At 67.5% G+C, this 224,136-nt stretch carries 212 protein-coding genes, 3 tRNA genes and 1 riboswitch (2 of these 216 cut by a window edge); of the genes, 135 read left to right on the forward strand and 80 right to left on the reverse strand.

Annotated features, from left to right (window positions below; translation table 11 throughout):
- The 6 genes from ACK8OU_RS00825 to ccoS form a co-directional block, all read left to right on the forward strand.
- Positions 1-149, forward strand: the 3' portion of a protein-coding gene (locus tag ACK8OU_RS00825; RefSeq protein WP_410301445.1) for a cbb3-type cytochrome oxidase subunit 3. The gene continues 61 nt to the left of window position 1, outside the view; 149 of the gene's 210 nt are visible here — the last part of the coding sequence; its start codon lies beyond the left edge, outside the window; it ends in the stop codon at positions 147-149.
- A 12-nt stretch (positions 150-161) separates the two neighbouring features.
- Positions 162-1,028: a cytochrome-c oxidase, cbb3-type subunit III gene (ccoP, locus tag ACK8OU_RS00830; protein WP_410301447.1), complete on the forward strand. Its 867-nt coding sequence runs from the start codon at positions 162-164 to the stop codon at positions 1,026-1,028.
- A 307-nt stretch (positions 1,029-1,335) separates the two neighbouring features.
- On the forward strand, positions 1,336-2,775 hold the full coding sequence (ccoG, locus tag ACK8OU_RS00835; protein ID WP_410301985.1) for a cytochrome c oxidase accessory protein CcoG: 1,440 nt from the start codon (positions 1,336-1,338) through the stop codon (positions 2,773-2,775).
- A 3-nt stretch (positions 2,776-2,778) separates the two neighbouring features.
- Positions 2,779-3,240, forward strand: coding sequence for a FixH family protein (locus tag ACK8OU_RS00840; protein ID WP_410301448.1), 462 nt, complete (start codon positions 2,779-2,781; stop codon positions 3,238-3,240).
- Between the two features lie 3 nt (positions 3,241-3,243).
- The gene (locus ACK8OU_RS00845) at positions 3,244-5,445 is read left to right on the forward strand and encodes a heavy metal translocating P-type ATPase (RefSeq protein WP_410301449.1); all 2,202 of its coding nucleotides are present in this window, start codon (positions 3,244-3,246) and stop codon (positions 5,443-5,445) included.
- A gap of 7 nt (positions 5,446-5,452) precedes the next feature.
- Complete coding sequence (gene ccoS, locus ACK8OU_RS00850) at positions 5,453-5,611, forward strand: cbb3-type cytochrome oxidase assembly protein CcoS (protein ID WP_250039652.1); 159 nt, start codon at positions 5,453-5,455, stop codon at positions 5,609-5,611.
- Positions 5,612-5,707: 96 nt separating this feature from the next.
- Here the strand turns inward: ccoS and ACK8OU_RS00855 are convergent, their stop codons facing one another.
- Entirely contained in the window at positions 5,708-7,615 is a 1,908-nt protein-coding gene (locus ACK8OU_RS00855) for a serine hydrolase (protein ID WP_458524345.1), read from the reverse strand.
- Positions 7,616-8,035: 420 nt separating this feature from the next.
- On the opposite strand from ACK8OU_RS00855, the gene clpS reads away from it, so the two are divergent.
- Genes clpS through ACK8OU_RS00870 form a run of 3 tightly spaced genes read left to right on the forward strand, consistent with a single transcriptional unit; the run spans position 8,036 to position 10,266 of the window.
- Positions 8,036-8,356: an ATP-dependent Clp protease adapter ClpS gene (gene clpS / locus ACK8OU_RS00860; RefSeq protein ID WP_410301986.1), complete on the forward strand. Its 321-nt coding sequence runs from the start codon at positions 8,036-8,038 to the stop codon at positions 8,354-8,356.
- Positions 8,357-8,372: 16 nt separating this feature from the next.
- Positions 8,373-9,419, forward strand: a complete 1,047-nt coding sequence (locus ACK8OU_RS00865) for a methyltransferase (protein ID WP_410301451.1) — start codon at positions 8,373-8,375, stop codon at positions 9,417-9,419.
- A gap of 37 nt (positions 9,420-9,456) precedes the next feature.
- The gene (locus ACK8OU_RS00870; RefSeq protein ID WP_410301452.1) at positions 9,457-10,266 is read left to right on the forward strand and encodes an SDR family NAD(P)-dependent oxidoreductase; all 810 of its coding nucleotides are present in this window, start codon (positions 9,457-9,459) and stop codon (positions 10,264-10,266) included.
- An 18-nt stretch (positions 10,267-10,284) separates the two neighbouring features.
- On the opposite strand, the gene ACK8OU_RS00875 is transcribed toward ACK8OU_RS00870, so the two are convergent.
- Positions 10,285-10,731: a hypothetical protein gene (locus tag ACK8OU_RS00875; protein ID WP_410301453.1), complete on the reverse strand. Its 447-nt coding sequence runs from the start codon at positions 10,729-10,731 to the stop codon at positions 10,285-10,287.
- 110 nt (positions 10,732-10,841) lie between these two features.
- Here ACK8OU_RS00875 and hemF point away from each other — a divergent pair, with 110 nt between their 5' ends.
- On the forward strand, positions 10,842-11,732 hold the full coding sequence (gene hemF, locus ACK8OU_RS00880) for an oxygen-dependent coproporphyrinogen oxidase (RefSeq protein ID WP_410301455.1): 891 nt from the start codon (positions 10,842-10,844) through the stop codon (positions 11,730-11,732).
- Between the two features lie 203 nt (positions 11,733-11,935).
- Entirely contained in the window at positions 11,936-13,855 is a 1,920-nt protein-coding gene (locus tag ACK8OU_RS00885) for a DEAD/DEAH box helicase (RefSeq protein ID WP_410301456.1), read from the forward strand.
- Between the two features lie 38 nt (positions 13,856-13,893).
- Here ACK8OU_RS00885 and hemE read toward each other — a convergent pair whose 3' ends face one another.
- On the reverse strand, positions 13,894-14,925 hold the full coding sequence (gene hemE / locus ACK8OU_RS00890) for a uroporphyrinogen decarboxylase (protein ID WP_410301457.1): 1,032 nt from the start codon (positions 14,923-14,925) through the stop codon (positions 13,894-13,896).
- Positions 14,926-15,040: 115 nt separating this feature from the next.
- Here hemE and hemC point away from each other — a divergent pair, with 115 nt between their 5' ends.
- Together hemC and ACK8OU_RS00900 are read left to right on the forward strand one after the other, a co-directional pair.
- Positions 15,041-15,985 carry a hydroxymethylbilane synthase gene (gene hemC, locus ACK8OU_RS00895; RefSeq protein ID WP_410301987.1) on the forward strand — a complete coding sequence of 315 codons (945 nt, stop codon included), beginning with the start codon at positions 15,041-15,043 and terminating at the stop codon, positions 15,983-15,985.
- 63 nt (positions 15,986-16,048) lie between these two features.
- The gene (locus ACK8OU_RS00900; RefSeq protein WP_410301458.1) at positions 16,049-17,326 is read left to right on the forward strand and encodes an MFS transporter; all 1,278 of its coding nucleotides are present in this window, start codon (positions 16,049-16,051) and stop codon (positions 17,324-17,326) included.
- Here ACK8OU_RS00900 and ACK8OU_RS00905 read toward each other — a convergent pair.
- Complete coding sequence (locus tag ACK8OU_RS00905) at positions 17,323-18,033, reverse strand: arylesterase (RefSeq protein ID WP_410301459.1); 711 nt, start codon at positions 18,031-18,033, stop codon at positions 17,323-17,325. The two genes, ACK8OU_RS00900 and ACK8OU_RS00905, sit on opposite strands and share 4 nt — an antisense overlap.
- On the opposite strand from ACK8OU_RS00905, the gene ACK8OU_RS00910 reads away from it, so the two are divergent.
- Together ACK8OU_RS00910 and ACK8OU_RS00915 are read left to right on the forward strand one after the other, a co-directional pair.
- Complete coding sequence (locus tag ACK8OU_RS00910) at positions 18,032-18,745, forward strand: ABC transporter ATP-binding protein (RefSeq protein WP_410301460.1); 714 nt, start codon at positions 18,032-18,034, stop codon at positions 18,743-18,745. The two genes, ACK8OU_RS00905 and ACK8OU_RS00910, sit on opposite strands and share 2 nt — an antisense overlap.
- Entirely contained in the window at positions 18,742-21,267 is a 2,526-nt protein-coding gene (locus ACK8OU_RS00915) for an ABC transporter permease (protein ID WP_410301461.1), read from the forward strand. Before ACK8OU_RS00910 ends, ACK8OU_RS00915 begins: the two co-directional genes overlap by 4 nt.
- 88 nt (positions 21,268-21,355) lie before the next feature.
- Here ACK8OU_RS00915 and ACK8OU_RS00920 read toward each other — a convergent pair whose 3' ends face one another.
- Positions 21,356-21,835 carry a transglycosylase SLT domain-containing protein gene (locus tag ACK8OU_RS00920; RefSeq protein WP_410301462.1) on the reverse strand — a complete coding sequence of 160 codons (480 nt, stop codon included), beginning with the start codon at positions 21,833-21,835 and terminating at the stop codon, positions 21,356-21,358.
- A 97-nt stretch (positions 21,836-21,932) separates the two neighbouring features.
- On the reverse strand, positions 21,933-22,697 hold the full coding sequence (locus ACK8OU_RS00925) for a DeoR/GlpR family DNA-binding transcription regulator (protein ID WP_410301463.1): 765 nt from the start codon (positions 22,695-22,697) through the stop codon (positions 21,933-21,935).
- A 195-nt stretch (positions 22,698-22,892) separates the two neighbouring features.
- On the opposite strand from ACK8OU_RS00925, the gene glpD reads away from it, so the two are divergent.
- From glpD to ACK8OU_RS00940, 3 genes are all read left to right on the forward strand, one after another.
- Positions 22,893-24,494, forward strand: coding sequence for a glycerol-3-phosphate dehydrogenase (glpD, locus tag ACK8OU_RS00930; RefSeq protein ID WP_410301464.1), 1,602 nt, complete (start codon positions 22,893-22,895; stop codon positions 24,492-24,494).
- A 116-nt stretch (positions 24,495-24,610) separates the two neighbouring features.
- Complete coding sequence (glpK, locus tag ACK8OU_RS00935; RefSeq protein WP_410301465.1) at positions 24,611-26,095, forward strand: glycerol kinase GlpK; 1,485 nt, start codon at positions 24,611-24,613, stop codon at positions 26,093-26,095.
- Positions 26,092-27,234, forward strand: a complete 1,143-nt coding sequence (locus tag ACK8OU_RS00940) for an iron-containing alcohol dehydrogenase (RefSeq protein ID WP_410301466.1) — start codon at positions 26,092-26,094, stop codon at positions 27,232-27,234. Before glpK ends, ACK8OU_RS00940 begins: the two co-directional genes overlap by 4 nt.
- On the opposite strand, the gene ACK8OU_RS00945 is transcribed toward ACK8OU_RS00940, so the two are convergent.
- Positions 27,231-29,681 carry a heavy metal translocating P-type ATPase gene (locus tag ACK8OU_RS00945; protein WP_410301467.1) on the reverse strand — a complete coding sequence of 817 codons (2,451 nt, stop codon included), beginning with the start codon at positions 29,679-29,681 and terminating at the stop codon, positions 27,231-27,233. The two genes, ACK8OU_RS00940 and ACK8OU_RS00945, sit on opposite strands and share 4 nt — an antisense overlap.
- 137 nt (positions 29,682-29,818) lie before the next feature.
- Between ACK8OU_RS00945 and ACK8OU_RS00950 the strand changes: the two genes are divergently transcribed.
- The 3 genes from ACK8OU_RS00950 (at position 29,819) to mnmH (ending at position 31,807) form a co-directional block, all read left to right on the forward strand.
- On the forward strand, positions 29,819-30,022 hold the full coding sequence (locus tag ACK8OU_RS00950) for a YgaP family membrane protein (RefSeq protein ID WP_410301468.1): 204 nt from the start codon (positions 29,819-29,821) through the stop codon (positions 30,020-30,022).
- Positions 30,023-30,124: 102 nt separating this feature from the next.
- Positions 30,125-30,748 (forward strand): L,D-transpeptidase, encoded by a 624-nt coding sequence (locus ACK8OU_RS00955; RefSeq protein ID WP_410301469.1) that lies wholly within the window; start codon positions 30,125-30,127, stop codon positions 30,746-30,748.
- Positions 30,749-31,807 carry a tRNA 2-selenouridine(34) synthase MnmH gene (mnmH, locus tag ACK8OU_RS00960; RefSeq protein WP_410301470.1) on the forward strand — a complete coding sequence of 353 codons (1,059 nt, stop codon included), beginning with the start codon at positions 30,749-30,751 and terminating at the stop codon, positions 31,805-31,807. It begins immediately after the preceding gene.
- On the opposite strand, the gene selD is transcribed toward mnmH, so the two are convergent.
- Positions 31,797-33,968 (reverse strand): selenide, water dikinase SelD, encoded by a 2,172-nt coding sequence (gene selD, locus ACK8OU_RS00965; protein WP_410301471.1) that lies wholly within the window; start codon positions 33,966-33,968, stop codon positions 31,797-31,799. The two genes, mnmH and selD, sit on opposite strands and share 11 nt — an antisense overlap.
- Before the next feature lie 142 nt (positions 33,969-34,110).
- On the opposite strand from selD, the gene ACK8OU_RS00970 reads away from it, so the two are divergent.
- The 5 genes from ACK8OU_RS00970 (at position 34,111) to ACK8OU_RS00990 (ending at position 37,148) form a co-directional block, all read left to right on the forward strand.
- Positions 34,111-34,187 (forward strand) — tRNA-Met (locus ACK8OU_RS00970).
- Between the two features lie 118 nt (positions 34,188-34,305).
- Positions 34,306-35,349: an aldo/keto reductase gene (locus tag ACK8OU_RS00975; protein ID WP_410301472.1), complete on the forward strand. Its 1,044-nt coding sequence runs from the start codon at positions 34,306-34,308 to the stop codon at positions 35,347-35,349.
- Positions 35,350-35,362: 13 nt separating this feature from the next.
- Positions 35,363-35,713 (forward strand): hypothetical protein, encoded by a 351-nt coding sequence (locus ACK8OU_RS00980; protein WP_410301473.1) that lies wholly within the window; start codon positions 35,363-35,365, stop codon positions 35,711-35,713.
- The gene (locus tag ACK8OU_RS00985) at positions 35,701-36,225 is read left to right on the forward strand and encodes a lipocalin (protein WP_410301474.1); all 525 of its coding nucleotides are present in this window, start codon (positions 35,701-35,703) and stop codon (positions 36,223-36,225) included. The genes ACK8OU_RS00980 and ACK8OU_RS00985 overlap by 13 nt, the downstream gene beginning before the upstream one ends.
- Positions 36,222-37,148 carry an AEC family transporter gene (locus tag ACK8OU_RS00990; protein WP_410301475.1) on the forward strand — a complete coding sequence of 309 codons (927 nt, stop codon included), beginning with the start codon at positions 36,222-36,224 and terminating at the stop codon, positions 37,146-37,148. Before ACK8OU_RS00985 ends, ACK8OU_RS00990 begins: the two co-directional genes overlap by 4 nt.
- On the opposite strand, the gene ACK8OU_RS00995 is transcribed toward ACK8OU_RS00990, so the two are convergent.
- On the reverse strand, positions 37,142-37,888 hold the full coding sequence (locus tag ACK8OU_RS00995) for an NUDIX hydrolase (RefSeq protein ID WP_410301476.1): 747 nt from the start codon (positions 37,886-37,888) through the stop codon (positions 37,142-37,144). The two genes, ACK8OU_RS00990 and ACK8OU_RS00995, sit on opposite strands and share 7 nt — an antisense overlap.
- Complete coding sequence (locus ACK8OU_RS01000; protein WP_410301477.1) at positions 37,881-38,291, reverse strand: DUF983 domain-containing protein; 411 nt, start codon at positions 38,289-38,291, stop codon at positions 37,881-37,883. The genes ACK8OU_RS00995 and ACK8OU_RS01000 overlap by 8 nt, the downstream gene beginning before the upstream one ends.
- Positions 38,292-38,456: 165 nt before the next feature.
- Between ACK8OU_RS01000 and ACK8OU_RS01005 the strand changes: the two genes are divergently transcribed.
- The 4 genes from ACK8OU_RS01005 to ACK8OU_RS01020 all read left to right on the forward strand — a co-directional run bounded on the left by ACK8OU_RS01005 (position 38,457) and on the right by ACK8OU_RS01020 (position 40,757).
- A complete protein-coding gene (locus ACK8OU_RS01005; RefSeq protein ID WP_410301478.1) occupies positions 38,457-39,140 on the forward strand; it encodes an EF-hand domain-containing protein in 684 nt (227 codons plus the stop codon).
- A gap of 85 nt (positions 39,141-39,225) precedes the next feature.
- Positions 39,226-39,810, forward strand: a complete 585-nt coding sequence (locus tag ACK8OU_RS01010) for an RNA polymerase sigma factor (RefSeq protein WP_410301479.1) — start codon at positions 39,226-39,228, stop codon at positions 39,808-39,810.
- Complete coding sequence (locus tag ACK8OU_RS01015; protein ID WP_410301480.1) at positions 39,803-40,231, forward strand: dihydroorotate dehydrogenase; 429 nt, start codon at positions 39,803-39,805, stop codon at positions 40,229-40,231. The genes ACK8OU_RS01010 and ACK8OU_RS01015 overlap by 8 nt, the downstream gene beginning before the upstream one ends.
- 1 nt (position 40,232) lies before the next feature.
- Positions 40,233-40,757 (forward strand): periplasmic heavy metal sensor, encoded by a 525-nt coding sequence (locus ACK8OU_RS01020; protein WP_410301481.1) that lies wholly within the window; start codon positions 40,233-40,235, stop codon positions 40,755-40,757.
- Positions 40,758-40,811: 54 nt separating this feature from the next.
- On the opposite strand, the gene ACK8OU_RS01025 is transcribed toward ACK8OU_RS01020, so the two are convergent.
- Positions 40,812-42,251 carry a diguanylate cyclase domain-containing protein gene (locus ACK8OU_RS01025; RefSeq protein ID WP_410301482.1) on the reverse strand — a complete coding sequence of 480 codons (1,440 nt, stop codon included), beginning with the start codon at positions 42,249-42,251 and terminating at the stop codon, positions 40,812-40,814.
- A gap of 56 nt (positions 42,252-42,307) precedes the next feature.
- Here ACK8OU_RS01025 and ACK8OU_RS01030 point away from each other — a divergent pair, with 56 nt between their 5' ends.
- The 7 genes from ACK8OU_RS01030 to dacB all read left to right on the forward strand — a co-directional run bounded on the left by ACK8OU_RS01030 (position 42,308) and on the right by dacB (position 49,210).
- Complete coding sequence (locus tag ACK8OU_RS01030; RefSeq protein WP_410301483.1) at positions 42,308-42,595, forward strand: DUF3572 domain-containing protein; 288 nt, start codon at positions 42,308-42,310, stop codon at positions 42,593-42,595.
- Positions 42,596-42,603: 8 nt separating this feature from the next.
- Positions 42,604-43,350 carry an HAD family hydrolase gene (locus ACK8OU_RS01035; RefSeq protein WP_410301484.1) on the forward strand — a complete coding sequence of 249 codons (747 nt, stop codon included), beginning with the start codon at positions 42,604-42,606 and terminating at the stop codon, positions 43,348-43,350.
- A gap of 104 nt (positions 43,351-43,454) precedes the next feature.
- Positions 43,455-45,215 carry a DUF4153 domain-containing protein gene (locus tag ACK8OU_RS01040; RefSeq protein WP_410301485.1) on the forward strand — a complete coding sequence of 587 codons (1,761 nt, stop codon included), beginning with the start codon at positions 43,455-43,457 and terminating at the stop codon, positions 45,213-45,215.
- A 90-nt stretch (positions 45,216-45,305) separates the two neighbouring features.
- The gene (locus ACK8OU_RS01045) at positions 45,306-45,890 is read left to right on the forward strand and encodes a heme NO-binding domain-containing protein (protein ID WP_410301486.1); all 585 of its coding nucleotides are present in this window, start codon (positions 45,306-45,308) and stop codon (positions 45,888-45,890) included.
- Positions 45,887-46,984, forward strand: coding sequence for a GGDEF domain-containing protein (locus tag ACK8OU_RS01050; RefSeq protein ID WP_410301487.1), 1,098 nt, complete (start codon positions 45,887-45,889; stop codon positions 46,982-46,984). Before ACK8OU_RS01045 ends, ACK8OU_RS01050 begins: the two co-directional genes overlap by 4 nt.
- Positions 46,985-47,103: 119 nt before the next feature.
- Positions 47,104-47,712, forward strand: coding sequence for a nicotinate-nucleotide adenylyltransferase (locus tag ACK8OU_RS01055; RefSeq protein WP_410301488.1), 609 nt, complete (start codon positions 47,104-47,106; stop codon positions 47,710-47,712).
- Between the two features lie 58 nt (positions 47,713-47,770).
- Positions 47,771-49,210, forward strand: a complete 1,440-nt coding sequence (gene dacB, locus ACK8OU_RS01060) for a D-alanyl-D-alanine carboxypeptidase/D-alanyl-D-alanine endopeptidase (protein ID WP_410301489.1) — start codon at positions 47,771-47,773, stop codon at positions 49,208-49,210.
- Positions 49,211-49,228: 18 nt separating this feature from the next.
- Here the strand turns inward: dacB and ACK8OU_RS01065 are convergent, their stop codons facing one another.
- Positions 49,229-49,651: a tellurite resistance TerB family protein gene (locus tag ACK8OU_RS01065; RefSeq protein WP_410301490.1), complete on the reverse strand. Its 423-nt coding sequence runs from the start codon at positions 49,649-49,651 to the stop codon at positions 49,229-49,231.
- A gap of 120 nt (positions 49,652-49,771) precedes the next feature.
- Here ACK8OU_RS01065 and ACK8OU_RS01070 point away from each other — a divergent pair, with 120 nt between their 5' ends.
- Entirely contained in the window at positions 49,772-51,376 is a 1,605-nt protein-coding gene (locus ACK8OU_RS01070; RefSeq protein WP_410301491.1) for a lysine--tRNA ligase, read from the forward strand.
- Here ACK8OU_RS01070 and ACK8OU_RS01075 read toward each other — a convergent pair.
- Positions 51,367-52,203, reverse strand: coding sequence for a CHAD domain-containing protein (locus ACK8OU_RS01075; protein ID WP_410301492.1), 837 nt, complete (start codon positions 52,201-52,203; stop codon positions 51,367-51,369). The genes ACK8OU_RS01070 and ACK8OU_RS01075 overlap by 10 nt on opposite strands.
- Before the next feature lie 231 nt (positions 52,204-52,434).
- Between ACK8OU_RS01075 and ACK8OU_RS01080 the strand changes: the two genes are divergently transcribed.
- Entirely contained in the window at positions 52,435-54,726 is a 2,292-nt protein-coding gene (locus ACK8OU_RS01080; RefSeq protein WP_410301493.1) for a glycosyl hydrolase family 28-related protein, read from the forward strand.
- A gap of 40 nt (positions 54,727-54,766) precedes the next feature.
- Here the strand turns inward: ACK8OU_RS01080 and ACK8OU_RS01085 are convergent, their stop codons facing one another.
- Positions 54,767-55,255 carry a HugZ family pyridoxamine 5'-phosphate oxidase gene (locus tag ACK8OU_RS01085; protein WP_410301494.1) on the reverse strand — a complete coding sequence of 163 codons (489 nt, stop codon included), beginning with the start codon at positions 55,253-55,255 and terminating at the stop codon, positions 54,767-54,769.
- A gap of 71 nt (positions 55,256-55,326) precedes the next feature.
- Between ACK8OU_RS01085 and ACK8OU_RS01090 the strand changes: the two genes are divergently transcribed.
- The 9 genes from ACK8OU_RS01090 to ACK8OU_RS01130 all read left to right on the forward strand — a co-directional run bounded on the left by ACK8OU_RS01090 (position 55,327) and on the right by ACK8OU_RS01130 (position 67,133).
- Entirely contained in the window at positions 55,327-57,009 is a 1,683-nt protein-coding gene (locus ACK8OU_RS01090; protein WP_410301495.1) for a SulP family inorganic anion transporter, read from the forward strand.
- Positions 57,010-57,368: 359 nt separating this feature from the next.
- A complete protein-coding gene (gene acs, locus ACK8OU_RS01095) occupies positions 57,369-59,339 on the forward strand; it encodes an acetate--CoA ligase (RefSeq protein ID WP_410301496.1) in 1,971 nt (656 codons plus the stop codon).
- 11 nt (positions 59,340-59,350) lie between these two features.
- A complete protein-coding gene (locus tag ACK8OU_RS01100; protein WP_410301988.1) occupies positions 59,351-60,037 on the forward strand; it encodes an adenylate kinase in 687 nt (228 codons plus the stop codon).
- Between the two features lie 59 nt (positions 60,038-60,096).
- The gene (locus ACK8OU_RS01105) at positions 60,097-60,354 is read left to right on the forward strand and encodes a DUF4212 domain-containing protein (protein WP_410301497.1); all 258 of its coding nucleotides are present in this window, start codon (positions 60,097-60,099) and stop codon (positions 60,352-60,354) included.
- A 12-nt stretch (positions 60,355-60,366) separates the two neighbouring features.
- On the forward strand, positions 60,367-62,184 hold the full coding sequence (locus ACK8OU_RS01110; RefSeq protein ID WP_410301498.1) for a sodium:solute symporter family protein: 1,818 nt from the start codon (positions 60,367-60,369) through the stop codon (positions 62,182-62,184).
- 87 nt (positions 62,185-62,271) lie between these two features.
- Positions 62,272-64,098, forward strand: coding sequence for a DUF294 nucleotidyltransferase-like domain-containing protein (locus ACK8OU_RS01115; protein WP_410301499.1), 1,827 nt, complete (start codon positions 62,272-62,274; stop codon positions 64,096-64,098).
- 12 nt (positions 64,099-64,110) lie between these two features.
- Positions 64,111-64,644, forward strand: coding sequence for a hypothetical protein (locus tag ACK8OU_RS01120; protein ID WP_410301500.1), 534 nt, complete (start codon positions 64,111-64,113; stop codon positions 64,642-64,644).
- A gap of 3 nt (positions 64,645-64,647) precedes the next feature.
- Positions 64,648-65,043 (forward strand): response regulator transcription factor, encoded by a 396-nt coding sequence (locus ACK8OU_RS01125; protein WP_410301501.1) that lies wholly within the window; start codon positions 64,648-64,650, stop codon positions 65,041-65,043.
- Positions 65,043-67,133, forward strand: coding sequence for a 3'-5' exonuclease (locus ACK8OU_RS01130; RefSeq protein ID WP_410301502.1), 2,091 nt, complete (start codon positions 65,043-65,045; stop codon positions 67,131-67,133). Before ACK8OU_RS01125 ends, ACK8OU_RS01130 begins: the two co-directional genes overlap by 1 nt.
- 100 nt (positions 67,134-67,233) lie before the next feature.
- Here ACK8OU_RS01130 and arsC read toward each other — a convergent pair whose 3' ends face one another.
- The 3 genes from arsC to ACK8OU_RS01145 are packed head-to-tail and all read right to left on the reverse strand — an operon-like array spanning position 67,234 to position 68,947.
- Entirely contained in the window at positions 67,234-67,563 is a 330-nt protein-coding gene (arsC, locus tag ACK8OU_RS01135) for an arsenate reductase (glutaredoxin) (protein WP_410301503.1), read from the reverse strand.
- A complete protein-coding gene (locus tag ACK8OU_RS01140) occupies positions 67,554-68,579 on the reverse strand; it encodes a quinone-dependent dihydroorotate dehydrogenase (RefSeq protein ID WP_410301989.1) in 1,026 nt (341 codons plus the stop codon). Before ACK8OU_RS01140 ends, arsC begins: the two co-directional genes overlap by 10 nt.
- 29 nt (positions 68,580-68,608) lie before the next feature.
- On the reverse strand, positions 68,609-68,947 hold the full coding sequence (locus ACK8OU_RS01145) for a DUF952 domain-containing protein (protein ID WP_410301504.1): 339 nt from the start codon (positions 68,945-68,947) through the stop codon (positions 68,609-68,611).
- A 159-nt stretch (positions 68,948-69,106) separates the two neighbouring features.
- On the opposite strand from ACK8OU_RS01145, the gene ACK8OU_RS01150 reads away from it, so the two are divergent.
- The 10 genes from ACK8OU_RS01150 (at position 69,107) to paaZ (ending at position 79,859) form a co-directional block, all read left to right on the forward strand.
- Positions 69,107-70,708 carry a bifunctional metallophosphatase/5'-nucleotidase gene (locus ACK8OU_RS01150; protein ID WP_410301505.1) on the forward strand — a complete coding sequence of 534 codons (1,602 nt, stop codon included), beginning with the start codon at positions 69,107-69,109 and terminating at the stop codon, positions 70,706-70,708.
- Between the two features lie 150 nt (positions 70,709-70,858).
- Positions 70,859-71,755: a PaaX family transcriptional regulator C-terminal domain-containing protein gene (locus ACK8OU_RS01155; protein WP_410301506.1), complete on the forward strand. Its 897-nt coding sequence runs from the start codon at positions 70,859-70,861 to the stop codon at positions 71,753-71,755.
- A 172-nt stretch (positions 71,756-71,927) separates the two neighbouring features.
- Positions 71,928-73,133 (forward strand): 3-oxoadipyl-CoA thiolase, encoded by a 1,206-nt coding sequence (gene pcaF / locus ACK8OU_RS01160; protein ID WP_410301507.1) that lies wholly within the window; start codon positions 71,928-71,930, stop codon positions 73,131-73,133.
- 16 nt (positions 73,134-73,149) lie between these two features.
- Entirely contained in the window at positions 73,150-74,154 is a 1,005-nt protein-coding gene (paaA, locus tag ACK8OU_RS01165; protein ID WP_410301508.1) for a 1,2-phenylacetyl-CoA epoxidase subunit PaaA, read from the forward strand.
- A 75-nt stretch (positions 74,155-74,229) separates the two neighbouring features.
- Positions 74,230-74,514 carry a 1,2-phenylacetyl-CoA epoxidase subunit PaaB gene (paaB, locus tag ACK8OU_RS01170; RefSeq protein WP_250039487.1) on the forward strand — a complete coding sequence of 95 codons (285 nt, stop codon included), beginning with the start codon at positions 74,230-74,232 and terminating at the stop codon, positions 74,512-74,514.
- On the forward strand, positions 74,514-75,365 hold the full coding sequence (paaC, locus tag ACK8OU_RS01175) for a 1,2-phenylacetyl-CoA epoxidase subunit PaaC (protein WP_410301510.1): 852 nt from the start codon (positions 74,514-74,516) through the stop codon (positions 75,363-75,365). The genes paaB and paaC overlap by 1 nt, the downstream gene beginning before the upstream one ends.
- 12 nt (positions 75,366-75,377) lie before the next feature.
- On the forward strand, positions 75,378-75,902 hold the full coding sequence (gene paaD, locus ACK8OU_RS01180; protein ID WP_410301511.1) for a 1,2-phenylacetyl-CoA epoxidase subunit PaaD: 525 nt from the start codon (positions 75,378-75,380) through the stop codon (positions 75,900-75,902).
- Between the two features lie 20 nt (positions 75,903-75,922).
- Positions 75,923-76,999 (forward strand): 1,2-phenylacetyl-CoA epoxidase subunit PaaE, encoded by a 1,077-nt coding sequence (gene paaE / locus ACK8OU_RS01185; protein WP_410301512.1) that lies wholly within the window; start codon positions 75,923-75,925, stop codon positions 76,997-76,999.
- Positions 77,000-77,019: 20 nt separating this feature from the next.
- On the forward strand, positions 77,020-77,790 hold the full coding sequence (locus tag ACK8OU_RS01190) for a Phenylacetic acid catabolic protein (protein ID WP_410301513.1): 771 nt from the start codon (positions 77,020-77,022) through the stop codon (positions 77,788-77,790).
- Positions 77,791-77,804: 14 nt separating this feature from the next.
- Positions 77,805-79,859: a phenylacetic acid degradation bifunctional protein PaaZ gene (paaZ, locus tag ACK8OU_RS01195; protein WP_410301514.1), complete on the forward strand. Its 2,055-nt coding sequence runs from the start codon at positions 77,805-77,807 to the stop codon at positions 79,857-79,859.
- Between the two features lie 117 nt (positions 79,860-79,976).
- Here the strand turns inward: paaZ and ACK8OU_RS01200 are convergent, their stop codons facing one another.
- The 4 genes from ACK8OU_RS01200 to paaG all read right to left on the reverse strand — a co-directional run bounded on the left by ACK8OU_RS01200 (position 79,977) and on the right by paaG (position 83,242).
- On the reverse strand, positions 79,977-80,576 hold the full coding sequence (locus ACK8OU_RS01200; protein ID WP_410301515.1) for a TetR family transcriptional regulator: 600 nt from the start codon (positions 80,574-80,576) through the stop codon (positions 79,977-79,979).
- Positions 80,577-80,668: 92 nt separating this feature from the next.
- Positions 80,669-81,979, reverse strand: a complete 1,311-nt coding sequence (gene paaK / locus ACK8OU_RS01205) for a phenylacetate--CoA ligase PaaK (RefSeq protein WP_410301516.1) — start codon at positions 81,977-81,979, stop codon at positions 80,669-80,671.
- A 28-nt stretch (positions 81,980-82,007) separates the two neighbouring features.
- On the reverse strand, positions 82,008-82,433 hold the full coding sequence (paaI, locus tag ACK8OU_RS01210) for a hydroxyphenylacetyl-CoA thioesterase PaaI (protein WP_410301990.1): 426 nt from the start codon (positions 82,431-82,433) through the stop codon (positions 82,008-82,010).
- A gap of 14 nt (positions 82,434-82,447) precedes the next feature.
- Positions 82,448-83,242 (reverse strand): 2-(1,2-epoxy-1,2-dihydrophenyl)acetyl-CoA isomerase PaaG, encoded by a 795-nt coding sequence (gene paaG, locus ACK8OU_RS01215; protein WP_410301517.1) that lies wholly within the window; start codon positions 83,240-83,242, stop codon positions 82,448-82,450.
- A 109-nt stretch (positions 83,243-83,351) separates the two neighbouring features.
- Here paaG and paaN point away from each other — a divergent pair, with 109 nt between their 5' ends.
- The 12 genes from paaN to ACK8OU_RS01275 all read left to right on the forward strand — a co-directional run bounded on the left by paaN (position 83,352) and on the right by ACK8OU_RS01275 (position 97,456).
- Positions 83,352-85,016, forward strand: coding sequence for a phenylacetic acid degradation protein PaaN (gene paaN, locus ACK8OU_RS01220; protein ID WP_410301518.1), 1,665 nt, complete (start codon positions 83,352-83,354; stop codon positions 85,014-85,016).
- A 44-nt stretch (positions 85,017-85,060) separates the two neighbouring features.
- On the forward strand, positions 85,061-86,215 hold the full coding sequence (locus ACK8OU_RS01225) for an ABC transporter substrate-binding protein (protein ID WP_410301519.1): 1,155 nt from the start codon (positions 85,061-85,063) through the stop codon (positions 86,213-86,215).
- 88 nt (positions 86,216-86,303) lie between these two features.
- Positions 86,304-87,176 carry a branched-chain amino acid ABC transporter permease gene (locus ACK8OU_RS01230; RefSeq protein ID WP_250039440.1) on the forward strand — a complete coding sequence of 291 codons (873 nt, stop codon included), beginning with the start codon at positions 86,304-86,306 and terminating at the stop codon, positions 87,174-87,176.
- A gap of 2 nt (positions 87,177-87,178) precedes the next feature.
- Positions 87,179-88,135 (forward strand): branched-chain amino acid ABC transporter permease, encoded by a 957-nt coding sequence (locus ACK8OU_RS01235; RefSeq protein ID WP_410301520.1) that lies wholly within the window; start codon positions 87,179-87,181, stop codon positions 88,133-88,135.
- Positions 88,132-88,911: an ABC transporter ATP-binding protein gene (locus ACK8OU_RS01240; RefSeq protein ID WP_410301521.1), complete on the forward strand. Its 780-nt coding sequence runs from the start codon at positions 88,132-88,134 to the stop codon at positions 88,909-88,911. Before ACK8OU_RS01235 ends, ACK8OU_RS01240 begins: the two co-directional genes overlap by 4 nt.
- Positions 88,898-89,599 carry an ABC transporter ATP-binding protein gene (locus tag ACK8OU_RS01245; protein WP_410301523.1) on the forward strand — a complete coding sequence of 234 codons (702 nt, stop codon included), beginning with the start codon at positions 88,898-88,900 and terminating at the stop codon, positions 89,597-89,599. Before ACK8OU_RS01240 ends, ACK8OU_RS01245 begins: the two co-directional genes overlap by 14 nt.
- 1 nt (position 89,600) lies before the next feature.
- On the forward strand, positions 89,601-91,607 hold the full coding sequence (locus ACK8OU_RS01250; RefSeq protein WP_410301524.1) for a 3-hydroxyacyl-CoA dehydrogenase NAD-binding domain-containing protein: 2,007 nt from the start codon (positions 89,601-89,603) through the stop codon (positions 91,605-91,607).
- Positions 91,608-91,734: 127 nt separating this feature from the next.
- Positions 91,735-92,853 (forward strand): glycosyltransferase 61 family protein, encoded by a 1,119-nt coding sequence (locus ACK8OU_RS01255; RefSeq protein ID WP_410301525.1) that lies wholly within the window; start codon positions 91,735-91,737, stop codon positions 92,851-92,853.
- Between the two features lie 102 nt (positions 92,854-92,955).
- On the forward strand, positions 92,956-93,774 hold the full coding sequence (locus ACK8OU_RS01260) for a hypothetical protein (protein WP_410301526.1): 819 nt from the start codon (positions 92,956-92,958) through the stop codon (positions 93,772-93,774).
- A gap of 5 nt (positions 93,775-93,779) precedes the next feature.
- Positions 93,780-95,606: a glycosyltransferase family 2 protein gene (locus ACK8OU_RS01265; RefSeq protein WP_410301527.1), complete on the forward strand. Its 1,827-nt coding sequence runs from the start codon at positions 93,780-93,782 to the stop codon at positions 95,604-95,606.
- A gap of 28 nt (positions 95,607-95,634) precedes the next feature.
- Complete coding sequence (locus ACK8OU_RS01270; RefSeq protein ID WP_410301528.1) at positions 95,635-96,483, forward strand: glycosyltransferase family 2 protein; 849 nt, start codon at positions 95,635-95,637, stop codon at positions 96,481-96,483.
- Positions 96,484-96,514: 31 nt separating this feature from the next.
- The gene (locus tag ACK8OU_RS01275) at positions 96,515-97,456 is read left to right on the forward strand and encodes a hypothetical protein (protein ID WP_410301529.1); all 942 of its coding nucleotides are present in this window, start codon (positions 96,515-96,517) and stop codon (positions 97,454-97,456) included.
- A gap of 6 nt (positions 97,457-97,462) precedes the next feature.
- Here ACK8OU_RS01275 and ACK8OU_RS01280 read toward each other — a convergent pair whose 3' ends face one another.
- Together ACK8OU_RS01280 and ACK8OU_RS01285 are read right to left on the reverse strand one after the other, a co-directional pair.
- Positions 97,463-99,769: a sulfatase-like hydrolase/transferase gene (locus ACK8OU_RS01280; protein ID WP_410301530.1), complete on the reverse strand. Its 2,307-nt coding sequence runs from the start codon at positions 99,767-99,769 to the stop codon at positions 97,463-97,465.
- 46 nt (positions 99,770-99,815) lie between these two features.
- The gene (locus tag ACK8OU_RS01285) at positions 99,816-101,231 is read right to left on the reverse strand and encodes a hypothetical protein (protein WP_410301531.1); all 1,416 of its coding nucleotides are present in this window, start codon (positions 101,229-101,231) and stop codon (positions 99,816-99,818) included.
- Between the two features lie 340 nt (positions 101,232-101,571).
- Here ACK8OU_RS01285 and ACK8OU_RS01290 point away from each other — a divergent pair.
- Positions 101,572-101,645: transfer RNA gene (locus ACK8OU_RS01290), tRNA-Gly, on the forward strand.
- 46 nt (positions 101,646-101,691) lie between these two features.
- Here the strand turns inward: ACK8OU_RS01290 and hemP are convergent.
- Both hemP and ACK8OU_RS01300 read right to left on the reverse strand, forming a co-directional pair.
- Positions 101,692-101,889: a hemin uptake protein HemP gene (hemP, locus tag ACK8OU_RS01295; RefSeq protein ID WP_410301532.1), complete on the reverse strand. Its 198-nt coding sequence runs from the start codon at positions 101,887-101,889 to the stop codon at positions 101,692-101,694.
- Positions 101,886-102,053 (reverse strand): hypothetical protein, encoded by a 168-nt coding sequence (locus ACK8OU_RS01300; protein ID WP_410301533.1) that lies wholly within the window; start codon positions 102,051-102,053, stop codon positions 101,886-101,888. Before ACK8OU_RS01300 ends, hemP begins: the two co-directional genes overlap by 4 nt.
- A 175-nt stretch (positions 102,054-102,228) precedes the next feature.
- On the opposite strand from ACK8OU_RS01300, the gene ACK8OU_RS01305 reads away from it, so the two are divergent.
- The gene (locus tag ACK8OU_RS01305) at positions 102,229-105,828 is read left to right on the forward strand and encodes a hydantoinase B/oxoprolinase family protein (protein WP_410301535.1); all 3,600 of its coding nucleotides are present in this window, start codon (positions 102,229-102,231) and stop codon (positions 105,826-105,828) included.
- Positions 105,829-105,874: 46 nt separating this feature from the next.
- Here the strand turns inward: ACK8OU_RS01305 and ACK8OU_RS01310 are convergent, their stop codons facing one another.
- From ACK8OU_RS01310 to ACK8OU_RS01360, 11 genes are all read right to left on the reverse strand, one after another.
- Positions 105,875-106,285 (reverse strand): c-type cytochrome, encoded by a 411-nt coding sequence (locus tag ACK8OU_RS01310; protein ID WP_410301991.1) that lies wholly within the window; start codon positions 106,283-106,285, stop codon positions 105,875-105,877.
- 47 nt (positions 106,286-106,332) lie between these two features.
- Complete coding sequence (locus ACK8OU_RS01315) at positions 106,333-106,575, reverse strand: hypothetical protein (RefSeq protein ID WP_410301536.1); 243 nt, start codon at positions 106,573-106,575, stop codon at positions 106,333-106,335.
- Positions 106,559-108,169 carry a cytochrome D1 domain-containing protein gene (locus ACK8OU_RS01320; RefSeq protein ID WP_458524346.1) on the reverse strand — a complete coding sequence of 537 codons (1,611 nt, stop codon included), beginning with the start codon at positions 108,167-108,169 and terminating at the stop codon, positions 106,559-106,561. Before ACK8OU_RS01320 ends, ACK8OU_RS01315 begins: the two co-directional genes overlap by 17 nt.
- 25 nt (positions 108,170-108,194) lie before the next feature.
- On the reverse strand, positions 108,195-109,424 hold the full coding sequence (nirJ, locus tag ACK8OU_RS01325) for a heme d1 biosynthesis radical SAM protein NirJ (protein WP_410301537.1): 1,230 nt from the start codon (positions 109,422-109,424) through the stop codon (positions 108,195-108,197).
- Positions 109,425-109,427: 3 nt separating this feature from the next.
- The gene (gene ahbB, locus ACK8OU_RS01330) at positions 109,428-109,916 is read right to left on the reverse strand and encodes a siroheme decarboxylase subunit beta (RefSeq protein WP_410301538.1); all 489 of its coding nucleotides are present in this window, start codon (positions 109,914-109,916) and stop codon (positions 109,428-109,430) included.
- Positions 109,913-110,386: an Lrp/AsnC family transcriptional regulator gene (locus ACK8OU_RS01335; RefSeq protein WP_410301539.1), complete on the reverse strand. Its 474-nt coding sequence runs from the start codon at positions 110,384-110,386 to the stop codon at positions 109,913-109,915. Before ACK8OU_RS01335 ends, ahbB (ACK8OU_RS01330) begins: the two co-directional genes overlap by 4 nt.
- Positions 110,383-111,381 (reverse strand): siroheme decarboxylase subunit beta, encoded by a 999-nt coding sequence (gene ahbB / locus ACK8OU_RS01340; RefSeq protein WP_410301540.1) that lies wholly within the window; start codon positions 111,379-111,381, stop codon positions 110,383-110,385. The genes ACK8OU_RS01335 and ahbB (ACK8OU_RS01340) overlap by 4 nt, the downstream gene beginning before the upstream one ends.
- Before the next feature lie 3 nt (positions 111,382-111,384).
- Positions 111,385-112,482 (reverse strand): cytochrome D1 domain-containing protein, encoded by a 1,098-nt coding sequence (locus ACK8OU_RS01345; RefSeq protein ID WP_410301993.1) that lies wholly within the window; start codon positions 112,480-112,482, stop codon positions 111,385-111,387.
- A 162-nt stretch (positions 112,483-112,644) separates the two neighbouring features.
- A complete protein-coding gene (locus tag ACK8OU_RS01350; protein ID WP_410301541.1) occupies positions 112,645-112,971 on the reverse strand; it encodes a c-type cytochrome in 327 nt (108 codons plus the stop codon).
- Complete coding sequence (gene cobA, locus ACK8OU_RS01355) at positions 112,964-113,767, reverse strand: uroporphyrinogen-III C-methyltransferase (protein ID WP_410301542.1); 804 nt, start codon at positions 113,765-113,767, stop codon at positions 112,964-112,966. Before cobA ends, ACK8OU_RS01350 begins: the two co-directional genes overlap by 8 nt.
- Before the next feature lie 73 nt (positions 113,768-113,840).
- The gene (locus ACK8OU_RS01360; RefSeq protein ID WP_410301994.1) at positions 113,841-115,568 is read right to left on the reverse strand and encodes a cytochrome D1 domain-containing protein; all 1,728 of its coding nucleotides are present in this window, start codon (positions 115,566-115,568) and stop codon (positions 113,841-113,843) included.
- A 226-nt stretch (positions 115,569-115,794) separates the two neighbouring features.
- Between ACK8OU_RS01360 and ACK8OU_RS01365 the strand changes: the two genes are divergently transcribed.
- The 9 genes from ACK8OU_RS01365 to ACK8OU_RS01405 all read left to right on the forward strand — a co-directional run bounded on the left by ACK8OU_RS01365 (position 115,795) and on the right by ACK8OU_RS01405 (position 125,020).
- The gene (locus tag ACK8OU_RS01365; RefSeq protein WP_410301543.1) at positions 115,795-117,876 is read left to right on the forward strand and encodes a 4Fe-4S binding protein; all 2,082 of its coding nucleotides are present in this window, start codon (positions 115,795-115,797) and stop codon (positions 117,874-117,876) included.
- On the forward strand, positions 117,873-118,769 hold the full coding sequence (locus tag ACK8OU_RS01370) for an FAD:protein FMN transferase (protein ID WP_410301544.1): 897 nt from the start codon (positions 117,873-117,875) through the stop codon (positions 118,767-118,769). Before ACK8OU_RS01365 ends, ACK8OU_RS01370 begins: the two co-directional genes overlap by 4 nt.
- Before the next feature lie 113 nt (positions 118,770-118,882).
- Entirely contained in the window at positions 118,883-119,335 is a 453-nt protein-coding gene (locus tag ACK8OU_RS01375) for a c-type cytochrome (protein WP_410301545.1), read from the forward strand.
- A 12-nt stretch (positions 119,336-119,347) separates the two neighbouring features.
- A complete protein-coding gene (locus ACK8OU_RS01380) occupies positions 119,348-120,739 on the forward strand; it encodes a cbb3-type cytochrome c oxidase subunit I (protein ID WP_410301546.1) in 1,392 nt (463 codons plus the stop codon).
- 5 nt (positions 120,740-120,744) lie between these two features.
- The gene (locus tag ACK8OU_RS01385) at positions 120,745-121,551 is read left to right on the forward strand and encodes a CbbQ/NirQ/NorQ/GpvN family protein (RefSeq protein ID WP_410301547.1); all 807 of its coding nucleotides are present in this window, start codon (positions 120,745-120,747) and stop codon (positions 121,549-121,551) included.
- 8 nt (positions 121,552-121,559) lie between these two features.
- Positions 121,560-123,527: a nitric oxide reductase activation protein NorD gene (locus tag ACK8OU_RS01390; protein ID WP_410301548.1), complete on the forward strand. Its 1,968-nt coding sequence runs from the start codon at positions 121,560-121,562 to the stop codon at positions 123,525-123,527.
- On the forward strand, positions 123,527-124,084 hold the full coding sequence (locus tag ACK8OU_RS01395) for a cytochrome c oxidase subunit 3 (RefSeq protein ID WP_410301549.1): 558 nt from the start codon (positions 123,527-123,529) through the stop codon (positions 124,082-124,084). Before ACK8OU_RS01390 ends, ACK8OU_RS01395 begins: the two co-directional genes overlap by 1 nt.
- Positions 124,085-124,091: 7 nt before the next feature.
- On the forward strand, positions 124,092-124,334 hold the full coding sequence (locus ACK8OU_RS01400; RefSeq protein ID WP_410301550.1) for a cytochrome C oxidase subunit IV family protein: 243 nt from the start codon (positions 124,092-124,094) through the stop codon (positions 124,332-124,334).
- A 2-nt stretch (positions 124,335-124,336) separates the two neighbouring features.
- Positions 124,337-125,020, forward strand: coding sequence for an NnrU family protein (locus tag ACK8OU_RS01405; RefSeq protein WP_410301551.1), 684 nt, complete (start codon positions 124,337-124,339; stop codon positions 125,018-125,020).
- A 4-nt stretch (positions 125,021-125,024) separates the two neighbouring features.
- Here ACK8OU_RS01405 and ACK8OU_RS01410 read toward each other — a convergent pair whose 3' ends face one another.
- The 3 genes from ACK8OU_RS01410 to ACK8OU_RS01420 form a co-directional block, all read right to left on the reverse strand.
- Positions 125,025-125,600 carry a DUF4202 domain-containing protein gene (locus tag ACK8OU_RS01410; RefSeq protein WP_410301995.1) on the reverse strand — a complete coding sequence of 192 codons (576 nt, stop codon included), beginning with the start codon at positions 125,598-125,600 and terminating at the stop codon, positions 125,025-125,027.
- 71 nt (positions 125,601-125,671) lie between these two features.
- Complete coding sequence (locus tag ACK8OU_RS01415) at positions 125,672-126,373, reverse strand: Crp/Fnr family transcriptional regulator (protein WP_410301552.1); 702 nt, start codon at positions 126,371-126,373, stop codon at positions 125,672-125,674.
- A gap of 135 nt (positions 126,374-126,508) precedes the next feature.
- The gene (locus ACK8OU_RS01420; RefSeq protein WP_410301553.1) at positions 126,509-127,378 is read right to left on the reverse strand and encodes a glycosyltransferase family protein; all 870 of its coding nucleotides are present in this window, start codon (positions 127,376-127,378) and stop codon (positions 126,509-126,511) included.
- A 141-nt stretch (positions 127,379-127,519) separates the two neighbouring features.
- Between ACK8OU_RS01420 and miaB the strand changes: the two genes are divergently transcribed.
- From miaB to trpB, 15 genes are all read left to right on the forward strand, one after another.
- Positions 127,520-128,842, forward strand: a complete 1,323-nt coding sequence (gene miaB / locus ACK8OU_RS01425) for a tRNA (N6-isopentenyl adenosine(37)-C2)-methylthiotransferase MiaB (protein WP_410301996.1) — start codon at positions 127,520-127,522, stop codon at positions 128,840-128,842.
- A gap of 120 nt (positions 128,843-128,962) precedes the next feature.
- Entirely contained in the window at positions 128,963-129,985 is a 1,023-nt protein-coding gene (locus tag ACK8OU_RS01430; protein WP_410301554.1) for a PhoH family protein, read from the forward strand.
- Positions 129,969-130,475 (forward strand): rRNA maturation RNase YbeY, encoded by a 507-nt coding sequence (gene ybeY, locus ACK8OU_RS01435; RefSeq protein WP_410301997.1) that lies wholly within the window; start codon positions 129,969-129,971, stop codon positions 130,473-130,475. The genes ACK8OU_RS01430 and ybeY overlap by 17 nt, the downstream gene beginning before the upstream one ends.
- Positions 130,476-130,510: 35 nt before the next feature.
- Positions 130,511-131,413, forward strand: coding sequence for a hemolysin family protein (locus tag ACK8OU_RS01440; RefSeq protein WP_410301555.1), 903 nt, complete (start codon positions 130,511-130,513; stop codon positions 131,411-131,413).
- Positions 131,410-133,023, forward strand: a complete 1,614-nt coding sequence (gene lnt, locus ACK8OU_RS01445; protein ID WP_410301556.1) for an apolipoprotein N-acyltransferase — start codon at positions 131,410-131,412, stop codon at positions 133,021-133,023. The genes ACK8OU_RS01440 and lnt overlap by 4 nt, the downstream gene beginning before the upstream one ends.
- Positions 133,024-133,034: 11 nt before the next feature.
- Positions 133,035-133,084: riboswitch (SAM-SAH riboswitch) on the forward strand.
- Positions 133,085-133,091: 7 nt separating this feature from the next.
- Positions 133,092-134,258, forward strand: a complete 1,167-nt coding sequence (gene metK, locus ACK8OU_RS01450) for a methionine adenosyltransferase (protein ID WP_410301557.1) — start codon at positions 133,092-133,094, stop codon at positions 134,256-134,258.
- A 214-nt stretch (positions 134,259-134,472) separates the two neighbouring features.
- On the forward strand, positions 134,473-135,207 hold the full coding sequence (gene trmB, locus ACK8OU_RS01455) for a tRNA (guanine(46)-N(7))-methyltransferase TrmB (RefSeq protein WP_410301559.1): 735 nt from the start codon (positions 134,473-134,475) through the stop codon (positions 135,205-135,207).
- 54 nt (positions 135,208-135,261) lie between these two features.
- Complete coding sequence (aroA, locus tag ACK8OU_RS01460; RefSeq protein ID WP_410301560.1) at positions 135,262-136,608, forward strand: 3-phosphoshikimate 1-carboxyvinyltransferase; 1,347 nt, start codon at positions 135,262-135,264, stop codon at positions 136,606-136,608.
- A 110-nt stretch (positions 136,609-136,718) separates the two neighbouring features.
- Entirely contained in the window at positions 136,719-137,321 is a 603-nt protein-coding gene (locus ACK8OU_RS01465) for a (d)CMP kinase (RefSeq protein WP_410301561.1), read from the forward strand.
- A 166-nt stretch (positions 137,322-137,487) separates the two neighbouring features.
- Complete coding sequence (gene rpsA / locus ACK8OU_RS01470) at positions 137,488-139,173, forward strand: 30S ribosomal protein S1 (RefSeq protein ID WP_410301562.1); 1,686 nt, start codon at positions 137,488-137,490, stop codon at positions 139,171-139,173.
- Between the two features lie 271 nt (positions 139,174-139,444).
- Positions 139,445-139,732: an integration host factor subunit beta gene (gene ihfB, locus ACK8OU_RS01475; RefSeq protein ID WP_410301563.1), complete on the forward strand. Its 288-nt coding sequence runs from the start codon at positions 139,445-139,447 to the stop codon at positions 139,730-139,732.
- Positions 139,732-140,094, forward strand: a complete 363-nt coding sequence (locus tag ACK8OU_RS01480) for a lipopolysaccharide assembly protein LapA domain-containing protein (RefSeq protein WP_284040767.1) — start codon at positions 139,732-139,734, stop codon at positions 140,092-140,094. Before ihfB ends, ACK8OU_RS01480 begins: the two co-directional genes overlap by 1 nt.
- 9 nt (positions 140,095-140,103) lie before the next feature.
- Positions 140,104-140,742 carry a phosphoribosylanthranilate isomerase gene (locus ACK8OU_RS01485; protein ID WP_410301564.1) on the forward strand — a complete coding sequence of 213 codons (639 nt, stop codon included), beginning with the start codon at positions 140,104-140,106 and terminating at the stop codon, positions 140,740-140,742.
- Positions 140,739-141,188 (forward strand): GNAT family N-acetyltransferase, encoded by a 450-nt coding sequence (locus tag ACK8OU_RS01490; protein WP_410301565.1) that lies wholly within the window; start codon positions 140,739-140,741, stop codon positions 141,186-141,188. The genes ACK8OU_RS01485 and ACK8OU_RS01490 overlap by 4 nt, the downstream gene beginning before the upstream one ends.
- A gap of 12 nt (positions 141,189-141,200) precedes the next feature.
- A complete protein-coding gene (gene trpB / locus ACK8OU_RS01495) occupies positions 141,201-142,427 on the forward strand; it encodes a tryptophan synthase subunit beta (protein WP_410301566.1) in 1,227 nt (408 codons plus the stop codon).
- A 55-nt stretch (positions 142,428-142,482) separates the two neighbouring features.
- On the opposite strand, the gene ACK8OU_RS01500 is transcribed toward trpB, so the two are convergent.
- Together ACK8OU_RS01500 and ACK8OU_RS01505 are read right to left on the reverse strand one after the other, a co-directional pair.
- Positions 142,483-143,277 (reverse strand): 2-dehydro-3-deoxygalactonokinase, encoded by a 795-nt coding sequence (locus ACK8OU_RS01500; RefSeq protein ID WP_410301568.1) that lies wholly within the window; start codon positions 143,275-143,277, stop codon positions 142,483-142,485.
- Between the two features lie 75 nt (positions 143,278-143,352).
- Entirely contained in the window at positions 143,353-144,321 is a 969-nt protein-coding gene (locus tag ACK8OU_RS01505) for a zinc ABC transporter substrate-binding protein (RefSeq protein WP_410301569.1), read from the reverse strand.
- Between the two features lie 86 nt (positions 144,322-144,407).
- On the opposite strand from ACK8OU_RS01505, the gene ACK8OU_RS01510 reads away from it, so the two are divergent.
- The 3 genes from ACK8OU_RS01510 to ACK8OU_RS01520 are packed head-to-tail and all read left to right on the forward strand — an operon-like array spanning position 144,408 to position 146,516.
- The gene (locus ACK8OU_RS01510) at positions 144,408-144,929 is read left to right on the forward strand and encodes a Fur family transcriptional regulator (RefSeq protein WP_410301570.1); all 522 of its coding nucleotides are present in this window, start codon (positions 144,408-144,410) and stop codon (positions 144,927-144,929) included.
- On the forward strand, positions 144,926-145,732 hold the full coding sequence (locus ACK8OU_RS01515) for a metal ABC transporter ATP-binding protein (RefSeq protein WP_410301571.1): 807 nt from the start codon (positions 144,926-144,928) through the stop codon (positions 145,730-145,732). Before ACK8OU_RS01510 ends, ACK8OU_RS01515 begins: the two co-directional genes overlap by 4 nt.
- Entirely contained in the window at positions 145,725-146,516 is a 792-nt protein-coding gene (locus tag ACK8OU_RS01520) for an iron chelate uptake ABC transporter family permease subunit (protein ID WP_410301998.1), read from the forward strand. The genes ACK8OU_RS01515 and ACK8OU_RS01520 overlap by 8 nt, the downstream gene beginning before the upstream one ends.
- A 9-nt stretch (positions 146,517-146,525) precedes the next feature.
- Here ACK8OU_RS01520 and ACK8OU_RS01525 read toward each other — a convergent pair whose 3' ends face one another.
- Positions 146,526-147,830 (reverse strand): UDP-glucose dehydrogenase family protein, encoded by a 1,305-nt coding sequence (locus tag ACK8OU_RS01525; RefSeq protein ID WP_410301572.1) that lies wholly within the window; start codon positions 147,828-147,830, stop codon positions 146,526-146,528.
- 226 nt (positions 147,831-148,056) lie between these two features.
- Here ACK8OU_RS01525 and ACK8OU_RS01530 point away from each other — a divergent pair, with 226 nt between their 5' ends.
- Positions 148,057-148,248, forward strand: a complete 192-nt coding sequence (locus ACK8OU_RS01530) for a hypothetical protein (protein WP_410301573.1) — start codon at positions 148,057-148,059, stop codon at positions 148,246-148,248.
- Between the two features lie 168 nt (positions 148,249-148,416).
- Here the strand turns inward: ACK8OU_RS01530 and ACK8OU_RS01535 are convergent, their stop codons facing one another.
- The 9 genes from ACK8OU_RS01535 to ACK8OU_RS01575 form a co-directional block, all read right to left on the reverse strand.
- On the reverse strand, positions 148,417-149,100 hold the full coding sequence (locus tag ACK8OU_RS01535; RefSeq protein WP_410301574.1) for a YjbF family lipoprotein: 684 nt from the start codon (positions 149,098-149,100) through the stop codon (positions 148,417-148,419).
- The gene (locus ACK8OU_RS01540) at positions 149,097-151,259 is read right to left on the reverse strand and encodes a YjbH domain-containing protein (RefSeq protein WP_410301575.1); all 2,163 of its coding nucleotides are present in this window, start codon (positions 151,257-151,259) and stop codon (positions 149,097-149,099) included. Before ACK8OU_RS01540 ends, ACK8OU_RS01535 begins: the two co-directional genes overlap by 4 nt.
- Positions 151,260-151,434: 175 nt before the next feature.
- Positions 151,435-152,586, reverse strand: a complete 1,152-nt coding sequence (locus ACK8OU_RS01545; protein ID WP_410301576.1) for an iron-containing alcohol dehydrogenase — start codon at positions 152,584-152,586, stop codon at positions 151,435-151,437.
- The gene (locus ACK8OU_RS01550) at positions 152,583-153,971 is read right to left on the reverse strand and encodes an aldehyde dehydrogenase family protein (RefSeq protein ID WP_410301577.1); all 1,389 of its coding nucleotides are present in this window, start codon (positions 153,969-153,971) and stop codon (positions 152,583-152,585) included. Before ACK8OU_RS01550 ends, ACK8OU_RS01545 begins: the two co-directional genes overlap by 4 nt.
- A gap of 42 nt (positions 153,972-154,013) precedes the next feature.
- Positions 154,014-155,378: a glutamine synthetase family protein gene (locus ACK8OU_RS01555; protein WP_410301578.1), complete on the reverse strand. Its 1,365-nt coding sequence runs from the start codon at positions 155,376-155,378 to the stop codon at positions 154,014-154,016.
- 107 nt (positions 155,379-155,485) lie between these two features.
- Positions 155,486-156,526 carry a TRAP transporter substrate-binding protein gene (locus ACK8OU_RS01560; protein WP_410301579.1) on the reverse strand — a complete coding sequence of 347 codons (1,041 nt, stop codon included), beginning with the start codon at positions 156,524-156,526 and terminating at the stop codon, positions 155,486-155,488.
- Positions 156,527-156,569: 43 nt separating this feature from the next.
- Positions 156,570-157,892 (reverse strand): TRAP transporter large permease, encoded by a 1,323-nt coding sequence (locus ACK8OU_RS01565; RefSeq protein WP_410301580.1) that lies wholly within the window; start codon positions 157,890-157,892, stop codon positions 156,570-156,572.
- On the reverse strand, positions 157,892-158,398 hold the full coding sequence (locus ACK8OU_RS01570; RefSeq protein ID WP_410301582.1) for a TRAP transporter small permease subunit: 507 nt from the start codon (positions 158,396-158,398) through the stop codon (positions 157,892-157,894). The genes ACK8OU_RS01565 and ACK8OU_RS01570 overlap by 1 nt, the downstream gene beginning before the upstream one ends.
- Positions 158,398-159,201 carry an N-formylglutamate amidohydrolase gene (locus ACK8OU_RS01575; RefSeq protein ID WP_410301583.1) on the reverse strand — a complete coding sequence of 268 codons (804 nt, stop codon included), beginning with the start codon at positions 159,199-159,201 and terminating at the stop codon, positions 158,398-158,400. Before ACK8OU_RS01575 ends, ACK8OU_RS01570 begins: the two co-directional genes overlap by 1 nt.
- Positions 159,202-159,340: 139 nt before the next feature.
- Here ACK8OU_RS01575 and ACK8OU_RS01580 point away from each other — a divergent pair, with 139 nt between their 5' ends.
- Positions 159,341-160,204: a MurR/RpiR family transcriptional regulator gene (locus ACK8OU_RS01580; protein WP_410301584.1), complete on the forward strand. Its 864-nt coding sequence runs from the start codon at positions 159,341-159,343 to the stop codon at positions 160,202-160,204.
- 33 nt (positions 160,205-160,237) lie between these two features.
- Here the strand turns inward: ACK8OU_RS01580 and ACK8OU_RS01585 are convergent, their stop codons facing one another.
- Together ACK8OU_RS01585 and ACK8OU_RS01590 are read right to left on the reverse strand one after the other, a co-directional pair.
- Positions 160,238-161,197: an alpha/beta fold hydrolase gene (locus ACK8OU_RS01585; protein ID WP_410301585.1), complete on the reverse strand. Its 960-nt coding sequence runs from the start codon at positions 161,195-161,197 to the stop codon at positions 160,238-160,240.
- Complete coding sequence (locus ACK8OU_RS01590) at positions 161,197-161,484, reverse strand: SCP2 sterol-binding domain-containing protein (RefSeq protein ID WP_410301586.1); 288 nt, start codon at positions 161,482-161,484, stop codon at positions 161,197-161,199. The genes ACK8OU_RS01585 and ACK8OU_RS01590 overlap by 1 nt, the downstream gene beginning before the upstream one ends.
- Positions 161,485-161,604: 120 nt before the next feature.
- On the opposite strand from ACK8OU_RS01590, the gene ACK8OU_RS01595 reads away from it, so the two are divergent.
- The 5 genes from ACK8OU_RS01595 (at position 161,605) to ACK8OU_RS01615 (ending at position 166,544) form a co-directional block, all read left to right on the forward strand.
- Positions 161,605-162,108: a tetratricopeptide repeat protein gene (locus ACK8OU_RS01595; RefSeq protein ID WP_410301587.1), complete on the forward strand. Its 504-nt coding sequence runs from the start codon at positions 161,605-161,607 to the stop codon at positions 162,106-162,108.
- Between the two features lie 13 nt (positions 162,109-162,121).
- Positions 162,122-164,944: a helicase-related protein gene (locus ACK8OU_RS01600; protein WP_410301999.1), complete on the forward strand. Its 2,823-nt coding sequence runs from the start codon at positions 162,122-162,124 to the stop codon at positions 164,942-164,944.
- A gap of 3 nt (positions 164,945-164,947) precedes the next feature.
- Complete coding sequence (locus tag ACK8OU_RS01605) at positions 164,948-165,280, forward strand: RNA-binding S4 domain-containing protein (RefSeq protein WP_410301588.1); 333 nt, start codon at positions 164,948-164,950, stop codon at positions 165,278-165,280.
- Between the two features lie 106 nt (positions 165,281-165,386).
- Positions 165,387-165,725, forward strand: a complete 339-nt coding sequence (gene fdxA / locus ACK8OU_RS01610; protein WP_410301589.1) for a ferredoxin FdxA — start codon at positions 165,387-165,389, stop codon at positions 165,723-165,725.
- A gap of 309 nt (positions 165,726-166,034) precedes the next feature.
- A complete protein-coding gene (locus tag ACK8OU_RS01615) occupies positions 166,035-166,544 on the forward strand; it encodes a CarD family transcriptional regulator (protein ID WP_250043208.1) in 510 nt (169 codons plus the stop codon).
- Between the two features lie 61 nt (positions 166,545-166,605).
- Here ACK8OU_RS01615 and ACK8OU_RS01620 read toward each other — a convergent pair whose 3' ends face one another.
- From ACK8OU_RS01620 to ACK8OU_RS01640, 5 genes are all read right to left on the reverse strand, one after another.
- Positions 166,606-168,477: a monovalent cation:proton antiporter-2 (CPA2) family protein gene (locus ACK8OU_RS01620; RefSeq protein ID WP_410301590.1), complete on the reverse strand. Its 1,872-nt coding sequence runs from the start codon at positions 168,475-168,477 to the stop codon at positions 166,606-166,608.
- A gap of 62 nt (positions 168,478-168,539) precedes the next feature.
- A complete protein-coding gene (locus ACK8OU_RS01625) occupies positions 168,540-171,233 on the reverse strand; it encodes a hypothetical protein (protein WP_410301591.1) in 2,694 nt (897 codons plus the stop codon).
- A 188-nt stretch (positions 171,234-171,421) separates the two neighbouring features.
- Positions 171,422-172,705: an O-acetylhomoserine aminocarboxypropyltransferase/cysteine synthase family protein gene (locus ACK8OU_RS01630; RefSeq protein ID WP_410301592.1), complete on the reverse strand. Its 1,284-nt coding sequence runs from the start codon at positions 172,703-172,705 to the stop codon at positions 171,422-171,424.
- 95 nt (positions 172,706-172,800) lie between these two features.
- On the reverse strand, positions 172,801-173,787 hold the full coding sequence (locus ACK8OU_RS01635; RefSeq protein ID WP_410301593.1) for a hypothetical protein: 987 nt from the start codon (positions 173,785-173,787) through the stop codon (positions 172,801-172,803).
- 173 nt (positions 173,788-173,960) lie between these two features.
- Positions 173,961-174,044, reverse strand: a tRNA-Tyr gene (locus ACK8OU_RS01640).
- Between the two features lie 121 nt (positions 174,045-174,165).
- Here ACK8OU_RS01640 and rlmB point away from each other — a divergent pair.
- From rlmB to ACK8OU_RS01655, 3 genes are all read left to right on the forward strand, one after another.
- Complete coding sequence (gene rlmB, locus ACK8OU_RS01645; RefSeq protein WP_410301594.1) at positions 174,166-174,975, forward strand: 23S rRNA (guanosine(2251)-2'-O)-methyltransferase RlmB; 810 nt, start codon at positions 174,166-174,168, stop codon at positions 174,973-174,975.
- 123 nt (positions 174,976-175,098) lie between these two features.
- A complete protein-coding gene (locus ACK8OU_RS01650; RefSeq protein WP_410301595.1) occupies positions 175,099-175,539 on the forward strand; it encodes a YHS domain-containing (seleno)protein in 441 nt (146 codons plus the stop codon).
- A 220-nt stretch (positions 175,540-175,759) separates the two neighbouring features.
- On the forward strand, positions 175,760-176,197 hold the full coding sequence (locus ACK8OU_RS01655) for a CoA-binding protein (protein WP_410301596.1): 438 nt from the start codon (positions 175,760-175,762) through the stop codon (positions 176,195-176,197).
- 63 nt (positions 176,198-176,260) lie between these two features.
- On the opposite strand, the gene ACK8OU_RS01660 is transcribed toward ACK8OU_RS01655, so the two are convergent.
- From ACK8OU_RS01660 to ACK8OU_RS01710, 11 genes are all read right to left on the reverse strand, one after another.
- Positions 176,261-177,466 carry a DegT/DnrJ/EryC1/StrS family aminotransferase gene (locus ACK8OU_RS01660; RefSeq protein ID WP_410301597.1) on the reverse strand — a complete coding sequence of 402 codons (1,206 nt, stop codon included), beginning with the start codon at positions 177,464-177,466 and terminating at the stop codon, positions 176,261-176,263.
- Between the two features lie 95 nt (positions 177,467-177,561).
- Entirely contained in the window at positions 177,562-178,878 is a 1,317-nt protein-coding gene (locus tag ACK8OU_RS01665) for an NAD(P)/FAD-dependent oxidoreductase (RefSeq protein WP_410301598.1), read from the reverse strand.
- Positions 178,875-180,230, reverse strand: a complete 1,356-nt coding sequence (locus ACK8OU_RS01670) for a glutamine synthetase family protein (protein WP_410301599.1) — start codon at positions 180,228-180,230, stop codon at positions 178,875-178,877. The genes ACK8OU_RS01665 and ACK8OU_RS01670 overlap by 4 nt, the downstream gene beginning before the upstream one ends.
- 23 nt (positions 180,231-180,253) lie before the next feature.
- Positions 180,254-180,958: a type 1 glutamine amidotransferase gene (locus tag ACK8OU_RS01675; RefSeq protein ID WP_410301600.1), complete on the reverse strand. Its 705-nt coding sequence runs from the start codon at positions 180,956-180,958 to the stop codon at positions 180,254-180,256.
- Positions 180,959-181,126: 168 nt separating this feature from the next.
- Positions 181,127-182,458 carry a glutamine synthetase family protein gene (locus ACK8OU_RS01680; protein WP_410301601.1) on the reverse strand — a complete coding sequence of 444 codons (1,332 nt, stop codon included), beginning with the start codon at positions 182,456-182,458 and terminating at the stop codon, positions 181,127-181,129.
- A 4-nt stretch (positions 182,459-182,462) separates the two neighbouring features.
- On the reverse strand, positions 182,463-183,290 hold the full coding sequence (locus ACK8OU_RS01685) for an ABC transporter permease (protein ID WP_410301602.1): 828 nt from the start codon (positions 183,288-183,290) through the stop codon (positions 182,463-182,465).
- A complete protein-coding gene (locus ACK8OU_RS01690; protein WP_410301603.1) occupies positions 183,287-184,168 on the reverse strand; it encodes an ABC transporter permease in 882 nt (293 codons plus the stop codon). Before ACK8OU_RS01690 ends, ACK8OU_RS01685 begins: the two co-directional genes overlap by 4 nt.
- 39 nt (positions 184,169-184,207) lie before the next feature.
- A complete protein-coding gene (locus ACK8OU_RS01695; RefSeq protein ID WP_410301604.1) occupies positions 184,208-184,930 on the reverse strand; it encodes a transporter substrate-binding domain-containing protein in 723 nt (240 codons plus the stop codon).
- 42 nt (positions 184,931-184,972) lie between these two features.
- Positions 184,973-185,749, reverse strand: coding sequence for an ABC transporter ATP-binding protein (locus ACK8OU_RS01700; RefSeq protein WP_410301605.1), 777 nt, complete (start codon positions 185,747-185,749; stop codon positions 184,973-184,975).
- Positions 185,750-185,879: 130 nt separating this feature from the next.
- On the reverse strand, positions 185,880-186,323 hold the full coding sequence (locus tag ACK8OU_RS01705; RefSeq protein ID WP_410301606.1) for a tellurite resistance TerB family protein: 444 nt from the start codon (positions 186,321-186,323) through the stop codon (positions 185,880-185,882).
- A gap of 70 nt (positions 186,324-186,393) precedes the next feature.
- Complete coding sequence (locus ACK8OU_RS01710) at positions 186,394-186,696, reverse strand: DUF1330 domain-containing protein (protein WP_410301607.1); 303 nt, start codon at positions 186,694-186,696, stop codon at positions 186,394-186,396.
- 114 nt (positions 186,697-186,810) lie between these two features.
- On the opposite strand from ACK8OU_RS01710, the gene ACK8OU_RS01715 reads away from it, so the two are divergent.
- Positions 186,811-187,128 carry an antibiotic biosynthesis monooxygenase family protein gene (locus ACK8OU_RS01715; protein ID WP_410301608.1) on the forward strand — a complete coding sequence of 106 codons (318 nt, stop codon included), beginning with the start codon at positions 186,811-186,813 and terminating at the stop codon, positions 187,126-187,128.
- 139 nt (positions 187,129-187,267) lie between these two features.
- Here the strand turns inward: ACK8OU_RS01715 and ACK8OU_RS01720 are convergent, their stop codons facing one another.
- Complete coding sequence (locus tag ACK8OU_RS01720; protein WP_410301609.1) at positions 187,268-187,987, reverse strand: Bax inhibitor-1/YccA family protein; 720 nt, start codon at positions 187,985-187,987, stop codon at positions 187,268-187,270.
- A gap of 83 nt (positions 187,988-188,070) precedes the next feature.
- The gene (locus ACK8OU_RS01725) at positions 188,071-189,087 is read right to left on the reverse strand and encodes an NADPH:quinone oxidoreductase family protein (protein WP_410301610.1); all 1,017 of its coding nucleotides are present in this window, start codon (positions 189,085-189,087) and stop codon (positions 188,071-188,073) included.
- Positions 189,088-189,466: 379 nt separating this feature from the next.
- Between ACK8OU_RS01725 and ACK8OU_RS01730 the strand changes: the two genes are divergently transcribed.
- Together ACK8OU_RS01730 and hisN are read left to right on the forward strand one after the other, a co-directional pair.
- Positions 189,467-189,829, forward strand: a complete 363-nt coding sequence (locus ACK8OU_RS01730) for a helix-turn-helix domain-containing protein (protein WP_250043266.1) — start codon at positions 189,467-189,469, stop codon at positions 189,827-189,829.
- A gap of 91 nt (positions 189,830-189,920) precedes the next feature.
- The gene (gene hisN / locus ACK8OU_RS01735; protein WP_410301611.1) at positions 189,921-190,730 is read left to right on the forward strand and encodes a histidinol-phosphatase; all 810 of its coding nucleotides are present in this window, start codon (positions 189,921-189,923) and stop codon (positions 190,728-190,730) included.
- A 134-nt stretch (positions 190,731-190,864) separates the two neighbouring features.
- On the opposite strand, the gene guaD is transcribed toward hisN, so the two are convergent.
- Positions 190,865-192,151 (reverse strand): guanine deaminase, encoded by a 1,287-nt coding sequence (gene guaD, locus ACK8OU_RS01740; protein ID WP_410301612.1) that lies wholly within the window; start codon positions 192,149-192,151, stop codon positions 190,865-190,867.
- Between the two features lie 143 nt (positions 192,152-192,294).
- Between guaD and mgtE the strand changes: the two genes are divergently transcribed.
- The 6 genes from mgtE (at position 192,295) to ACK8OU_RS01770 (ending at position 198,287) form a co-directional block, all read left to right on the forward strand.
- Positions 192,295-193,680, forward strand: a complete 1,386-nt coding sequence (gene mgtE / locus ACK8OU_RS01745; protein WP_410301613.1) for a magnesium transporter — start codon at positions 192,295-192,297, stop codon at positions 193,678-193,680.
- Positions 193,677-194,225 (forward strand): 5-formyltetrahydrofolate cyclo-ligase, encoded by a 549-nt coding sequence (locus ACK8OU_RS01750; protein ID WP_410301614.1) that lies wholly within the window; start codon positions 193,677-193,679, stop codon positions 194,223-194,225. The genes mgtE and ACK8OU_RS01750 overlap by 4 nt, the downstream gene beginning before the upstream one ends.
- Positions 194,226-194,356: 131 nt before the next feature.
- Positions 194,357-195,172 (forward strand): TIGR00282 family metallophosphoesterase, encoded by an 816-nt coding sequence (locus tag ACK8OU_RS01755; protein WP_410301615.1) that lies wholly within the window; start codon positions 194,357-194,359, stop codon positions 195,170-195,172.
- A gap of 108 nt (positions 195,173-195,280) precedes the next feature.
- On the forward strand, positions 195,281-197,059 hold the full coding sequence (locus ACK8OU_RS01760) for an SLC13 family permease (protein WP_410301616.1): 1,779 nt from the start codon (positions 195,281-195,283) through the stop codon (positions 197,057-197,059).
- A gap of 40 nt (positions 197,060-197,099) precedes the next feature.
- Entirely contained in the window at positions 197,100-197,456 is a 357-nt protein-coding gene (locus tag ACK8OU_RS01765) for a hypothetical protein (RefSeq protein ID WP_410301617.1), read from the forward strand.
- A 90-nt stretch (positions 197,457-197,546) separates the two neighbouring features.
- Positions 197,547-198,287, forward strand: a complete 741-nt coding sequence (locus ACK8OU_RS01770) for a YebC/PmpR family DNA-binding transcriptional regulator (protein ID WP_410301618.1) — start codon at positions 197,547-197,549, stop codon at positions 198,285-198,287.
- An 83-nt stretch (positions 198,288-198,370) separates the two neighbouring features.
- Here the strand turns inward: ACK8OU_RS01770 and ACK8OU_RS01775 are convergent, their stop codons facing one another.
- On the reverse strand, positions 198,371-199,252 hold the full coding sequence (locus ACK8OU_RS01775; protein WP_410301619.1) for a LysR family transcriptional regulator ArgP: 882 nt from the start codon (positions 199,250-199,252) through the stop codon (positions 198,371-198,373).
- An 83-nt stretch (positions 199,253-199,335) separates the two neighbouring features.
- Here ACK8OU_RS01775 and ACK8OU_RS01780 point away from each other — a divergent pair, with 83 nt between their 5' ends.
- Positions 199,336-199,956: a LysE/ArgO family amino acid transporter gene (locus tag ACK8OU_RS01780; RefSeq protein ID WP_410302000.1), complete on the forward strand. Its 621-nt coding sequence runs from the start codon at positions 199,336-199,338 to the stop codon at positions 199,954-199,956.
- Positions 199,957-200,042: 86 nt separating this feature from the next.
- Positions 200,043-200,987 (forward strand): DMT family transporter, encoded by a 945-nt coding sequence (locus ACK8OU_RS01785; protein WP_410301620.1) that lies wholly within the window; start codon positions 200,043-200,045, stop codon positions 200,985-200,987.
- Positions 200,988-201,014: 27 nt separating this feature from the next.
- Here ACK8OU_RS01785 and choV read toward each other — a convergent pair whose 3' ends face one another.
- Genes choV through choX form a run of 3 tightly spaced genes read right to left on the reverse strand, consistent with a single transcriptional unit; the run spans position 201,015 to position 203,867 of the window.
- Entirely contained in the window at positions 201,015-202,052 is a 1,038-nt protein-coding gene (gene choV / locus ACK8OU_RS01790) for a choline ABC transporter ATP-binding protein (protein WP_410301621.1), read from the reverse strand.
- Positions 202,049-202,885 carry a choline ABC transporter permease subunit gene (choW, locus tag ACK8OU_RS01795; RefSeq protein WP_410301622.1) on the reverse strand — a complete coding sequence of 279 codons (837 nt, stop codon included), beginning with the start codon at positions 202,883-202,885 and terminating at the stop codon, positions 202,049-202,051. Before choW ends, choV begins: the two co-directional genes overlap by 4 nt.
- A 58-nt stretch (positions 202,886-202,943) precedes the next feature.
- Positions 202,944-203,867, reverse strand: a complete 924-nt coding sequence (gene choX, locus ACK8OU_RS01800; protein WP_410301623.1) for a choline ABC transporter substrate-binding protein — start codon at positions 203,865-203,867, stop codon at positions 202,944-202,946.
- Between the two features lie 114 nt (positions 203,868-203,981).
- Between choX and betI the strand changes: the two genes are divergently transcribed.
- The 5 genes from betI to ACK8OU_RS01825 all read left to right on the forward strand — a co-directional run bounded on the left by betI (position 203,982) and on the right by ACK8OU_RS01825 (position 208,872).
- Positions 203,982-204,602, forward strand: a complete 621-nt coding sequence (gene betI, locus ACK8OU_RS01805; RefSeq protein ID WP_410301624.1) for a choline-binding transcriptional repressor BetI — start codon at positions 203,982-203,984, stop codon at positions 204,600-204,602.
- Positions 204,603-204,648: 46 nt separating this feature from the next.
- Complete coding sequence (gene betB, locus ACK8OU_RS01810) at positions 204,649-206,112, forward strand: betaine-aldehyde dehydrogenase (protein WP_410302001.1); 1,464 nt, start codon at positions 204,649-204,651, stop codon at positions 206,110-206,112.
- Positions 206,113-206,182: 70 nt separating this feature from the next.
- The gene (betA, locus tag ACK8OU_RS01815; protein WP_410301625.1) at positions 206,183-207,847 is read left to right on the forward strand and encodes a choline dehydrogenase; all 1,665 of its coding nucleotides are present in this window, start codon (positions 206,183-206,185) and stop codon (positions 207,845-207,847) included.
- A 54-nt stretch (positions 207,848-207,901) separates the two neighbouring features.
- Complete coding sequence (locus ACK8OU_RS01820) at positions 207,902-208,552, forward strand: thermonuclease family protein (RefSeq protein WP_410301626.1); 651 nt, start codon at positions 207,902-207,904, stop codon at positions 208,550-208,552.
- An 83-nt stretch (positions 208,553-208,635) separates the two neighbouring features.
- A complete protein-coding gene (locus ACK8OU_RS01825; protein ID WP_410301627.1) occupies positions 208,636-208,872 on the forward strand; it encodes a YdcH family protein in 237 nt (78 codons plus the stop codon).
- A 70-nt stretch (positions 208,873-208,942) separates the two neighbouring features.
- Here the strand turns inward: ACK8OU_RS01825 and ACK8OU_RS01830 are convergent, their stop codons facing one another.
- The 3 genes from ACK8OU_RS01830 to ACK8OU_RS01840 form a co-directional block, all read right to left on the reverse strand.
- Positions 208,943-210,337 carry a helix-turn-helix domain-containing protein gene (locus ACK8OU_RS01830; protein ID WP_410301628.1) on the reverse strand — a complete coding sequence of 465 codons (1,395 nt, stop codon included), beginning with the start codon at positions 210,335-210,337 and terminating at the stop codon, positions 208,943-208,945.
- A 48-nt stretch (positions 210,338-210,385) separates the two neighbouring features.
- Entirely contained in the window at positions 210,386-211,588 is a 1,203-nt protein-coding gene (locus tag ACK8OU_RS01835; protein ID WP_410301629.1) for a multidrug effflux MFS transporter, read from the reverse strand.
- A 146-nt stretch (positions 211,589-211,734) separates the two neighbouring features.
- Entirely contained in the window at positions 211,735-212,085 is a 351-nt protein-coding gene (locus tag ACK8OU_RS01840; RefSeq protein WP_410301630.1) for a DMT family protein, read from the reverse strand.
- Between the two features lie 187 nt (positions 212,086-212,272).
- Between ACK8OU_RS01840 and ACK8OU_RS01845 the strand changes: the two genes are divergently transcribed.
- From ACK8OU_RS01845 to ACK8OU_RS01865, 5 genes are all read left to right on the forward strand, one after another.
- Positions 212,273-213,805, forward strand: coding sequence for an acyl-CoA carboxylase subunit beta (locus tag ACK8OU_RS01845; protein ID WP_410301631.1), 1,533 nt, complete (start codon positions 212,273-212,275; stop codon positions 213,803-213,805).
- A gap of 12 nt (positions 213,806-213,817) precedes the next feature.
- Positions 213,818-214,222: a DUF6497 family protein gene (locus tag ACK8OU_RS01850; protein WP_410301632.1), complete on the forward strand. Its 405-nt coding sequence runs from the start codon at positions 213,818-213,820 to the stop codon at positions 214,220-214,222.
- Positions 214,223-214,751: 529 nt separating this feature from the next.
- Positions 214,752-215,150, forward strand: coding sequence for a hypothetical protein (locus ACK8OU_RS01855; RefSeq protein ID WP_410301633.1), 399 nt, complete (start codon positions 214,752-214,754; stop codon positions 215,148-215,150).
- Positions 215,151-215,487: 337 nt separating this feature from the next.
- Entirely contained in the window at positions 215,488-215,712 is a 225-nt protein-coding gene (locus tag ACK8OU_RS01860; protein ID WP_410301635.1) for a hypothetical protein, read from the forward strand.
- A gap of 158 nt (positions 215,713-215,870) precedes the next feature.
- Positions 215,871-217,874 carry an acetyl-CoA carboxylase biotin carboxylase subunit gene (locus ACK8OU_RS01865; protein ID WP_410301636.1) on the forward strand — a complete coding sequence of 668 codons (2,004 nt, stop codon included), beginning with the start codon at positions 215,871-215,873 and terminating at the stop codon, positions 217,872-217,874.
- A gap of 136 nt (positions 217,875-218,010) precedes the next feature.
- Here ACK8OU_RS01865 and ACK8OU_RS01870 read toward each other — a convergent pair whose 3' ends face one another.
- Complete coding sequence (locus ACK8OU_RS01870; RefSeq protein WP_410301637.1) at positions 218,011-218,565, reverse strand: DUF4174 domain-containing protein; 555 nt, start codon at positions 218,563-218,565, stop codon at positions 218,011-218,013.
- A gap of 178 nt (positions 218,566-218,743) precedes the next feature.
- Here ACK8OU_RS01870 and ACK8OU_RS01875 point away from each other — a divergent pair, with 178 nt between their 5' ends.
- The 5 genes from ACK8OU_RS01875 to ACK8OU_RS01895 all read left to right on the forward strand — a co-directional run.
- Positions 218,744-219,664, forward strand: a complete 921-nt coding sequence (locus ACK8OU_RS01875) for a hypothetical protein (protein WP_410301638.1) — start codon at positions 218,744-218,746, stop codon at positions 219,662-219,664.
- Complete coding sequence (gene scpA, locus ACK8OU_RS01880) at positions 219,636-221,768, forward strand: methylmalonyl-CoA mutase (protein WP_410301639.1); 2,133 nt, start codon at positions 219,636-219,638, stop codon at positions 221,766-221,768. The genes ACK8OU_RS01875 and scpA overlap by 29 nt, the downstream gene beginning before the upstream one ends.
- Before the next feature lie 158 nt (positions 221,769-221,926).
- A complete protein-coding gene (locus ACK8OU_RS01885) occupies positions 221,927-222,415 on the forward strand; it encodes a GNAT family N-acetyltransferase (protein WP_410302002.1) in 489 nt (162 codons plus the stop codon).
- Between the two features lie 18 nt (positions 222,416-222,433).
- Complete coding sequence (locus ACK8OU_RS01890) at positions 222,434-223,141, forward strand: TerB family tellurite resistance protein (RefSeq protein WP_410301641.1); 708 nt, start codon at positions 222,434-222,436, stop codon at positions 223,139-223,141.
- Between the two features lie 12 nt (positions 223,142-223,153).
- On the forward strand, positions 223,154-224,136 hold the 5' portion of the coding sequence (locus ACK8OU_RS01895) for an endonuclease/exonuclease/phosphatase family protein (RefSeq protein ID WP_410301643.1). It continues 31 nt past the right edge of the window; the window shows 983 of its 1,014 coding nt (coding positions 1-983); its start codon is at positions 223,154-223,156; its stop codon lies off the right edge, out of view.

The raw sequence follows: 224,136 nt of genomic DNA on the forward strand, positions 1-224,136 counted from the left end.
CGTTCATCTTCGTCGTCTTCTGGGCCTGGCGGCCCGGAAGCCGCAAGACGCATGACGACACCGCGAACATCCCCTTCCGGCACGAAGACAAACCCGCCAGCGAGCCGGTGCGCGACAGCGCATCCGCCCGCGACGGCGCCACGTTGTAAGGAGGCGTGGAGATGAGCAAAAAACCGACCATCCAGAAAGAGGTCCAGACGACCGGCCACGAGTGGGACGGCATCGAGGAGTTCAACAACCCCCTGCCGCGCTGGTGGCTGTGGACCTTCTATGCGACCGTGGTCTGGGGCGTGGGCTATTCCATCGCCTATCCGGCCTGGCCGCTGATCAACGAGGCGACGCCGGGCATCCTGGGCCATTCGACCCGGGCCGATGTCGCCGCCGAAATCGACCGCTATGCCGCGGCAAACGCGCCGGTCGAGGAAAAGCTGGTTGCCGCCGATCTGAACCAGATCGCCGCCGACCCGGAACTGGCCAGCTTTACCATGAATGCGGGCCGGGCCGTCTTTGGTACCTGGTGCGCACAGTGCCACGGGGCGGGGGCGGGCGGCAACGTCGGCTATCCGAACCTGCTGGACAACGACTGGCTGTGGGGCGGCACGATGGAGGACATCCATCTGACCATCACCCACGGTATCCGCAATACGGATGACGCGGATGCGCGCTATTCGGAAATGCCGCGCTTCGGGGCCGATGAACTGCTGGAAAAAGAGCAGATCGATCAGGTGGTGCAATTCGTGCGACAGCTGTCTGGCCAGGATCATGACGCCGCCGCCGCGACCGAAGGCGCCGTCGTCTATGCCGACAACTGCGCTTCGTGCCACATGGAAGACGGCACCGGCGACCGGGCCCAGGGCGCGCCGAACCTGACCGACGCGATCTGGCTTTACGGCGGCGACGTGGCCTCGCTGACGGAATCGGTGACCAATGCGCGCTTCGGCGTGATGCCGAACTGGAACACGCGCCTGTCCGAGGCCGAGATCCGCGCCGTGACGGCCTATGTCCACAGCCTTGGTGGTGGCGAGTAAGACATTCGGGGGGGCCTTGGCCCCCCCGGGTAGCACCGGCGCCCCGTCCTGTTCGCGCGTTTCCTGGGGGCGCCGGTGACTTTTCAGCGGCGACTTTGCAGCGCGCGGTCTTTGCCGCCCTTGCGCCTGCCGTTTGGTGCGGACCGGGGCCCGGGCCGGGAAAATGCGCCGAAAAAATGCCCCGCCGCAAGCGGCCTGATATAAGCTGTATCACAAACCTGTCTTTTTGACGCATGTCAAAGTAATTTCCGACACGCCATATTCAGAACCATTCCAGACCCCCAGCCAACGGAGTCCCCCCGTGAGCGTGACCGACCCCAATGAACCCGCCCCCCTTTACGCGGCCCGCGAACCGATCTTTCCGCGCCGCGTGAAAGGCAATTTCCGCACGCTGAAATGGGTGCTGATGGCGGTGATGCTGGGCATTTACTATCTGACGCCCTGGATCCGCTGGGACCGCGGCCCGGCGCTTCCCGATCAGGCGGTGCTGATCGATCTGGCCAACCGGCGCTTTTTCTTTTTCATGATCGAGATCTGGCCGCATGAATTCTATTTCGTCGCGGGCCTTCTGATCATGGCGGGGCTGGGGCTGTTCCTGTTTACCTCGGCGCTGGGCCGGGTCTGGTGTGGCTATGCCTGCCCGCAGACGGTCTGGACCGACCTGTTCATCCTGGTCGAACGCTGGGTCGAAGGCGACCGCAACGCCCGCATCCGCCTGCTGCGGCAGAAATGGGACGGCGAAAAGATCCGCAAGCGGATCACCAAATGGACGCTGTGGTTGCTGATTGGCCTGGCCACCGGCGGGGCCTGGGTGTTCTATTTCACCGATGCGCCGACGCTTATGGTCGATCTGGTCACCGGCCAGGCCCATCCGGTCGCCTATACCACGATGGCGATCCTGACGCTGACCACCTTCGCCTTTGGCGGGTTCGCGCGCGAACAGATCTGTATCTATGCCTGCCCCTGGCCGCGGATTCAGGCCGCGATGATGGATGAGGATACGATCACCATCGCCTATCGCGACTGGCGGGGCGAGCCGCGCGGCAAGCTGAAGAAGGGCGAGATGGATCCCGCGCAGGGCGATTGCATCGACTGCATGGCCTGCGTCAACGTCTGCCCGATGGGGATCGACATCCGCAACGGCCAGCAACTGGAATGCATCACCTGCGGCCTGTGTATCGATGCCTGCAACGAGATGATGGACAAGGTCGGCAAGCCGCGTGGCCTGATCGACTATCTCGCCCTGAAGGATGAGGCGATGGAACGCGCGGGCGGTCATCCGACGAAGATCTGGAAGCATATCTTCCGCGTCCGCACGATGATCTATTTCGGGCTGTGGTCGGCGATCGGCGTGGGGCTGGTGGTGGCGCTGTTCCTGCGCTCGCCCATCGATTTCAACGTGACGCCGGCGCGCGACCCGCTGTATGTCCAGCTGTCCGACGGGGCGATCCGTAACATCTATACGCTGCGGCTGCGCAACAAGCAGGGCGAGCCGGCCGAATTCCGCATCACCGTCACTTCGGCCGCGCCCGGGGCCGAGGGGTTGCGCCTGTCGCTGGAAGGGCAAAGTGCCGACACCGTCACCGTGCCCGCCGACGAAACCCTGACCCAGCGGCTTTACATCGAGGCGCCGGCCGGCAGCGGGCCGGCCACCGCGGACCGGATCGACATCCGGCTTTGGGTGGCGGTTACCGGATCGGCCGATCGGGTCAGCGCCGATACGGTCTTCAACGGAAAGGCAAACTGAACCATGACGAAAGAATTCCGCCTGACCGGGCGCCATGTTCTGGCCATTGCGGTTTCGGCCTTTGGCGTGATCATCGCGGTCAATGTGGTGCTGGCCTGGCAGGCCGTGTCCACCTTTCCGGGGCTGGAGGTCAGGAATTCCTATGTCGCCTCGCAGACCTTCGATGCCGAGCGTGACGCCCAGGAGGCCCTGGGCTGGCAGGTTACGCCCGAATATGGCGAAGGGCAGCTGTCGCTGATCATCCGCGATGCGTCGGGCCTGCCCGCGCCGGTGGCGGAACTGTCCGCCGTGGTCGGGCGCACGACCCATGTGCGCGATGACCGGACCCCGGATTTTGCCTATCGCGGCGGCATCTATACCGCGCCGATGACGCTGGACCCCGGGGCCTGGCTGATCCATCTGCAGGCGAAGGCGGCCGATGGCACGCCGTTCCGCCAGCGCCTTGATCTGTATATCCGGGGGTAGCCCATGACCGCCTCGCCGCTTTTGTCCGAACGTGCCGCGCCATCGGCTTGCCCGGCCTGTATCGCGGCGCCTTCGGCCGAACGGCTGGCCGCGGGGGCCGCGCCGCGCGATGCGCGGCTGATCCTGTCGCTGCCCACGGCGCATTGCGCGGTCTGCATCACCGATGTGGAACGCGCGCTGCACCGACATCCGGGGGTGCGATCGGCCCGGGTGAACCTGACGATGAAGCGCGTCAGCGTCGATGCCGAACCCCAGGTGACCGCCGCCGATCTGATCGGCACGCTGGACCGCATCGGCTATGAGGCGCATGAACTGGACCCCGGCCTTCTGTCGGCGACCGAGACCGACAAGCGCGGGCGCGATCTGCTGATGCGGATCGGCGTGTCGGGCTTTGCCATGATGAACATCATGCTTTTGTCGATCTCGGTCTGGTCGGGGGCCGAGGCCGCCACGCGCGATCTGTTCCACTGGATTTCCGCGGCCATCGCGCTGCCCACGGTGCTGTTCGCGGGCCAGCCCTTCTTTGCCTCGGCCTGGACGGCGCTGAAGGCGGGGCGGCTGGGGATGGATTTCCCGATTTCGCTGGCGATCGTTCTGGCTTCGTCGATTTCGGTGTTCGAAACGATGCATTCGGGCCAGCACGCCTATTTCGATGCGGCGGTGATGCTGACCTTCTTCCTGCTGGTCGGGCGTTATCTGGATTACCGCACCCGCGCGGTGGCGCGATCGGCCGCCGAGGAACTGGCCGCGCTGGAGGTGCCGCGCGCCACGGTCCTGCGTGACGGGGCCGAGGCGGTGGTGCCGGTCGGCGATCTGGTGCCCGGCGATCTGGTGCGCATCCGCCCCGGCGCGCGCATCCCCGCCGATGGCGAGGTGGTCGAGGGCACGTCGGAAACCGACCGATCCCTGCTGACGGGGGAAAGCCTGCCGGTCTGGGCGGGCCCGGGCGTGGTGCTGTCTGCGGGGGAGGTCAACCTGACCGGGCCCCTGACGCTGCGGGTGACGGCGGCGGGGCGCGACAGTTCGCTGCATCGCATGGCCGATCTGGTCGCGGCGGCGGAAAGTGCCAGGAACAAATATACCTCGCTGGCCGAACGGGCCGCGCGCGCCTATTCGCCGCTGGTGCATCTGCTGTCGTTTTCCGCCTTTGGGTTCTGGATGTGGCAGACCGGGGGCGATCTGCGCTTTGCGGTGAACATTTCGGCGGCGGTGCTGATCATCACCTGTCCTTGCGCGCTGGGGCTGGCGGTGCCGGCGGTGGTCACGGCGGCTTCGGGCAAGTTGTTTCGTGGCGGTCTGCTGATCAAGGACGGCACCGCGCTGGAACGGCTGGCCGAGGTGGATACAGTCGTGTTCGACAAGACCGGCACCCTGACCATGGGCGCGCCCGAGCCGGAAAACCTGACCGATCTGCCGCCCGGGGCGCTGGCCGTTGCCGCCGCCCTGGCCGAGGCGTCGGGCCATCCGCTGGCGCGCGCGCTGGCGGAAACGGCCCGCGCGCTGGGGGTGATGCCCGCATCGGTGCAGGATCTGCGCGAAGTCCCCGGCTATGGCATCGAGGGGCGCTGGGGCGATGTCCGTGTCCGTCTGGGCCGGGCCGACTGGATCGGGGCGGAACCGGGCACGGTCACCGCCACCCATCTGTCGATCGAAGGGCGGGCGCCCGTGTCGATCCGCTTTGCCGACCGCCTGCGCCCCGGCGCCGAACAGGCCGTGCGCGCCTTTGCCGCGCAGGGCAAGCAGGTCTGGCTGGTGTCGGGCGATGTGCGGGGCGCGGTGGAGGATCTGGCCGGGCGGCTGGGCATTGCCGATTGGCGCGCCGGCGTTCTGCCGCAGGAAAAGGCCGCGCTTGTGCGCGACCTGACCGCGGCGGGCCGTCATGTGCTGATGGTGGGGGATGGGCTGAACGACACCGCGGCGCTGGCCGGGGCGCATGTCTCGGTCTCGCCCGCCTCGGCGCTGGATGCGGCGCGCACGGCGTCGGATATCGTTCTGCTGGGCCAGGATCTGGCCCCCGTGGCCGAGGCGGTGCGGATTTCGGTCAAGGCGCGCAAGCGGATCAAGGAAAACTTCGGGATTTCCTTCCTGTATAACGTGATCGCGGTGCCGATCGCGCTGGTCGGGCTGGCCACGCCGCTGGCGGCGGCCTTGGCGATGTCGCTCAGTTCGATTACGGTGTCGCTGAACGCGCTGCGGCTGAAGTGAGGCGACGATGGAAGCCCTGACCTATTCGATCCCGATTTCGTTGCTGCTGGGGGGCATCGGCCTTCTGGCGTTCTTCTGGGCGCTGCGCCGCGGGCAGTTCGATGATCCCAAGGGCGACAGCGAACGCATCCTGTCCACGGAATTTGACGACAAGCCGAAATCGTGATCCGTCAGTGACCAAAACAAAACCGCGCCAACACAAAACCGCGCCCGGGGGCGCGCGGTTTTCGCATTCGGTGGTGTGGGGGCAGGGGCCGCCCGATCAGGGCCCGAACACCGTGCAGCTGGTGCCGCGCGCGGACAGGCGGGCGCAGGCCAATTCCGCGCCGTCCTTGCTCATGCCGACGAAATTCGCCTCGAACCCGCCCTTGCGGTTGGCCACCTTGCGCAACGCATCGCCCAGCGAGGCGGTTTCCATCAGCGCCGTGGTCAGCAGCGCGCGTTCGGCGTGAAAATGCGAATTGTACCTGCCCAGGCTGACGCCCCAATGCCGCCCCCCCGAGGATGAGACGCGCGCCACCACCACCGGCTCCTCGCGCGGGGCAGGGGCGGGCGGGGTCAGCGCGGCCAGGATCATCGTTTCGGTGCGCACCGCCGGCGCGCTGGCCAGCGCCAGCGTTTCGGGCTGCGGCATGGTGCTTTGGGCAAAGACCGGCCCGCTGGGCTGGGCATCGCCTTCGGCCAGGCTTTCGTCGAAATCTTCGGTCATCACCGCTTCGGCCAGCGCCAGGGTTTCAGGCTGGGGCGCGGTGTCCTGCACAAAGCCGCCTGCATCGGCCACAACCGGCGCGGTCGCCGGTTCGATTGTGGACCCGGTCGGGGTGGGGGCGGCGCGGCGCGGCGCGGCCATCGGGCGCGGGGTGTCCGCGGTGGCGATGTGGATCTGGGAGGGCGCAGGTTCCGCCGTCTTGGCGGCGGGGGCTTCGACCGGCGTGATATCTGCTGCGATGGCCTCGGCGACCGGTGCATCGGGCGCATCCGCCGGGGCTGTGGCCAGGATCGCCTCGGGCCGGGGGGGCGGGGCGGGCACGGCGGCGGGGGCGGCGGCGGGGGCGTCGGCCAAGGCGACCTCGGCCAGGGGCGCGGCATCGGGTTCGGCTGCCGCGATCTCGGCCTGCGCGGCGACCACTGCGGCTTCGGCCGTGGCGGCGACCACCGCGGCTTCGGCCGAGGCCAGCGCCAGCGCGATCGCATCCGCCTCTTGCACGGGATCGGGGCGGGCGCCGGGGCGGGTCCTGGGCCGCGGGCTGCTGGCGGGTGCGGCGACCAGCCGGATCGTCTTGGCCGACGCCCCCGCGCCGTCCTGGGGCGCGGCATCGGCCAGATATTGCGGCGCGGCGGGTTTCTTTTCATCCACGCGCGAAGGCGCGCGGCTGAAGCCGATATCCATCAGTTCCGCCATCTTCGCATTGCGCTGCGCGGTCGAGGTGCCGCCAAAGACTGTGGCGATGATACGCTTGCCGCCGCGCTGCGCCGAGGCGGTCAGGTTGAAGCCCGCAGCATTGGTGAAGCCCGTCTTGATCCCGTCGGCACCTTCATAGGCATCCAGAAAGCGGCGGTTGGTATTGGCGACCTTGGCCATGCCCGCATCCGCCGTGCGGCGCGAGAAGATGTTGTAATACTGCGGAAAATCGTAAAACAGCCGACGGCCAAGGATATTCATGTCATGCGCGGAGGACAGATGCCCTTCCCGCGTCAGGCCGTTGGCGTTGCGAAAGGTCGAACTTTTCATTCCCAACGCCTTGGCGGTGCGGTTCATCCGCGCGGCAAAGGCCGCCTCGTCGCCCGAAATCGCATCGCCGATGGCACTGGCCGCATCATTGGCCGATTTGATCGCCGCCGCGCGGATCAGATGGCGCAGGGCAATCTTTTGCCCCGCCTTCAGCCCCAGCCGGGACGGCGGCTGGGCGGCGGCGTTGCGGGATATGGTGACCATCGAATCCAGGCTGATCTCACCACGCTCAATCGCCTCGAAGGCGATGTAAAGCGTCAGCATCTTGGTCAATGAGGCCGGGTGCAGCCGGGTATCGGCATTCTTGGAATACAGGATTTCGCCGGTTCGTGCATCCTGGACGATGGCCGCATAGGGCGCCGCCAGTGCCGCCAGCGGTGCCAGACCGAGGAGGATTGCCCAAAGCCCATAGCGAACCCAGCGCGCAAGCGTGGTCACGGTTCCTGCCCTCATACTGCCTCTGCGCCCCGTGTTTTTGGTGGGGCTTTTCTGCTCGGGACCAAGCCTAGCACGCCTTGCCCGGTCTGAAAACAGCAGAATTTCAAGGTGTTTCGGGGTAAAGTTCACATCTTTCGGATAGGGTAAATGTCGTGGCCGCCGCCTGGGGGTCCACAACCCGTGGTAGGGGGGCGCGCCGGTGCCGGGCCGGGCCCGTGCGCGCGGCGCCGCGGGGGGGCGGGGCTGGTTCAGGCGCAGGCCCTGTGTGCCGATGTGTGCCGATCCCTGCGGGGGCAGCGCGGGGCGGGGCAATTCCCGCCGCCGCGGGCTTTTCATATCGTGCTTTCCGCCTATATTGCCTGTCACCGATTTCCCGATTCCCTGCAGGAGCGTGCCGCAGTGACGATCCCCCTTCAGATGATGGCCGACCGCAAGGACGATGCCGATGGGGAATCCGGCGTCGCCACCAGGACCCGTACCCGCACGCACCGCCCGCCGATGTACAAGGTGCTGTTGCTGAACGACGATTACACGCCGATGGAATTCGTGGTGCATATTCTGGAGAGGTTCTTTGGCCTGTCCCATGCCCAGGCGTTCGAAATCATGCTGACCGTGCACAAGAAGGGGCTGGCGGTGGTCGGCGTCTTTTCGTTCGAGGTGGCGGAAACCAAGGTGGCGCAGGTGATGGATTTCGCCCGCCGCCATCAACATCCGCTGCAATGCACGATGGAAAAGGAATAGGGCACCGCCCGCTGTCATGACCCACCCGCGTCTTTCCCTTGCGCTGCAAGCGCCCGATGCCCTGCCGCCGCAAGGGCGCATTGCCGTGTTTCGGCCGCCGGGCGGCACCGATCTGTCGGATCTGCCGCAGGACCGGCTGCATCTGATCCAGGGGTTTCGCCCCGATTTCGACGCGCTTTCCGCCCGTGGGTTCGATGTCGGGGCCGAGGTCCAGGGGACCTATGCCGCGGCGGTGGTCTTTTTGCCCCGCGCCAAGGCCGAGGCCCGCGCGATCCTGGCCGAGGCCTGCCAGCGCGTCAGCCCCGGCGGCCCGGTCTGGGTGGACGGGGCCAAGCATGACGGGGTCGACAGCGTCCTGAAGGATCTGCGCCAGCGCCTGCCCGTCAGCGCGCCCATTGCCAAGGCACATGGCAAGATCTTCTGTTTTGCCGCCGATCCCGCCGCGCTGGCCGACTGGCAGGGCCGCGAATTTGCGCCCGCGCCGGGGTTCGTCACGGTGGCGGGGGTGTTTTCCGCCGATGCGGTCGATCGCGGTTCGGCGCTGCTGGCGGCGGTGCTGCCCGATCATCTGCCCGCGCGGGTGGCCGATCTGGGCGCGGGCTGGGGCTGGCTTGCCGCGCAGGTCCTGGCGCGCAAGGGCGTGGAAGAGCTGCACCTGATCGAGGCCGATCACGCCGCGCTGGCCTGCGCGCGCCGCAACGTGACCGACCCGCGCGCCCGGTTCCACTGGGCCGATGCCACGCGGTTCGAACCCGAAGCGCGGCTTGGCGCGGTGGTGATGAACCCGCCGTTCCACACCACGCGCGCGGCCGATCCGGGGCTGGGCGCGGCGTTCATCCGGGCGGCGGGGGCGATGCTGTCGCTGTCGGGCACGCTTTACATGGTGGCCAACCGCCATCTGCCCTATGAAGAGGCGTTGCGCGCCGCCTTTCATGAGATCGAGGAAATCGGCGGCGACGGCGCTTTCAAGGTGATCCGCGCCGCCAAGCCCATCGTCGGCGCCGCCCGGGCGCCCGCGCCTGCAGCCGCATCGCGGCGGCGGGTGGCGCGCGCCCGGCGCTGAAACCGATCCATCCAGCCCAACGTCCGCAGGGGGGCCCATGTCTCTTTCCATTTCCGGCAAGACCGCCATCGTCACCGGCGCGGCCCATGGCATCGGCAATGCCATCGCGCGCCATTTTCTGGATCGCGGCGCGAATGTGATGTTCGCCGATATCGACGAGGCCAAGCTTGAGGCCGATCTGGGCGAGGCGGCCAAGTCCGAAGGCCCGGCGCGTTATTTCGCCGGCGATCTGTGCCAGAAGCTGACGGTGAACAACCTGTGTTCGGCCACGATCGACGCCTTTGACCGGATCGACATCCTGGTCAATGCCGCGCGCAGCTTTGCGCCCTGCGATCCGCTGGACCCGGCCGAGGATGTGCTGGATACGATGCTGCGCCAGAATATGAAAGGCTCGCTTCGGCTGACGCAGCTGATCGCGCGGCGCATGATCGCGCAGGCCGAAAAGGAAGGCCGGACCGAGGGCGAGATCGGCTCGGTCATCAACATCTCGACGCTGGCGGCCTGTCGCACCCAGCCCGAGCTGCTGGCCTATTCCATCGCCTGCGCGGCGCAGGATCAGGCCACAAGGGGCATGGCGGTGGCGCTGGCGCCGCACCGGATCCGGGTCAACGGGGTGTCGTTCGCCTCGGTGATGAGCGCGTCGCTGCAGGCGGCGCTGCGTGATCACGGCGACTGGCGCGAGGCGATCGCCGAGGGCACGCCGCTGGGCCGCATCGCCGCCCCCGGCGAACTGGCCGAGGCGGTGCAGTTCCTGGCGTCCGACGGCGCGGGCTTTGTCACCGGGCAGATCCTGACGGTGGACGGCGGACGCGGCCTGCTGGATGCGGTGCGCGTGCCCGCCTTCTGACCCGGCCCGGCAGGGCGGTCATTGCGGATAGGTGGCCTTGCAGGCGGCGATATTGGCCTCGGCCTGGGGCAGAAGCGCGCGGCGCCTGGCGATCAGCGCATCGCGCTTGCGCTTTTCGGTCTCGGGGTCGATGGCGACGCGGCTGCGGATCGTGTCGGTATAGGGCTGCATGCACATGTCGGGCCGGGTGATGATCGTGCCATCGGCGTTCTGGATCTGGCGATAGCCGCAAATTTCCCAGCGGACGCGGGTGACGGGCTTTTCGTCCCAGGCATAACCGCGCGCCAGATTGCCCTCGACCCCGGCCAGAAGCTGTTCCACCGCGCGCAGTTCGCGCGTGGCACGGTCGATGCAGCGGTCCTGCGGCGTGCCGCAGGCGGCAAGCAGGACCAGCAGGGCCATGGGCAGCAGGGCGGGGGGCAGCAGGGCGGGGGGCAGCAGGGCGGGGGGCGGAAGACGCGGCATCGGGGCACCTTTGGGTTGGAACCATCTTACGCGAAGGGGCGGAAAAGTCCATTCCCGCCGCGCGCCCGGCCTGCTAGAGAGCGCAAGGCAGGATGGAACGGAGGACCGCGATGACCGAGGATTTCACCGAACGCAAGGCGCGCGCAAGCCAGTGGTTTTCCGATCTGCGCGACCGCATCGTGGCGGCCTTCGAGGCGCTGGAAGATGCCCGGACCACCGGCCCCTTCGCCGATCTGGCCCCGGGGCGGTTCGAGGTGACGCCCACAAAACGCGCCGCCCCCGATGGCAGCGACGCAGGCGGCGGCAAGATGAGCGTGCTGCGCGGCGGGCGGGTGTTTGAAAAGGTGGGCGTGAACATCTCGACCGTCTGGGGCACGCTGGGGGATCGGGCGCAAAAGGCCATGGCCGCGCGTGGCGTGCCGGGGATGGACCGCGATCCGCGGTTCTGGGCCAGCGGCATCAGCCTGGTGGCGCATATGCAAAACCCCCACACGCCCGCGGTTCACATGAACACCCGGATGTTCTGGACCCCGCGGGCCTGGTGGTTCGGCGGCGGGGCCGACCTGAACCCCTGCATCGAATATGCCGAGGATACGGCGCATTTTCATGCCCGAATGCAGCGCGCCTGCGATGCCCATGCGCCCGACTATTACGCGCGCTTCAAGGCCTGGGCGGATGAATATTTCTTTGTGCCCCACCGGGGCCGGGCGCGCGGCGTGGGCGGGATTTTCTATGATGATCTGAACACCGGCGACTGGGAGGCCGATTTCGCCTTTACCCGTTCGGTTGGCGAGGCCTTTCTGCCCGCCTTCCTGCCGGTGACCGAGCGGCGGCGCGACACGGCCTGGAATGACGCGGACAAGGATGCGCAGCTGATCCACCGCGGGCTTTATGCCGAATACAACCTGGTCTATGACCGGGGTACGAAATTCGGGCTGGAAACCGGGCATGATGCCAATGCGGTGCTGATGAGCCTGCCGCCGGTGGCGAAATGGCCCTAAGCCGCGCGGGGGGGCGGGCCGGGCAGGGGGGCGCTGCCCCCCTCGGGCTTTGCCCTCACCCCCCGGGATATTTTCGCAAAGCCGAAGGGGCAGGTGTTCCGGGTTTGGACGGGCCGAGATTCGGGCTATACAGGCAGGGGCGAACGCGCTAGAAGGCGCGCTTCGGCCTGTTGGCCCCTTCTGTTTTCCGAAAGACGTCCCCCATGACCCAGTTTCCCACCGTTCACCCCGCCCTTGCCCAGGGGCTGGCGGCCAAGGGCTATGTCGCCCTGACCCCCGTTCAGGAGGCGGTGACCGATCCGGGCCTTGCGGGGGCGGATCTGCTGGTCTCGGCGCAGACCGGGTCGGGCAAGACGGTGGCCTTTGGCCTGGCGATGGCGGGGCAGCTGCTGGCCGATGGCGGTATCGGCCTGCTTGAGGCGCCGCGCGCGCTGATCATCGCGCCGACGCGCGAACTGGCGTTGCAGGTCCGGCGCGAGCTGGAATGGCTTTATGCGCCGACCGGCGCGGTGATCGCAGGCGCCGTGGGCGGTATGGATGCCCGGTCGGAACGGCGCGCGCTGGAACGCGGGGCGCATATCGTTGTCGGCACGCCGGGGCGGATCTGCGACCATATCCGGCGCGGGGCGCTGGATCTGTCGGCGCTGCGGGTCGCGGTGCTGGACGAGGCCGACGAGATGCTGGATCTGGGCTTCCGCGAGGATCTGGAATTCATCCTGGAGGCCGCGCCCGCCGATCGGCGCACATTGATGTTTTCGGCCACCGTCAGCAAGGAAATCGCGCGCCTGGCCGCGACCTTCCAGCGCGATGCGCAGCGCATTTCCACCATCGCCTCGCGCGAGCAGCATGCCGATATCGAATACCGCGCGCTGCTGGTCGATCAGGCGGATCGGGAAAATGCCATCGTCAACGTGCTGCGGTTCTATGAGGCGAAGAATGCGATCGTCTTCTGTTCGACGCGCGCGATGGTCACGCATCTGACGACGCGGTTTCTGAACCGGGGTTTCCAGGTGGTGGCGCTGTCGGGCGAGCTGACGCAAGAGGAACGTTCGCGCGCGCTGCAATCCATGCGTGACGGACGGGCGCGGGTTTGCATCGCCACCGATGTGGCCGCGCGCGGGATCGACCTGCCGGGCCTGGAATTGGTGATCCATGCCGATCTGCCGCAGAACAAGGAGGCGCTGTTGCACAGGTCAGGCCGGACGGGCCGGGCCGGGTCCAAGGGCGTGTCCGCGCTGATCGTGCCGCATTCGGCGCGGCGCAAGGCCGAACGGCTGTTGGGCTTTGCCAATATCACCGCGGCCTGGGCGCCCGCGCCTTCGGCCGAAGAGGTTTCGGCCCGCGATGTGCACCGGCTGTTGTCCGACCCGATCCTGACCGCGCCGGTCAGCGAGGATGAGGCGGCGCTGGCCGCGCGTTTGCTGGAAGGTTTCCCGCCACGCGCGCTGGCGGCGGCGGTGGTGCGCCAGTATATGGCCGCGCGATCCGCGCCCGAAGATCTGGTGCCGGTGACGCCCGATGGGGCGCGCCCGCGCGCCGCGGCGGCGGATTTCGGGCCAAGCCTTTGGGTGCGGCTGACCATTGGTCACGATCAGCGCGCCGATCCGCGCTGGCTGTTGCCGATGCTGTGCCGGGCGGGCGATCTGTCGCGCCGCGACATCGGCGCGATCCGGATTTTCGACGATCATACCGTGGTGCAGATCCATGCCGATGCCGGGCAGCGGTTCCTGGCCGCGATTGGCCCCGAACGCGCGCTGGAACAGGAAATTGGCGTCGATGTTCTGGATAGCGCGCCGCAGGGGCTGGATTCGGCCCCGCCGCGCCCGGGCAAATGGGATCGCCCGCGTGACGGCGCGCTGCGTGGCCAAGGCGCGAAAAAGCCCTTTGCGCGTGGTCCGCGCGATGACGGCGCGCCTGCGAAAAAGCCCCATCGCAAGGGGCCGTCCCGATCGGAATTCGAGGCCGCCGGCCTGCGTGATCCGGGGGAACGCCCCGCGCCGCGGGCGAAATTCGCCAAGCCCGCCGGGAAGTCCGCGGGCAAGCCGGGGGCTAAGCCGTTTGGCAGGCCCGCTGGTGGCAAGGCTGGCAAGCCCGCGGGCGGCAAGCCGAAAAGCCGGGGCTGAGCGCCCCGGTTTCGCCCCGTCCGGTCACCCCCGTCCGGTCACCCCTTGCGGATCGTCTCGATCATCAGGGCGACGTTGTCGGGGTTGGCATCGGGCGTGATCCCGTGGCCAAGGTTGAAGATGTGCGGGCCGTTGGAAAAGGCCTTTACGATCCGCCGGGTTTCATCCACCAGATCCTGACCGCCGGTGACCATGTGGCGCGGGTCAAGGTTGCCCTGCACACAGCCATCAACCTGCACATGTTCGGCCGCCCATTCGGCGGCCACCGAATTGTCGATGGCCACGCAATCCGCCCCGGTCTTTTTCGCGAAACCGATGTAGCCCTGGCCCGCCTCACGCGGGAAGGCGATGATCGGCAGGCCGGGGTGGCGCGCCTTCAGCGCGGCGATGATGCGCGCGGCGGGGGCGACGGCGAAATCCTGGAAATCCTGGCCCTTCAGGCTGCCGGCCCATGAATCGAAGATCTTGATGACTTCGGCCCCGGCCTCGACCTGTTTCGACAGGTATTCGATCGTGGACTCGGTCAGCAGGTCGATCAGCGCGGCAAAGGTCGCGCGGTCGGCGGCCTTCAGTGCGTGGGCCGGGCCCTGATCGCGTGTGCCGCGGCCCGCGATCATGTAGGTGGCCACCGTCCAGGGCGCGCCGGCAAAGCCGATCAGCGTGGTTTCGCGCGGCAGTTCGCGCGCCAGGATGCGGACGGTTTCATAGATCGGGGCCAGGTGGTCGTGGATGTCGTCCTTGCCCTTGAGCGCGCGCAATCCGGCCGCATCGGTGATCGTGGACAGGCGGGGGCCTTCGCCGGTTTCAAACCACAGATCCGCGCCAAGCGCCTGCGGCAGCAGCAGGATATCGGCAAACAGGATCGCCGCGTCAAAGCCATAGCGGCGAATCGGCTGCAGCGTGACCTCGGCCGCCAGATCGGAATTGTAGCACAGCGACAGGAAATCCCCGGCCTGCGCGCGGGTGGCGCGGTATTCGGGCAGGTAGCGTCCCGCCTGGCGCATCATCCAGACCGGCGGCGTGGGCAGAACCTCGCCGCGAAGGGCGCGCAGGATCGTCTTGTCACTCATCTCGGATCTCCTTCTTGCCCCTTCATCGCCCCCTGCGGCGCGATGTCAAGCCAAAGCCAGCCCTTGTGCGCTTGCGCGGGCCTTTTGACGCGGCTATGCCGGGGGTATGGAACAGATGCCCAACGCCCAGACCCCCCTGAAGATCGGCACCCGCGGTTCGCCGCTGGCGCTGGCGCAGGCCCATGAAACCCGCGCGCGCCTGATCGCGGCCCATGGCCTGCCCGAGGATGCCTTTGAGATCGTGGTGATCCGTACGACGGGCGACAATGCCGCGCTGATCGCGGCGGACAAGCCGTTGAAGGAACTGGGCGGCAAGGGCCTGTTCACCAAGGAAATCGAAGAGGCGATGCTGGAAGGCCGCATCGACATTGCCGTGCATTCGATGAAGGACATGCCCACGGCCCAGCCCGCGGGCCTGGTGCTGGATTGCTATCTGCCGCGCGAAGATGTGCGCGATGCCTTTGTCTCGCCCGGGGTGGAACGGCTGGCCGATCTGCCGCAGGGCGCCACGGTCGGGTCGTCCAGCCTGCGCCGGCGCGCGCAGCTGGCCAATCGCCGCCCCGACCTGAAGCTGGTCGAGTTTCGCGGCAATGTTCAGACCCGGCTGAAGAAACTGGATGATGGCGTCGCGGTGGCGACCTTCCTGGCGATGGCGGGGCTGAACCGGCTGGGCATGACCCATGTCGCGCGCTCGGCGATCGGGGTGGATGAGATGCTGCCCGCCGTGGCGCAGGGCGCCATCGGGATCGAGCGGCGGGCCGATGATGCCCGCGCCGCCGCGTTGCTGGCGGCGATCCATGATGGGCCGACGGGCCAGCGTCTGGCGGCGGAACGCGCCTTTCTGGCCACGCTGGACGGGTCGTGCGAAACCCCGATCGCGGGGCTTGCGGTGCTGGAGGGCGACCAGATCTGGCTGCGCGGCGAGATCCTGCGCCCCGACGGGTCCGAAGCCCTGCGCGATGAGGGCCGCGCGCCGGTGTCGCAGGCGGCCGAGCTGGGCGCCGACCTGGCCCGCCGGCTGTTGGCCCGCGCGCCCGGGGGCTTTTTCGACTGGCGCTGAAGGCGCCTGCCCGTGGCGCGGGGGATGGGCGTTGATTGAGTATTTGGGCCAAGAAGAAGTGGCATGCCGCTTTGGCCCTTGCCGTGCCCGCGCGGGCGGCACAAGACAGGCCGCATGATCCCGGAGCCTGCCGTGCGCCAAGCCCTTGCCCCCTTTCGCCCGATCGTGACCGATCCCGCGCTGGCGCTGGCCGCGGGGTTGCTGATCCTGTTCGGGGCCCATGCGGCGACGCTGATGCCCTATGTCTCGGCGCTGGCGGTGACGGTGTTCGGGCTGTCGGACGGGGCCTATTCGACGGTGCTGGTGGTGGCCTCGGTGTTGTCGGTTTCGGCCTCGGTGGGGTTGGGCATTCTGGCCGATCAGCGTGCCAACCGCCGCGCGATCGCGCTGGCCTCGGCGGGGTTGCTGACGGCGGGGACCGGGCTGGTCTGGGCGGGGGACAGCGCGCTGGCCTTTGTCATTGCGCATGCGCTGATCCTGCCGTTGTCGGGGTCGCTGTTCGGCCAGCTGTTCGCGTTGGCGCGGCTGGCCGCCTCGATCCACCCCGAGTCGCAGCGCGGCGCGATCCTGTCGGCGCTGCGGGCGGCCTTTGCGCTGCCCTGGGTCGTGGTGCTGCCGGTCTGGGCGGTGGCCTTTGGCGCGGGCGCGCCGCTGATCGCGGTCTATCCGGTCTGTCTGGTGCTGGCGGCGGCGATCCTGTGGCTGACGTTGCGGCATTGGCCGCGCGACGGGGCGACGCGCTGGCCGGACCCGAAATCGGGGCTGAGCTTTGCCGCCGCCCTGCGCGAGATGGCCGAGATCCGCGTTCTGGCCCGGGTTCTGGCGCTGGGCACGATCAGCGGGGCGGTGATGCTGTATCTGGTGGTGATCGGCCTTGTGTTTTCACAGACCCCGGGGCGCGGGGCTTCGGATGTGGCGCTTTATGCGGGGTTTGTCGCCGGGCTGGAGGTACCCTTCATGCTGGCGCTGCCCGCGATCATCACCCGGATAGATCGGACGGTGCTGATCTGGCTGGGGGCGGTGCTTTATGCCTGCCATCTGGCGTTCCTGCCGGTGTTGTCCGGTACCGGCTGGGTCTGGCTGCTGATCCTGCCCGCGGCGGCGGGGGGCGCGGTGGTGCTGACCCAGCCGATGGCCTATCTGCAGGATCTGCTGGGGATGCGGCCGGGGGCGGGGGCCAGCCTGATGGCGCTGCAGAAGCTGGCGGGCGATGCGATCTGTGCCAGCGTTTTCGCGCTGGGGGCGGCGGTGGCGGGCTATGGCCTGGCCGCGGCGCTGGGTGCGGGGCTGTGCGTTCTGGGCGCGGGCGCGCTGTGGGCGATGGACCGGCGGCGGGATTAGCCGCCCGGGCCGGCCCCCGTCTGCGCGATCAGGTCCAGCACCTTCGGCCCCAGCGCCTCGACCACCAGGGCGACGCCTGCGGGGGCGGGGTGGATGTTGTCATCCTGCATCAGATCGGTTTTCGCGCGCAGTTCGGGCGGGGTTTCCATGATCGGCGCCAGCAGGTTCGGCACCAGCACCGCGCCGTGCTTTTGCGCAAGGTCCGGCCAGATCGCGTCGAAAGCGGCCTTGTAATCGGGGCCGTAATTGCCCGGCGCAGGCAGGCCCGCCAGCAGCACCGGCAGGCCGCGGGCGCGCGCCCTGGTCAGGATCGCGTCCAGATTGGCGCGCGATTCTTCGGGGGGCAGGCCGCGCAGCAGGTCATTGCCGCCCAGTGCCACCAGCAGCGCATCGGTCTGCGGGCCAAGCGACCAGTCCAGCCGCGACAGCCCCCCCGCCGTGGTATCGCCCGACACCCCGGCATTCACCACCCGCACATCGGCGCCCCGCGCGGCAAGCCAGGCCTGCAGTTGCGGCACCAGCCCCTGATCGGCGGGCAGGCCATAGCCCTGCGTCAGACTGTCACCCAGCGCCACCAGTTCCAGCGGCTCGGCCCGCGCGGGCGGGGCCAGGATCGGCAGAGCCAGGAAAAATGTCGTCAAAACAAGGTTGCGCAGGCGCCGGATTGGCCCATATCCCCTTGGGAGGACAGAAAAGAAGGCAGGCATGAAAGATACCGTTCTGAGTTTGCGTGACGCCCGGCTGACGCTGCAGGGCAATGCCGGCCCGGTCGAGATCCTGCGCGGGATCACGCTGGATGTCGCACGGGGGGAAAGTGTGGGTCTGACGGGGCCTTCGGGGTCGGGCAAGTCATCGCTCCTGATGCTCATGGGCGGGTTGGAACGGGCCACGGGGGGCACCGTCACGGCGCTGGGCCAGGATCTTTCCACGATGGGGGAAGATGCGCTGGCCCGGTTCCGCAGGGGGAATATGGGGATCGTTTTCCAGTCCTTCCACCTGATTCCGACCATGACCGCGCTGGAAAACGTGGCCCTGCCGCTGGAACTGGCCGGTGTGCCCGATGCCTTTGACCGCGCCGCCGAGGAACTGCATGCCGTGGGCCTTGGCCATCGCGGCAGCCATTACCCGGCCGAATTGTCGGGGGGCGAACAGCAGCGCGTGGCGTTGGCGCGTGCTGCGGCGCCCCGGCCCGCGCTGTTTCTGGCGGATGAACCGACGGGCAATCTGGATGCGGCCAATGGCGCGGCGATCATGGATCTGCTGTTTGGGCTGCGTGACCGCCATGGCGCGACGCTGGTGCTGGTCACCCATGCGCCCGAACTGGCCGAACGCTGTGACCGGATCGTGCGGCTGGCCGATGGCATGGTGGTTGAAGAGCCTGCGGTGCAGGGGATGCGCGCGGAAAGGGCGGGCGCATGAGCCTGGCCTTTCGGATCGCGCGGCGCGAATTGCGCGGGGGCATCGCGGGGTTCCGCGTGTTCCTGTTGTGCCTGATGCTGGGCGTGGCGGCGATTGCGGGCGTTGGCACCGTGCGCGTGGCCATCGAATCGGGGCTGCGCGATCAGGGCGCGGTTTTGCTGGGGGGCGATGCCCAGCTGGAATTCACCTATCGCACCGCGACGGACGCGGAACGCGCCTGGATGGCGGCCCGCGCCACCGCCCTGTCCGAGGTGATCGAGTTCCGCTCGATGATCGTGGTGGGGGCGGGTGAAGGCGTAGACCGCGCGCTGACCCAGGTCAAGGCGGTCGATGATGCCTATCCGCTGACCGGCGCGGTGCAGGTTGAACCTGCGGTGCCGCTGGATCAGGCGCTGGGAATGCAGCCTGGCGGGCTTTACGGCGCGCTTCTGGACCCGGTTCTGGCGGATCGGCTGGGCCTGGCCATTGGCGACCGCTTTCGCCTGGGGCGGGCGGAATTCATCCTGACGGGGCGTATCCTGCGCGAACCCGACAGCACCGGCACCGGCTTTGCGCTGGGCCCGCGCAGCCTTGTGCCGGGTGTGGCCCTGGAAGGTTCGGGCCTGCTGGAACCGGGATCGCTGTTTGAAACCGAATACCGTCTGACCCTGCCACCCGGCACCGACCTTGACGGCCTGCAGGCCGCGGCCGAAGCGGATTTCGAAGGTGCCGGGATGCGCTGGCAGGACAGCCGCCGCGCCGCCCCGGGGGCGGAACGGTTTGTCGACCGGATCGGATCCTTCCTGGTGCTGGTGGGCCTTGCCGGGTTGGCCGTGGGCGGGGTGGGCATTTCCGCGGCAGTGCGCGCCTGGATGGAACGCAAGGCCGGAACCATCGCCACGCTGAAGGCAATCGGTGCAACCAATGCCCTGATCCGCAATGTATTTCTGATCCAGCTGGGGGCGCTGACCGTGGCGGGTATCGCGCTGGGGCTGGCGCTGGGCGCGGGTCTGCCCTGGCTTGCCCGGGGGGCCATCGCCGCGCGCATGCCGATTGCGGTGGACATCACCATTGCCCCTGCCGCGCTGGTCGAGGCCGCGCTGTATGGCGCGCTGGTCGCGGCGATCTTCACGCTCTGGCCGCTTGCCCGCATGGCCGAGGTGCGGGCGGCGGCGCTTTACCGCGATCTGGGGCCGGGGCGGCGGGGCTTGCCCGGGGCGGGTGCCCTGGCGCTGATCGCGGGGCTTTTGGCGGCGCTGGTGGCGGCGGCGGTCTGGTTTTCCGGGCTCTGGGCGCTGGCGCTGGGTACCTTGGGTGGCATTGCGGCGGCGTTGGCCATCCTGACGCTTGCGGCGGCGGGCCTGCGCCGGCTGGCGCGCGCCATGGCGCATCGCGCCCGTGGCCGGCCCGTCCTGCGCGCGGCCCTGGCCGCCATCGGCGGCCCGCGCAGCGAGGCGGCGCCGGTGATCCTGTCGCTGGGCCTTGGCCTGTCGGTGCTGGCCGCCGTCGGCCAGATCGACGCCGGCCTGCGCAGCGCCATCGACCGCGACCTGCCGCAGCGCGCGCCCGCCTATTTCGTCGTCGATATCCAGCCCGACCAGATTTCCCCCTTCCTGACCCGCCTCGCCGCGATGGAGGCGGTGGAAAAGGTCGAAACCGCCCCGATGCTGCGCGGCGTTCTTACCCGCATCAACGGGCAGGATGCGCGCACGGTGGCGGGTGAACACTGGGTCGTGCGGGGCGACCGCGGCATCACCTATGCCGCCACCCCGCCCGAAGGCACCAAGGTTGTCGCCGGCCGCTGGTGGCCCGCCGATTACACCGGCCCCGCGCAGGCCAGCATGTCCGCCAAAGAGGCGGGGGAACTGGGCCTAGGCCTGGGCGACCGGATCACCGTCAATGTCCTTGGCCGCGACATCGAGGCGGAAATCACCTCGCTGCGCGAAGTGGATTTCGCCACCGGCGGCATCGGCTTCGTGCTGACCCTGAACCCCGCCGCGCTTGCGGGCGCGCCTCACACCCATATCGCCACGATCTACGCCCCCCCCGGGGCCGAGGCCGCGATCCTGCGCGATCTGGCGCGCGATTTCCCCAACATCACCGCGATCCGCGTCCGCGACGCCATCGACCGCGTGACGCAGGCGCTGGGCGCCATTGCACGGGCCACCGCGCTGGCTGCGGGTGTCACGCTGCTGACGGGCTTTGTCGTGCTGATCGGTGCGGCCGCCGCAGGCGAACGCGCCCGCGCATGGGAGGCTGCCTTGCTCAAGGTGCTGGGCGCGTCCCGGGGCCGGATCCTGGCCTCTTTCGCATTGCGCGCGGCGCTGATGGGGGCGGCGGCGGGGATCGTCGCGATCCTGTTTGGCGCGCTTGCGGGCTGGGCGGTGCTGGTGCTGGTGATGGAGGCAGACTTCCACTTTGCCCCGCTCCCCGCCATCGCGATCGTTGCGGGCGGGGTGCTGGCCACGCTGCTGGCCGGGCTGGTCTTTGCCCGCCGCCCGCTGGCCGCGCGCCCCGCACAAATCCTGCGCGCGCGCGACTGATCGCGCGGCGCCAACCCGGCCCCTGGCTTCTTCTTGGCAAAAATACTCAAACCCCGCCCCGGCCCGCGACCGGCCGGGCGGGTGCGGATCAGCCGCGCAGGCCGGTTTCGCGCAGCAGGCCGCGGCGCTTGGCCTCATAATAATAACCGCGCGCATACCACATCACGGCCCGTTCCTCGGATCCGCCCGAAACAAGCCAGGCCCCGCGCAGGTATTTCACGCCGTATTTCAGGTTCGTCGCCGGATCCAGAAGATCCGCGGGCTTGCCGCGAAAGCCCATCGTCCCCGCGGTCTGCGGCAGGATCTGCATCAGCCCGTAATACGGGCCATTGCGCGCGCCCGGATTGTAGCGGCTTTCGCGCTGCACCACCCGGTGCACAAGGCTGCGCGGCACACCATATTCATCGGCATAGCGGTTGATCAGGGCGCGCAACTGCGGCGTTTCCCCGGCATGCAGGCCGGCCACATCGCCGCCCGGCGCCTTGGTCGAGGCGCGCGGATCGCCCCCACATCCGGCCAGGGCAGCCAGGCCCGACAATAGCATTACGCGGCGGGACATCGGGGTCATCGGGCACTCCTGCGATCACGCCTTGTGATAGCGGCCCTGTCCGAAGGGGAAAAGGATTTTTCGCCGGGGCGGTGGGCGATGCGCGGCGCCTTGCCGATCAGGGCGGGCAGATCCGCACCTCGGTGCCCCAGTCCGCGCAGGCCCGGGTCAGGCCTTCGGGCAGCGCGCGATCGGTGAACAGCACATCCAGATCCGCCAATGATCCCAGCCGCACCGGCGCCGAACGGTCCAGCTTGCTGGCATCCGCGACCAGAAACACCTTGCGCGACTGGCGCAGGATGGTGCGGCTGACCCGTACCTCGGCCAGGTCGAAATCCAGCAGATCTCCATCGTGATCCAGCGCCGAAACGCCGATGACCGCGTAATCGGCCTTGAACCGCCCGATCGCATCGCTGGCCAGATCGCCCACCAGCCCGCCATCCGACCGCCGCAGCGCGCCGCCCGTCACCATGGTGTCACAACTGTCATTGGCCATCAGGATATTGGCCACGTTGATGTTGTTGGTAACCACGGTGATGTTGCGGTGGCCCAGCAATTCGCGCGCCACCGCCTCGGTCGTGGTCCCGAGATTGAGGATAACCGAACAGTTGTCGGGAATGGCCTGCGCACAGGCCCGCCCGATCGCGGCCTTGGCCGCCGCATTCATGCGCTGCCGCGCGCCATAGCCGATGTTGCTGACCCCGGTGCGCAGCACCGCGCCGCCATGCACGCGGTCCAGCAGGCCCGCATCGGCCAGTTCGGCCAGATCGCGCCGGATCGTCTGCAGCGTCACACCAAAGCGTTCGGCCAGGGCCTCGACGATGACGCGGCCCTCGGATCGGGCGATCTCCAGAATCTCTGTCTGCCGAAAGCTGGTCGCCATGGGCCCTCCTGCCGCCAGTGTCGCATGCGGTGTCGCATGGTCGCGCGGGCCTGTCACACGGGCAGACGCCACGACCTGCGCGAAAATGCGTAAAAACACATTGATACGATCATAAACGAATAAAAACGAAAAACAATATTTGACAAAAGTTCGCATTTCGCGCCTTCTGGCCCTGTTCCACAGCAGGAGGTGGCCATGACCGGGCCCCGCGCCGCCGATGGGGTGGCCGATCTGTTCATCATCGGGGGTGGCATCAACGGCTGCGGCATCGCGCGCGATGCGGCGGGGCGGGGGCTGTCGGTCGTTCTGGCCGAAATGGGCGATCTGGCGCAGGCGACCTCATCGGCGTCGACCAAGCTGTTCCACGGCGGGCTGCGCTATCTGGAATATTTCGAATTCCGTCTGGTGCGCGAGGCGTTGAAGGAACGCGAAACCCTGCTGGTGGCGATGCCGCACATCAGCTGGCCGATGCGCTTCGTGCTGCCGATGCATCCCGACATGCGCTTTGCCGCCGATACGCCGACCGCACGGCTGCTGGCGCTGATTGTGCCCTGGATGAAGGGGCGCCGGCCCTTCTGGCTGATCCGGCTGGGGCTGTTCCTTTACGACCATCTGGGCGGGCGGCGCATCCTGCCGGGCACATGCGCGCTGGATCTGCGGGCCGATCCGGCAGGGCGGGCGCTGCAGCCGCGGTTCCGGCGGGCCTATGAATATTCCGATTGCTGGATCGACGATGCGCGCCTGGTGGTGCTGAACGCGCGCGATGCGGCGGCGCGCGGCGCGCGGATCATGGTGCGCACCCGCGTGATCAGCGCCGAGCGGCGCGGCGATCTGTGGCATGTCGTGACCGAGGGCCCCGAGGGCCGGGCCGACCATCGCGCCCGCGCGCTGGTCAATGCCGCCGGCCCCTGGGTCGAGGATGTGATCCGCACCACCTTGCGCCTCAACACCGCCCGGGGCGTGCGCCTGGTCCGCGGCAGCCATATCGTCACCCGCCGCCTGTTCGACCATGAAAAATGTTATTTTTTCCAGGGCACGGATGGCCGGATCATCTTTGCCATCCCCTACGAACGGGATTTCACCCTGATCGGCACCACCGACATGGACCATCAGGGCCGTCCCGATCAGGCCGAATGCACCGGGGGCGAACAGGATTATCTGTGTGACTTCGCCTCGCGATACCTGGCACGGCCGGTGACGCGGGATCAGATTGTCTGGACCTATTCCGGGGTGCGACCGCTTTACAATGACGGGGCCAGCTCGGCCACGGCGGCCACGCGCGACTATGTGCTGGGCCTGGATACGGGCGGCGAGGCCGCGGGGCGCGCGGATGGGGCGCCGCCGCTGCTGAATGTCTTTGGCGGCAAGATCACCACCTATCGGCGGCTGGCCGAAAGCGCGCTGGCGAAACTGGCGCCGTTCCTTCCCGGCGCAGGCGGCGACTGGACCGCGCGCGTGCCCCTGCCAGGGGGTGATTTTCCCCATGACGGGGTGGCCGCGCTGATCGCGGGGCTGCGCGCCGACTATCCGTTCCTGACCGACGACTGGGCCGCCCGGCTGGTGCGCGCCTATGGCACCGAGGCTCGCGCGATCCTGGGCCCCGCGCGCAGCCGCGCCGATCTGGGCCGCGATTTCGGCGCGACCCTGACCGAGGCGGAGCTGCGCTGGCTGATGACCCGGGAATGGGCGCGCGCGGCCGAGGATGTGATCTGGCGGCGCAGCAAACTGGGCCTGCGCATGACCCCCGATCAGATCGCCGCACTGGCCGCCTTCATGGCCGATCACCGGCCCGGCTGACGCAAGGCGGGGCCTGAAAAGCCCCATGCGGCTTCTTCTTGGCCCAAATACTCAAAAAATTCTTGCCTCCGGCGGGAGTATTTTTTCCAAGAAGAAGACCATGAAAGGAAACCGGCATGTCCCATATCCTGGCCATCGATCAGGGCACCACATCGTCGCGCGCCATCCTGTTCGATGCGGATCTGGGCGTCGTGGCCGTGGCGCAAGAGGAATTTCGCCAGATCTATCCGCAGCCAGGCTGGGTGGAACATGACCCGGCGGATCTGTGGTCCAGCGTGGCGGGCACGGCGCGGGCGGTGATTGAGCGGGCGGATGTGCAGGTGCGTGACATTGCCGCGATCGGCATCACCAACCAGCGCGAAACCACGATCCTGTGGGACCGTGCCACCGGCCAGCCCCTGCATAATGCCATCGTCTGGCAGGACCGGCGCACCGCCGCCATCTGCGCGGCGCTGCGCGATGCGGGACACGAGGCCATGATCACCGCGCGCACCGGGCTTTTGTGCGACCCCTATTTTTCGGGGACCAAGCTGAAATGGCTGCTGGACCACATTCCCGGCGCGCGGGCGCGGGCGGCGGCGGGGGCGCTGGCCTTTGGCACGGTGGACAGTTTCCTGATCTGGAAGCTGACCGGCGGGCGGGTACATGCGACCGATGCCACCAATGCCGCGCGCACGATGTTGTATGACATCGGGGCCGGGTGCTGGGATGCCGGGATCTGCGGGCTTCTGGACATTCCGATGGCGATCCTGCCCGAGGTACGCGATTGCGCCGCCGATTTCGGGGTCACGCGGGCCGATCTGTTCGGACGCGAAATCCCGATCCGGGGTGTGGCGGGCGATCAGCAGGCGGCCACGCTGGGGCAGGCCTGTCTTGTGCCGGGGATGATGAAATCGACCTATGGCACGGGCTGTTTCGCGCTGCTGAACACGGGGGCGCAAAGGGTCGCCTCGCGCAATCGCCTGCTGACAACCATCGCCTATCAGCTGGACGGCACACCCACCTATGCGCTGGAAGGGTCGATCTTCATCGCGGGGGCGGTGGTGCAATGGCTGCGCGACGGGCTGCGGATCATCCGCACGGCGGGCGAAACCCAGGCCCTGGCCGAGGCCGCCGATCCCGCGCAGGCGGTGGTTCTGGTGCCCGCCTTCACCGGGCTTGGCGCGCCCTACTGGCGGCCCGATTGCCGCGGCGCGATCTATGGGCTGACGCGCAATTCCGGCCCGGCCGAGCTGGCGCGGGCGGCGCTGGAAAGCGTGGGCTTCCAGACCCGCGACCTGCTGGAGGCGATGCGCGCCGATTGGGGCGGGGCGGGGCGGGGGGTGCTGCGCGTCGATGGCGGCATGGCGCGGTCGGACTGGGCGATGCAGTTCCTGTCCGACATCATCGGCGCGCCGGTGGACCGGCCGCGCGTGACGGAAACCACCGCGCTTGGCGCGGCCTGGCTTGCGGGGATGCACGCCGGGGTTTATCCGGGGGTCGGGGACTTCGGCCGCAGCTGGGTGCTGGAGCGGCGCTTTGAACCGGGGATGGATGAACAAACGCGGGCGGCACGTTATGCCCGCTGGGGGCGGGCCGTGCAGGCCACGATGATGGTATGACGCCATTTTCCATCGCGGCGCCGGGCCGCATCCTGTTTGGCCGGGGCGAGGCGGCCCGGGCGGCGGACCTGATCGCGGGCTTTGGGGTGCGCGGGTTTGTGGTGCATGGGGCCCAGGCGCGCCGGGCGGGCTGGTTGCTGGCGGGGCTGCGCGCGCAGGGCATTGCGGTTGACACCTTCGCCTGCCGGTCCGAGCCCGATCTGGTCACGCTGGAGGCCGCGGTAACCGCCGCGCGGGTCTGTGGCGCGGGCTTTGTGGTGGGCTTTGGCGGCGGGGCGGCTATGGACTTGGCCAAGGCGGTGGCGGCGCTGGTGCCCGCGCCCGGGGGCGCGATGGATCATCTGGAAATCGTGGGCCGCGGCCTGCCGTTGCGGGCCGATCCCTTGCCCTTCATCGCCATCCCGACCACCGCCGGCACCGGGGCCGAGGTGACGAAAAATGCGGTCATCGGCCTGCCCGCGCATGACCGCAAGGTCAGCCTGCGCGATGACCGGATGCTGGCGCGGCTGGCGATTGTCGATCCCGCGCTGACCGATCATTGCCCGCGTGCGGTGACGCTGGCCTCGGGGCTGGATGCGCTGGCGCAGGTGATCGAGCCGTTCCTGTCCACCCGGGTCACGCCCTTTACCGATGCGCTGACCCGGCCCGCGATCAGCCTGGGCCTTGGCGCGCTGATCCGCCTGATGGAGGATGAGGAGGATGCCGAGGCCCGGGATCAGATCGCCTGGGTCAGCCTGTGTGGCGGGCTGGCGCTGGCCAATGGCGGGCTTGGTGCGGTGCATGGGCTGGCCGGGCCGATCGGTGGCATGACCGGGGCGGCGCATGGGGCGATCTGCGGGGTGCTGCTGGCGCCGGTACTGCAGGCCAATGCCGCAAAGGCCACCGGCCTTGCCGCCGACCGCATCGCCGAGGTGCGGGCGATGGTGGCGCGCGCCTTGCGGGCCGCACCCGGCACGGCCTTTTACGCGCTGGCGCGCTGGATCTCGGATGCGGGGCTGCCACCGCTGAGCGCACAGGGCCTGGCCCCCGAGGCGCGCCCCCTGGCGGCGGAAGCCGCGCTGCGGTCCAGCTCGATGGCGGGCAATCCGGTGGCACTGGGCGTGGCCGATCTGGTCGCGGCGATGGCGGCGGCGGGTTAGGCCGCGCGCCGCAGCCGCAGCGCGTTGGTGACGACGAAGACCGACGAAAACGCCATCGCCCCCGCCGCCAGCATCGGCGACAGGCCCGGCCCGCCAAAGGGTACCAGCGCGCCCATCGCCACCGGGATCAGCGCGGTGTTGTAGGCGAAGGCCCAGAACAGGTTTTGCCGGATGTTGCGCATCGTGGCGCGCGACAGCGCCAGCGCACGGGCCACGCCCTGCGGATCGCCCTGCATCAGCACGACCTCGGCCGCCTCGATGGCGACATCGGTGCCGGTGCCGATGGCCAGCCCGACATCGGCGGCGGCCAGCGCGGGCGCGTCGTTGATGCCATCGCCCACGAAGGCCACGGTGCCGCGGGTCTTGAGGCTTTCCAGCGCGGCGACCTTGCCTTCGGGCAGGACCTCGGCCACGATCTCGGTGATGCCAAGGCGGCGGCCCACCGCATCCGCTGTGGCGCGTGTGTCGCCTGAAATCATCACCACGCTGACCCCTTCGGCCTGCAGGGCGGCAACGGCCTGTGGCGCGCCGGGTTTGACCGGATCGGCCAGCGCCATCAGCGCGGCAAGTTGGCCATCCAGCGCCAGCCAGACCGGGGTTTTGCCGTCGGACGCCAGTTCGTCGGCACGCGATTGCAGGGACGTGGTATCCACCCCTGCCTCGCGCATCGCGCGGGCATTGCCCAGCAAAAGCGTCCGGCCCTCGGCCTCGGCCGACAGGCCGCGCCCGGCCAGGGCGGTGATCTTGCGCGCGCGCGCCGGCGTCAGGCCGCGCCCGGCGGCGGCGGCCAGGATCGCCTGCGCCAGCGGGTGTTCCGACCGCGCCTCGGCCCCGGCGGCCAGGCGCAGCGCCTCATCCGCGGCAAAGCCCTTGGCCGGGATCAGATCGGTCAGGGCGGGGCGGCCGGCGGTCAGGGTGCCGGTCTTGTCGAAGGCGACGATGCGGGCCTGCGACAGCCGTTGCAGCGCATCGCCGCGCCGGAACAACAGGCCCAGTTCGGCCCCCCGCCCGGTGCCGACCAGGATTGACACCGGCGTGGCCAGCCCCATCGCACAGGGGCAGGCGATGATCATGACCGAGATGGCCGCGACCAGCGCATGGGTAAAGGCGGGCGCGGGGGCGAAGGCCATCCACAGCGCGAATGTCAGCGCCGACAGCGCGATCACCACCGGCACGAAAACGCGGGTGACCCTGTCCACCAGCGCCTGCACCGGCAGCTTGCCGCCCTGCGCCTCTTCGACCAGGGCGATGATGCGCGACAGGACCGTATCGGCCCCCGTCGCGGTGACGCGGAACGACAGCGCGGCGGCGCCGTTCACCGTGCCGCCGGTCACGGGCTGGCCCGGGGATTTCTCGACCGGGGCGGGCTCGCCCGTCAGCATGGATTCGTCGATCCAGCCGTGGCCCTCGGTGACGATGCCATCCACCGCGATGCGTTCGCCGGGCAGGATCTGGACGATGTCGCCCGGTGCCAGTTCCTCGACCGGCAATTCCACCACGCCGCTTTCGCGTTCCACCCGTGCGGTGGCGGGCCGCAGCCCCACAAGGCGCGAAATCGCCTGCCCCGCCTGGCCGCGTGCCCGCGCCTCAAGCCAGCGGCCCAGCAGGATCAGGGTCACGATGACGGCGGCGGCCTCAAAGTAAACCTCGCGGGCGGTTGCGGGCAGCAGCCCCGGCGCCAGCGTCACCACCGCCGAATACAGGAACGCCGCCGAGGCCCCCAGCGCGACCAGCGAATTCATTTCCGGCGCGCCGCGCAGCAGGGCGGGGAAGCCAAGCCGCAGGAACACCCGCCCCGGCCCGGCCATCACGGCGGCGGTCAGCACCATCTGGATCAGGTGGTTCAGCCGGTCCCCCAGGGTGGCGGCGATCCAGTGATGAAAGGCGGGGATCATGTGCCCGCCCATCGCCAGCACGAAAACCGGCAGGGTCAGCGCGCCCGCGACCAGCGCCGCGCGCGCAAGACGCGCGGCCTCGGCGGTCTGGCGGTCGGTGATCGGGGCGGGGGCGTCCCCGGCGGTCAGGACGCGGGCGGGATAGCCCGCCGCCGTGACCGCACCGGCCAGTTCGCTGGGGGCGACGGCACCCTGGGCATAGTCCACCCCGGCCGTTTCGGTGGCCAGGTTGACGCTGGCCGCGATCACGCCCGGCACGGCCGTCAGCGCGCGTTCGACCCGGCCCGCGCAGCTGGCGCAGGTCATTCCCGCGACGCCCAGACGGGTTTGCGCGCGCGCCGGCGGGTAGCCCGCCCGGTCCAGCGCGGCGGCCAGGCTGGCGGGCGTTGCGGGGGCGTCGAATTCCACCCGCGCGGATCGTGCCATCAGGTTGGCCGCCGCGCTTTTCACGCCCGGTTCAGCCGCCAGCGCGCGTTCCACCCGGCCCGTGCAGGCGCCGCAATGCATCCCTTCGATGATGAAATTCGTCGTGGCGGTTGTTGTGGCGATCATGGGCGCCCCCTTTCGTGGGGAAAGTGGACCCGGGGCCGGGCGGGGTCAACCTGGGCGAATAAACATTCGATAACTTGAATTTGTTTCGCCGCGATGCTAGATATGCCCCAACTGAAACCCCTGGCCGGAGATCCGCCATGACGCTTGACCGAGTGATGTTTGCCTTTGCCGGGACGATGGTCCTGATCAGCGTCCTGCTGACCTATTTCGTGCACCCCAATTTCGTGTGGCTGACCGTGTTCGTCGGCGCCAACATGCTGCAGTCGGCCTTCACCGGCTTCTGCCCCGCCGCCCGGATCCTGTCGAAATTCGGCATCAAGTCGGGCTGCGCGTTCCGGTAATTTCGGAACCATGCCGCGCGCGGGCGGTTGAGGGCGCTTGAGGGCGGTTGAGAAGGCAGGCCTGCTTTGTTAGCCTGCCTTTATAACCGTCTGGAGTGGATGATGAATCGCCGTGCCCTGATCGCCGCGCTTGGCAGCTTGCCGATCCTGTCCGCCCCCGCCATCGTGCGGGCGCAGACGGTCAGCACGGCCGTGCGCCCGCCCGTGCCGCCCGCGGGCGCATCCCCCGCCGCGGCCGCCGCGCCGCAATGGCCGATCGCGCCGCAATATTACCCGGTGCTGGTCAGCGTGAAGTCGGACTTTGAACCCGGCTCGATCATCGTCGTGTCGCGGATGTTCTTTCTGTATCACATCGTGGAACGGCGCAAGGCGATGCGCTATGGCGTGGCCGTGGGCACCGCCGAACTGGTTTTTCGCGGCGAGGCCGAGGTGGGCCGCAAGGTCGAATGGCCCCGCTGGAAGCCCACGCCGCAGATGATCGCGCGCAATCCCGCGCGCTATGCGAAATATGCCGATGGCATGCCGGGCGGGCCGAAAAATCCGCTGGGGGCACGGGCGCTTTATCTTTATCAGAACGGGCGTGACACCGCGATCCGCATCCACGGCACGACGGAACCGGAATCGATCGGGCATGCGGTGTCGAACGGCTGTATCCGCATGGTCAACGACCATGTGATCGCGCTTTACGATCAGGTCGATCTGGGCGCCAGGGTAACGGTTTACTGAATGGGTCTTGTTCTTGGGGCGGTGCTGGACGCGGGCGCGCCGGGTTTTGATCAGATCATCGACGTGCGCTCGCCCGCCGAATATGCCGAGGATCACATTCCCGGCGCGATCAACCTGCCGGTTCTGGACAATGAGGAACGCGCCCGCGTGGGCACGATCTATAAACAGGTGTCGCCGTTCGACGCGCGCAAGATCGGCGCGGCGCTGGTGGCGCAGAATGCCGCGCGCCATCTGCTGGGGCCGCTGGCCGACCGGACCGGGGGCTGGCGCCCGTTGGTCTATTGCTGGCGCGGCGGGCAGCGGTCGGGGTCGTTTGCCACGATCCTGCGGCAGGTGGGCTGGCGGGCCGAACTGGTCGAGGGCGGCTATAAAAGCTGGCGGCGGCTGGTGGTGGATGCGGTGGCAGCCCCGGTCAGCGCGCCGGTGGTGGTGCTGGATGGCAATACCGGATCGGCCAAGACGGAACTGCTGCAGCTGTGCGCCGCGGCGGGGCATCAGGTGATCGATCTGGAAGGCTTGGCCAACCATCGCGGCAGCCTGTTCGGCGCGATGCCGGGCGGCCAGCCCGGCCAGAAGGCCTTTGAGGGGCGGCTGGCGCTGGCGCTGGCGCGGCTGGACCCCACGCGCCCGGTTCTGGTCGAGGCGGAAAGTTCCCGCATCGGCGCGGTCAGCGTCCCGCGCGGGTTGTGGCAGGCGATCTGCGCGGCCCCGCGCGTGCGTCTGGCGGTGCCGGCGGCGGCGCGCGCGGCCTATCTGGCGCGGGCCTATGCCGATGTGGCGGGGGATGGCGCGCGGTTGCGTGACACGCTGGCCCGGCTGCGCCCGCTGCACCCCGCCGAGGTGATCGCCGACTGGCTTGCGCTGGCCGATCGGCGCGCGCTGGAACCGCTGGCGCTGGACCTGATGCGCCGCCATTACGACCCGCGCTATGAAAAGCACCGCGCGCGTCATGGCGACGGGCGCGAAGCTGTGGTCGCGGCTGATGATCTGTCGCCCGCGGCGTTGCCCGCTCTGGCCCGCCGCGTGGCCGAAGCGGCCGGGCAGCTGGTCAGCCGCTGATGCCGATCCACGGCGCACCCGCGCGCAGCTGCCCGATCACCGCCGCCGGGTCGCCGCCCGCGCGCAAGGCCGCCACCAGCGCATCCGCCTGATCGGCAGGCACCGCGGCCAAAAGCCCGCCCGCCGTCTGCGGATCGTGCAACAACCGGCCCGCCGGGGTGTCGGGGCTGTCGCACAGGCCCGCAAGCGCGGCGATATTGGCGGGCAGCAGGGTCGATCCGTGGCCCTGTGCCGACAGCGCCTCGGCCCCCGCCAGCAGGGGGATGGCGGCCAGGTCCAGCTGCGCCGCACACCCCGAGGCTTCGAGGATCCCCATCAGATGCCCGGCCAGGCCAAAGCCCGTGACATCGGTCATCGCCCGGGCGTGCGGCGCCAGCAGCGCCGCCGCCGCGCCGGACGGGCGGGCCATGCTGGCCAGCGCGCCCGCCACCGCCGCGCCGGGGGCGGCGCGCATCATTTCGGCCGCCAGGATCACGCCGGTGCCGACCGGCTTGGTCAGGATCAGCGCATCGCCCGGCCGCGCCCCCGCCTGGCCGATGATGTCGTCCGGGGCAAGGCCGGTCAGGGTAAAGCCCAGCGTCAGTTCCGCGCCGATGCTGGTGTGGCCGCCCACCAGATCGGCGCCGGCATCCCGAAACACCGCGCCCGCGCCATCCAGAATCTCGCGCAAGCTGCGTTCCTGCAGGGCCTGCGACATGCGTGGCAGCGTCACCTGCGCCAGCGCCACCTGCGGCCGGGCGCCCATTGCCCAGATATCGCCCATCGCATGGATCGCCACGATGCGCGCCAGAAGCCAGGGATCCTCGATGAAGGCGCGGACATGGTCGGTCGTGATCACCTGCCGCCCCGCGCCATGGCGCAGCACGGCGGCATCATCGCCCGGCCCGGCCAGCACATCGGCGCGCTGCGGCCCGGGCAGCGCGGCCAGCGCCGCGGCCAGCCCCGCGCGCCCCATCTTGGCCCCGCACCCGCCGCACAGCGGCTTGTTGCCCGCCAGTTCCCCGCGCAGGCCCAGCGCCACGCGCGCGGGCAGGGGCGGCGGCGCCATCGCGGGCAGGTCGTGCACCATCGCCATGAAGCGCCGGTCGATCCGGTCCTTCCAGCGCCACAGCCAGTCCCCATCCAGCGGCAGGCCCCATTTGTCGGCCACCGCCCGCCTGTCGCCGGTGGACACCAGCTTGAGGTAATCGCGCTGTGGCCGGTAGGCGCGCAGGGTTCCGCCCGACAAGGCGGCGGTCAGGTTGTGCCACAGGACCGGCGCCTGGCGCACGGCGAACACCCCGGCCTTGGGGCGCGGGGCATGGGCCATATGGGCGATGTCGCCCGCGGCAAAGATTGCCGGATCGCTGCTGCGCAGCGTTTCATCGACCGTGACGAACCCATCGGTCAGATCCAGCCCCGTCGCGCCCAGCCAGCCCGCGGGCCGGGTGCTGCCGGTGCCGATGATGAAATCGGCCGCCAGTTCGGCGCCTTCGCGCAGCACCACCACGCCCGGGCGCAGCGCCACCACCGGCGCATCGGGGCGCACCCGCACCCCCAGCCGCGCGCAATGGGCCAGCATCCGCCGTCGCGCGCCCGCCCCCAGCGCCGACAGCGCGACAGGCCCGGCCTCCAGCACGGTCACCTCGGCCCCCGGGCCCAGCCGGTGGGCGGCGGCCAGCGCCAGTTCCACCCCCGCCACGCCGCCGCCGATCACCGCGACGCGCGGGCCGGGGCCGGGCGCTTCGGCAAAGGCCGCCCAGCGGTCGGCAAAGGCATCCAGGGGCTTTGCGGGCACGGCATTGCCGGCAAAGCCGGGCAGGGCGGGCATGTCGGCGGTGATGCCGATGTCGATTGACGCAACGTCATAGCCGATCGGCGCGCGCCCTGGCACATGGATCAGCCGGGCGGTGCGGTCGATGCCCCCGGCCCGGCCCAGGATCAGCCGCGCGCCGGCATGGCGGGCCAGCTTCACCAGGTCGATCTGCAGCGCCGCGCGCGGGTAATGGCCCGCGACATGGCCCGGCAGCATCCCCGAATAGGCCGCCGTGGGCAGCGGGTTGATCAGCGTCAGCCGCACGCCGGGCAGGGGTCGCATCCCCCACATCCGCAGGACCAGCGCATGCGCATGGCCGCCGCCGATCAGCACAAGGTCACGGGTCAGGGGAAGGGGGGGCTGCATCATCGGCTCCGGGTTGCGGTGCCTTCCTAACGCGCGACGCGCGCCCGCGCCACGGGGATCGGGCGAAAGGTCATGCCAGGGGCGGAAATCGGATTTCGCCCCTTGACGCCCCCGGGCCGGTCGCTTAGAGACCCGCGTCAGTGGCTAGGTAGCTCAGCTGGTTAGAGCGTGCGACTCATAATCGCAAGGTCGAGGGTTCGAGTCCCTCCCTCGCCACCATAAATTCCCCTCATCCCCACGCGGCAGGACCGGACCCGATCCGGGGTTCTTTCGCGCCCTTCCCCTTGTCGGCACGCTGTGGCAGGGTCGCGCGGCAGGTAGACTTCCGGAGTTTTGCATGAAGATGTTGCCGCTGGGCCGCACCGGCCTTTCCGTTTCGGCGCTGTGCCTTGGGTCGATGACCTGGGGCAGCCAGAATACCGAGGCCGAGGGGCATGCCCAGATCGACCGCGCGATCGGGCGGGGCGTGAATTTCATCGACACGGCCGAGATGTATCCTGTCAATCCGGTCAAGGCCGAAACCGTTGGTCGCACCGAAGAAATCATCGGATCCTGGCTGGCGAAACCAGGGCGGCGGGACGATCTGGTGATCGCCACCAAGATCACCGGCAAGGGATCGGCGGCGGTGCGCGACGGCGCGCCGATCACGCCCGGGGCGATCCGCGCCGCGGTCGAGGCATCGCTGCGCCGCCTGCGCACCGACCATATTGACCTGTATCAGCTGCACTGGCCGAACCGGGGCAGCTATCATTTCCGCCAGATCTGGGGCTTTGACGCCTCGGGGCAGGATCGGGCGCAGACCCTGGCCGGCATGACGGCCTGTCTGGAAACGCTGGCCGCGCTGCAGGCCGAGGGCAAGATCGGCCATTTCGGCCTGTCGAACGAATCCGCCTGGGGCATGGCGCAATGGCTGGCGCTGGCCGAGGCCGGGCATGGCCCGCGCGCCGCCGCGATCCAGAATGAATATTCCCTGCTGTGCCGTCTGTATGACGGCGATCTGGCCGAACTGGGCGTGAATGAGGATGTGACGCTGCTGGCCTATTCGCCGCTGGCGGCGGGGCTGCTCAGCGGCAAGTATCGCGGCGGCGCCCGGCCCGAAGGGTCGCGCGGGGCGATCAATCGCGATCTGGGCGGGCGGATCACCCCCCCGGCCGAGGCCGCGGTCGAGAGCTATCTGAAGATCGCCGCGGATGCGGGGCTGGACCCGGTGACGATGGCGGTGGCCTTCGTGATGGCCCGGCCCTTCCCGGTGATCCCGATCATCGGCGCCACTTCGGTCGCGCAGCTGGACCGTTCGCTTGATGCCGCCGATCTGGTGCTTTCCGGGGACGTGCTGCGTGCCATCGGGCGGGCGCATCGTGCCCATGGCATGCCGTTCTAGGCGGGGGGATCGGATGCGACTGGCAGCCTGCCTTGGCCTGATCGGAATGCTGATGCTGGCCGCCTGCAAACCTGCCGGTGACCCCGGCGCCCCGGCGCCCTTGCCCCCGGTGGGCGAGGCGCGGATTGCGCTGGACCGGATGGCCTGCGAAGCCGGCGGCGGGGCCTTTCGGCAGCGGGAAGGGGCAGGTGTGTGGGTCTGTCTGCGCACGCCGCGCGATGCCGGGCAGGCCTGCCGCACCGGGACGGAGTGCGAGGGCGCCTGTCTGGCGCGATCGATGACCTGCGCGCCCTTCGTGCCGCTTCTGGGCTGCCACGAAGTCATGACCGGTTCTGGCTTGCGGGTAACCGAATGCGTGCAGTGACGCTTGCCCTGTGTGCCGTGGCGCTGGTCGCCGCGGCCTGTGCGCCCGGTGATGACATCCCGGCGCGGCGGGATGACGCTGTGCGCATCGCATCGGTCGCGCTGTTCGCGCCCGACCGCTTTGCGGGGCGCTGGCATGTGGCGCAATCGCATGTGCCGGGCTGTGCGGGCGCGGTGCAGGATTGGGCGATGGCGGGGCCGGGGCGCTATCGGCTGGCGGGCACCGATTGCACGGGCCGCGTCCCCGCGCCGCTGACGGGGGGCGCGGTGGTGACCGGCCCGGGCGGGCGGATCATGGCCGATGCCGCCTTTGGCCGCGAGCCGGTCTTTGTGCTGTGGGTCGATGAGGGCTATCGGGTGGCGGTGCTGGGCACGCCCTCGGGGCGCTGGGCGCAGGTTCTGTCGCGCGATCCGGTGCCGCGTCCCGATCTGGCGACAGCGGCGCGTGAGGTTCTGGCCTTCAACGGCTATGATCTGGCGCAGATCGGCGCGATGCCGGGACCTGTGCCATGATCGGGGTCTGGCTGGCGATCGCGCCCACCTTCGTGCTGATCGTGCTTGGCTATGGCCTGCGCCGGGGAGGTATTCCGTCGTTCGAATTCTGGAACCTGAATGACCGGCTGGTCTATTGGGTGCTGATGCCGGCGCTGTTCTTTGCCAAGATCTCGGCGGCGGATCTGGGCGCGGCGCCTGTGGGCGGGTTCGCGGGTATCCTTTGCGCGGGTTTTTTCGCCGCCGTGGCCTTTGGCTGGCTGGCGCAGCGGCTGGCGCGGCTGGCGCCGGAACAGGGCACGGGTGTGATTCAGGGCGCGGGGCGGTTCAACACCTTCGTGGGCCTGGCGATCGCCGAGGCGCTGTATGGCCCGGGCGGGTTGCAGGCGGCGGTGCTGGGGTCGGCGCTGCTGGTGCCGGTGGTCAATGTGGTGATGGTCACGGCGCTGGCGGGGATGCTGGGGCTGGGCGGGGGATCGCGGCTGGGGGGCACGCTGCGTGAACTGGTGCGCAACCCGCTGATCCTGTCGATCCTGCTGGGGCTGGGGTTCAACGCGCTGGGGCTGCACCATGTGCCGGTGCTGCATGATACCGCGCTGGTGCTGGGGCAGGGCGCGCTGCCGGTGATGTTGCTGTGCGTCGGGGCAAACCTGCGCCTGCAGGGGATACGCCCGGTGATCGGGCCGGTGATACTGGCTGCGACCGGCAAGCTGGTGGTGTTTCCGGCGGTGACGCTGGCGGCGATCTGGCTGATCGGCCCGCCGATCCTGGTGGCGCAGGTGGCCATGATCTATGCCGCCCTGCCGGTCGCGGTGGCGGCCTATTCGCTGGCGCGCCAGATGGGGGCGGACGCGGGGCTGATGGCGGCGATGATCACTGCGCAGACGATTGCGGCCTTCATCACCATTCCGCTGACGCTGGCGCTGGTGCCGCTGCTTTACTGAAGCCTGCGAAAGATCGATTTCGGCCCGGAATTGTCAAAGAAGGGCACGCTGGCGGGGGGCGGGATCGGGCCCTGGCCCGCGGCCTCGACAAGGGCGGCGACCTCGGCCAGGGCGACCTCGGTGATGAAGGGCAGGTTCAGGCGCCGCGCTTCATGCAGGGGGACCCAGTGCAGGTGCGACAGCTCATCGCAGGCGCGCGAGAAATCGTCGGGGTCGCCGATCACCCGTGCGGCATCGGCCACGAAAAAGCGCGCGTCAAAGCGGCGCGGCCGGCCGGGGGGCGTGATTGCCCGAAAGACAAAGCGCAGCGCCCCGGCCGCCGGCAAAAGCCCCTCGGCGGCGAAGCCCGCCCAGTCATCGGGGATGGCGCCGGGCCAGGTGCCGCGCGCCCCCAGCGCAAGGCCGGTTTCTTCCCATAGTTCACGCACCGCCGCCGCCGCCAGCATCGCCGCGCCACCCGCCGGGGCGAACTGATCCAGCCGCGCGGTGCAGGCCGCATCCAGCGGTGCCGCCAGCGGCACCAGCCGGTCATCGGCATCCACCGCGCCGCCCGGAAAGACGTATTTCGAGGGCATGAAGGCCGCCCCCGCCCCGCGCATCCCCATCAGCACCGAAGGCCCCCCGGGCATGTCGCGGCGCAGCAGAAGGATGGTCGCGGCATCGCGGATGCGGGTCTTGTCCTGTGCGGCGGGTGCCGTGGCGGGGGCCGGCTGCGTGCCGGGGGCGGTGGTGTCAGACATCGGCGAGCCCGGCCGGTTCGGCGCCAAAGCCATGCATCCGCCGCGACCACTGGATCGCCACGATCATGCCCTTGAACAGGGGCAGCAGCGTCAGCGACAGCACCACGCAGCCGGTGGTGAAGATGGCGATCATCGTCATCGGGTCGGGGCGAAAGGTCACGAAGGCCCACATCAGCAGCGGCGCCATCAGGTGTCCCACGATCAGGATGGTCAGATAGGCCGGTCCGTCATCGGCGCGGTGATGGGAAAACACCTCATGGCAGGCGGGGCATTCGTCGCGCACGCGCAGATAGCCCTGCAGCAGCCGCCCCTTGCCACAGGCCGGGCAGCGGCACATCAGCCCGCGCAGCACCGCGGGGCCCATCGGGCGGTCGTCTTCCAGATCGGTATCGGTGGCAGCCATCGTGATCTCCTTCGCTTGGGCCTTTATCCACGGAATGGCGGCGCAGGGAAAGCACACAATGTCACGCTTTGGTGAACGGCGCCGTTCGGGCGACGGAAGGGCGCGGCCTGCGCGTTTGGTTGGCATGACGGCGCGGATGCCGTGGTGAACACAGGAGACGACAGAATGAAACGCAGCTTCAGGAATTCGGTCGCGGTGGTGCTTCTGGCGGGGGTTGGTGCCGGCCTTTCGCTGCCGGTGCTGGCGCAGGATGCAGCCCAGCCCGCCGCCCCCGGTGCAGGGGCCAGCGCCCCGGCGCCCGCGACTGGCCCGATGCGCGGCATGGGCTTTGACTTCCAGCGGTTCGATGCGGATGGCGATGGCAAGGTGACGGCCGAGGAAATCCGCGCCGCCCGTGTGGCCGAGGCGGCGGCGCTGGATGCCGATGGCGATGGCAAGATCACGCTTGAGGAACTGGTCGCGCAGGAAATGCGCGCGGCGCAGGCCCGCATCGAGGCCCGGGCCAAGGCGCGCTTCGAGGCGCGCGACGGCGATGGCGATGGCGCGCTTTCGGCCGCCGAGCTGATGACCAACCCGATGCCCACGCGGATGTTCCAGCGTCTGGATGCCGATGGCGATGGCGCGATCAGCGCAGCCGAACTGGCCAATGCGCAAAAGCGGATGCAGGGCCGCGATGGCAAGGGCCGCAATGACAAGGGCCGTGGCGAGGGTCGGGGTCACGGCTGGGGCAAGCGCGGCGGCGAGGGCTGCGATGCGGGCCGTGGCTGGGGCCGGGGTGATGGCTGGCGTGATGGCCGCGGTGAAGGACGCGGCGATGGCTGGGGTCCGCGCGGGCCTATGGGGAACTAAGCCCCCGGAACGTTTCCCGGGCGGGGCCTGACCCGCCCGGGGCCGAATTGCCTTTCACGGGGTTTCGCGCTAGGCCGCAGGATGCATGGATATGGCATTTGACGCGTTGACCGATGCCTCGGATGAGGCGCTGCTGGTCCTTTATGGCAATGGGGACCCCGCGGCGGCGCGCAGCCTGACGCTGCGGCTGGCGCCGCTGGCCTATCGCGCCGCCTATCGGATGCTGGGCGATGCCGCCGAGGCCGAGGATCTGAGCCAGGAGGCGATGGTACGGCTGTGGCGGATCGCGCCGGACTGGCGGCAGGGCGAGGCGAAGGTGTCCACCTGGCTTTACCGGGTGGTGACCAATCTGGCCACCGACCGGCTGCGCCGGCGGCGCGGGCTGGGCCTGGACGAGGCGCCCGAACCGGAAGATGGCCGGCCCGCCGTGCTGGATGTGATGATCGCGGCGGACCGGGCCGCGGCGCTGCAGGCCGCGCTGGACCGGCTTCCGGCGCGGCAACGTCAGGCGGTGGTGCTGCGCCATCTGGAAGGGCTGAGCAATCCCGAGATTGCCGAAGCGATGGATATTGGCGTCGAGGCCGTCGAAAGCCTGACGGCGCGCGGCAAACGGGCCCTGGCGGCGATGCTGGCCGGGCAACGTGGGGAATTGGGGTATGGGCATGGATGACAAGATCGCAGGGGCCGGCCCCCGGATGCACGCGCAGACGGATCCGCAGACGGATCTGCCGGAGGCCGCATTTGCCGCGGCCCGCCAAAGCCCGCCTGAACCTTCGGCGGCCTTCATGGCGCGGGTTCTGGCCGAGGGGCTGGCGCAGCAGCCGCCCGCGCGGGTCGTCGCGCCGGTGCAGGCGCGCGGCCCCGGCAGTGGCAGTGGCGTTCGCGCGCAGCTTCTGGCCATGCTGGGCGGCTGGCGCGGGATTGGCGGCATGGCAACGGCGGCCTTGACTGGCGTCTGGATCGGTTTTGCCGGTATGGGGCAACTGGGCGACATCGCGGCGGGCTATCTGGGCGGCGCCGATGCGCTGGGCACGGTCGAGCTGTTGCCCGATGCGGATGTGCTGGCGATGATGCTGGATCAGGAGGGCTGAGATGGGCACGCAACATCAGCAACAGGCGCCTTTGGCCGCCCCCGTCCGGGCCCCGATGCGGGGCTGGGTGCGGGCGGTCTTTATCCTGTCGGTGACGCTGAACCTGCTGGTGGCGGGGGTGGTGGCCGGGGGGCTGATCGCGCGTGACCGCCACCCCATGCGCCCGCCCGTGGTCAGCGATGTCAGCGTCGGCGCGTTCACCCAGGCGCTTGATCCCGCCGACCGCGAGGCGCTGCGCCGCGCGGCCCAGGCCGAGGGGCAAAGCCTGCGCGCGATGCGCCAGTCCGCGCGCGAGGATCATCGCCGTCTGGTCGAAGCCCTGCGCGCCGACCCCTGGGATGAGGCCGCCGTGCGCGCGGTTTTTGACGCGCATCGCGACCGGCTTGTGGAACGATCGGCCTTTGGCGGGCGGTTGCTGATGGCGCGCATCACCGCGATGACCCCGGCGCAGCGGCAGGCCTTTGCCGACCGGCTGGAACAGGGCGCCGAGCGTCTGCGCGGGCGGCTGAAAGATCGCCGCGACTGAGCAGGGCGGAACTGAGCAGGGCGGAACTGAGCAGGGCGGATTGGGGGCCCTGTGTCAGGCGGCATCCGGCTGGCACGAGATGGCGATGCGGTTGCGCCCCTGCGCCTTTGCCCCCAGCAGCGCCAGATCGGCGCGTGCGACCAGATCCTCGACCGGCTCGCCCCCGGGGCCGCCCATCGCCAGACCGATCGACACCGTCACGGGAATGGTCCCGCAGCCCGCGCCAAGGCTTGCGGGACGATCCTGCACCAGCCGCCGGACCCGGTCCGCCGCGACCTGCGCGGCCCCGGGCGTGGTGTCGGGCAGGGCGATCAGGAATTCCTCACCGCCGATGCGGGCCAGCAGGTCCACGTCGCGCAGATTGGCGCCAAGGCGGTGGGCGATTTCAACCAGAACGCAATCGCCCGCGGCATGGCCATAGGTGTCATTGATCGTTTTGAACCTGTCCAGATCCAGCGCCATCACCGCAAAGCCGCGCCCGGTCAGCCGCGCGCGCTCGGCCATGCGGGCCAGATGCGGCATCGCGTAGCGGCGGTTGTAAAGCCCGGTCAGCGGATCGGTGACCGCCAGGCGCAGCCCATCGGCCACGCTTTCGCGCTTGCGATCGGCCACGCGCTTGCGCGCCAGTTGCGCGCGCAGCCGCATTGCCGCCTCTTCGGCGCGTTCGGGTGTGCCCAGATCCAGCGGCAACAGGTCGCTTGCGCCCAGATCCAGGGCGACCGCGGCGGTGTCGCGCGCGCTGTCGGGCAGGGCGATGCAGATCACGGAATGGCGCGACCCGCTGCGCGAGCGCAGTTCCGACATCAGCCGCAGCCCTTCGCCCGGTGCGGTCAGGTCGGCGGCCAGCACATAGGCATCGGGCATGTCACGGTCCTGCGGCAGGGCCAGCGCCTCTTCGCGGGTCAGTAACACCAGCCGGTCGCGCGCCATCCGGCGCGCCAGCGCCGCGCGCCAGGCCATGCCGGTGTCGCGGCCGGGCGCGACCAGTGCGATCCGGGCAGGCCGGTCGAAGGCGGGATTGGCCTCGGCAAAACCAAGCGCGCGGCAGGTGCTTTCGTGCAGCTGCAGTTCCGCATCGGTTTCGCGGCCGCGCAGCAGGCTGCGCATGCGCGCCAGCAGCACCAGTTCATCCAGCGGCTTGACAAACAGGTCATCCGCGCCTGCGCGCAACGCCGCCAGCCGCATCGCGGGCAGCGCATCGCTGGACACCAGAATCACCGGAATCGCCGCGCTGGCGGGTGCGCGTTTCAGCCGGCGGCAGGTTTCCAGCCCGTCCATTCCCGCCAGCTGCACATTCAGCAGGATCAGATCGGGTCGTTCCTGGCTGGCGATGCGCAGCGCCTCGGCGCCGGTATCGGCCTGCAGGATGTCATATCGCGCGCTGGAAAGTTTCACTTTCAGCACGATGCGATTTGTGGCCACATCGTCCACGATCAGGATTTTTCCTGCCACGGTGCCACGCGCTCCCTTTACGTTCCGTATCCGCGTCGTCATCTTTCGGGACAAATGGTTAACAAACCCTTTCCGCAAATCCTTACCGGAGGCATGGCATGGCAGAAATGCGGCAGGAATCCGCCCAGGTTCTGGCGATCAGGGCGCTGGGCTGGATCGCGGCGCGCGATGAGGTGTTCCAGGCCTTTCTGGGCGCGACCGGGGCGGGGGTTGCGGAATTGCGCGCCCGCGCGCAAGATCCCGAATTCCTGTGCGCGGTGCTTGATTTCCTGTTGATGCAGGACGAATGGGTGATCGGCTTTGCGCAAGAGGCGGGGGTTTCCCCCGAGGCCCCCCTGCAGGCGCGTGCGGCGCTGGGCGGCGGCGACATGGCGCATTGGACGTGACCGGATCCATGGGGGAGGCTGTGGGGCATCAGATTTCCGCGATCCTGTTCGACAAGGATGGCACCCTGTTCGATTTTCATGCCAGCTGGGGCGTCTGGGCGCGCGATGAGCTGTTGGCGTTAAGCGCGGGCGATGCCGGGCTGGCCGAAACCCTGGCCGGTGCGATCGGTTACAGTTTTGCCCCGCCCGGGCCCGATGGCCGCCGCGCGGCGGGCCGGTTCGCGCCCCATTCGCCGGTGATCGCGGGCACGGTCGAAGAGGTGGCCGACCTGTTGCTGCCGTATCTGCGCGGGCAGGACCGCCCCGCGCTGATCGCGCAGATGAACGCCCGCGCCGCCCGCGCCCCGCTGGCCCCGGCGGTGCCGCTGCGCCCGTTGCTGGGCGATCTGCGCGGCCGCGGCCTGCGCATCGGCCTTGCCACCAATGATGCCGAGGCCCCGGCGCGCGCGCATCTGACCCATGCCGGGGTGCTGGATCTGTTCGATTTCGTCGCAGGCTATGACAGCGGCCATGGCGCCAAGCCCGCGCCGGGGCAGTTGCTGGCCTTTGCCGCAGCGGTGGGCGTTGCGCCGGCCAGCGTCGTGATGGTGGGCGACAGCCGCCACGATCTGCGCGCGGGGCGTGCGGCGGGCATGCGCGCGCTGGCGGTGCTGAGCGGGCCCGCCAGCGCCGAGGATCTGGCGCCCGAGGCCGATGCGGTCCTGCCCGACATCGGCGCGATCCCGGCCTGGCTGGACGCGCTGCGTCGCGCCTAGCGGGCGCTGCCGCATCCGGCCCCCCGCACTGGCATTTCCGGGCCACTGGCAATTCCGGGCGCGCGGGTCTAGCGTTCGGGTGAACGCTTTTCGACGGAGGTCGCATGGACGGCAGCATGGGCATCGGGCGGTTGCAGCACATCGCCCTGGGCGCGCTGGCGGGGCTGGTGTTCTGGGTCCTGACCGGCCTGTCGGACGATCTGGCCCAGGGCCGGGTGCATCTGGGGCTGACGGTGCTGGCGGCGGCATTCTTTGGCACGGCGCTGGCGATGGTGGGCCAGATGCGCCCGCGGCTGGCCTTGGCGGCGGCGGCGGCGGTGGCCGTGCCGGTGGCGCTTTTGATGGTTCTGGAATCCCTCGGCTTTGCCGATGCGGGCGCGTTTCTGGGTGCGGGGCATCCGGTGGTGGCCGGCGTGATCGTGACCGCGCTGCCGGTGCCCTTTCTGATGGCGATGGGCCAGCACGGCGTGCAGGGCTGGCGCGATTATGCGGCGCTGTTCGTCAATTCCTGGAACATCGTGGTGCGCTATGCGGCGGCGGCGCTGTTTCTGGGCTTTGTCTGGGTGGTGCTGTGGCTGCTTGCGGCGCTGCTGAACCTGGTGGGTATCACCCTGCTGGAACGTTTGCTGGGCGAGGCGCCTGTGGCCTGGGTCCTGAGCGGGGCGGTGCTGGGGCTGGGCCTGTCGGTCGTGACCGAGATGTCCGATCTGATCTCGGCGCAGCTGCTGTTGCGGCTGTTGCGGCTGTTGCTGCCGGTGGTGCTTGGGGTGGTGGCGGTGTTCGTGCTGGTGCTGCCGATGCGGGGGCTGACGGCGCTGTTCGGGCCGATTTCGCCCGCGGGGATCTTGCTGGCGGTGGCGGCGGCGGCGATTTCGCTGATCGCCATCGCGGTCGATCAGGATGATGTCGAGGCAGCCCATGCGCCGGTGCTGACGCTGTCGGCGCGGGCGCTGGCGCTGTTGCTGCCGGTGCTGGGCGGGCTGTCGGGCTGGGCGCTTGCGCTGCAGGTGGCGCAACAGGGCTGGACCCCGGGCCGCGTTGCGGCGGCGGCGGCGGTGGTGGCGGTGCTGGGCTATGCCGTGCTTTACGCGCTGGCGGTGCTGGCCGGGCGGGGCTGGATGGGCTGGGTGCGGCGCGGCAATCTGGCGATGGCGCTGGTGCTGCTGGCGGGGGCCGCGCTGTGGCTGACACCGCTGGTCACGCCCGAGGCGATCGCCACGCGATCCCAGCTGGCGCGCCTTGAGGCGGGGCGCAGCACGCCCGACGATCTGCCGCTGTGGCAGTTTGCCCATGACTGGGGCAAGCCGGGGCTGGCCGCGCTGGCGCGGCTGCAGGCGCAGGCCCGCGCGCCCGGGCAAGAGGCGTTGGCGCGGCGGCTGCAGGCGCTGGATCAGGCCGCGGGTCCCTGGGACCCGGCGCTGGAGCCGCTGCACCCTGTCCCCGCAGCCGTCATGGAGGCGTTGATCGATGCGCTTGCGGTGGTTCCGCGCGACCGCGCCCTGCCCGCAGGCCTGCTGGAGGCCGTGGCCGCCCCCGAACTGGAGGGCTGGGTCAGCGCCTGCAGCCGCCGCACGCCGCAAGGCAACCCCGGTTGCCTGCTGATCCTGGCGGATCTTTTGCCGCATCAACCGGGGGAAGAGGCCGTGGTGCTGCTGGATCGCTGGGGCCAGGGCCTGCGCAGCGCGCCGGTTCTGATCCAGGCCGAAGGGGTCTGGCGGCGGGGCGGTTCCGTCGTGGCGCTGGCGGGCGGCGACCTGGGCGAAGCCGCGCTGATCGATCTGGTCCTGGCTGAAGGCATCGCGCTGGTGCCTGCGGGGATTCAGGCGGTGCAGGCCGGGGGGCAGGTCTTTACCGTGGCGCCGTGACGGGGGGCCGTGGGCGTGCCGGGCAAGGCGGCAATTGGCGCTTTCTTAACCCGGCGCGGTTAGCTTGGGCGGACCTTGAAAGAGATGCCCATGCACGGCCTGATCAACCGCTCGATCCAATGTTTCCTGCGCGACACCTATGGTGAGGCGTTGTGGCGCGATGTCTCGGGGCGCGCGCGTCTGCCGCCCGAGGGGTTCGAGGCGATGCTGCACTATCCCGACCCGCTGACCGATGCGATGATCGATGCGGCGGCGGCGCGGCTGGGCAAGCCCCGCGCGGCGCTGCTGGAAGATCTGGGCGCCTATCTGGTGACGCGCGAACCGCTGCGCCGGCTGATGCGGTTTGGCGGGACGGATTACGGTGAATTCCTGCTGTCGCTGGAAGAATTGCAGGGCCGCGGGTTGATGGCGCTGCCTGAACTGGACCTGCCCGAAATCCGCCTGACCGCCGCCGCCGCCGGTCGCTTTGGGCTAAAGGTGCGGGCCACGATCGGGGGTTGGGGGCCGGTGCTGGCGGGGCTGCTGCGGGCGATGGCGGATGATTACGGCGCGCTTGCGATCATCGAGGTGCAGCAGGACGCGGGCGGACATGCGCAGCTGCAGGTCAGCCTGCATGAAACGCAGTTTTATCGAGGCCGGCGGTTTGACCTGGCCAGCCCCACGGTGGTGCAGTGATCGCGGCGGGGCCGGATGGCGCCGGGCGCGGCGCGCCGGGGGGGGACGATGGCGACCAGGGCGCTGCGGTGCCGCTTGGGCCCGAGGTTCTGGGCCGTCTGATGCCGATGTTCCTGTGGCTGTGCCGGGACGGGCGCATCCGGGGGGCGGGCCCGACGCTGCGCAAGATCGTGGGTGCCGGGCCGCTGACAGGCGACCCGTTTGACGCGCATTTCCGGGTGGGCCGGGCGCCCGCGGCGCCGGGGCTGGCGACCGAAGGCCTGGTGCGGCGCGGACGGCTGCACCTGAGCTTGCGGGCCGATCCGGCGGCGGTGCTGCGCGGGCAGGCGGTGGCGCTGGGCCCCGCGGGCGGGCATGGGGTTTTGCTGAACCTGACCTTCGGCATTGGTCTGGCCGAGGCGGTGCGCGACTTTGGCCTGACCGAGGCCGATTTCGCGCCCAGCGATCTGGCGATGGAACTGCTTTATCTGCGTGAGGCGAAGGATGCCGTACTGGCCGAGCTGAAGGCGCTGAACCAGCGGCTGGAAGCGGCGCGCCGCCTGGCCGAGGCCGAGGCGCTGACCGATCCGTTGACGGGGCTGGCCAATCGCCGCGCGCTGGAAGCGGCGCTGGCGCAAGAGGTGGCGGCGCTGGCGCGTGGCGGGGGGGCCTTTGCGGTGGCGCATCTGGACCTGGATCATTTCAAGGCGGTCAACGACACATTTGGCCATGCGGCGGGCGATCATGTGCTGACACGGGTGGCCGCCGTGCTGCGGGCCGAGACGCGCCGGGGCGATGTGGTGGCGCGTGTCGGCGGGGATGAATTCGTGCTGCTGCTGCGTGCCAACCCTGACCCGGCGCGGCTGACGGCACTGGGCACGCGCATCATCGCCCGGCTGGAGGAACCCTGCCTGTTCCAGGGGGCCAGTTGCCGGATTTCAGGCTCGATCGGGATCGTGCTGTCGGCCAGTTACCGGGCGCCCGACCCGGACCGGATGCTGGCCGATGCCGATGCCGCGCTATACGGGTCCAAACGCGGCGGGCGCGGGCGCTGCACGGTGGTGATGCCGCCGGGGCAGGACGGCGTGGCAGTCCCTGATGATGCAGGCGCGTGATGCGTCCGCGGTGCTGTGTGGCCCGGGGGCGTGGTCTGCGGGGCTTTGGTCGGGGCGCTTCGTGCCGATGTCACATTACCCCTCCCCATTTGCGGGGCGATGGGCTAGGGCTGGCGCGGATGAGACAGGGTTTTCCCATAGCCTTCCGTGGCATGGCCATCGGCCTTCTGGGTGGATCGTTCGATCCCGCCCATGCGGGTCATGCCCATGTCACGCGCGAAGCGTTGCGGCGCTTTGGCCTGGACCGGATCTGGTGGCTGGTCAGCCCCGGAAATCCGCTGAAGGCGCATGGCCCCGCGCCGCTGGCCGTGCGCATGGCGCAGGCGCGCGCGGTGATGCCAGATCCGCGCGTAGAGATCACCGATATCGAGGCGCATCTGGGCACACGCTATACCGCCCAGACCCTGCGCCGGTTGCAGGCGATCTATCCCGGTGTGCGGTTCGTCTGGCTGATGGGGGCGGACAATCTGGCGCAGTTCCATCGCTGGGACGACTGGCAATCGATCCTGCGGATGGTGCCGGTCGGGGTGCTGGCGCGGCCGGGGACGCGGCTGCGGGCGCGGCTGTCGCCCGCGGCCCAGATCTATCGCGCGGCGCGCCTGCCCGCGCAGGCGGCGCCAGGGCTGGCCGGCGCGCCCACGCCTGCATGGTGCCTGCTGAACATCCCGCTGAGCGATCTTTCCTCGTCACGCATCCGCGCCGATGGCGGGTGGCGCCCCAAGGCTTGAGCCGGGGCGCGGACGCGCGGTATCCTGTGCCCGAGTCACCAGGGAAGGGGCAACCGGCATGACACTATCGCGGCGGATGGTTCTGGCGGGGCTTGTGGCGGGCGCGGCGCGTCCGGTGCTGGGGCAGACGGCGCCGGCGGGGCTGCGGGCGCTTCCGGCCGAGGATCTGGTGCGGGCGGCGGATCTGGGCGGCGAGGTGGCCTATCTGGTCGCGGATGCGGGCAGCGGTCTGGTGCTTGAATCGCGGGGCGCGAACCGGCCTATGCCGCCGGCCTCGACCGTCAAGGCGATCACCGCGCTTTACGCGCTGGAGGCGCTGGGCCCCGGCCACCGCTTTGCCACCCGGCTGATCGCGACGGGGCCGGTGGCGGGCGGGGTGGTGCAGGGGGATCTGGTGCTGGCGGGGGGCGGCGATCCGACGCTGAACACCGATGATCTGGCGCAGATGGCGGCGCAGCTGCGCGCGCGCGGGGTTGCCGGGGTGGCGGGGCGGTTTCTGGTCTGGGCCGGGGCCTTGCCCTATGCGCGGGAAATCGCGGACGATCAGCCGGTGCATGTGGGCTACAACCCGTCGGTTTCGGGGCTGATCCTGAACCACAACCGGGTGCATTTCGAATGGCGCCGCGCCCAGGGTGGCTATGCGCTGACGATGGATGCGCGCGGCGAACGGCACCGCCCCAGGGCCTATACCGCGGCGATGGATCTGGCCAACCGCAAGGGGCCCTTGTTCACCTATGCCGAACAGGGCGGCAAGGAACGCTGGAGCGTGGCGCAGGGCGCGCTGGGCAAACAGGGCAGTCGCTGGCTGCCCGTGCGGCGCCCCGAACTTTATGCCGGCGATGTGTTTCAGACGCTGGCGCGCGCGCAAGGGCTGCCGCTGCCCGCGCCGCAGCCGGTGGCGGCGATGCCCGGGGGCACGGTGCTGGTTGAACATGCCAGCGCCGAGCTGCGCCCGATCCTGCGCGACATGCTGCGCTATTCCACCAATATCACCGCCGAAGCCGTCGGCATGAGCGCGAGCCTGCGTCTGGGGGCGGCTGCGGGTCATGGCGACTCGGGGCGCGCGATGGCGGCCTGGTTGCGGACGCGGGCCGGGGTCGAGGGGGCCAGATTCGCGGATCATTCGGGCCTGGGGGCCGCATCGCGCATTTCCGCGGCCGAAATGGTGTCGGTGCTGGCGCGGCTTGCGCCGCAGCATGGCCTGCGCCCGATCCTTCGGAATTTCACGATGCGCGATGACAATGGGCGTGAGGTCAGGGACCATCCGATCCGGGTCGGGGCGAAAACCGGCACGCTGAACTTTGTGTCCAGTCTTGCGGGGTTCATCACGGCGCCGGACGGGACCGAGCTGGTCTTTGCGATCCTGACCGGGGATCTGGCGCGCCGGGCGCGCGCGGCACAGACCGAACAGCCCGAGGGCAATGCGGCCTGGCTGCGCCGGTCGCGCCGGCTGCAGCAGCAACTGATCGAACGCTGGGGCGCGCTTTACGGAACCTGAGCCGCCGGGGCGGCGGCGTTACAGGTTCAGATGGCGCACGCGCGCGCCCCATTCGATGGCGGCGGCATGCAGGCGATCGACATTCAGTTCGTGGCGGACCTCTTCGAGCATGCGCAGTTCCACCTCATGCAGGCGGCCATCGGCGGCGGCCACGTCGCAGGCCAGCGCATAGGCGGTTTCATGCAGCTTTTCGGGCAGCGCGTCGCGGACCAGACCGAAGAGCGCGTCCAGCCCCTCTTCTTCTTCAAACAGCACATAGACGGTTTGCGCCACCGCGCGGATGCGGTCGATGTCATAGGTGGCGAAGATCGGCATGTGGTTGACCATCCGTTCGATTGCCACCAGTTCGGCGGTGCGGATCGTTTCATCCGAGACCGAGACGGCGACCATGACGGCAACCAGCGCGTCTTGCGGGGAAAGCGAGGGAAGGGTGTCGGACACGTCTGTCATCCTGATCTGGGGGCGCCGGGGATCGGCCTTGGTGCAAATTATTGACGATTGCCCCCCCGTTCAATAGGTGGGGCGCGGTGGGTGCAAGGGGCGCCCGGAATGAGGTAGACCATGACAACCCTGCGCGATGCCGCGATGAACTCTAAAGCCTGGCCTTTCGAGGAAGCGCGCCGGGTGCTGAAACGCTATGAGAAGGCGCCGCCCGAAAAGGGATATGTGCTGTTTGAAACGGGCTATGGCCCCAGCGGCCTGCCCCATATCGGCACCTTCGGCGAGGTGGCGCGCACGACGATGGTGCGCCGCGCTTTTGAGGTGATCAGCGACATTCCGACGAAGCTTTTGTGTTTTTCCGACGACATGGACGGGATGCGCAAGGTGCCCGAAAACGTGCCCCAGCAGGACATGCTGCGCGAGCATATGCAAAAGCCGCTGACCGCGGTGCCCGACCCGTTTGGGGAATACGAAAGCTTTGGCCATCACAACAACGCGATGCTGCGCCGGTTCCTGGATACGTTCGGGTTCGACTATGAATTCGCCAGCGCGACCGAGTATTACAAATCCGGCAAGTTCGACGCGATCCTGCTGCGCGCGGCGGAACGCTATGACGAGATCATGGCGATCATGCTGAAATCGCTGCGCGAGGAACGCCAGCAGACCTATTCGTGCTTCCTGCCGATCCATCCCGAAACGGGCCGGGTGCTTTATGTGCCGATGAAGCATGTCGATGCCAAGGCCGGCACCATCACCTTTGACGACGAAGAGGGCCGCGAATGGACGCTGCCCGTCACCGGCGGCAATGTGAAGTTGCAGTGGAAGCCCGATTTCGGCGCGCGCTGGGCCGCGCTGGATGTCGACTTTGAGATGTATGGCAAGGACCATTCGACCAACACGCCGATCTATGACGGGATCTGCCGGGTGCTGGGGGGCCGTGCGCCCGAACATTTCACCTATGAGCTGTTCCTGGATGACAAGGGCGAGAAGATTTCCAAGTCGAAGGGCAACGGGCTGTCGATCGACGAATGGCTGACCTATGCCTCGACGGAAAGCCTGAGCTATTTCATGTATCTCAAGCCCAAGACCGCCAAGCGGATGTATTTCGACGTGATCCCCAAGGCGGTGGACGAATATCACCAGCAGCTGAAGGCCTATCCCGACCAGACGCCCGACAAGCAGGTGGACAATCCGGTCTGGCATATCCACGGCGGCAACCCGCCGGAATCGAAGATGGTGGTGCCGTTCGCGATGCTGCTGAACCTGGCCAGCGTGGCGGGGGCCAGCGGCAAGGCGGGGCTGTGGGGCTTTATCAAGCGTTATGCGCCCGAGGCCGACCCTGCAACGCATCCCGATCTGGACCAGGCGGCGGAATTCGCGGTGCGCTATTTCCGTGATTTCGTGGCGCCGACCCGCGTGTTCCGCCTGCCCGGCGACAAGGAGCGTGCGGCGATGCAGGATCTGGTGGCGCAACTGAAGGCGCTGCCGAAACAGGATCTGCACCTGACCTTCGAGGACCCGACCGAGGGGCTGCAAACCATCGTCTTTGCGATCGGGCGCGAACATGGGTTCGATCCGCTGCGTGACTGGTTCACCGCGCTGTATGAGGTGTTGCTGGGCGCAAGCCAGGGGCCGCGCTTTGGTGGGTTCATCGCACTTTATGGTGTGGATGAAACCGTGGCGCTGATGGAACGCGCGTTGGCGGGCGGTCTGGTTCAGGGCTGACGCGACAGGCGCCACCACGCGCCCCAGCGCGTGACCAGCGGTTCGGCGGGTTCGGCAAACAGGCGTTCGCCCAGCGCGAGCGCCTGTTTTTCAATGGACTTTTGCCGCTTGGCGATGTCCTTGATCACCGGCGCGGCGGGTTTGCCCTGGCCTTCCAGCTGCGCGCGCAGGATGGTCAGGTCGTGGTGATCGCCCAGCATTTCGCCCAAGGCATCGGCGGCGGCGATATGGGGGGCCATCATCTCGGGCCAGATCGGTTCCAGCAGGCGGGCGTGATACCAGTGGTGTTTCACCCGGATGCGCCAGGCGTGCAGGTCATCGTCGCGCCCGCTGCGGCGCCATTTGCGCAGGCCCTTGCGTGCGCGGGTCCAGCCATCGGTCAGGCCGGCCTGTAGCGCGGCAAAGTCCTTGCCCGCAACTGACCAATGCCCGGCGCGGTCGCGGATCGGCTGCAACGCGGCGCGGAAGGCGGCAAGCGCCTGTTCGCTTTCGGGTTGGGGCGGGGGCAGGGTGCTGGCCAGCTGGGCGGTGGCGCGGTGCGCGGGCAGGCGGGCCAGCGTGGCGTGCAGCACCTCGGCGTCGCGGGCATGGGCGATCAGGTGGGCGGCATCGCGCAGCGCGGCGTTTTCGGTGGCGAAGGCGTCAAACCGCGGCTGCACCAGGCGCAGCAGGCCGCGCGTCTTCTTGACCGATTTGCGCAAGGCATGGATCTGGCCGGGATGCGGGGGCTGCGCGGCAAGCGCGATCGCCGCGTCAAGTTCGGCGCAGGCGATGCGACGCAGCGCCTGGGTAACGTTCCGGTCCTTGGGCAGGAAGGCATAGGTCATGGCAGACTCCTGCAGAAAGGATAACACGGCTTGGCCCTTGATGCAGAAGGTCCGTGACAGGGCGGTGACGGCGTGTTGCGCGCGCGGGCGGGGCAGCGCGCGGTGGGCTGAACGGTTCTTCAGGCTTTGGCGCTACCCCTTGGCGTGCCGGGATCACGGCGCGCGGTCGAACGGCAGGGCAATCCGGGGCCGGGTGGCCCGGCCGGGCGCGAACAGCAAGGGGAAATGCGGATGAACAAGGCGATTACCGACGGGCTGGTGCTGATGCCGCCGGCTTTCGAACCGGGGCTGGATGTCTGGTCCAGCGGCGATGGCACCCCGGGGTCGTCCACCTATGCCGGCGCGATCAATGCCGCGCTGGTGACGGGCGATCAGGATTTCGCCAGCTGTCTGGAGATGGTCAAGATCGCGCCCACGCAAAAGCTGCGGTCGATGGGGCAGACCCCGATCCTGCCGGGCTGCTATCTGCGCATCACGGCGCGGGTGAAGGCGGTCAGTGGCAACCTGCCCGCGGTGCGCATCGCAGGCTATGCCGCGCGCAGCAATGGCAGCCATGTCGATGGGCTGGTCGAGACCGGCCCCACGGTGCAGCTGAGCGCCTATGGCCGGGTCGAGACGATCAGCGCGATCGTGGGCACCGGCACCCGCGGCGGGGTGGACATGCCCTGGGGCACCACGCCGATCTATGGCCATTTCGGGCTGGATCTGACCGGGCCCAATGGCGGGATCGTGCGCATCGACGACATCGAGATCGAGGATATCACCGCCGCCTTCCTGCGTGACATGATGGACTGGGTCGATGTGCGCGATTACGGTGCCAGGGGCGACGGGGTCAGCAATGACGCGGCGGCGTTTCTGGCGGCGGATGCGGCAGCGGGGGGGCGGTCGATCCTGGTGCCGGCGGGGGATTACCGGATCGACGGTTCCATTTCCATCGCGGCGCCGATCCGGTTCGAGGGACGGCTGGTGATGCCCACGGCGGCGCGGCTGTCGCTGCTGTCGAGCTTTGATTTCCCGACCTATGCCGAGGCGTTCGGTGATGAGCTGCTGGGTTTCAAGAAGGCGTTGCAGGCGCTGTTTGCCTATACCGACCACAACACGCTGGACCTGAAGGGGCGCCGCGTCGAGGTGAGCGAGCCGATCGACGTGAAGGCGCTGGCCCCCGATCTGACCAGCTTTTCCAACCGCCGCGTGCTGCGCAACGGACAGTTGAACGTGGTGGGCGGCCCGGCCTGGGCGGATACGGTGGTCAGTTCCACCGCGACCTATGCGGTGGCCCAGCCCACGACGTTAAGCAATGTGGCCAATGTCGCCAACATCCCCGTGGGCGCGCATGTCACCGGCGCGGGCGTGGGGCGTGAGGTCTATGTGCGTGCGGTCAATGTGGGGGCGGGCACGGTCACGCTGTCGCAGCCGCTTTATGGCGGGTCGGGCACGCGCACGCTGAGCTTCCGGCGCTATAAATATGTGCTGGATTTCGCGGGGCTGGACAAGCTGGACCGTTTCAACATCGACGATGTGGAATTCCTGTGCAACGGGATGGCCAGCTGCATCCTGCTGTCGCCGGGGGGCGAGGCGTTCCACCTGCGCGACAGCTATGTGGTGCGTCCCAAGGACCGGGCCATCACGTCGGTCGGGCGGGGCTGCCAGGACATCCTGATCGACCGCTGCCAGTTCCTGTCCGATGAGATGCTGACGCCCGCACAGAACCGCAAGTCGGTGGCGCTGAACGTCAATGCCAATGATGCCAAGATCCGCGATTCGCGCTTTGTGCGCTTTGGCACGACGATGATCCTGAACGGATCGGGGCATCTGATCGTGGGCAACCACTGGTTCCAGGGCGATGAGGAAACCGCCGGCGTGCGCACTGCGGGGCTGGTGTTCGCCCAGACCAACGTGCAATCGGCGGTGACGGGCAATTACATCGACAATTCGGTGATCGAATGGACCAATGAATATGCGCCAAGCCCGGATTTCGGCACCGAATATTCCTTTGGCGGGCTGACGGTCAGCGGCAATACCTTTGTCTGCATCAACGTGGCGCCGTGGTTCACCTGGCTTTCGGTCAAGCCCTATGGGGCGGGGCATTTCATCCACGGGCTGACGGTGGGCGACAATGTGTTCAAGGCGCTGAACGGCTCGGTGGACCGGATCGACAAGGTCGACACGACCTTTGCCGCGCTGAACAATGAGCGGATGCGCAACATCCGCTTTGAGGGCAACATCTTCAACGGGGTCACGCAATTCGTGACGAACCCGGTGATGCTGCAGGTTGATCAGGCCAGCGCGCAGACGGTCTGGACGGTGAACCCCGCCGCCTACCTGCCCTTTGGCGGCTGGGCGCGCAATGTCGAAAGCCTGGTGGCCGAGGGGCCGATCACCAATGCCGCGGGCACCCGGCTGACCGAGATGCCCTATGTCAATGTCGAACAGGGGACCGGGCGCAATCAGGTCACGGTGCACTGGGCACAGGCAGCCAGGGGGCGGCTACAGATGAAGATCCGGATGGACAACCCGAACTGACGGCGAGGGGCGGTGGGCGGGCGTCCTGGCGCCCGCCCGTTCAGGCCAGATCCCCGGGCGCCAGGCGCCAGGCGCGGGCAAAGCCGCCATTCAGCGCGCCCGACAGGATCTGAAAGCGGATGAAGAAGAAATCCGGCAGGTCGATGTAGACAGCCGCCTTCGGATGATCGGCCAGCCATCGCCGGCGCAGGGCGGGGTGACCCGGGTCATCACCCGCCATCGGATGGGCCAGCACCGACAGGCTGATCCGGGGATGCGTCAACGGGTCGCCCCTGGCCCCCGGTTCGCCAAGCAGCAGGCCCGCGCGCGGATCATGGCGCAGGGCGCGGGCATGTTGCGCCAGCCCCGATACCAGCGTCCACAACCCGCCATCCGGCCCCGGTCCCAGCGCGATGCGGGTGACCACCGGCGCGCCGGTTTCGGGGGCCAGCGTGCCGATCGCGCCAAACCGCGCCGCGGCGATCAGGCTGCGGGCCAGGGCGCGGGCGGCGTCGTCGGTTTCACGGATCGGCGAGGGGGGAAGGGACATCGGACATCTGCCTGCTTGACAATCGGGTGGGCGGCGCGCTCTGTTGGCGCATCCAATCGGAAAATCCTGCCATGATCCCTGCAAGCCGCCAAGGGCGCGCTGAGTATCGCGAGCCGTTGCGTCCCAAACTTCTGACCGCCCTGTCCGAGGGCTATTCGATGTCCGCCCTGCGCGCCGATGCGGTGGCGGGGCTGACGGTGGCCATTGTCGCGCTGCCCTTGTCGATGGCGATCGCGATCGCTTCGGGGGTGGGGCCGGAACGCGGGCTTTACACGGCGATCGTCGGGGGCTTTCTGGTCTCGGCGCTGGGCGGATCGCGGTTTCAGATCGGCGGGCCGGCAGGGGCGTTCATCGTGCTGGTGGGGGCCTGCGTGCTGGCCACCGGGGTCGAGGGGCTGATCCTGGCCACGTTCCTGTCGGGGATCATGCTGGTGGTGCTGGGGCTGTTGCGGTTGGGCAGTTACATCCGCTTCATGCCCTATCCGGTGACGGTGGGCTTTACCTCGGGTATCGGGGTGATCATTTTTGCGGGTCAGATCAAGGACCTGTTCGGCCTGACCCTGACGGGCCCCGAGCCGGGCGAGATCTTGCACAAGTTCGAGGCGCTTTGGGCCGCGCGCGCCAGTTTCAGCGCGCAGGCGCTGGCCGTGGCGGTGGGAACCATCGTGCTGATCGAGGCGGTCAAGCGGCTGCGGCCGCGCTGGCCATCGTTGCTGATCGGGGTGGCGGCGGCCTCGGCCGCGGTGGCGGTGATGGGGCTGCAGGTGGATACGATCGGCACGCGCTTTGGCGAATTGCCGCGGGTTCTGCCGGTGCCCGCGCTGCCCGATCTGGGCCCCGGGGCGGTGCGCGCGGCCCTGCCATGGGCGATCAGCTTCACGTTGCTGGGCGCGATTGAATCGCTTTTGTCGGCAATGGTGGCCGATGGCATGTCGGGCACGCAGCATCGGTCCAACACTGAACTGATCGCGCAGGGGGTGGCCAATGCGGGGGCGGCGATCTTTGGCGGATTTTGCGTCACGGGCACCATCGCGCGCACCGCGACCAATGTGCGCGCGGGCGCGCGCGGCCCGGTCGCGGGGATGCTGCATGCGCTGTTCATCCTGGGTTTCATGGCCATCGCCGCCCCGCTTGCCAGCTATATACCGCTGGCGGCGCTGGCGGGGCTTTTGGCCATTGTCGCCTGGAACATGATCGAAAAGCACGAATTCGCGGCGCTTGTGCGCGCCTCGCGCGGGGATGCGATCGTGTTGCTGGCGACCTTCCTGCTGGTGGTGTTCCGTGACGTGACCCAGGGCATCGTGGTGGGCTTTGCGCTGGGCGGGCTGGTCTTTATCCGTCACATGTCGGAAATGGCCCAGATCGACCGCGCCAGCCCCCCCGCCCTGGCCGAAACCGGCGCATCCGAAACCGCCGCCACGCAGGATGAGGACGTGGTCGTCTATCATCTGCGCGGGGCGGTGTTCTTCGGGTCGGTCGCGCGGCTGGGCACGATCCTGGACCGCATCGCACAGCGCCCGCGCGCCGTGGTGATCGACCTGTCCGAGGTCAGTTTCGTCGATTCCACCGGCGCGCGGATGCTGGTGACGCTGGCCGAAAAGCTGCGCCGCCGCCAGGGCAGGCTGGTGCTGGCGGGTGCCGGGCCCGCGCTGCACCGGGCCTTGCTGGCACAGGGGCTGCGTGCGCCGTTGTGCGACCATGCCGCCACCGTCGAGGGCGCCGTTCAGGCCGCGCATGGCGCCGCCAACCGCTGATCCGGCGGACGAATCACCCGATTCCCTTCAGGCCATGCCGTGTTGCATCGCCGCCGCGCCGCCCGGGCGCGGCGATCGCACATGTCATCCCCTGACAGGGTGCATCACGCGGTTGTGGCCGATCTTCACCGATGCGTGAACAGCCAAGGGTTTGAAACAAAATGTCAAAATTTGCGAAAAGCGTGAAACATTAACAAAGTTATCGCAACCATTGTGAAAAAATTTACAAAAAAATCAAATGCACAAATGGGGTTACATGAAATGGTGTAATTGGTTTACAATTCCTGCGGGGTAGAGCGCCCCCGGTTTTCGCCGGGGGTCGATGCGGCCAGGTGCCGCGTTTTGTAGGAGGATTTCTGATGGCCGCTCAGGATCAGGGGGCATTGGCCCCGCAGTTGCGTGACGTTCCCGCAGGATATGACAAGGCGCATGCCGATACCGCGACGTATCGCGCGATGTATGCCGAATCGATTCAGGACCCGGACAAGTTCTGGGGCCGGGAAGGCAAGCGGCTGGATTGGGTCACCCCCTATACCAAGGTCAAGAACACCGATTTCACCTATGGTCAGGTCTCGATCAAATGGTTCGAGGATGGGGTTCTGAACGCCTCGGTCAATTGCATCGACCGGCATCTGGCCAGCCGCGGCGATCAGACCGCGATCATCTTTGAGCCCGATGATCCGAACACCCCGGCCGAGCACATCACCTATCGCCAGCTGTCCGAGCGGGTGAACCGCTTTGCCAACGTGCTGCTGAGCCAGGGCGTGATGCGTGGCGACCGCGTGGTGATCTATCTGCCGATGATCCCCGAGGCGGCCTATGCGATGCTGGCCTGCGCCCGGATCGGCGCGATCCATTCGATCGTCTTCGCGGGCTTTTCGCCCGATGCGCTGGCCAACCGGATCAACGATTGCGGCGCCAAGGTGGTGATCACCGCCGACACCGCCCCGCGTGGCGGCAAGCGCACGCCGCTGAAGTCGAACGCTGATGCGGCACTTTTGCATTGTTCCGACAAGGTACGCTGCCTTGTGGTCAAGCATACCGGCGACCAGACCACCTGGGTCGAGGGGCGCGATGTCGACGTCAAGGCGCTGATGGCCCATGCCAGCCCCGATTGCCCGCCGCGTCCGATGGGGGCCGAAGATCCGCTGTTCATCCTGTATACCTCGGGGTCTACGGGCAAGCCCAAGGGCGTGGTGCATACGACCGGCGGCTATCTGGTCTATGCGTCGATGACGCATCAATACACCTTCGACTATCAGGATGGCGATGTCTTCTGGTGCACGGCGGATGTGGGCTGGGTCACCGGGCACAGCTATATCATCTATGGCCCGCTGGCCAATGGCGCGACCACGGTGATGTTCGAAGGCGTGCCGACCTTCCCCGATGCGGGCCGTTTCTGGCAGGTCTGCGAAAAGCACAAGGTGACGCAGTTCTATACCGCCCCCACCGCGATCCGGTCGCTGATGGGGCTGGGCGCGGAATGGGTCGAGAAATACGATCTGTCGTCGCTGCGCATCCTGGGTTCGGTCGGCGAGCCGATCAACCCCGAGGCCTGGGTCTGGTATGACAAGCATGTCGGCAAGGGCAAATGCCCGATCGTCGATACTTTCTGGCAGACCGAAACCGGCGGGCACATGATCACGCCCTTGCCCTATGCCACGCCCACCAAGCCGGGCGCGGCCACGCTGCCCTTCTTCGGCGTCAAGCCGGTGGTGCTGGATGCCAGCACCGCCGTGCGCCAGGGCGAGACCGAGGCCGAGGGCGTGCTGTGCGTTTCCGACAGCTGGCCGGGGCAGATGCGCACCCTCTGGGGCGATCACGAACGCTTCCAGGAGGCCTATTTCAGCCAATACAAGGGCTATTACTTTACCGGCGACGGCTGCCGGCGCGATGCGGATGGCTATTACTGGATCACCGGGCGCGTCGATGACGTGATCAACGTTTCGGGTCACCGGATGGGCACCGCCGAGGTGGAAAGCGCGCTGGTGGCGCATTCCGCCGTGGCCGAGGCCGCCGTGGTGGGCTATCCGCACGAACTGAAGGGGCAGGGCATCTATGCCTATGTCACCCTGATGAACGATGTCGAACCCACCGACGCCCTGCGCAAGGAACTGGAGGTATGGGTCCGCACCGAGATCGGCCCGATCGCCAAGCCCGACCTGATCCAGTGGGCGCCGGGCCTGCCCAAGACCCGGTCCGGCAAGATCATGCGCCGCATCCTGCGCAAGATCGCGGAAAACGATTTTGGCGCGCTGGGCGATATCTCGACGCTGGCCGATCCCTCGGTGGTGGATGAGCTGATCAACAACCGCATGAACCGGGGCTGATCGGGATGGCGATGACAAGCACGGTATCGACCACCCCCGCCGTCCTGATCCTGCTGGGCCCGCCCGGCGCGGGCAAGGGCACGCAGGCGCGGATGCTGGAAGAGGCGTTCGGCCTGGTGCAGCTGTCCACCGGCGATCTGCTGCGTGCGGCGGTGGCCGCGGGCACGCCCGCGGGCCTGGCCGCCAGGGCGGTGATGGAGGCGGGCGGGCTGGTGTCCGACGACATCGTCCTGGCGATCCTGAAGGAACGCCTGGCCCAGCCGGATGTGGCGCGCGGGGTGATCCTGGATGGCTTTCCGCGCACCGACGGGCAGGCGGCGGCGCTGGACGGGCTTCTGGCCGAGGCGGGCCAGAAAGTCACCGCCGCGATCAGCCTGGAGGTCGATGACGAGGCGATGATCGCGCGCGTGGCCGGGCGCTATACCTGCGCGGCCTGTGGCGAAGGCTATCACGACGAATTCAAGCAGCCCGCGGTTGCGGGTGCTTGTGACAAATGCGGCGGCACGGCGTTCAAGCGCCGGGCCGACGATACTGCCGAAACGGCGCGTGCGCGGCTGCAGGCCTACCACGCCCAGACGGCGCCGCTGATCGCGCATTACGATCAGCTGGGTGTGCTCGAACGGATCGACGCGATGGGTTCCATCGAGGCGATCGCGTCCGGGCTGGGTACGATCGTGTCGCGGGTTTCTGCGGCGTGACGGGGAGGGGCGGGGCCCATGCCGGGCCCCCCTTGGAGGTAAAAAAGGGAGTAACGCTTATGGCGGACAAATCATCGTCCAATGCCTACTGGACAGCGAACATCCGGATCATCACCATTTCACTGGTGATCTGGTTTGTCGCGTCCTTCGGGCTTGGCATCATCTTGCGGCCAATGCTCAAGGGCATTTCGGTCGGCGGTGCCGATCTTGGCTTCTGGATGGCCCAGAACGGGTCGATCTATGTGTTCCTGATCCTGATCTTCGCCTATGCCGCGCGGATGAACAAACTGGATCGTGAACACGGCGTCGAAGAATAAGGGGCAGAGCAGATGGATCAGTTTACCCTGAACCTGATCGTGGTTGGCATCACCTTCGCCATCTACATCGGGATCGCCGTCTGGGCCCGTGCCGGGTCCACGTCGGAATTCTATGCCGCGGGCCAGGGCGTTCACCCGGTTCTGAATGGCATGGCCACCGGCGCTGACTGGATGTCGGCCGCCTCTTTCATCTCGATGGCGGGGATCATCGCGATGGCGGGGGCGGGCGGCTATGAACAGTCCGCCTTCCTGATGGGCTGGACCGGCGGCTATGTGCTGCTGGCACTGCTGCTGGCGCCCTACCTGCGCAAGTTCGGCAAGTTCACCGTGCCCGAATTCATCGGCGACCGTTTCTATTCGGGCGGTGCGCGCCTGCTGGCGGTGATCTGCCTGATCGTGATCTCGGTCACCTATGTGATCGGCCAGATGCGCGGCGTGGGCGTGACCTTCGGGCGCTTCCTGGAAGTGTCGACCGACACCGGCCTTTATATCGGCGCGGCGATCGTGTTCGCCTATGCGGTGTTCGGCGGCATGAAGGGCATCACCTATACCCAGGTGGCGCAATATGTCGTGCTGATCATCGCCTATACCATTCCGGCGATCTTCATCTCGCTGCAGCTGACGGGCAACTTCTTCCCGCAGCTGGGCCTGATCGGGTCCTATGCGCCGGGCGGGGGTGACGTGGCCTTCCTGACCAAGCTGGACCAGGTGGTGACGGAACTGGGCTTCCGGGCCTATACCTCGGACAGCATGAACATGTTCAACATGTTCCTGTTCACCATGTCGCTGATGATCGGCACCGCGGGTCTGCCGCATGTCATCATCCGCTTCTTCACCGTGCCGAAGGTGGCCGATGCCCGGTCTTCGGCGGGTTGGGCGCTGGTCTTCATCGCGCTGCTGTATACCGTGGCCCCGGCCGTGGGCTCGATGGCGCGTCTGAACCTGACCACGACGATGTGGCCCAATGCGGTGGCCGGCAATGCGCTGGATGGTGATGCCATCAGCCGCGCGGAAATCGACAGCAATCCCGATCTGAACTGGGTTCGCACCTGGGAAAAGACCGGGCTTCTGGCGATGGAAGACAAGAACGGCGACGGCCTGATCCAGTATTACAACGACAAGTCGGAAGCGATGAACGCCATCGCCGCCGAACGTGGCTGGGCCGGTAACGAACTGACCAAGGTCGACAACGACATGATGGTGCTGGCCAACCCCGAAATCGCGCAGCTTCCGGGCTGGGTGATCGCGCTGGTGGCCGCGGGCGCCCTTGCGGCGGCGCTGTCGACCGCGGCGGGCCTGTTGCTGGCGATCTCGTCCGCGATCAGCCATGACCTGATCAAGGGCTCGATCAACCCCAACATCTCGGAAAAGGGCGAGATGCTGGCGGCGCGGATCTCGATGGCCTTCGCCATCGTGGTGGCGACCTATCTGGGCCTGAACCCGCCCGGGTTTGCGGCGCAGACGGTGGCGCTGGCCTTTGGTCTGGCGGCGGCGACGATCTTCCCGGTGCTGATGATGGGGATCTTCTCCAAGCGCATCAACAAGGAAGGCGCCATTGCCGGCATGCTGGTGGGTCTGGTGTTCACCGCCGTCTACATCTTCATCTACAAGGGCTGGTTCTTCATCCCGGGCACCAACAACCTGGCGGATATTCCGGCGAACTACATGTTCGGGATTTCGCCGCTGTCGATCGGAACGGTGGGTGCGGTGCTGAACTTTGCGGTCGCCTACATCGTGTCGGGCACGACCAAAGAGCCGCCGGTCGAGGTGCAGGACCTGGTGGAATCGATCCGCATCCCGAAAGGCGCGGGGGCGGCTACCCATCACTGATCCGGTCGGGGGCGGCGTTGCGGCGCCGCCCCCGCCACACCCCGGGACGCCCGAACCGGGGCGCCCGATGTCACAGGGAAAACGCGCATGGACCCCGATCTTCAGGCAATCCTTTCCTTTCTGGAAGCCGTGCATCCCTATGACAGCCTGCCGCGGGACGAACTGGTGCGTGTTGCCGGTTGCTTCAGCCGCAGGAAAGCGACCGCCGGGACACAGGTCTATGGGATCGGTGATCCGCTGGAGGGGCTTTACCTGATCAAGCGCGGCGGTATCGAGGTGCTGGACCGCAATGGCGCGCTGGTGTCGCTTTTGTCGGCGCGCAATTCGTTCGGGGAACGTGGGCTGATGCGCGACGGGGTGGCGGTGACCACCGCGCGCGCCAAGGAAGACAGTCTTCTGCTGATGCTGCCGGCGGCGGAATTCCACCGGCTTGTGGTCGAATCCCCGCCTTTCGCGCGTTTTTTCAATCGCGGTCGCCCGCAAGAGGTGCGCGGCCCCGACATCGCCACGCTGAAGGTGTCCGAACTGATCGCGCGCAAGCCGCTGTCCTGCCCGCCCGACATGGCCGTGGCCGAGGTGGCGCGGATGATGCGCGACCTGCATGTCTCCTCGCTGGGGGTGACCGAGGGTGACCGGCTGGCCGGCATCGTCACGGTGCGGGACCTGTCCAACAAGGTCCTGGCCGAGGGGCGCGACCCCGCCACCCCGGTGCGCGCGGTGATGACGGCGGACCCGCTGTCGTTGCCCTCTGACGCGCTGGGGTCGGATCTGCTGAACATGATGCTGGAACGGGGCATCGGGCATCTGCCCATCGTCGATGACGGGCGCTTTGTCGGCATGATCACCCAGACTGACCTGACCCGGTTTCAGGCGGTCAGCTCGGCGGTGCTGGTGCGCGATGTGGCCACCGCCGAAACCGTGGCCGAAATGGCCGCCGTTACCGCGCGCATCCCGCGGCTTCTGGCGCAACTGGTGGGCGGGCATCACAGTCATGAGGTCGTGACCCGGCTGATCACCGATATCGCCGATGCCGTCACCCGCCGTCTGCTGGCCCTGGCCGAGGCGGACCTTGGCGCGCCGCCCGTGCCCTATCTGTGGCTGGCCTGCGGCAGCCAGGGCCGGCAGGAACAGACCGGCGTGTCCGATCAGGACAACTGCCTGATCCTGGACGACAGCGTCACCGCCGACGACATGCCCTATTTCCGCGCGCTGGCGAAATTCGTGTCCGACGGCTTGAACGCGGTGGGCTATTTCTATTGCCCGGGCGACATGATGGCGACGGCGGACCGCTGGTGCCAGCCCGCCCGCGTCTGGCGCGATTATTTCCGCGGCTGGATCGCCAAGCCCTCGCCCGAGGCGCAGATGCTGGCATCGGTCATGTTCGACCTGCGCCCCATCGGGGGCAATGCGGTGGCGCTGTTCCATGACCTGCAGGCCGAAACCCTGGAAAACGCGGCGCGCAATTCCATCTTCGTGGCGCATATGATCGCCAACAGCCTGAAGCACACCCCGCCGCTGGGCCTGATCCGGGGCTTTGCCACGATCCGGTCGGGCGAGCATCGCAACCACATCGACATGAAGCTGAACGGCGTCGTGCCGGTGGCCGATCTGGCGCGGGTCTATGCGCTGCAGGGGCGGCTGCGGCCCGCCAACACCCGCGCGCGGCTGCTGGCGGCGGAAGATGCGGGCGTAATTTCGGCGTCGGGCGCGCGCGACCTGATCGAGGCCTATGACCTGATCGCGACGATGCGGCTGGAAAATCAGGCGCAACTGGTGAAATCGGGGCGCAGGCCCGACAACTATCTGGCCCCGTCCGATCTGTCGGATTTCGAACGCTCGCACCTGCGTGACGCGTTCGTGGTGGTGCGCACGATGCAGACGGCGCTGGGGCATGGCAAGGGCGCATTGGGCTGAAGGGGCGGCGGCATGGCGATCGACATTCTGGCAATGGTGGCGGTGGGCGTCTTCGCGGCGCTGATGCTGTTCGCGCTGAACCACCTGTTGCGGCGCCTGCGCGGGCGGGCGCTGCCGCGCTGGGTGATGCCCGCGGTGGTGGGTGCGGCGATGGTGGGCTATTCGGTCTGGAACGAATACAGCTGGTTCGACCGTGTCGCGGCGCGGCTGCCGGATCGGGTGGTGGTGCTGAACCCGGTCGCTTCGGGCGCGCCCTGGCGGCCCTGGTCCTACGTCGTGCCGGTCACCACGCGCTTCATGGCGGTGGATCGCGGTTCGGTGATGCGGTCGGGCGCCAATCCCGACCTGGCCCTGACCGAGATCCTGCTGGTCGAACGCTGGAAACCCACGGCGCGGGTGCCGGTGGTCTTTGATTGCCGCGCCGGGCGGCGGGCCGATCTGTTCCAGGGCGGCACGCTGGCCGGGGATGGCACCTTGTCGGGCGCGGTCTGGGTGGATCTGCCCCCCGGCGACGCCCTGCTGCAAGCCGCCTGCAACGGAGGATGAGCCATGGCCGATGCGGATCGCAAACGCCGCGTTCTGATTGTCGAGGATGAAGACAACATCGCCATCGCGCTGGATTATCTGATGACGCGCGAAGGCTATGACCACGACCGCATCGCCAATGGCGCCGAGGCCGTAGACCGGATCCGGCGCACGCATCCGGACCTGGTGTTGCTGGATGTGATGCTGCCCGAGGTGTCGGGCTATGAAATCTGCCAGCAGGTGCGTGCCGATGCGGGGCTGGGGGATGTGAAGATCCTGATGATGACCGCGCGCGGATCGGCGCTGGAACGGCGCAAGGGGCTGGCGCTGGGGGCGGATGGTTTCATCGCCAAACCCTTCGAGCTGAAAGAGTTGCGCGCCGAGGTGCATCGCCTTCTGGATGAGGGGGGGCGCGCCTGATGCAGCGGCTCAGCCTGCGGCTGCGGGTGTTTCTGTTCTTTGCGGCGCTGGCGGCGGGCAATCTGGCGGCGCTGGGGGCGGGGTTGTGGCTGGGCTATCGGCGGCTGGGCGATCCGGCGGTGCTGAATGCCTTTGTGATCGGGGGCACGGTGGCGGGCTTTGCGATCCTGGGGCTGATCACCTGGGTCTGGTTCCTGTTCGATGAAAACGTCGCCAAGCCGATCGAGCGGCTGGCCGGCGGCATGCGCGCGCGCACCCATGCCGAGGTGGAAGCCGATTTCGACGCGGCGCCTGCCCGCTATCTGGGCGATCTGGCACCCGCGGCGGCGGCGGTGACGCAGACCCTGTCGGAAACCCGCAATGCCCTGGCCGAGGCGGTGGCGCGCGAAACCACCCGCCTGGCCACCGAAAAGGAACGTCTTGAGGCGCTGTTGTCGGATGTGCCGGTTGGGGTTCTGCTGTGTTCGCCCGATCATCAGCTGGTGTTCTACAACGGGCAGGCGGTGGATCTGCTGGGCGGGATCGATGCGGCGCATGTGCCGGGGCTGGACCGGCGGCTGTTCGACTATCTGCATGAGGCGCCGATCCGCCATGCCTATGCCCGGCTTCTGGAAACCGATGATCCCGATGCCGCCTCGGATCTGCTGTGCGCCACGGTGGGGCGGGCCAAGGTGCTGGCGGCGCGGATGCGGCTTCTGGGCGAGGGGGTGGACCATCACGCGGGGGGGCGGCCGGGCTATGTGCTGACGCTGCGCGATGTGACGGGCAATCTGGCGGCCCATGCCGCGCGCGAGGCGCTGCTGGAAGAGCTGTTCGACCGGGTGCGCCGTCCCGCGGCCAATCTGCAGACGGTGCTGGGGGTGCTGGCCGAACAGGGGGGACGCGCGCCCGAGGCGCTGGACCGCGCGGTGGTGGCCGAGGTCCAGACGCTGGCGCGGGCGGTCACGGAACTGGCCGCGCGCCACGATGCGGACCGGGCAGAATGGTGGCCGCTGTCGCTGATCCGCGCCACCGACCTTGCCGAGGCGCTGGTGGCGCGTGCGGGGGCCGAAGGCGTGGCGCTGCGCACCGAGGCCGCGGCGCTGATCCTGCGCTGCGACGGGTTTGAACTGGTGGCGCTGTTTTCGGCGCTGCTGGCGCGGCTGGGCACGGGGCGCGACGATTTCGCGATCACGATCACGCCCGAGGGCGCGGGCGCGCTGATCACGCTGGACTGGCGGGGGCCGCCGGTGTCGGTGGCGGATCTGGACCGCTGGCTGGATGCGCCGCTGGAGGTCGGGTTGGCCGATGTCACGGGGCGGCGCGTGCTGTCGATGCATGCGACGGAAATCTGGCCCGAGACCGGGCCTGCGGGCCGTACGGGCCTGTGCCTGCCGCTGCGCGAGGCGCGCGGCGCGGCCAGGCGCCCGCCGCCGGTGCCGCGTGCGGTGGTCTATGATTTCGAGCTGCTGTCCAAGGCACGCAGCGCGGGCATTGCCGATGCGCGGCTGGCGGACCTGACCTATGTGGTCTTCGATACCGAGACGACGGGCCTGCTGCCGTCAGAGGGCGATGAGATCGTGCAGATCGCGGCGGTGCGTATCGTCAATGGCCGGCGCGTCGACAAGGAGGTGTTTGACACGTTGGTGAACCCCGGGCGCCGCATCCCGCCGGGGTCGACCCAGGTGCATGGGATTTCCGATGCGATGGTGATCGACGCGCCCGCAATCGCCGAGGTGGGGCGGCGCTTTCACGCCTTTGCCGAAGGCGCGGTGCTGGTCGCGCATAACGCGCCCTTCGATCTGGAATTCCTGCGCCGCAAGGAAGGCGTGATCGGGCGCAGTTTCGACCATCCGGTGCTGGATACGGTGCTGCTGTCGGCGGTGGTCTTTGGCCAGAGCGAGGTGCATAGCCTGGATGCGCTGACCCATCGGCTGGGGATCACCATCCCCGAAGAGGCCCGCCATACCGCGATCGGCGATACGGTCGCCACGGCCGACGCCTTTCTGAAGCTGCTGCCGGCCTTGCAGGCGCGGGGGCTTGTGAGCTTTGGCGATCTGGTGGCCGAGGTGCGCAAGCACGGGCGCTTGCTGAAGGATCTGAACGGTTAGCGCGGCCTGGGCCGTCGGGGGCGCAGGGGGAAGGGGGCGCTGCCCCCCTCTTGGCCCTTGGCCAATTCACCCCCCGAGGTATTTTCGGCAAGATGAAAGATTACAGGATCGCCAGCACGGCTTCGGGCGGGCGGCCCAGGGCCGCGGCGGTATCGGTCAGCACCAGGGGGCGTTCGATCAGGCGCGGATCGGCGGCGAGGGCGGCCAGGATTTCATCCCCGGTCGCGCTGTGCGGCAGGGGGCTGTCTTTTCGGCGCATCAGGGTTGTGGCAGGCTGGCGCAGCCTGGCAAGGGCCACGCGCAGTTCGGCCAGTGTCGGCGGGTCCTGCAGGTAAAGCCGCACGGTTGGCGTCAGCCCGCGATCCGTCAGCAGGGCCAGCGTCGCGCGCGATTTGCTGCAGCGCGGATTGTGCCAGATCGTCAGAGCCATGCGTCGCGCCCCGTGCCCACGGCGGCCGCCACCGTATCAAAGCCGTCGCGCGCCAGCAGCGCATCGAGGCCGCGTGGAATGTCGGCGGCCAGCGACAGGCCGTGATAGACCATGGCAGTATAGAATTGCACCGCCGAGGCGCCGGCGCGGATCTTTTCATAGGCCTGTTCAGGGCTGGAGATGCCGCCCACGCCGATCAGCGGGATGCGCCCCGCCGTCAGGCGCGACAGCTGCGCCAGGATGCGGGTGGATCTTTCGAACAGCGGCGCGCCCGACAGCCCGCCCGCCTGATCGCGATGGGTGCCGTGCAGACCTTCGCGCGACAGCGTGGTGTTGGTGGCGATCACCGCGTCGATGCCCGAGGTCAGCGCCACCTCGGCCAGGTCTTCCAGTTCCGCGGGCGACAGGTCGGGCGCGATCTTGAGAAACACCGGGATCGGCCGGGCCAGCCCCGCGCGGGTGTCGATCACGCCGCGCAGCAGGGCGGCCAGCGCGTCCTTGCCCTGCAGGTCGCGCAGTTTTTCGGTATTGGGGGACGAGACGTTGACGGTGGCGAAATCGACATGCGGGCCGGCCACGGCCAGAACGCGTGCGAAATCGGCGGCGCGGTCGGCGCTGTCCTTGTTGGCGCCCAGGTTCAGGCCGACGGGGATGCCCGCCGGGCGCCGGGCCAGCCGCGCGGCGATCGGGTCGACGCCTTCGTTGTTGAAGCCGAAGCGGTTGATGACGGCGCGGTCCTCGGTCAGGCGGAACAGGCGTGGTTTGGGGTTGCCGGGCTGGGGCCGGGGGGTGGCGGCGCCCACTTCGATGAAGCCGAAGCCTGCGCGCATCAGCGCGGCGACGGCGGTGGCGTTCTTGTCAAAGCCCGCCGCCAGACCCACCGGATTGGGCAGGTCCAGCCCCGCAAGCCGGGTGCGCAGCCGCGTCGAGCCGACCGGGCCGGGCAGGGGCGCCAGGCCCGTGCGCAAGGCCCGGATCGACAGGCCATGCGCGGCTTCGGGGTCCATGCGGTGCATCGCCGCCAGCGCGGCGCGTTCCAGAAAGGTCACAGGGTTGCCTCGGGGAAGATATGGCCGGTGGCGCCCAGCGGCAGGGACTTGTCCCAGACCACCTCGGACAGGCGCAGCGGGCGGTAAAGGTGGGGAAACAGCGCGCCCCCGCGTGAGGGTTCCCATTTCAGCGCCGGACCCAGGGTGTCGGCCTCGATTGCGACCAGGACCAGATCGCTTTCGGTGGCGAAATGTTTCGCCGCCGTCCCGGTCACCTGTGCGCCGGTGGAAAAATGGATGTAGCCATCGGCCAGATCGACCGGCGCGCCGGCGGTTTCGCCTGCGGCGCGGAAGGCATCCCATTCGGGGCGGCGGAAAATCTTGTAGATCAGCATCGCTTCCACATGCCCTTTGGGCGGGCATTGGTCAATCCCGCGCGTGGGATTGTGGCCCTGCGCGTGGGATCGCGGCGCGCGATCGGGGGGCAAATCGAGCTTTGACTTGTTGGTCAAGCTGCCGCAACCTGAGGGCGTCGTTTCCTTTCGGAGGTTCCCATGAAAGCCCGTTTCCTTGCCTCGGCTGCCGCTTTGGCGCTTTCGGCCGGCGTGGCGCATGCCGATTACAAGCTGCATGTGCTGCACATCAACGATCTGCACAGCCGTATCGAATCGATCGGCAGGACCGATTCCACCTGCAACGCGGAAGCCGAGGCCAAGGGCGAATGCTTTGGCGGCATCGCCCGCGTCGCCACCAAGATCAACGAATTGCGCGCGGGGCTGACGGCGGCGGGTGAGAATGTGATCGTGCTGGATGCGGGCGATCAGTTCCAGGGCAGCCTGTTCTATACCACCTACAAGGGCGCCGAGGTGGCCGAGTTCATGAACCGCATCGGTTTTGACGCGATGGCGGTGGGCAATCACGAATTCGACGACGGCCCCGAGGGGTTGGCCGGGCTGGTCGAGAAGGCGGAATTCCCGATCATTTCGGGCAATCTTGACCTGAGCCAGTCGAACCTGCTGAAGGACAAGGTGAAAAACCATGTCGTGCTGGAGGTTGGCGGCGAAAGGATCGGCATCATCTCGGCGCTGGCGACCGATACGGTCGATACCGCGGCCCCCGGGCCGTCGGTGATCTTCCAGGATGAAATCGAGAGCCTGCGCGCCGATGTCGCCGCCCTGGAGGCCGAGGGCGTCAGCAAGATCATCGCCCTGACCCATGTCGGCTATCACAAGGATCAGGAAATTGCCGCCGCCGTGCCGGGGCTGGATGCGGTGGTGGGCGGGCACAGCCACACCTATCTGTCGGCCTCGGACCCGGATCGCCACGGCGCCTATCCGACCTGGGTCGATGCGGGGGCCGGGGTCATGGTGCCGGTGGTGCAGGCCTATGCCTATTCGAAATACCTGGGCCATCTGGTGCTGACCTTCGATGACGCGGGCAAGCTGACCTTTGCCGAGGGCGACACGATCGTGCTGGATGCCAGCGTCACCCCCGACCCCGAAATCGCCGCCCGCGTGGTCGAGATGGGCGCGCCGATCGAAGAGCTGAAGACAAGGGTGGTGGCCGAAAGCACCGCCGAGATCGACGGGTCGCGCGATACCTGCCGTCAGGTCGAATGCGCGATGGGCAATCTGGTGGCCGATGCGATGCTGGACCGGGTGCGCGATCAGGGCGTGACCATCGCCATCCAGAACGGCGGGGGGCTGCGGTCCTCGATCGATGCGGGCCCGGTGACGATGGGCGAGGTGCTGAGCGTGCTGCCCTTCCAGAACACGCTGTCCACCTTTGAGGCGAGGGGCTCGACGATCCTGGCCGCGCTGGAAAACGGCGCAAGCCAGGTCGAAGAGGGCGCGGGCCGCTTTGCGCAGGTGGCGGGGCTGAAATACAGCTTTGACCCGGCGCAACCTGCGGGCAGCCGCGTGTCCGATGTAATGGTGCAGGAGGGTGACGCCTGGGCGCCGATCGACCCGGAAAAGGTCTATGGCGTTGTCACCAACAATTATGTCCGCCAGGGCGGCGATGGGTATCGCATGTTCGGGGCCGAGGGCATGAACGCCTATGATTATGGCCCGGATCTGGCGGATGTGACGGCGGAATACATGGCCAGGGTCGGGCCCTATACGCCCGCGCTGGACGGGCGCATCACCCGCAAGTAAGTCGTTTTGACAGGGCAATCGGGGCGCGTGCCGGCCGGTACGCGCCTTTTTCCTGCGCGGGGCGGTGATTTGGCGCTGACATCGGGCGGGCGCGGCGGGTAGAAGGTGGCGGCCGCGCCATGCCCGGCCGGCCAACGCAGGAGAGCGAGGATGGTTCATCGCAGGCCAAGACCCGCCGCCCCCCTGGGGGGGGGGATCGCCGGTGTGCTGGGCCCCGAACCGCCCCGCGCGGCCAGTTTCATCGTGACGGTCTATGGCGATGTGGCCGAACCGCGCGGCGGTGTGCTGTGGATGGGCAATCTGATCGAGATCTGCGCCTGCGTCGGCCTGAGCGAGACACTGGTACGCACCGCCGTATCGCGGCTTGTGGCGGCGGGGCAGTTGCAGGGCGAAAAGGACGGTCGACGCAGCTATTACCGCCTGACATCCGCGGCGCGGGTGGAATTTGCCCGCGCGGCACAGCTTTTGTTCGGCCCGCCCGCGCCGGCGCAGGGCTGGGTGCTGATCGCCCGGCCGGACCCGGCGGCGCAGGCGCGGCTGGCGCGCGACGGGTTCGTGCCGCTGGGGGATGATCTGCAGATCGGTCCCGACCGGGGCCGGGCCGCGGATCTGGGGGGGGTCGTGTTTCGTGCGGAACTGGTCGCGGGCGTGCACGATCTGCCCGCCTTCGCCGCCGCGCATTGGGATCTGGGCGCGCGGGGACAGGCCTATCGCGATTTCGTGGCGCGCTTTGCGCCGCTATCGGCATCGCTGGCGCAGGGGGGGCGATTGGCGGCGCAGGATTGTCTGGTGGCGCGTCTGGCGCTGGTGCATGACTATCGCCTGGCGCTGTTGCATGACCCGCGCCTGCCGGTTGCGGCGCTGCCCGCAGACTGGCCCGGTGTCGTGGCGCAGCGGCTGTTTGCCGATCTGTATCTGGCGTTGTCGGCGGGGGCCGATTCGTATCTGGGCGCCCGCCTGACTACTGCCGAGGGACCGCTGCCCCCCGCGACCGAGGCGACGCGAGCCCGCCTGACGGCCCTGCAGGCCCTGGCCTTCGCAGGGTAAGAGGCCGTTTTTCCGGTGCTTTCCGATCATGCGGTTGCTCTTGTCAAAAAGCATCACGAAGCTATGTAGAATTTTGTTTTGTGCGTGACGCTTTTGCGCTATACAGTGACCGAACGGTCGGTCAATGTGGATGCGGGGCCGCCGCGACCAAGGGAACCTGGGGGAGTATCGAATGACCGAAGCCTATATCTGCGATGCGGTGCGGACACCGATCGGCCGCTATGCCGGGGCGTTGGCCCAGGTGCGGGCCGATGACCTGGCCGCGCTGCCGCTGAAGGCGCTGATGGAGCGCAACCCGCAGGTGGACTGGTCGCAGGTTGACGATCTGATTTATGGCTGCGCCAACCAGGCGGGCGAAGATAACCGCAACGTGGGCCGGATGGCGGTGCTGTTGTCGGGCATGCCGATCGCGGTGCCGGGAACCACGGTGAACCGGCTGTGCGGGTCCGGGATGGATGCGGTCGGCATGGCGGCCCGCGCGATCAAGGCGGGCGATTGCGACATGGTCATTGCCGGCGGTGTCGAAAGCATGAGCCGCGCGCCCTTTGTGATGCCCAAGGCGGATACCGCTTTTTCGCGCGCCAATGCGGTCTATGACACCACGATCGGCTGGCGCTTTCCCAATCCGGCGCTGAAAAAGGCCTTTGGCACCCATTCAATGCCGGAAACCGCCGACAATGTTGCCGCCGATTTCAACGTCAGCCGCGAAGATCAGGACGCCTTCGCGCTGCGCAGTCAGGCGCGCTGGGCCGCAGCGCAGGCGGCGGGGATCTTTGCGGACGAGATCGTCCCCGTCACCATCGCGCAGAAAAAGGGCGATCCGCTGGTGATCGACACGGATGAACATCCGCGTCCGTCGACCACGGCCGAACAGCTGGCAAGGCTGCGCGGCGTCAATGGTCCCGATCTGACCGTCACCGCCGGCAATGCCTCGGGCGTCAATGACGGGGCGGCGGCGCTGGTCATCGCCTCGGCCGAGGCGGCCAGGGCCCAGGGCCTGACGCCCCGTGCGCGCATCGTGGCGATGGCTGCCGCGGGGGTTGAGCCGCGGGTCATGGGCGTGGGTCCCGCGCCCGCGGTGCGCAAGGTGCTGGCCCGCGCCGGCATGACGCTTGACCAGATGGACGTGATCGAACTTAATGAGGCATTCGCAGCCCAGGCGCTGGCCGTGCTGCGCGATCTGGGCCTGCCCGATGACGCGGCCCATGTGAACCCGAACGGCGGCGCCATCGCCCTTGGCCATCCCCTGGGGATGAGCGGCGCAAGGCTTGTGACGACAGCGATGTATCAGCTTCACCGCACCGGCGGGCGCTATGCGCTGTGCACCATGTGCATCGGGGTGGGCCAGGGCATTGCCCTTATCATTGAACGCGTGTGAACAGGAGGTAGCCGCGATGTATGCACAGATGGTCAGGACCGACGCCGACCGCGTCAAGACGCCGGAAGAAATGTCGCCCGAGGAACGCGCGTTCCAGGAACGCATCGACCGCGGCGAAAAGATCGAGCCGAAGGAATGGATGCCCGAGGCCTATCGCAAGACACTGATCCGCCAGATCGGCCAGCACGCGCATTCCGAAATCGTGGGCCAGCTGCCCGAGGGCAACTGGATCACCCGCGCCCCCACGCTGGAGCGCAAGGCGATCCTGCTGGCCAAGGTGCAGGATGAGGCGGGCCACGGCCTGTATCTGTATTGCGCCGCCGAAACGCTGGGTGTCAGCCGCGATGAGCTGCTGGACAAGCTGCACAGCGGCAAGATGAAATATTCCTCGATCTTCAACTATCCCACGCTGAACTGGGCCGATATCGGCGCGGTGGGCTGGCTGGTTGACGGCGCCGCGATCATGAACCAGGTGCCGCTGCAGCGGACCAGCTTCGGCCCCTACAGCCGCGCCATGATCCGGATCTGCAAGGAGGAATCGTTCCACCAGCGCCAGGGCTATGACATCATGATGAAGATGGCCCAGGGCACGCCCGAACAGAAGGCGATGGCGCAGGATGCGCTGAACCGCTTCTGGTATCCGGCGCTGATGATGTTCGGCCCCTCGGATGCGGAATCGGTGCATTCTGCCCAGTCCATGGCCTGGAAGATCAAGATCAACACCAATGACGAGCTGCGCCAGAAATTCGTGGATCAGACTGTGCCGCAGGCCGAATACCTGGGCCTGACGATCCCCGACCCGGATCTGAAGTGGAACGGGGAAAAGGGCGGTTATGACTTCAGCCAGCCCGACTGGTCCGAATTCTTTGACGTGATTGCCGGCAATGGCCCGTGCAACAAGGAACGCCTGGGCGCCCGCGTCAAGGCCTGGGAAGACGGCGAATGGTTCCGCGACGGTCTGGTTGCCCATGCCAAGAAGGCCGATGCGCGCCGCGCCGCCGCGAAGATCGCGGCCGAATAAGACACCGATCCCGGGCGGCGGCCCCGCCGCCCATCCACAGCCAGACTTAGGCCCGTTTTCGGGAGGAGAAAACTCATGTCCAGCGAATGGCCCCTCTGGGAGGTCTTTATCCGTGGCCAGCATGGCCTGAACCACCGCCATGTCGGCAGCCTGCACGCGCCGGATGCGGAAATGGCGATCAAGAACGCCCGCGACGTCTATACCCGCCGCAATGAAGGTGTGTCGATCTGGGTCGTGAAGTCGAACGACATCACCGCCTCCAGTCCCTCGGACAAGGGGCCGCTGTTCGAGCCGTCGAATTCCAAGGTCTACCGTCACCCGACCTTCTTCGACATCCCTGAAGAAGTGGGGCATATGTGATGCCGTCGCTTCCTGACATGACACCCCCGAACGCCGGGACGCTGGCGGTGGGTGCCGCCGCCGCGCAGGGCAGCGCGCGCCCGGGCGATGTGCCCGAACTGCAGGCGGCCTTCTTCGAATTCCTGACCCGGATGGGCGATAACACCCTGGTTCTGGGCCATCGCGTTTCGGAATGGTGCGGCCATTCCCCCGTGCTGGAGGAAGATATTGCGCTGGCCAATACCGCGCTGGACCTGATCGGGCAGACACAGCTGTGGCTGGGTCTTGCCGGCGAGATCGAGGGCAAGGGCCGCAGCGCGGACAATCTGGCCTATCTGCGCGATGCGGCGCAGTTCCGCAACGTGCTGCTGGTGGAACGCCCCAACGGCGATTTCGGCAACACGCTGATGCGCCAGTTCCTGTTCGACGCCTGGCATCTGGAAATGTTGAAGGCGCTGGAAAAATCCACCGATCCGCGCGTGGCCGAAATTGCGGCCAAGGCGGTGAAAGAGGTGGCCTATCATCTGGAACGGTCGGCCGATCTGGTGATCCGTCTGGGCGACGGGACCGGAGAAAGCCACACCCGGATGCAGGATGCGCTGGACGATCAGTGGGCCTATACGGGCGAGCTGTTCCTGGCCGATGCGGCCGATCAGGTCGTGGCCGCGGCGGGCATCGCGCCGGATCTGCAGGCGCTGAAGGCGGGCTGGGATACGGTGGTGGCCGATGTTCTGGAACAGGCGACGCTGAAGGCGCCGGCCTCGGGCTATGTCCACAAGGGCGGCAAGCGCGGCGTGCATACCGAGCATCTGGGCTATATCCTGGCGGACATGCAGTTCCTGCAGCGCGCCTATCCGGGCGCGATCTGGTAAGGGGGGCGGGCGATGAGCACCCCGACCCTGCCCTCGACCGAGCAGGTCTGGCGCTGGCTGTCCGAGGTGCCGGACCCGGAAATCCCGGTGATCAGCCTGACCGACCTGGGCATCATCCGCGATGTCGCCTGGGAAGGTGAGACGCTGGTGGTGACGGTGACGCCGACCTATTCGGGTTGCCCGGCCACCAGCATCATCAACCTGGACATCGAGACGGCGCTGCGGACCCACGGCATTGCGAAGCTGCGGCTGGACCGACGGCTGTCGCCGCCCTGGACCACGGACTGGATCAGCGATGAGGGGCGCGAAAAGTTGCGCGCCTATGGCATCGCGCCCCCGGTTGACGGCACCGCTGCCGATGGCCGGCTGATGGGTCGGGCGAACCGGCTGGCCGGAACCTCGAACCTGGTCATCGCCTGCCCGCATTGCGGATCGACCCATACCGAGAAAGTCAGCCAGTTCGGCTCGACGCCCTGCAAGGCATCGTATCGCTGCAAGGACTGTCTGGAACCCTTCGATTATTTCAAATGCATCTGAGGATGCGGAGGTAACGCCACATGGCACGTTTCCACCCCCTTGAGGTCACCGATGTGCGCCGCGAAACCCGCGATGCAGTCGTGGTCACGCTGAAGCCGCGCGCCGAAGACGCCGCCGTTTTCGATTTCACCCAGGGCCAATATCTGACCTTTCGCGGCGAATTCGACGGCGAGGAACTGCGCCGGTCCTATTCGATCTGTGCCGGCAAGGATGAGGGCATCCTGAAGGTCGGGATCAAGCGGGTCGATGGCGGCGCCTTTTCGACCTGGGCGAATGAAAGCCTACGTCCCGGCGATACGCTGGATGCAATGCCGCCGATGGGCCGGTTCTATACCGAGATCGACCCCGCGGCCGACAAGCATTACCTTGGCTTTGCCGGGGGCTCGGGGATCACGCCGGTGCTGTCGATCATCAAGACGGTGCTGGCGCGCGAGCCGCAATCGCGCTTTACGCTGGTCTATGCCAACCGCCAGATCAACACGATCATGTTCCGCGAAGATCTGGAGGATCTGAAGAACCTGTATCTGGGGCGCTTCTCGGTGATCCATGTGCTGGAACAGGAAGGCCAGGAAATCGACCTGTTCACCGGCCGGATCGACGCGGACAAGATGACCGCGCTGTTCGACCGCTGGATCGATCCGAAATCGGTCGATACCGCGTTCATCTGCGGGCCCGAACCGATGATGCTGGCGATCGCGGCCAGCCTGCGCGCGCATGGCCTGGATGATGCCCGGATCAAGTTCGAGCTGTTCGCCAGCAGCCAGCCGGGCCGCGCCAAGGCCAGGGCCGTGTCGAAAGAAGCCATCCAGCCCGGCAGTGGCACCGCCGCCACCGTCACGCTGGATGGTGCCACCCGCAGCTTTGAAATGCCGCGCCAGGGGCAGAGCATTCTTGATGCCGCTCTGGGGGCGAACATGGACGCGCCCTATTCCTGCAAGGCCGGGGTCTGTTCGACCTGCCGCTGCAAGGTGCTGGAGGGCGAGGTCGAGATGGCGATCAACCACGCGCTGGAAGATTATGAGGTGCGCGCGGGCTATGTGCTCAGCTGCCAGGCCTTCCCGCTGACCGACAAGGTCGTCGTCAGCTACGACGAATGAAGGGCGAAAGGGAGGAACCCATGTCCGACACCAACACTTCCGACACGATGAACATCGACGACTATCTGGCGCAGGGCGGGGTGCTGACCTCGCCGGCCAATGTGCCCGCCCGCTATCGCGGCGAACTGATGCGGCTGATGGCGTCTTTCGTGGACAGCGAACTGGCCGGATCGGCGGGCTTTGCCAGCGCGATCAACTTTGCGCCGGGCATCAAGGAACGCATCGCGGCCAGCCGGATCACGCTGGAAAAGGCCGATCACGCCGAACGCGTTCTGGATGTGATGGGCAGCTTCGGCACCGATACCGCGCGCTATCAGGGCCAGCATGACTGGGCCGCGCGCGTGGCCCGCGATGCCGATCTGGGGGCGGTTCGCCAGGGCGGCGACATGCGTCTGTCGGTGTTCCACTATCCGATCACCGGCTGGACCGATGCGGTGGTGATGAACGTGCTGATGGGCCTTGCGACCGGGGTGCAGATGACCGAACTGACGCGCCTGTCCTATGCGCCGCTGGCCGAAATCTTCCGCGAGATCGCCCCGCGTGAGGCGCGCCATGCCGATCTGGGCCTGGAAGGTCTGGAACGGATCGCCGCTACTGCGGACGGTCAGGCAGCGGCCCGCGCCGCCATCGCCTACTGGCGCCCGCGTGTTGCCGCGACCTTCGGCACCGCCGGATCGCAGCGCTTTGACATGCTGCGCCGGCTTGGCCTGCGCCGCCAGCCCAATGAGGCCCTTCTGGCGGCCTGGAACGCCCGCGTCGACGAAAAACTCGCGGCGCTCAACCTGAACTGAATGAGGAAGACCTGATGTCCGTCACGATCCGCGCACCGCGCCGACTGGAAAGTTTTGTCTGTGGGGAATGGACCCGTGGCGCGAAGGAAGGCGTGCCGCTTCTGAATGCCGCGACGGGGGAACCCGTCGCGTTCATCGATTCCACCGGGCTTGATTTCAAGACCGCGCTGGACTGGGGGCGTGACAAGGGCGGGCGCGCGCTGCGCGCCATGTCCTTCCATGATCGCGCGCAGATGCTCAAGGCGCTTGGCCTGAAGCTGATGGAGATGAAAGAGGAATTCTATGCCGAAAGCCTTGCCACCGGCGCGACCCGGGCCGATGCCTGGATCGACATCGAAGGCGGTATCGGCACGCTTCTGACATTTGCGTCAAAGGGGCGGCGCGAATTGCCCAACACGCGCGTTCTGATCGATGGTGATGTGGAACTGCTGTCCAAGGATGCCAGCTTTTCGGCGCAGCACATCCTGACCCCGCTGCACGGGATCGCGATTCATATCAACGCCTTCAACTTCCCCTGCTGGGGGATGCTGGAAAAGATCGGGCCGAACCTGCTGGCGGGTGTGCCCTGCCTGATCAAGCCCGCCTCGCAGACCGCCTATCTGACCGAGCTGATGGTGCGACGGATGATCGAAACGGGCATTCTGCCCGATGGCGCGCTGCAGCTGGTATCGGGATCGGTGGGCGACATGCTGGACCATGTCGGCGTGCAGGACGCGGTGACCTTCACCGGATCGGCCTGGACCGGGCGCAAGCTGAAGACCCATCCTGCCATCGTGGACAATTCGGTGCGCTTCACGATGGAGGCCGACAGTCTGAACGCCTCGATCCTGGGGCCCGATGCGGTGCCCGGAACCGAAGAATTCGACCTGTTCGTCAAGGAAGTCGCGCGGGAAATGACGGTGAAGGCGGGGCAGAAATGTACCGCGATCCGCCGCGTGATCGCGCCGCGCGCACAGGTGCAGGCGCTGGTCGCGGCACTGGGTGACCGGCTGGGCAAGACCGCGCTGGGCGATCCGGCGGTGGATGGCACCCGCATGGGGCCGCTGGCCAGCCTTGATCAGCGTGATGAGGTCCGCGCGCGGATCAAGGACCTGCAGGCCGATGCCGAAATCGTCGCCGGCAACCCCGATGAGGTCCGCGTCGTATCGGGCGATGCGGAAAAGGGCGCCTTCGTGAACCCAGTCCTGCTTTATTGCGACAAGCCCTTTGCCGCCAGCGCCGTGCATGATGTTGAGGCGTTTGGCCCTGTGTCCACGGTCATGCCCTATGACACGCTCGAGGAGGCGGTCGACCTGGCGCAGCGCGGCAAGGGGTCGCTGGTCGCCTCGGTCTTCACCAATGACAAGACCGTCGCCGAAGAGGTGGTGATCGGCATGGCACCGTTCCACGGGCGCGTGCTCATCGGCAACCGCGCCTCGGCCAAGACCTCGACGGGGCATGGCTCGCCGCTGGCGGGGCTGGTCCACGGTGGGCCGGGCCGCGCCGGCGGCGGCGAGGAAATGGGCGGCATCCGCGGCGTCAAACACTACATGCAGCGCACCGCGGTGCAGGGCGCGCCGCGGCTGTTGTCGGCGGTCACCGGGCGCTGGATGGAAGGCGCCGATGCGCAGCAGGGCGAACATCCGTTCCGCAAGTCGCTGCAGGATCTGAAGATCGGCGATCAGCTGATCACCGCCGCGCGCCAGGTCACGCAGGAAGATGTGGAACATTTCGCCCATTTCACCGGCGATACCTTCTACGCGCATATGGACAGCGCGGCCGCCAAGGCCAACCCGTTCTTCGACGACCGCGTGGCACATGGCTATCTGATCGCCTCTTTCGCGGCGGGGCTGTTCGTCGAACCGAACCCCGGCCCGGTGCTGGCAAATTACGGTGTCGACAACCTGCGCTTCCTGACCCCGGTCTATTTCGGGGACACGCTTCAGGTTCGCCTGACCTGCAAGGAAATCAACCCCCGCGCCACCGCCGAACACGGTGAGGTGCGCTGGGATTGCCAGGTCACCAACCAGAACGGGGCTGTGGTCGCGCAATATGACGTGCTGACCATGGTCGCCAAGACCTGGGGCTGATCGACCAAAAAACAGGCGCCGCACCCGGGGCAGGGCGCGGCGCCTGTTTCACCTTGCGAAAAATACCTCCGCCGGAGGCTTCGCCAGATCCGCTTGCGTGATGGCCGGGCAGGGAAATCAGCGCACCGCCTTGATGCCTTCCAGGATCAGCGTTGTCGCCACTTCGGCGTAATCCTCGCGCGTGATGGGGCCGCCGTCACGGAACCACATATAGACCCAGTTCATCATGCCGAACAGCGACATCGTGACCGGCATCAGCAACGGGCGGTCCTGGTCGTCCAGCGCGGGGTTGATGTCGTGCAGCACGGCGGCAAAGCGTTTGACGATGCGCCGCTCGATCGCGTGGATCTCGGCGCGCTGGTCGTCGGTCAGGGCGCTGGTGGCGTTCAACTGCACCTTGTGCTCGTTATCCGCGCCCCGATAGCTTTCCAGCACCGTGCTGACCAGCCGGTGCAGGCGCAGGTCGGGGGGCAGGTCGGGGGTGTCGGCCTCGGAGATCGCTTCTTCCAGATCGGCCAGATGGGTGCGGATGATCGCAAAAATCAACGCATCCTTGCTGGGATAATAGTGGTAAAGCAGGGCCTTGGATACCTGTGAATGGGTGGCGATCTGGGCCATCGAGGCCTTGTCCATTCCCTGTTCGGCGAAAACTGCCGCGGCACTCAAAAGGATACTGTGCTGTTTCTCTTCGAAATCGCTCGCGCGGGTCCGTGCCATGGTTTTCCTGTTCCGTTCTGCCCGAAAGAAAAATGGGAGGGCGGTTCCGCCCCCCCCTATACATCGCGCGCCCGGGCGATGTCACGCAGGCGTCATTCCTTCGGGCGGTTGTCGATGACGCGCTTGGCCTTCCCTTCGGACCGGGCGATCATTTCGGGATCGCAGACGTTGATCCGGGTCGAGACACCGACCACCGCCTTGATGTGATGGGCCAGTTCCCTGGCCGCGGTGTCGCGTGCGGCGGCCTCGGTGTGGCCGGGGGTGCATTCGACATGGACGGTCAGATTGTCCATCCGGCCCGCACGGGTCAGTTCCAGCTGGAAATGTGGCGCCAGGCCCTTGCACTTGAGGATCTGTTCCTCGATCTGTGTCGGGAACACATTGACCCCGCGCAGGATGATCATGTCGTCGCTGCGCCCGGTGATCTTGTCGATCCGGCGCATGGACCGCGCGGTGCCCGGCAGTAGGCGGGTCAGGTCGCGGGTGCGATAGCGCACCATCGGCAGGCCTTCCTTGGTCAGCGTGGTGAATACCAGTTCGCCCATCTCGCCATCGGGCAGAACCTCGCCTGTCACCGGGTCGATGATTTCGGGGTAGAAGTGGTCTTCCCAGATGTGCAGGCCGTCCTTGGTTTCCACGCATTCCTGCGCGACGCCGGGGCCCATCACCTCGGACAGGCCATAGATGTCCACGGCATGCATGTCGAAGGCGTCCTGAATTTCCTGCCGCATCGCGTTCGTCCAGGGTTCGGCGCCAAAAATCCCGACCTTGAGCGAACTTTCCCGCGGGTCAAGGCCCTGACGCCGGAATTCATCCAGGATCGACAGCATGTAGGATGGCGTGACCATGATGATGCGCGGCTTGAAATCCGTGATCAGTGTGACCTGGCGTTCGGTCTGCCCGCCCGAAATCGGCACCACCGTGCAGCCCAGCCGTTCGGCGCCGTAATGCGCGCCAAGGCCGCCGGTGAACAGGCCGTAGCCATAGGCATTATGCAAGATGTCGCCCGGGCGCCCGCCCGCGGCCCGGATCGAGCGTGCGATCAGGTTGGCCCAGACATCGATGTCATTGGCGGTATAACCCACCACGGTCGGCTTGCCGGTGGTGCCCGACGACCCGTGGATCCGCACCAGTTTCGTCTGCGGTACGGCAAACATGCCGAAGGGATAGGTGTCGCGCAGATCCTGCTTGGTGGTGAAGGGGAACCTGGCAATATCGGCCAGCGTCTTCAGATCTTCGGGATGGACGTCATGGGCGATGAACTGCTTGCGGTAGAAGGGCGAATTCTCGAACGCATGCTTGAGCGAGCGTTTCATCCGGTGGAACTGCAGCGCGGCGATTTCATCGCGCGAGGCGATCTCGATCGGGTCCAGATCCTGCTTGCGGGGGGTTAGGTCTTCCATGGGTCCTCCCTTTGGAATGCGATGCCGGTCATACCGGCAGGTGGGTGCCTTTGACCATGCGCGAATGGCCGCGGAATTCGGCCACCTGCACACCGTCCTGATTGGTGATGCGGATGTCATAGATCCCGGACCGGCCGCGGCGGGAAACCTCGCGCGCGGCGGCGGTCAGCCGGTCGCCGATGCGCACCGGGTTGAGATAGGAGATCGAGCAGTGCTGCCCGACCACCACGTCGTTGTAACTGTTGCAGGCGAAGGCAAAGGCCGAATCGGCCAGCGTGAAGATATAGCCGCCATGGCAATTGCCGTGCCCGTTCGACATGTCGGCGGTGACCGTCATCGACAGCGTGGCCTGCCCCGGGGCGACCTGGTCCAGCGCCATGCCCAGCCGCTGGCTGGCGGAATCGTCGTTCCACATCGCGCGGGCCGATGCCTCGGCCAATTCCTGCGGGGTCATTTTGGCTGCGGGTTTCATTGGCCCCTGAACTCCGGTTTGCGCTTTTCCAGAAAGGCGGTAACGCCTTCGGCATAATCGGCGCTGCGCCCGGCCTGGCGCTGGCAGTCGCGTTCCATGTCCAGCTGGGCATCCAGGCTGTTGGTGGCCGCAGCCTGGATCAGCCGCTTGGTCAGGCCCAGGCCCAGCGTCGGGCCGGCGGCCAGCGATTGCGCCAGCGCGGCGGCCTCGGGCAGCAGCGCATCATCGTCGACGGCCTTCCAGATCAGCCCCCAATCGGCGGCGCGTTCGGCCATCAGCGGTTCGGCCGTCAGCGCCAGCGCCTTGGCGCGCGGTTCGCCCAGAATGCGCGGCAGGTTCCAGGTGCCGCCGGCATCGGGGACCAGCCCGATCCTGGCGAAAGCCTGAATGAATTTCGCCGATTTCGCCGCCAGAACGATGTCGCAGGCCAGCGCGATATTGGCGCCTGCGCCCGCCGCCACACCGTTGACCGCGCAGACCACCGGCTTTTCCAGCGCCCGCAGCAGCCGCAGCGTGGGATTGTAGAAGGTTTCCAGCGTATGGCCCAGATCCGGGGCCGGGCCGCCCTTGCGCGGATCGCGGTCACCAAGGTCCTGGCCTGCGCAGAACCCGCGCCCCGCGCCGGTCAGCAGGACCGCGCGCACATCGGCATCATCATGCGCGCGCTGCAATCCTGCGCGCAGCGCAAGGTGCATGGCCTCATCGAAGGAATTAAGCTTTTCTGGACGGTTCAGCGTCAGGTACAGGACGCCATCGTTCAGCGCCACCAGGACTGTGTCGGATTGGGTCATCGGCAATCTCCCCCTCAGGCCGCGGGCTGACCGGCGGCGTGTAAAAAATTTGTTGCATAGTCCGACCGGCCGGTCAATGATAAAGCTGTTTTGAGGAGGAGGCACCGGCATGAGCAAGCTGTTTGACCGTCATCATGGGCTGTTGAAGGATGCGTTGCGCGCGCTGGAAAGCCGCGGATTCTGGTCGCCTTTTCCAGAGGTTCCAAGCGGCAAGGTCTATGGGGAAACCGCCCGGGCCGAAGGTGATGCCTCGTTTGCCGCGGCGCTTGGCGCGCCCTTTGACCTGCCCGGCCACCCCGAATCAGGTCGTCTTGGGGCCGAGGTTTCGCCCTGGGGGCCGGCGCTGGGAATCACCTATCCGGCTGCTTCGCCCGAAACCCTGATCGCCGCATCCCGGGCTGCCGCCGCGCCCTGGGCGGCTGCCAGCCCCGAAACCCGGGTGGGCATCTGCCTGGAAATTCTGGTGCGGCTGAACCGGATCAGCTTCCTGATGGGCAATGCGGTGATGCACACGACCGGGCAGGCCTTTGCGATGGCCTTCCAGGCGGGCGGGCCGCATGCGCAGGATCGCGGGCTGGAGGCGGTGGCCACCGCCTGGGCGGAAATGATCCGCACGCCCAAAACCGCGATCTGGGAAAAGCCGCAGGGCAAGGCCGCGCCGCTGGTGATCGAAAAGCACTGGCGCGTGGTGCCGCGCGGTGTGGCGCTGGTGATCGGCTGCAACACTTTTCCGACGTGGAATTCCTATCCCGGGCTGTTCGCCAGCCTGGCCACCGGCAACCCGGTGATCGTCAAGCCGCATCCGGGCGCGGTCTTGCCGCTGGCGATCACCGTGCGCATCGCGCGTGAGGTTCTGGCCGAGGCGGGCCTGCCCGCCGATGTGGTTTTGCTGGCCGCTGATCTGGCGCAGGCGCCGATCACGGCTGATCTGGTGCGCGATCCGGCGGTTCGGATCATCGACTACACCGGATCAAACGCCTTTGGCCAATGGGTGCGTGACAATGCCGCGCCGGGTGCGCAGGTCTATACCGAGGAAGCGGGCGTCAATTCCATCGTGATCGCCGCCAGCGATGATTTCGGCGGCATGTGCGCCAATATCGCCTTTTCGCTGTCGCTGTATTCCGGGCAGATGTGCACCTCGCCGCAGGATATCTTTGTGCCGCGCGACGGGATCGACACGGATCAGGGCCGCAAGAGCCTGGATCAGGTGGCCCGGGGCATTGCCGATGCGGTCGATGCGCTGCTGGCGGATCCGGCGCGCGCGGCCGGGGTCTGTGGTGCGATCGCCAACCCGGCCACGCTGGCGCGGGTGGATGCGGCGCGGGCCCAGGGCCGTGTGGTGCGCGACAGCGCGCCGCTGGCCGGGCAGGGGCGCAGCGCCACGCCGCTGATTGTGGCGCTGGACGAGGGCACTGCCGGATCGGCCGCACATGAGGCCGAGTGTTTTGGCCCCGTCGCCTTTGTCGTGCCCGTGGCCGATGCCCGGGCCGGCATTCAGGCCGCCGCCGATCTGGCGCGGCGCAAGGGTGCGATCACCGCTGCGCTCTATGACACCGACGAATCCCGCATCCTGCGCGCCGCCGATGCCTTTGCCGGGGCGGGCGTGAACCTGTCGGTCAATCTGACCGGCAATATCTTTGTCAATCAAAGCGCTGCGTTCAGCGACTACCATGTCACCGGGGCCAACCCGGCGGGTAACGCAAGCCTGACCGACACCGCCTTCGTCACCGGACGGTTCCGCGTGGCGATGTGGCGGCGACCGAAAGCGGCCTGACCGGGCCGCCCCACTGCCAGAGTTCTCTGAGGGAGGAGACCAGCATGAAGACCCTGACCACCACCGCCAGCGCGACCGCGCTTGCCACGCTTATGGCCCTTGGCCTGGCCGGCACCGCCACGGCCGAAATCAAGATCGGCGCCTCGGTGTCCGAAACCGGCCCCGCCGCCTTTCTGGGCGACCCCGAGGCCAAGACGCTGAAGATGCTTGTCGAGGACATCAACGCCAATGGCGGCGTCAACGGCGAGCCGATCGAGCTTGTGATCTATGACGACGGCGGCGATCCGAACAAGGCGCGCACCTTCGCCACCCGCCTGGTCGAGGATGACGAGGTCGTCGCCATCGTCGGCGGCACCACCACCGGCACCTCGATGGCGATCATCCCGGTGGCCGAGGATGCCGAAGTTCCCTTCATCTCGCTGGCCGGCGCGATCGAGATCATCGATCCGGTCAAGCCCTTCGTCTTCAAGACCCCGCATACCGACCGCATGGCCTGTGCCAAGATCTTTGAAGACATGCAGAAGCGGCAGATCAGCAAGATCGGCATGATTTCGGGGACCGACGGCTTTGGCGCCTCGATGCGCAACCAGTGCCTGTCGATCGTGGGCGATTACGGCATCGAGGTGCTGGCCGACGAAAGCTATGGGCCGCAGGATGCCGACATGACCCCGCAGCTGACCAACATCAAGGGCAGCGACGGTATCCAGGCGATCCTGAACCCGGGCTTTGGCCAGGGTCCCTCGATCGTGACGCGCAACTATGCGCAGCTGGCGATAGACCTGCCGCTGTATCAGTCGCATGGCGTCGCCTCGAAAGGGTTCATCGAGCTGGCGGGGGTCGCGGCCGCCGAGGGCGTGCGCCTGCCGGGCAACGCCCTTCTGGTGCCCGACCTGCTGGCCGGGGATGACCCGCAAAAGCCGGTCGTGACCGCCTACAAGACCATGTTCGAGGACAAGACCGGCACGCCGGTCGGCACCTTTGGCGGCTATGCCCATGACGGGCTGCGCATTCTGGTCGATGCCATCACCCGCGCCGGTTCGACCGAGCCCGTGGCGATCCGTGACGCGATCGAGGCGACCTCGGGGCTGGTGGGGACCACCGGCATCTATACGATGTCGTCCGGGGATCACCTGGGCCTGGACCTGTCTGCCTTCCGGATGCTGGAAATCCGCAACGGCGAATGGACCCTGGTTGAGTAATTCATGACGGCCCGGCCCGCCGCGTGCGGGCCGGGCCTTTCCGCGCCGCCCGCGCGCCCCTGTCCCGCCATCGCCGGAGAGCCTCCCGATGCCCGAACTGATGCAATTCCTACTGTCCGGTGTGACGGTCGGCGCGGTCTACGCGCTGGTCGCGCTGGGTTTCACCATCATTTACAACGCCTCTGACGTCGTGAACTTCGCCCAGGGCGAATTCGTGATGCTGGGCGGCATGATCACCGTCTTCGCCTTCAAGGCGGGGTTGCCGCTGCCGCTGGCGGCGCTGATCGCGGTCGCGGTGACGGCGGCGATCGGGGTGGCGCTGAACAAGCTGGCGATCGAGCCGGCACGCGGTGCGCCGGTGGTGTCGCTGATCATCATCACGATTGGCGCCTCGATCTTCATCCGGGGCGTGACGCAGCTGGTCTTTGACAAGCAGCTGCACCGCTTTCCGGCCTTTTCGGGCGATGATCCGATCCGGGTGCTGGGGGCGACGATCCTGCCGCAAAGCCTTTGGGTGATCGCGGGGGCGTTGGCGGTGTTCGTGGGGCTGTGGCTGTTCTTCACCCGCACGCTGATGGGCAAGGCCATCCTGGCTACGTCGAACAACCGGCTGGCGGCGCAGCTGGTGGGGATCAACACCGCCTGGGTTATGACGCTGTCCTTTGCCATGTCGGCGGGCATCGGCGCGCTGGCGGGCGTTCTGGTGACGCCGATCACGCTGGTCAGCTATGACGTGGGCATCGCGCTGGCGTTGAAGGGCTTTGCCGCGGCGATGCTGGGCGGCATGGGCAACCCCAAGGGCGCGCTGGTGGGCGGCATCCTGCTGGGCCTGCTTGAGGCGCTGACCGCGGGCTACATTTCCAGCCAGTACAAGGATGCCGCGGCCTTCATCGTGATCCTTGCGGTACTGTTTGCCATGCCGCAGGGCCTGTTTGGCAAGAAATCCACGGATCGGGTGTGACCATGAAGCTGAGCAACAAGCAAGCGACCCTTCTGGTGCTGGCCCTGCTGATCGCCATCACCCCGTTCTTCTTCCCCTCATCCTACTATTACCGCGTGGGATCACTGATCTTCGTGAACGGCATCGCGGTGACGGGGATGGTCATCCTGATCGGCTATGCCGGCCAGATCAGCCTGGGCCATGCGGGCTTTGCCGGGATCGGCGCCTATACCTGCGCGCTGGCGCCGGTGCATCTGGGCCTGCATCCGGGGCTGGCGCTGGTGCTGGGGGCGGCGATTTCGGCGGCGATGGCCTGGCTGATCGGGCGGCCGATCCTGCGGCTGAGGGGCTATTACCTGGGCGTGGCGACGCTGGGGTTTGGCATTCTGGTGTCGATGGTTCTGGCCAATGAACGCGACATCACCCGTGGTCCCGACGGGATCGAGGTGGCCGATCTGGGCCTGCGGGGCCTGTTGAAGGATATGGGCCTGAACCTGAACAATTCTGAATTCTGGTATGCCTTCACCGGTCTTGCGCTGCTGCTGGGGGCCTGGCTTGCGCTGAACCTGTACAACAGCCCCACGGGCCGGGCGCTGCGCGCGCTGCACGGATCGGAAATCGCCGCGCGCACCGTGGGCGTGGACGTGGCCCGGCTGAAGCTGCAGGCCTTCGTGATTTCGGCGGTCTATGCCTCGGTCTCGGGGTCGCTGCTGGCGCTGCAGAACAAGTTCATCACCCCCGATGTCGCGGGCTACATGCACTCGATCGAAATGGTGACGATGGCGGTTCTGGGGGGCGCGGGATCGGTTCTTGGCGCGATCTTCGGTGCCGGCATCCTGACGATGCTGCCGCAGGTGCTTACGGTTTTTGCCGAATATGAACAGCTGATGCTGGGTCTGGTGATGATGCTGGTGATGATCTTCATGCGCGATGGGCTGCTGCCGTCGGTCCTGCGCCTGATCCGGGGGAGGGGGGAATGAGCCTTTTGCAAGTCGAGGGGCTGGGCATCGAATTCGGCGGCGTGCGTGCCGTCCACGATGTCAGCTTCGCCATGAAACCGGGCGAGATCGTCTCGGTCATCGGGCCCAATGGCGCGGGCAAGACCACGCTGTTCAACATGATTTCGGGCGTGTACCTGCCCGGCTCGGGCCGGGTCAGGCTGGACGGCGAGGACGTGACCGGCATGAGCCCGCATCTGCTGGCGCGCCGGGGCCTGTCGCGTACCTTCCAGAATCTGCAGATCTTTCAGCAGATGACGGTGCTGGAAAATGCGATCGCGGGCTATCACCTGCAGGAAAGCGGGCATCTGCTGGCTGATCTGCTGAACCTGCCCGCCTCGCGGCGCCGGGCGCAGGTCGCGCGCGAAGGTGCGCAGAAACTGCTGGACCGCGTGGGCCTTGGCCGCGCCGCCGAGCATGAGGCGGGAAACCTGTCCTATGGCGCGCTCAAGCGGCTGGAAATCGCGCGCGCGCTGGCGCTGAAGCCGCGGGTGCTGTTGCTGGATGAACCGGCGGCGGGCTGCAACGCGGTCGAGACCGAAGAAATCGACCACCTGATCGCCGAGGTCGCCGCCGAGGGCGTGGCGATCCTGCTGGTCGAGCATGACATGAAAATGGTCATGCGCATTTCCAACCATATCGTGGTGCTGGACCATGGCGAGAAGATCGCCGAGGGCGACCCGGCCACGGTCAGCCGCAACCCCGATGTGATCGCGGCCTATCTTGGAACGCAGGAGGCTGCCGATGCTGACGGTTGAGGGGCTGCGGTCGCGCTATGGCCGCATCGAGGTGCTGCATGGCATCGATCTGTCCGTGAATTCGGGCGAAATCGTCACCGTGGTGGGGGCCAACGGTGCGGGCAAGACCACGCTTTTGCGTTGCATTTCCGGGGTGCAGCCGGTCACCGGCGGGTCGGTCACCTTCCGGGGCGAGATCATCACCCAGGTGCCGGGCTTCAAGCGCCTGCGCCGGGGGCTTGCGCAATCGCCCGAGGGGCGGCAGATCTTTACCAACCTGACGGTTGAGGAAAATCTGCGGCTGGGCGCGTTCCTGTTTTCCGATGACCGGGTAGAACGCGACATGGAAGACGCCTTCCAGATGTTCCCGATCCTGAAACAGAAACGCAACCAGGCGGCGGGCGGCCTGTCGGGCGGGCAACAGCAGATGCTGGCAATCGCGCGCGCGCTGATGGGGCGGCCGTCGTGCCTTTTGCTGGATGAACCCTCGATGGGGCTGGCGCCGATCCTGGTGCAGCAGATCTTCGATGTGGTCAGCGGGCTGAAACAACTTGACGTGACCGTGCTTCTGGTCGAACAGAACGCGTTCGGGGCGCTGAAGATTGCCGATCGCGGCTATGTCATGGAGACGGGCCGCATCAGCATCGAAGGACCGGCGGCCGACCTGATCGCCGATCCGCGTATCCGCGAAGCCTATCTGGGGATTTGACATGACCGTATCCATCGCGCGCGAAGGCGCCATTGCTGTCGTCACCATCGACAACCCGCCCGTCAACGCGCTGTCGCAGGCGCTGCGGCAGGGGCTGTGGGATGCGGTGGGCGCGCTGGATGCGGACCCGGATGTTCGCGCGGTCGTGCTGATTTGCGCGGGGCGCACCTTCATCGCCGGCGCCGATGTCAGCGAATTCGGCAAGCCGCCGATGGAACCGTATCTGCCCGATCTGGTCGCGCGGATCGAGGCTGCGGGCAAGCCATGGATCGCGGCGATCCACGGATCGGCGCTGGGTGGCGGGCTTGAGGTCGCCTTGGGCTGCCGGTTCCGCGTCGCCGTGTCGTCGGCGGCGCTGGGCCTGCCCGAGGTGACGCTGGGTATCGTGCCCGGCGCAGGGGGCACGGTGCGCACCCCGCGCCTTGTCGGCGCCGTCGAGGCGGCGGCCATGGCGACCACGGGCAAGCCGGTCAAGGCGGCCCGGGCGCTGGTGACCGGCCTGATCGACCAGATCATCGAGGGCGATCTGCGCACAGGTGCCGTGGCCTTTGCCGAAGCGGCGCTGAACGCGCCGCTGCCCGCGCCGGTCTGCGCGCGCGACCCTGCGCCGGCCCCCGAAGGCTTCTGGACGACGCAAGAGACGGCCGTGGCCAAGGGCGCCAAGGGCGCGGTGGCGCCGCTGCGGGCGCTTGAATGTGTGAAACGCGCCGTCACGGGCGATTTCGCCGCCGCCATGACGCATGAGCGGGACACTTTCCTTGACCTGCGCGGATCGGATCAGGCCGCAGCCCTGCGCCATGTGTTTTTTGCCGAACGTGCCGCACCGCGCCCGGCGGCGTTGGCCGGTGTGACCGCGCGCGTGATTGCCACCAGCGCGGTGATCGGCGGCGGGACGATGGGCGCAGGCATCGTCGCGGCCCTGCGCGATGCCGGCCTGCCGGTGGTGCTGATCGAACGCGATGACGAGGCGGTTGCCCGCGGTCTGGCCAATCTGGCCACTATCTTTGACGGCGCGGTCAGGCGCGGCCGCCTGACCGAGGCGCAGGCCGCCGATCGCATGGCCGGGGTGACCGGCAGCACCGATTACGCCGCACTGGCCGATATCGACCTGGTCATCGAGGCGGTGTTCGAGGAAATCGGCGTCAAGCGTGCGGTCTTTGCCGAACTGGGCCGGGTTTGCCGCCCCGATGCGATCCTGGCGACCAACACATCCTATCTGGACCCGCGCGCCATTGCCGAAGGCCTGCCCCATCCCGAACGCTTCCTGGGGCTGCATTTCTTCAGCCCGGCCAATGTGATGAAGCTGCTGGAAATCGTGCCGACGCCCGACACCACGCCGCAGGTGCTGGCCAGCGGGTTCGCGCTGGCGCGCAGCCTGGGCAAGATGCCGGTGCAGGCGGGGATTTGCGACGGCTTCATCGGCAACCGCATCCTGAAACGCTATCGTGCCGCGGCCGAGACGCTGGTCCGCCAGGGTATCGCCATTGCCGAGGTGGATGCGGCGATGCGCGGCTTTGGCCTGGCGATGGGGCCGTTCGAGGCCCAGGATCTGGGCGGGCTCGACATCGCCTTTCTGCAACGTGAAGGCGCGCGCGCGCGCGGCGAGGACGTGCCCGGAATGCTGGGCGACATTCTGGTGCGCGCGGGCCGCAAGGGGCAAAAGACCGGCGGTGGCTGGTATGATTATGCGCCGGGTGAACGCAAGCCTGTGGCCTCGGATACGGTGGCAGGGTTGCTGGCCACGCAGATCGCCCCCGGCGCGGCGCTGGACCGTGCGGCGATTGCGGCACGGCTGGTGGCCGAAATGGCCGAGGAAGGCGCCGCGATCCTGGCCGAAGGCATCGCGCACAAGGCCGCGGATATCGATCTGGTGAAGATCCACGGCTATGGCTTCCCGCGCTGGCGGGGCGGGCCGATGTTCCATGCGATCCGCCGCGGGATCGGCGGGCTGGCGCAGGATCTGGGCCGCGCGCCCGCGCCGGTGCTGGCGGCGTTGCTGGGTGGCTGACGCGGCAGTCCGGGCCGACCGGCGGGGGCGGGCGCGATCTGTGATCCGCTGCCAAAGCGGATTGAGCGCGGGGGCCGGATCGGGCACAAGGGGGGCGTAAACGTTGCCCTGTTATCCCGGAGCCCGCATGCGCTTTGATCCCGACCTTCCGCTGGCCGCGCGTGTTCGCATCGTCGAAAATGCGCTGATCGTGCCCTTTGGCGCCGGCAAGGCCGGCGGCATCCGCCGCCCCGCGGGCGTCTATGACGCCGATGGCGCCTATCTGGCGGATGGTCAGTGCTTTCGCAATTCGCGCCAGCCCACCACGATCGAACCGGCAGGCCCGCCGCCCGTGCCGGATGGCGACACGCTGCCGGGCCTGTGGCTTTACGGTGGGATGCTTTACAATCATTTTGGTCATTTCTTGCTGGAATCCACCGGCCGGCTGTGGGCGGCGGGGATGGTGGATGAAAAGGTCCGGGGCGAGCTGTTCCTGCTGAAAAAGCAGGTCACGCGGCCCAACCGCTTCATCCGGCCGATGCGCCCGATGCTGTCGCTGTTCGGGGCGCGCCACAAACGCGCGCAGGGCGTGATCGCGCCGGTGCGGGTGGAACGGCTGGTGCTGGCACCGCAGGGCTTTGGCACCGGCGACATGATCGCCGCCTGCCCGGAATTCCGCGCCCATGTCAAACGCCATCTGGGCCGCACTATCGCGCCCGATGGCCCCGAGTGCATCTATATCTCGCGCACGCGGCTGTTTTCCAAGCGCGGGCGCTATTTCGGCGAGACGCATCTGGAACGCCTGTTCCAGGCCGAGGGCTACAGCATCTATCACCCCCAGGAACATCCGGTCGAGGCGCAGATCGCGCAGTACAAGGCCGCCAGGGTGATCGTGTCCAGCGATTCATCCGCCTTGCATCTGGCTGCCTTCTTCGCCGGGCCACAGGATCGCGTGGGCATCATCCTGCGCCGGCCCGGTGACACGATCGAGGATTACCTGACCCAGTATCGCCATTTCGCCGGGCTGGAACCCGATGTCATCGATGCGCTGTCGGGGCGCTATTACCAGTTCGCAGGCGCCCAGCCGTCGCAGAAAAGCGAGATCTATTCCGAACTGGATTTTCCCGCGCTGGGCCGCGATCTGGCCGCGCGGGGGTTCATCGGCGGTCCTGATCGCTGGGCACCGCTGCCGCCCGGCGCGATCGCCGCCGAACGCGACGACCTGGCCGCGCGGCTTGGCACGCAGATTGTGCCGATGGCGGGCTGATGGCCCCATCACAAGCCTTTTCCGGGCGCCCCGATTGGTCTATGCCTGCGGCGTCTGTCGTATTTGCGCCGCTTTTGGGCGCTGTTATCCGGGTACCTGCGCATGAATATGTCCCGCCGTCCTGTCGCCTCGCTCTGGATCGGGCCGAAGCTTCACTATCTTAACCAGCTTTGCCTGAAATCACATCTGCGGCACGGTCATCCGGTCACGCTGTATTGCACCGACGCGGTCGACAATGCGCCCGAGGGGGTGCAGATCCGCCCCGCCACCGAGATCATGGATATCGACATGACCCTGGTTGCGGCGACCTCGGCCTCGTTCCTGTCGAATGTGTTTCGCTACAAGATGATCCGCAAGACCGGCGCGCTGTGGATCGATTGCGATGCCTTCTGCCACAAGCCCTTTCCCGATGAATGGGACTTTGTCTTTGCCGGGCACGGCATGCGCGGGGCGCTGAACTGCGGGGTCGTGGGGCTGCCGCAGCACTGCGCGCTGATGGATCAGCTGCTGGATTACTATGACAACCTGCCCGATTATCCCGCCTGGTGGAACAAGCGCCAGCGCAAGCAGATGGACAAGCTGCGTGAAAAGGGCGGCATGAGCCATGGCGAGATGATCTATAAAACCGAGCGCACCGCCTTTGGACCGCAGGCCTTCACCTGGTTTGCCCAGCAGACCGGCGATATCGAAAAGGCGATGACGCCGGATGTGTTGTACCCTGTTCCATTTCAGCTGAACGATGTGTTCTTTGACCCCCATGGCCGGGTTGAAGGGCATTTCACCGACCAGACCGTCAGCGTGCACCTGTATACCAACGGCACCAAGCCCTGGTGGCGCAAGAACCCGCCGCTGCCCAATTCCTACGTCGCGCGCATGTGCGCCGAGGTCGGGATCACCCCGGAAGCGGCGCTGGAAGACTAGGGCCGATGGCGCTGGCCCGGCATCAAAGCCCGCACGGCACCGTGATGGCGGTGTCGATGATGAAGGATGAGGCGCCGTTCCTGCTGGAATGGTTCGCCCATCATCTGGCCGTGGGCTTTACCGATATCCTTGTCTATACCAACGACTGCACCGACGGCACGGTCGAGATGCTGCAGCGCCTTGAGGAACTGGGCCTGGGCTATCACCGCCCGAACGTGATCCCCGAAGGGATCAAGCCCCAGCCCTCGGCGCTGGCCCATGCCGAGGCCGAACCGCTGGTGGCGGCGGCCGATTGGGTGATGGTGTTCGATGCCGATGAATTCCTGTGCATCAACCACCCCTCGGGCACGATCGACGGGATGCTGGATGACGCGGTGGCGCGCGGGGCCAATGGCATCGTCATCACCTGGCGCATCTTTGGGTCGGGCTTTGTGGTGGACTGGTCGCGCGACCCGGTGACCGGGCAATATCTGTATGCCGCGCCGCCGCTGTGGCGCATGGGCTGGGGCGTCAAGACGCTGTTCAAATACGACCCCGAATACTGGAAGCTGGGCATCCACCGCCCCAAGATCCGCAACAAGCACATCGACACCGGTTTTCCCGATCAGGTGCATTGGCTGAATGGATCGGGCCAGCCGATGGAGGATTATTTCCGCTTTCGCGGCTGGCGGTCGATCCGGCGCACGCTGGGCTATGACTGGGCGCAGCTGAACCATTATGCGGTGAAATCGGTGGACAGCTATGCGATCCGCAAGTTCCGCGGCAACGTCAACAACAAGAAAGACAAATACAACGCCGATTACTGGGCGCTGCAGGACCGCAATGAGGTGCGCGACGACAAGATCCTGCGCCATGCCGCGCGGCGCGGCGACATCATGGCGCAATTGCTGGCCGATCCGGTGCTGGCACGGCTGCATTACGCCGCGCTGGACCGGGTTGAGGCGCGCCTGGCCGAATACAAGCAGACCGAGGCCTATGCCGACCTGAAGGCGGGCCTGCTGGCGGCGGGTCAGGTGCCGATCACCCAGGTCACCGCCAAGCCGCCGCAGCCGCGCGATCCGCTGAAGATCGCGGCGCTGATGTCCGATGTCGAAAAGCGCGCGCGCGCCCGCCCCATCGCGGAACGGCGCAGCAAACCGTCCGGGGAATTCGGCGATCTGACCGGCAGCCCCTTTCTGCCCGGCCCGGTTGATTTCGGCCTGCCGGTGGCGCTGGAACAGGTGGACAATCGCGGCATCACCGTGCCGGCGGATCCGCGGCTGTTCGCCCCCGACGCGCTGGAGGCGCTGCGCGCGGGCAAGTTCGAACGCCGCGCCGCGCGCCATATCGCCGCCCATATCGAAGGCTGCGCGCGGCTGCTGGATGCGACGGGGGGCTTTGGTCTGGTTGCGATGATGGGCCTGCGCGCCCATCCGGGGCTGCAGGCGATGGTGCAGGGCGCGCGCGCCGATCTGATCGCCTTTTCCCGCCAGGTGGGCGCGCTGAACGGCCTGTCGGACCGGCTGCGCCATGCCACCGGCCCGTTGGTGCTGGCGGGGGACGACGCGACCAGCGGCGCCCGGGGGCTGGCACATTGCCTGGCCGATTTCCGCCCCGACGTGCTGCGCCTGTCGGCCTGCGCGCTGGATGCGGCGATGGTTCGGCCCGACTGGCTTGCGCCGCTGCGCCGCGTGATCCTGCTGCCCGAGGGCGCAAGTGAACAGGGGCTGGCCGACTGGGACAGGCTGCTGTCCGACGCCGGTCTGCGGCGCGGGGGCGCAGGGGACGCGCCGGCAGGCGGGGCCTATCGACGCGACCCGGCGGGGCCCGGGGCGGAACAGGATAGCTTGTGAGGGGGCCTGCGGTTGCGGGTGAAATTAGATGGTAAAAGAACTTGCCTGTGCCGTGACCCATGTCCGACAGGAAACCTATTTTCTTCAGAAGTGGATCGATCACTACGCCCCAATCGTGGGCCGCAAGAACCTTCATGTCGTTCTTGATGGTTCGGACTGGGAACCCAAGGTTGACCTGACTGGACTGAATGTCGAGGTGGTCGAGGGTGCGCCACGGGCGCGAATCCGCAATGATCGTTTTATCGCAAAGGAAATGTCGGCGCGTGCAAATCGGCTTCGCAAGTCCTATCGCTATGTTTTGCGGATGGATTGCGATGAGTTTGTCGTGCTGGACCCAGCTTGGGGCGGCGATTGGGCACAGGCGCTCGATGAAGTGGATGAGGATGGCTATATCTTCGCCTTGGGTCTGGACGTGGTCCAGCGCGGTCGGGATTTGCCGCCCATAGAACGAAGCCGGCCGACTTTGCTTCAACGTCCGCACGCGGTGATTACGGGCCTTTATTCAAAGCCCTTCGTGATAAGCCGCTGGAACAATTGGACCGGCGGGGCGCATCGGCTGATTAACCGTACCGTCAAGATGTCGGATCGGTTTGTCATGTTTCACTTGGCGTTGAGCGATCAGTCGGTCGCGGTCGAACGGCACACCGCGCGGGGCGGAGACGGTCAGCACGCTTCCCATGTCAATTATATAGACGAGCGCCTTGCGCTGATCGAGGCCGCTGCGGGTAATCCTGTCGGCGATTTCAACGTTGTGGCAGCAGCGGCGCGTCATGATTTTGCTGTGAACGAAAACGGCGAGGCGCGTACCCGCCCGCCACCGCAAAGTGATCCGGCGTGGACCGTGCGCATCCCCGATCGCTTCCTGAACCTTGTCTGACCGATGTGCACCCGATCATGAGATGGTCCCAATGACAGATACCTCCTTCATCTTCGTCGCTGATGGGCCGCGCTTTGAAGATCCGGCTGTGATCCTTGCCGGGTCGATCCGCGTGCAACATGGCGATGCCGCCGCGATTCATGCCTATTGCCCGGAAGAAAAGGCGCAGACCCTGTCCGCCTTTTTCCGTGCGGCAATGGCGGAACTTGGCGTCCAGATCAGCCCGATCCCCGCGGGCCCGTCGCCCTTTGCCGAACCCTATCCGCATGGCAACAAGATTCTTGCCGCCGCGCAGCCGCGTTCGGGCGCCCGAACGGTGTTCCTGGATACGGATACCGTCCTGTTGGCGCCGCTTGTCCGGAAACAGGCACAGACTTTGGTTGCCGCCGTGCCCGAGGGGGTTCCGACATGGGGCCGCCACACCGGGGACTGGGCACCGGTCTATGCCCATTTCGGCTTGCCGCTTCCCGATGCGCGGGTGCGACTGTGTCGCGGGCGCCGGATTGAGGTGTTGCCTTATTTCAATGCCGGTTTTCTGAGCTTTCCCGAGCATGGATCGCACGGACAGCGGTTCGGCAAGCTCTGGCTTGAAACCGCGGCGGAAATAGATCACCGGCTTGATATTCCCAACAAGCGCCCGTGGCTTGATCAGATCGCCCTGCCAATCGCAATCGCCCGCAGCCAGATCGGTTGGGAAGCATGGCCCGAGAAATTCAATTATTCGCTGTATCGGCGACAATTCCCGATCGAGGCCGACCGGGCTCTGGTGCATTATCATCTGCCCAGCCTGTTTCGGGCGGATATCGGTTGCATGCGCGCCTACCGCTCTGTCTTGCGGCTTTTGCCGGCTGAGCTGGCGCGTGAATTGCGTCAGCGCGCGCCGGCTTTCGAAATGCCCGGTCGTGGCCGTGCCCGTGCGGATTTCATGCCGGTTCTGGATCTGGATGCCCCGGATCAACCACAGCCCGACTGACCCCCGTTAGTCCCGCATCTCGACTTGGCGCAGGATGTCCGCGTCTTCGGGGGCGTCGGTGATGATCAGGCAGGATGTGCCGTGCGACAGCATCACGCCGCCCTCGGGCAGGGGGCGCAGGTCGGGGCGGGCGGGCCAGCGGGTCAGGTCATAGTGCTGCGCGGGGTCCCAGCCGGTCAGCGCGACGGTGGCGCCGTAATCCAGTTCCAGCCGTTTCGCCCCGGGGCCGGCGGTGATGCGGTTGGGACCGGGGCCGATGTGCAGCCGGTGGTCGCCCTCGGACAGGGTGATCCGGTTGCGCCCCGGGCCGGTGTGAATTTCGGACGCGCCCTCGCCATCCTCGATCACGTCATTGCCGGGGCCGGCGTGGATCAGGTTGCGCCCGGTGCCGCCGCGGATCAGGTCATCGCCCGCGCCGCCCTGCAACGTGTCATTGCCCCGCCCGCCGATCAGCGTGTCATTGCCCGACCCGCCGTAAAAGGCGTGGCGATCCTTGGGCCGCTTGCCGGTGGCGACCAGCAGGTCATCGCCCTCGCCGCCGAAAAAGGTGGCACCGCCGTATTTCGGGCCGGTCATCACATCATCGCCGTTTGATCCCACCACATGCACCGCCACCCGTTCCGAGGTTTCGAACCGGAACGGGCTGTCGGGATGGGCCACGATGCGCAGCGTCTTGCCTGCGCGGGGGGTGGTGCCTTCGGTGCGGGCGACGACGGTGGCGATGCGCAGTTCCTCGACATGGGGGGGCATGTGCAGGGTGAAATCGTCGGGCCCGCCCAGATACCACAGCACATCATGCCCGCCATCGGCGGTTTCGCGGATGTTTTCCGCAGCCGCCCCATAGGCCCAGTAGTGATTGTCCCCCGCGCCGCCCGCCAGCACGACAGACCCATCAACCGCCAGCATCGCATTGACACCTGCGGCGGGGTTTTCATGCCCGCGCAGATCCAGCCCCAGATCCAGCGCGCCGCGGACCAGTTCGTCGCGCAGCCGGTCCAGTGGCGCGGTATCCGCCAGGTTCTGCGTCTCGCCGGGGTCGGCCACGATGTCATAGACATGTTCCTCCCCGTTCGGATAGCGGAAATAGCGCAGGTGGCACAGATCGGGCGCCGTGGGCCGCACCGACAGCGTGCCAAAGACCGAGGTGACGGGCGATTTCGTCCGGTCATAGCTGCCGAAGCTGTCATCGATCAGCGGCAGCAGGCTTTGCCCCGACACCCAGTCGGCGCGGCGCGGCAGGCCGGCCAGATCCAGGATCGTGCAGGGCAGGTTGTGCAGCGAAACCGGCAGGTCGGTGACCTGCCCGGCCGCCATCCGCGGGTTCCAGATGCACAGCGGCACATGGGCCGCGCTGTCCCACTGGCTCATCTTGTGGAAACTGTCGTGGTTGCCCAGGTTGAAGCCGTTGTCGGACAGGAAGATCACGGTGGTATTGCCGCCCAGGGCCGAGGCCGCCAGCGCATCCAGAAACCGGCCGATTTCGTGGTCGACATGCGAACAGGCCGCGAAATAGGCGCGCACGACCTGGCGCCAGCCTTCATCCCCGGCCTTTTCCGGGGTCCAGTTGCCATTGGCGATATAGGCTGCCTCATAGACGGCAAAGCCCGGCTGGGGGCCGTGGAAATCCTCGGGCGCGGCGATCGAGGGCCAGCGGATCGCGGCCGCGTCATACATCTGGTAGAAGCGGTCGGGACAGTCCAGGTTCATATGCGGATGCTTGAACCCCAGCTGAATCAGGTGGCGCCGGGACGGATCGGCGCGGCCCAGATGGTCGATGGCATTCTGCGCCACCCAATAGTCATAAAAGCGGTCGTCCTGCGATCCGTCGTCATCGGGATGGTTGATTCCGGCGATGCCCGGCCCCTTGCCGCCCAGATATTCCTTGACGCCCCGGCGCCGGCCCCGGTCGGATGCCTCGGGTTCCTCGTGAAACAGGATCCGGCGATAGTCTTCGGGCATGGGTTTGTAATTGCTGTCCACCTTGCCGGTGGTGAAATTGTAGAACCCCGCGCGGCGCAGATCATAGGCCCAGGCACGTTCGGGCGGCATCACATCGCGCCAGAAGCGGTTCAGGTCGACCAGCCCCGTGCGATAGGGCGACAGGCCGGTGGCGATTTCCGCACGGCAGGGCGCGCAAAGCGGCACGGTGGCGTAGGTATTGGCAAAGCGCACGCCGCGCGCCATCAGCCGGTCGATGTTTGGGGTCTGGATCGTCACCCCGAAGGCATCGCGCCAGGTGAAGATGTCGATCATGTCATCGACCCAGATCAGGCAGATGTTGTCGGTGCGGATCGTTTCCCGGTCAAAGGCCATGATCGCGGCTCCTGCAGGTGGGGGTGGGGGCGGCATGCGGCATGGGTCAGCGAATCACAAGGCTTGCGGGCAGCGCCCAGCGGTGCAGCATGCCGCCCGCCGCGCCGGTTCCGGCATCCGGCGCGGGTGCGGACCAGTCGTCGCGCAGCGCGCCGCAGGCGGGACCAAAGCCGCCGCCGGGGCCGGCAAAGATGCCGCGCGGTCGGGGCGGTCCGCCGGTGGCGTAATCCAGCCGCAATTCGTTCGCACCGGGGCCGGGCAGCAGCGGCCCATCGGCCCGGATCAGCACCGCGCCCGGATCATCGGGCGCCAGCGTGACCGCGGCGATCCCGGCACCGGTGCCGGCCAGCGCAAAGCCCGCCGCGGGGCCCGCGCCGAACGGGTCGGCCGGGTCGATCCGCAGCGGACCCAGCGTCTTGAAGGTGGCGCGGATCACCCCATCGTGGCGTTCCGCCAGACACAGCAGCGGGCAGGCCCAATCCTGGCGGGCCAGATCGGCGGCCAGGGCGTGGGCCTCGATCGCGGCGCGGGCGGCCAGGGCCTGCGGCGTGGGCTGGCCCAGATCGTCCTGCGCGAACATATAGCCCGGTGCCGCCACGATCAGCTGATGCACACCCGGGCGCAGGATCAGCCGGTGCATCCCTTCGATCGCCGCGCGGTTCGCGGCCGCGTCATGCTGCCACCAGGTGCCGCAATCGGCCACCGCCAGAAAGCGCGTCCGCCCCAGATCACGCCCCGCTACCTGCGCCGCGATCGCATCCAGCTGTGCCAGCGCGGCGCGGTGGAAGGCATCGGCATCGGCGGGCGCCTGATCGGGGCCGGGGGCCACGCGCAGCGCCAGCAGCCGCGCTGGCCGGTTCAGCGCGCGTGCCAGTGCCGCCAGCCGGTCCAGCCGGTCGGCCAGCGCGGCCAGCGGCTGTGCCAGATGGTCCGGGTCCGGCGCGCTGACCGGGGCGGGTGCGACCAGATCATGCCCGGTCACGATCAGCGGCAGCGCGCGAAAGGCGGCATGGCGCGCGCCCAGCAGCGCATCGGCCAGCGCGCTTTCGCCCGAACTTTCGCGCAGGTTGCGCAGGATCCGGTCCGGTTCATCCGGTTCGGGCGGGGGGGCGGTGACGACATGATGGGCAAAGGCGGGCGCGCCGGGGAAGGTGGTGGCATGGCGCCCGCCGCCAAGACCGAACAGCCCCAGCACTGCGCCCCCGGTTTCCGCCACGATTCCGCCGCCGGTCACCGGGCGCAGATAGCGCCGCGTCCCGCCGGGCGCACCGGGCAGGCGGGCCTGAAAGCGCAGCCAGCCGCCCGCGCGCTGCAGATCCCAGGCGTCGACATCCCCCAACAGGGCCGGATCCAGCCAGCCCGCCGCCCCGCCATCGCCAGTGGCGTCATCCCCAGTGGCGCCATCCCCCGTGACAAGGGGGCCGCCGACCGCGGCATCGGGGGAACACTCATGCGGGGGCATTGCCGCTCCTTGCCAATCGTTACAGGGCGATCTTTAGGACATTCGCGGTGGCAGGTCAAAGCCCGCGCCAGGTGGTGGGGGGGAACGCGCGGGGGATGGGGTGGTGCGCCTGCCCCGGTATGCGACCTGCGCCGATGGTCTTTGCCGGCATCTGGCAGGATCGGGTTCAGGGCGATCGGCGTCTGACCGCCTGTGCCATCCCGCCCCCGCTTTCGGGGCCCGATATCGTCCATATCCACGACCGCGCGCGCTTGCCGGACGCCGCGATCCGTTCCTGCGGGCCGCCCTTGCGCGAAGCGGCTTGCATGCGGGGCGGTTTGCAGCTTATAGGGAACGCAGCGCGGGTGTAGCTCAATGGTAGAGCCGCAGCCTTCCAAGCTGAAGACGTGGGTTCGATTCCCATCACCCGCTCCATCCCCCCACCGACCGAACCCGGGCCCGCCTGATAGGGCATCGCGCCCTATTTCGTCAGGATCAGCTTTCCGGCGCGGGTGATGCGCAGGGTATAGATCTGACCGTTCAGCGTGATGGCCGCCGTCGTGCCGCCATGTGTCAGGGCCTCGGCCTCATGGACCGGGGTCTGGGCGGGGATCGGCGCGGAACCCGGGACAGAACCCGGGGCGGGGATCGCCTGCTCGAAGCGGTGCGAAATGGTCATCGGGTTGTCTCCAGCCGGTCAAGGATCAGCTCCAGCCCCTCGGCCGAGGGCGGCAGGCCCGCACACAGCGCCTGAACGATATCCCGCAGGCCAAACGACGGCTGTGTGGTGGAATGGTCGGCCCGGGGCGCGGCGGCGGGGCCGGGGGCTGGCGGGTGGGACATGTCCGGTCTCCTGTCTGGGGGCGGGCTGGTCCGTCTGGGACTGGCGATGGGGCTAAAGGTGAGTGAAAAAATCGGAATTGTAAAGGCGATTCTTTTGCTCGGATATGGGTGCCCGGCGGATGCGTTGACATTTCCGCCCGGATCGGCACGGTTCGGGCAGCGAAAAGGGGGGGGCATGGCCTGGGAATTCTGGATCGATCGGGGCGGCACGTTCACCGACATCGTCGCGCGCCGGCCCGATGGCGGGCTGGTCACGGCCAAACTTTTGTCGGAAAACCCCGAACGCTATCACGATGCGGCGGTGCAGGGCATCCGCCAGATCCTGGGCCTGGGGGCAGGCGATCCGATCCCGGCAGGGACAATCGGCGCGGTCAAGATGGGCACGACGGTGGCCACCAATGCGCTGTTGGAACGCAAGGGCGAGCGGGTGCTGTTGCTGATCACCGAAGGCTTCGGCGATCTGTTGCGGATCGGCTATCAGACCCGGCCGCGGCTGTTTGACCTGCACATCCGCCGCCCCGATCTGCTGTATGAACGGGTGGCCGAGGTGCCGGGACGTCTGGATGCCGATGGCGATGAAATCCGCCCGCTGGACGAAGGCACCCTGCGCGCCGCGCTGCAAGACGCATATGACCGGGGCATCCGCGCGGTGGCGGTGGCCTTTCTGCACGGCTATCTGAACCCCGCGCATGAGGTTCGCGCGGGCCAGATCGCGCGCGAGCTGGGCTTCACGCAGGTCTCGCTCAGCCACGACTGTTCGCGGTTGATCCGGCTGGTGGGGCGGGGCGATACCACGGTGGCGGATGCCTATCTGTCGCCGATCCTGCGCCGCTATGTCGATCAGGTCGCGGGGGCGCTGGATCTGGGGCGGGGCACGGGGCGGCTGTTCTTCATGCAATCGAATGGCGGGCTGACCGATGCGGCGCGTTTTCACGGGCGCGATGCGATCCTGTCGGGGCCTGCGGGCGGGATCGTTGGCATGGTCCGCACCGCCGGGGCCGCGGGCTTTGACCGGGTGATCGGGTTCGACATGGGCGGCACCTCGACGGATGTCAGCCATTACGCGGGCCATTTCGAACGCAGTTTCGAAACCGAGGTCGCGGGCGTGCGGTTGCGCGCGCCGATGATGGATATTCACACCGTGGCGGCCGGGGGCGGGTCGATCCTGTCCTTCCGCGACGGGCGGCTGCAGGTGGGGCCGGAAAGCGCAGGCGCGGATCCCGGGCCCGCCGCCTATCGGCGCGGCGGGCCGCTGACGGTGACGGATGCCAATGTGTTGCTGGGGCGGCTGAACCCCGGCCATTTCCCGGCGGTCTTCGGTCCGGGTGGCGACCAGCCGCTGGATCTGCTGGCGGTGCGGGCGGGCTTTGCCGATCTGGCCGCGCAGGTCGCCGCCGCCACCGGGCAGGACCAGAGCCCCGAGGGTCTGGCCGAGGGGTTCCTGCAGATCGCGGTCGCCAACATGGCCAATGCGATCAAGAAGATCAGCGTGGAACGCGGCCATGATGTCACCGGCTACACGCTGCAATGCTTTGGCGGCGCGGGCGGGCAGCATGCCTGCCGCGTGGCCGATGCGCTGGGGATGGGGCGGGTGATGCTGCACCCTTTCGCGGGGGTCCTGTCGGCCTATGGCATGGGGCTGGCGGCTTTGCGCAGCTTGCGTGAGGCGCAGGCCGATGCGCCCCTGTCCGATACCCCGGCGATGGCCGCGCGCATCGCCGCGCTGGGGGCCGAGGCCCGCGCCGATCTGGTGGCGCAGGGGGTGGACCCGGGGGCGATCCGCGTGATCGCGCGGGCGCATCTGCGCTATGACGGTTCCCACCAGCCGCTGGAGGTGCCCTTTGGCCCCGCCGCCGCGATGCTGGCGGATTTCGAGGCTGCGCATCTGGCCCGCTTCGGCTTTGCCGATCCCGCCCGCGCGGTGCGCTTCGAGATGCTGACGGTCGAGGCGGCGGGCGGCGCTGCCCCCCTTGTTCCCCCCGATGTGGCGCGGGGCGGGGCCGCGCCTGTGGCCCGCGCGCCGGTGCATGTGGGCGGGGCGTGGCAGGATGTTCCCCTTTATGACCGCGCGGCCCTTGGTGTGGGCGCTGAAATCCACGGCCCCGCGATCATCCTGGAACCGACCGGCACCACGGTGCTGGAACCGGGCTGGGCGGCGCGGGTGGACGGGCAGGCCAACCTGATCCTGGAGCGGCGCGAACAGGCCAGCCGCGCAAGCGCCGCCGGGACCGCCGCCGATCCGGTCACGCTGGAGGTGATGTCGAACCTGTTCATGTCGGTTGCCGATCAGATGGGGGCGGCGCTGGCCAATACCGCCTGGTCGGTCAACATCAAGGAACGCTTCGATTTTTCCTGCGCGATCTTTGATGCCTCGGGGGCGCTGGTGGCCAATGCGCCGCATGTGCCGGTGCATCTGGGGTCAATGTCCGCCGCGATCCGCGAGGTGATGCGCGCGGCCGGCCCCGGCGTGGCCGAGGGCGATGCCTATATGCTGAATTCGCCCTTCGCGGGCGGCACGCATCTGCCCGATGTGACCGTGGTCAGCCCGGTGTTCCTGGACGGGCGGCTGCGGTTCTGGCTGGGCGCGCGGGGGCACCATGCCGATATCGGCGGGCGCACGCCCGGATCATCGCCCCCCGACAGCCGGGTGATCGAGGATGAGGGCGTCCTGATCGACACCTTCCAGCTGGTCCGCGCCGGGCAGTTCCGCGAAGATGCGGCGCGCGCGCTGCTGGCCTCGGGGCGCTATCCCTGCCGCAACATCGACCAGAACATCGCGGATCTGAAGGCGCAGGTCGCCGCCAATGAAACCGGGCGGCGCGAATTGATCCGCGCCGCCGCCCATTGGGGCGCCGATGTGCTGGCCGCCTATGCGGGCCATGTGCAGGACAATGCCGAGGCGCTGGTGCGCGCGGTGATCGGCACGTTGCGGGATGGCGCGTATACCTGTCCGATGGACACCGGCGCGCAGATCCGCGTGGCGGTACGGGTGGACCGGGCGCGCGGCGCGGCGGTGGTGGATTTCACCGGCACCTCGCCGCAGGCGACGGGCAATTACAACGCCCCCGCCGCGATCGCGCGGGCGGTGGTGCTGTATGTGTTCCGCACGCTGGTGGGCAAGGACATTCCGTTGAACGAAGGCTGCCTGCGGCCGATCACCATCATCCTGCCCGAAGGATCCATGCTGAACCCGCGCTATCCGGCCGCCGTGATCGCCGGCAATACCGAGGTCAGCCAGGCCGCCGCCAACGCGCTTTACGGCGCGCTGGGGGTGATGGCGGGATCGCAGGGCACGATGAACAACCTTGTCTGGGGCAATGCGGCCTTCCAGAACTATGAAACCATCGCGGGCGGCACCGGGGCGGGGCCGGGCTTTGCGGGGTGTGACGCGGTGCAAAGCCACATGACCAACACCCGCATGACCGACCCCGAGGTGCTGGAGCGCCGCTTTCCCGTCCGGCTGGAACGTTTCGCGATCCGGCGCGGATCGGGGGGGGCAGGGCGCTGGCCGGGCGGCTGCGGTGTGGACCGGGTGCTGCGGTTTCTGGAGCCGGTGACGGTGACGGTGCTGTCGTCATCGCGCATCCATCCGCCCTTTGGCGGGGCGGAGGGTGCACCGGGGGGGCTGGGTGAAAACCGGGTGATCTGGCCCGACGGGCGCGAGGATGTCCTGCGCGGCAATGACGAACGCGACCTGCCCGCGGGCGCGGCATTTCGCATGCTGACGCCGGGCGGTGGCGGCTGGGGCCTGCCCGACCAGGCCGGGCGGGCATGACAAAGGCCCGGTCGGGGACCGGGCCTTTGCCTTTCGGTTCAAACGCTTACTTCAGCGTGGCCAGATAGGCGGCCATGTCCTCGGCGCCCTTGGGCAGCTTGAAGGTCATCTTCGACTTGGCGCCCGCATCGCCCGAGGTTTCTTTCAGCCAGGCGGTCGGATCTTTCAGGTAATCCTCAAGGTTGTCTTCGTCCCAGACCACGCCCGAGGCGCCGACGGCGATGATCGAATCGCCGTATTTGAAGCCTTCGACGGTGCCGGGTGCGCGGCCCACGACGCCCCACAGGTTCGGGCCGGTCTTGCCGCCCTTGACGATTTCATTACCCGCATCGTCCACGATCATGTGGCAGGCCTTGCATTTCTTGAAATCGGCCTCGCCCTTTGCGGCATCGCCCGAGGCCAGCGCGGGGCCGGCAAGGGTGGCGACCGCAAAGGCGGCGATCAGGCTGCGTTTCATCATCATCTGTCTCCTTTGTTCGATGATCCGTTGTGGGGGCCGGGCGCCTAGCGGCGGCCCTCGGCCTCGTCGATCAGGCCGCGCACCCAGATGGCGGCGGCCCAGGTGGCCGGAATGCCAAGCGGCACCGACCAGACCAGCGCCGTGACCGGGGCGATGGCCGGAAAACCCAGTGCCTGAAACATCAGACCCGCCAGGAACAGGTTGATCGCCACCGCCGCCGCCGTGAACGGGTAAAGCAGCAGGCCCAGCCGCCACAGGCTGCGCGGTGCGTCAGTGCGATGTTCCATCTTCGAAAGTGATCTTGTTCCAGACATTGTATTTTCCCGAAGGCTTGCGCATCGGAAGGCGCTTTACCTCCGTCAGGGTTTTGGCATCATATATGACAACGGCACCGTCGTCTTCCCATATTGATACCAGCGCATGGCGCCCGTTGCGGGTAAATTCCGTGTGTGCGACGGTTTGTCCCGGTGCCGGGTTCAGCGTGGTGACGATCTGCAGGCTTTGCTTGTCGATGATGTGCATTTCGTCGCGATGCGGGCCGGTGAAGACATCGGCCCAGACATACGGGGTGTCGGCGTGGCTGCGCAGGAAGAAACCGGGGCCGTTGGTTTCGATGGTCTTGACCAGGTCCCAGTCGTTCATGTCGATCACCGACAGCCGGCCCTCGGTCAGGTGCGGGGTGGCCATCACGCGATGCCCGTCACGTTCCCAGGTGATCCCCGATCCCAGATGCGGCATGCCGGGCAGCGGCAGGGTGGCGATTTCGCGCCCGACATCCAGGTTGACGACAACGCCGGTATCGGCCTCGCGGTTGGATCCGATCAGGTTGCGGTAATCGGGGCTGAAGAAGAAATCGTCCAGCGGCGCCGCGACCATGATCCGGCGGCGCGCGAAAAGGCCCTGTTCGGCGCCAAGCGCCTCGATCATGCCGGCTTCGTTGGAATGGACGAAACCATCGTGAAAGGGGCCGCCGTCCTGGGTCGTGGCGATTTCCCAGATTTCGGGCACATCCTTCAGCGCCAGGACAAAGCTTTCGCGCTGCGGCGCCTGATAGACGGCCGAAACCCGGCTGGCGCGTCCGTCGCGGCCCGCGACCGAGATCACGCGGGCGACCGACAGATCGGCGGTGGACAGGATGGTCAGCGTGGCGGGCAGGTAATTGGCCACCGCCAGCCATTTGCCATCCGCGCTCATGGCGATGTTGCGGCTGTTCAGGCCCGCGCGCACGCGGCCCACCTCGGCCAGGGACCAGATGTCGTATTTCTGCACCCAGCCATCGCGCGACATGACAAAGACAAAGCGCCCGTCGGGACTGAACTTTGGCCCGCCATGCACCGCGAAGGGGGTTTCAAAGCGGTCAAGCACCGCGAAGCTGTCGCCATCCAGCACGCTGACATGGTGATCGCCGGTTTCCACCACCAGCGTGATGTTCAGCGGGTCGCCGGAAAAGACCGGGGCGGGGGCGGGGGCGTAATCGTCGCGCAAGCTGCGCGTGTCCTCGATATCGGCCTCGGACCAGCCGGGCGTGCTGGCCAGCGGCGTGCCGACATAGGCCGCCACCGCCGCGATTTCATCGGCTGAAAGCGTGCCGCGAAAGCCCGGCATCTGCGTCATCGCGCGGCCATCGGCGATCACCGCTTCCAGCCGGTCGCCTTTCAGCCGCCCAAGGCTTTCGGGGATCAGCGCGGGGCCGGTGCCGCCCAGCCGGGTTTCGGCATGGCACGAGGCGCACAGATCGGCATAGATCATCGCGCCATCCGGCCCGGCCAGCGCCGGTGCGGATGCGGATGCGATCAGCGTGGCGAAGACACCGGCCGCCAGCGCCCGGGACAGCCGGCGGATGCCTCCGGCGGGAGTATTTGGGCCAAGAAGAAGCGGCATCGCGGGGGCGAGGGCAGGTTGGGGGTCAGAGGAAACGGTGGGCCGGGTCATGGCTTTTGCCTCGGAAGGGCGTGAGGGTCAGGCGGTCGGCATCCTCGATGCCGATTTCGGAATTGCTGAGGTAGCAGGCCGGGTCCTCGGCCCAGGGGTCGCCGGTCAGTTGCAGGGCGCGGATGCGGGTGTTGCCGCCGCAGACCGCCTTGTAGGCGCAGGCGCCGCAGCGGCCCTTGAGCGGACGGGGCCTTGTGCGCAGCGTGGCCAGCATCGGATCGTCGCCGGTCCAGAGCTGCGAGAATGGCGTCGTCTTGACCGAGCCCACGGTATAGTCGGACCAGTAGGTATCGGGGTGGACCTTGCCCTGGGGATCGATATTGGCCACCCCCAGCCCCGAGGAATTGCCGCCCCAGGCTTCCAGATGGGCGCGCAGATGGGCGACCTGATCGGGGGCGAAGCGTGCCGCGGCCCAGTTCAGGAACCAGACCGCATCGGCATCATTGTTGCCGGTGACGATTTCCAGCGGCTGGCCGCCCGAGACCGCGGCCCAGGCGCGGTCGATCAGCAGGTCCATCGCCTGGCGGGTGCGGGTATGGGCGGCATCCTCGCCGCGGTGCTTGTCGCCGCGCCCGGCATAGACCAGGTGCGACAGGTAGAACTTGTCCACGCCTTCGGCCACGCACAGGTCCAGCATGTCGGGCAGCATGTGGGCATTGTCGTCGGTGATGGTGAAGCGCAGGCCCACCTTGACGCCGCGGTCCTTGCAGGCGCGCACGCCCGCCAGCGCATCGGCGAAGGCGCCCTGGACGCCGCGGAACCAGTCGTTCATCGCGCCGATCCCATCGAGCGAGATGCCGACATAGTCAAAGCCCAGTTCCGCCACGCGGTCGGCAGTGGCGCCGGTGAGTTTCGTACCGTTCGTCGACAGGCTGAGGTGGCGGAAGTTCAGCGCGCGGGCATGTTCGGCCAATTCGAAGAAATCGAAGCGCGACAGTGGCTCGCCCCCCGACAGGATCAGCGCGGGGATGCCAAAGTCTGCCAGGTCATCAAGCACGCCCATCGCCTGATCATGCGTCAGTTCCCCCGGAAAGGGCACGTCGGCCGATGTGGTATAGCAATGCCGGCAGCGCAGGTTGCAGGTGCGCGTCAGGTTCCAGATCACCACCGGCTTGACCTTTTCGCCGGTCTGGCCAAAGCCGCGGCGCAGGCGCACCGGGGTGGGGGCCACCAGTTCGTGCATGTATTGCGTCAGGCGAAACATGGGCTAGCCTTCCGTGTTCTTCAGGCGCAGGCCGGTCTTTTTCAGGATGCGCGTGGAATAAAGGATGTCGCGGGCGCGGCAGGCCGGGCCCAGCAGATCGGCGATGATGGCGCGCTTGGCCTCGACCTCGGCGCGGTCGGTGCCGTGGATCATGGCAAACAGGTTGTAGGGCCAGTCGGGCAGGGCGCGCGGGCGCAGGTAGCAATGCGACACGAAATCCAGCGCGCCGACCTGTGCGCCCAGTGTCAGCGCGCAGGTGTCATCGACGTCCCACACGCTCATGCCGTTGGCGGTCATGCCAAGGGCGTAGTGATTGGGCGCCAGTGCCACGCGCCGGATCACGCCCGCATCCTGCATCGCGGCCATCCGCGCGATCACCTCGGCCTCGGTCAGGGCCAGCCAGCGTGCGACCTCGGCATAGGGGGCGGGGGTCAGCGGCAGGCCGCCCTGCGTGGCGGCGATGATCTTGCGGTCTGTGGCGTCGATGTTCATGCGGCGACCCGGAAGCCTATGAAAAATTCGTGTTCCTTGGGGAAAAGCAGCACGGGGATGCCGGTCTCCTCCTCGATCACGCGGGCGGTGCGGGTAATGCCTTCGGGCCTTTCGCAGGCCAGCACGAACCACATGTTCAGCCGGTGACTGCGTTCATAATTATGCGCCACCTCGGGATGTGCATTGACCAAAGTCAGGACCTGGTCAAAGCGGGCGGCGGGCACGGCCATGGCGCACAGGCAAAAGGCCCCGCCCATCGCGGCGGCATCGTAGAACGGGCCAAAGCGGGTGACGGCGCCGATTTCGCGCAGCCGCCCGATGCGGGCGATCAGGTCGTCCTCGGTCAGGCCCAGCTGCACGGCCACCTCGGCGAAGGGGTTGTGGCTGATCGGAAAGCCGTCCTGCAGGGCGTTCAGGATAAGCCGGTCGGTGGCATCCAGGGCTTCGGGCGGAAGGGGGGAACGTCTCATGCCGCGGTCTCCTGCAAAAGGGCGCCGGTCTGCTTGAAGCAGCGGGTGGAAAACAGCGCGTGATGGCGTGCGCCGGCCAGTTCAGGCAAGCTGGCGGCGCGGTCCAGCACCGCCAGCGCCTGGGCCCGGGACTGGCCGTGGATCATGGAAAACAGCCCATAGGGCCAAAGGCCCGGCACGGTGCGGCGCTGATAGCACAGCGTGACGCCGGGCAGGGCGGCCAGGGCGGGGCCCGCGGTGGCGATGCGGTCTTCGGGCAGGTCCCAGACCACCATCGCATTGGCGGCCCAGCCGATGGCGCGGTGGCGCACGATCACGCCCACGCGGGTCAGGATGCGGGCCTGGGCCAGCGCGCCGATGCGGGTGATCACGTCGGCTTCGGTGCGGCCGATGCGGGTGGCCAGCGTGGCGAAGGGGCGGGGGGACAGCGTCAGGCCCTCGGCCAGGGCCTGCAGGATCGGGCGGTCATCGTCGCGCAGCACGGTCTGGTCGGCGGGCCGGTCCGGGGTCATCGCGGCGCGCGCGCCGCGCAGCCGGAAGCCAAGGTCGATGTTGAAGGCGCGGACCAGCCGCAGGTCCAGCACCTGCAGCCCGGTCGCGGTGCCGATCCGGTCCAGCATCGCGGCCAGCGCCGCCGCATCGGGGGCGGTGGCCACGAACCACAGGTTCCAGTGATGTTCGCGCAGGTAGGAATGGTTCACCCCGCGTTCGGCGCCGACGATGGCGGCGACCGCCTCGATCCGGTCATCGGGTACGGCCAGCGCGGCCAGCGTCGAGGCGCCCGCGGTATTGGGCCGCACCGTGGCGCCCACCCGCGCGATGGTGCCCGCGGCGCGCAGGCGGGCCAGGCGGTCGATCACCTCGGTTTCGGCCAGTCCCAGCGCCGCGCCGATGGCGGCGAAGGGCTGCGGCACCAGCGGCAGGTCGCGCTGGAATTCATCCAGCAGCCGCGCATCCAGCGGGTCCAGTCGGCCAAGGGGCGCGCGCGCGGTCATCGCCTAAAGCCCCGTGCGGTGGGCGCGGGCGGTGAAGAAGATCCCCGAGGGCGCGTTTGCCGCAACCTCGCCCGTGACCGTGCGGGTGCGGGTGTCATAGATCACCACCTTGTTGTCATCGCGCAGCGAAATCCAGACCTCGGCGCCGCGGGGGGCGAATTCCATGTGCAGCACCGCCTTGCCGGGGGTCAGTGTCGCCACCACCGCATGGCTGCGCGAATCGACCACCTGGACCACATCGTTCAGGGGCGTTGCGAAATTCACCCAGACATAGGGCGAGGCGGGCTGGGCGATGATGAAGACCGGCTGGCCATGCACCGGGGTGCGCCCCACCTCCTGGCGGGTGGCACGGTCCACCCACAGCAGTTCATGCGCCCCCACCGCGGGCAGGACGAACTGCCCCTCGGTAAAGGCCCAGCCCTGCAGGTGCGGCATCTTGTAGACCGGCAGGTCATCTTCGGTCTTGCCATAGTCGCGCAGGAACCGCTGCGGTTCGGGGGTGTCGTCCCACAGGTCAAAGGCGGTCACGCCCTTTTCGCCGAACAGCCCGATCAGATAGGTATGCGCATCATCGGTCAGCACCGCGTCAAAGGGGTTCTTGCCGGCATTGCCCAACAGCGTGATCGCGGGCTCCGCCCCGGAAAAATCGCCCAGGAACACCTCGCCCGTGTCCCAGACCGTCCAGGCAAAGCGGCGGCCGGGCACGTCGACCAGGCCGATCGTCTTTCCGGCGGCGGGGATGTCTGCGATCAGGTCCAGGCTGTCCGCGTCAAAGACCTTGACCCCGCCGGGTTCGTAATTCGACACCGCGATCAGCCGGCCGTCATCGGAAATGGCCCCGCCGATGGAATTGCCAGCCTGCACCGTGCGCGCCACGATCTGCCGGGTCAGCATGTCGACCTTGCTCAGGCCGCCGTCGCGGCCAAAGACATAGGCGAAGCGTTCGTCGGGCGAATAGGTCAGCGAGGCGTGCGACATGTCGCCCAAACCTTCCACCCGGCCGATGGCGGCGCGGTCGGACCGGTCGATCACCAGAAGCGATCCGGTGGCGCGTTCCACCACCAGCCCCAGATCGCCGGTTGCGTGGCCGATACTGTCCATGCCTTCGGTGGCCAGCGCCGCGGGCGCGGTGGACAGGCTCAGCGCGACCAGGAACGGCGCCAGAAGGCGCGCGGTCAGTCGGGTGCCAGCCGGGCGGGTGCCAGCCGGGCGGGTGTGAGCCAGGGGGCGGTCAGCCGGGGGGCCGGGCAAGCGGGGCATGATCTACTCCAGATTCTTCAGGTAATTGGCGATCCACAGCGCCTCGTCTTCGGTCAGCAGCGGGCGCCAGGGGGGCATCGCGGTGCCGGGCACACCATCCAGGATGATCAGCGCCAGCCCCTCGGGTTCGGCATGGTCCAGCGCCTGCGCCGTCAGCGGGCTGCCAAGGCCGCCCTTCATCGTCAGCCCGTGGCAGGACCCGCAATCCTGGATCACCATATGTTCCAGCGCGGCGGCGCGGTCAGGCGCGATCCCGGTCCCCGCCGCAGGCAGCGCCACACCCAGGGGCAGGGCCAGGGACAGCAGAAACGCGACCGGCAGCCTAGGCATGGGCGGCCACCGCCATGGCCTGAAAGGCGCGGGCCGGGACCAGTGCGACATCGTCATAAAGCGACACGACATGGCCGATGACGAACAGCACCGGCGCCTCGGGTTCGGCCTGCGCGACGGCTGTGGCGATCCCCGACAGGGTGGACAGGATGCGCATCTCACGCGGGGTGGTGACCGAAGCCACCGCCAGCACCGGCAGGGTTGCGGGCAGGCCATGGGCCATCAGCCGGGCGGCGATTTCGGCGATGTTGGACACGCCCATATAGACCACAAGCGTCGTGTCCGGGCAGGCCAGCGAGGCCCAGTCCAGATCCAGCCGCGCGTCGCGGGCGCGATGCCCGGTGACATAGCGCACGCCGGTGGCAAGGCCGCGATGCGTCAGCGGCACGCCGGTGCTGGCCGCGCAGCCCTGCGCCGCGGTGATGCCGGGGACGTAATCGACGCTGACGCCGGCCGCACGCAGATCGGCGGCCTCTTCGCTGCCACGCCCGAAGATCAGCGGATCGCCGCCCTTCAGGCGCGCCACCGTCAGGCCCTCGCGGGCAAGGTCGACCAGCAGGGCGTTGATCGCCTCTTGCGGGACCTTGTGGCAGCGCGGCAGCTTGCCCACGTCGATCAGCCGCCGGCCCGGCGGGATCAGGGCCATGATCTCGGGGCTGACCAGGCGATCATGGACCACCACATCGGCGCTTTGCAGCAGCCGCAGCGCGCGCAGGGTCAGCAACTCGGGGTCGCCGGGTCCTGCGCCGATCAGAAAGACTTTGCCCAGGGTTCGGTCGCGCGACAGGTCTTTCATGGCGGTCTCCGTCGGGATGGCTTTGAAAGGAAAGGGGGGGGCGCGGGCGGCCCGGCCGCCCGCGCCGGGGGCATCAGTAGATGTCGCCGCGGGTGTTGAAGACGTTGAACTTGCCGGTCGGCGTGATCAGGCGTTCGTCCTTGATCACCTGCTTCAGTTCCAGCGTCTTGTCATCGACCACCACGATCGCGCTTTCCTTGTCCTTCGCGTTCCAGACCGAGAACCAGACCTCGGTGCCTTCCTTGTTGAACTCGGGCTGCACCACGCGCGGCTGGCCATCCGCGATCCCCGCCCATTCGCCGATCGGCAGGGTGACGATCTCGGGTTCGGCATCGGCCTTCATTTCGTCGATCTTGAACACCGCCACCGAGGCCGAGATTTCGGCATCCGGGTTCAGCGTCGCATCGACGTAAAGGTGGTTCGAATTCGGGTGCGTCTTGATGAACAGCGACCCGCCACCCAGCGCATAGAAGCTGTCGACGATCTTCCAGGCGCTGTCGGCATGGCCTTCGGGGTCGGTGCCGATCAGCGCGACCGATTCATCACCCAGGTGCGAGGTTGCCCAGACCGGACCGTAATCGGGGTGGACAAAGTTCGCGCCCCGGCCCGGGTGCGGCGTGGCCCCGCCCGTGTCGGTGATGGCGGCCAGCTTGCCTTCCTTGGTGTCGATCACGACCAGCTTGTTGCGGGCGTTGGCGGCGGTGATGAAGTAACGGTGCGACGCATCCAGACCACCGTCGTGCAGGAAGCGTTCGGCCTCGATCTCGGTGGTTTTCAGGTTCTTCAGGTCGGTATAGTCGACCAGCAGGATCTTGCCGGTTTCCTTTACGTTGACGATGAATTCCGGCCGGTAGTGGCTGGCCAGGATCGCCGCCACCCGCGGTTCGGGGTGATAGACCTGTTCGTCATAGATGTTGCCGCGGGTCGAGACGATCTTCAGCGGTTCCAGCGTGTCGCCATCCATGATCACATATTGCGGGGGCCAGTAGGCGCCGGCGATGGCGTATTTGTCCTCATACCCCTCGAATTTCGAGGTTTCGACCGAACGGGCCTCGGAACCGACCTTGATTTCGGCCACCGGGGCGGGCGGGTCCATCCACAGGTCGATCATCGTGACCTTGGCATCGCGCCCGATCACCATGAGATAGCGGCCCGAGGCCGAGATCCGGCTGATGTGAACGGCATAGCCGGTCTTGATGACGGCGTGGATTTCATAGGTCGCCCCGTCGATCAGGGCAATTTCACCCGAATCGCGCAGCGTGACCGACATCAGGTTTTCGATGTCGATGTCGTTCAGCTTTTCCTTCGGGCGATCTTCGGGCGCCACGATGACCTGCCAGCTGTCCTTCATTTCGGGCATGCCGAATTCCGGGGGTGCCGGCGGTTCCAGCAGCAGATAGCGCGCCATCAGGTCGACATCGGCTTCGGACAATTCACCCGAGGTGCCCCAGTTCGGCATCCCCGCGGGCGAGCCGTAGGTGATGAAGCTGTGCAGATAGTCATAGCCGTTTTCGCGCGTCAGGTCGGGCGTCAGCGCCTTGCCGGTCGCGCCCTTGCGCAGCACGCCGTGGCAGCCCGCGCAGCGTTCGAAATAGATCTGGGTGCCGCGCTGGAATTCATCCTGCGTCATGACCGGATCATCGGCCTTGCGGCCGGGGATCTCGACCTGAAGCTGACCCAGCGTGGTCATCGAGGGTTCATAGGCCGCGGCGGGACCGCTGGCGTGTTCCTTGGTCGCGTCCTGCGCGAATGCCGGGGCCGAGATCAGGGCGAGCGCCAGGGCGGCGCTGCTCATGAGCATATGCCTGGCGTGGGAGGCTCGGGGTTTCATTGGGTTTCTCCGTTCCGCTGGTGAGGCTGGCCGAACCTTGCGCTGTAACGCGAATGTGTTCCTTGACTTTCGTTAAGGCTGCGACAGCGGCGCGCAGGCAGGGTCGGGACATCATCGCCCCCATCATCGCCCGTCGCCCGTTTCCCGGTCGCGCGGCCCCCGTCGCCGCCCGATGCCATCGCCCGAAAGCCCCTTCATGCGCCGTCTGCCTGCCCTTGTCCTGATCGCCTGCCTGTCCGCGCTGCCTGCCTGGTCCCAGCAGGGCGCGGGGGGCGGCTTGGGGGCAGGTCAGGGCTTGGGGGCGGGTCTGGGCGGCGCGCCTGCCACCGCCACCGCCCCTGGTCCCGAACAGGCGGCGGCGCTGTTCGGGCGGGCCGGCCCCGTCGCCGTGACCCGGCAAGAGGCGGGCGTGCCGGGCTGGACGGTCAGCGCGGACGGGGCCGTTATCGGCCATGTCGGATCGACCTGGGAAATCGCGGGGTCCGTCGGCTATTCCGGCCGCCCGCTGGAGGTTCTGGTGGCGATCGCCCCCGATGCCACGATCGCGGGCGCGGTTCTGGTGCGCCACAATGAACCCGTGCTGACGCTGGGCATTTCGGATGCCGATATCGCCGCCTATGTCGCGGGCTTTCGCGGCTATGACCTGGCGGCGCCCCGCGACGCGGTGGGCCTGTCGGCACCTGGCGTGCCCGATGTGATCAGCCGTGCCACGGTGTCGACAGGGGTGATCCGCGACGGCATCCTGCGCACCGCGCGCACGCTGGCTATCGGGCGCGGGCTGATCGCGGCCTCGGGCGGGATCGACCGGCTGGGCCTTGCGCCCGCCGACTGGCCCGGGCTTGTGGCGATGGGCGCGCTGGCCGAGCTGCGGGTGCCGATGGCGCAGGCCGCCGGGGCACTGGCGGGCGCCAAGGTGCCCGTGCCTGCCGGGCAGGGCGACTTTCTGCGCCTTTGGACCGGGATCATCGATCCGCCGACCGTGGGGCAGAACCTGCTGGGCCAGCAGGTCTTTACCCAGGCGATCGGCGATCTGGGGCCGGGGGAAAGCGCGCTGGTGGTGATCTCGTCGGGGCTGCATTCGCACCGCGGCACCGACTGGCGCAAGACCGGCATCTTCGACCGGCTGACGCTGGTGCAGGGGGACACCCGCTATCAGCCGACCGCCGACAGCTATCAGATGGTCAAGCGCCTGCGCGCCGATGGCGCGCCCGAGGCGAAGGAAATCAGCCTGTTCCGCCTGCCGCCGGCGATCGACCCGGCCCGCCCCTTCCGCCTTGAGGTGGCCGCGACCCGGCCCACCGCGGCGGGCGGGCAGGTCGCCATGACCATGGCGGCCGATTATGCCCTGCCCGAGGTCTTCCGCCTGCCCCCCCCGCCCGAGGCCGAGCCGCTGTGGCGCGCGATCTGGGCGGCCAAGCGGCTGGAAACCGCCGCCGTTGCCACCATGCTGGCGGTGCTGACGGTGATCCTGTTCGCGCAGGACTGGATCACACGGCGGCCCGCGCTGTGGCGGCGCGGGCGGATGGTGTTTCTGGGCGTCACGCTGGCCGGTCTGGGCTGGGGGCTGAACGGCCAGCTGTCGGTGGTGCAGGTGGTGGCCTTTGTCCATTCGTTGCTGACGGGGTTCCGCTGGGAAACCTTCCTGATCGAGCCGGTGATCTTCCTGCTGTGGTCCTTTGTCGCGCTGGGACTGCTGTTCTGGGGGCGCGGGGTCTATTGCGGCTGGCTGTGCCCCTTTGGCGCGCTGCAGGAACTGCTGAACAACGCCGCGGTGCGGCTGGGCATCCGCCAGATCGCGGTGCCGCAGGGGCTGCATGAACGGCTGTGGGTGATCAAGTATACCGCCTTCGTGGGCATCCTGGCGCTGTCGTTCTATTCGATGCACGACGCGCTGGTCCTGGCCGAGGTGGAACCCTTCAAGACCGCGATTTCCATGCGGATGATCCGCGCCTGGCCTTTCGTGCTGTTCGTGCTGGCGCTGCTGGGGGTGGGGCTGTTCATCGAACGCTTCTTTTGCCGCTATCTGTGCCCCCTGGGCGCGGGGCTGGCGATTCCGGCCAAGCTGAAGATCTTTGACTGGCTGAAGCGCCGCCCGCAATGCGGCCGTGAATGCCGCCTGTGTGAAACGAAATGCACCGTCGGCGCGATCGACCCGCTGGGCCGGATCAATCCCAATGAATGTGTCCTGTGCCTGCGCTGCCAGGTGATCATGAATGACGCCGCCACCTGCCCGATCCTGAAACGCCGCGCCCGATCCGCGGAAGGAGCCGCGCCATGACCGCAATGAACCGCCGCCGCTTCCTGACCCTGTCGGCCTGTGCGCTGGGCAGCGCGCTGGCCGCCGCGCCCGCGCGCGCCGGGGCGGGGCTTTTGTGGCAGGGCCGGGCGCTGGGCGCCGATCTGTCGATCCGTCTGGCGGGGGCGGATCCTGCCGCATCGCGCGGGCTGATCCGCGCGATCGAGGCCGAGCTGCGCGGGATCGAGACGCGTTTTTCGCTGTATCGTGATTCGGCGCTGACCCGGCTGAACCGTGACGGGCGGCTGGCCCATCCCGACGCGATGATTCGCGACCTGTTCGCGCTGGCCGATCGGGTGCATCGCGCGACGCAGGGCTGTTTTGACCCGACGGTACAGCCGCTGTATCTGGCCCATGCCGCCGGCACCGACCCCGCCGCCGCGCGCGGCCATCTGGGCTGGCAGCGCGTGCGCATCGGCGGCGATGACATCCGGCTGGATCCCGGCATGGCGCTGACCTTCAACGGCATTGCCCAAGGGTTTGCCGCCGACCGGATCGCGGCGTTGATGCGGGGCCGGGGGCTGTGGAACGTGCTGATCGACATGGGCGAGGTGATGGCGCTGGGCACGCGCCCGGGGGGTGGGCCCTGGCGGGCGGCGATCGCCGCGCCCGATGGCACACAAGTGGCCGGGCCCGATCTGCGCGATCGCGCGCTGGCCACCTCGGCGCCGCTGGGCACGCGGATCGGGACCGGGGGCGCGCCCCACATCCTGCACCCCGCGGGCGGTGCCCCGCGCTGGGCGCTGGTGTCGGTATCCGGGCCGTCCGCGGCGGTCTGCGATGCGCTGTCCACCGCCTTTTGCCTGATGCCCGATCATCAGATCACCGCGGCGCTGGCACAGTTTCCCGGCACGCGGGTCGAACATCTGGCCTGAGATTGGCGGTAACGGTCACTTCACGACCGCGCGATTGACTTTCGTTAAGGCCACCCCCGCCCGGGACGCGCAGAAGGGGGTGACAGTAAACTGCTCCAGGAAGGATCAGCGCGATGCGCGAAGTCATGACCAAGAGCATGGCCCGAAACATCTTCTACGGCGGGTCCTTGTTCTTCATCCTCATATTCTTGGGCCTGTCGGTCCATTCCCACTACTACATCGTCAATGTATCGACGAATCGCGAGACGCTGACCGACAGCGTCGTCGCCGGCAAGCACATCTGGGAAAAGCATTCCTGTGTGAACTGCCATTCGCTTCTGGGCGAGGGCGCCTATTTCGCCCCCGAACTGGCCAATGTGATGACCCGCTGGGGCGTCCAGGATGACCCGCAGGCCGCCTTCGAGGCGCTGAAGGGCTGGATGGATGCCATGCCCACCGGCATCGAGGGCCGCCGCCAGATGCCGAACTTCAACCTGACGGATGAAGAATACCGTCAGCTGTCCGACTTCCTGCTGTGGTCGAACACGATCAACGCGCAGGACTGGCCCCCGAATGACGCGGGCTGAGGAGACGAGATCATGAAATATCAATCGCAAAAGATCGCGCTGGCCTATTTCGTCGTGGCCATGGCGTTGTTCGCCGTCCAGGTTTCGATGGGGCTGGTTCTGGGCTGGATCTATGTCAGCCCGAACTTCCTGGCCGAAATCCTGCCCTTCAACGTGGGGCGCATGCTGCACACCAACAGCCTTGTCGTCTGGCTGCTGCTGGGCTTTTTCGGCGCCGCCTATTACCTGGTGCCCGAGGAATCCGAACGCGAAATCCATTCGCCGATGCTGGCCTATCTGCAGCTGGCGATCTTCGTGGTGGGCACGCTGGGCGTCGTGGTCACCTATCTGTTCAACCTCTTTGACGGCAACTTCCTGCTGGGCAATGAGGGGCGCGAGTTCCTGGAACAGCCGCGCTGGGTGAAGGTGGGCATCGTCGTCGGTGCGCTGATCTTCCTTTACAACGTCTCGATGACCGTTCTGGCGGGCAAGAAGACCGCGATCACCAACATCCTGCTGCTGGGCCTGTGGCTGTTGTCGCTGCTGTTCCTGTTCGCCTTCTACAACCCCGGCAACCTGGCGCTGGACAAGCAATACTGGTGGTATGTCGTTCACCTGTGGGTCGAGGCGACCTGGGAACTGGTGATGGCCTCGATCCTGGCCTATCTGATGCTGAAGCTGACGGGGGTCGACCGTGAGGTGGTGGAAAAGTGGCTTTATGTCATCGTCGCCACGGCGCTGTTTTCCGGCATCCTGGGCACCGGCCACCACTATTACTGGATCGGCACGCCGGGCTACTGGCAGTGGATCGGCTCGATCTTCTCGACGCTTGAGGTGGTGCCCTTCTTCGGCATGATGGCATTCGCCTTCATCATGGTCTGGAAAGGCCGCCGCGATCACCCGAACAAGGCGGCGCTGCTGTGGGCGCTGGGCTGTGCCACGCTGGCCTTCTTCGGCGCGGGCGTCTGGGGGTTCCTGCATACGCTGCACGGGGTGAACTATTACACCCACGGCACGCAGATCACCGCGGCGCATGGTCACCTGGCCTTCTTCGGGGCCTATGTCGCGCTGAACCTGGCGATCATCAGCTATGCCTTCCCGGTGCTGCGCGGGCGTGACCCCTACAACCAGGTGCTGAACATGGTGTCCTTCTGGCTGATGTCGGGCGGCATGGTGTTCATGACCTTCACCCTGACCTTCGCGGGCACGGTGCAGACCCATCTGCAGCGCGTCAATGGCGAATACTACATGGACGTGCAGGACCAGCTGTGGATCTTCTACGCGATGCGCTTTGGTTCGGGCGTGGCGGTGGTGCTGGGGGCGGTGCTGTTCATCTACGCCATCCTTGTCCCCCGGCGTGAGATCATCGAGGCCGGTCCCGTCGAACAGGCCCGCATCGCGGCCGAACATACGGCGGCGGAGTGATGCAGATGGATGGAACCCTGAACCTGAAGGGGGCGGCGCAAGCCCCCTTCTACCTGCCCCAGGGCGATGAATGCGACGTCTTTGCCGCCGCCGCCGCCCATGACCTGCCGATCCTTCTGAAAGGGCCCACCGGCTGCGGCAAGACGCGGTTCGTGGCGCATATGGCCGCCCGCCTTGGCCGGCCGCTTTATACGGTGGCCTGCCATGATGACCTGTCGGCTGCCGATCTGATCGGGCGCTATCTGCTGAAGGGCGGCGAAACCGTCTGGGTCGATGGCCCGCTGACGCGCGCGGTGCGCGAAGGCGCGATCTGCTACCTGGATGAGGTGGTCGAGGCGCGGCGCGACGTGACCGTGGTGCTGCACCCGCTGACCGACGACCGGCGCATCCTGCCCATCGACCGCACCGGCGAGGAACTTGAGGCCGCCCCCGGCTTCCTGCTGGTGGCGTCCTACAATCCCGGTTACCAGAACATCCTGAAAACGCTGAAACCCTCGACCCGGCAGCGTTTCATCAGCCTGGAATTCACCTTCCCGCGGCCCGAACATGAAATTCCCGTCGTGGCGCGCGAAAGCGGCCTGTCCGAGGAACGGGTTCAGCCGCTGGTGCGCGTGGCCAACAAGCTGCGTGCGATGAAGGGCCAGGATCTGGAAGAAGGCGTGTCCACCCGCCTTGTGGTCTATGCTGCAACCCTGATCGCGGGGGGGATGCCGGTCGAACGCGCCATCCTGACCGCGATGATCGAACCGCTGACCGACGACAGCGATACCAAACGCGGGCTCCTCGATCTCGTCACCGCCGTATTCGGGTGAGGCAGGCGATGGCCGGGATCGATTTCGAGCCATGGGAACCCGAAGAAAGTGTCGGGAAACTGTGGCACGCTTTTGCCAGCCGTCTGGACGCCCCAAGCGTCCACGATGGAGCCCGGGTCGGCCTTTCCGAGGTTGGCGGACGGCTGGCAGTCCTGTTCCGGGGTCTTGGCGGCAATCCTGCCGTCGAGATCCGCCCCGTGGCCGAGGAAATCAGCCATCACCGCCTGTCCTGGCGGCGCAGCCTTGGCACCTATGCCGAAACCGTGCCGCGCGCCAGCTTTGACGGCGCGGCGCTGCGGCTGCCCGAAAGCCTGGCGGTGTTTCCCGCGCGCGAAGCCAATGGCGCGCTTTATCTGTGGCTGGCCGCGGCGGCCGCCCATGCCGGGGCGCCGGTGGCGCAGGCCGATCCGCTGGCCGCCGATCTGGCCGCGTTGATCGCCGCGCGCGACATGGTGGCACGCACCTTGCACGAGGCACCGGGTTTTCGCGGCCTCTATCGTGATCTTTGCGCAGCCCTTCTGGCGCTGCGCCCCGTGGAAAAACGCCCCGCGACCGAGGCCGCGGTCGAGGCGCTGGTGCGTGCGCAGCTGGGCGATCCCGCGCCGCTGCCCGATGCCGCGCAGGCGCTGCAGGCCCGGCTTGGCGCGGGCGATCCGGGCGAACAGCTGGCGGGCCTTGTGGCGCCGCGCGGCTATCGCCCGTTCCGGCCCGTGGCGCTTTGGCCCGATCTGCGCGAACTGGCCCGGTCCGAGGCCAATGCCGTGGAAACCCGCGACACCGAGGGCACGCCCGAGGAAGGCGAGGGCGCGCGCACCCACCGCGCGCGGCGCCGCAAGGCCGATCAGGCCGAACGCACCGACAGTTTCATCCTGCACAAGTTCGAGGCGATCCTGTCCTGGGCGGAATTCATCAACCTCAACCGCCGGGTCGAGGATGATGACAATGACGATGCCAGGAAGGCCGCCGACGATCAGGACGAAATCGGCCTGGGGCAGATTTCCAAGGCGCCGTCCACGCGGCTGAAGCTGCATCTGGACCTGGCGCCCGAAGATGTCGACCGCGAGGCGCTGTCGGACATCTGCACCTATCCCGAATGGGATGTGCGGTCCGGGGCCTATCTGCCGGCGCATGCGCGGGTGCTGGCCTCGGCCATCGCGCCCAGCGACGACATCGCCGCCTTCCAGGCGGATCCGGCGGCGCAAAAGCGCATCCGGGCCGTGCGCCGCCAGTTCGAGGCGCTGCGCCCGTCGCGCATCGCGGTCCCCGGCTTCACCGATGGCGATGAACTGGATACCGACCGTGCGGTGCGCGCGCGGGTCGAACTGATGGCCACGGGGCAGGGCGATGATCGCGTCTGGCGCCAGACCCGCGCGGAAAAGCGCGACCTGGCGGTGTCGATCCTGCTGGATGTGTCGCGGTCGACCGAATCGGCGGTGCCGGGGCATGGCCACGGCGGGCGCACGGTGATCGATGTCGAACGCGAGGCGCTGGCGGCGCTGGCCTGGGGGCTGCACGCCTGCGGCGATGATTTCGCGATCCACGCCTTTTCCTCGCTGAAGCGTCAGCGGGTCTTTGTGCAGACCGCCAAGGCCTTTGGCGAGCCGATGGGCGCGCCGGTCGAGGCCCGCATCGCCGCGCTGCGCCCGGGCCATTACACCCGCCTTGGCGCCGCGATCCGCCATGCCACGGCGGGGCTGACCGAACAGGCGCGCAAACGCCGGCTGTTGCTGGTGATCACCGATGGCAAGCCCAACGACCTGGACCATTATGAGGGTCGCCACGGCATCGAGGACAGCCACAAGGCCGTGCTGGAGGCACGGCGCGCGGGTCATGCCGTCTTTGGCATCACCGTTGATCGTGACGGCAAGTCGTGGTTTCCGCGCATCTTCGGGCAGGGGGGCTTTGCGCTGATCCCCGACCCCGAAAAGCTGACCCAGGCCCTGCCACAGATCTATCGCCAGCTGGTGATGGGCTGATGACACAGGCCGATCCCCCCAGCGTCTTTGACGACCTGCCCGGCGATCTGATGATCTGGGTGCTGATCGTATCCGAGCTGCTGGTCTTTGGCGCGGGGCTGGCGGCCTTTCTGGGGGTGCGGCTGACCGATCCTTCGGGCTTTGCCGCGGCGCAGGACCATCTGCACCGGGCGGGCGCGGGGGTGAACACGATCGTGCTGGTCAGCTCGGGCTGGCTGGCGGCGCTGGCGGTGGCAATGGTGCGCCGGGGCCTGGTCGCGCGGGCGCGCGGGCTTTTGGTGCTGGCGGGTGCGCTGGGGGTGGTGTTCCTGGTCGTCAAGGGCGTCGAATATGCCGACAAGGCCGCACAGGGCATCAATTTCGAAACCCATGCCTTTTTCACCTTCTACTATCTTCTGACCGGCTTTCACGCCGCCCATGTGATTGCGGGTGTGGTGATCCTGTGGTTGCTGGCGATCCGCCCCATCCCGCGCGGGGTCGAGGCGGGGGCGGCCTTCTGGCACATGGTCGATCTGGTCTGGGTGATCCTGTTTCCTGTCATCTACCTGCTGCACTGAGCCCGCCATGACCCTGACCCGCGCCTGGTTTGCCCTTCTGGCCCTGTCCGCCCTGTCCACCCTGCTGGCGATCAGCGGGCTGTCGGGGGTTGTGCTGGCGGCGGGCGTCCTGCTGCTGGCTTTTGTCAAGGCGCAGGTTATTCTGTGGCACTATCTGGAACTGGTCCACGCGCCCTTCTGGCGGCGGGGCTTTTCGATGGTGCTGGCGATCTACATGCTGATCCTGCTGGGATTGGCGGCGGCGGGGTAGCGATGGGCTGGGTGGAATATGCGCTGGCGATGGGGCTGTTTCTGGGCTCGCACCGCATTCCGGCGATGCTGGGGCTGAAGGCGCGGGTGACGGCGGTGCTGGGTCCGCGGGGCTATGTGGCCGCGTTCAGCCTGATTTCAACCGCGCTGCTGGTCTGGGTGATCGCGGCGGCGGGGCGGGCGCCCTTCGTGCCGTTGTGGGACCCTGCGATCTGGCAGCGGTGGGCGGTCAATCTGGTGATGCCGGTGGCGGTGGCGCTGGCGGTCTTTGGCACCGGCGCGCCCAATCCCTTTGCCTTTGAGGGGCGTCAGACCGGCTTTGACCCCGACCGTCCCGGCATCGCCGGGCTGACGCGTCAGCCGCTTTTATGGGCGCTGGTGTTGTGGGCGGGGGCGCATCTGCTGGCCAATGGCGATCTGGCCCATGCGATCCTGTTCGGCTTTTTCGTGGTCTTCTCGGTCCTGGGCATGCGCATGGTCGAGGCCCGGCGCCGGCGTGACATGGGCGCGGCCCGCTGGCAGGCGCTGAGCGCGCGCACCGCGCTGGTGCCGCTGGTCGCGCTGATCGCGGGGCGGTGGCGGCCACGCGGCGCGCCGCCGATGGCGCGGCTGGCGCTGACGGTGATCGCCTGGGCGGCGGTCTGGCACCTGCACGCGCCGGTGATCGGCGTGTCGCCCGCGCCCTAGCTGGCTAGGGGCGGAAACAGCTGGCGAAAGGTTCGGGCAGGTCGAATTCGGCCAGCGCGCGGGCGCGGCCCGCATCGGACATCTTGCGCGCGGTCTTGGCCACGATCTTCAACAGCCCCTCGGGGTCGCGGCCTGACGCGAAGGGGTGGAAATACCAGCGCAGGAAGGTGAAGCAGATCACATCCTCCAGCCTTTGCACCTGCGCGTCGCGTTTCAGCCCCTCTTTGCGCAGCAGCACGCGGACGCGGTCCTGATCCTGCGCCGGGTAGCCCGCATCGGCCATCAGCCCGGCCAGCCGGTCACCATGCCGCCGGCCCTGTTCGCGCCGCCAGTCCAGATAGCCCGTGCGCCCTTGGGGAAAGTCTGCGCGGGGCAGCAGCCAGCGTTCGATATGCTGGCCGCGCGCGGCGATCTGCAACACCTCATCCGTGTCGGGAAACAGGCGCGCCAGTTCCGCGCTCATCCGTTCGCCGTAAAGGGCGGCGGCGGGGCGCCCGTCTTCCTGCGTGGGGTCGGCGGCATTGGCCGCGTCGATCGCCGCCAGGACCTGATGCAGCCGCCCGGCCTGCGCCCCCGTCATCTGTGCCCCCGTCATCTGTGTCCCCGTCATCTGCCAGTCCGTCATCTGCCTGTCCGTCATCTGCCTGTCCGTCATCCGCGCCCCCAGGCCTGGGCCGGGTCTTCCTCGGCAAAGTCGCGCAGGGCGGCGATGTCGGAAATGGCGGCGACGTTCTGGCGGATCGCCACGCCCTGATCGCGCAGCTTGGCAAAGGCGCGCGACAGGCTTTCGGGCTTCATCCCCAGGCGGCCCGCGATCAGCACCTTGTCGTAGGGCAGCGTCACCTCGCAGGCGCCGTCCTGGCAGGGCGCCAGTTCCAGCAGGAATTCGGCCACGCGCTGCGCGCCGGTCTGGGCCTTCAGCGCCTCGACCTGGGTGACCAGGCTGTGCAGGTGGGCGAAGGTCGCCGACAGGATTGAAACGGCGATTTCGGGGCTTTCGCGGATCTGGCGCAACAGCGCATCGGCCTCGATCCGGATCAGCCGGCAGTCGGTGGCGGCTTCGGCGGCGACGGGATAGACGTCATGGCGAAAGGCTACCGCCTCGCCAAAGCTGCGACCGCGGGTGAAGACGCCCACCACCGCCTCGGCGCCATTGGGGGCGATGCGGTACAGCTTCACCCAGCCTTCCGCCACGATATAGATGGCGCTGGCGCGTTCGCCTTGCAGAAAGATCGTGGCGCCACGTTCGAAGTCGCGCACCCGCGCGGTGGCCAGCACCGCCTCGACCACATTGCCGGGCGCGGCGGACAACAACAGCGACTGACGCGCAAGCGCGGTATATTCCGGTTTCATTCTGTCCCTTCGGCTTCCCTTGTCTGGCGATCGTATCTTGCCGCAAAGCGCGCCCCGGGGCCAGACCTGCAAATGTCGCAGCACGGATACCCGGATCCGCCCGAAAGGATCGGGGGCGCGATCAGGCCCGCGCGATCAGAACCATTGGCCCGGCTCCATCAGGCCCAGGTCCATCAGCTGCCGGGAATGCCAGTCGAAGGGCACCGAATTGTGCCAGCGGAAATCGGCGATGTCATAGGAAGAGCCGGGGTTCAGCTTCAGCGCCTTGGCCACCCGGAATGAGGCCACCGCCGCCGTCAGGTTATGGTGCCAGGGGCAGGCGTAGGTGTTATATTCCTCGATGTTGAACGTGTAGTCGGGCCGCAGCACCAGCCCCTGCCGGGCGCGAAACAGCGCGATGCGGTCGATCTTGCGCCGGTGCGCGGGCACATGTTCCTCAAAGCGCCAGCGCAGCCCGCCAAAGAAATCCAGCTGCCGTTCCTTTGGCTGGCCGGTGGCCGGATCGGTCCGCGCCAGCGCGAAATAGCCCGCCCGGTCCAGCATCGCATCGGCCAGGCTGACCGCATCGCGGTGTTGCGCCAGGTCGGGGGCATACAGGTCGACGACATGGCACAGCATCGCATCGCGGCGTTCTTCGGCGTGAAAGGCCAGCAGTTCGCGCACGTTGCGGGTTTCGCAGAAGGGGTGGAACAGATATTCGGCATTGTAGCCGTAATAGAGCCAGGTGGTGGGCGCACAGGCCGGAATCAGCGCATTGACCGCGTCCACCAGCGCATCGGGGCGGTGCACATCGTGGTGGATGCGGTGGATCCTGGCGGTCAGATCGGGGGGCAGCCGCACTTCGGGCGGGGCCAGCGCCAGCACCGCGCGAAAGCCCGCCTTCAGGTGGTGGCGCAGCGTGCTTTCCGCCTCGATCAGGTCTTCGATCAGGATCAGCGCGACCGGGCCATTGGCCAGCACCGCCCGGCCCTGATCCAGAAATGCCCGCAGCGACGCGTAATCCATGATACCCCCTAAGCACGCGCAAGCCCGAAACACGCGCAAGATTGCGCGAGGCGGGGCCGAATGCAAGCCGGCGCGCTTGTCGGGCGGGGGTGTTTCGGGCTATCAGGCGGCGATTGCAAAAGGGATGGCCCGATGGCGGACGTGACCGAGCCGAAAAAGCTCCATATCAAGACCTATGGCTGTCAGATGAATGTCTATGACAGCGAGCGCATGGCCGAGGCGATGGGCGCGGAAGGCTATGTCCTGACCGAGGACGCGGCCGAGGCCGACATGGTCCTGCTGAACACCTGCCACATCCGCGAAAAGGCCGCCGAAAAGGTCTATTCCGATCTGGGCCGCCTGCGCCCGCTGAAAAATGCCAGGCCCGACCTGAAGATCGGCGTGGCCGGCTGTGTGGCCCAGGCCGAGGGCGAGGAAATCCTGCGCCGGATGCCGCTGGTCGATCTGGTCGTCGGGTCGCAATCCTATCACCGGCTGCCCGCGATGGTGCGCGCGGTCGAGGCGGGGGAAAAGCCCGTCGATACCGACTTCCCGGCCGAGGACAAGTTCGACCACCTGCCCGAACGCCCCGCCAGCGCACGGCCCACCGCCTTTCTGACGGTGCAGGAAGGCTGTGACAAGTTCTGCGCCTTCTGCGTCGTGCCCTACACCCGCGGGGCCGAGGTCAGCCGCCCCGCCGCCCGCATCCTGACCGAGGCGCGCAAGCTGGTGGCCAGGGGTGTCAAGGAAATCACCCTGCTGGGCCAGAATGTGAACGGCTATCACGGCGCGGGCGAGGGTGGCGACTGGGGCCTGGGCCGTCTGGTGCGCGAACTGGCCCGGATCGAGGGGCTGGAACGTATCCGCTACACCACCTCGCATCCCAATGACATGAGCGATGATCTGATCGCAGCCCATGCCGAGGAAGCCAGGCTGATGCCCTATCTGCACCTGCCGGTGCAGTCCGGGTCCGACCGCATCCTGAAGGCGATGAACCGCCGCCACACCGCCGAGGACTACCTGCGCCTGATCGAACGCATCCGCGCCGCGCGCCCCGACATGATGATGTCGGGCGATTTCATCGTGGGCTTCCCCGGCGAAACCGATGCCGATTTCGAGGCGACGATGGATCTGGTGCGGGCGGTCAACTATGGCATGGCCTACAGCTTCAAATATTCCGCCCGCCCCGGCACCCCCGCCGCGGACCGCGCACCCGTCGCCCCCGAGATCGCCGATGACCGGCTGCAGCGGCTGCAGGCGCTGATCACCCGGCAGCAGCGCGCGGCGCAGGCCGCGATGGTCGGGCGCGAGGTGGGCGTGCTGTTCGAAAAACCCGGCCGCCTGCCGGGCCAGTGGGTTGGCAAGTCCGACTATCTGCACGCGGTCCACGTCAAGGCCGAGGGGCTGGCGCCCGGAACGCTGGCGCGGGTGCGCATCACCGCCAGCGCGCCCAATTCGCTGGCCGGCGAACTGATCGCGGGCTGATCGGGGCGGGTTTCTTGTCACTTTGGTGAAATTACGCCCGCCACACACGCAACTGTGAACCAAGGCTTGCGTAGAATCCCAAGCGGGGGCACCATATCTGCGGCAACCTTGCTTTGGGAGATGCTTTTGGGCTTTAGCGCGATCACCCCCCCGCCTCGTTCCCAGGATGCGCATGAAACGCTGCTGGAATTCCCTGACAACCGGCTTCTGATCGGGCTTTGCGGCGAATTCGACCGCAATCTGGCGCAGATCGAGCACAAGCTTTCGGTTCACATCCTGCGACGGGGCAACCAGCTGGCCGTGGTCGGCACGCCCGAGGCGCAGGCCCGGGCGGCAACCGTTCTGGGCCAGCTTTACGGGCGGCTGGAACAGGGGCGGCCGGTCAATGCCGAGGAAATCGACGCTGCGATCCGTATGGGCGATCTGGGCCAGGATGCCGTGCCGCTGGATGAACAGCTGGAAATGTTCGCCGCCGGTCATTACGAAATCCGCACCCGCAAGAAGCAGGTCGAACCCCGGACCGACGCGCAAAAGGCCTATGTGCGCCATCTGTTCGAAAACGAGCTGGCCTTTGGCATCGGGCCTGCAGGCACCGGCAAGACCTATCTGGCGGTGGCCGTGGGCGTGACCATGCTGATCGGCGGCCATGTCGACAAGATCATCCTGTCGCGCCCCGCCGTCGAGGCGGGCGAGCGTCTGGGCTTTCTGCCCGGCGACATGAAGGAAAAGGTCGATCCCTACATGCAGCCGCTTTATGACGCGCTGAACGACTTTCTGCCTGCCAAGCAGCTGGCCAAGCTGATGGAGGAAAAGCGCATCGAGATCGCGCCCTTGGCCTTCATGCGGGGCCGCACGCTGGCCAATGCCTTTGTCGTGCTGGATGAAGCGCAGAACGCCACCACCATGCAGATGAAGATGTTCCTGACCCGTCTGGGGCAGGGTTCACGCATGGTGATCACCGGCGACCGCAGCCAGGTCGACCTGCCGCGCGGCGTGGCCTCGGGGCTGGCCGACGCGGAACGCATCCTGACCGGGGTGAGGGGCGTCAGCTTCAATTACTTTACCGCCGCCGATGTGGTGCGCCATCCCCTTGTCGCGCGCATCATCGAGGCCTATGACCGCGCCGATGGAGATGCTGGTTGATACATTGATCGAGGCGCCCGGCTGGGACGGGATCGACCTTGCCGGGCTGGGCGAACGCGCGGGGCGCGCGGTTCTGGCCGATCTGGGGCTGGATGCGGCGGGCTTTGAAATCTGCCTGATGGGCTGCGATGACGCGCGCATCGCGGAACTGAACGCCGATTTCCGTGGCAAGCCGCAGCCCACCAACGTGCTGTCCTGGCCGTCCGGGGAACGCGGTGCGGCGGTCGATGGCGATGCGCCCGACCGCCCCGAGCCGGGCACGGCGATGATGCCCGAAACACTGGGCGATATCGCGATCGCCTATGAAACCTGCATGCGCGAGGCTGCCGGACAGGGTAAGGATTTCGAAAGCCATGTGATGCACCTTCTGGTGCATGGCACCTTGCATCTTCTGGGCTATGATCACATCCGCGATGGCGATGCCGCCTTGATGGAGGCTGCCGAAATTCGCATCCTTGACCGGATGGGGATCGCAAACCCATATGACTGAGGCCGCGCAACGCGGTTCTGATTTGGAAAGGACTGATGGCACAATCTGTTGACGGCTCTGCCGCCACCGCCCCCGAGCCGCCCTCGGGCAGCGATGAGGCGGACAGTTCGCCCGAACCCGGCGCATCGCGCGGGTTCTTTGGCCGTATTCTGGATGCGCTGAGCCCATCCGAAGGCGATGGGGCCGTCCCGCCCCCCGCCGCCCCGCCCGTGCCGGCTTTGCCGGGCCTGGGCAATCTGCGCCGCATGCGCGTGGGCGATGTCGCCATCCCCAAGGTGGAAATCGTGGCGGTCCCGGTCACCATCACCCGCGACGAGCTGGTCGAGGTGTTCCGTGCGCAGGGCTTTTCCCGCCTGCCGGTGTTCAAGGACACGCTGGATACGCCGCTGGGGCTGATCCATTTGAAGGACCTGGCGCTGGAACACGGCTTTGGCGCGGCGGGCACGGGCCGGTTTTCGGTGCGCAAGATGCTGCGCCCGCTGCTGTATGTGCCGCCCTCGATGCCGATCGGGGTGCTGTTGCAGAAGATGCAGGCGCAGCGCACGCATATGGCGCTGGTGATCGACGAATATGGCGGGGTCGACGGGCTGGTCACGCTGGAGGATCTGATTGAACAGGTCATCGGCGAGATCGAGGATGAACATGACGAGGCCGAGGGCGGTTTCTGGGCACAGGAAAAGCCCGGCCAGTATCTGGTGCAGGCCCGCGCGCCGCTGGATGATTTCGAATCCGAGATCGGCATGAAGCTGGCCGATGCCGAACAGGATGAGGAAATCGATTCGCTGGGCGGTCTGGTCTTCATGCAGATAGGCCGCGTGCCCGCGCGCGGCGAGGTGATCGTGGCGGCCAATGGCGTCGAATTCGAGATCGTCGATGCCGACCCGCGGCGGATCAAGCGGCTTCGGGTGCGGCTGCCGGGCGTGGCGCCGGCCGAATGATCGGCGGAATGATCGCGGGGCTGGGTCGTTATTTTCGCGCCCCGGCGCGCCCGACCGCGCGGGCGCTGGTGCTTGCGGCGGCCCTGGGTGCGGGCGTGGCCGCGGGGCAGGCGCCGCTGGGCTGGTGGTTCGTGGCGCTGCCCGCGCTGGCGGGCCTGATCGCATGGGTTCTGCCTGTGCAGGGGGCGGGCGCGCCTTCGGCGGCGCAGGCGGCCTGGGCGGGCTGGGCCGCGGGCTTTGGCTATGCGCTGGCCGCGATGTTCTGGATTGTGGAACCCTTTCTGGTGGACCCTTGGGCGCATGGTTGGATGGCGCCCTTCGCGCTGGTGCTGATGGCGGCGGGGATGGGGGTGTTCTGGGCGCTGGGCACGGGGCTGGGCGCGGCGCTGGCGCACAGGCCGGTGGCGCGGGCCCTGGGAATCGCGGCGGGGCTGGCGCTGTCGGATCTGTTGCGCAGCTATCTGTTCACGGGCTTTCCCTGGGTGCTGCTGGGCCATGTCTGGGTCGGCACCCCTGTGGCGCAGGCGGCGGCGGTGGTGGGCCCGGTGGGCCTGTCGCTGGTGACGGCGCTGTTGGGGGCGGGGCTGGCGCTGGCTTGGCCCGGCGCGGGGGCCGGACGCGCGGTCTTGCGGCGGATGGGACCGCCTGTGCTGGCGCTTGTGGCGCTGGCGGGGTTGTGGGCGGGGGGGGCGGCGCGTCTGGCCGCGCCCGAGCCTGCGCGCGACGCCCCGGTCCGGCTGCGGCTGGTGCAGCCCAATGCGCCGCAGCATCTGAAATGGCATCCCGATTACCGGCTGGATTATTTCTACCGCCATCTTGACCTGACCGCCGCGCCCGGCGATGCGCCCGCCGACCTGGTGATCTGGCCCGAAACGGCGGTGCCTTTCCTGCTGGATCGTCCCGGCGACGGGCTGGCGATGATCGCCGGGGCCGCGGGCGGCGTGCCCGTGGCGCTGGGCGTGCAGCGCGCCGAGGGCCTGCGCTATTTCAACAGCCTGGCGGTGATCGGCGCCGATGCGCGCCCCGGCGCGGTCTATGACAAGTTCCACCTTGTGCCCTTTGGCGAATATATCCCCTTTGGCGATGCGCTGGCGCGTCTGGGCCTGCGCGCCTTTGCCGCGCAAGAGGGCAATGGCTATACCCCCGGGCCGGGCGCGCGGGTGCTGGATCTGGGTCCCCTGGGCCGGGTGCAGCCGCTGATCTGCTATGAGGCGGTCTTTCCCCAGGATCTGCGCGCGGCGCCCGAACGGCCCGACTGGCTGATGCAGGTCACCAATGACGCCTGGTTCGGCAATCTGTCCGGCCCCTGGCAGCATTTGGCCCAGGCACGGCTGCGTGCGATCGAGACGGGGCTGCCGCTGGCGCGCGCGGCCAATACCGGCGTGTCGGCGGTGATCGACGGGCGCGGCCGGGTGGTGGCGGCGCTGGGGCTGGATCAGGCGGGTGTGGTCGATGCCGAGCTGCCCGCGGCCCTGCCGGTCACGCCCTACTGGATCTGGGGCGACGGGCCGGTGGCGGGCGCGATCCTGGCGCTGGTCGCCGGGCTTGCGCTGCACGGACGCAGGGCGCGACGGTCAAAAGCCATTGACCCGCGCGGGGGCGCGGTCTAGGCAGGCGCAACGAACCGTCACAACGGCTTCCTGGCGTGACGGGGATCATATCAATGGAGCACTTCCCGATGACACGACAGAATTACATCTTCACCTCCGAGTCCGTCTCGGAGGGGCATCCCGACAAGGTCTGCGACCGGATTTCCGATGCGGTGCTGGACGCGCTGCTGACCGAGGAACCCAATGCCCGCGTCGCTTGTGAAACCTTCGCCACGACAAACCGTGTCATCGTGGGCGGCGAGGTCGGGCTGTCCGGCGCGGCGGCGCTGGATGCCTTCATGGGCCGGGTCGAGGGGATCGTGCGCGATTGTGTGCGCGACATCGGCTACGAACAGGACGAATTCCACTGGAACACGCTGAACGTGCAGAACTTTCTGCACCGCCAGTCGGCCCATATCGCGCAGGGCGTCGACAAGGACGGGGCGGGCGACCAGGGCATCATGTTCGGCTATGCGACCGATGAGACGCCCGAACTGATGCCCGCGCCGATCCAGTATGCCCATGCGATCCTGCGTCGCCTGGCCGAGGTGCGCAAATCCGGCGAACAGCCGACGCTGCGTCCCGATGCGAAATCCCAGCTTTCGGTGCGCTATGAGGGCGGCCGCCCGGTCGGGGTCAGCTCGATCGTGCTGTCCACCCAGCATGCCGATGCCCGCCAGACCAGCGCCGACATCCGCGCCATCGTCGAACCCTATATCCGCGAGGTCCTGCCCGAGGGCTGGATCACCGGCCAGACCGAATGGTGGGTCAACCCCACCGGCACCTTCGTGATCGGCGGGCCGGACGGGGATGCGGGGCTGACCGGGCGCAAGATCATCGTGGACACCTATGGCGGCGCGGCACCGCACGGGGGCGGGGCGTTTTCCGGCAAGGACCCGACCAAGGTGGACCGCTCGGCCGCCTATGCGGCGCGCTATCTGGCCAAGAACGTGGTCGCGGCGGGGCTGGCGCGCAAATGCGTGATCCAGCTGTCCTATGCGATCGGCGTAGCCAGGCCGCTGTCGATCTATGCCGATACGCAAGGCACGGGCGTGGTGCCCGATGCCGAGATCGAACGGGTCGTTGCGCAATGCATGGACCTGACGCCGCGTGGCATCCGCACCCATCTGGATCTGTGCCGTCCGATCTATGCCCGCACCGCGGCCTATGGCCATTTCGGTCGCGCGCCCGAGGCCGATGGCGGTTTCAGCTGGGAACGCACCGATCTGACCGAGGTGCTGAAAAAGGCGATTTGATCGCAGATGTGCCGGACCTGGCCCGGCAAACGGGGGCGCGCCGATGGCGCGCCCCCGTGCGTCGCCGGCGGTGCCGGGGCCTGCCCGGTCGCGGGCGGGTGGGGCGGATGCCTCCGGCGGAGGTATTTGGGGCAAGATGAAAGGGCCGCCGCGCCGGGTCTGTCGGCGGCTTGGTCTTGACCTTGGGCCGGCAGGGGCGCTAGAGCCCGCGGCCATGAGCGAGAACACCCCCAAACCCGAGACCGGGCCCGATGCCGGCCCCGAATGGCGCAATTTCTATGGGCGCCGGTCGGGCAAGACCATGCGCCCCAGCCAGAAGGCCTATCTGTCCGAGGATCTGGAGACGCTGCGCCCGCGCGGAATTTCGCGCGAGGAAAACCCTGCGCGCGAGATCATCGACCCGGCCACGATCTTTGGCAACGACCATCCGGTCTGGCTTGAGATCGGCTTTGGCGGGGGCGAGCATCTGGTGCATATGGCGGCCCGCTATCCGGGGATCAACATCATCGGCTGCGAGCCCTTTATCAACGGCGTGGCGATGCTGTTGGGCAAGATCCGGGCGGCGGGGGTGACGAATCTGGCGGTGCATCCGGGCGATGCGCGCGATCTGATGGATGTGTTGCCCGAGGGCTGTATCGCGAAGGCCTTCCTGAACTATCCCGATCCCTGGCCCAAGCGCCGCCACCACCGGCGCCGGTTCGTGACGCAGGATCATCTGGTGCCGCTGGCGCGCTGCATGGCGCGGGGGGCCGAATTCCGCGTGGCGACCGACATTCCCGATTACATGCGCCAGGCCTTGTGCGAGGTGCCGAAGGCGGGCTTTGCGCTGGTGGCCCATTCCGGTGCGCCCTGGGATGACTGGATTTCCACCCGCTATGAACGAAAGGCCCTGCGTGAAGGCCGGGTGCCCGATTACGCGACCTTTGTCCGGATCGGCGGCCAAGAGTGATTTACGCCCCCCAAGCCTTGGGCTAACAGGGAAGCGACCAAGAGGGAGGCACCCATGTCCGGCCACGGCGATCCGATTCCGATGATGTCCCGCAGGGGCGGGCCGCTGCGCGGCGTGGCCGAGGTTCCGGGCGACAAGTCGATCTCGCACCGGGCGCTGATCCTGGGCGCGCTGTCGGTCGGCGAGACGCGGATCACCGGCCTGCTGGAAGGCCAGGACGTGCTGGACACCGCCAAGGCGATGCGCGCCTTCGGGGCCGAGGTCACGCGGGTGGTCCCCGGCGAATGGGTGGTGCAGGGCGTGGGCGTGGGCGGCTTTGCCGAACCCGCCGATGTGATCGATTGCGGCAATTCGGGCACGGGCGTGCGGCTGATCATGGGCTGCATGGCGACCTCGGCGATCAGCGCGACCTTTACGGGCGACGCATCCTTGCGCAAGCGGCCGATGGGGCGGGTGACCGATCCGCTGGCGCTGTTCGGGGCGCGGGCCTATGGGCGCGCGGGCGGGCGGCTGCCGATGACGGTGGTGGGCGCGGCGGACCCGGTGCCGGTGCGCTACGCGGTGCCGATGCCCTCGGCGCAGGTCAAATCGGCGGTGTTGCTGGCGGGGCTGAACGCGCCGGGCCAGACCGTGGTGATCGAGAAGGAAGCGACGCGCGATCATACCGAACGCATGCTGCGTGGCTTTGGTGCGGAACTGAGCGTTGAGGAAACGCCCGAGGGCCGTGTCATCACGCTGCAGGGCCAGCCCGATCTGCGCGGGCAGGTGGTGGCGGTGCCGCGCGATCCGTCCTCGGCCGCCTTTCCGGTCTGCGCGGCGCTGATCGTGCCGGGCTCGGACATCCTTGTGCCGGGCGTCAGCCAGAACCCCACGCGCAACGGCCTGTTCACCACGCTGGTCGAGATGGGCGCCGACATAACCTTTGAAAACCCGCGCGAGGAGGGCGGTGAGCCGGTGGCCGACCTGCGCGTGCGCCATTCGGCGTTGACGGGGATCGAGGTGCCGGCCGAGCGCGCGGCCTCGATGATCGACGAATATCCGGTGCTGGCGGTGGTTGCCGCCTGTGCCAGCGGCACTACGGTGATGCGCGGGGTCAAGGAGCTGCGCGTGAAGGAAAGCGACCGGATCGACGCGATGGCGCGCGGGCTTGAAGCCTGCGGCCTGCGGGTCGAGGAAGATCCAGACACGCTGATCGTGCATGGCCTGGGTCCCGATGGCGTGCCGGGCGGCGCCACCTGCGCCACCCATATCGACCATCGCATCGCCATGAGCTTTCTGGTGCTGGGGCTGGTGTCGCAGGGGCCGATCACGGTCGATGACGGTTCGCCCATCGCGACCTCGTTCCCGACGTTCGAAGGCCTGATGGCGGGCCTGGGCGCGCGGATCGAACGGCGCCCCTGAGGCAGGGTGCGGGAGCCTCCGGCGGAGGTATTTGGAGCAAGATGAAAATGCTGTTTCTTCTTGGCAAAAATACTCAGGACGCAGCGGCGGCCTGAAGCACGGGGGCGGGGATGCGGTTCACGGTAGCCATCGACGGGCCGGCGGCGGCGGGCAAGGGCACGATCAGCCGGGCGCTGGCCGCGCGGTTCGGGTTTGCGCATCTGGATACGGGGCTGCTGTATCGTGCGGTGGGCGCGCTTGTGGCCGAGGGCGCCGATCCGGTCGCGGCGGCGCGGGGGCTTTCGGCGGCGGATCTGGCGCGTGCGGATCTGCGCAGCCTGGCCGCGGGCGAGGCGGCCTCGAAAGTCGCGGTGATGCCCGAGGTGCGCGCGGCGCTTGTGGATTTTCAGCGTCGCTTTGCCCGGGGCCAGGGCGGTGCGGTGCTGGACGGGCGCGACATCGGCACGGTGATCTGCCCCGAGGCCGAGGTGAAGCTGTTCGTGACCGCCAGCGCGCCGGTGCGCGCGCACCGGCGCTGGCTGGAGGTCGGCGGGGATGAGGCCGAGGTGCTGGCTCAGGTCATCGCGCGCGACCGGCGCGACAGTGACCGCGCCACCGCGCCGATGCGGCCGGCCGGGGATGCGGTGGTGATCGACACCTCGGAGATGGGGATCGACGAGGCGGTCGAGCATGCGACCGCGGTGATCCGCCAAAAGCTGCCGCAGGCGGGCTGAAACCGGGGGCTGTGCGATTCCATGCTTGCCGGGTCGGGGATTCGTCCCTATACGGACCCGGTCCGAAGGGCCCGGCGTTGCCGTGGCCCGGTCGTGGCATTGCAACGAAAGACCGGCGGAGCCAACCGCATGGCCTGTGAAACACACGCAAAGGAAACTGACACGCATGTGCGCTAAAGCGACTATGGAAGAATTCGAGGCCCTTCTGAACGAGAGCCTGGAAATCGACACGCCGAACGAAGGTTCGGTGGTCAAGGGCAAGGTCATCGCCATCGAGGCGGGCCAGGCCATCATCGACGTCGGCTACAAGATGGAAGGCCGCGTCGATCTGAAGGAATTCGCCAATCCCGGCGAGGCCCCCGCGATCGCCGTTGGCGATGAGGTCGAGGTTTACCTGGACCGCGTCGAAAACGCGCGTGGCGAGGCTGTCATCAGCCGTGAGAAGGCCCGCCGCGAGGAAGCCTGGGACCGTCTGGAAAAAGCCTATGCCAGCGAAGAGCGCGTCGATGGCGCCATCTTCGGCCGCGTCAAGGGTGGCTTCACCGTCGATCTGGGCGGCGCCGTGGCCTTCCTGCCGGGCAGCCAGGTTGACGTGCGTCCCGTGCGCGATGCGGGCCCCCTGATGGGGCTGAAGCAGCCGTTCCAGATCCTGAAGATGGACCGTCGCCGTGGCAATATCGTCGTGTCGCGCCGTGCGATCCTGGAAGAAAGCCGCGCCGAACAGCGCGCCGAAGTCATCGGCAACCTGTCCGAAGGTCAGGTTGTGGATGGTGTGGTCAAGAACATCACCGAATACGGCGCCTTCGTTGATCTGGGCGGTGTCGACGGCCTGCTGCACGTCACCGACATGGCCTGGCGCCGCGTCAACCACCCGTCCGAGATCCTGTCGATCGGCGAGACCGTCAAGGTTCAGGTCGTCAAGATCAACAAGGAAACCCACCGCATCAGCCTGGGCATGAAGCAGCTGCAGAACGATCCGTGGGATTCGGTGGAACGGTCCTACCCGATCGGTTCGGTCCACAAGGGCCGCGTGACCAACATCACCGATTACGGCGCCTTCGTCGAACTGGAAGCCGGTGTCGAGGGTCTGGTTCACGTCAGCGAAATGTCCTGGACCAAGAAGAACGTGCACCCCGGCAAGATCGTTTCGACCAGCCAGGAAGTCGACGTCATGGTGCTGGAGATCGACACCGCCAAGCGCCGTGTGTCGCTGGGTCTCAAGCAGACCATGCGCAACCCGTGGGAAGTGTTCTCGGAAACGCATCCGGTCGGCACCGTCATCGAGGGCGAAGTCAAGAACATCACCGAATTCGGTCTGTTCATCGGCCTGGAAAACGACATCGACGGCATGGTTCACCTGTCCGACCTGTCGTGGGAACAGCGTGGCGAGGATGCGATCCAGAACTACCGCAAGGGCGATGTGGTCAAGGCCGTCGTCACCGAGGTCGATGTCGAGAAGGAACGCATCTCGCTGTCGATCAAGTCGCTGGATGCCGACAACTTCTCGGATGCGGTTGACGGCGTGAAGCGCGGTTCGGTGATCACGGTCGAAGTGACCGCGATCGAGGATGGCGGCATCGAGGTCGAATACAACGGCATGAAGTCCTTCATCCGTCGTTCGGACCTGTCGCGCGACCGTGCCGACCAGCGCCCCGAGCGTTTCCAGGTTGGTGACAAGGTCGACGTGCGCGTGACCAATGTCGATGCCAAGACCCGCCGTCTGGGCCTGTCGATCAAGGCGCGCGAGATCGCCGAAGAGAAAGAGGCCGTGGAACAGTACGGTTCTTCCGACTCGGGTGCCTCGCTGGGCGATATCCTGGGCGCCGCGCTGAAAGGCTCGGGCGACCGCTAAGCCTGTGGGGCCGCCGCTGTGGTGGCCCTGATCTTCCGACGGCCCCGCCCCCGTGGCGGGGCCGTTTTCGTTGCCCCGATTCGCCCCCTTGGCGCGGTTTGCCGCCCGCAGGGCCGGCGCGCTATGCGCAAAAAACCCGTCCCCCTGCGAAGGAGTGGCGGAAATCCGCTTTATTCCAAGCCTTTGCTGTTTGTGCCGCGCGATTTTCTGCCTATAGTCGGGCAGATAACGCCCGGGGGATCGCCCGGGGGACTCTGGGGGGATTTGCCACATGATCCGATCGGAACTGATCGCCAAGATCGCCGAAGAAAACCCGCATCTGTTCCAGCGCGACGTCGAAAAGATCGTGAACACGATCTTTGAGGAAATCGTCGAGGCCATGGCCCGGGGCGACCGGGTGGAACTGCGTGGGTTCGGGGCGTTCTCGGTCAAGAAACGTGACGCGCGCACGGGCCGCAACCCGCGCACCGGCGACACGGTCGAGGTTGAGGAAAAGCACGTTCCCTTCTTCAAGACCGGCAAGCTGCTGCGTGACCGGCTGAACGGTGAGGACGGCTGATGATCCGCGCCCTGCGCTACCTGTTCCTGGCCGCGCTTGCGGTGGTGATGATCGCGTTGGCGCTGTCGAATCGCGCGCCGGTGGAATTGCGCGCGCTGCCGCCCGAGGCCGGTGCCTTCCTGGGCGTCGACTGGGCGGTGCAGGTGCCGCTGTTCCTGGTGATTCTGGGCGGGGTGTTGCTGGGGCTGCTGATCGGCTTTGTCTGGGAATGGATGCGCGAACACCGCCTGCGGGCCGAAGCCGCCCAGACCCGTCGCGAGGCGGAGCGCCTGTCGCGTGAGGTGAAGAAGCTGCGCCAGGATACGCAGGGCCCCCAGGATGATGTACTGGCGCTTCTGGATAATTCGGCGCGCAAGGCCTAGATCGGGGCCATGACCATCCGTGTGAAAATCTGCGGGCTGACCGAGCCCTCTGCCATCGCCGCGGCCGTCGCGGCGGGGGCGGCCTATCTGGGCTTTGTCTTTTTCCCGAAATCGCCGCGCAACCTGACCATCGCGCAGGCCCGCGCGCTGGCGCTGGAGGTGCCGGTGGGCGTGGCCAAGGTGGCGTTGGTCGTCGATGCCGATGACGCCACGATCGGGGCGATCCTGGATCAGGTGCCCATCGACATGCTGCAACTGCATGGCCACGAAAGCCCCGATCGCGTCGCCCAGGTGCGCGCCCGGTTCGGGTTGCCGGTGATGAAGGCGGTGGGCATTGCCGAAGCCGCCGATCTGGACCGGCTGCCCGCCTATGAGGCGGTGGCCGATCAGATCCTGGTCGATGCCAAGGCCCCCAAGGGGGCGGCGCTGCCTGGCGGCAACGGGCTGGCCTTTGACTGGCGGCTGATCGCGGGGCGGACATGGGACAAGCCCTGGATGCTGGCGGGCGGGCTGACGCCGGACAATGTCGCTGCGGCGGTGCGGCTGACGGGCGCGCGGCAGGTGGATGTGTCGTCGGGCGTGGAAAGCGCGCCGGGGGTCAAGGACGGCGCGCTGATCCGCGCCTTTGTCGCGGCGGCGTCGGCATGATCCGCTGGCGCGCGGCCAGCGCGGATGATGTGCCCGCGGTTGTGGCGCTGCTGGCCGATGACATGCTGGGCCAGGCGCGCGAGGGGACGGATCTGGCCCCCTATCACGCCGCCTTTGCCGCGATGCGGGCCGAAGGTGCCAATCATCTGATCGTGGCCGAGGATGCGGCGGGCCGGATCGTGGCGACCTATCAGATCACCTTCATTTCGGGGCTGTCGCTGCGCGCCGCGCGCCGGGCGCAGCTGGAATCGCTGCGGGTGGCGGCGGACCTGCGGGGGCAGGGCGTCGGTGCGGCGCTGATCGCCGATGCCGAGGCCCGCGCCCGCGCCGCCGGCTGCCGGCTGCTGCAACTGACCACCAACAAGGCGCGTGCCCGCGCGCAGGATTTCTACACGCGGCTTGGCTTTACCCCGAGCCATATTGGCTTTAAACGCGATCTGGACTGACAGGGGACCAGCATGGCCGAAGATTTTATCAATTCCTTCCAGACCGGGCCGGATGAGAACGGCCGCTTCGGCATCTTTGGCGGGCGGTTCGTGTCCGAAACGCTGATGCCGCTGATCCTGGAGCTTGAGGCGCAGTATGAACACGCCAAGACCGATGCCAGCTTCTGGGCGCAGATGGACGATCTGTGGAAACATTACGTCGGCCGCCCCAGCCCGCTGTATCACGCCGAGCGCCTGACCGAACATCTGGGCGGCGCCAGGATCTACCTCAAGCGCGATGAGCTGAACCACACCGGCGCGCACAAGATCAACAACGTGCTGGGCCAGATCCTGCTGGCGATGCGGATGGGCAAGACCCGCATCATCGCGGAAACCGGCGCGGGCCAGCATGGCGTGGCGACCGCCACCGTCTGCGCGCGGTTCGGGCTGAAATGCGTGGTCTATATGGGGGCGACCGATGTGGAACGCCAGGCGCCCAACGTCTTTCGCATGCGGCTGCTGGGCGCCGAGGTGGTGCCGGTCACGTCGGGCCGGGGCACGCTGAAGGATGCGATGAACGATGCCTTGCGCGACTGGGTGACCAATGTGCGCGACACCTTCTATTGCATCGGCACGGTCGCGGGGCCGCATCCTTACCCCGCGATGGTGCGCGATTTTCAGTCGATCATCGGCAAGGAAACCCGCGAACAGATCCTGGAACGCGAAGGCCGCCTGCCCGATACGATCATTGCCGCGATCGGCGGCGGGTCGAACGCGATGGGCCTGTTCTACCCGTTCCTGGACGACGCCTCGGTGCGCATCATCGGGGTTGAGGCCGGGGGCAGGGGTGTCAACGAAAAGATGGAACATTGCGCCAGCCTGACCGGCGGGCGTCCGGGTGTGCTGCATGGCAACCGCACCTATCTGCTGCAGGATGACGATGGCCAGATCCTGGAAGGCCATTCGATTTCCGCGGGCCTTGATTATCCCGGGATCGGGCCGGAACATGCCTGGCTGCATGACATGGGCCGGGCGGAATATGTCGCCATCACCGATACCGAGGCGCTTGAGGCGTTTCAGCTGTGCTGCGCGCTGGAAGGGATTATCCCCGCGCTGGAACCCAGCCATGCGCTGGCCCATGTCATCAAGATCGCGCCCGACCTGCCCAAGGATCACCTGCTGGTGATGAACATGTGTGGCCGCGGCGACAAGGACATCTTCACCGTCGCCCGTCATCTGGGCTTTGACATGAAGGCCTGAGCGCAGGAAGGCCTGAGCGCAGGTTTGTCCCTGCGGCGGGCGCGTCTGGCGCCCGTCACGCCCCGGCGCGGGGTAAAATCCGCGCCAGCCCCGCGACCAGCGCCGCATCGCCATCGCCTGCCACGGCGGCCACGCCCTGTGCGGCCAGCGCGGCGGCGTACAGCCCCGGCCAGTCGCCCCGGCCCAGCACCCGAACCGGCTGGCCCAGCCACCAGGGCCGGGTCGCGGCCAGCGCGGCGCCGATCAGGCTGCCTGCCTGGGTGGCGGCGCTGGCCTCGGGCGCGCCCAGATGGCGCAGCATCCGTTCGGGGCGCGACAGGGTGTCGGACAGGGCGGTCAGAAATTGCGGGTCATCGGGGGCGGGCGCGGTCAGGCCAAAGGCCGTGGCCAGCGTGGCATCGGCGGTGGCAACCGCGCTGACGACTTCGCCTGCGCTGATCTGCGCCCAGATGCAGCGCGGCCCCGGCAGGCAGATCACCCCGTCAAAGCCCGGATCGGCGGCCAGCACCCCGCCGATCCGCGCGGTGGCGGCGGCGGGCAGGGCCAGGGGCGGATTTGTCTGCATCAGCCCCGGCAGATGGGTGACACCGGCGGCATCGGGGCGCGGCAGGTCGGGCGCCTGCGGCAGGGGCGGGCAGGGCAGGGCACGCGGTGCCGGATGGTCCAGCCCCGCCGCCGCCGCCGGCAGGCCCCCCAGGCCGGGGTTGCCGCGCCAGCCTGCGATACGCGCCGGGGCCTCGGCCAGGGGGGCATGCCAGTCCTGCCGGATCCGGCCCGCCGCATCCACGCCAAAGGCGCGCAGATCGGCCCCCTCTGCCGCCAGCGCGATCCAGGAAATTGTGCTGTTCATGGCGCCTATCCCGTTTTACCCGGTCTGGCGGCGCAGAAAGCACGCTTTCGCCCGGCGATCAACCGATCGCGGGGATCAGTTTTGGGCCAGACAGTCCAGCAGGGTCTGTGCCATGCCCGCCAGCAGCCGGTCATACAGCGCCGGGCCCGGATCCAGCAGGCTGCCCGCGGGGTCAAGCGTGCCGCCCAGCCGCACATCGGTGCCCTCGATCACGATGGCCAGCTGTTTGGGGTCGTGCTGCGCCTCGGGGAAGGCACAGCGCACGCCCTGCGCGCCAAGGCGATCGCGCAGATCGGCCAGATGGCGTGCACCCGGCGCGGTGGCATCGCCAAGGTTGACCGAACCGGCAACGTTCAACCCGTAATGGCCCGCGAAATAGCCGTAAGCGTCGTGAAAGACGATGAAGGGCGTATCCCGAACCGGGGCCAGGCCGGCGGCAAGGCGGGCATCCAGCGCCGCGATCCGCGCGCCTGCGGCTTCGGCATTGGCGCTGTAGCGGGTGGCGTTTTCGGGATCGGCGGCCGACAGTTCCGCGGCGATTACCGCCAGCCAGGCGCGGGCATTGGCCGGGTCAAGCCAGGCATGGGGGTCAAGCCCGTCATGGGCGTGATCGTCATGGTCCCCGGCGGCGTGATCCCCGGCTTCGTGTCCTGTGGCGTCATGATCCTCATGATCGCCGTGATCATGGGCACTGGCATCGCCGAAATCGCGGCGGAAGGTGGTCTCGGATTCCAGCAGGGCCATGGCACGGGTATCAGCGGCCAGCCCGTTCAGCGCGCGGTCAAGCCAGGGGGTCATGCGCGCGCCCATCCAGAAGACCAGATCCGCATCCTGCAGCGCGCGCGCATCGGCGGGGCGCATCTGATAGTCATGCGCATTCGCGCCCCGATCCAGCAGCAATGTGGGCGTGCCCAGATCGCCCATCACATCGGCCACCAGGGCATGCACAGGCGGGATGTCGGTCACCACCGCGGGGGGGGCGGCCAGCGCGGACAGCGGTGCCAGGGCAAGCGGCGCAAGCGCCAGCAGGGGAAGGCGGGACATGGGATCTCCGTTATGGCTTGTAGCTTCGGCGGGTGTTATTTATGTTATAGCGTAACAGGTCAAGAGAAATGTGATAAGATAACCAAATGCAGGATGTCCCCCCGCCGCCAGACCCGCAGCCAGATCCGGCCAGGCTGGCCTTTGCCCGCCATGACCACAGCCATTGCGCGGGCGACACGCTGGCCCGGGCCGAGGCGGTCGCCGCCGAACGCGGTGCCCGGCTGACCCCGGTGCGGCGGCGCGCGCTGGAAATCCTGCTGGAGGCGCATCGCGCCATGGGCGCCTATGAGGTGCTGGACCGGCTGGCAGCCGATGGCTTTGGCCATCAGCCCCCGGTCGCCTATCGCGCGCTGGAATTTCTGGTGGAACATGGGCTGGCCCATCGCATCCGGCGGCTGAACGCCTTTGCCGCCTGCATGCACCCGGGGCTGGCGCATGCCCCGGTCTTCCTGATCTGCCGGGCCTGCGACAGCGTCGCCGAAACCGCGGGTGAGCCGGTGCGCGCCGCGCTGGATATGGCGGCGGCGGCGGTTGGTTTCCGGGTCGAGCGCGCCAATATCGAGGCGCTGGGCCTGTGCCCCGCCTGTGCCCGGGGGACCGCGGCATGAGCCTGATCGACGCGCGCGGCCTGGGTGTGCGCCACGGTGGCGCGGCGGTGCTGCAGGGGGTGGATTTCACCATCGACCGTGGCGAGATCGTGACCATCGTCGGGCCCAATGGCTCGGGCAAGTCGACGCTGATCCGGGCGCTGATCGGCTTGCAGCCGCTGGCCGGGGGCCGTGTGACGCGCGCGCTGGGGCTGCGGATCGGCTATGTGCCGCAACGGCTGCATCTGGATGCCAGCCTGCCGATGACGGTGCGCCGCTTTCTGTCGCTGCCCCGCCGGGTCAGCGATGCCGCCGCGCGCGAGGCGCTGGCGCGGACCGGCGTGGCGGGGCTGGAGACGCGGCAGATGGCGGCGCTTTCGGGCGGGCAGTTTCAGCGCGTGATGCTGGCCCGCGCGCTGTTGGCCCGGCCCGATATCCTGATCCTGGATGAGGCGACGCAGGGCCTGGACCAGCCCGGCACCGCGGCCTTCTATCGCCTGATCGAAGAGGTGCGGGCCGAAACCGGCGCCGCCGTGCTGATGGTCAGCCACGATCTGCATGTGGTGATGTCGGCCTCGGACCGGGTGATCTGTCTGAACGGCCATATCTGCTGCGAGGGGACGCCGCGGGTCGTGTCCGCCGCGCCGGAATATCGCGCGCTGTTCGGGCTGGGCACGGGCGGGGCGTTCGCGCTGTATCGCCATGACCATGACCATGACCATGATCATGATCATGCTGCGGGCCACGGCCATGATCCGGCCCATCCGCATCAGGCCCATCCGCATTCCCACGACGACACCTGCGCGGGGCACGATCATGCTTGACGATTTCCTGACGCGCGCCGCGCTGGCGGGGCTTGGCCTGACCCTGGCGACCGGCCCCCTGGGGGCGCTGGTGGTGTGGCGGCGCATGGCCTATTTCGGCGATGCCACGGCCCATGCCGCGATCCTGGGGGTGGCGATTTCCTTTGGCTTTGGCCTGTCGGTCTATGCCGGCACGCTGGCGGTGGCGCTGGGCATGGCGATCACGGTGGCCACGCTGGCCGGGCGCGGCCATGCGATGGATACGACGCTGGGGGTGCTGGCGCATTCGGCGCTGGCGCTGGGGCTGGTTGCGGCATCGTTCCAGTCGGGGCTGCGGGTGGACCTGAGCGCCTGGCTGTTTGGCGACATCCTGGCGGTCAGCCGTGCCGATCTGGCGGTGGTGGCGGGGGGCGCGCTGGCGGTGCTGGCGCTGCTGGTCTGGCGCTGGCAGGGGCTGTTGACCGCCACGGTGAATGAGGAACTGGCCCAGGCTGCCGGGCTGAACCCGCGGCATGAACGCCTGGCGCTGACGCTGGCGCTGGCGCTGGTGGTGGCGGTGTCGATCAAGATCGTGGGGGCGCTGCTGATTTCGGCGCTGCTGATCGTTCCGGCGGCGGCGGCGCGCGGTGTGGCGCGCACGCCCGAACAGATGGCGGCGGCGGCCACGCTGGCGGGGGCGGTGTCGGTCCTGGCGGGGCTGGGCGCATCCATGCGGTTCGGCACGCCCGCGGGGCCCTCGATCGTAACGGCTGCGGCGGCGCTGTTCGTGCTGTCGCTGCCGTTGCGCGGGCGGGTGGGCGGCTGAACGCGCGCCTTACCGCCCGACGCTGGTATAGGCGACAAAGCCGGCCTTTGCCGCATCGGCCTGATTATAGATGTTGCGCAGGTCCGCCAGCCGCGCCACCGTCATCTTGCGGGCCAGTTTCGCCAGATCCAGCGCGCGGAATTCGTTCCATTCCGTCAGGATCACGACGCAATCGGCATTATGGGCGGCCTTGTAGGCATCATCGGCCCAATGCACGCCGGGCAACAGCGCCTCGCCCTCGGCTTTGCCTTGGGGATCGACGACGCGCACCTTGGCGCCTGCCCCCACCAGCGCGGGCACGATCGTCAGCGCGGGGGCATCGCGCATGTCGTCGGTGTTGGGCTTGAACGTCACCCCCAGCACCGCCACCGTCTTGCCATTGACCGAGCCCCCGCACAGATCGACCACCTTGTCGATCATCCGCCGCTTCACCTCGTCATTGACCTTGATGACGGTTTCCACGATCTGCATGGGCACGGCATGATCCTGGCCCATCCGTGCCAGGGCCTTGGTATCCTTGGGGAAACACGATCCGCCATAGCCTGGGCCGGCATGCAGGAACTTGTTGCCGATGCGCCCGTCCAGGCCCATGCCGCGCGACACCTCCTTGATGTTCGCGCCCACCCGTTCGCACAGCTGCGCGATTTCGTTGATGAAGGTGATCTTGGTCGCCAGAAAGGCATTGGCGGCGTATTTGATCAGTTCGGCCGTTTCCAGATCGGTATAAAGGATCGGGAATTCGCGCAGGAACAGGGGGCGATAGATTTCGCCCATCACCGCCCTGGCGCGATCCGAGGTGACACCGACGACGATCCGGTCGGGGCGCATGAAATCGTCGATCGCGGCGCCTTCACGCAGGAATTCGGGGTTCGAGGCCACGTCGAAGTCGGCATCGGGCCGCACCCGGCGGATCGTGTCGGCCACCATCTGGTTGGTGCCCACCGGCACGGTCGATTTCGTCACGACCACGGTGTAATGGGTCATTGTGCGGGCGATTTCCTCGGCCGCGGCGGTGACATAGGTCAGATCGGCATGGCCGTCGCCGCGCCGGGTGGGGGTGCCCACGGCGATAAAGACCGCTTCGGCATCGGCCAGTGCGGCCGCCAGATCCTGCGTGAACGACAGCCGCCCCGCGGCCACGTTTTTGGCCATCAACTGGTCCAGCCCCGGTTCGAAGATGGGCACCTCGCCGCGCATCAGCATGTCGATCTTGCGCGGGTCCTTGTCGACGCAGACCACTTCATGGCCGAAATCGGACAGGCACACCCCCGAGACAAGCCCGACATATCCGGTTCCGATCATTGCGATTTTCATGTGCCAGTCCTCAAGCCGGTTGCGCGGGCACATTCGCCCGCAGCCCCGGCCTTGTCAACGGATGGGGGGCCGGGCGGGGCAGGGGTGATCTGGCTATTCTGCAACAGTTGTGTGCGCCGCGGTGCAGCGCAACCGGATTTTTCTTTGCATTGTGGCGCATCTGTGTAAGGGTTGATCGCGATGCTGTCGGCGTCGGCGGCTCTCTACAGTAATGACGGAGAATATCATGAAGAAAATTGCTACTCTCGCGCTGGCCCTCGGCCTGACCGCCTCGACCGCTTTCGCTGGCGGCTATTCGGCTCCTGTCGTGGAAGCCGAGCCGGTTGTTGTCGAGGAATCCTCCTCGTCGAACCCGGGTCTGATCGTTCCGGCGCTGCTGCTGCTGGGCATCATCGCCGCGGCTTCGTCGAATTCCTGATCCGACCGATCCGCAAGGATTTGGAATGGCCGGAGAGCTTGGCTCTCCGGTCATTTCATTTTGGCGGGCGGCATGTTCCGGTGTCGGCTGGCCGATGGGATGCGCCCTGCAGGAATGACAAGACCCGCCGCGATGCGACGGGTCTTTGGCCTGCTGGGTGTCAAAGGCTCAGGGGCGCAGGGTCTGGATCGTGACATGGCCCAGTTGCGGGCCGATCCATTGCCGCGACAGCACGATATCGCCCGCGCCGTTGACCAGATAGTTGTTTTCAATGCGCTGACCCGCGCCGGTGCAGGCTTCCCTGACCTGTTGTCCGTTATGCGGCGTCCCGGCGATTTCGAAGGCCTGATTTGCGCCCAGACTGACCGTGCAGCGCAGCGGCAGCGGGCGTTCGATCCCCTCGCCATCCAGATAACGGTGCAGCTTGTCGGCGCTGCCCGCGCGCCGGCCGCGCACCAGCGCGGAAACGGCGGCCAGTTCGGATGACATCAGGTCATGGCCCAGCCCCCGGGTGCCCGCCAGCATCCCGTCGCGCAGGATCAGGCCCTGCTGGTTCGGCGTCATATAGCTGCGCATCGCGCCATTTTGTCCGCTCAGGCCCAGAACGGTGGTCAGGCCCTGGGCTTCCAGCGTGGCCAGAATCAGCGGCCCGCGATTGGACGCCAGCGCAGACCGCGCCATCGCCCCGGTATCGACCGGGGCGGCCCCGGTCTTGCCGGGCATCAGCGTGGCGATCACCCCGCGCACCACACCGCCCGCGATCTGGGCCTTTTCGGCCTGGCCCGTATCGCTGCCGCAGCCCGCGATCAGCGCCAGCCCCGCCGCCAGAAACGCCGCGCGTGCCCCGATCATCGCCAGAACCTCCCCCAGCCGTCATACAGATCGCCCATGTGGTTGCCACGCACGGTTTCATACAGGCGGCCGTCCAGTTCCAGGCGGGCGCCGCCGTCGCGCGTCAGCGGGCGGATCGTCGTCCTGACCTTGTTGACCGACGGCTTGCCCGTCGTCCAGGCCACCGGGATCGAGACGCGGATGCCCTTGTCAAAGGACCCTTCGCCGAATTCTTCCTCGGACATGTCGGTGAAGGTGGCGAATGCCCCCACGCTCCAGCCATTGGCGAATTCGCGGTCGATGGTGATGGTGGCGCCCCAATCCTGGTTCAGATAGCGGCCCACGTCCAGCTGGCCGGTAAAGCCCTTGCCGATGTCGTAATAGGCCGAGGCATGGCCGGTCAGCACCTCATAGTCGTGAAAGCCGAAATGCTGCTTGAAATCGCGCTGGCGGACGTAATTCGCCTCAAGGCCCAGGGCCAGGCGGCTGTCCACCGGCTTCCACAGCAATTCGCCCGACACGCCGCCATACATCCGTTCCAGCAGGCCCACGGTGACGCGGCTGTACAGGTTTTCGCCTGGCCGCGCATACCAGCCCATCGTCAGATGCTGGATCGCCAGATCGCTGTTCTTCTGGTATTCGACCAGATCGGACCGTACATGCGTGCAGCGCGGCGGATCAAGCACGGTGCAGCCATCGTCGGTCCAGGCGGTGGAATCGGACACGCGGGTGCTTTCGTCCAGATTGCCAAAGGCCTTCTGGCGCAGATTGCCCGACAGGATGAACCCCGGGGCAAATTCGTATTTCGCCGACAGCGACAGGCCCACATCCATGCGGAACGGATCGTCGGGATCAAAGATCGAGGCTTCGGCATAGGGCGTCAGCGCCCATTGGAAGCGCGGGAACAGATCCTCGGTCGGGCGCAGGCCCTGCGCGGGGGCGGCGGCGGCATCGGTGATGCTGGCGCGGCGCAGGATTTCGTTCGCGTTGCGGTTTTCCAGCGCCTCCAGATCGCTGCGGCGGAAGGTGACCGAGGACACCGGCATCCCGCGCTGCACCGAGGTGATCACGATCGTCTCGACCGAGGGGGGCAGCGCGCGGGTCAGCATGCGCGCGGTGTGGCCGATGGCCTGCGACTGGGCGCCATAGGTTTCGTTGCGCACCCGCACCTCGGCCCGGGTGGCCGACAGCGACATCGATTCCAGCACCTGCCCGTCCCTGGCCAGGCTTTCGGCCAGCACCGCCTGAACGCCGGGCAGCACCGTCGGATCGGCGGTCCAGGCCCCGGACCAGCCTTCGGGGTCGGCGGCGCGCGCGGGGCGCGGGCGCACCGGCAGCGGGGCCTGTTCGATGCCGGACGGGAAGGGCGGCTTGCGCGGGTCGATGTTCAGGTTGAACTGGAACCCGACTTCCGACCCGTAAAGGTAATAGGCCGAGACGCTGGCCGTCGGGTTGATGCGGTAATCCAGCGCAAGGTTCACGCCGGATTTGCGGTCGAACCCGTCTTCGGCGACCTCGCGTTCATAGGCGTCTGACGAATATTCCGCCTTCAGCGTCAGCTGGTCGGTGGCCTGCCAGGCCAGGCCGAAGAAGGGCGCGGCCTCGCCGCGGAACCATTGGTCGGTGTTGGCCTTGCCCCCCTTGCCGAAATCCAGCGACGGGCGGTCGCCAAAAGGCGCGCCGATGCCGCCTTCGGACCCCAGCCGGCCCCAGCCCAGGCCCGCCGTGGCCCGCAGGCGCGGGGTGATGGTTTTGGTCGCAACGACATATTCGCCCGAATAGACGCCGGTGCCGATGAAATCGCGCAGGCCAACCGCCATCGCCGGGCGCCAGCCCGCCGCCTCATCCAGGAATTGCCAGTGGATGTCGAAGGACCGGTCGTAAAGCGCCGTGCCATCGGAAAACAGCCCCGGCACGCGCGAATAACGAAAGGCCCCGGTGACGCGGGGCGCGATCTGGAAGGTGAAGGTATTGCGCTGCGTGCCGCCCGTGCGAAAGACCGACCCGCCCAGCGTGCCATCGGGGCGCACTTCGGCGGTGGGCATGTCGATCAGCCCGGGCATGCCGAAGGTGCCCCGGCTTTCGCCGATCATCGGTTCGGCCAGACCCGCCGGCGCCGCCGCCGTGGTCGCCAGCGCCAGGGTTGCGATTTTGACTGCCGTCTTGCGCTTGCCTGTCACGCGCGTCCCTCCTGCCGTGCTTTTCGCCTTTATACCCGTTTTTGTGCCCGGGGCGAGTGCCAATGGGCGGGCGAATGCATTTCGCGGGCAAGGGGTTGCCGATCCGCCAGGGGCGGGCCGGGGGATTGGGGCGGGGGATCGGGGCGGGTCGCGCTGACCCGCCCGGGCCCCGTTGTCACATGCAGGCGTCAAACAGCGCGCGGGTGTTTTCGCGCGTCATCCCGACCGGGTTGCCGCCGCAGGACGGATCCTCCAGCGCCATCTCGGTCAGTTCGTCCAGGCGTGCGGGATCGACCCCCATCGCGGTCAGGTTTTCCGGGATCGACAGTTCCGTGCGCAGCGCCATGATCCGCGCGCAAAAGCCGTCGAACCCGCCCGCGATGCCCAGATATGCGGCGGCGCGGGTGATGCGGTCTTCAATCGCGGGGCGGTTGAACGCCAGCACCATCGGCATCACAACGGCATTGGTGGTGCCGTGATGCGTGCCATAGACCGCGCCCACCGGATGCGACAGCGAATGGATCGCGCCAAGCCCCTTCTGGAACGCCACCGCCCCCATCGCCGCCGCCGACATCATATGGGCGCGCGCCTCAAGATCGGCGGGGTTGGCATAGGCGCGGGGCAGGTTTTCAAACACCAGCCGCATCCCTTCCAGCGCGATGCCCTGGCTCATCGGGTGGTAGAAGGGGCTGCAATAGGCCTCAAGGCAATGGGCCAGCGCATCCATGCCGGTGCCCGCGGTGATGAAGGCGGGCATGCCCACCGTCAGTTCCGGGTCGCAGATCGTGACCGTGGGCAGCAGCTTCGGGTGGAAGATGATCTTCTTCTTGTGGGTGGCCGAATTGGTCAGCACGCCCGCGCGCCCGACCTCGGACCCCGTCCCGGCGGTGGTGGGCACGGCGATGATCGGGGCGATCTTGCTGGCATCCGCCCGCGTCCACCAGTCGCCGATATCCTCCAGGTCCCAGACCGACAGGCTTTCGGGCTGATCGACCATCAGCGTGATCATCTTGCCCAGATCCAGCGCCGATCCGCCGCCAAAGCAGATCACCCCGTCATGCCCGCCCGCACGATAGGCGGCGATGCCCGCGGCCATGTTGCCTTCGTTCGGGTTGGGATCGACTTCGGAAAACACCGCCCGGCCCAGGCCCGCGGCCGCCAGCAGGTCAAGTGCTGCGGCGGTGATCGGCAGGCTTGCCAGTGCGCGGTCGGTCACCAGCAGTGGGCGGGTGAGGCCCGCCGCCTTGCAATGTTCGGCCAGTTCCGCAATCCGGCCCGCGCCGAATTTCACCGCCGTGGGATAGGACCAGTTCGCCCTGAGGTTCATTTCGTCACCTTCTTGAGATGGTAGGATTTCGGCCGGGTCACCGCATGGAAGCCCAGCACCGACAGGCTGCCGCCGCGCCCGGTGTCCTTGCAGCCGGTCCAGCACAGCGCCGGATCAAGGTAATCGCAGCGGTTCATGAAGATCGTACCGGTTTCCAGCCGCGCGCCGATGGCCGCCGCGCGTTCGGCATCGCGTGTCCACAGCGAGGCGGTCAGACCATAGGGGCTGTCGTTCATCACGGCCACGGCCTCATCGTCATTGGCGACCTTCATGATGCCGACGACGGGGCCAAAGGATTCCTCGCGCATCACGCGCATTTCGTGGTTCACATTGACCAGGATCTGCGGCGCCAGATAGGCCCCGCCGTCATCGGCCGGGAACAGGGCGGGGTCGATCAGCGCGGTCGCGCCCTCGGCCAGGGCCTCGGTGATCTGGTTGCGCACCACCTCGGCAAAGCGGCGGTTGGCCATCGGGCCCAGCGTGGTTTCCGGGTCGAACGGATTGCCCAGTTTCAGCGCCTTGACCCAGGCCACGGCCTTTTCGACAAAGGCGTCATACAGGCTTTCGTGGACATAGATCCGTTCAATCCCGCAGCAGCACTGGCCCGCGTTATACATCGCGCCGTCCATCAGGCTGTCCACCGCCGCGTCCAGATCGGCGTCGTTCATGACATAGCCGGGGTCTTTCCCGCCCAGTTCCAGCCCCATGCCGGTAAAGGTGCCGGCCGCCGCGCGTTCCATCGCCTGACCGCCCGCGACCGAGCCGGTGAAGTTCACGAAGTTGAAGGCGCGCGCGCGGATCAGATCCTCGGTCACGTCATGGGTCAGCACGACGTTCTGGAACACATCCTCGGGGATGCCGGCGGCGTGGAAGGCCTCGGCCAGGCGTTCGCCCACCAGCATGGTCTGGGTGGCGTGTTTCAGGATCACGGTGTTGCCCGCGATCAGCGCGGGCGCCAGCGTGTTGATCGTGGTCAGGTAGGGATAGTTCCAGGGCGCGACGATAAAGACCACCCCCACGGGTTCGCGCGTTATGCGGCGTTCGAACCTGTCCGAGGCCTCGGCCACCATCGGTGCCAGCGCATCCGCCGCGATCCCGGCCATATAATCGGTGCGGTCGTTCACGCCGCCGAATTCGCCGCCATAGCGGGTGGGGCGGCCCATCTGCCAGGCCAGTTCCTCGACAATACGGTCCTTCATCGCGTTCAGCCTGGCCACGCCCGCCTTGACCAGGGCGATGCGTTCGTCCAGGGGCCGCGCGGCCCAGGCGCCTTGCGCGGCGCGGGCGCGGGCGGCGGCGGCCTGCGCCTCGGCCAGGGTCAGGGCCTGGCGTTCGGCATAGACCCGCCCGTCCACCGGCGAGATGCATTGGATGATCTTGCTCATCTGTCCTTCCTTCGGGCGGCGCGCGCCCCTGATCTGGCGCCCTCAGGCGCGTTCAAAGCCCCGCTTGCGTTCCCAATCGGTCACGACGCGGTTGTGTTCGGACACCTCCCAGCGGGCGGCGTGCAGGTAATGGGCGACGACATCGGGCCCGAAGGCGCGCGCCAGCATGTCGCTGTCTGCCATCGCTTCGGCGGCCTCGTCCAGCGTGCGCGGGATCAGGACGGCATCGCGCGCCTGATACAGGTCGCCCTTGACCGGATCGCCCGGTTCGATCATCTTCTCGATCCCTTCCAGCCCCGCCGCCAGCAGCGCCGCGCAGGCCAGATAGGGGTTCAGATCCGCCCCGCCGATGCGGCATTCGACGCGCACGGATTTGGTATTTTCACCACAGACGCGGAATCCGGCGGTGCGGTTGTCCAGGCTCCAGACCGCCTTGGTGGGGGCGAACATGCCCACGCAGAAGCGTTTGTAGCTGTTGACGAAAGGCGCGAGAAAGGCGGTGATTTCACGCGCATGGGCCAGCTGGCCGCCCAGGAAATGGCGCATCTGCGCGGACATGCCGTGCGGGGCCGCCGGATCGTGGAAGATGTTGCGCCCGTCGCGCCAAAGCGACTGATGCACATGCGACGACGATCCCGCGCGGCGATGGTCATACTTTGCCATGAAGGTGACGGATGCGCCGTGCTGTTGTGCGATTTCCTTCACGCCCTGCTTGATCAGGCTGTGCATGTCGGCGGTGTCCAGCGCGTCGGAATATTTCGCGTTGACCTCTTCCTGGCCGGCTTCGGCCTCACCCTTGGAACATTCGACGGGAATCCCCGCATCCCACAGCCCGTTGCGGATCGCGCGCATGATCGGTTCATCCCGCGCAGTGCCAAAAATCGAATAATCCACATTGTAGCGGGCCATAGGCGTAGGGTCAGGATAGCCCATATCGAACAATTCGGGAAAGCTTTCCTCGAACAGGTAGAATTCCAGTTCGGTCGCCATCATCGGTTCAAAGCCCATCGCGCGGGCGCGTTCCACCTGGCGCATCAGCACCGATCGCGGCGCATGGGGCACGGGTTCATGACTGTGATGGTCCAGCATGTCGCACATCACGAAGGCCGTGCCCTCCAGCCAGGGCAGGCGGCGCAGGGTCGCCATGTCGGGCTTCATCACATAATCGCCATAGCCCGCGGCCCAGGATGTCGCCTGATAGCCCTGAACGGTGTTCATCTCCATGTCGGTGGCCAGCAGATAGTTGCAGCAATGCGTTTCCTGCCATGCGCTTTCGATGAAATGGCGGGCATGAAAGCGCTTGCCCTGCAGGCGGCCCTGCATGTCCACCATGGCCGCGATCACGGTGTCGATTTCGCCGCGCTGCACGGCGTCTTTCAGTTGCTCGAAGCTCAGGTTCGCGGGCATGTCCTATGTCCTGTTCCGGGGGAAGGGTTCCCCGCAGCCGGACTGCGGGGAACCGGTATCGGGTGGGCGGGGCGATGCGCCCCGGCCCCGGTGATTGCGCACGGCGATCAGGTATAGCGGTAGGGGCGGCCCGCCTTGCCCATCGCCTCGTTATAGCGTTTGATGATGTCGACGACCCTGGCCTTGACCTCGGATTCCGCGGCGATTTCATCCCAGAAGACCTTGGCGGCCTCTTCGACCTGGGCCCATTCGGCGTCGGGGATGGTGGTCAGTTGCATGTCCGCGCCTTCCACGCGCAGCTTGGCCTCGCCCGCCCAGTACCAGTGCTGGCGGTAGTAATGCGACTGTTCAAAGCACACGCGCATCAGTTCCTGCAGATGCGGGGGCACCTCATTCCAGCGGTCCATATTGGCGAAGAAATGCCCGATCCAGGCGCCCGAGATGTTGTTGGTCAGGAAATAGGGCGCGACTTTGGACCAGCCGACGGTGTAATCCTCGGTGATGCCCGACCAGGCGATGCCGTCCAGTTCCCCGGTCTGCATCGCGACCTCGACATCTTCCCACGGCACGGTGACGGGCACCACGCCGAACTGCGCCAGGAAGCGGCCCGCGGTGGGGAAGGTGAAGACGCGCTTGCCGCGCAGGTCGGCCAGGGTGTTGACCGGCTCTTTCATGGCGAAATGGCACGGGTCCCAGGCCCCGGCCGAGATGTGCTTGACCCCGACCCTGGCATATTCCTCGGCCCAGATTTCATTCAGGCCCCAGGTGTTGAACAGCGCCGGCACATCCAGCGAATAGCGCAGCGCCAGCGGGAAATAGCCGCCGAAAACGGTGACTTCGGTGGGCGAGGCCATTGAATCGTCATCCGATTGCACCGCGTCGATCGTGCCCGACTGCATCGCGCGGAACAGTTCGGACGTCGGCACCAGCTGGTCGGCGTAGAACAGTTCAATCTCCATCTGGCCATTGGCGATGGTGTTGAACGCCTCGATCGCCGGCTTGGCGACATGTTCACCCAGCGCCGCCCCGGCATAGGTCTGCATCCGCCATTTGATCGGGCTTTGCGCCAGCACGGCCGGCGCGGCCAGGGTTGAGGCCCCGGCGGCCAGCGCGCCGGTGGTCAGGAATTTCCGTCTGGTGGTGGTCATCGTGTCATCTCCTTGTTGGTTGCGCCCCTGTCGGGGTCTGTTGTCATCCAAGCACCGTCTGCGGCAGCCACAGCGCGATCTGGGGGAAGATCATCACAAGTATCAGCGTCAGAACCATCACCCCCACGAAGGGGATGACCGAACGGTAGATCACCGGCAGATCGAATTCCTTTGGCGCCATGGCGCGCATCAGGAACAGATTGTAGCCGAAGGGTGGGGTAAGGTAGGCGATCTGGCAAGTGATCGTGTACAGGATGCCATACCAGATCAGGTCGAACCCCAGCGCCTTGGCCAGGCCGACATAGACCGGGGCCACGATCACCAGCATGGCGGTGTCATCCAGGAACATCCCCATGACCAGAAAGCTCAGCTGCATCAGGATCAGCACCTGCCAGGGGCCAAGGCCCAGATCCTTCAGGAAGAAATTCTCGATCGCGCGGCCCGCGCCAAGCCCGTCGAAGACCGCGCCAAAGGACAGGGCGGCGGTGATGATCAGCATGAACATCACCGTGATTGCCAGCGTGTTGCGGGTGGCGGTTTCAAAGACCGCGCGGGTGAAGCGGCGCTTGGTCACGGCGGCGATTACCGAGGCCACCGCGCCGATCACCGAAGCCTCGGTCAGGCTGGCCCAGCCCTTCAGGAAGGGCACCATCATCGCCGCGAATATGGCCAGCGGCAAAAGCCCCGCGCGCAGCAGCCGGAACCGTTCGCCCCAGGTGATGGCGGCGCGTTCCCCGGCGTCCATGGCGGGGGCCAGCATCGGGTTCAGGCCGCAGCGCACCAGGATGTAGATCACGAACAGGCCGGCCATCAACAGCCCCGGCATCAGCCCGGCCAGCCACAGCTGGCTGACCGGCTGGCGCGCGATCAGCGAAAACAGCACCAGCACCACCGAGGGCGGGATCAGGATGCCCAGGCTTGACCCGGCCTGAATGACGCCTGAAATCATCACCTTGTCATAGCCCCGGCGCACCAGTTCTGGCAGGGCGATCGTGGCCCCGATCGCCATGCCCGCCACCGACAGCCCGTTCATCACCGAGATCATCACCATCAGGAAGATCGTCCCGATCGCAAGCCCCCCGGGCAGCGGCCCGAACCAGACGTGGAACATGCGATACAGGTCCTCGGCCAGGCGGCTTTCGGACATGACATAGCCCATGAAGATGAACATCGGCAGCGTCAGCAGCGGCGTCCATTTCATCAGCTTCATCACTGATGAAAAGCCCATGTCCGACCCGCCCGGCCCCCAAAGCGCAATGGCCGCCACCACCGCGACAAAACCGATCGCGCCGAACACCCGCTGCCCGGTGATCATCATCAGCAGCATGGTCGAAAACATCAAAATGGCGATGGTTTCGTGGGCCATCAGATTTCCTCTCCGCGGATCACCGCGATGTCGCGGATCAGAAGGGCGATGGCCTGCAGCAGCATCAGGAAGAAGGCGGTGGTGATGATCACCTTGATCGGCCACAGATAGGGCCGCCAGGCGGTCGGGTTCCGCTCGCCGGTTTCAAAGGAATAGACGGTGGACCCGAAGGCGCCATACAGCATCACCCCGATGTAGAAGATCAGGAAGAACACCGTGACCGCATCCCAGATCGCCTGGGTGCGCGGGTTGAAGCGCGAATACAGCAGGTCCATCCGCACATTGGTGCCCAGCTGCAGCGAATAGGGCGCGCCCAGAAGGTAATAGGCCACCAGCGTGAACTGGGCCATTTCCAGCGTCCACAGCGCGGGAACCCGGCCGATCTTGGTGATCGACGACCACAGCAGGATGCCCATGATCACGAACAGCAGATACATGGCGACCCGGCCCACGCGGTAATTCACCGCCTCGACCGCGCGCACATAGGCCCTGGCCCAGCCCGGCATCACGCCCCCCCGATCCGGCCTAGCGCGCCGGTCAGCACCGGGGCAAGCGTTTCCGCCATCGCGTCCTGCGCGGCCCGGGTGGCGATCAGGTCGTTGCGGATTTCCAGCATGACATTGGCCAGCCCCATCGGCGTGGCCTGCAGCGCAAGGGTATGGGTGACCTCATCCGCGGCGGAATAGGGCTCGTTCAACCGTGTATCCAGCGTGGTGCGCGCCGCCGCCTCGGCCAGAACCGCCTGCGCCAGGCGTGCATCCGCGTCATGGATCACGCCGAATTCCACCGTACGCGCGATGCCGTTGTATACAGGGGTAAAGCTGTGCACCGTCACCAGCACCGGGCGCTGGCCGCGCGCCAGACGCCGCGCGATTTCGGCGCGCAGCCGGGCGTGAAAGGGCAGATAGACGGCTTCGGTCCGCGCGACCCGCTGCGCCGCGGTCAGGCCCGCATTGCCCGGGATCATGTGGATTTCCGACCGTTCGGCCATGGCGCCGGGCGAATGGGGCGGGCGGTTCAGGTCATAGATCAGCCGCGACAGGCTGGCCGCGATCAGCGGCGCATCCAGCCGCCGCGCCAGCCCCCGCGCCAGCCCCAGCGCGCCGGGGTCCCAGGCGACATGCGCGCGCCGTTGCGCGTCATCCAGCCCCAGATCGCCCCAGGGCGCGGGAAAGGCATTGGCGGCATGTTCACAGACGATGAGGAACGGTCCCGGCGCATCCGCGCGCTCGACCGTTACCGCATCCGGCAAATCCGCACCTGAAGGCACAGGCCCTGGCGCGGGCCCGGTGGCTGGCTGATCCGTCATTTCCCTGTCGATTCTGTATGTTCTTTTGATCGAAGGGTCCAATGCGGGCGGCGTTCTGTCAAGATCATTTCACAAATCGAAAAACTGTTACAATCTGTTCTTCGGGCCCGAATCACGGCGCCGGGGCGGATGGAAAGCCATGACCAAGACGATCGAGGAACGCCTGCGCGCGGGTATCGACGGGATGACGCGGGCCGAACGCCAGCTGGCCGGCCATTTGCTGCGCCATTACCCGGTGGCGGCGCTGGGCTCGGTCACGGCGCTGGCGCGGGGGGCGGCGGTGTCCTCGCCCACGGTGGTGCGGCTGGTGCAGAAGCTGGGGTTCAGGGGCTATCCCGATTTTCAGGCGGGCATCCGCGCCGAGGTCGAAGAGCGGCTGGTGTCGCCGCTTGTCAAGCATGACCGCTGGGCGGGCGGGGTGCCCGATACGCATATCCTGAACCGCTTTGCCGATGCGGTGCTGGGCAATCTGCAGGCCACGCTGGCGCAGATCGACCATGCCGAATTCGACGCGGTGGCCGCCCTGATGGCCGATCCTGCGCGTCAGGTCTATGCCACGGGCGGGCGGATCACCCATGCGATGGCGGATTATTTCGTCACCCATATGAAGGTGATCCGGCCCGGCGTGTCGCTGATATCGGAAATGTCGAATGCCTGGCCGCCCGCGCTGATCGAGATGCGCCCGGGCGATGTGCTGCTGGCCTTCGACATCCGGCGGTATGAGAACAACGTGCTGCAACTGGTTGAAATAGCAGCTGAACAGGGGGCCGAGGTGGTGCTGGTCACCGACCCTTGGGTCAGCCCCGCCGCGGCCCATGCGCGCTATCGCTTTTCGGCGCAGATCGAGGTGCCCTCGGCCTGGGATTCGACCGTGGCGATCGAGGTGCTGGTGGAAACGCTGCTGGCGGCGGTGCAAAGCCTGACCTGGCAGGAAACGGCGGCGCGGATGAAGCGGCTGGAGGAGCTTTACGCCCGGGCGCGGTTCTTCCGGCGGATGAAATAGGGGGCTGTCTGCCCCCTCGGCGCGTACCGCGCCTCACCCCCGAGGATATTTCGGCAAATCCGAAGGGGGGCGGGCGGCGTCGAACAGGGCGGCGCAGGCGTCGTGAAAGCGCGCGCGGATCGCGGCGCCTTCCATCATCGGTTCGTGCCGGGCATCGGGCAGCAGGTCCAGCCGGGCGCCGGGCCAGCGGGCCATGCGCGCGTGGATCGCGGCGGGTTGCACGACGGTTTCGCGCGTACCAAGCGCGCAAAGCGCGGGCAGGGCGGGGGAGGCGAGGGGCGCCAGCGCCGCGCATTCGGCCAGCGCGGTGGCCAGCCAGCCGCAGGTGGGGCCGGCCAGGGCCAGACCGGGTACGGCGGCAAGCTGGTCGATCAGGAAGGCCCAGCCGGCGGGGTCGCCGGTCAGCTGGTTGGCGGCGAAGCTTTCGGCGAAGACATAGGTGGTGGCCCGGGTCGAGGGCACATAGGCCCGGGCCGGCAGGATCTGCGCAAGGCGCCGCGCAATCGGGCGCAGGGGCGCGGGCAGATTGATGTTCCACATCGGTGCCGAAAAGGCCGCGGCGGCATAGGGATGGGGTGACATCAGCCGGCGCAGGCCGATGGTGCCGCCCATCGAATGGGCCAGCAGGAACCAGGGGCGCGGCAGGTCCAGCGCCGCTGCGGCCTGTTCCACGGCGGCCAGATCAAGCTGATAATCGCTGAACCGGCCGACATGGCCTTTCAGCGGATCATCCAGCAGCCGGTCGGCTAGGCCCTGCCCGCGCCAGTCGATCGCCAGCAACCCATAGCCGCGCGCGGCGAAGGCGGCGGCGGTGGGGCCGTATTTTTCCACATATTCGGTGCGCCCGGGCAACAGGAAAACCGTACCGCGCGGCGCCGCAGGGCCGGGCCAATGTCCGATGCGCAGGCGCAGGCCATCCGCGGCCTTCAGCCAGAAGGCCCGCCCCCCCCGGGGGGCGCGGGCAATCGCGTCGTGAAGCGGCGCGTCCTGCATCAGGACAGGGCAGAGCCCAGCTGCATCGCCAGCCCCATCGCGCCGTCGATCTTCAGCTTGCCGGTCATGAAGGCCATGGTCGGGTTCACATCGCCTTCCAGAATGCCGCGGAAGGTTTCGGCCGAGGCGATCAGTGTCACGTCGGCCTCTTCATCGCCGATGCGCACGCCGTCGGCATCGGCGATGATCGCGCCTTCCCCGGTGATGACGAATTTCGCCGTGGACGAAAATCCGTCGGGCAGTTTGGCCTGCAGCGCGGTCAGGGCCTTGTTCAGCACATCGCTCATGATATCCTCCGATTGTGATCGCCGGGCTATCGCATCTGGCCGGCTTCTGATTACATCTGCGTTATGCGTGAGCGTTCCGTCATTTCCAAATGTATCGTCACGGCACTTTGCGCCGTTTTGATGACATCCGCGCCCATCCTGGCCGAAACCGAGGGGCTGGAGCCGTATTTCGAAGAGTTGGCGGATCCGGGATCGGGGGCCTGGGCGCGGGCCGAGGCCGATATCCGGCGGGCCTGGTCGCGGTCGGGGTCGGCGGGGATGGATCTGTTGCTGAAGCGCGGCGAAGAGGCGATGGATGCGGGTGACACCGCCGCCGCGATCGAACATCTGACCGCGCTGACCGATCATGCGCCCGATTTCGCCGAAGGCTGGAATGCGCGCGCCACGGCCTATTTCCTGGCGGGGCTTTACGGCCCGGCCCTGTCCGATATTGCCCGCGCGCTGGAGCTTGAGCCGCGACACTGGGGCGCGCTGGCGGGGCTGGGGGCGATTCTGGATGAGATGGGCGATGCGCAGGGCGCGCTGCGGGCGTTCCGGGCCTCTTACGCCTTGCACCCGCATCAGCAGGATGTGAAAGACGCGATCGACAGGCTGGAACGCCAGCTGGCGGGCGTGGCGCTCTGAAGCGGGGATGACGATGGCGGATGGGCGGATCACGGCGGTCCTTGGGCCGACGAACACGGGCAAGACGCATTACGCGATCGAACGGATGCTGGCGCATCGCACCGGCATCATCGGCCTGCCGCTGCGATTGCTGGCGCGCGAGGTCTATGACCGGATCGTCAAGGCGCGGGGGCCATCGGTCGTGGCGCTGGTCACCGGCGAGGAACGCATCGTGCCCGAGCGCACCCAGTATTGGGTCTGCACCACCGAGGCGATGCCCGACGGCATGGGCACCGATTTCCTGGCGATCGATGAAATCCAGCTGTGTGCCGATCCCGAACGCGGGCATATCTTCACCGACCGGCTGCTGCATGCGCGCGGCCTGCACGAGACGCTGTTCCTTGGCGCGGAGACGATGAAGGGGGCGATTGCGGCGCTGGTGCCGCGGGTTCAGTTCACACGGCGGGAACGGTTTTCGGAATTGCGCTGGGCAGGTTCGAAAAAGACAAGCCGGATGCCCCCGCGCAGCGCGATCGTGGGTTTTTCGGTCGATAATGTCTATGCGATTGCCGAGCTGATCCGCCGGCAAAAGGGCGGTGCCGCGGTGGTGATGGGCGCGCTGTCGCCGCGCACGCGCAATGCGCAGGTGGCGATGTATCAAAATGGCGATGTGGACTATCTGGTCGCCACCGACGCCATCGGCATGGGGCTGAACCTGGATATCGACCATGTCGCCTTTTCCGCCACCGCCAAGTTCGACGGCCGCCGGATGCGCGCGCTGTTCCCGCATGAACTGGGCCAGATTGCGGGGCGGGCGGGGCGGCATACCGCCGACGGCACCTTTGGCGTGACGGGCGAAGCAGGCCCCCTGCCGCCCGAGGTGATCGAGGCGGTCGAAGAGCACCGCTTTGCCCCGATCCAGCGTCTGCAATGGCGCAATCCGCGGCTGGAATTCGGAACCCTGCCGCGGCTGATCCAGAGCCTCGAGGAAAGCCCCAGGGACCAGTGGCTGACCCGCGGGCGCGAGGCTGATGACCTGCGCGCGCTGAAGATGCTGGCCGACACCCCCGAGATCATCGACCGGGTCGTGCATCCGTCCGATGTGCGGCTGTTGTGGGATGTCTGCCGGATCCCCGATTTCCGCTCGATCTCGGCCAGTGAACACGCCACGCTTCTGGCGCGGATCTTCGGCTTTCTGCAGACCGGCAAGGGCGTGCCCACAGACTGGCTGGCCAAGCAGATCGACCGCATCGACCGCACCGATGGCGATATCGATGCGCTGTCCAAGCGGCTGGCCTTCATCCGCACCTGGACCTATGTCGCGCAGCGCAAAGGCTGGGTCGATGATGAAAGCCATTGGCGCGGGGAAACGCGCGCTGTAGAAGATCGGCTGTCGGATGCGTTGCATGGCGCGCTGACCCAACGATTTGTGGATCGGCGCACTTCGGTGTTGCTGCGCCGGCTCAAGCAGAAGGAGACCCTCGTGGCCGAGGTGAACGACAAGGGCGAAGTGATGGTCGAGGGCGAATTCGCCGGGCGGCTTGAGGGGTTCCGCTTCCGGCAGGACACGACGTCTTCGCCCGACGAGGCGAAGATGCTGGCCCGCGCCGCCTATGAGGCGCTGCGACCGGAATTCCATCTGCGGGCGGACCGGTTCTACAATGCCCCCGATACGGAAATGGATTTCACCGAACAGGGGGGCCTGATGTGGGGCGCCTCGGCGGTGGGCAAGCTGGTGAAGGGCGCGGACCCGCTGAAACCCGTGGTCGAGGCCTTTGTCGACGAAGAGGCGGGGGCGGATGTGGCCGAAAAGGTCAAGCGCCGGCTGCAGCATTTCATCGACCGCAAGATTGCCACCCTGTTCGAGCCGCTTCTGGCCATGAGCCGGGATGAGGCGCTGACGGGGCTGGCGCGCGGCTTTGCCTTCCGTCTGGTCGAGGGCCTGGGCATACTGCCGCGCGAAGGCGTGGCCGCCGAGGTCAAGGATCTGGATCAGGAAGCGCGCGGCGCGCTGCGCAAGCACGGTGTGCGCTTTGGTCAATACACGATCTTCCAGCAGGCCCTGCTGAAGCCCGCGCCGACGCGGCTGCGGCTGGTGCTGGCCTCGCTTTGGGACGGGCTGGCCGAATTCCCCGAAAGCCCGCCGCCCGGTCTGGTGACGATTCCCTACCTGACCGAGGTGCCGGTGGCGCATTACACCCAGTCGGGCTATCGCCCGGCGGGCGCGCGCGCGATCCGCATCGACATGCTGGAACGCCTGGCCGATTTGCTGCGCGGGCAGGACAGCCGCGCAGGCTTTGAGGCGACGCCGGATATGCTGTCGATCACCGGGATGACGCTGGAACAATTCGCCGATCTGATGGGCGGGCTGGGCTACAAGGCCGAGCGGGGTGAGCGTGCCAAGGTCAAGCCCGCGCCCGAACCGCAGGCGCCGGTCGAGGGTGCGGAAAACCCGATCCCCGAAGAAGCCTCGCCCCTGGCCGAGGCCGAGGCGCAGGCCGAAGCGGCGGCGCCGGAAACCGAAGTGTTCTTTACCTTCACCTGGGCCCCGCGCCCGCGTGGCCAGCGCCCGGAACGGGGCGGGGATCGCGGCGAACGCGCGGATCGCCCCGAACGCGGCCCCCGCCGCGAGGGCGAGGGCAAGCGCAGCGACGGCGCCAAGCCCGAGGGTCGGCGCGACGGCAAGCCCGGCGGCAAGCCGCAGGGTGGCAAGGGCAAGCCCGAACACAAGGGCGCCAAGGGCCCCCGGCGCGAGGACCAGCCCCGCAACTTCGAGGCGCGCCCCCCGCGCAAGGAACGCCCGATCGATCCCGACAGCCCCTTTGCGGTGCTGGCCGCGCTGAAGGGCAAGTCCTGAACGATGGCGGAAGGGTCCGACCGGATCCGGATCGACAAATGGCTGTGGCAGGCGCGGTTCTGCAAGACCCGCGCCCTTGCCGCCGAACTGGTCGCGGCGGGCCGGGTGCGGGTGAACGGCCAGCGCATCGACAAGCCGGGCCGCAGCGTCCGGCCGGGTGATGTGGTGACGCTGGTCCGGGCGGGGCAGGGGCGCGCGCTGCGCATCCTGGCCTGCGGCACAAGGCGTGGCCCGGCGGCCGAGGCCGCCACCCTTTATCAGGACACCGCGCCCGATCCGGCCCCGTGCGAAACCCCCGTTCCGCCCCGGGCCGTCCAGCCGGAACAGCCGTCCTGAGCTGCGGCCAGATCGCCGCAGCCCGGCCTTTTGGCCGATGCGCGGCTTGAATGATCGCGCGGGCAAGGCTAGGTAACGGTCAAACGATCAGCCTTCGGGGTTCTTCATGACCTATGTCGTCACCGACAACTGCATCAACTGCAAATACACCGATTGTGTCGAAGTCTGTCCGGTGGACTGTTTCTACGAGGGTGAGAATACGCTGGTGATCCACCCCGACGAATGTATCGATTGCGGCGTCTGCGAACCCGAATGCCCCGCCGATGCGATCCGCCCCGATACCGAGCCGGGGATGGAACCCTGGGTCGAATTCAACCGGAAATATTCCGAACTGTGGCCGGTCATCACGCAGAAGAAAGACCCGATGCCCGAGGCCGAGAAATTCGACGGCGAAACCGGCAAGCTGGAGAAATATTTCAGCGAAAAACCCGGCGCGGGGGACTGATTCCCCTGATTCGGCAGTATTTCTGCCGTATTTGCATCGAAAACGGCATCGGAAATGGTGCCAAGCCTCTGATTTCAAAGGGTATTGGCTTTGCGTCATGGCGCCGCGCTTTGAAATGCCGCTTTTTCGTGCTACATATGTATGACAAAGGTCCCAGACCCCCGCGCCGCCGCAGGCCATTCACCTGTGGGGGCTTTTTCAACGACGATTTGCACCCGTGCGGAAACCAAGGCTTCCGTGCGGTGTGGATTGTCCGCTGAAACCGGGCAAGGGGCCTTGCCTGCGGTGCCCGCTGCTCAAGGAAGCGAAATGACCAAGACCAAGAAGACCGAATTCCACCCCAACGATTTCGTCGTTTATCCCGCGCATGGCGTGGGCAAGATCATCTCGATCGAGGAACAGGAAATCGCCGGGATGCGGCTGGAGATGTTCGTGATCTCCTTCGAGAAGGACAAGATGACCTTGCGCGTCCCGACCAACAAGGCCACCGATGTGGGCATGCGTTCGCTTTCGACGCCCGAGGTCGTGTCGAAGGCGCTTGAAACGCTGAAGGGCAAGGCCAAGGTCAAGCGCGCCATGTGGTCGCGCCGCGCCCAGGAATATGAACAGAAGATCAACTCGGGCGACCTGCTGTCGATCGCCGAGGTGGTGCGCGACCTGCACCGCAATGACGACCAGCGCGAACAGTCCTATTCCGAACGCCAGCTGTATGAAGCGGCGCTGGAACGGCTGACGCGTGAGGTTGCCGCCGTTTCCGGCACGGATGAGGCCGGGGCCGCGAAAACCGTCGATGATGTGCTTTTGGGCCGCGCCGCCTGACAGGGGCGCGCCGCGCTGGCAAAGACGAACCGCGCAGGCCCCGGCCCGCGCGGTTTTTCGTTCAGCCAAGCGGTTCGTCGGGCGCGGTCGCGTCGGGGGGCACGGCAAAGCGTTCCATCAGCGCGTTTTCCAGTTCGCGGTTCAGTTCACGCGTGCGGGCGATGTATTCGGGGTTTTCATCCAGCGGCACGCCGGGCTTCCATACCTCGGCCTGTTCACGCAGCGCGACCCGGTCCAGCTTGAAGAAGATCTTTTCCAGCTCTGCGGCCTCATATTCGGAAAGGCCTGCGTTTTCCAGCACATAGCGTGCCGCCCGCAGGCTGGAATCGAACAGTTCGCGGATGATGTCATTGGCGCCGGCGCGGTACAGTTCGAAGACATGGCCACGGTCGCGGGCCCGGGCGATGATGTGCAGATCGGGGCGGATGCGGCGGGCATAGCTGACCAGGCGGGTCGTCGCGGTGCGATCGTCAAGGCAGACCACCAGCACCCGCGCCTTGGTGATGCCGGCGGCGGCCAGAAGCTCGGGGCGGGTGGGATCGCCGAAATAGCTTTTGACCCCGAACTTGCGCATCAGGTTGATCGTCTTCAGGTCATTGTCCAGAACCGTCGTGCGGAATCCTGACATTGACACCATGCGGTTCACCACCTGCCCGAAGCGGCCGACCCCGGCAATGATGATCGGTTGCTGATCCTCGATCGTGTCGGCATCGGGGCCGGTGCCGGGACGCGCATGGCGCCGCGCCAGCACATCGTGCAGGATGAACAGCAGCGGCGTCAGCAGCATCGACAGCGCGATCACCACCAGCGTGGTCTGCGCCACAGCCTGCGGCAGGATGCGCTGCGCCACCGCGAAGGACACCAGCACAAACCCGAATTCCCCCGCCTGCGCCAGCCCCAGCGTGAACAGCCACTTGTCGCGCCCCTGAAGGCGGAACAGCCGCCCCAGCGGATAAAGGATCGCCGCCTTTACCGCGACCAGCCCCAGCACCAGCGCCAGGATCTGGACCGGCGCGCCGGTGATCACGGCAAAATCGATACCCGCGCCGACGGTGATGAAGAACAACCCCATCAGCAGGCCCTTGAACGGCTCGATATCGCTTTCCAGTTCGTGCTTGAATTCGCTGTCGGCCAGAACCACCCCGGCCAGGAAGGTGCCAAGCGCAGGCGACAGCCCCACCAGCAGCATCAGCGAGGCGATGCCCACCACGATGACCAGCGCCATCGCGGTGTTCACCTCGCGCAGTTTCGCGGCCTGGACATAACGAAACAGCGGGTGGATCAGATAGCGCCCGGCCAGGACGATCGCCGCCACCGCCCCCAGCGTGATCAGCGTGACCCCCCAGGCGGGCAGCGAATCGATCAGATGCGCGGCCGGATTGGCATCGCCCTGTTCCGCCTTGGCCAGCGCCCGCGCACCCGGAAGCGCCAGCAGCGGCAGCAGCGCCAGCATCGGGATCACCGCGATGTCCTGCATCAGCAGCACCGAAAACGCCGACCGCCCCCCCGCCGTCTGCATCAGGCGCTTTTCGTTCAGCGTTTGCAGCACGATCGCGGTAGAGGACAGCGAAAAGATCATCCCCAGCGCCAGCGCCACCTGCCAGGTCTGGCCGAACAGCATGGCCAGCACCGCCACCGCCGTCATGGTCAGCACCGTCTGCAACCCGCCCAGGCCCAGCAGCTTGTCGCGCATCGCCCAAAGCGCGCGCGGCTCCAGCTCCAGCCCGATCAGGAACAGCATCATCACCACGCCGAATTCGGCGAAATGCTGCAGGTCGTGCATTTCCGCCCCCACAAGCCCGAAGACCGGCCCGATCAGGATACCCGCGATCAGATATCCCAGAACCGATCCCAGTCCCGCCCGCGTTGCCAGTGGCACCGCGACCACCATGGCAAACAGGAACAGCGTTGCCTGCAGCAGGAAACTTTCCATCCGGTCTTATTCCGCCTCTTTCGTCCGGCCAGCGGTGCGCGCGTCCTGCCGGCCCGGTGCCATCAGCTGCCCTTCAGCAGTTCCAGAACGTAGTTGCGACCGTTCTTCTGATAGGTCAACTGGTTCGTTCCGATGGCGGTGACGCGGCCACCGTCCAGCCGGTCACCGATGCCGACCTTGACGAACTTGCCATTGGGCATCCGCACCAGCGCGCGGCGGTTCTTGGTGGCGCCGTAAAGCCCGATCAGGTTGATCTTGCCAAGGTTCAGCACATTGGCCTGGGTCGCCTGCTTCGCCACCGAGGCGCTGGTGGGCAGTTTCAGCGCGGGCGATGTGACCTCGGGCTCGTCCAGCTCATCCGCTTCCTCGGGGGCGGTGGTGGCGGCGGCGCGCGGGGCTGGTGCGGGGGCGGGGGCGGCGACCGGGGTTGCCACGGCGGCGGCCACGGCGGCCTCGACCGCGGCGGTCTGGATGCTGGCTGCGGCCGCGGCTGCGGCGGCGATGCCCCGGGGACGGTCTGCGGGGCGGCGCGCAAGTGTCACCGCCTGCGGGCTGGCGGCGCGCAGGGCGGCCTCGGTCGCCTGTCGCGCGGCCAGCGCCTCGGCGGCGGCATTGGTGACGGTGGCCGGGCGCGCCCTTGGGGCCCGCGCAGCCAGGCGCGGATCGACCGGCGCGTCGGCGGGCAGGGCCGCGCCATCCCCGGTCGTGGCGGGCGCTTCGGTGTCGGTTGTGGCCGCGGGGGGCGGCTGGACCGGGGCGCGGTTGGCAATGGCGGCGGGGCGGCCTTGCGGCTTGAACCCGGCCAGTGCGGGATCGGCATAGGGTGCGGGCGGGGTTTCCGTGCCGGTCCCGGCGGGCGTCGCGGTGTCGGTTCCCGCTTCGGGGGCAAGCGCGGCGCGCAGGATCGACGCGGGCCGGGGGGCCGCGATTACGGGCGGGCGGCCCGCGAACAGCGTGAAGCCACCCGGCATCGCCACGCCCTGTGCGGTGGGGATGATTTCGCCGCCGGGGCCAAGCCGGGCCAGCTGGCCGAAGGGGGCGGGCGTGGGCAACGGATCGGGCCGGGCATCCGGTGGGGGCGGCGTCAGCGCGGCCAGATCGCCGTCCGTGTCGCTGAGTGGCCTGGGATTGGCGCTGGAGATCGCCGTCAGCCGCAGGGCGGGCTCGGGCGCGTCACGATCGCCCCAGACATCATCCGGCGTGCCCGCAGCCGCGGTGGCAACCGTTGCGGGGGCAACCGTTGCCGGTTCCGGGGCAAGGGGGGGTACGCCGGGCGCGCCGCGCCCCCCGGTCTCTGTCGCCGCGATGACCGGGACCGTTTCGTCCGTCGCCGCATCGGCAAGGCCCGTTTGCGCGGGGGGGGGCGCGGCGTTGGCCTGCGCTTCGGGTTGGGCAAGGCCGGGGTCGGCCGGGGGGGCGGGTGGCAGCCTGTCGGTCGCCGCGGCGATCGGGGTGGGCCCATCGGGGCGCGGGTCGCCCAGGAACATCGACCAGATCGCCACGATCAGCAGGAACAGCACCAGCCCCAGCGTCAGCATCAGCCCCAGGTGGCGGTTGCGCGCGGCGGGCGGGGCCGTGCGGCGCCCGCCAAAGACGGTGCGGTCCGATGTGGCGGACGGCGGGGCTGGCGGCATCTGGGCGGCCGGCCGGGGGGCGGCGGGGCGCGGGGTCTTGTCGGCGGCCGCCCCGGTCGCCGCGCGCGCGGCAGTGGTGACCAGACGCGGGGCGCTGGCGGGTTTCTCGGGGCGCAGGCTGGGCGCAGGTACGGGATCGGGCAGATCGATCGCGGGGGCAAGCACGGCAGGGCTGCCCGCATCCTTGCGCAGGCGCGGCAAGGGGGCGTCGGCACCCGTGCCCATGGGCCGGGTTGCCGCGCCAAGACGCGGCGCGGCGGGGGCGGCGGTCCCGTCACCTTCTGGCGGGGGGCGGCGCGATGCGAAGGTGATCACCGGCGGGGCGACTGGTTCCGGCGGCTGTGGCGCGGATTCTGCTGGCGCGGATTCCGGCAGTGCAGGTTCTGGCGGTGCAGGTTCTGGCGGTGCGGTTTCGGGCAAGGCATCGTCGTGTGCGGCCGTGTGCGGCCCGATTGCCCCCATCGGTGCTGCGGTGTCCACCGGCGCGGGGGTCGCTTGCGGCGCTGGTTCCGGGGGGGCTGGCGTGGGATCGGGGCTGGCGGCCAGATCCACATCCGGTGCGGCAGGGGCGATCGGGGGCGCGGGCAGGCGGACGGGATCCTGATCGCGGTCCAGCCGCGCGCCTTCGGGCAGATGCTGCGCCGCGCCTGTGGTCAGGCCAAAGAACGGCTCGCCGCCGAACTGCCCCGGGTCGGGGCTTGCGACCAGGCACAGCGGGCAAAAACCATAGGTTTCGGCAAAGGCCTCGGCCTCGGCCAGGGTGTCGCGTGCGACGACGGCCACCTGCACCTCTTCGCCGGTGCCGGACCAGTCAAAGACCAGATCGGCCACGGCATAGGGCGTCATGCCTTCCAGCGCCTGCGCGATCCGGCTGCGGCGGCTGGCGGCATCGGGGCCGGGGGCATGAACCCGGGCATACAGGATCTGCGAGGCCGGAATGATCAGCTTGCTGGTCATCCCCTTGGGTTCCAGCGTCCGCGCGCGGGCCCGCAGCCGCGCCATCGCCGCCGTCAGGTCGGGATCGTCCAGCGAAACCGCGCCCACGGTGACCCAGCCCTGCCCGGCACGATGCAGCAGGTCGATTTCGTCATGGGCAAGATTTAGCGCAAAACTGGGTTTCATACCGGGGGTCTAGCACAAGCATCGGTGGCATCGAAGCGGCTGTGGCGCCTGGGCCCTTGGTAAAGCAGTTTTCCGCGCATGAAAAGCGCACAGGCCCCGGCCCCGCCCGCAAGCGTGTCACGCTGGCGTGAGTGGGCAGGGGGAATGGCCGGGGCCCGGGCGCGCAGGCCCCGGCCCCGCCCCGCCGGTCAGGCCGTGGCCTGGGCCAGCGCCTGATCCAGATCGGCGATGATGTCGCGGGCATCCTCGGTCCCGATCGACAGGCGCACCACATTGGGCGCGGCGCCTGCCGCCACCTGTTGTTCGGGCGTCAGCTGCCGATGCGTGGTCGAGGCCGAATGGATGATCAGCGACCGCGTATCGCCCAGGTTCGCCACATGGCTGAACAGCCTGAGGTTGTCGACCAGCTTCACGCAGGCTTCATACCCGCCCTTGACGCCGACGGTGAACAGCGCGCCCGCCCCTTTCGGGCAGACGGTCGCCACCCGCCCATGCCAGGGCGAAGACGGCAGGCCCGCATAGGTCACGAATTCGACGCGCGGGTCACGTTCCAGCCATTCGGCCACGGCGCGGGCGTTCTGGACGTGGCGTTCCATGCGCAGCGACAGGGTTTCGATCCCCATCAAGGTGTAATGCGCGCCCTGCGGGTTCATCGTCATGCCCAGATCGCGCAGGCCCACGGCGATGGAATGGAAGGTAAAGGCCATCGGCCCCAGCGCCTCATGGAATTTCAGGCCGTGATAGGCGGGCTCGGGGTCCGACAGGCTGGGGAACTTGCCCGAGGCGGACCAGTCGAACTTGCCCGAATCCACGATCGCGCCGCCGGTCACGGTGCCGTTGCCGGTCATGTATTTGGTCAGCGAATGCACCACCAGCGTCGCGCCTTGTTCGATCGGGCGGCACAGATAGGGGGTGGCCAGCGTGTTATCCACGATCAGCGGCAGGCCGACCTTGTCGGCGACCTTCGCCACCGCCGGCAGGTCGGTGATATAGCCCCCGGGGTTGGAAATCGATTCGCAAAAGATCGCGCGGGTATTGTCGTCCACCGCCGCCTCAAGGGCTGCCAGATCGTCGAAATCGACGAATTTCGCCGACCAGCCAAACCGCTTGATGGTCTGGCTGAACTGGGTGATCGTGCCGCCGTAAAGCCGGGTCGAGGCGACGATGTTGCAGCCCGGTCCCATCAGCGGGAACAGCGCCATGATCTGCGCGGCATGCCCCGAGGAACAGCAGACCGCGCCCGCGCCGCCTTCCAGCGCGGCCACGCGATTGGCCAGCGCGGCGACCGTGGGGTTGGTCAGGCGCGAATAGATGTAGCCCACCTCTTGCAGGTTGAACAGCCGCGCGGCGTGATCGGCGTCTTTGAATACATAGGCCGTGGTCTGGTAGACCGGCACCTGCCGCGCGCCGGTGGCGGGGTCGGGTTCGGCCCCGGCATGGATCTGAAGGGTGTCGAAGGAATAGTCGGACATGGGCGGCTCCTGTCAAGAAATCGGGCGGAGCCTAGCGGCGCCCCGGGGGCGCTTCAAACATATTCGTTTCGCCGCATGTGGCAGGCGGGCGCGGCCTAGCGCAGCCAAAGCCCCTCGCGCCGGATCGCGTTGCGCAGGGCCTGTTCGCGCCGGGGCAGGTTGGCGCGGTCGAACATCGCGCGCAGGCGGCGTCCCTTGCCCTGATAGACCAGCTTGCGGATCGGCTGGTATCCCTTCAGCACCTTTTTCACCGGATTGGGCGCGCAGACCTGTTCCAGCATCGCCACCACCGCATCGCTTTCGCGCGCATAAAGCAGCGGCAGCGCGCGCCAGTGGCAGCTGACATCGCCATCCAGCCCATCCAGCCCCGGCCCCGGCCGCCCGCCGCCCAGCGAATGGATCACCAGCGGCAGGGCGATCTGATCCAGCCAGGGGGTCAGGCTTTGGCAGGCCAGTTCATCGGGCGTGTCGTCGCGGATCGACAGGGCAAAGCGCAGGAACCGCGCGCCGAATTCGGCCGGATCGGCACCAAAGAACCAGCCCGCGTTGAAATAAAGATAGCGTTCCCAATGCTCATCGGGATGCGACAGGTCCAGCGAACTTGCGAAATCCAGCCCGAAGCGGTTGTAAAGCGCGCCCCAGATGCCGCCATGGCCGGGACCGTAGAGCGGCGGTTCCGGCCAGGTGCCTTCGCGCCGCATCGAGGCCGCGGGACGGTTGAAATCGAAATCGACCGATGACAGCGGGCCGGTGAACAGGGTGTCGGTGTCGAAAAAGACGAAAGGTTCCCCCGCGGGCAGGGCGGACAGAACCTCGATCTTGTTGCCATGCGGATAGGACTGGCCGAAATGGTGCGCGTCAAAGGGCAGGATTTCCGCGCCGCAATCGTCCAGCAGCGCCCGCACTGGCCCCGAGATGCGGGTTTCGTCCTGCCACAGCGGGCCGGGCCGGGGTTCGGCCACGATCAGGCGGCCGGAAAAGTCGGGATTGCTGGCGCGCAGGGACAGGGCGAACAGCGCCGCCTCATATTCCAGCCGCCCGGCCTGGGCCACGCAGACCAGGTTGAATACTTGTGCCGACACCGATCATCCCCATTACACGAAACACCCCCCGCCGGGCCAGCGGCCTTGCGGGAACGGGCGCACCATACCGGGGCCGGGGGGCAAGCGGAAGCGTCAGGATTGGGCCGCGCCACGGGGGCGAAATGCCACGCCACAGGGCCGAAGCCCTTGAATAAACACCAACCTTGGGGAAATGGTGGGCGACCCTGGAATCGAACCAGGCATGGGTCTCCCCGGCGGAGTTACAGTCCGCTGCCGCACCTTGCAGCACGTCGCCCGACGCTGGCGGGTGGATACCGAAGGGGTCGGGGGGCGTCAAGCGGGAAAATGCCTTTGCCGCCGCTCTTGCCAAACTGCGACGCGCGGCGCAGGAAGGGGCGAACGGAAAAGGGACCTGCGATGAAGAAACCGGCCTGGGTGATCGACAAGGAACGCGCGCGCCGGGCGGCCGCGGCCGAAACGGTGTGGCTGTTCGGCCTGCATGCGGTACGCGATGCGCTGATGAACCCCGCGCGGGTCAAGCTGCGGCTGGTGCTGACGCGCAACGCCGCCGACAAGCTGGCCGATGCGATCGCGGCGGGCGGCCTTGCGCCCGAGATCGCCGATCCGCGCAAATTCGACAGCATCGTGCCGCTGTCGCCCGATTCAGTTCATCAGGGCGCCGCGCTGGAGGTCAAGCCACTGGCCTGGGGCAAGCTGGAAGAGGTCTGCCTGACCGGCGCGGGCGCGCCGCTGGTGGTGCTGCTGGACCGGGTGACCGACCCGCATAACGTCGGCGCCATCCTGCGATCGGCCGAGGTATTCGGTGCGCGCGCCGTGATCGCGCCCGCGCGCCATTCCGCGCCCGAAACCGGGGCGCTGGCGAAAACCGCCAGCGGGGCGCTGGAACGTCAGCCCTATCTGCGCGTGGGTAATCTGTCCGAGGCGATGGAGGCGCTGCGCGATATGGGCTATGTGCTGCTGGGCCTTGCGGGCGAGGCCGATGTGACGCTGGACCAGGGGCTGGCGCAGGCGGGCACCCGGCCCGTGGGTCTTGTGCTGGGGGCCGAGGGACCGGGCCTGCGCGAAAAGACGCGCGACACCTGCGATGCGCTGGTGCGGATCCCCTTCGGGGGCGGCTTTGGGTCGCTGAACGTGTCCAATGCCGCGGCGGTGGCGCTTTATGCGGCAACCGCGCGTCCCGGTGGCACGGGCCCCAAGGCGGGCTGAGGTCACAACTGCGCCAGCCGGGCCGGGGCGCACTGGTCCGGGGGCTGCCTTTCTGGCAGGATCAGGGCTGGCACGACACAAGGTTCCCCAAAAGGTTTCCCACGAAAGGCTTCCCCCTGCGTCATGGCTGTGCGTTTCCTGGCCCCCATTGCGATCCTGCTGGTCGCGGCGCTGCCGCTGGCCGCCGATCCGCCGCCGCCCGCCCATGCCAATTGGGCGCTGGCGGGCCATGATGCGGTGGCCATCGCGCGCGATGGCGCGGCGCAGGCGGGGCGGGCCGATCAGGCGCTGAAATGGCGCGGCCAGGTCTGGCTGTTCACCACGCCCGAAAACCGCGCCGCCTTTGAGGCCGATCCGGCCCGTTTCGCCCCCCGCTTTCGCGGTTATTGCGTGATGGCCCTGGCCGAGGAGGAACTGGCCCCCGGATCGCCCGGCGTCTTCGTTCTGCATCAGGGGCGGCTGTATCTGATGCGATCGGCGCAGGCGCGGGCGCGTTTTCTGGCCGATCCCGATGGCTGGATTTCCCGCGCCGAGGCCGGCTGGGCCGCGATCAGCGCGCGCTGACGCGCCTCACAAAGGCGCGAGCCTTGCGCGAGGGGGATGCAATCGCGCGCCCGCCTTCCTATCTTGAGGTACAGAGGCATGGCACCGGAACTGCCCTGCTTCCGTTCACTGTCCCTCGTTCCGCACTTATGCGCCCGGCCCTTGGCTCGGGCGCTTTTTTCTGCAAGCCTTGATTGCCCGGCGCCACAGGCGCCCGGGCCAGGATACCCAGGCGAAGGACATGGCCATGCCCGACATCACCGACACCGATCTGCGACAGATCCTTTCGACCACCCGGGTGATCGCGGTGGTGGGGATTTCGCCCAAGGCCGATCGCCCCTCGCATGAGGTGGCGGCGTATTTGCAGCGCAAGGGTTATCGGATCGTGCCGGTCAACCCTGGCCATGCGGGCCACACGATCCTGGGCGAAACGGTCTTTGCCGATCTGGCCGCGATCCCGGGCGATATCGCGGTCGACATGGTCGACATCTTCCGCCGATCCGAGGCCGTGCCCGAGGTGGTCGCCGCCGCGCTGGACCATCTGCCCGGCCTGCGCACGATCTGGATGCAGCTGGGCGTGATCCATCCGGGGGCCGCCGCCACGGCGCGCGCGCGCGGGGTGCGTGTGGTCATGGATCGCTGCCCCAAGATCGACTATCCGCGTGTGATGCGCGGCTAGACCCGGCAGATCGGGGACCGGCAGATCGGGGCGGTGCGGACCAGGGCTGGGGGCGGGCGGGGATCAGCCCTTGACCGCCTGCGCCGCCGCGATCAGCGCATCGGCAATGAAATCCAGATCGGGCCGTGTCAGCCGGGCGGGCAGGCGCAGGTCGCAGGCCCGCATAAGCATGGCGCGCGTCTTGGGAAGGTCGGGCAGATCGTCCAGAAACTGCCAGTTCCAGAAGGCGCGGGCATTGTCCCGGCTCAGCCCGAAGATCTGCACATTGACCCCGCGCGCGCCGGCCGCCTGTTCAAAGCGGCGCGCCTCATCATCGGTCCAGCCGCCGGTCAGGTTGAACTGCAGAGAATCGGGGGCGCGCTCCTCAAGGGGCAGGGCGGGGGGAACCGCCATCCAGGGGCTTGCCGCAAGACGCGCGGCCACATGGTCGTGATTGGCGCGCCCGTCGCGCACCCGGCGCGCGATTTCGGGCAGTTGCGGCCGGATCACCGCCGCCGACAGGTTATTCATCCGCGTGTTGTAAAGCGGCAGGCGGTTTTGCCAGTGGACAAAGCTGTTCTGCAGGCCGGGATGCTTTTTCCAGTTGTGTTCATAGGCCCCTGACATGATCGCCGCGCGCGCGGCGATTTCGGGGTCATCGGTGATCAGGATGCCGCCTTCGCCCGCGTTGACCAGCTTGTAGGACTGAAAGGAAAAACAGCCGATGCGCCCGATCGTGCCGATCTTGCGCCCGTTCCACAATGTGCCCAGCGAATGGGCCGCATCCTCGATCACCGGGATGGCGCGCGCCTGCGCCAGTGCCATGATCCGGTCCATGTCGGAGGTGTGCCCGCGCATGTGGCTGATCATCACTGCGGCGATGCTGTCATCCAGCTTTGCCGCGAAATCGTCCGGGTCGATGCGGTAATCGGCCCCCACCTCGACCAGAACCGGGGTGCAATCGGCATGCACGATGGCCGAGGGCACGGCCGCGAAGGTGAAGGCCGGCACCAGCACCCGCGCGCCGCGCGGCAGGTCCAGCGCCTTCAGCGCCAGAAACAGCGCCGCCGAACAGGACGCCACCGCCAGCGCATGGCGCGTGCCCATCAGGGCGGCGAATTCGGTCTCCAGCAGGGCGACGGGGGCATCGTCCGAGGTGTATCGAAACAGATCCCCTGACGCGAGCAGCCAGTCAATCTCGGCCCGGGCGGTCTCGGGGATCGGTTCGGCATCATAGACATTCGGGGCGCTGTGGCCGTCACGGGGCATTGCGGCTTTCCTGATCGTCATGGTCCGGTCATTCGGGTCCGGTCATTCGGGCCCGGTCATTAGGCCCGCTGCCCGGGGCCGGGCCAAGTGAAAGTTTCGTGTCGGACCGGGGGCCGTCAGATGCCGATCCGGTCGCGCATGGCATACCACGTCATCGCCGCCACCAGAAGTGGCCAGCGCAGCAGGGTGCCGCCGGGAAAGCGTGGCTGCGGCAGGCCCGCCATCAGATCGAACCGCCCGGCCTGGCCTGCCACCGCCTCGGCCATGATCTTGCCCGCCAGCGTTGCCATCGCCACGCCATGCCCGGAAAAGCCCGAGGCCGACCACAGGTTGGGCCGGGGCCGGACAAAGCAGGGCATGCGGTTCATGGTGATCGCCAGGGTGCCGCCCCAGGCGTAATCGATGCGGATGTCGGCCAGATCGGGATAGACCTGCAGCATCGGCTTGCGCACGGTCCTGACGATGTCGGGAAAGCGGTAGCCATAGCTTTCGCCGCCGCCGAACAGCAGCCGGCGATCCTCGGACAGGCGCCAGTAGTTCACGACGAATTTCGTATCGGCCACGGCCACGTTATCACGCAACACCTGCGCCGCGCGGTCGCCCAGCGGTTCGGTGGCGATGATGAAATTGTTGATCGGCATGACGCGGGCCGCGACCTTGCCATCCAGCCCGCCCAGATAGCCATTGGCCGCCAGGATCACATGGTCCGCCTCGATCGCGCCATGGTCGGTCTGCACCAGCGTTCTGGCCGTGGCCCCCGCACCCGGATGGCGGATCGCATGGACAACCGCCCCTTCATGCAGCCGCGCGCCCGCCGCCTCGGCGGCAAGGGCCAGGCCCTGGGCAAAGTTCAGCGGATGCAGATGACCCGCGCCGCGGTCGATGTCGCCGCCGCGATAGACGGGGCTGGGCACGATGGCGGCCAGCGCGTCGCGCGACAGCGGGGTGATCTGGTCATAGCCGTAATCGCGTGCCAGCTTTTCGGCATTGGCGCGGGCATGGGCGACCTCGGCATCCTTCCAGCAGGCATGGACGATGCCGGGGTGAAAGGTGACCGGCATCCGGTGCGCCGCGATCAGATCGCGCACCAGCGCCTTGGCCTCTTGCCCGAAATCCCACAGCCTGCGGGCGGTGTCGCGCCCGGCCATCGCCTCCAGATCGTCCTGTTCCAGCCGCTGGCCCGACCCCACCTGCCCGCCATTGCGCCCCGAGGCGCCAAAGCCCATGCGATGCGCCTCCAGCAGCACCACATCCATCCCGCGCTGCGCCAGGTGCAGCGCCGCCGACAGCCCCGTGAAGCCGCCGCCGATGATGCAGACATCGGCCCGCCCGCGCCCTTTCAGCGTGGGCCAGCGCCGGTCATGGGCGGCGGTGGCGGCATACCAGCTGGCGGCATGTTCGCCGCGGCGGTCGTTGGCAAACAGCAGGTTCATACGTTCAACAGCAGATGTTCGCGTTCCCAGGGGCTGATGACCTGCAGGAATTCCTTGTATTCATTGCGCTTCACCGCCTCATAGACGGTGCAGAATTCCGGGCCCAGCACGTCGCGCACGGGCGCGCTGTCGGCCAGAAGGTCCAGCGCGTCGCCCAGGTTATAGGGCAGGTCGGTATCGCCCATATAGGCGTCGCCCAGGCATTCCGGACGCGGCATCTTCTGTTCCTTCAGCCCCAGATAGGCGCAGGCAAGTGACGCCGCCAGCCCCAGATAGGGGTTGCAATCCATCCCCGCCAGCCGGTTTTCGATCCGCCGCGCCGCCGGCCCCGAGATCGGTACCCGAAGCCCCGTGGTGCGGTTGTCGCGGCCCCATTCCAGATTGATGGGGGCGGCAAAATCGGGAACGTAGCGGCGATAGCTGTTCACATAGGGCGCCAGCAGCGCGATCACCGCCGGAAGGTGGTTCTGCAGCCCCGCGATGCAATGCAGGAAGGCGATGGATTCGCCGCCATCGGGTTCGGAAAAGATGTTGCGGCCCGTCGCCACATCCACCACCGACTGGTGGATATGCATGGCGCTGCCCGGTTCGCCCTCGATCGGCTTGGCCATGAAGGTGGCGAAACAATCGTGGCGCAGGGCGGCTTCGCGGATCAGGCGCTTGAAGAAAAAGATTTCATCGGCCAGCTTGACCGGATCGCCATGCGCCAGGTTGATTTCCACCTGGCCCGCGCCACCTTCCTGCAAGATGCCGTCGATTTCAAAGCCCTGGGCTTCGGCAAAGTCATAGATGTCGTCGATGACCTTGCCGTATTCATCGACCGCCGACATCGAATAGGCCTGTTTGCCGGCCGCGCGCCGGCCCGAGCGGCCCATCGGCGGGATGATCGGCTGGTTCGGGTCCAGGTTGCGCGCGACCAGGAAGAATTCCATTTCCGGGGCCACGATCGGGCGCCAGCCCTCGGCCTCATAAAGGCTGACGATCCGCTTGAGCACGTTGCGCGGCGCGATCGGCACCGGGTTGCCCTGCTGGTCGTTCACATCATGGATCACCTGCAGCGTCACATCCGCGGTCCAGGGGGCGGCGGTGGCGGTGCTGAAATCGGGGGTCAGGATCATGTCGGGTTCGGTAAATGCGCCCATCGGGTTGTCGGCCCATTCGCCGGTGATCGTCTGCAGGAAGATCGAATTGGGCAGAAAGAAGCGGTCCTGAAACGCGAATTTCGAGGCGGGCATGGCCTTGCCGCGGGCCACGCCCGCGATGTCGGCGACGATGCATTCCACCTCATCCAGGCGCCGGCCCGCGATATAGTCGCGCGCGGCCTGGGGGATATGTTCCATCCATTGGGTCATGGGGCTTGCCATGGGTCTGCCTTTCAAAGGTCAGTGGCCGGGCGGGCGGTGCCGCGCGGTTGAAGAAAGAAATCCGCGATCCGGGTTGCGATCGCGGCTGCGGAATTGGTCTGGCCAAGGCGTGCGCGGGCGGTCGCCATCAGGGCGTTGGGCACAAGGCCCTTGCCGCGCGTGCGCATCAACCCGTCGATGAAATCGTCATGGAATTCGGGATGGGCCTGAACGGTCAGGGCGCTGTCGCCATAGACCAGGGCGGCATTTTCGCAAAAATCGCTGCAGCCGATCACCCGGGCGCCTTCGGGGCGGCGGGTGACCTGATCGCGGTGCCAGGCGTTGAGCGTGATCTTTTCGCCGCCGAAATCATAGTCGACCGGCCCCACCGACCAGCCGCCGGGGAAGCGTTCGACCTTGCCCCCCAGCGCCTGGGCGATGATCTGATGACCAAAGCAGATCCCCACCAGCGGCACCTTTTGCGCCACCGCCGCGCGGATGAAGGCTTCGAGCCGCGGGATGAAGGGGTGGTCTTCATAGGCGCCGTGGCGCGAGCCGGTGATCAGCCAGCCATCGCAGGCGTGGACATCGGCGGGAAAATCCATCGCCTCGACGTGGAAGGTGCGAAAGGTCATGCCGCGCCCGGCCAGCAGGCGTTCGAACATGTCAGGGTAATCGCCGGACTGGCTGCGCAGCTCATCAGGGGCTGTGCCGGTTTGCAGGATGCCGATCAGCATGGGGCTCTCATGTCTTGGGTTGCGGCAGGGTAGCCGGGGGGCGCGGGCGGGCGCAAGAGGCGCTGTGGGGCGCCTGGGGGCGGGGCGGGGGGCTGTCTGCCCCCCTCTTGGCGCGGTGCGCCAATTCACCCCCCGAGAGTATTGCGGCCAAGAAGAAGCCGCCGAAGGTCAGACGGTGTCGAGGTAGAGTTCTGTCTGCTCCTGTTCGGAGAGTTCGGCCATGTAATGGATTTCCTGGCGCTTGGTCATCAGGAAGTTCTGGATCAGTTCGGCCGGGAAGATCCGCCTGACCAGCGGGCAGCCGGCAAAGCGGCCGATCGCGGCGTTCCAGGTTTCGGGCAGCTGCGGCAGGCCCTGTTCATAGGCATTGCCGATGATCGGGGGGGGCGGATCGCCGTGGTCTTCCAGCCCGGTCAGCGCGGCGCCGAGGATCGCGGCGATCATCAGATAGGGGTTCACATCGCCCCCCGCCACGCGGTGTTCAATCCGCCGCGCGGCGGGCCCCGAGGCCGGGATGCGCAGCGCGGCGGTGCGGTTTTCATAGGCCCAGCCGATGCCGGTAGGGGCATGGGCATTGGGCACCAGCCGGTCATAGCTGTTTTCATGCGGGGCGAAGATCAGCGTTGATCCGGGCAGCGCCGCGAGGCAGCCCGCCACCGCATGGCGCAATGCCACGGACCCCTGATCGGTGCCGTCGTCGAAGATGTTGCGGCCCTGGGCGTCGAGCACCGAGAAATGCGTGTGCATGCCGTTGCCCGACCAGATGTCATAGGGCTTGGCCATGAAGCTGGCGGCAAAGCCGTGTTGGCGCGCCAGGCCCTTGACCAGCATCTTGAACAGCCAGGTATCATCGGCGGCCTTCAGCGCGTCGCCCTGATGCATCAGGTTGATTTCGAACTGGCCGGGGCCGGCTTCGGAAATCGCGGTATCTGCGGGGATATCCATCGCCTCGCAGGCGTCGTAGAGCGCGGTGAAGAAATTGTCGAAGGCATCCAGCGCGCGCAGGGACAGGATTTCGCCCCCCGTGCGGCGCTTGCCCGACCGGGGGCTGGGCGGAACGCGCAGCGTCTTGCCCGAATCGTCGATCAGGAAGAATTCCAGTTCCGTCGCCACCACCGGCGTCAGGCCGCGCGTGTCATAGCGTTCGACCACGCGCGCCAGCGCCTGGCGGGGATCGCCCTCATAGGGGCGGCCATCCATGTGGAACATCCAGATCGGCAACAGCGCGGTGGGGGCCGCCAGCCAGGGCATCGGCAGAAAGCCGCGTTCGGTGGGCATCAACAGCCCGTCGCAATCGCCGGTTTCAAAGACCAGGGGGCTGTCTTCGATATCCTCGCCCCAGATATCGAGGTTCATGACCGAAAAGGGAAAGCGCGTGCCTTCGGTGAACACCTTGTGGGCAAAGCGCGCGGGGATGCGTTTGCCGCGCGCCACACCGTTCAGATCCGCGGCTGCCACGCGGATCGTGCGCACCTCGGGGTGCTCTTTCAGCCAGTCCATTTCCTCACCTGATGATTTGTGGCCTGACCTTCAGACGGGCGCGCCGGGCGCCGGGCAGATGTCGGTTCAGGCGGCGGTTGACCACCCCGAACAGGCCGATCAGGGCAAGGGTCAGCACGATGAAATAAAAGGCCGCGATCGGGTAGGGGATGAAAGGGTTGAACGTCTTGTCCGCGAAGAATTTCGCGTAGTAAAGGGCATCGCCCCGTTGCTGGAAGGCGGGGAAACCGGAAAAGAACACCAGCGTGGTGGCGTGGAACAGGAAGATGGCCTCATTCGTGTAGGCGGGCCATGCCAGGCGCAGCATCGTGGGCCAGACGATCCGGCGGAACTTGCGCCAGCCGGTCAGGCCATAGGCATCGGCGGCCTCAAGATCGCCCCTGGGGACGGACCGCAGCGCGCCGTGGAAGATTTCGGCGGAATAGGCGGCGGTGTTCAAAAACAGCACGAACAGCGCCCCTGCCCAGGCCTTGGTGGTCCAGGCGGTCTGTACGGTGATGCCGAAGATGTCGATGCCCGCGCGCGGCAGCATCACCAGCGCCTCATAGGCCAGGAAGAACTGGATGAACAGCGGGCTGCCGCGGAAGATGTAGATGAACCAGTCCGCCGGCTTGCGCAGCCAGGGATTGGCCTGGGCCTTGGCCAGCGCCAGCGCCGTGGCCAGCACAAAGCCGAAGGCCAGCGCCAGGACGCCGAAGTAGATGTTCCAGATCAGCCCCGAACCGATCAGGGTGAACTGATGGCACAGTGTGAAATCGGACCGCGGCAGCAGCCGTTCGCCGATGCCGATCGAGCGCAGGCCATAGTCGGCGATGATGTCCCAGCAGCTCATGCCTGTGCCTTTCGCATCGCCTCGCCCGCCATTGTGGCCTGACCGCGCGCCAGCCGTGTCGAGACATGGCGGAAAACGCGTTCGGACAGGCTGGTCATGCCCAGGTAGAAGGCCAGCAGAACCAGGAAATACCAGACCCGCCAGTCGGGGTGGGGATAGTCGTAGATGGCCGATTTCGTGGCGCCCAGTTCGCGCGCCCAATAGACGATGTCGGCCACCCCCAGCAGGAACAGCAGCGGCGTGGCCTTGATCAGGATCATCCACAGGTTCGACAGGCCCGGCAGCGCATAGGCCCACATCTGCGGGATCAGGATGCGCCGTGTGACCTGGCGGGGCGTCATGCCATAGGCCTCGGCGGTTTCCAGCTGCGCGCGCGGCACGGCCGCCATGGCACCATGCAGCACATTGGCCGCGAAGGCGCCAAACACCACCGCAAAGGCCACCACCGCCAGGGTAAAGCCATAGACCTCATGCCAGATCTGCGGGGAAGAGGACAGCGGCAGCTTGGCCTGGGCGCAGACCAGGAAATCGTTGCCCTGCCGGATCGGCGCGTCCCAGTCGGGGCATTTCCATTTATGCCGCAGCCATTCCAGCCCCTGATCCAGCGCCACCGGCACGAACAGGAAGAACACGATGTCGGGCACCCCCCGCACCATCGCGGTATAGCCCTTGCCCAGCCAGCGCAGCGGCGCGTTGCGCGCGCGCGCGGCCAGCGCGCCGGCAAACCCCAGTGCAAGCGCCACAGGTGCCGTGACCGCCAGAAGCGCCAGCACGATCAGGAAGGACCAATAGAACATCATGTGCTTGCCCGAGGTCAGGTAGCACAGAAGCCAGTTTAGCCCTTCAAGTGAGGCCGGATCGGCACAGGTGTCAAACATGGGGGTGCAGCGGCCCCGTTGCCGGGGCCGCCCTTCGCATCAGAAGGTGGCGGCTTCGTCGCCGAACCACTTGACGATCATCACGTTCAGGCTGCCGTCGGCCTTCATCGCGTCGATCGCGGCATTGAACTTGTCGCGCAATTCGGTGTCGGACTTGCGCAGGCCGATGCCGATGCCGCCGCCAAGCGCCACATCCTCGCCTGCCCAGACCAGATCGCCGCCCTGATCGGCCGAGAAGGGCACCAGTGCGTCCTTGTCGGCAAAGACCGCATCGGCCTCGCCGTTCTTCACCGCCGAGACGGTGTCGTCGAGATTGGCGAATTCCAGCAGCGTCGCGCCCGATCGGGCGACGTAATCGGCCTGGATCGTGCCGGTCTGCGCCGCGACCACGCCACCGGCCAGATCGGCGCCCGCCTCCAGCGCCAGATAGGCCGAAGCCGCGGGCGGATAGTAGTTGTGGCTGAAGTCGATCGATTCCTTGCGCTCGTCGGTGATGCTCATGCCGGCGATGATCGTGTCATAATTGCCCGACAGCAGGTTGGGGATGATCGAATCCCAATCATTCGTGACCCATTCGCAGGTCAGTTCGGCCTTGGCGCACAGCGCATCGCCCAGTTCGCGTTCGAACCCGTCGATTTCGCCCTTGTCGTTGATGAAGTTGTAGGGGGGGTAGGCGCCCTCGGTGCCCATCCGCACCGTGTTGGCCGTGGCCAGACCCGCGCCGAGCGCAAGGGCCGCAGTGGCAAGGATGACTGTCTTCATGGGGGTTCTCCGCTGTTTTCGGGATCTTGTTGTGATGGGGCGTCAGGCCGGTGCGGTCGCTGACAGGAACTGGCGCAGGCGTTCGGATTTCGGGGCGCCGAACAGGGTGGCGGGCGGGCCCTGTTCCTCGATCAGGCCCTGATGCAGGAACACCACCTGATCGGACACATCCGCCGCCAGCCGCATGTCATGGGTCACAAGGATCATCGTGCGATGTTCGCCCGCCAGGTCCTTGATGACGCGGACCACCTCTTGCTGCAGCTCGGGGTCCAGCGCCGAGGTGGGTTCGTCGAACAACAGCGCCTTGGGTTCCATGCACAGCGCGCGCGCGATCGCGGCGCGCTGTTGCTGGCCACCCGACAGCTGCGCGGGCCAGGCATCGGCCTTGTCGCCGATCCCCACCTTGTCCAGCAGCGCGCGTGCGCGCGGTTCCACGGTGGCGGGCGACTGGCCCAGCACCGTGACCGGCGCCTCCATCACGTTTTGCAGGATGGTCATGTGCGACCACAGGTTGAATTGCTGGAACACCATCGACAGGTTGGTGCGGATGCGCGTGACCTGGGCGCGGTCGGCGGGGTGGCGGGCCAGGCCGGTGCCGGCCCATTTCACCGCCTCGCCCTCAAACAGAACCTCGCCCGCCTGGCTGTCCTCCAGCAGGTTGCAGCAGCGCAGCAGCGTCGACTTGCCCGATCCGGACGATCCGATCAGGCTGATCACCTGCCCGCGGCGCGCAGCCACCGAGACGCCGCGCAGCACCTCCAGCGGGCCGTAACTCTTGTGCAGATTGCGGATTTCGATGACGGGCGGGCTTTCGGTCACTTGGGCTTCTCTTTGTCCGTTCAGGTCAGTTGGCGCGATTTTCCGGCGGATTGCAACGCCTGTGTAACGCTTTACGCAGGGGCGCTTCGCAGATTGTCCGGTCAGATTGCCCGATTTGGCAAGCCGCGCGCTAGCCCAGCCGGGCGGCGACCCGTTGCCGCGCCAGGGCCGAATCGCGGTCGCTGATGCCCAGCAGGCTGCTGACCAGCCGGATCAGCGCATCTTCGGCCGCGGCGCGCGCGCCATCGGCCAGCGCCACATCCCACAGCGCCTCGATGATGCTGATGCGGTCGTCATGCGCGATCATGGCCTTGATCGCGCGGGTAAAGCGCACGGTATCGGGGGCCTCGGCCTCGACCTGTTCGGCCTCATGGCGCAGGCGGGTGGCTTCGGGCAGGCTCAGACCGCGGTGGGCGGCCAGAACGCGGTCGATGCGGATCTGTTCGGCGGCCTCATAGTGGTCATCGGCGCGCGCAAGGCGCACCAGAAGCGCGGCCAGCGCCAGTTCGGCGTCGGGCGCGCTTAGCGGGTCGGGGGTGGGCGCGCGCAGGCGCCGGAGAAGCGTGCTCAGCATGCCCCGACTATAGGGCCCCGCGCGGCAGGGGCAAGCGGGGGCGGCAAGCGGGGGCGGCAAGCGGGGTCGATCAGCCCGCCCAGCCCCCGACGATGCACAGATCCGCCAGGCTGACCGGCGCGCGCAGCGCCAGGGCCGCGCGGTATTCGGGGCTGTCATAACAGGCCCGCGCCGCCGCGACCGAGGGAAATTCGATCACCACCGCGCGCGGGCGCAGGCTGCCCTCGACCACGTCCTGCGGGCCGCCGCGCACCAGAAAGCGTCCGCCGTATCTGGCAAAGGCGGCGGCATTGGCCTGGCGATAGGCCTCATAGGCCTGCGGGTCGCTGACCGTGACATGGCCGATCCAGTAACCCTTCGGGGGGGCGGTCATCATGATGCTCCGTGCTTTTGGGCAAGTGTGGCGCGCCGGGACCGGGGGCGCAAGGCGCCGCAAGGGATGATTTTCCCGCCCGCCTGTGGCATCCTTGCGGCAGGAGGACCCGCCATGCCCCAGATTACCCCCGATTTCAGCGGCCAGACCGTGATCTGCACCTTCGAGATGACCCCCGCCACCGCCGCCGACCTGATCGAGGCGCTGCAGGATGCCTATGAACACTGCATTCGCCATCAGCCCGGGTTCATCGGCGCGGGCCTGCACATGAACGACGCCCAGACCCGCATCGCCACCTATTCCAAGTGGCGCGGGCGCGAGGATTACAAGGCCATGCTGCGCACCCCCGAAATGCGCGAACGCAACCGCCACATCGCCACGCTCTGCCGCGGCTTTGAGCCGGTGATGTATGAGGTGACGGCCGCCTATTGACACGCCCGGGGCCGGGGGCGGGGTCTTTCATTGCGCCGTCATCCGGGGGCCGCTGGCGCAATGAAAGACCCCGCCAGCGGGGCTGGCGGGGTCAAGGGTCACTGCAGGTTCCGGCCAGCCGTGGTCTGGCCGGGCCGGATCATTCGCGGTTGCCCAGGAATTGCAGCAGGAACATGAACATGTTCAGGAAATCCAGGTACAGCTGCAGCGCGCCCATGATGGCCGCCTTGCCCAGGAAATCCGCATCCGTCTGCGCCAGTTGCAGATAGGTGTTCTTGATGTTCTGCGTGTCATAGGCGGTCAGGCCGGCAAAGATCAGCACGCCGATCACCGAAATCGCGAAGGCCATCGCCGAAGAGGCGAGGAAGATGTTCACGATCGAGGCCACGATCAGGCCGATCAGACCCATCATCAGGAAGGTGCCCATGCCCGACAGGTCGCGCTTGGTCGTGTAGCCATAAAGCGACAGCCCCGCGAAGGCGATCGCGGTCACCAGGAAGGTCTGCGCGATCGACACGCCGGTATAGGCGGCGAAGATGAAGCTGATCGACAGCCCCATCAGCGCGGCATAGCCAAAGAACACCAGCTGCGCGGTGGCCGCCGACATCCGGTGCAGCATCGCGGAAAAGGCGAAGACCACGGCGAGGGGGGCGAACATCACCACCCATTTCAGCCCCGATCCCCAGATCGCGGCCAGAAGCTGGTCGTTGGTGCCCACGAACCAGGCCACGGCGCCGGTCACCAGCATGCCGATGGACATCAGCCCATAGACCTTGTTCATGTGCGCGCGCAAACCCTCATCGATCAGGGCGGCACGGGCGCCGGCCTGGCTGGCGCGCAAAGTGTTGTAGTCAGCCATCAAAGCCTCCAGTTGAACGTCTCCCCTGCGGCGGACAGGCCGCCACACGTCACCGCTTCATATTGGGGGCTTGTCACCGGATTTCAAGCGTTTCCGGTCCGGTTTCCCGCGGTTTGCCCCGCCGCATCGGCCCCGGCTCCTGCAATCGTGACCACGACCTTTCCGGTGGACCGGCGGCTGCGCACCAGTTCCAGCGCCTCGGCCACGCGCCCAAGCGGCATCGTCGCGCTGACATGGGGGCGCAGTCCGCCTTCGGCATACCAGCGAAACAGCGTTTCCATCGACTGGCGCAGCACGGCGGGGTCCAGTTTCAGATAGCCGCCCCAATACAGCCCATGCACCGTGATGTTCTTGACCAGCAGGTGATTCAGCGGAAGCTCGGGCACGCTGCCCGAGGCAAAGCCGATCACCAGAAACCGCCCGCCCGGGCGCAGCGCGCGCGCCGCTGCCGTGCCCGCCGCCCCGCCGATCGCGTCATAGACGACATCCGCCCCCCCCAGCGCCCGCAGGGCCGCGCGCAGATCGGGGGTGTCGCTGTCCAGCACCTCATCCGCCCCGGCCGCGCGGGCCACCGCCAGCTTGTCGGCGCCGCGCGCGCAGGCGATCACGCGCGCGCCCATCCGCTTGCCGATTTCCACTGCGGTCAGCCCGACCCCGCCCGCGGCGCCCAGCACCACCAACGTTTCGCCCGGGCGCAGCCCCGCGCGGTGATCCAGCGCCAGATGCGAGGTGCCATAGGCGATCTGAAAGGCGGCGGCATCGACAAAGCCCATGTCCCGGGGCAGGGGGGTGCAGCGCCCGGCAGGGAAATTCCCCGCCTCGGCCAGACCGCCCTGACCGGCGAATACCGCCACGCGGGTGCCCGGGGGCGGCGCGGCGACGCCCGGCCCGCAGGATTCAACGGTGCCGGCAAGTTCCATCCCCATCACGAAGGGGGCGGCGGGCGTATCCTGATAGCGGCCCTCGATCATCAGCAGATCGGCAAAGTTCAGCCCGCAGGCCGCGATCCGCACGCGCACCTCGCCCGGGCCGGGGGCGGGCAGGTCGATCCGGGTCAGTTCCGGCGGCTGCCCGGCGGCGGCGATCTGATAGGCGCGCATGTCGTTGCCTCCTGTTGCGGCGGGTGGCGCCTGCGGCGCCGGTCCCCTGGCGGTCCTTCGGCGCGACAATAGCCGCAGCGCAGCAACCCCGCCAGAGGCCGCGCGCGGGCCAGACCCGGCGACCTGCGGTATTCCTGCGGTATTGTTGCGGTGCGCCGATGCAACCGTTGCCGGATGTGAAACACGCACAGGGTGATTCTGTCCTTTCGCAGACGCCCGGACGCTGTTTTCTGCGGAGCAGGTATGAAAAACCTTACCTCCGACTGCGGCAAAAGGATGGGGCGCCCTGTATTTTTGGACAGGTTGGTCAGATTTTACGGGCCTGCGGCCACGATCACATGGTATTTCTTGGGCGAAAACCGTGCCTTGGGAGTAACGAATGAAACACCCCGTTGACGTACATGTCGGCAAGCGTATCCGACACCGCCGCTGGATGATCGGCATGACCCAGCAGCAACTGGCAGACAAGGTCGGCATCAAGTTCCAGCAGATCCAGAAATACGAAACCGGGATGAACCGGGTCTCGGCATCGCGTCTTTGGGACATTGCCGATGCGCTGGAAGTCCAGATTTCGTTCTTCTTCGAAGGTCTGGCCGATCCGGTCGGGGCGTCGTCCGAAGTGTCGGGCGACATCCTGGCCGACAAGGAGGCGCTGGCGCTGGTGCGGTCCTACTATGCCATCCCCGAGGCGCAGCGCCGGCGGCTGTTCGAACTGGCCAAGGTGCTCTCGGACGCGGCCTGATCGCCGCCCGGCCAGGTCCCGGCTGCAACCGGGCTTGACCCATGACGGGGGGGCGGATACCGCTCCCCCCATCGTTTTTCCGGAGCCCGCGATGCCCCCTGCCGATCCCCTCACGCCGGCCGAACAGGCCGAACTGCGCGCCGTCGCCCACGCGCTGGCCGATGCCGCCCGTGTCGAGACGCTGCGCCATTTTCGCAGCGATGGGCTGACCGCGGACACCAAGGAAACCACCCGCTTCGATCCCGTCACCGTGGCTGACCGCGCCGCCGAGGCCGCAATGCGCGCAATCCTGGCCGAACGCCGCCCCCAGGATGCGATCCTGGGCGAGGAATTCGGCACCACCCAGGGCCGCAGCGGACTGACCTGGGTGCTGGACCCGATCGACGGCACACGCGGCTATCTGTCCGGCACGCCGACCTGGGGCGTGCTGATCGCGCTCTCGGATGCGCGCGGGCCGCTGCTGGGCGTGATTGACCAGCCCTATATCGGCGAACGTTTCACCGGCGGCTTCGGCCTGGCGCAGGTGGACGGGCCCATGGGCCACAAGCCCCTGACGGCCCGCGGCCCGCGGCCGCTGGCCGAGGCCATCCTGTTCACGACCTTCCCCGAAATCGGCACGCCCGGGGAAGCCGCCGCCTTCCAGCGCCTGTCGAAACAGGTCAAGCTGACCCGCTACGGCACCGATTGCTACGCCTATGCCCTGGTCGCCGCAGGCCAGATCGATCTGGTCGTCGAAGCCGGTCTGCAGGCTTATGACGTCCAGGCACCGATCGCGGTGATCGAGGCGGCGGGCGGTGTCGTCACCGACTGGCAGGGCCGCCCCGCCCATCACGGCGGGCGTATCCTGGCCGCGGCCAATGCCGAAATCCACGCCGCGGCGCTGGATCTGCTGCGGGGCTGAAGGGGGCTCTGCCCCCGTCGCCTGCGGCGCCCCCCCGGAGTATTTCGGCCAAGAAGAAGCAGCGTTCCTTCATCTTGCCCGAAATACCTTCGGGGGGTGCGGGGGGCAGACAGCCCCCCGCTTCACGAGGGCCATCAGATCAGCTGCCGGCCATTGGCCCAGACGGCAGCCACGGCGCGGTCATCGCCCATCATGATGGTGGGGAACAGTTCTTCCCAGAAATCCCCGGCCCGTCCGGCACGCTGCGCGATGGCGGGGGTCGAGGCCAGGTCGATCACCACCAGATCCGCCTCCATCCCCGGGGCGATATTGCCCACATGTTCTTCGATGCGCAGGCTGCGGGCCGCGCCTTGCGTGGCCAGCCACCACAGTTGCGCAGGGTGCAGCGCGGTGTGGCGCAGCTGTGCGACTTCATAGGCGGCGGCCATGGTGCGCAGCATGGAAAAGCTTGACCCGCCCCCGGTGTCGGTGGCCAGTCCGATGCGCTGGCCCTGGGACATCAGCCCGGCCATGTCGAACAGCCCCGATCCGATGAAGGTGTTCGAGGTGGGGCAATGCACCAGCGCCGCGCCCACCTCGGCCAGGCGCGCGCGTTCGCGCGGCTCCAGGTGGATCGCGTGGCCGAAGACCGCGCGTGGGCCCAGCAGGCCGTGGCGTTCATAGATGTCCAGATAATCGCGGGCCTTTGGGTAAAGCCCCTTGACCCAGGCGATTTCATCGATCTGTTCGCTCAGATGGGTTTGCATCAGGCAATCGGGATGCGCAGCCCAGAGCGCCCCCAGCGCCTCAAGCTGCGCCTCGGTCGAGGTGGGCGCGAAGCGCGGCGTGATGACATAGGACAGCCGGTCGACCCCGTGCCAGCGATCCAGCAGGCGCTTGCTGTCGTCATGTGCCGTCTGGGCGGTGTCGCGCAGAAAGGGGGGGGCGGTGTCGCGGTCCATGCAGGTCTTGCCCGCCAGCGCGCGCACCCCCCGCGCCCGGGCCTGGGCGAAGAAGGCCTCGACGCTGGCGGGGTGGATCGTGCAATAGCTGCACATCGTCGTCGTGCCATGCGCAAGCGCCAGGTCGAAATAGCGCGCGGCGACCCCGGCGGCATGGTCGGGATCGGCAAAACGCGCCTCTTCGGGGAAGGTATAGCTGTTCAGCCAGTCGATCAGCCGCTTGCCCCAGCTGGCGATGATCCCGGTCTGGGGATAGTGGACATGGGCGTCGATGAACCCTGCCGAGATCAGCTTGCGGCCGTGGTCGTGCACCCGGGCGCCGGGATGGGCGGCGCGCAAGCGATCGGCCTCGCCCAGTGCCGCGATCCGCCCGCCCTCGATCAGGACGGCGCCATGTGACAGGTGACGTGCCGCCCCGGGGCCTTTGGCGAAGGGGTCGCCCGCATAGCTGATCACCTGACCCAGAAGCAGTTCCGCCATCATCCGTCCTTTCCGTTTTGCCCCATGCTAGGCCCGCCGCGGGCCAAGGTAAATTCCCTGCGGCCCCTGCCGAACATCCCCTTTGCCCCCTGTATTCCGGCCCGGTTCGCCGCTATGGTGCGCGCGACAACGACGGGGGTATCATGGCGGAAGACCGGGCAGAGGACGAGACGCGCGAGGAACAGGATTACCGGCTTGACCGTGCGCTTGTCGATCTGGTTCTCGATGCCGTCGAGGCGGGCGATGCCGCGCGCCTGACCGAATTGCTTGAACCGCTGCATGCCGCCGACATCGCCGATCTTCTGGAACAGGTGGGCGGGGCCGACCGGCGCGCCTTCCTGCGCCTGTGGGGCCGCGAGATCGACGGCGAGATCCTGTCGGAAATCGACGAATCGATCCGCGAAGAGGTGATCGGGGCGCTGCCGCGCGAGGTTCTGGCCGAAGCCGTGCGCGATCTGGATTCCGACGATGTGGTCGATCTGATCGAGGATCTGGAAGAGCCCCAGCAAGAGGCTATCCTGGACGCCCTGGATGAGGCCGACCGCGCCGCGGTCGAACAGTCGCTGACCTATCCCGAATATTCCGCGGGCCGCCTGATGCAGCGCGAAGTGGTGACCGCGCCCGAACACTGGACCGTGGGCGAGGCGATCGATTTCCTGCGCGCCGAGGAGTGGCTGCCAGATCAGTTCTACCATGTGATCCTGGTCGATCCGCGCATGCACCCGGTGGGTTATGTGACGCTGGGCAAGCTTCTGTCCTCGCGCCGCGACGTGGCCCTGCGCGCCATCACCGAAGACAGTTTCCGCACCATTTCCGTCTATCAGGAAGAGGCTGACGTGGCCTATGCCTTCAACCAGTATCACCTGATTTCGGCCCCGGTGGTGGATGACGACGACCGGCTGGTGGGGGTGATCACCATCGACGATGCCATGTCGGTGCTGGATGAGGAACATGAGGAAGACATCCTGCGTCTGGCCGGGGTGGGCGAGGAAAGCTCGCTGTCCGATACGGTGCTGGAAACCGCGCGCCAGCGATTGCCATGGCTGTTCGTGAACCTTTTGTCCGCGAATCTTGCCGCCGCCGTGATCGCGCTGTTCGAGGGAACGATCGAGCGGCTGGTGGCGCTGGCGGTGCTGATGCCGATTGTCGCCTCGATGGGGGGCAATGCGGGCACGCAGACGCTGACGGTGGCGGTGCGGGCGCTGGCCACCAAGAACCTGACCGAATCGAACGTCTGGCGTGTCGTGCGGCGCGAGGCGGTGGTGGGGCTGGTCAACGGTCTGACCTTCGCTACGGTGATGGGGCTGGTCGCCATGCTCTGGTTCGGCGAGCCCTTGCTCGGGCTGGTGATCGCGGCGGCGCTGGTGGTCAACCTGCTGATCGCCGCGCTGGCGGGCATTCTGGTGCCGCTTGCGCTGGAAAGACTGGGCGCCGATCCGGCGCTGGCCTCGGGAACCTTCGTCACCACGGTGACCGATGTGGTGGGCTTTTTCGCCTTCCTGGGGCTGGCCGCGGCGGTGCTTTTGTGACCATGGCCGGATCAAAGGCCCAGGCGCGCCACGATGCGGCGGTGCGGCGCAAGGCGGCCTTTTCCCGTGGCCAGGGCGATGCGGCGCGGCGGCTTTCGCGCGAACTGGCGCCCTGGTCGGGCGCGGTGCTGGCCGGCTACATGCCGATGCGGACCGAAATCGACCCCTTGCCCGCGATGGCGGCCCATGACGGCCCCGTCTGCGTGCCGGTGATCAAGGGGCCGGGCCAGGCGCTGTCCTTCCGTCGCTGGACCCCGCAGGCCCGCATGATCCCCGGGGTTTTCGGCGCCGAAATCCCCGAAACCGGCGAAACCCTGATCCCGCGGGTGCTGATCGTGCCGCTTCTGGCCTTTGACCGCCGCGGCTTGCGGCTGGGCTATGGCGGCGGGTTTTACGACCGCACCCTGGCCGGGTTGCGCGCGCTGGGCCCCGTCACCGCGATCGGCTTTGCCTACGCCGCCCAGGAAACCGACGCCCTCCCGACCGAGCCGACCGATCAGCCGCTCGACCTGATCGTGACCGAGTCCGAAACCATCCGGCCCTGATCGCGGGCCAGACCCCCTTCATCTTGCCGAAAATACCTCGGGGGTCCGGGGGCGGCGCCCCCGGCGCGCGCCACCCGCATCCTGCGGGCTTGCTCTTGCGCTTCGCCGGCGCAGGGCCTAAGCCTCGGCGCATGAAGATCCTGTTTCTGGGCGATGTGGTGGGGCGTGCGGGGCGCGCGGCGATCAGCGGGCAGCTGGCGAAGCTGCGGGCCGACTGGGGCCTGGATTTCGTCGTGGTCAATGGTGAAAACGCCTCGTCCGGCATGGGGCTGACGGCGGATCACGCCAGGCTGCTGCTCGATGCCGGGGCCGATTGCCTCACGCTGGGCGATCACGCCTTCGACCAGAAGGACATGCTGCGCTTCATCGACACCGAGCCGCGCATCATCCGCCCGCTGAACTACGCCAAAGAGGCGCCGGGCCGCGGCGCGCGGCTGTTTTCGGATGCGCGCGGGCGCAAGATCCTGGTGGCGCAGGTGCTGGGCCAGGTCTTCATGAAGCGTCCCTTCGACGATCCCTTTTCGGCGGTGGATGCGGTTTTGCGCAAACACCCGCTGGGCGGTCTGGCGCAGGCCGCGCTGGTCGACATGCATTGCGAGGCGACCAGCGAGAAAATGGCGATGGGCCATTGGTGCGACGGGCGTGCCAGCGTCGTGGTGGGCACCCATACCCATGTTCCGACCGCCGATGCGATGGTGCTGCCGGGCGGCACCGCCTACATGACCGATGCGGGCATGTGCGGCGACTATCATTCCGTGATCGGCATGGACAAGGCCGAACCCATGCGCCGTTTCATCACCGGCATGGGCAAGGAACGTTTCACCCCGGCCAATGGCGAGGCAACGCTGTCGGGTCTTTACACCGAAACCGATGACCGCACCGGCAAGGCGCGGCTGTGCGTGCCGGTGCGGGTGGGCGGCCGGCTGATCCCGGCCCGTCCGGTCTGATCGGGCGGGGCCAGCCGTGATCCCAGCCGTGATCGCTGCCATGGTCCTTGCCTGTGCGCCGCCGTGCCGTAAAATCGCCTTCCCGTTGCGCCCACCCAAAGAGGGATCATGACAGAGCCGTTGCTTTCGCCGGACACCGCACCCTTTGCCGCCCTGCTGATCGTTCTGGGCATGTTCATGATGTTCCTGCGCGAACGCGTCCCGCCCGAGGTGGTGGCGATGGGGGGGGCGGGGACGATGCTGGCGCTGGGGCTGGCGCCGGTGGATCAGGCCACGCGCACCCTGGCGAATCCCGCGCCCTGGACCATCGCCTTCATGTTCCTGATCATGGGGGCGCTGGTGCGCACCGGAACGCTGGACTGGGTGACCCAGCGCGCGGCGCGCCATGTCACCGACCGGCCGCGCCTGACGCTGGCCGCGATCGGGGTGCTGGTGGTGGCGCTGTCGGCCTTCATGAACAACACGCCCATCGTCATCGTGATGATGCCGGTGTTCATCGCGCTGGCGCGCTCGCTGGGCAAGGCGCCCTCGAAGCTGCTGATCCCGCTCAGCTATCTGTCGATCTTCGGCGGCACGGTCACGATGATCGGCACCTCGACCAACCTGCTGGTCGATGGGGTGGCGCGGCAGGCGGGGCTTGCGCATTTCGGCATCTTCGAAATCGCGCCGCTGGGGCTTGTGGTCGCGACGGTGGGGGGGGTGTATCTGGCGCTGCTGGGCCCGCGGCTGCTGCCCGACCGCTATTCCATGTCCAACCTTCTGGGCGGCCGGTCGCAGATGAAATTCTTCACCGAGGTGGCCGTGCCCGAGGATTCGGCCCTGACCGGCAAGCGCCTGGAAGAGGTCGACCTGTTCAAGCGCGACAACATGCGCGTGATCGACGTGCTGCGCGGCGATGCGTCGCTGCGCCGCGATCTGGCGGGGGTGATCATCGCGCCGGGCGACCGGGTGGTGCTGCGCACCCCCATGTCCGAGGTTCTGGGCCTTGCCAACAACAAGGAAATCCGGCTGATCGACAAGCTCAGCTCGGTGCAGACCAACACGGTCGAGGTGCTGATCACCCCCGGCTGCCGCATGATCGGGCGGCGGCTGGGGGAAATGCGCCTGCGCCGGCGCTATGGCGTCTATGTTCTGGCCGCGCATCGCCGCAACCAGAACATCGGCCGCCAGCTGGATGATCTGGAGGTGCGGGTGGGCGATACGCTGCTGCTGGAAGGCGCGCCCGCCGATATCCAGCGCCTGGCGGCCGACATGGAAATGGCCGATATCTCGCAGCCCTCGGAACGGGCCTACCGGCGCCGCCATGCGCCCATCGTGATCGCGGTGCTGGCGGCGGTGGTGGGGCTTGCGGCGCTGGATCTGGCACCGATTCTGGTGCTGGCCTTCCTGGGCGTGGCGGTGGTGCTGCTGACCGGCTGTATCGATGCAGATGAGGCCTTCGGCTTTGTCGAGGGCCGCCTGCTGGCGCTGATCTTTGCCATGCTGGTCGTGGGGGCGGGGCTGGATGCCAGCGGCGCGGTGCGCCTGATCGTCGAGGGGATCAGCCCCGCGCTGGCCAATCTGCCGCCCTGGATGCTGGTGCTGGTGATCTATGCCATCGCCTCTTTCCTGACCGAGGTCGTGACCAACAACGCCATCGCCGTGATCCTGACGCCCATCGCCATCGGGCTGGGGGCGCAGCTGGGGGTTGATCCGCGCGGCCTGGTCGTGGCGGTTATGTTCGGCGCCTCGGCCAGTTTCGCCACGCCCATCGGCTATCAGACCAACACCCTGGTCTATGCGCCGGGGGGCTATCGCTTCACCGATTTCCTGCGTATCGGCGTGCCGCTGAATGTGATCATGGCGGTAACGGTCAGCCTTGTGATCCCGTTGCTTTGGCCGCTGTAAGCGCGCTACCCTGTATTTCCGTGACGCCCGGAGCCGTGCCATGCCCCCGCTGATTCCGCGCCTTTCCCCGGCGCTGCTTGTCCCGCTGCTTGTCCCGCTGCTGGCGGCCTGCGCCTGGCCGCAGCCCCATGCCGTGCCCGACCGCATCAGCCTGTCGGCGCGGGTGCTGACGGTGGTGTTCACCGATGGCACCACCTGCCGGGCCGATATTGCCGCGGTGCCCGCGGGGCGGCTGACCGATTGTGCCCATCCGATCCGCTATGAGGTGGCGATCGAACGGCAAAGCTATCTGCAGGCGCTGGACCCGCTGTTTTCGCCCTATGCCACGGTGACGCTGCGCGACGACCGCGGCCGGCGCCGGACCTGGCGCACGCCCGAACGCCGCATCGACCGCTAAGGTCGCATCGCCCACATGCGCGCCCCGCTTGCGGGCAGGCCCGTCGCTGGCATATAGAGGCGGCGATCAACACATAACGATGGGGGGCTCATGGCCGGGCATTCGAAATGGGCGAACATCCAGCACCGCAAGGGCAAGCAGGACAAGCTTCGTTCGAAACTGTTTTCCAAGTTGGCGAAGGAAATCACCGTCGCCGCGAAAATGGGCGACCCTGACCCCGAAAAGAACCCGCGCCTGCGTCTGGCGGTGAAGGCTGCAAAGTCGCAATCCATGCCCAAGGACGTGATCGACCGCGCGATCAAGAAATCGCAAGCTGGCGATGCGGCTGACTATACTGAAATCCGCTATGAAGGCTATGGCCCCAATGGCATCGCGGTGATCGTCGAGGCGATGACCGACAACCTGAACCGCACCGCGTCGAACGTTCGGTCCTATTTCACCAAGCATGGCGGCAATCTGGGCACCACCGGGTCGGTCAGCTTCATGTTCGACCGGGTCGGCGAAATCACCTATCCCGCCAGCGTGGGCGATGCCGACACGGTGATGATGGCCGCGATCGAGGCGGGCGCGGATGACGTGGAATCCGATGATGAGGGGCATTGGATCTATTGCGCCGATACCGCGCTGAATGAGGCGTCCGAGGCGCTGGAAAAGGTGCTGGGCGAATCGACCGAATCGAAACTGGTCTGGAAGCCGCAGAACCGCACCAATGTCGATCTGGACACCGCGCAAAAGCTGATGAAGCTGATCGACGCGCTGGAAGAAGATGACGATGTCCAGACCGTGACCGCGAATTTCGACGTCCCCGAGGATGTCGCGGCGCAGCTGTAATTCCGGCACACCGGCCCCTGCGGGGCCTGCCGTGCAAGACCTTTGGCCCCGCCGGATGGCGGGGCCTTTGATTGCCGGGGGCGTCAGGGGGGCAGCAGGATCCGGCCCGCGGCGGCGCGGATCGCCCGCGTCAGCGGCGCCAGCGGCCCGCGCATCCGGCGCAACGCCTGCCAGTGCAGCGATACATCCAGCGGCGCGGGCGCAAGCGCGACCAGCCGGCCGGCGGCCAGGTGCTCGCGGATCAGCGGTTCGGGGTTCATCCCCCAGCCCAGCCCAAGAAGGGCGGCCTCGACAAAACCCTGGGATGAGGCGATCTGATGCGTGGGCGGTGCGATCGGCGGCCCGGATGCCGCGCCGCCGATCTGGCGGGCCCAGTCGATCTGCAGCCGGTCCTTGTGGTTGAAGGTGACCGCCGGCGCCTGCATCAGCGCCCGGGCGGTGGGGCCATCGGGGAAATGGCGGGCGACAAAGGCGGGGCTTGCGGTGGCGATATAGCGCAGCCGGCCCAGGGGCATGCTGTCGCAGCCCGCCACCGGGCCGGGGGCGGCGGTCACGGCGGCCAGAACCTCGCCCCGGCGCAGCCAGTCGTCGGAATGGTCCTGATCGTCGATCACCAGATCGAACAGCATCCCCGGGCAGGCGGCCAGCGCGGGCAGCACCCAGGTCGCCAGGCTGTCGGCATTGACCGCCAGGCGGATGACGGGGGTGGTGTCGGCCCCGTCCGGCGTGGCCAGGTCGCGTTCCAGCAGGCGCACCTGCTGCAGGTGGCGCGCCAGCCGCAGCCCGGTTTCGGTGCCCGTGCAGGGCGTGCCCCGCCGCACCAGCACACAGCCCATCCGGTCTTCCAGCGCGCGGATGCGCTGGGATATGGCCGAAGGTGTGACATGCAGCGCCGCCGCCGCCGCCTCGAACGAACCGCGGCGAAGCACCTCGGCCAGGGCGGCCAGCGCGGGATAGTCCAGCATTAGTTTTCCTTAATCCAGATAACCTGAATGAATTTGCCATGAACCGCGCCACCCGGCTAGACCCGACGCAAAAGGGGGTGATCATGGTGGCCTACTGGGCAGGACTGAAGCTGGCGCTGGGGCTGATCATGGCGATCGGGGCACAGAACGCCTTTGTGCTGCGCCAGGGGCTGCGGCGCGAACATGTGCTGGCGGTGGTGCTGTTCTGCGCGGCCTCGGATGCGGTGCTGATCGTGCTGGGCGTCACCGGCTTTGCCCGGATCAGCGCGCTGGCGCCGGGGTTCGGGCTGGCGATGCTGTGGGGGGGCGTGGCGTTTCTGATCTGGTATGGCGCGCGGGCCTTTCTGTCCGCCTGGCGCGGCGGCGGGGCGCTGGCGGCGGCGCAGGGCGGCGGGGCCAGCCTGGGCGCCACGCTGGGGATGCTGGTGGTGATCACCTGGGCCAATCCGCATGTCTGGCTGGATACGGTGGTGCTGCTGGGCGCGATTTCCGCGCAGTTTCCGGGGCAGGGGGCGGCCTTTGCGGCAGGCGCGGTCAGCGCATCATTCAGCTTTTTCTTCGCGCTGGGTTTTGGCGCGCGGGGGCTGGCGCCGTTTTTCGCCCGGCCCTGGGCCTGGCGGGCGGTGGATGGGGGGATCGGCGTGATGATGTGGTCGATCGCCTGGCGGCTGGCGCAGGGCGCGCTGCAGGGCGCCACCGCCTGAGGCCTTGGCCCTCCGCGCGCAATTCCCTGTGTGTCCGATACAATTCAGCCCTTGATCCGGCGGCCCGGCTGGGGCCTTGTGCGGGCATGAGCCGTTTGACGACCGATATTTCCCTGCAGGCGCTTTCCGGCCCGGTGACTGGTGTGCTGTGGATGCTGGCCTCGGGGCTGTGTTTCGTGGCGGTCACGGGGATCGTGCGCTATCTGGGCACCGATCTGCCGGCGGTTCAGGGGGCGTTTTTGCGGTTTGTCTTTGGGCTGGCCTTTCTGGGGCCGGCGCTGGTGGTGACGCTGCGGCGCGGGGTTCCGGCCGGGACGATGCCGCTGGTCCTGGGCCGGGGGGGGCTGCATGCCGTGGCGGTGACGCTGTGGTTCTTTGCCATGGCGCGCCTGCCGGTGGCCGAGGTCACGGCGATCGGCTACATCAACCCGATCGTGGTGACACTGGGCGGGGCGCTGCTCTTGGGGGAACGTCTGGCGGCGCGGCGGCTGGTGGCGATCGGGGTTGCGGTGGTTGGCGCGCTGATCATCCTGCGCCCGGGCCTGCGCGAGATTTCGGTGGGCCATCTGGCACAGCTTGGCGCGGCGGTGTCTTTCGGGCTGAGCTATCTGATCGCCAAGCGCCTGTCCGATAGCATGCCCGCAGGCGCGGTGGTGGCGATGATGTCGCTGACCGTCGCCATCGCGCTGGCACCTTTTGCGGTGGCGGTCTGGGTGCCGGTGGGGCTGGTGGCGCTGGCCTGGCTGGCGCTGGTGGCGTTCTTCGCGACCGTGGGGCATTACTGCATGACCCGGGCCTTTGCCGCCGCGCCGGTTACGGTGACCCAGCCGGTGACCTTTCTGCAACTGGTCTGGGCGATGCTGCTGGGCATGGCGGTGTTCGGGGAACCGGCGGACCCCTGGGTCTTTGCGGGGGGCGCGCTGATCATCACCGCGATCAGCTACATGACCTGGCGTGAGGCGCAGCTGAAGCGCCGGGCCCTGATCACCGCCATGGCGCTGACCCCTACCGCCCCGCAGACCAAGGTCTGACGGGGCGCAGGGCGGCGGGGGCGCCGCCTAGCCGCGCGGGGCGATCAGCCGGGCCAGCACGCCTTCGCGCGTGACGCGCCGCCCGTCGGCCAGCGGCAAGGCCGCTACCCCGCGCAGCCGGTCCATCACCACCCGGATCGGGGTGTCCGGCGGCAGGGGCGGGCCCGGTGTCGCGCCCGGGTCGGGGTCGGGTTCGGCGGCATCGGCGGCGGTCAGCACACCCAGCGGGTTCATATGCGCCACGAAATCCGCCACATAATCGTTGACGGGGGCTGCGATGATGTCACGCGCGGTGCCGGTCTGGACGATCCGCCCCCCATCCATCAGCGCGATGCGGTTGCCCAGCTTGAACGCCTCATCCAGATCATGGCTGACAAACAGGATCGTGCGTCGCAGCCGCGCCTGAAGTTCCAGCAGCTCATCTTGCAGGCGGGCACGGATCAGCGGGTCCAGTGCCGAGAAAGGTTCATCCATCAGCAGGACCGGCGCCTCGGTGACAAAGGCCCGCGCCAGGCCCACGCGCTGCTGCATTCCCCCCGACAGATCGCCCACCTTCCGGTCCGCCCAGTCCGACAGGCCGACCAACGCCAGCTGTTCATCCACCTTCGCGCGCCGCGCCGCGGGGCCAAGGCCCGCCAGTTCCAGCCCCAGCCCCACATTGTCGCGCACGCTGCGCCAGGGCAGCAGACCGAATTGCTGAAACACCATCGCCACCTGTCGCAGCCGCAGGTGGCGCAATGTCGCGCCATCGGCATGGGTGACCGAGGTCATCGCCCCGTCCAGCCGCAGCCGCACCTCGCCCCGGCAGACGGCGTTCAGCCCGTTGACCGCGCGCAGCAGCGTGGACTTGCCTGACCCCGACAGCCCCATCAGAACGACGATTTCACCCTGATTGACGCACAGTGAACAGTCATGCACCCCCAGCACCTGGCCGGTGGCCTGCTTTACCCCGGCCCGGCTGGCCCCCGCATCCATCAGCGGCAGGGCGCGGCCGGGATGGTCGCCAAAGACGATGCTGACCCGGTCGAATTCGATCGCGGCGGCGGGGGGCGGTTGTTCTGTCATGGCTTCCGGCGCACCTCCAGCATCACGCGCAGCACGCTTGCCAGTGCCACGATCACCAGCCCCGATTCAAAGCCCAGATCCGGCCGCATCCGGTTCAGCCCGTTCAGCACCGGCTTGCCCAGGCCATCGGCGCCCACCAGCGTGGCCACCACCACCATCGACAGCGACAGCATGATCGTCTGGTTCAGCCCCACCATGATCTGCGGAAAGGCCCAGGGCAGTTCCACCTTGATCAGCAGCTGGCGCGGGGTGGCACCAAAGGCGGTCGCGGCCTCGACCAGCGCGGCAGGGGTCGAGGAAATGCCCAGATAGGTCAGCCGGATCGAGGCGGGCAGGGCAAAGATCACCGTGGCAATCAGCCCCGGCACCATGCCCAGCCCGAAAAAGATGACCGCCGGGATCAGGTAGACGAAGGTCGGCAGCGTCTGCATCAGATCCAGCACCGGCTCGATCGCACCATAGACCCAGCGTTTGCGCGCCGCCAGAATGCCCGCGGGCACCCCCAGCCCCATGCACAGCGCGCAGGACACCAGGATCAGCGTCAGCGATTCGGTGGTGGCCTTCCAGTAGCCCTGATTAAGGATGAACAGCATCCCCAGCGCCACGATCAGGCATTTCTTCCAGCTGCGCTGCAAGGCCCAGGTCAGCGCCATGAAGGCCGCGATCAGGATCAGCGGATGGGGCGCCTGCAACAGCCACAGCGTGCCCTCGATCAGCCCGCCCATCGCCTTCGACAGGGCGTCGAACGGGCCCTGGGCATGCGCCTTGAGCCAGTTCACCACGGCCTGTGCCGCGGTGCCCACGGGTATCTTGCTGGCAATCAGCCGATCCATCCTGTCGCCCTTGCCTCGCTGCAAAAACCCGATGGGGCAATCCGGCCCGGCGCCCGGATCAGTTCAGCGCGGCGCTGACCGCGGCCATCGCATCGCCGCCCTCGCGCGTGGTCACGCCGGCAAGCCAGGGCGCGATCGCGTCTGGATTGGCGGCAAGCCAGGCGCGGGCGGCGGCATCGGGCTCGGCCCCGTCATTCAGGATCGCACCCATGATCTCATTTTCCAGCGCCAGAGAAAATTCCAGGTTCTGCAGGAACTGGCCCACATTGGGGCAATCCGTGGCAAACCCCTTGCGCACATTGGTCGCCACCGTGGCCCCGCCGAAATCGGGGCCGAACCAGTCATCGCCCCCCGCCAGATAGGTGATCTGATAGGCGCTGTTCATCGGATGGGGTTCCCAGGCCAGAAAGATCACCGGCGCATTGGCCGTATCGGCGCGTTCGACCTGCGACAGCATCCCCGGTTCCGAACTTTCCACCAGGCTGAACCCGGACAGGCCAAAGGCATCGGCGGCGATCATGTCCTCGATCAGGCGGTTGCCGTCATTGCCCGGTTCGATCCCATAGATCCGGCCGTCCAGCGCGTCCTTATGCGCGGCAATGGCGGCGAAATCGGTGATGCCAAGGGCCGCGCCCGCGGCATTGGTGGCCAGCGTATATTTCGCGCCCACAAGGTTGGTGCGCAGCGTTTCCACACTGCCCGCCTCGCGGTAGGGGGCGATGTCGGCCTCCATCGTCGGCATCCAGTTGCCCAGGAACACATCCACATCGCCCGTGGACAACGCCGAATAGGTCACCGGCACCGACAGCGTCTTGACATCGGTGTCATAGCCCAGCGCGCCCAGGATCGTGGTGGCCACCGCGGTGGTCGCGGTGATGTCGGTCCAGCCGACATCCGAAAAGGTGACCTTGTCGCACTGGGCCCGGGCGGCGCCGGTCGCGGCCAGCAGGGCAAGGATCGAAAGGGTCGTGGTCAGTTTCATCGGGCACTTCCTGCATCTGTTCCATGGCGGTGCGCGCGGGCGCGGCCGGTTTCTTGATTGACGAGTCAATTAACTCGCGCCAAAGTCCCTGGCGCAATCATTTTCCGGGGAAACATGGCCAGGATCTCTGCAGAACCTAAACGACGGGCGGACATTGTGAAAGCGACGATCGTCGAGATCGGCGCGCGCGGCTCGCTTGAGGTGACGGTGGCCCAGATCGCGCGGCGCGCGGGCGTCAGCCCGGCACTGGCGCATCACTACTTCGGCTCGAAAGAGGCGATCTTTGCCGCCACCATGCGCCATGTGCTGACGCTGTTCGGCGCCGAGGTGCGCGGCGCGCTGGCCAGCGCCCGGGGCCCGCGCGCGCGCCTTGCGGCGATCATCCGCGCTTCCTTCGCGCCCGGTTCCTTCCGGCCCGAGGTGGTGTCCGCCTGGCTCAACTTCTACGTCCTGGCCCAGACCGACCCCGAGGCGCGGCGCCTGCTGCGCGTCTATCATCACCGGCTGCGATCCAACCTGATCCACGACCTGCGCCCGCTGGCAGGCCCGCGCGCGGCGCGCATCGCCGATGGTCTGGGCGCCTTGATCGACGGGCTTTACCTGCGTGCGGCGCTGTCCGCCCCGGGGCAGGGCGCCGCCGACCGCGCCGGGGCTATTGCCCTCGTGCTGGAACTGCTGGCCCGCGAACTGGGACCCGGCGAACCGGGGCCCGGCGAACCGGGACAGGATCGCTGACTGCCGTTTCTTCTTGGACCAAATACTCCCGCCGGAGGCTCCGATGCTGACCGCCCAACCGACCGCCAGCCATTTCGTCGATGGCCGTTACCACGAAGACGCCACCGGCGCGGGGATCGAGGTGATCTATCCCCATACCGGCGCGGTGATCGCGCGGCTGCATGCGGCCACGCCTGCGGTGATCGATCTGGCACTGGCCAGCGCGGCGCGCGCGCAGGCCGAATGGGCGGCCCTGCGCCCGGTCGAACGTGGCCGCATCCTGCGCCGCGCGGCCGATCTGATCCGTGACCGGGGGGGGGAACTGGCGCGGCTGGAAACGCTCGATACCGGCAAGCCGATCCAGGAAACCGAGGTGGCCGACTGGCCCTCGGGCGCGGATGCGCTGGAATATTTCGCGGGCCTTGCCCCCACCGTGACGGGTGAGACGATCCCGCTGGGGGGCGATTTCGCCTATACCTTGCGTGAGCCCCTGGGTGTCTGCCTGGGTATCGGCGCCTGGAACTACCCCAGCCAGATCGCCTGCTGGAAGGCCGCGCCCGCGCTGGCTATGGGTAATGCGATGGTATTCAAACCGTCCGATCTGACACCCCTTGGCGCGCTGAAGCTGGCCGAGATCCTGCATCAGGCGGGCCTGCCGGCGGGGCTGTTCAACGTGGTGCAGGGCGGCGGTGCGGTGGGGGGGCGGCTGGCCGGCGATCCGCGGGTCGCCAAGGTGTCGCTGACCGGGTCGGTGGCCACCGGCGCGCGCGTCTATGCGACGGCGGCGGCGGGGATGAAACATGTCACGATGGAACTGGGCGGCAAGTCACCGCTGATCGTCTTCGACGATGCAGATCTTGAAGACGCGGTGGGCGCGGCGATGCTGGGGAATTTCTATTCCTCGGGGCAGGTCTGTTCCAATGGCACGCGCGTTTTCGTGCAGCGCGGGGTTCAGGGCCGGTTTCTGGCGCGGTTTCTGGCGCGGCTGGCCGAACGGACGGCAATGATCCGCGCGGGCGATCCGCTGGACCGCGATACGCAATTCGGTCCGCTGGTCAGCCCGGCCCAGCACGCGAAGGTCATGGACTATATCCGTATCGCGCAGGCCGAGGGCGCGCGGCTGATCTGTGGCGGGGCGGCGGGCCGGGAAGGTGCGAATTTCGTGCAGCCCACGGTTTTTGCCGAGGTCACCGACACCATGACCCTGGCGCGTGAAGAGGTCTTTGGACCGGTGATGGCGGTGCTGGATTTCGACACCGAGGATGAGGTGATCGCGCGGGCCAATGCCACGCAATTCGGGCTGGCGGCGGGGGTCTTTACCGCCGATCTGGCCCGCGGGCACCGGGTGATCGGCCGGTTGCAGGCGGGCACATGCTGGATCAACGCCTATAACCTGACGCCGGTGGAAATGCCCTTCGGGGGTGTCAAGGCCTCGGGACTGGGGCGGGAAAATTCCCGCGCGGCGGTGGAACATTACAGCCAGCTGAAGGCGGTCTATGTGGGGATGGGGCCGGTCGCGGCGCCCTACTGAGGCCGCCGGGCGGCACAGCCGGGGGCTGTCTGCCCCCGGACCCCCGAAGGTATTTGGGCAAGGTGAAACGATGGAAGCGGATTATGTGATCGTGGGTGCGGGCTCGGCCGGGTCGGCGCTGGGCTATCGGCTGGCACAGGCCGGGCGCCGGGTCATCGTCATCGAGCACGGGGGCAGCGATGCGGGGCCCTTCATCCAGATGCCTGCGGCGCTGTCCTATCCGATGAACATGGGGATCTATGACTGGGGATTTCGGACCGAGCCCGAGCCGCATCTGGGCGGGCGGCGGCTGGCCACGCCCCGGGGCAAGGTGATCGGGGGGTCGTCCTCGATCAACGGGATGGTCTATGTGCGTGGTCATGCACGCGATTTCGACCATTGGGCGGCAATGGGGGCGGCGGGCTGGGCCTATGCCGATGTGCTGCCCTATTTCCGGCGGATGGAGCACTGGCATGGTGCGCGCGATGGCGGCGATCCGGCCTGGCGCGGGCAAGGCGGGCCGCTGCATGTGACACGCGGGCCGCGGGCGAACCCGTTGTTCGGCGCCTTCATCGCGGCGGGGCGGCAGGCGGGCTATCCGGTGACGGCGGATTACAATGGCCATCAGCAGGAAGGGTTCGGCCCGATGGAGGCCACGATCTGGCGCGGGCGGCGCTGGTCGGCGGCCAATGCCTATCTGCGGCCCGCGCTGAAGGGTGGCAACCTGACCATCCGGCGCGGATTTGCACGGCGCGTGGTGATCGAGGCGGGCCGGGCGGTGGGGGTCGAGATCGCGCGGGGCGGCGGCGGCGCGGCAGAGGTGGTGCGCGCCCGCGCCGAGGTCATCCTGGCGGCCAGCGCGATCAACACGCCCAAGTTGCTGATGTTGTCGGGGATCGGTCCTGCGGCGCATCTGGCCGAACATGGGATCGGGGTGCTGGCCGACCGGCCCGGGGTCGGGGCCAATCTGCAGGACCATCTGGAAATCTACATGCAGTTTGCCGCCGTGCAGCCGGTGACGCTTTACAGATACTGGAACCTGTGGGGCAAGGCGCTGATCGGGGCGCAATGGCTGTTCACGGGGCGGGGGCTGGGGGCGTCGAACCAGTTCGAGGCCTGTGGCTTCATCCGGTCTGCTGCGGGGGTGGATTATCCCGACATCCAGTATCATTTCCTGCCCATCGCCGTGCGCTATGATGGCCGGGCCGCCGCCGAGGGGCATGGCTTTCAGGCCCATGTCGGGCCGATGCGGTCGCAATCGCGCGGCGCGGTGACGTTGCGCAGCGCCGATCCGGGCGCGGCGCCGGTGATCCGGTTCAACTACATGTCCCATCCCGATGACTGGGAGGAGTTCCGCCGCTGTGTGCGCCTGACGCGCGATATCTTTGCCCAGCCCGCGATGGCGGCCCATGTCCGGCGGGAAATCCAGCCCGGTGTGAACGTGCAGGCGGATGACCAGATCGACGCGTTTATCCGCGATCACGCCGAAAGCGCCTATCACCCCTGCGGCACGGCGCGGATCGGGCGGCCCGATGATCCGATGGCCGTGGTCGACCCCGAGTTGCGGGTGATCGGGGTCAAGGGCCTGCGGGTGGCGGACAGTTCGGTCTTTCCGCGCATCACCAATGGCAATCTGAATGCGCCCGCGATCATGGTGGGGGAAAAGGCGGCGGATCATATTCTGGGGCGGGGCATGCTGGCGCCGGACCCGGCCGAACCCTGGCTGCACCCGCGCTGGCAGGTCGCGCAGCGTTAAGGCTGGCTCACAAAATCGCTTGCCTGATGCTGCCCGATCTACCATATCTTGGGCATGTTAAGGATATGTTCACTTCTCGTTCTGCTGGCGGCGCCGGTTGCGGCGCAAAGCCTTTCGGGCCCCGCGCGGGTCGTTGACGGCGATACGCTGGATGTCGCGGGTCAGCGCATCCGCCTGTTCGGCATTGACGCGCCCGAGGCGGGGCAGGCCTGTCAGGATGCGGCCGGACGCGTGTGGGATTGCGGCGGCCATGCCACCGCGCGGCTGCGGGCACTGTCCAAGGGACAGGTGCGGTGCGAGGTGCACGACCAGGACCGCTATGGCCGGCTTGTCGCGCGCTGCACGGCGGGCGGGGCGGATCTGGCCGGCGCGCTGGTCGCGGAAGGGGCGGCCTTTGCCTATGAACGCTATTCGCGCGACTATCTGGGTGCCGAGGCGCGCGCGCGCGCCGCGGGCCGGGGCATCTGGTCTGGCCGGGCCGAACGCCCGCATCTGGCGCGTGCCCGGGCGGGGGGCGATCCGGGGGGCGCCGCGGCGGCGGGGGGCTGCACGATCAAGGGCAACATTTCCGAGCGTGGCCGGCTGTATCACCTGCCGGGCACCCGCGCCTATGCCGCGACCCGCATCAACGAGGCCCGCGGCGAGCGTTGGTTCTGTTCACAGGCCGAAGCGCGTGCCGCAGGCTGGCGTCCGGCAGGCGGGTGAATTACAGGACGGTTTGATCCGGGTCAAAGCCGGTGGCGATTCCCGCCGCTAGGTTATGGCCGAACAGTGAAAGGGAGACAGACATGTCCAATACGCCGCATACGCTTCAGGATGAATTTCCGACCCAGATGGACAAGATTCATGAACTGAAAGTGTCCAATGCGCATTTCGCCCGGCTTCTGGAAGAATATGACGAACTGAATGACAAGGTTCACCGCGCCGAAACGCTGGTCGAGCCGATGGAACAGCTGGCCGAGGTTGAACTGCGCAAGCAGCGCGCCCATGTGAAGGACGAAATCGCGCGGATGCTGTCGGCCTGAACGGCCCCGCCGCACGGGATCGTCACGCAGATGAAGATCGCTGATCAAGCCCCCGAAACCGGGGGCTTTTTCATGCGATCTCATAGGGCAGGGTGCCGCGATGGTCGGGGTCCACGCGCAGCCTGCGTTCCAGCGGTGGTACCGCGCGCTGATGGCAATCCTTGCGTTCACAGATCCGGCAGGAAATGCCGATCGGCTGATAGGCGCGCGGGTTGGTCACATCCAGATCGTCGGCATAGACCAGGCCCTTGGCATGGCTGATCTCGCATCCCAGGCAAATCGCAAAGCGGCGCACGGGGGCGTGAAATGACCCCCCGGTTTTCGACACATCGCGCGAGATGCAAAGATAGCGCACGCCATCGGGGGTCTCGGCCAGCTGGCGCAGGAAGCGGCCCGGCATTTCAAAGGCCTGATGCACGTTCCACAAGGGGCAGGCGCCGCCGAAGCGGGCGAATTGCAGCCGCGTGGCCGAATGGCGCTTGGTGATGGTGCCGGCCTGATCGACGCGGACAAAGAAGAAGGGAATGCCCTTGGCACCGGGCCGCTGCAGGGTAGACAGGCGGTGCGCCACCTGTTCGCAGGATGCGCCGAACAGGTCAGTCAGCCGTTCCAGATCGTGGCGGGTGTCCAGCGCGGCCTGCTGGAACGCGCGATAGGGCAGCAGCGCCGCGCCCGCGAAATAATTGGCCAGCCCGATCTTGGCGATGGCGCGCGCGGTGTCGGATTGAAACCGCGCCAGATCCAGTGTGGCCTCCAGCAGATCGTTCTGGGTCAGCAACGCCACCTGATGCAACAGCTGGAACGACTGGCTTGCCCGGTCGGCGCGGGCAGAGATGCGGATCTGCGTGCCGTCGCGCGCGCGCAGCCCGTCGATGCTGGAAAACTGCACCTCATAGCCGCGGGCCTGCAACGCCTCGGTGGCGCGCTGTACCGGGTCAAGCCGTTGACCGCCCGGGCAGGAAAAATGCTCGGCCGCGCGGTCCACCGCATCGATGTAATTGTCGCAATAGTGAAAGAAATCGCGCACCTCTTCCCAGGGGCTGACAATCGTCTGCGCCCCTTCACGGCCCAGGGCCTCATCCAGCGAGGCCAGCCGTTCATGCGCCTGGCTGTAGGCCCGGTGCAGTTCCAGAAAGGCCCGTGCCAGCGCCGGCGCGTTCGACGCCGCCAGCCGCAGATCCGCCAGCGGCGGGGCGGCATCGGCAAAGACCGGATCGGCCAGCGCCTCGCGCATGTCCGACACCAGCCGCTCGGCATCGCCGGTGGACAGTTCCGTCACATCCAGCCCGAATTCCCCCGCCAGCGCCAGAACGACCGCCGCGGAAACGGGGCGGTGGTTGTTCTCCATCTGGTTCAGATAGGGCAGCGATACGCCCAGCCGGTCGGCAAAGACCTTCTGTGTCAGCCCCAGGCGCGCCCGCGTCTCGCGCAGTTTCATCCCGGCATACAGTTTCTGCGTGGCCATGATGCGTCCCCTTTGCAAAGCGCATCTAATCTTTGCAAAGCGCGCGCGTCAAACCCCCAGTTGCGCGCGCCGCCGCATCACCCACAGGATCGCCAGCACCGAGGCCGCCGATGACAGCGTCATCAGCACGATCAGCGCCATCGCCCCGCTGCCCGGCCGCAGCATCGCCCCCGCCAGCGCCGAAAGCCCCGCGCCGCCGCCGATGGTCAGCGTGGCCGCCAGCCCCGAGGCCGTTCCCGCCAGTTCCGGCCGCACCGACATCAGCCCCGCATTGGCCGACGGCAGCGCCAGTCCGTTGCCGATCCCGGTCACCCCCACCGCACCGAAAAAGATCAGCGGATGCGACAGGCCCACCGCCTCGAACGCCATCGCCAGACCCAGCGCCAGCGTGGCCACCAGCGTGCCCGCCAGCACCATCCGGTCGGTCCCCACATGCGTGGCAAACCGCCCCGACAGGAAATTTCCCCCCGCATAGCCCAGCGCGGGCAGCGCAAAGTAATAGCCCACCTGCGCCGGGCTCAGCCCGAAGACCTGGGTGCCGACAAAGGGCGCGCCCCCCAGATAGGCAAAGAACAGCCCCGAGGCGAAAGCCGACGACAGGCAATACCCCCAGAACCGGCGCGATCGCAGCAGGATCGGATATTGCCGCGCCTGTTCGGCAAAGGGCACGCCGCCCCCCCGCGTCGTCTCGCCCAGATCGGCCCAGACCAGCGCCAGGATCGCGCAGCCAAACAACAGCAGAAAGACGAAATTCGCCTGCCAGCCGATCGCCTCGTCCAGCGCCCCGCCGATCACCGGCCCGACCATCGGCACCAGCGCCATCCCCATCGTCACATAACCGATCATCGAGGCCGCCTCGGGCCCCGGCACCATGTCGCGCACCACCGCGCGCGACAGAACGAAGCTTGTGGCGACCACGGCCTGCACCAGCCGGAACGCCAGGAACACCCCCGCACTGGGGGCCAGCAGCGTGCCCAGCGTCGCCAGCAGGAAAATCACCAGCACCGTCAGCGCCACGCGCCGCCGCCCGAAGCGGTCCGAAATCGGTCCGACCAGCAGCTGCATGATCGCCGAGACCCCCAGATAGGCGGATACCGACAGCTGCATCACCGCATAATCCACGCCGAAATGCGCCGCCATCCCCGGCAGCGAGGGCAGGAAGATGTTCAGCGACAACGCCGCCAGCCCGGCGATCAGCACCAGGGTCACGATATGGGGCGGACTGCGCCGGTCAAGAAAGGTCGTATGCATGCGAAATCGCTAGGCCCGGGCCGCCGTCTTGTCCATCGAAGAAATGTATCGGTAGCATTTTCCCCGCCCGTTTCCCTTCGGCTTTGCAAAAATATCCCGGGGGTGAGGCGCGGAACGCGCCGAGGGGGCAGCGCCCCCTGGCCCGCTCAGCCCCAGTCGTGAAAGATGAACCACGCCCCCGCCGCGATCAGCGCGAAACCCACGCCATGCTGCCAGGTGACCGGCTCTTTCAGCCAGGCCCAGGAAAACACCGCAAAGACCGACAGGGTGATCATCTCCTGAATCGTCTTCAGCTGCACGGCCGAAAAATGCCCATGCCCGATCCGGTTCGCAGGCACCTGCAGCATGTATTCGAAAAAGGCGATGCCCCAGCTGACCAGGATCACCGTGATCAGCGGCGCGGTCTTGAATTTCAGGTGTCCATACCAGGCGAAGGTCATGAACACGTTTGAGGCCACAAGCAGCAGAATGGTCAGAATCGGGGCAGAAATCGGCATGGCGAACTCCGTGACGCGCGCGGCCTGCCTAGCGCCGCCACGCCCGGCGATCCAGCGTGATCCCGGGCGGAATTTGCAGTATTGCAATTCGCACTGCGCGGCGTGCCAACTATTTGCAAATTTACGCAAATCCGCTTTGTAACAATCTTGCGTGGGTATAGGGTGCCCCAAACCGTCGGAGGGGACCATGAAAGACATCCTGAACGAGCTTGAAGACCGCCGCGCCCAGGCCCGCCTTGGCGGCGGCCAGCGCCGGATCGATGCGCAGCATGCCCGCGGCAAGCTGACCGCGCGCGAACGCATCGAACTGTTGCTTGACGAAGGCTCGTTCGAGGAATTCGACATGTTCGTCGCCCACCGCTGCACCGATTTCGGGATGCAGGGCGATCGCCCCTCGGGCGACGGGGTGGTGACGGGCTGGGGCACGATCAACGGCCGCATGGTCTATGTGTTTTCGCAGGACTTCACCGTCTTCGGCGGCTCGCTGTCGGAAACCCATGCGCAAAAGATTTGCAAGATCATGGATATGGCGGTGCAGAACGGCGCCCCGGTGATCGGCATCAACGATTCGGGCGGCGCGCGCATCCAGGAAGGCGTTGCCAGCCTTGCCGGCTATGCCGAGGTGTTCCAGCGCAACATCATGGCCTCGGGCGTGGTGCCGCAGATTTCGCTGATCATGGGCCCCTGCGCGGGCGGTGCGGTCTATTCCCCGGCGATGACCGACTTCATCTTCATGGTGAAGGACACGTCCTACATGTTCGTGACCGGCCCCGATGTGGTCAAGACCGTGACGAATGAGATTGTCACCGCCGAGGAACTGGGCGGCGCCTCGACCCATACCCGGAAATCCTCGGTCGCAGACGGCGCCTTTGAAAACGACGTCGAGGCCCTGGCCGAGGCGCGGCGCCTGTTCGACTTCCTGCCGCTGAACAACCGCGACAAGGCCCCGGTGCGCCCCTTCTTCGACGATCCCGCCCGGATCGAGGAAAGCCTGGACACGCTGATCCCGTCGAACCCGAACCAGCCCTACGACATGAAAGAGCTGATCGCCAAGGTCGCGGATGAGGGCGATTTCTACGAGATTCAAAAAGATTTCGCCGCCAATATCGTGATCGGCTTCATCCGCATCGAGGGCCAGACCGTGGGCGTGGTGGCCAACCAGCCGATGGTGCTGGCGGGTTGCCTGGATATTGACAGTTCGCGCAAGGCGGCGCGCTTTGTGCGCTTCTGCGACGCCTTCGAAATTCCGATCCTGACCTTCGTCGACGTGCCGGGCTTCCTGCCGGGGACCAGCCAGGAATATGGCGGCGTCATCAAGCACGGCGCGAAACTGCTGTTCGCCTATGGCGAGGCGACGGTGCCGAAGGTCACGGTGATCACCCGCAAGGCCTATGGCGGGGCCTATGACGTGATGGCGTCCAAGCATCTGCGGGGCGATTTCAACTATGCCTGGCCCACCGCCGAAATCGCGGTGATGGGGGCCAAGGGCGCGGTGGAAATCCTCTACCGTTCCGAACTGGGCGATGCCGACAAGATCGCGCAGCGCACGCGCGATTACGAAACGCGCTTTGCCAACCCCTTCGTGGCCGCCGAAAAGGGCTTCGTCGACGAGGTGATCCAGCCGCGGTCCACCCGCAAGCGGGTCGCGCGGGCCTTTGCCTCGCTGCGCACCAAGAAGCAGTCGAATCCCTGGAAGAAGCACGACAACATTCCGCTGTAAGGGGAACGGGCGATGCGCGGCGGGCAGGTTCGATTGGCGGTTCTGGTCGCGCTGGGCCTGCCGGTCACGGCCCGCGCCGCCGATCAGATCGTCCTGCCCTCGGGGCAGGCGGTCGCCTGGGTCGAAACGGTGCAGGATGCGGCGGGACCGATGGGCCTGACCCTGCGGTTCCGGTTTCTGGCGCCGCAGATCGGTGCGGCAGGCAACATCAGTGCAGAGGAGGCGCTGGAAGACATGGCTTACCTGTGCGACAGCTTTGTCCTGCCGCGGCTGCCCGATCCGGGGCCGCAGCCTGCCGAGGTGGTGATCTCGCTGTCCGACCGGGCGGTGGACTTCGGCGCCACCGACCCAGAGGCCGTGCAGTATTTCGAGGCCTTCCGTATCGCCGATGGCGCCTGTGAGCCGGAGTATCTGTGATGGTCCCGCGCGCGATTTTCCGGGGCATGGCGGGGCAGGGTGATGCGCCTTTGCCACAGCTTTGCCATCGTGATGGTGCCCCCTGTAAGGCGCCTGCGTTGCGGGATAAATTGCGGTTGGAACGGATGATGCCGTTTCGTTTTGCAGACATGCGGCGGGATTCGGGCCCTCAGGGTTCCGACCTTTCTCGCCGGGACAGGAGATTGAAATGTCGAAGAAAGCCCTGCTCGCGATCGCCATGGTCGCTTTTGTTGCCGCTTGCGCCCCGAAAGCCGAAGCGCCCGCGGAAGTCAGCGTCGAGCCGACCTACACCGGCAAGCTCTGATACCGGCGCGGGGCGGGATCGCTTTTCCGCCCCGATCCACCCTTCCTTCGCCCGGTCCCTGCCCGCCGCAACCTGCGGGGCGCGCCTTTGGTCCGGGTTCATGCGTCGGGGCTGGATGGGTCACGCTGCGGGCGTGCCCTTGCGGCCCGAACGCCCCCGGCCCGCCCGATGCCCGGCCCCGGCCCTCAGGACACGAGGCCCGTCATGCTGAAGCACCGTGGGTTCCCCGGGCGCCTGCCCGGAACCGATTTCCAATTCGTCATCCGCCGCGCCAACAAGGCCGGCGCCACCAGGATCATCCGCCGCGAACGTTACAAGGACCGCGCGCCCGCCGACCGGCGTGCCGATGCGGGCTTCATGGCCGCGCTGTGGGCGCATTTCGGCGAAGAGCCGTTTGAACGCGGCAACCTGGATGCCGGCCGCCTGTCGTGGCTGTTCGGCCGCGAGGTCGTGCCCGCCGAAGAACCGTTCGACCCCTGTTCCTATGACGCGATTCTGAAGATCGACGTCAAGCGCGCCCAGGCCGCCTTTCCCGAAGTCTTTGCCGAACCCGAGGCCTTCGATTGGGACGATGCCGATGAGGATGAGGACGACTGGGCATGATCTGGCCGATGCATCCGCAGAATTGGCAGCTTGTTGCCGAGCCCGCCGCGCGGGCCAAGGAAAGCTTTGCCACATCGGTCCTGCGGGCGCATCCTGTGGGCGTGGCGTATCCGGGCCGCGCCCGGGGGCGCCGCATCTGTCTAGTCCGTACCCCTTCCCTTCCCCTGCGGCCCGGTCCCTTGCGGGTCGGGTCGCTTTTTCGGGGTCGCGGGGCAGGGCGGTCGCTTCGGCAGGACTTTGCCGAAGGGCGGACCGGATCACGTCTTCTTGGCTTTCCCCCGGTCGTAATTACGCTAGACTCGGCACAGACAAAAACCCTGTGCGGAGGCAGTTCCATATGCGCAAATCCCCCTTCATCCTTGCCCTTCTGGCGGCTGGCACCCTTGCGGGCTGCATGCAGACCGATGGCGAACGCGCCCTGGTCGGCGCCGCGGCCGGCGCGCTTATCGCGGATGCGACCGATGAAAACATGGTCGCCGGTGCCGCGCTTGGCGCGCTTGCGGGCAGCTATTGCGACGATCTCAACGTGCCCGGCTGCACGCCGCGCCCCAGATACTACTGACATCCGGCTGGCCGCCCCCATCGGGGCGGGCCTGACTGATCGCGCCATCGGGGCCCCGTGCCCCGGTGGCGTTTTCGTTTTCACCGAAACGGTCATCGACACGACTGCCAACACGAAGGGCGGGCGGGGCAATCCCCGCCCGATGGGAAGGGACTGACATGTTCAAGAAAATCCTGATCGCCAACCGGGGCGAGATCGCCTGCCGCGTCATCAAGACGGCACGCAAGATGGGCATCCAGACGGTTGCCGTCTATTCCGATGCCGATGCCCATGCGCTGCATGTGCAGATGGCCGATGAGGCGGTGCATATCGGCCCCGCGCCGGCCAACCAGTCCTATATCGTGATCGACAAGATCATGGACGCGATTCGCCAGACCGGGGCCGAGGCGGTTCACCCGGGTTATGGATTCCTGTCGGAAAACATGAACTTCGCCGCAGCCCTGGAAAAAGAGGGCGTTGTCTTCATCGGCCCGCCGTCCCCCGCGATCGAGGCGATGGGCGACAAGATCACCTCGAAGAAGCTGGCGCAGGAGGCGGGGGTCAGCACCGTTCCGGGCTATATGGGCCTGATCGCGGATGCGGATGAGGCGGTGAAGATTTCCGATCAGATCGGCTATCCGGTGATGATCAAGGCCAGCGCGGGCGGCGGCGGCAAGGGCATGCGCATCGCCTGGAACGCGACCGAGGCGCGCGAAGGTTTTGAATCCAGCAAGAACGAGGCCGCCAACAGCTTTGGCGACGACCGCATCTTCATCGAGAAATTCGTGACGCAACCGCGCCACATCGAAATTCAGGTGCTGGCCGACAAGCACGGCAACACCGTCTATCTGCATGAACGCGAATGTTCGATCCAGCGCCGCAACCAGAAGGTCATCGAAGAGGCGCCCAGCCCCTTCCTGGACGAGGCGACCCGCCGCGCGATGGGCGAACAGGCTTGCGCGCTGGCCCGCGCGGTGGGCTATACCAGCGCCGGGACGGTGGAATTCATCGTCGACGGGCAAAAGAATTTCTACTTCCTGGAAATGAACACCCGTCTGCAGGTGGAACACCCTGTCACCGAACTGATCACCGGCATCGACCTGGTGGAACAGATGATCCGCGTGGCCGCGGGCGAAAAGTTGCCCTTTGCGCAGGCCGATCTGAAGATCAACGGCTGGGCGATGGAAAGCCGGCTGTATGCCGAGGATCCCTATCGCAATTTCCTGCCCTCGATCGGGCGGCTGACGCGCTATCGCCCGCCGGCCGAAGGCCCCACCAAGGGCGGCGGCATCGTGCGCAACGATACCGGCGTCTATGAAGGCGGCGAGATCAGCATGTATTACGACCCGATGATCGCCAAGCTGTGCACCTGGGCGCCGACCCGCGCCGAGGCGATCGAGGAAATGCGGCTGGCGCTGGACACATTCGAGGTGGAAGGCATCGGCCACAACCTGCCCTTTGTCGCCGCCGTGATGGAACATCCGCGCTTCATCACCGGCAACATCACCACCGCCTTCATCGCCGAGGAATATCCCGAAGGTTTCCAGGGCAACGTGCTGGACGAAGAATTGCTGCGCCGCATCGCCGCCGCCACCGCCGCGATGAACCGCGTGGCGGAAATCCGGCGGACCCGCATCTCGGGGCGGCTGGGCAACCACGAACGCCACGTCGGCGAAGATTGGGTGGTCGCGCTGCAGGGCCATGAATATGCCGTCAGGATCGAGGCGGACCGCGACGGATCGACGATCCATTTCGCGGGCGGCGGCAAGCACCGCGTCACCTCGGACTGGGTGCCCGGCCAGCCGCTGGCGGCGCTGGAAATCGACGGCGAACGGCTGGTGCTCAAGGTCGGCAAGATCCCGATGGGCTTCCGCGTGCGCTGCCGGGGCGCGGATCTGAGGGTGCATGTGCGCACCCCGCGTCAGGCGGAACTGGCGCGGCTGATGCCCGAAAAGCTGCCGCCGGACACGTCGAAATTCCTGCTGTGCCCGATGCCGGGGCTGGTCGTGAAGATCAGCGTCGAAGAGGGGCAAGAGGTGCAGGAAGGCCAGGCGCTGGCCACGGTCGAGGCGATGAAGATGGAAAACATCCTGCGCGCGGAACGCAAGGGCATCGTCAAAAAGATCAACGCGGCCGCGGGCGCCAGCCTGAAGGTCGATGACGTGATCATGGAATTCGAATGATCATGCTTGCGCCGCAGGACCGCTGCCCGGGCCGGATGGCCCGCGCCGCGCCAGCGGCGCAAACGTTCCGGCATGTCGCGCCAGCGGCGCAAACGTTCGGATCTGCCGCGCCAGCGGTGCAGGGCTGCCGCCGGGGTCAGCCCCCGATGGCGGACCCGGTGCCGGTTTCGGGGCCGGCAATGGCGTCCGGCGCCAGGCCCAGTGACTGGTTGCGGATTTCATCGCGCCGGATCGGCATCTTGTCGATCGCGCGCATGATCTCGCGCCCGTCCCAGGGCAGGGGCTTGCGCAGCGCGACCGAGCCGTCCTTTTCCACGATGACCAGCGCAAAGCCGCGTGGACGCAGCGCCCGGCGCACCGGGCTGATCGGCACGGGCGCGGTGTCGGTGATCACCACCACATCGCGTGCCGCCAGTTCGGGCCAGCGCGCGGCCAGAAGCCGCATCTGTTCGATGAAGGCGGGGTCTTCGGGCGTATTGGCAAAGACGACGATGGGGCGTTTTTTCCAGACAAATTCGTTTAAATCGGTGTCTTGGGCGGCAATGGGCGCGAAAACCATCGGGTCCGGCGCCGCCACGGCAGCTTCGGGCGCGGGGGCCGGGGGCGGCACAGGGGTACCCTGCGCACTGGCGGCAAGGGCCGAAAATCCTGCCAGAACAAAGGCAAGCACCAGCATCGGGGTTTGCACCATCGGATCCTCCTTTGTTGTTCATATAGGGATGCGGGGCGCGCGGGGCAAAGCCGGAAGTCCGGCATTTTCAGAAAATCCGGCCATTAAGCCCTTGGCCAGGGATTGTCGCGCAGACTGGCGCCAGATCGGGGCGGCGCTGTCTGCGTGCCCCGGCGCGGCAGTGGCGACGGAGACAGGAATGGCTGGGCCGGTTGAAGTGATCTTGCATGTGGGCGCGCATCGTACCGGTACCACATCGCTGCAAAGCTGGCTTTTGCAGAATGCCGACACGCTGGAAGCCGCGGGCATTGCGGTCTGGGGCCCGGACCGGACCCGTGGCGGGCTGTTCGCGGGGCTGATGAAGCGGCCCGATGCGGTGACCCTGGCCGATGACCTGCTGGCGCGGCGATCGGCCACGCGCATCCGCGATGAACTGGACCGCCTGGCCGGGGCAGGCATGCGCCAGCTGATCGTGTCCGAGGAAAACATGATCGGCACGATGCCGATCTGTCTGGAACATGCGACGATCTACCCCGATGCGCGCGCGCGGCTGGACCGGATCGCGGCGGCCTTCGATGGCGCGGTGACCGGGGTGGGGCTGGCGCTGCGCAGCTATGATGACTGGTGGGCCTCGGTTCTGGCCACCGCGACCGGGTCTGGCGGCGGCGTGACGCAGCCGGATGTTCTGCACCGCCTGGCCAGGCATCCGCGCGGCTGGCAGCGCATCATCGCCACCCTGGCCGAGGCCTTTCCCGATGCGCGCCGCATCGTCTGGCCCTTTGAGGCGTTGGTGGGCCGCCATGGTGCGCAGCTGCGCCTGCTGACCGGGGGCGCAGCCCTGCCCGCCGCGGGCCTTTATGATGAGCGGCGGGCCCGCAATGCCCGCCTGCGGGCGCTGCCGGGGGGCAGCGCGGCGGATGCGGGCGCGCGGGTGCCCTTTGCCCCCGCCCAGCGGGCCGCGCTGCGCGCCCGCTATGAACAGGATCTGGCCTGGCTGCGCGCTGGCGCGGCGGGCGTGATATATACCGAAACGGTTGCCGAAAGCCCGGGGACACAGGTGGGCACGGCGGCAGAGGAAGAAGGACCACCCCATGACGAACAGAAAAGAGGACTGGGCTAAGCTTGCGCAGAAGGAACTGCGCGACAGGCCGCTGGACGACCTGACCTGGCAGACGCTGGAAGGCATCGCCGTCAAGCCGCTGTACACGCAGGATGACGTGGCGGGCCTGCCGCATATGGGCAGCCTGCCGGGGACCGCGCCGTTCACCCGTGGCGTGCGCGCCACGATGTATGCCGGCCGGCCCTGGACGATCCGGCAATATGCCGGTTTTTCGACCGCCGGTGAATCGAACGCCTTTTACCGCAAGGCGCTGGCCGCAGGCCAGCAGGGCGTGTCGGTCGCCTTCGACCTGGCCACCCACCGTGGCTATGACAGCGACCATCCGCGCGTGGTGGGCGATGTCGGCAAGGCGGGCGTGGCCATCGACAGCGTCGAGGACATGAAGATCCTGTTCGACGGCATCCCGCTGGAAAAGGTCTCGGTCTCGATGACGATGAACGGCGCGGTGATCCCGATCCTGGCCAATTTCATCGTGACGGGCGAAGAACAGGGGGTCGATCGCAGCCTTCTGTCGGGCACGATCCAGAACGACATCCTGAAAGAATTCATGGTGCGCAACACCTATATCTATCCGCCCGAACCCTCGATGCGGATCATCGCGGACATCATCGAATACACCAGCAATGAGATGCCCAGGTTCAACAGCATCTCGATTTCCGGCTATCACATGCAGGAAGCGGGCGCGAACCTGGTCCAGGAACTGGCCTTCACGCTGGCCGACGGGCGCGAATATGTGCGCGCCGCGATCGCGCGGGGAATGGATGTCGATGCCTTCGCGGGCCGGCTGTCGTTCTTCTTCGCCATCGGCATGAATTTCTTCATGGAGGCCGCCAAGCTGCGCGCCGCGCGTCTGCTGTGGCACCGCATCATGTCCGGGTTCGAGCCGAAGAAACCCGGCAGCCTGATGCTGCGCACGCATTGCCAGACCTCGGGCGTGTCATTGCAGGAACAGGACCCCTACAACAACGTCGTGCGCACGGCCTATGAGGCGCTGGCGGCGGCGCTGGGGGGTACGCAGTCGCTGCACACCAACGCGCTGGATGAGGCGATCGCGCTGCCCACCGAATTCAGCGCCCGGATCGCGCGCAACACCCAGTTGATCTTGCAGGAAGAAACCGGCGTCACCAAGGTCGTCGACCCGCTGGCGGGGTCCTATTACGTTGAAAGCCTGACGCACGAGCTGGCCGAAAAGGCCTGGGCGCTGATCGAAGAGGTCGAGGCGATGGGCGGCATGACCAAGGCCGTGGCCAGCGGCATGCCCAAGCTGCGCATCGAGGAATCGGCGGCGCGGCGCCAGGCGATGATCGATCGTGGCGAAGAGGTGATCGTGGGGGTGAACAAGTATCGCCTGGCCAAGGAAGACCCGATCGACATTCTCGACATCGACAACGTCAAGGTCCGTGAGGCGCAGATCACCCGGCTGAACGCGATGCGCGGGACCCGGGATGAGGCCGCCTGCCAGGCCGCGCTGGCCGAGATCACCCGCCGCGCCGCCGGGGGCGGCAACCTTCTGGAAGCGGCCGTGGTGGCCGCGCGGGCGCGGGCAAGCGTGGGGGAAATCAGCATGGCGATGGAAAAGGTGTTCGGCCGTCACCGGGCCGAGGTCAAGACGCTGGCCGGGGTCTATGGCGCGGCCTATGAGGGGGATCAGGGCTTTGCCCAGATCCAGAAGGATGTCGAGGTCTTTGCCGAGGAAGAAGGCCGCCGGCCGCGGATGCTGGTGGTCAAGATGGGGCAGGACGGCCATGATCGCGGCGCCAAGGTGATCGCGACCGCCTTTGCCGACATCGGCTTTGACGTCGATGTGGGGCCGCTGTTCCAGACGCCCGAAGAGGCCGCGCAGGATGCGGTGGACAATGACGTGCATGTGGTTGGCATTTCATCCCAGGCGGCGGGGCACAAGACGCTGGCGCCGAAGCTGATCGAGGCGCTGAAGGAAAAGGGCGCGGGCGATATCCTGGTGATCTGCGGCGGCGTCATCCCGCAGCAGGACTATGACTTCCTGAAGGCGGCCGGGGTGAAGGCGATCTTTGGGCCGGGGACCAATATCCCGGCTGCGGCGCGCGAAATCCTTGACCTGATCCGCGCCGCGCGCGGGGCCTGAGGTCGGCAGCCGGGGGCGCTGCCCCCGGACCCCCGGGATATTTTTGCAAAACCGAAGGGGGCAGGGGGGGGCCTGCCCCTTTGCTTTGATCTTGCGTGCGGATTGCGGCTTGCGCAAGCTGGTGCGGGCAGCAGCAGCAGGGGGTGGGCGTGGGACGTGTGACGATCCGACCGGCATGTGCGGATGACATCGGGCCGATCGTGGCGTTCTGGAACCCGGTGATCCGAGAGACGACGATCACCTTTTCATCCGAGGAAAAGACGGTGCCGGGGGTGGCGGCGCTGTTTGCCCGGCGCCGGGCCGAGGGGCGTGCGGTTCTGGTGGCAGCACAGGAAGGGGCGGTGCTGGGGGTGGCGCTTTACGGTCAGTTTCGTGCTGGTAATGGTTATGCCCATGCGATGGAACATACGATCATTCTGGCGCCGGCGGCGCGCGGGCGCGGGATCGGGCGGGCGCTGATGGCTGCGCTGGAGGATCATGCCCGCCAGGGCGGGGCGCATGTGATGGTGGCCGGCGTATCGGTCGAAAACCGGGCGGGGATCGCCTTTCATGCCGCACTTGGCTATGTCGAAACCGGGCGGATGACGCAGGTTGGGCGGAAATTTGCGCGCTGGCTTGATCTTGTGTTGATGCAAAAGGTGCTTTGACCCGTTAAGGTTGCGGGCATGGACAAGCCGCTTTCCCTTTGGACCCGCGTATCGCAGGCCCTGGCCGCCCTGAGCCGGGGCGAGGGGCTTTCAGCCGTGTTCGATCATCTGCGCGGCGCGCCCGAACGCAGCCCCGAACGCAGCGTTGCCTTTACCATCGCGGTGATCGCGCTGGGGGCCAAGATGGCCAAGGCCGATGGCCGGGTGACCCGCAATGAGGTCGCGGCCTTCCGCGAGGTGTTCCAGATCCCGCCCGGCGAAGAGGCCAATGCCGCGCGCGTCTTCAACCTGGCGCGCACCGATGTGGCCGGGTTCGACGCCTATGCCCGCAAGATTGCCGCGATGTTCGGCACCGGCACGCCGGCGCTGATGGACCTTCTGGAGGGGTTGTTCTTCATCGCCGTGGCGGATGGGGATTATCACGATGCCGAGGATGCATTCCTGCGTGAAGTGGCGCGGATCTTCGGGCTGGAGGAATGCTGTTTCCTGTCGCTGCGCGCTTCTTTCGTGCCCGATGCCGCGCCCGATCCCTGGACGGTGCTGGAGGTCGCGCCGGGCGCCCCGCTGGATGAGGCGCGTGCCGCCTGGCGTCGGTTGGTGCGTGAGGCCCATCCCGACCGCGCCATCGCCCGGGGCCTGCCCGAAGAGGCGGTGAAGCTGGCCGAGGCACGGGTGATCGCGCTGAACCGTGCCTGGGAAGAGGTCAGTCGGAACAAGGCAGCCTGAGGGAGGCCCGCAATGCGCATCGCCACCTATAATATCGAGTGGTTTTCCAACCTGTTCGACCGCAATGGCGAGATGCTGGATGATGATGCGCCCTCGTCGCGCTATCAGGTGACACGCGCCCAGCAGCTGGGGGCGCTTGGGATCGTGTTCACCGCGCTGGATGCCGATGCGGTGATGGTGATCGAGGCGCCCGACAACAACCGCCGCCGCCAGACCGTGACCATGCTGGAGACCTTTGCGCAGAAATTCGGTCTGCGCCAGCGCCGCGCGCTTCTGGGGTTTTCCAACGACACCCAGCAGGAAATCGCGCTGATGTATGATCCGGATGTGCTGATCGCCGGCCATGATCCGCGCGGCGGCGGCGAGGACAGCCCGCGCTTTGATCAAAGCTATCGGATCGATCTGGATATCGATGCCAAGCCGGATACCGTGGTGTTTTCCAAGCCGCCGCTGGAGGTGGTGCTGGAAACCGCGGGCGGGCGGCAGCTGCGGCTGATCGGGGTGCATGTGAAATCCAAGGCCCCCCATGGCGCCACCACGCCCGAAGCCGCGATTCGCATCGCCATCGACAACCGCCGCACGCAGCTGGCGCAATGCATCTGGCTGCGCGCGCGGGTCGAAGAGCATCTGGCCGCCCATGAAAGCCTGATCGTTCTGGGCGATTTCAACGATGGTCCGGGCCTTGACGAATATGAAAAGCTGTTCGGCCGGTCCGGGGTCGAGATCGTTCTGGGTGAGGATGCGCCACCTGAATTGCGCCTGCGCGATCCGCATGCGCGCATCCACATGGTCCATGGCGGTGCCGCCGCCCCCGCCTCGGCCCGGTTCTATCTGGCCGAAGAGGGACAGTATTTCTCGGCGATGCTGGATTTCGTGATGCTTTCGCCCGATCTGTGCGCGGCAAATCCCCGCTGGCGGATCTGGCATCCGTTCGATGACCCGGCCTGCTATGCCACGCCCGAACTGCGCGAGGCCCTGTTGCAGGCGTCGGATCA

It is taken from the genome of Pontitalea aquivivens (assembly GCF_046507575.1).
GTDB lineage: Bacteria > Pseudomonadota > Alphaproteobacteria > Rhodobacterales > Rhodobacteraceae > Pontitalea > Pontitalea aquivivens.

Bases quoted from the DNA above. Each gene is read 5' to 3' on its own strand.
- ACK8OU_RS01415 (WP_410301552.1), bottom strand. From the start codon at position 126,373: ATGAAACCGGAATATACCGCGCTTGCGCGTCAGTCGCTGTTGTTGTCC.
- ACK8OU_RS01130 (WP_410301502.1), top strand. From the start codon at position 65,043: ATGCAGCGGCTCAGCCTGCGGCTGCGGGTGTTTCTGTTCTTTGCGGCG.
- ACK8OU_RS01380 (WP_410301546.1), top strand. From the start codon at position 119,348: ATGAAATATCAATCGCAAAAGATCGCGCTGGCCTATTTCGTCGTGGCC.
- ACK8OU_RS01730 (WP_250043266.1), top strand. From the start codon at position 189,467: ATGAAACACCCCGTTGACGTACATGTCGGCAAGCGTATCCGACACCGC.
- ACK8OU_RS01840 (WP_410301630.1), bottom strand. From the start codon at position 212,085: ATGCCGATTTCTGCCCCGATTCTGACCATTCTGCTGCTTGTGGCCTCA.
- scpA (WP_410301639.1), top strand. From the start codon at position 219,636: ATGACGAACAGAAAAGAGGACTGGGCTAAGCTTGCGCAGAAGGAACTG.
- ACK8OU_RS01440 (WP_410301555.1), top strand. From the start codon at position 130,511: ATGGCACAATCTGTTGACGGCTCTGCCGCCACCGCCCCCGAGCCGCCC.
- ACK8OU_RS01525 (WP_410301572.1), bottom strand. From the start codon at position 147,830: ATGAAAATCGCAATGATCGGAACCGGATATGTCGGGCTTGTCTCGGGG.
- paaC (WP_410301510.1), top strand. From the start codon at position 74,514: ATGCCGTCGCTTCCTGACATGACACCCCCGAACGCCGGGACGCTGGCG.
- ACK8OU_RS01515 (WP_410301571.1), top strand. From the start codon at position 144,926: ATGAGCCTGATCGACGCGCGCGGCCTGGGTGTGCGCCACGGTGGCGCG.
- ACK8OU_RS01785 (WP_410301620.1), top strand. From the start codon at position 200,043: ATGAGCCGTTTGACGACCGATATTTCCCTGCAGGCGCTTTCCGGCCCG.
- ACK8OU_RS01620 (WP_410301590.1), bottom strand. From the start codon at position 168,477: ATGGAAAGTTTCCTGCTGCAGGCAACGCTGTTCCTGTTTGCCATGGTG.
- ACK8OU_RS01230 (WP_250039440.1), top strand. From the start codon at position 86,304: ATGCCCGAACTGATGCAATTCCTACTGTCCGGTGTGACGGTCGGCGCG.
- ACK8OU_RS01385 (WP_410301547.1), top strand. From the start codon at position 120,745: ATGGATGGAACCCTGAACCTGAAGGGGGCGGCGCAAGCCCCCTTCTAC.
- ACK8OU_RS01400 (WP_410301550.1), top strand. From the start codon at position 124,092: ATGACCCTGACCCGCGCCTGGTTTGCCCTTCTGGCCCTGTCCGCCCTG.
- ACK8OU_RS01025 (WP_410301482.1), bottom strand. From the start codon at position 42,251: ATGACGACGCGGATACGGAACGTAAAGGGAGCGCGTGGCACCGTGGCA.
- arsC (WP_410301503.1), bottom strand. From the start codon at position 67,563: ATGGCTCTGACGATCTGGCACAATCCGCGCTGCAGCAAATCGCGCGCG.
- ACK8OU_RS01035 (WP_410301484.1), top strand. From the start codon at position 42,604: ATGGGGGAGGCTGTGGGGCATCAGATTTCCGCGATCCTGTTCGACAAG.
- ACK8OU_RS01075 (WP_410301492.1), bottom strand. From the start codon at position 52,203: ATGACCTATGCCTTCCTGCCCAAGGACCGGAACGTTACCCAGGCGCTG.
- aroA (WP_410301560.1), top strand. From the start codon at position 135,262: ATGTCCGGCCACGGCGATCCGATTCCGATGATGTCCCGCAGGGGCGGG.
- ACK8OU_RS01860 (WP_410301635.1), top strand. From the start codon at position 215,488: ATGCGCAAATCCCCCTTCATCCTTGCCCTTCTGGCGGCTGGCACCCTT.
- nirJ (WP_410301537.1), bottom strand. From the start codon at position 109,424: ATGTTTCGCCTGACGCAATACATGCACGAACTGGTGGCCCCCACCCCG.
- ACK8OU_RS01875 (WP_410301638.1), top strand. From the start codon at position 218,744: ATGGCTGGGCCGGTTGAAGTGATCTTGCATGTGGGCGCGCATCGTACC.
- ACK8OU_RS01235 (WP_410301520.1), top strand. From the start codon at position 87,179: ATGAAGCTGAGCAACAAGCAAGCGACCCTTCTGGTGCTGGCCCTGCTG.
- glpD (WP_410301464.1), top strand. From the start codon at position 22,893: ATGACCGGGCCCCGCGCCGCCGATGGGGTGGCCGATCTGTTCATCATC.
- ACK8OU_RS01320 (WP_458524346.1), bottom strand. From the start codon at position 108,169: ATGCCGCTTCTTCTTGGCCCAAATACTCCCGCCGGAGGCATCCGCCGG.
- ACK8OU_RS01780 (WP_410302000.1), top strand. From the start codon at position 199,336: ATGGTGGCCTACTGGGCAGGACTGAAGCTGGCGCTGGGGCTGATCATG.
- ACK8OU_RS01420 (WP_410301553.1), bottom strand. From the start codon at position 127,378: ATGGATTACGCGTCGCTGCGGGCATTTCTGGATCAGGGCCGGGCGGTG.
- ACK8OU_RS01055 (WP_410301488.1), top strand. From the start codon at position 47,104: ATGAGACAGGGTTTTCCCATAGCCTTCCGTGGCATGGCCATCGGCCTT.
- rpsA (WP_410301562.1), top strand. From the start codon at position 137,488: ATGTGCGCTAAAGCGACTATGGAAGAATTCGAGGCCCTTCTGAACGAG.
- ACK8OU_RS01405 (WP_410301551.1), top strand. From the start codon at position 124,337: ATGGGCTGGGTGGAATATGCGCTGGCGATGGGGCTGTTTCTGGGCTCG.
- ACK8OU_RS01390 (WP_410301548.1), top strand. From the start codon at position 121,560: ATGGCCGGGATCGATTTCGAGCCATGGGAACCCGAAGAAAGTGTCGGG.
- paaZ (WP_410301514.1), top strand. From the start codon at position 77,805: ATGTCCGTCACGATCCGCGCACCGCGCCGACTGGAAAGTTTTGTCTGT.
- ACK8OU_RS01835 (WP_410301629.1), bottom strand. From the start codon at position 211,588: ATGCATACGACCTTTCTTGACCGGCGCAGTCCGCCCCATATCGTGACC.
- acs (WP_410301496.1), top strand. From the start codon at position 57,369: ATGGCCGCTCAGGATCAGGGGGCATTGGCCCCGCAGTTGCGTGACGTT.
- choV (WP_410301621.1), bottom strand. From the start codon at position 202,052: ATGACAGAACAACCGCCCCCCGCCGCCGCGATCGAATTCGACCGGGTC.
- ACK8OU_RS01015 (WP_410301480.1), top strand. From the start codon at position 39,803: ATGGATGACAAGATCGCAGGGGCCGGCCCCCGGATGCACGCGCAGACG.
- ACK8OU_RS01365 (WP_410301543.1), top strand. From the start codon at position 115,795: ATGCGCCGTCTGCCTGCCCTTGTCCTGATCGCCTGCCTGTCCGCGCTG.
- ACK8OU_RS01685 (WP_410301602.1), bottom strand. From the start codon at position 183,290: ATGAGCTGCTGGGACATCATCGCCGACTATGGCCTGCGCTCGATCGGC.
- paaG (WP_410301517.1), bottom strand. From the start codon at position 83,242: ATGACCCAATCCGACACAGTCCTGGTGGCGCTGAACGATGGCGTCCTG.
- ACK8OU_RS01660 (WP_410301597.1), bottom strand. From the start codon at position 177,466: ATGACGATCAGGAAAGCCGCAATGCCCCGTGACGGCCACAGCGCCCCG.
- ACK8OU_RS01890 (WP_410301641.1), top strand. From the start codon at position 222,434: ATGGACAAGCCGCTTTCCCTTTGGACCCGCGTATCGCAGGCCCTGGCC.
- ACK8OU_RS01155 (WP_410301506.1), top strand. From the start codon at position 70,859: ATGGTTCATCGCAGGCCAAGACCCGCCGCCCCCCTGGGGGGGGGGATC.
- pcaF (WP_410301507.1), top strand. From the start codon at position 71,928: ATGACCGAAGCCTATATCTGCGATGCGGTGCGGACACCGATCGGCCGC.
- ACK8OU_RS00905 (WP_410301459.1), bottom strand. From the start codon at position 18,033: ATGCCTGCCTTCTTTTCTGTCCTCCCAAGGGGATATGGGCCAATCCGG.
- dacB (WP_410301489.1), top strand. From the start codon at position 47,771: ATGACACTATCGCGGCGGATGGTTCTGGCGGGGCTTGTGGCGGGCGCG.
- guaD (WP_410301612.1), bottom strand. From the start codon at position 192,151: ATGGCGGAACTGCTTCTGGGTCAGGTGATCAGCTATGCGGGCGACCCC.
- ACK8OU_RS01315 (WP_410301536.1), bottom strand. From the start codon at position 106,575: ATGGAACATCGCACTGACGCACCGCGCAGCCTGTGGCGGCTGGGCCTG.
- ACK8OU_RS01280 (WP_410301530.1), bottom strand. From the start codon at position 99,769: ATGGCCTTTGACCGGGAAACGATCCGCACCGACAACATCTGCCTGATC.
- ACK8OU_RS00845 (WP_410301449.1), top strand. From the start codon at position 3,244: ATGACCGCCTCGCCGCTTTTGTCCGAACGTGCCGCGCCATCGGCTTGC.
- ACK8OU_RS01090 (WP_410301495.1), top strand. From the start codon at position 55,327: ATGATCCCTGCAAGCCGCCAAGGGCGCGCTGAGTATCGCGAGCCGTTG.
- ACK8OU_RS01110 (WP_410301498.1), top strand. From the start codon at position 60,367: ATGGATCAGTTTACCCTGAACCTGATCGTGGTTGGCATCACCTTCGCC.
- ACK8OU_RS01565 (WP_410301580.1), bottom strand. From the start codon at position 157,892: ATGGCCCACGAAACCATCGCCATTTTGATGTTTTCGACCATGCTGCTG.
- ACK8OU_RS01755 (WP_410301615.1), top strand. From the start codon at position 194,357: ATGAAGATCCTGTTTCTGGGCGATGTGGTGGGGCGTGCGGGGCGCGCG.
- clpS (WP_410301986.1), top strand. From the start codon at position 8,036: ATGGCCGACCGCAAGGACGATGCCGATGGGGAATCCGGCGTCGCCACC.
- ACK8OU_RS01125 (WP_410301501.1), top strand. From the start codon at position 64,648: ATGGCCGATGCGGATCGCAAACGCCGCGTTCTGATTGTCGAGGATGAA.
- ihfB (WP_410301563.1), top strand. From the start codon at position 139,445: ATGATCCGATCGGAACTGATCGCCAAGATCGCCGAAGAAAACCCGCAT.
- ACK8OU_RS01500 (WP_410301568.1), bottom strand. From the start codon at position 143,277: ATGAACAGCACAATTTCCTGGATCGCGCTGGCGGCAGAGGGGGCCGAT.
- ACK8OU_RS01140 (WP_410301989.1), bottom strand. From the start codon at position 68,579: ATGCACCGCATGGACCCCGAAGCCGCGCATGGCCTGTCGATCCGGGCC.
- hemP (WP_410301532.1), bottom strand. From the start codon at position 101,889: ATGACCATTTCGCACCGCTTCGAGCAGGCGATCCCCGCCCCGGGTTCT.
- ACK8OU_RS01555 (WP_410301578.1), bottom strand. From the start codon at position 155,378: ATGCCCGCGAACCTGAGCTTCGAGCAACTGAAAGACGCCGTGCAGCGC.
- ACK8OU_RS00920 (WP_410301462.1), bottom strand. From the start codon at position 21,835: ATGACCCCGATGTCCCGCCGCGTAATGCTATTGTCGGGCCTGGCTGCC.
- betA (WP_410301625.1), top strand. From the start codon at position 206,183: ATGGAAGCGGATTATGTGATCGTGGGTGCGGGCTCGGCCGGGTCGGCG.
- fdxA (WP_410301589.1), top strand. From the start codon at position 165,387: ATGACCTATGTCGTCACCGACAACTGCATCAACTGCAAATACACCGAT.
- ACK8OU_RS01710 (WP_410301607.1), bottom strand. From the start codon at position 186,696: ATGACCGCCCCCCCGAAGGGTTACTGGATCGGCCATGTCACGGTCAGC.
- ACK8OU_RS01520 (WP_410301998.1), top strand. From the start codon at position 145,725: ATGCTTGACGATTTCCTGACGCGCGCCGCGCTGGCGGGGCTTGGCCTG.
- ACK8OU_RS01665 (WP_410301598.1), bottom strand. From the start codon at position 178,878: ATGAACCTGCTGTTTGCCAACGACCGCCGCGGCGAACATGCCGCCAGC.
- ACK8OU_RS01265 (WP_410301527.1), top strand. From the start codon at position 93,780: ATGGCGCTGGCCCGGCATCAAAGCCCGCACGGCACCGTGATGGCGGTG.
- ACK8OU_RS01345 (WP_410301993.1), bottom strand. From the start codon at position 112,482: ATGGACAGTATCGGCCACGCAACCGGCGATCTGGGGCTGGTGGTGGAA.
- ACK8OU_RS01705 (WP_410301606.1), bottom strand. From the start codon at position 186,323: ATGCTGAGCACGCTTCTCCGGCGCCTGCGCGCGCCCACCCCCGACCCG.
- ACK8OU_RS00985 (WP_410301474.1), top strand. From the start codon at position 35,701: ATGCGTGCAGTGACGCTTGCCCTGTGTGCCGTGGCGCTGGTCGCCGCG.
- ACK8OU_RS01655 (WP_410301596.1), top strand. From the start codon at position 175,760: ATGGCCATGCCCGACATCACCGACACCGATCTGCGACAGATCCTTTCG.
- ACK8OU_RS01225 (WP_410301519.1), top strand. From the start codon at position 85,061: ATGAAGACCCTGACCACCACCGCCAGCGCGACCGCGCTTGCCACGCTT.
- paaK (WP_410301516.1), bottom strand. From the start codon at position 81,979: ATGGAAGACCTAACCCCCCGCAAGCAGGATCTGGACCCGATCGAGATC.
- ACK8OU_RS01275 (WP_410301529.1), top strand. From the start codon at position 96,515: ATGACAGATACCTCCTTCATCTTCGTCGCTGATGGGCCGCGCTTTGAA.
- ACK8OU_RS01335 (WP_410301539.1), bottom strand. From the start codon at position 110,386: ATGAGACGTTCCCCCCTTCCGCCCGAAGCCCTGGATGCCACCGACCGG.
- lnt (WP_410301556.1), top strand. From the start codon at position 131,410: ATGATCGGCGGAATGATCGCGGGGCTGGGTCGTTATTTTCGCGCCCCG.
- paaD (WP_410301511.1), top strand. From the start codon at position 75,378: ATGAGCACCCCGACCCTGCCCTCGACCGAGCAGGTCTGGCGCTGGCTG.
- ACK8OU_RS01490 (WP_410301565.1), top strand. From the start codon at position 140,739: ATGATCCGCTGGCGCGCGGCCAGCGCGGATGATGTGCCCGCGGTTGTG.
- paaN (WP_410301518.1), top strand. From the start codon at position 83,352: ATGAGCAAGCTGTTTGACCGTCATCATGGGCTGTTGAAGGATGCGTTG.
- ACK8OU_RS01430 (WP_410301554.1), top strand. From the start codon at position 128,963: ATGCTTTTGGGCTTTAGCGCGATCACCCCCCCGCCTCGTTCCCAGGAT.
- ACK8OU_RS01370 (WP_410301544.1), top strand. From the start codon at position 117,873: ATGACCGCAATGAACCGCCGCCGCTTCCTGACCCTGTCGGCCTGTGCG.
- ACK8OU_RS00975 (WP_410301472.1), top strand. From the start codon at position 34,306: ATGAAGATGTTGCCGCTGGGCCGCACCGGCCTTTCCGTTTCGGCGCTG.
- ACK8OU_RS01770 (WP_410301618.1), top strand. From the start codon at position 197,547: ATGGCCGGGCATTCGAAATGGGCGAACATCCAGCACCGCAAGGGCAAG.
- ACK8OU_RS01115 (WP_410301499.1), top strand. From the start codon at position 62,272: ATGGACCCCGATCTTCAGGCAATCCTTTCCTTTCTGGAAGCCGTGCAT.
- ACK8OU_RS01150 (WP_410301505.1), top strand. From the start codon at position 69,107: ATGAAAGCCCGTTTCCTTGCCTCGGCTGCCGCTTTGGCGCTTTCGGCC.
- ACK8OU_RS01585 (WP_410301585.1), bottom strand. From the start codon at position 161,197: ATGCAGGACGCGCCGCTTCACGACGCGATTGCCCGCGCCCCCCGGGGG.
- ACK8OU_RS01505 (WP_410301569.1), bottom strand. From the start codon at position 144,321: ATGTCCCGCCTTCCCCTGCTGGCGCTTGCGCCGCTTGCCCTGGCACCG.
- ACK8OU_RS01535 (WP_410301574.1), bottom strand. From the start codon at position 149,100: ATGATCGGGGCACGCGCGGCGTTTCTGGCGGCGGGGCTGGCGCTGATC.
- ACK8OU_RS00885 (WP_410301456.1), top strand. From the start codon at position 11,936: ATGACCCAGTTTCCCACCGTTCACCCCGCCCTTGCCCAGGGGCTGGCG.
- ACK8OU_RS01510 (WP_410301570.1), top strand. From the start codon at position 144,408: ATGCAGGATGTCCCCCCGCCGCCAGACCCGCAGCCAGATCCGGCCAGG.
- glpK (WP_410301465.1), top strand. From the start codon at position 24,611: ATGTCCCATATCCTGGCCATCGATCAGGGCACCACATCGTCGCGCGCC.
- ACK8OU_RS01245 (WP_410301523.1), top strand. From the start codon at position 88,898: ATGCTGACGGTTGAGGGGCTGCGGTCGCGCTATGGCCGCATCGAGGTG.
- ACK8OU_RS01410 (WP_410301995.1), bottom strand. From the start codon at position 125,600: ATGACGGGGGCGCAGGCCGGGCGGCTGCATCAGGTCCTGGCGGCGATC.
- ACK8OU_RS01480 (WP_284040767.1), top strand. From the start codon at position 139,732: ATGATCCGCGCCCTGCGCTACCTGTTCCTGGCCGCGCTTGCGGTGGTG.
- ACK8OU_RS00875 (WP_410301453.1), bottom strand. From the start codon at position 10,731: ATGCCGCGTCTTCCGCCCCCCGCCCTGCTGCCCCCCGCCCTGCTGCCC.
- ACK8OU_RS00990 (WP_410301475.1), top strand. From the start codon at position 36,222: ATGATCGGGGTCTGGCTGGCGATCGCGCCCACCTTCGTGCTGATCGTG.
- ACK8OU_RS01000 (WP_410301477.1), bottom strand. From the start codon at position 38,291: ATGGCTGCCACCGATACCGATCTGGAAGACGACCGCCCGATGGGCCCC.
- ACK8OU_RS01305 (WP_410301535.1), top strand. From the start codon at position 102,229: ATGGCCTGGGAATTCTGGATCGATCGGGGCGGCACGTTCACCGACATC.
- ACK8OU_RS00945 (WP_410301467.1), bottom strand. From the start codon at position 29,681: ATGATCGCCACAACAACCGCCACGACGAATTTCATCATCGAAGGGATG.
- ACK8OU_RS01485 (WP_410301564.1), top strand. From the start codon at position 140,104: ATGACCATCCGTGTGAAAATCTGCGGGCTGACCGAGCCCTCTGCCATC.
- ACK8OU_RS01725 (WP_410301610.1), bottom strand. From the start codon at position 189,087: ATGCGCGCCTATCAGATCGCCGCCGCCGGGCAGCCGCCGGAACTGACC.
- ahbB (WP_410301538.1), bottom strand. From the start codon at position 109,916: ATGAACATCGACGCCACAGACCGCAAGATCATCGCCGCCACGCAGGGC.
- ACK8OU_RS00840 (WP_410301448.1), top strand. From the start codon at position 2,779: ATGACGAAAGAATTCCGCCTGACCGGGCGCCATGTTCTGGCCATTGCG.
- ACK8OU_RS01690 (WP_410301603.1), bottom strand. From the start codon at position 184,168: ATGTTTGACACCTGTGCCGATCCGGCCTCACTTGAAGGGCTAAACTGG.
- ACK8OU_RS01530 (WP_410301573.1), top strand. From the start codon at position 148,057: ATGAAGAAAATTGCTACTCTCGCGCTGGCCCTCGGCCTGACCGCCTCG.
- choX (WP_410301623.1), bottom strand. From the start codon at position 203,867: ATGAAACTGACCACGACCCTTTCGATCCTTGCCCTGCTGGCCGCGACC.
- trmB (WP_410301559.1), top strand. From the start codon at position 134,473: ATGAGCGAGAACACCCCCAAACCCGAGACCGGGCCCGATGCCGGCCCC.
- ACK8OU_RS01310 (WP_410301991.1), bottom strand. From the start codon at position 106,285: ATGAAACGCAGCCTGATCGCCGCCTTTGCGGTCGCCACCCTTGCCGGC.
- ACK8OU_RS01350 (WP_410301541.1), bottom strand. From the start codon at position 112,971: ATGCCTAGGCTGCCGGTCGCGTTTCTGCTGTCCCTGGCCCTGCCCCTG.
- mgtE (WP_410301613.1), top strand. From the start codon at position 192,295: ATGGCGGAAGACCGGGCAGAGGACGAGACGCGCGAGGAACAGGATTAC.
- ACK8OU_RS01845 (WP_410301631.1), top strand. From the start codon at position 212,273: ATGAAAGACATCCTGAACGAGCTTGAAGACCGCCGCGCCCAGGCCCGC.
- cobA (WP_410301542.1), bottom strand. From the start codon at position 113,767: ATGAAAGACCTGTCGCGCGACCGAACCCTGGGCAAAGTCTTTCTGATC.
- ACK8OU_RS00980 (WP_410301473.1), top strand. From the start codon at position 35,363: ATGCGACTGGCAGCCTGCCTTGGCCTGATCGGAATGCTGATGCTGGCC.
- betI (WP_410301624.1), top strand. From the start codon at position 203,982: ATGGCCAGGATCTCTGCAGAACCTAAACGACGGGCGGACATTGTGAAA.
- ACK8OU_RS01270 (WP_410301528.1), top strand. From the start codon at position 95,635: ATGGTAAAAGAACTTGCCTGTGCCGTGACCCATGTCCGACAGGAAACC.
- ACK8OU_RS00995 (WP_410301476.1), bottom strand. From the start codon at position 37,888: ATGTCTGACACCACCGCCCCCGGCACGCAGCCGGCCCCCGCCACGGCA.
- ACK8OU_RS01395 (WP_410301549.1), top strand. From the start codon at position 123,527: ATGACACAGGCCGATCCCCCCAGCGTCTTTGACGACCTGCCCGGCGAT.
- ACK8OU_RS01285 (WP_410301531.1), bottom strand. From the start codon at position 101,231: ATGCCCCCGCATGAGTGTTCCCCCGATGCCGCGGTCGGCGGCCCCCTT.
- ACK8OU_RS01650 (WP_410301595.1), top strand. From the start codon at position 175,099: ATGGCTGTGCGTTTCCTGGCCCCCATTGCGATCCTGCTGGTCGCGGCG.
- ACK8OU_RS01120 (WP_410301500.1), top strand. From the start codon at position 64,111: ATGGCGATCGACATTCTGGCAATGGTGGCGGTGGGCGTCTTCGCGGCG.
- ACK8OU_RS01615 (WP_250043208.1), top strand. From the start codon at position 166,035: ATGACCAAGACCAAGAAGACCGAATTCCACCCCAACGATTTCGTCGTT.
- paaB (WP_250039487.1), top strand. From the start codon at position 74,230: ATGTCCAGCGAATGGCCCCTCTGGGAGGTCTTTATCCGTGGCCAGCAT.
- ACK8OU_RS01580 (WP_410301584.1), top strand. From the start codon at position 159,341: ATGACCAAGACGATCGAGGAACGCCTGCGCGCGGGTATCGACGGGATG.
- ACK8OU_RS01100 (WP_410301988.1), top strand. From the start codon at position 59,351: ATGACAAGCACGGTATCGACCACCCCCGCCGTCCTGATCCTGCTGGGC.
- ahbB (WP_410301540.1), bottom strand. From the start codon at position 111,381: ATGACCGCGCGCGCGCCCCTTGGCCGACTGGACCCGCTGGATGCGCGG.
- hemC (WP_410301987.1), top strand. From the start codon at position 15,041: ATGCCCAACGCCCAGACCCCCCTGAAGATCGGCACCCGCGGTTCGCCG.
- mnmH (WP_410301470.1), top strand. From the start codon at position 30,749: ATGGGTCTTGTTCTTGGGGCGGTGCTGGACGCGGGCGCGCCGGGTTTT.
- metK (WP_410301557.1), top strand. From the start codon at position 133,092: ATGACACGACAGAATTACATCTTCACCTCCGAGTCCGTCTCGGAGGGG.
- ACK8OU_RS00900 (WP_410301458.1), top strand. From the start codon at position 16,049: ATGCCGCTTTGGCCCTTGCCGTGCCCGCGCGGGCGGCACAAGACAGGC.
- ACK8OU_RS01070 (WP_410301491.1), top strand. From the start codon at position 49,772: ATGACAACCCTGCGCGATGCCGCGATGAACTCTAAAGCCTGGCCTTTC.
- selD (WP_410301471.1), bottom strand. From the start codon at position 33,968: ATGCAGCCCCCCCTTCCCCTGACCCGTGACCTTGTGCTGATCGGCGGC.
- ACK8OU_RS01675 (WP_410301600.1), bottom strand. From the start codon at position 180,958: ATGCTGATCGGCATCCTGCAAACCGGCACAGCCCCTGATGAGCTGCGC.
- ACK8OU_RS01545 (WP_410301576.1), bottom strand. From the start codon at position 152,586: ATGAACCTCAGGGCGAACTGGTCCTATCCCACGGCGGTGAAATTCGGC.
- ACK8OU_RS00915 (WP_410301461.1), top strand. From the start codon at position 18,742: ATGAGCCTGGCCTTTCGGATCGCGCGGCGCGAATTGCGCGGGGGCATC.
- ACK8OU_RS01200 (WP_410301515.1), bottom strand. From the start codon at position 80,576: ATGGCACGGACCCGCGCGAGCGATTTCGAAGAGAAACAGCACAGTATC.
- ACK8OU_RS01855 (WP_410301633.1), top strand. From the start codon at position 214,752: ATGCTGAAGCACCGTGGGTTCCCCGGGCGCCTGCCCGGAACCGATTTC.
- ACK8OU_RS01820 (WP_410301626.1), top strand. From the start codon at position 207,902: ATGTTAAGGATATGTTCACTTCTCGTTCTGCTGGCGGCGCCGGTTGCG.
- ACK8OU_RS01020 (WP_410301481.1), top strand. From the start codon at position 40,233: ATGGGCACGCAACATCAGCAACAGGCGCCTTTGGCCGCCCCCGTCCGG.
- ACK8OU_RS01360 (WP_410301994.1), bottom strand. From the start codon at position 115,568: ATGCTCATGAGCAGCGCCGCCCTGGCGCTCGCCCTGATCTCGGCCCCG.
- ACK8OU_RS01300 (WP_410301533.1), bottom strand. From the start codon at position 102,053: ATGTCCCACCCGCCAGCCCCCGGCCCCGCCGCCGCGCCCCGGGCCGAC.
- paaE (WP_410301512.1), top strand. From the start codon at position 75,923: ATGGCACGTTTCCACCCCCTTGAGGTCACCGATGTGCGCCGCGAAACC.
- ACK8OU_RS00870 (WP_410301452.1), top strand. From the start codon at position 9,457: ATGTCTCTTTCCATTTCCGGCAAGACCGCCATCGTCACCGGCGCGGCC.
- ACK8OU_RS01830 (WP_410301628.1), bottom strand. From the start codon at position 210,337: ATGGCCACGCAGAAACTGTATGCCGGGATGAAACTGCGCGAGACGCGG.
- ccoP (WP_410301447.1), top strand. From the start codon at position 162: ATGAGCAAAAAACCGACCATCCAGAAAGAGGTCCAGACGACCGGCCAC.
- ACK8OU_RS00950 (WP_410301468.1), top strand. From the start codon at position 29,819: ATGACGCTTGACCGAGTGATGTTTGCCTTTGCCGGGACGATGGTCCTG.
- ACK8OU_RS01255 (WP_410301525.1), top strand. From the start codon at position 91,735: ATGCGCTTTGATCCCGACCTTCCGCTGGCCGCGCGTGTTCGCATCGTC.
- ACK8OU_RS01760 (WP_410301616.1), top strand. From the start codon at position 195,281: ATGACAGAGCCGTTGCTTTCGCCGGACACCGCACCCTTTGCCGCCCTG.
- ACK8OU_RS01720 (WP_410301609.1), bottom strand. From the start codon at position 187,987: ATGGCTGACTACAACACTTTGCGCGCCAGCCAGGCCGGCGCCCGTGCC.
- ACK8OU_RS01765 (WP_410301617.1), top strand. From the start codon at position 197,100: ATGCCCCCGCTGATTCCGCGCCTTTCCCCGGCGCTGCTTGTCCCGCTG.
- ACK8OU_RS01865 (WP_410301636.1), top strand. From the start codon at position 215,871: ATGTTCAAGAAAATCCTGATCGCCAACCGGGGCGAGATCGCCTGCCGC.
- hisN (WP_410301611.1), top strand. From the start codon at position 189,921: ATGCCCCCTGCCGATCCCCTCACGCCGGCCGAACAGGCCGAACTGCGC.
- rlmB (WP_410301594.1), top strand. From the start codon at position 174,166: ATGAAGAAACCGGCCTGGGTGATCGACAAGGAACGCGCGCGCCGGGCG.
- ACK8OU_RS00955 (WP_410301469.1), top strand. From the start codon at position 30,125: ATGAATCGCCGTGCCCTGATCGCCGCGCTTGGCAGCTTGCCGATCCTG.
- ACK8OU_RS01005 (WP_410301478.1), top strand. From the start codon at position 38,457: ATGAAACGCAGCTTCAGGAATTCGGTCGCGGTGGTGCTTCTGGCGGGG.
- ACK8OU_RS01190 (WP_410301513.1), top strand. From the start codon at position 77,020: ATGTCCGACACCAACACTTCCGACACGATGAACATCGACGACTATCTG.
- ACK8OU_RS01550 (WP_410301577.1), bottom strand. From the start codon at position 153,971: ATGAGCAAGATCATCCAATGCATCTCGCCGGTGGACGGGCGGGTCTAT.
- ACK8OU_RS01715 (WP_410301608.1), top strand. From the start codon at position 186,811: ATGCCCCAGATTACCCCCGATTTCAGCGGCCAGACCGTGATCTGCACC.
- ACK8OU_RS01105 (WP_410301497.1), top strand. From the start codon at position 60,097: ATGGCGGACAAATCATCGTCCAATGCCTACTGGACAGCGAACATCCGG.
- ACK8OU_RS01560 (WP_410301579.1), bottom strand. From the start codon at position 156,526: ATGACCACCACCAGACGGAAATTCCTGACCACCGGCGCGCTGGCCGCC.
- choW (WP_410301622.1), bottom strand. From the start codon at position 202,885: ATGGATCGGCTGATTGCCAGCAAGATACCCGTGGGCACCGCGGCACAG.
- ACK8OU_RS01085 (WP_410301494.1), bottom strand. From the start codon at position 55,255: ATGTCCCTTCCCCCCTCGCCGATCCGTGAAACCGACGACGCCGCCCGC.
- ACK8OU_RS01260 (WP_410301526.1), top strand. From the start codon at position 92,956: ATGAATATGTCCCGCCGTCCTGTCGCCTCGCTCTGGATCGGGCCGAAG.
- trpB (WP_410301566.1), top strand. From the start codon at position 141,201: ATGGCCGAAGATTTTATCAATTCCTTCCAGACCGGGCCGGATGAGAAC.
- ACK8OU_RS00940 (WP_410301466.1), top strand. From the start codon at position 26,092: ATGACGCCATTTTCCATCGCGGCGCCGGGCCGCATCCTGTTTGGCCGG.
- ACK8OU_RS01680 (WP_410301601.1), bottom strand. From the start codon at position 182,458: ATGGACTGGCTGAAAGAGCACCCCGAGGTGCGCACGATCCGCGTGGCA.
- paaA (WP_410301508.1), top strand. From the start codon at position 73,150: ATGTATGCACAGATGGTCAGGACCGACGCCGACCGCGTCAAGACGCCG.
- ACK8OU_RS01465 (WP_410301561.1), top strand. From the start codon at position 136,719: ATGCGGTTCACGGTAGCCATCGACGGGCCGGCGGCGGCGGGCAAGGGC.
- ACK8OU_RS01870 (WP_410301637.1), bottom strand. From the start codon at position 218,565: ATGGTGCAAACCCCGATGCTGGTGCTTGCCTTTGTTCTGGCAGGATTT.
- ACK8OU_RS01670 (WP_410301599.1), bottom strand. From the start codon at position 180,230: ATGACCCAATGGATGGAACATATCCCCCAGGCCGCGCGCGACTATATC.
- ACK8OU_RS01825 (WP_410301627.1), top strand. From the start codon at position 208,636: ATGTCCAATACGCCGCATACGCTTCAGGATGAATTTCCGACCCAGATG.
- ACK8OU_RS01695 (WP_410301604.1), bottom strand. From the start codon at position 184,930: ATGAAGACAGTCATCCTTGCCACTGCGGCCCTTGCGCTCGGCGCGGGT.
- ACK8OU_RS01570 (WP_410301582.1), bottom strand. From the start codon at position 158,398: ATGCCGGGCTGGGCCAGGGCCTATGTGCGCGCGGTCGAGGCGGTGAAT.
- ACK8OU_RS00910 (WP_410301460.1), top strand. From the start codon at position 18,032: ATGAAAGATACCGTTCTGAGTTTGCGTGACGCCCGGCTGACGCTGCAG.
- ACK8OU_RS01850 (WP_410301632.1), top strand. From the start codon at position 213,818: ATGCGCGGCGGGCAGGTTCGATTGGCGGTTCTGGTCGCGCTGGGCCTG.
- ACK8OU_RS01775 (WP_410301619.1), bottom strand. From the start codon at position 199,252: ATGCTGGACTATCCCGCGCTGGCCGCCCTGGCCGAGGTGCTTCGCCGC.
- ACK8OU_RS01375 (WP_410301545.1), top strand. From the start codon at position 118,883: ATGCGCGAAGTCATGACCAAGAGCATGGCCCGAAACATCTTCTACGGC.
- ACK8OU_RS00865 (WP_410301451.1), top strand. From the start codon at position 8,373: ATGACCCACCCGCGTCTTTCCCTTGCGCTGCAAGCGCCCGATGCCCTG.
- ACK8OU_RS01625 (WP_410301591.1), bottom strand. From the start codon at position 171,233: ATGAAACCCAGTTTTGCGCTAAATCTTGCCCATGACGAAATCGACCTG.
- ACK8OU_RS01240 (WP_410301521.1), top strand. From the start codon at position 88,132: ATGAGCCTTTTGCAAGTCGAGGGGCTGGGCATCGAATTCGGCGGCGTG.
- ACK8OU_RS01630 (WP_410301592.1), bottom strand. From the start codon at position 172,705: ATGTCCGACTATTCCTTCGACACCCTTCAGATCCATGCCGGGGCCGAA.
- ACK8OU_RS01080 (WP_410301493.1), top strand. From the start codon at position 52,435: ATGAACAAGGCGATTACCGACGGGCTGGTGCTGATGCCGCCGGCTTTC.
- ACK8OU_RS01145 (WP_410301504.1), bottom strand. From the start codon at position 68,947: ATGCTGATCTACAAGATTTTCCGCCGCCCCGAATGGGATGCCTTCCGC.
- ACK8OU_RS00925 (WP_410301463.1), bottom strand. From the start codon at position 22,697: ATGGCGACCAGCTTTCGGCAGACAGAGATTCTGGAGATCGCCCGATCC.
- hemF (WP_410301455.1), top strand. From the start codon at position 10,842: ATGACCGAGGATTTCACCGAACGCAAGGCGCGCGCAAGCCAGTGGTTT.
- ACK8OU_RS01040 (WP_410301485.1), top strand. From the start codon at position 43,455: ATGGACGGCAGCATGGGCATCGGGCGGTTGCAGCACATCGCCCTGGGC.
- ACK8OU_RS01045 (WP_410301486.1), top strand. From the start codon at position 45,306: ATGCACGGCCTGATCAACCGCTCGATCCAATGTTTCCTGCGCGACACC.
- ACK8OU_RS01590 (WP_410301586.1), bottom strand. From the start codon at position 161,484: ATGAGCGATGTGCTGAACAAGGCCCTGACCGCGCTGCAGGCCAAACTG.
- ACK8OU_RS01600 (WP_410301999.1), top strand. From the start codon at position 162,122: ATGGCGGATGGGCGGATCACGGCGGTCCTTGGGCCGACGAACACGGGC.
- ACK8OU_RS01595 (WP_410301587.1), top strand. From the start codon at position 161,605: ATGACATCCGCGCCCATCCTGGCCGAAACCGAGGGGCTGGAGCCGTAT.
- ACK8OU_RS01010 (WP_410301479.1), top strand. From the start codon at position 39,226: ATGGATATGGCATTTGACGCGTTGACCGATGCCTCGGATGAGGCGCTG.
- ybeY (WP_410301997.1), top strand. From the start codon at position 129,969: ATGGAGATGCTGGTTGATACATTGATCGAGGCGCCCGGCTGGGACGGG.
- ACK8OU_RS01030 (WP_410301483.1), top strand. From the start codon at position 42,308: ATGGCAGAAATGCGGCAGGAATCCGCCCAGGTTCTGGCGATCAGGGCG.
- ACK8OU_RS01575 (WP_410301583.1), bottom strand. From the start codon at position 159,201: ATGACGGATCAGCCAGCCACCGGGCCCGCGCCAGGGCCTGTGCCTTCA.
- ACK8OU_RS01250 (WP_410301524.1), top strand. From the start codon at position 89,601: ATGACCGTATCCATCGCGCGCGAAGGCGCCATTGCTGTCGTCACCATC.
- ACK8OU_RS01605 (WP_410301588.1), top strand. From the start codon at position 164,948: ATGGCGGAAGGGTCCGACCGGATCCGGATCGACAAATGGCTGTGGCAG.
- paaI (WP_410301990.1), bottom strand. From the start codon at position 82,433: ATGACCCCGCAGGAATTGGCCGAGGCATCGGCCCGCGCGATGTGGAAC.
- ccoS (WP_250039652.1), top strand. From the start codon at position 5,453: ATGGAAGCCCTGACCTATTCGATCCCGATTTCGTTGCTGCTGGGGGGC.
- hemE (WP_410301457.1), bottom strand. From the start codon at position 14,925: ATGAGTGACAAGACGATCCTGCGCGCCCTTCGCGGCGAGGTTCTGCCC.